Genomic DNA, 173,611 nt, shown 5'->3' with positions numbered 1-173,611 from the left:
TGTGCCCCCGGCAGGATTCGAACCTGCGACACCCGCTTTAGGAGAAAACGTAAAGCGATCATGTGTCTCAGCGAGGCTGAGTGAGTCTCGGTGAGGCGCTGATAGCGGGGGCATGACCTTGAAAAACAGGCTTCAGTGAGCGTGAGTGAGGGTCAGTGAGGGGGTGTTGTGGACTCCATGTGGACTCTCGTGGACTCCACCCCCTACACCGCCCGCAGCTTTCGAACAGCCGATGTCGGCGGCGCCATCATCTCCAGCACCTGAGCCGCCACGTCCTCCGGCGAGTGCTGGTAGATCCACGTCACCTTGGAACCGCGGTCATGCCCGAGGATCGTCTGTGCCTCCTTCTCCTGCACACCCAGATCCTTCAACCACGTTGCGAAAACATGCCGAAGGTCATGCACCCGAGGCCACCACTCGTCTCGGCCCGTTTCGGGATTGGTGACCTGTCGGGCCAGGCCAGCGGCCTGAATCGCAGGGATCCAGGTACGCCGGAAGTTGTGCCGGGTCAGCACACCGCCCTGCGGCCCACGGAAGATCAGCTCGTCAGCATGCAGATCTCTCCCATCACCGAAGGGGGAAATCGTGTCCTTCGGTCGCCATCGGTCCACCATCGTCAGCACGGCCGCGATCACGTCAGGCGTCAACGGCACGGTACGGAACCCGGCCGTTGACTTCGGCGCAGGCTTCCGGAACAAAGTGCCTTTGTCCTCACTGAGCACTTCCTTGACCTTGAGGTGCTTGGCATCGAGGTCCACGTTTCCCCACCGCAGACCAGTCGCCTCTCCCCACCGCAGTCCGGTCTGCTCCAGGAAGACGAGCAGCGGCCGGTAGTACATCGGCGTGTGCTTCCGGATCGCCACGCACTGCTCTCTCGTCGGCGGGCGGAGATCGTCAGCGTGCTTCTTCGGCGGCGCTTCGATCTCGATCTCAGCTGCCGGGTTGAACGGGATCCGTTTCCCGTCCTTCACCGCCCCGCGAAGCATCGCGTTGAGAAGCTCCAACACCTTCTTGCGGGTGTGGTGTCCCTTCACCTCGCGGGTGAGCCAGGCCTGCAGCTCCATGTACTCGAGGTCGCACAGCCGCCAGTTCCCCCACTTCGGCTCGATGTGAGCGGTCCAGTTGGAGAGCTTGCGGTTCGTGGTCGTGACTGCCCGGGGCGGCTGTGCCGGCCACCACAATTCCCACCATTGAGAGAGGGTGAGCTCGCCGCGCTTCGGGTCGTTGTAGGTGCGGCGCCGGACGCGGGTGCGTACGTCGTCGAGGAAGTCGTCGGCGTCGCCCTTCTTCGTGAAGTTCTTCGCTTTCTGCTTGCCTGCCGGGTCGCGGTATCGCGCCTGCCATGAGCCGACGCAGTCGCGGCGGCGCTTTCGCGGGCCGTGTGTCTCAGGTGGGTACTTCTCCATGCACTGTGCGCAGCCGCACGTCTTGCTGCGTAGCTGTCGTGGGTTGTTCGTTGCTCTACGCGCCACGGCGCATCACCTCGCCCATTCTCCGCTGGTATGGGACGCGGGGCTGGACGTGAACTGGAGCCCCGCAGAAGCAGACTGCACCGACATCGGGCTGTTCTACAGCGAGTTCACGGAGAACAGCTCGTACGACAAGGGCGGTGCTTGCGGTGGGGAGCGCGGCTGGCAGCGTGATGGTGCGTGCGAGCGGATCCCATGGATCAGATGGGCAGTGAGCAGTAAAACGGACGCGAATGCACATAGAGCCCCCCGGGGCGCGCAGGCAAGTGGATACCTGCGGCCGATGGGGGAGGACATCGGCCGACCGGAAGACCGTACTCCGGCTTGGTGGAATATGCGACTACTGTCGGGCGTGTCGGGCTTACGCTCCGGAGCGGTTTCGGTCGACCAGTGCGCGGATTTGAATCTCGGTGATTTGCTGCTGGTCTTCGGTGAGTTCGTCGATCAGTGCCAGGATCCGGTCGCGTGCGTCGGGGCTAAGTGACCCAGGGGCACGTCGGCCGGCGGCGGCGAAGATCTCGGCCTCGGTGAACTTCGGGAAGGCGGCGGCGAGGGCACGGAGCTTGTCCTTGTTCGGGCCGCGCCCCGTGCCGCGCTTCCTGTGTACCCATGAGTTAACCGTGGCAGGCGCGACACCGATCCGGCGCGCGATCTCCGAGTCGGTCACGTCGTAGGTGTCCTTGAGTCGGGCGATCAGCTGCGCCAGGTCCTCGGGCTCCTGCTGCTCATGCCTGTCCACAGGCTCAAGACTGCCTGTTGATCTTCTACTTTTGCAAGTAAAAGTAGAGGCGCGCCGGGGTCGAGATTCGGCGCTGGGCCGCGCGCTGTCGTGTGCCCTGGTAGCGGCACATGCAGACGATAGAACGCACGTTCGAGTGAACGCTACCCTCAAGGGGTCCTCACTGAAACTCACTGCCCCTCACTTGACCTCACTGACACTGACACAGTAGAACTGTGTCAACGGCGACGCCGAGTCGCGTAAATGTCACCACCTGGCGCGAGGTCCATATGGCCAACCTGATCCGCAAGGGCGAAGGCAAGTCGCTCCGCGAGGCAATGAAGCGGAAAGGGCTCTCCGCCGAACAGCTCGCCGCAGCCACCAAGGCGGTGGACGTGACCGGGCGCGGAGTCAGTGCGGCAACGGTCTGGAAGGTCACCGGGAGCGGGAGTACCGCCGCCGCAGGGTGCCGCCTTCGCACCGCATGGCTCATGGCTACTGCCATGGGTGAACCCCTCCAGGAGCACTTCGACATGCCCACAGTTTCAACCGACACAGTAGAAAGGTCCAAGTCTGATGGCCAGTCTTGCTGACCGCACCGAGGCGCTCCGCGTAGTCGGCCTGACGCCTCTGCTCACCACTGCGCAGCTCCAGGCCCGGTACGGGGTCTCGAACTGGACGGTCAACGAGTGGGTGAAGGCGGGCTGCCCCGTCGAGCCCACCGTCTTCCGCGGCCGGCGGTTCGACCTGGACAAGGTCGCCGCCTGGATGGCGAGTGCGAGGCAGCTCGCCGCGTCGGCCTGACCAACTGACCAAAACGAAGCGGGGCCGCCCGGACCGGGCCTGGTCCAGCGACCCCTCGGCTCCCTCAACACAACCAGAAAGAAGAGGTCACCGTGACCATCCATCCTACTGACGAGATCGGGTCCCGACTCGCCGCGATCAGCGACAACCGGACCGCCGTCGAATCGCTCCTGAACTACGCCGACCTGCCGGCCCCGACGGTCATCTCCCGCCCGGACGCGGTGTACGTGTCGGTCGCTGACGCGGACGACTTGCTGCCGTGGCTGAACCTGCTGGGCGGTGTGGTGCACAGGGCCCCGGCGTGGGCGGGGTTGGAGTTGTGGTCGCTGACCACGTTCACGCCTCCCGGGAGCAGCGGGGTGCGGGTGCTGGTGCGCGTGTCGGTGTCGGTGCCTGTGGGCGAGGCGCTGATGCACGAGATCGTTTCGGCGGTGGCGGCATGAGCGTCCCGATGACGCCGGACCGGATGGTTGAGATCCGGGAGGCAGCCCACACCTACAACGAACACCCGACTCTCGGCTTCGCATGCTGTTCGGCACACGACGCGGCCGACGCGGTACCGGAGCTGCTGGCCGAGGTGGACCGGCTGCGGAAAGAGGTCGCCTGGTACCACGGCGAGTTGACCGGGGCGAACCTCACCGCGTGGGAGACGGAGCAGGAGAACGGTCTGCTGCGTACGGCTCTGGAGTCGGCTGGCCGTGAGCCGCAGTGGGCGGCTCGGTTGCGGCTGGCGTGGGAGTCGGCGCGTCGGGGGCGGCGGGACGTGCAGCTCCGGTGCGAGCTGGCTGAGGAGGATTACCGTCGCGTCGTCCGTGGCGCCTGCCAGGTCGAGAGCCAGCTGCGGGCCCGAGTCGCCGAGCTCGCATCCCAGCGGGATGACTTGCTGGTGGAGGCGGCGACCGCCCCGGACACGGACGACCTGGCGCAGCAGCGGAACCACTACCGGGACGAGGCGGTCATCCTGCGGGCCCGGGTCACCGAGCTGGAGGCGGCGCAGTCCACGGCGGTCGCCGACCGGGACGCGCAGATCATCGCGTGGCTCGGGAAGAAGTCCCGTGAGTACCGCAGCACCGGCAGTAGGCAGCACGCCTTGCAGGCGGACGTGATCGAGGTGCTGGCGTCGAAGATCTCGCGCGGCGCGGTCCGGGGGACCGAGACGGCTTCCCCGTGGGAGCGCGCGGTGGCCGGGCTGAATGCCCTGGTCGACGCGGGCGTCGACTTCCACGTCGAGCCGGACGGGCACATCAGCGCCCCGTTCAGCGAGGAGCACATCGAGTGGGACCTGAAGGCGAAGCGCTGGGTCCTCACCCACGACGAGCACGACGGAGGCTCCGATGCCTGAGTTCCCCGTGACCGGTCCGTTCCGGATCAGTGTCGACGCCACCCCGTCTGGGGTCGCCCTGGACCTGACGCACTACCTGAGCACCGTCGTGCTCGCTCTCGCGGAGGCCGCTTCCGAGGACGGCCCGTCCCTCCTCGACGACCTCCAGAACATCGCTGACCTGGACCGGTCCGCCCGGCACCAGGGCAACGATGCGCACGCCACGCACGAGCGGGACGAGGCGGTGCAGGACCTGCTTGACGAGCTGGTGGATGGCGGCAGCGTGCCGGTGTACGGCGGGCAGGTGCTGTGGCTGGTCGAGGCCCTGCGCCGGGCTGTGGCCCCGCGCCCGGTCCCGGCACAGCGTGAAGCGGGGGCCGCATGAGCGCCCGCAACGTCATCACGGGCCTGGTCGAAAGGCTCAACGCCGAGGCAGGTGGCTCCCGGTACGCGGTCTCCGGTCTGCCCATCCTGCTGGACGCCTACCGCGCCGAGGTACTGCGCGAGGCCGCCGACCACGCGGAGACCTTGCGCCAGTTCGACCGGGTCACCGGGGCTCGCTGGTCGGCGCAGGTGTCTGAGAACGTCGGCATCCTCCGCGTTGCCGACGACCTGCGCCGCGTGGCCATGGCCGCCTCGGCGGAGAAGGACACCCCCACGGGCGAGTCCACTCCCCAGCCCATGACGGTCGAGACCTACCCCGGCGAGTTGGCCATGCTGCGCGGACTCCTCGGAGTGCTCCGCGTCGTCGTGAAGCACGGCGACATGGACGAGGTCCGTCGGCTGCTCGCGGAGCACGCCAGCGATGAGCAGGACGCGTACACCGAGGCCGAACCGTCCGACGAGCACCGGTCCGCTGCCCAGCAGTTGGCCCGGTTCGAGGACGCCCGGCAGACCCTCCAGCAGGTTCAACGTCCCGTCGGAGAGAACCGGCCAGTCGGAGAGATCAAGTTCGCAGGGTACGAGCCGATTCCCTTGTCCGGCTGGGATCTCACCGAGCTCGCCCCGGACTTCTACGGCAACGTCTACATGCAGATCGGCGGCTGGCTTCCGGAGGGCTGGCCGCGTGAGGAGACGCCGGTCGGTACTGCGCAGTTGGAGTACGCGCACCTTCACGGCGAGGCGGTTCCCCGCGACCTGAACGTGCAGGTCGAGGTGAAGGGCTACAGCGGCCCTCAGCGCTTCATCAAGGTCCGGTGGCGTAAGGGCGGTGCCCTGTGAGCGCCGCTGACCGACTCTCTCTCCTGGGCCGAGCGATCCGGGACGGCGACGAGGACGAGTGGACCACCTGCCGTGTGAAACGCCTGTATCGGTCCTACGGGTACGCCGCGCCGAAGCGGAAGACCGCGCGGGACGATCTCGCGCGCTTCGCGCGGCGGGGCCTGCTCGTCCCTGACGACACCGACCCCGGACGCCGCTGCTACCGCCTCAACCACGCCCACGGAGGACAGCTGTGAAGTGCGAAGAACCGCTCTACATGCCGGGTGAGGACTACTCCTCTCGTGACTGCCAGCTGAAGCTGGGCCACTCCGGAGACCACGAGTACTTCGGTGGCCAAAAGTTCCCGCGCCCCAAACCGGCCGAGCCGGACCCGGCGATCACCGAACTGATCGAGCGGGCCGCCGCGAAGTGCGGCGCGTGGGGCCTGGACGAGAGTCAGTGGCCGATCGTCGTCGAGGTCACCAGCGTCTACGTCATCACGGCGCCGGGTGCGACCGAGGACGAAGCCCTGGAGTACTGGGCCGACGACTACCCCGACCTGGACGGCGAACAGGCGATCGACGGCAGTTTCGAGATTCGCCGCCTGGACCGGTGGCAGCGCCACGGCACGCTCAGCTGCTCCCCGTTCGGACCGGAGATCCAGTGTCCTGGCTGCGGCAAGTTGGCCATGCGGCGTGAGTGGTACCACGACCCGCTCCGGAAGTGCCACGGCCCGATCCAGTGGCGCGAGAACACCAACGCGAGGTCGCTCCAGTGGCGTTACCGCCGCGAGCACAAGGCCACGCCCGTGGCGGTGAGCGCCTGATGACCATCACCGCGCTGGCCGGGGCTTCGGCCCCGGCCGCCGGGCCCGGCATTGCGCCCGGTATTTACCCCAGCCTTCCCATCGACGTCTACCACGCGGACCGCTGGTCGCTCTCATCATCCGGCGCTCGCAAACTGCTGGCCCCATCGTGCCCGGCGCTGTTCCGGTACGAGCAGGACCACCCGCAGCCGCCGAAGCGCACGTTCGACATGGGGAACGCCGCGCACCGGCTTGTCCTCGGAGACGGACCCGATCTGGTCGCTGTCGAGGCGGACGACTGGCGGACGAAGGCCGCCCGCGAGGAGCGCGATGCGATCCGCGCGGATGGCGGTGTGCCGCTGCTGGCCGCCGAGTACGACCAGGTGCAGGCGATGGCCGACGCGATCCGCCGACACCCCGTCGCGAGCGCCTTGTTCGCGCCCGACTCAGGTCGGCCCGAGGTGTCGGTGTTCTGGACCGACGGCCCGACCGGCATCACCCGCCGGGCCCGGTTCGACTGGCTCCCGCACCCCCGGTCCGGGCGGCTGATCATCGGCGACTACAAGACTTGCCGCAGCGCGGAGCCGTCGGCTCTGGCGCGCGCGGTCGATGAGTACGGCTACCACTGCCAGGACGACTGGTACCGGGCCGCCGCCCGCGCGGCCGGCCTGGCCGACGATCCGGCCATGGTCTTCGTCTGTCAGGAGAAGACCGCCCCGTACCTCGTGACCGTGGTCGAGCTGGACGCGACCGCGCGCCGGATCGGCGCCGCGCGCAACCGCCGCGCAATCGATCTGTTCGCTCGCTGTACCGAGACCGGGCACTGGCCCGGCTACTCCGACGACATCACCTACCTCTCGCTCCCCGTCTGGGCCGAGCGACGCGACGAAGAGGAATACCTGTGAGCTACCAGCAGATCGAGCGCATGACCCCCGCCGCGGCACCGGCCCGAGTCGGGCAGGGAACGGCCGTTGAGCAGTCTCGCGCCGTCGCCGAGGTCCAGGCCGCCGTTCTGGTGGCCCGCCAGTTCCCCCGTGACGAGGCGGTAGCCATCGCGAAGATGCGGACGGCATGCGCCCAGCAGGAGTTGGCGCAGCGGGCGTTCTTCCGGTTCCCCCGCGGCACCTCGAACGTGTCCGGCGAAACCATCCAGCTCGCCAAGGAACTGGCCCGGTGCTGGGGGAACATCCAGTTCGGCGTCGCCGAGCTGCGCCGTGACGAGGAGTACAGCGAGTCGGAAATGCAGGCGTGGGCCTGGGACATGGAGACGAACGAGCGCTCGTCGACCACGTTCATCGTGCCTCACGCCCGCTGGTCGAAGGGCAGGGCCGAGAAGCTTGCCGACTTCCGTGACGTCTACGAGAACAACGCGAACAACGGGGCTCGCCGCCTCCGCGAAATGATCTTCACGGTGCTGCCGGTCTGGTACATCGAGCAGGCCAAGGCTGCCTGCGCCAAGACGCTCGCCAACGGTTCCGGTGACGTCCCGCGCGCCCAGCGGATCGCTGACTGTGTCGGGGCGTACGAGGCCATCGGGATCACCGTCGACCAGATCGAAACGAAGCTCGGCCGGTCGTCGTCGAAGTGGACCGACATGGACCTCGGCCAGCTTCAGGTGGTCTACCAGTCGATTCAGCGCGGCGAGGTCACCGCCGACGAGGAGTTCCCGGCCCCGCGGGTGACCGTCGAGGAGATCACCGCCCCGACCACTACGCCGGACGCCGAACAGTCGGGTACGTGGCCGACGGCCGCGCAGGCCGGGTCAGGGGCCCGAGCATGAGCCGCATCCCGCGCATCGCCCCGCTGACCGCTGTGCGCCGCCTCGTTGCTCCCGCCGGCCAGCACCGGGCCGTGCCGATGGACTCGCCGCGGGTCACCCGCGTCGCCGGGTGCCTCTGCTGTGGCTGGGACCGGCTCACCACCCACACCGTCGCCGACGGGGTGCTGACCTGCCAGGCGTGCGGGCGCCGGACCGCGGAGATCAACCGCGCCGAGATCGTCCCGGGCACCCGGTGGCTGGTGTGTGACAGCTCGGTCTGCGGCCACATGGCCACCCGTCATGTCCCGGCTGATGGCCTGCGGGCCGTGGCTTGCACCTGGTGCGGCACCGTGAAGGGGGACCAGTGACCCAGCCTCTCGTCATCGGACTCGACCTCTCCCTGACCTGCACCGGCGTCGCCGGGGCCGGATGGTCCGACATCATCCGCACCAAGCTCCGCAGCGACGACCGCCTCAACCACCTCGTCGCGGAGGTCGCCTCGTTCATCAAGGCCGCGGACCTCGTGGTCATGGAAGGCCCGTCCTACGGACACGCCGCCCTTGCCGGGCACGAGGACTTGGCCGGCCTGCGGGTCCTGGTCCGCCAGTACTGCTACCGGCACCGCATCCCGTACGGCGTCGTCCCGCCGAGCTCGCTGAAGATGTTCGCCACCGGACGCGGCAACGCCACCAAGGGCGAGGTCCGCAGCGCGGTCGCCGACCGGTACGGGCATCACACCGAGGGCGTCGGCCGGTACGACCAGGCCGACGCGTACACGGCCATGGCGATGGGCCTCCACCACCTCGGCCACCCTCTCGCCGATGCCCCAGAGCGGGCGCTGAAGGCCCTCGCCGGGTGCGAGTGGCCCGAGACCGTGGCGGTGGCCGCATGACCCACGCACCCGACACCCTGGTCCGGCCGACGGAATGGGTCGCCAACGCTGTGTGCGCCCGTCCGCCCTACGCGGGTTGCGACCTCTGGTACGCGGACAAGTGGAAGGCGGCCGACCGCCTCCTCGCGATCAATCTCTGCCGTACCTGCCCCGTCATCGACGCCTGCCGGGCAGCAACGGCCAAGGAAGAGGCAGGCAAGAGCCTGAAGCACCGTCACGGCATCCGCGCCGGGATGACCCCGCGGCAGCGGTGGCTCGCCGAGCAGATGGCCCGTGAGCAGCCCGCCTCCGACGCGTACGACCAGCGACTCGCGCAGCGATGAAACCCGGCCCGGGGCCACGAGCCCCGGGCCACCACCGGCCCACCACGATCGTACGGAAGAAGCCGAAATGCCCTGGTTCAAGATCGACGACTCGGCGCACTCCCACCCGAAGTTCATCCGGGCCGGGAACGCTGCGCTCGGTCTATGGCTGCGGTGCGGCTCCTACTCCGCCCAGCACCTCCTCGAAGGCCTCGTCCCCAAGGACATCGTGAAGCCCTTCAAAGGCACTCCTGCCCAGGTGCGGAATCTGATCGAAGCCGGTCTGTGGCACCAGGCCGGACACGACTGCCCCAAGTGCCCCCAGCCGTCAGACGGCTACGTGATCCACGACTTCTTCGAGGGCGGCCGGAACACGACCCGCGCCCAGCACGAGGCGAACAAGAAGAGCGCCGCCGAACGGGCCGCGAAGAGCCGAGCGAGCAGAAAGCGCACCGGAAACGGCTCCGAATCAAACAACATTCACGATACAAACGGTGCCGAAAACGATGCGGATCCGGTTCGAAATGAACCCCACTTTTCGGGCTCCGTAGCAGGTCAGGGGGGTCTGTCACACAGCACGCCCACTGACGGTGCTGCGCCTGCCCAAGCCTCTACCACGCCTAGCCAGGTACTTCCTTCGGAAGTACCTCCTCCCCCTACCCCCTCCGTGGACACGCCCGGCACCGCCGTGGACACCACGAGCGGAAGAGGAGAAGTCCAGCCCCTCATCGACGCCATGGGCGCCCGACAGATGCGCGTCTCCTGGGGCCTCAACCCGGCCGAGTGGCTCGAACTCCGCGACGCCATCCGCCGCGTCGGTGTCCCCGCCCTCGTCGACCACGCCGCCCGCGCCTGGCAAGCCGCCAAGTCCACGCCCTACTCCGCCCGCTACTTCCTCCCCGGCTGGACCGGCCTCCAGGACGCCCCGCAGTACACCGGCCCCCGATCCCTCACCGCCGGGCCCCCGAGCAAGACCACCGAATACCTCGAAGACATGGCGGCCATCGCCGAAGAACTCCGCCAGAAGAAGATGGGAGGCGCCTGATGGAGCCCGAGCAGATTCCCCAGCTCATCGCCGAAATCGCCCTCGCCGACCCGCGGGTGAAGCGTGAAGACCGAACAGAGCGCCGCGCCCAGGCCCTCATGTGGGCCGGGATCCTCGCCGAAGTCCCGTACGACTACGCCGTCACCGCCGCCCACCAGCACTACGCCAAGAGCACGTGGCCGATTCTCCCCGCCGACATCGCCACCAGGTGGGCCGCCACCGTCCGCGACCGCATGCGGCACGACGTCGACCCCGCCCCGCCCGTCGACCCCGACAACGAAGCCGCCTACCGGCACGCGCTCGCCGCTCGCCGCCGAGCCGTCGCCACCGGCCAGCAGCCCCCCGCCGAGCACAAGATGCTCACCTCCGGCCCGGCCGCCGCCGAAGTCGAACACCGCATGGCCGAACTCGGCGGCTACATGCCGCCGTCCGTCCGCGAAGCCCTCGCCCAGAACCAGCCCACCGCGGCCGGCCGCGGACCCTACCTCGGCCTGACCATCCCCTGCCCGCACTGCCGGGCCGCGGCCGGGCAGCGCTGCACCATCCCTGCCAGCGGCCGTCGCATGCCCCACCCGCACCCCTCCCGCGTCGCCGCGGCCCAAGAGGTTGCCGCATGACCACCCGCTCCTGGCGACCGGACAGCCCCGGAAGCTTCCTCTCTCCCGACGGCATCACCGCCGTCCGAGACCGCACCGGACGCCTCTGGACCCGCGGCCACACTCGCTGGACCTGCACCGGATCCCACTGGATCCGGTGGCGAATCCTCGTCGCCGACCACGGACCCGTCACCGACGCCACGTTGAGGAAGGCCCCCTCGTGACCCAGGCCGACGCTGCCCCGCAGTGCCGTGTGTGCGGTCGTCCGCTCCGCTCCCAGCGGTGGGCGGCCCTCGGCATCGGGCCCGTCTGCGCCAAGGCGTCAGGCGAGCGCCGAGCACCACGTATCCCCACCCCGCACCCCGACCACCACATCGACGGACAGACCGAACTTGACCTTGCCTACCGGCAAGTCACCCTCTGGAGCCTCTGATGACCACCACACCCGCCCTGCGCGTCCTATCCCTCGGAGCCGGGGTGCAGTCCACGACCCTGCTGCTTCTGGCCGCCGAAGGCCGCCTGCCTGGTCTGGACGCCGCAGTCTTCGCGGACACCGGATGGGAACCCGCCGCCGTCTACACCCACCTCGACCGCCTGGAGCGCGAGGTTGCCCAGCCCGCCGGCATCCCGATCTACCGGGTGTCCGCCGGGAACATCAGGGACGACGCCCTTGACCCTGCCCACCGGTTTGCCTCGATGCCGTTGTTCATCCGGAACCCCGACGGCGGGGACGGGATGACTCGGCGCCAGTGCACCGCCGAGTACAAGCTGAAGCCCATCAAGCGGAAGGTCCGTCAGCTCCTCGGCTACCCGCACCCCGCCCCCGTTCCGCGCGGCCTGCACGCCGAGCAGTGGATCGGGATCAGCCGCGACGAGATCGGCCGCGCCAAGGACTCCGGCATCCAGTACCTCCGGTCCGCGTTCCCGCTCCTCGACCTCGACGGCGCCGCCGACGGCCGCACCGGCTGGACCCGCACCGACTGCATGCGCTACCTCCACTCCCGCGGCTGGAAGTCGACCCCGAAGTCCGCCTGCATCGGCTGCCCGTTCCACGGCAACGCCCAGTGGCGCCAGCTCCGGGACGAGCACCCCGAAGAGTGGGGCGACGCCGTCGACTTCGACCGGGCCATCCGCGCCGGCAACGCCCGCGGTATCGCGAACGGCAAGCCCCTGCTCGGCGAGGCGTACCTGCACCGCTCTCGCCGTCCGCTCGACCAGGCCCCCATCGACCGTGTCACCGCGCACGAGTGGGCGTCCAAGCAGACCGATGTCTTCGACCAGATCGCCGATGCCGAGCTGGAGAACGGCGACCCGGACGGGTGCTCGCCCTGGGCCTGCCGGTCGGGCCAGCCGATCAACGACCCCGCATGACCACGCAGACGTCCGCCCCGGCCGTTACCCGGGGCGGGCGCCCACCGAAGCATCCCATCACCACAGGAGGACCCGTGGCTCACCTCAACCCAGCCGCTGCCGAGACCGTGCACTACGCCACCGACCCCCGCATCCGACACCTCGCCGAAGCCGCTTGGCGCATGCGGACCGGCGGCACCCGGATGGACTGGCTGATGCTCGGCAAGGACAACCCCGAAGCCCTGATCACCGAAGCACGCGAGTGGGTACGCGCCGCCGTCGCCACCGGCCTGATCCCGGCCCCCAGCGACGACCCCGCGTGGAAGTCGGCCGCACACCGCGCCGCAGAAGCCGAGCAGGGACCGAAGGGACTCAACACCGAGACCGTGGCCGTCTCGCCCACGGCCGTGCTCCTCGCTACCCCGTGCACCGCCTGCACGCACCCCCTCAACTGGCACACGGGCTATGCCGCATGCACCGTCCCGACCTGCGACTGCGGCCGGTACCAGCCGCCCGGAGACGCCCCCGCCGCCGAGGAGCCCGAGACCGACGAGCAGCGCGCGGATCGGGAGGAGACCGAGCGGGCTCACGCGGCCGGTGACCACCAGTACTGCGGCCCCACCTGCGAGGTGGAGTTCCCGAGCGACATGCTCCGCAACGCCATCCTGGCCCGCGCCATCCCGGGATCGGCCCGGATGCTCGACGAACTACTGCGCCGCGCCGCCCCGTCCGTGGCCGACCGCTCCACCGCCCCGCTCGCCGACTGCGCCACCGAGTACCGCGTCCCCGTCCCCGAGAACGGCGGAACCGAGCTGCGCCTACGCAGGGGCACCGCCCCCTACGCCTCCGGCTGGTCGGTGGCCGTGCCCGGATACGGGGGCGGAATGGCACTGACCGAACTGGGGTGGTCAGACAGCATCGGAGCCCTGTCCGTGGACCGTCTCTTCTGCTGGCCCGACGCGGCCACCGCCGTCGACGAAGCCCGCCGCGCGCTCGGCGCCACCGAGGAGCCGGGCCGATGAGCACCGCCGCCGCAGTCCTGGCCGCGCTCATCACCGGGTACGGGCTCGGCCGATACCGTCCGGCCCGCAGCGCCTCGGACTGGGCGAACTGGCAGCGATACGGCAAGCGTCCCACCGGCCTCCGCTACTGGGCGGTCTACACGATTCTGTCCGCCGAGAACATCGGCTGGCTGCTCACCCACCCGGTGAAGGGCTGGGATGCGTGGAAGCACCGCCACGACCCGCCCCAGCCGAAATCGCCACCCCTCCGCTTCCGCACCGACAACGCCACCGAGGAGTCGACCTGATGAGCGACTGGTACGACACCCACACCGTGTCCCCCGACGCCCTGACCGACGAGGACTACCGCGACTGGGTCGCCGAGAATATCGGCCCCGAAGCGGCCGAGGACTTCTGGTACGGAGAGCCGAGCCGATGAGCGACCGCATCCGCCTCAACGACCTCACCGACGACGCCCTCGACGCCCTCTATGACCAGGCCGACCGCTACCAGACCGCATGGAGGTCTGCGGAGCAGGACGTCACGACGGCGGTGCGGATGTCCCTGGACGCCCAGCAGCGCGCCGAGCAGGTCGAGGCCGCCCTCGCCCGCGTGCGGGACCTGCACGCCCCCGTCGACCACCGCGGCCGCACGATCTGTGCCGACTGCTCCGGGTACGGACTCGGCAGCACCGACAACGTGCCCGTGCCGTACCCGTGCTCGACCGTCCGCGCCCTCGACGAGCAGCCCATCACAGCCCAGCCGAGCGGCTGCCCACACTGCGGAGCCACCACCACGCACCTGCCCCGCCGCTACATGAAGAACGGCCGCATCGGCTACTGCCACGGCGAACTCACCACCGACGAACAGCCCACCTGACCCGCCCGGCCGCCCCGCACCCCGGGGCGGCACCCGAACCCCAACCGCCGCGAACGGAGACCCATGACCACACAGCACCTGATCAACGACGCAACACGCCTGATCAACAGCATTTCCAGCGACATCAGTCGTGCGGCAGAGCTTCCCGACGGGCGCCGCCGCAACATGGACGGTCCCACCGCTGCGGGCTTTCTCACCGCCCAGTCGAACCTCGCGGTCGCCACAGCTCTTCTTGCACTCGTTGCAGCGGTGCGGGGTGAGCAGCAGTGACCAGCACCACCATCTGCGCCGAGTACTCCACCCACACCGACCAGCCGCCCGTCGGGCCCTGCGTGCTCCGGCCCGGACACCTCGGCCACATCCACCAGGACATGCGCGGCATCCAGTGGGCGACCAAACCGGACGCCGAGCAGGGCACTCACGCTGAGACGGCCTTCACCCGGCTTTCCGCCACCACCCCACCCCAACCGGTCAGGCTGCTCATCGGCGACCAGCCACCCCTTGTCGGCACATGGCACGGAGGCGGCATGGGAACCCCGAAGAGGCTGGGTGGTGACCTCGTAGTCGAGCCCACGATTACGTTCCCGGGCGGGTGCTGCGCCGGCGGAGAGCACCACTACAGCGAGGGCAACGGTCAGCCCGAGAGCCGCACCTGCGACCACTGCGGGGCAGGCGGCTGCTGCGCCCCAAGCGTGCCAGTGGAGTACTGCGGTGATCTCTCCCCATCGGTCTTCGGCGAGGCGCCTGCCGAGTGTGTGCTGCGCCCCGGTCACTCCGCCCGCCATTCTGACAACTGCGGCCGTCGCTGGTGGCACACCCCGGACGAGGGCGTTACAGACTCCGACTCCGTTGGCGAACTCCGTGCCCGGCTGACCGCAGCACTCCGGGCGATCGGCCAGTCCGAGCGGGAGATCGCCGACCTGCGTGCCGAACTCCGGGCCCGCGACAAGGTGATCGCCCAGCAGCGCGCCGTCGCCCAGCGGGCCCTCTGCGACGTAGCTGCCGTCGCCCGCGTGCGGGACCTCGCCACCCGCTGGTACGGGCAGGGAGCCCCGGCGACCAGCTACGCCCGGGAACTCCTCGCCGTCCTCGGCAACGCCGCCTGAACACGACGGCGGGGCGCTTCATCTGCGGCGCCCCGCCATTCGCAACAACCCGAAAGGCAAATGATCATGTCTAACACTGAACTCATCGCCGTATTTCTGTGGGTGGTGGCCGGAATCCTGGCAGGAGGGAACGCGGCCATTGTCGGGCTCATCATCGCCAGGGCTCAGGCCAAGAAGAAGGGGCGGTGTCCGCGGTGTAGCCGCCCGGTCCCCGAGCAGATCGGCTCCTGAAACGGCGAAGGGGGCGCGCCTGCTGTCTGGCCGGACCGGCACGCCCCCACTCGGCGAGATCACCGTACCCCGCACGCAAGGACCACCCGCGATGATCTACGCCGCTATCCCTGAGTTCCTAGCCGCCCTGCCCGCTGGCACCCGCACCCCCTGCCACGGCCGCGGCGACCTTTTCACCACCACCGCGACAGGCGACGACGACCCCACCGCCTACGCCAAAGCGCTCTGCGCGGCCTGCCCCATCCGGCAGGCGTGCGCCGACCACGCCATCCGACGCGGCGAATCCGACGGCATCTGGGGCGGTCTCACCCCCGCCGAACGTGCCAAACGCGCCCGCCCCCGCCCACCCTGCGGCACCGACGCCGGATGGCGCAGCCACTTCCTGCGCGGCGAGTCCTGCCTGACCTGCCGCGAAGCCCATGCCGAGCGGGCTCGCGATCAGCGACTGAAGCGACTGGCGCACGAACACGAACACGCCGAGCGCGGCGGGTCCCTGACCGGGTACCGGCTCGAGCGGCTGCTCGGGCTGCCGACCTGCGTCCGGTGCCGGGCGGCCCGGCAGGAGTACTACGCCGACCGCCCGAGCTCGGGAAAGTGGTACCGGCGCGCAGCTGCGTAACCGCTCACCATGGTGCGGGCCACGTCTCCGGGCCGCCGCCCCGCCACTCGATCATCCCGGACACGGCCACGTCGTCCTCGGTGATGTCGTCCAGGCCAGCACGGCGCAGGAACTCCGCCACATCCCGGACCGAGTGCGCCATGCCAAGGATCTCCCCGTCGACACGCACCCGCCGGCCACCCGACTCATCCGGCGGGTACACGACCACAGGCAGATAGCCAGACATGGGTGTCAGTCAGTGACTGGGCGCAGCTGCTCCGCCTCGACGTCGACGTCGACCTTGGGGTGCTCGTAATTTGCGAGGGCCAGGCCGAGGCCGAAGAACGTCGGCGCCCACTCACCCACGAAAATCCCCCACCGGTCCGCACGAGCCACCCCAAACGGCTCGACCTTCATCGACCCGAACCACGAGGCCACGGACAAGCCGATCGCGAGGAAGCCGGCGCAGTAGGCGTGCTCGGACTTCAGGCCCTTCTCATGCAGCATCTTGACGATCATGACTCTCCCAGGGGAGTGAGGTCAGTGCTCTGTCCACCGTCGCGCAGGAGGCCACCCGCCGCATCTGGGGGACGTGGCGAAGCCCCAGCCATAGGGCTGGGGCCTATTCGTGCAACATCCTCAGTCGATGAACGAGCCGTCCGCCCGCCGCTGGTGCCGACCGAGCAGGTGTCCGCACTGCGGGCAGTGCTTCATCGTGCCCCGCTTCACCGCCCACGAGATCCCGACCGTGCACAGATGCATGAACCCGACGGCCCACGCCTGGATCATCCGGGCGATTCCCGGCTGTGTGCACGTCTGGCAGTCCCGACACCCGCGGCTCATTGCGCCCCCTCGTCGATTGGTCCGAAAGGCCGGAACCTACCCGACCAGGCCGAGGTGCGGGTGCTTCTCGGACAACCTGGCGCGTTCCCCCAAACGGCCGCGCGCCGGCCGATACGGTCCGGCGCGTGCGATACACCTACCGCTGCGACGTCTGCCGCCTCACCTGGGACGCGCGCGACGACATCTACGAGGCCCAGGCGGACCGGAAGGCCCACATGTACCGGGCCCACGAGGGCGCCCGGCCGGACGACCAGATCATCTCGACGCCCGGCCCTCTCGACCACCTTGGCAAGGCCGCGTGGGCAGGCGCGGAGGGAGTGGCCCGGGGCATCTACCGCAGGCTCACCTCGAAGACATTCCGGGACATGCAGCAGACCGAGTGGTTCAGGCAGGCCGCGATGCTCCTCGGCGGCGGGATCCTGCTCCTGATGCTCATCCGCTGGCTCACCCACTGACCACGTCGGCGGTAGCCTGAGCGCGGACAGCGAGAAGCCCCCACCTCGATTCGGGCGAGGTGGGGGCTCTGTCGTACCTGGCTACTTCGGGGAGTCCTTGAGGTCGGTCCGCTCCCCCTGCCGGGACTTTCGTGCAGCGAAGTACGGCCGGGCCAGCCGGTAGTCGACGGCCTTGGACCGGCCGATCTGGACGACGGGCGGGAAGTCCGGTTCCTGCTGCGCCAGCTGCGACACGCGCTGGTGCGTCATCCTCGGGACGACGCCGTCGGCCACGAGGCGCCTGGCCAATTCTCTGAACGACACCATGTCTGGCCCCCCTTCGGGCTCGGTCATGGGCACCATCTTCCCCGACCTCCTTGCCATATGGCAAGGAGGTCGCTACCTTGGTCGAGCAACGACAAAGCCCCCGGCCCGGCGCTGGAACGCCATATGGGCCGGGGGCAGCCAGACACCTGAGCACACAGGAGATCTGACCGTGACCAAGGCTATCCGCCGCGAACGCCGCGCAACACGCCGCACCGCCCGCGCCGTCCTCCGGGACCGCGCCCGCGCCAACCGCCCGCACTCGCTCGCCTCACACATCGTGGCGCGCGGCGAGACCGCCGAGACCGCGAAGGGCATCGCCAACGGGCTCCGCACCGCCGCGAAGCGCCTCGGCCTCGTCGGAAAGGCCGGCCGGACCCGCCGCACCGTCGACGGCCGCGGCCGACTGCGCCGCGTCGTCCGCTACACCACCAGCCAGTTCGCCGCCGCCCTCGCCATCTACCGGCCGCGCAAGGCCGCGTACATCGCCGCCCGCGCCCGCCTTCTGGAGGTGGCCGCATGAGCACCGCCAACGACATCCGCACCGACATCGCCGAGTGCGAGAAGCGAATCGCCCGCCTGGAGCGGACCTGGCACCTGCACAACAGCCACTACGACCGCGAGAACGCAGCCTCCGCGCTGTCCGGCCTCGTGCAGTACGTCGCCCGGCAGCGCGAGGAACTCGCCGAGGTCGAGGCCGCCGAGCGCGCCACCCAGGACACCGTCGACCAGCTCACCGCCGTCGCCACCCGCAGCGGCAACCCCGCCGCCGTCGCCGTCGCGCACGTCGTCTCGGGAGTGGCCGCCGACTCCAACCCGGTCGCGGACGAGCCCCTCCACGCGGTCCCCGTCGACGAGCCGCTCTACGGCCCCGCCGCCCGCGCCATGCGCGACGCCCTCCGCAAGACCACCGCCCACACCGGTGACAGCGACGTGATCGACCAAATCCGACACGAGGACGACGAACTCGGCTTCGAGGCCGAGCCCGAGCAACAGCTCCCCGTCGTCTCGCCGTACACCGCGCGCAAGCTCATCGCCGTCGCGCACCACCTCACCGAACACCGACCCACCCAGCGGATGACCGAGGTCGCCCGCATGACGGTCGTGCTCCGCACCGCCGGCAGTGCCGCCGCCGCGCGCCCCGTCCTCCACGCCCTGCCGTTCCCGTCCGGAGGAGTCAGCCGCGGCGAGTACGGGCGGCGTGTCCTCGCCCAGGTCGGGGGTGCCCTCTGATGCCCACTGAAGAAGAGGCCGCCGCCGCGCGCGTGGCCGAGCTCCAGCGCCAAGCCGCCGCCGACTACGCCGCCGCACAAGCCCGTGAGGCCGAGGCCCGTAACGCGCTCGCGTTCGCCCGCATGCACGGAAACGAAGCCGCCAGCTGACCACCCCAGTCCGGCCGGGCCGCGCCCCATCCCCCCGCGCGGCCCGGCCACCCAATCCGAGAGGACACCCGCATGAGCAAGGACGCAGCGACGCAGGCCGCGATCAACGCCGTCGCCGTCGCGACCACGGCGATCAACGAGTACGGCCGGACGAGCCCCGAGGCGGAGAGCGCGCTGCGGGCCGCCCGCACCGCCGTGGCCGCCGCCCACGCCGCCGGGGCCACCGACGACGACCTCCGCGCCGCCCGCCCGAAGTAGCCAGCCACCGCCCCAGCATTCACGCCACGAGGGGCCGGATCAACTCCGGCCCGGGGTACCCACCTGCACCACACCAACCACCGGAAGGGCCGTCATGACAGCGCAGACCACCACCGCTTGGCCGACGAACGTCTTCGCCCGCTACCTCACCGTGGCCGGGTCGTCCCTCGGCCGCGATGACCTCGCCGTCGACCTGACCCACCGGCTCACCATCCACAACCCGCCCGAGCCGTTCGCCACGCTCGCCACCTGCACCGGCTGCCAGGCGACCGAGGAAGTCGGCCACTGGCGCTCCCGCTTCGCGTTCCCCGGCGCGATGGAAGAGGTGCACGACCCGGAGACGGCTGACAAGCGGGCCCGCGAGTGGGCGCAGGAGCACGCCGAGACCTGCCGCGCCATGCCCCGTCCGGAGGCGGCCCGGTGAAGTGCGAGTTCTGCGACAAGGCCAAGCCCGACGTGACGGTCCGCCGCGACCCGTTCGCCTGGGACGTCTGCGACGAGGACTGGCAGGTCCCCATGTGCGACGCCTGCGAAGGCGACCGCGCCGACGAGATCTAACCGCCCGCCGCCCAGCACCGGAAGGAAACCGCCCCGTGTTCAAGCAGATCCGCGCACGTCGCACGGCGGCCCGCCGCCACGGAATCGCCATGTCCGCCGCCCGAAAGGCCTACTCCAACGCCGTCCTCTACGGCGACGGCGTCCCCACCACCGACGACGTCATCGACCTCACCTACGGCTCCCACGCCGTCCGCCTCACCGACACCGAGGCCCACGACGCCCTCGCCGCCGTCTTCGCAGACAAAGGCCGCCGCTTCAACGGCCCCACCGCCTGACCACCCACCCGCCGCCTACGCCTGGACCGCCCGCCGATGAAGACCCAGAAGACCCGACCGCCCGCCATCATCTACGGCGCTGCCGCACTCGGCGCCCTCTCCCTCATCTGGTCCGCCTACGCCATCACCGAATACATGGGTTCCGGCCTCTGGGGCCTGTCCGTCGCCGTCGCTGGTGACATCGGCTGGATCACCGTCCTCTGGGCCCAGTGGCGCGGCGTCACCATCTGCGGCCGCAACTGGACCGCCACCGCCGCCGGCTGGCTGATCGCGATCGCGGTCGGCGTGCTCCTCGTCATGCACGGTGCCGAGAAGAGCATGGGGCAGGCGATCGCCGGGCCGTTCGTCGTGCTCGTCGGCAAGATCGTCTGGGAATTCGCGCTCGCCGCCATGAAGGACCCCGCCGCACTCACCCCAGAGCAGCAGGCCGAGATCGACTCCGTCATCCGGGAGTCCACCCACGCAGCCGGACTCAGCCACGCCCGATCCACCGCCGAGATCGCCACGATCCGCGACCAGGCCACGGTGACCATGGCCCGCGACGAAGCCGACTTCGACGTCTGGCTGAAGCGGACCCGGTTCCAGGGCGAGCTCCAGCGCCGGACCCCGATCACCCTTCCGCCGGCCACCGTTCCCGGGCTCGCCCTGCCCCCCCGCGAGCACGTCCCCGAGCGCGAGACGGTCGAGTTCGCGACCGCCGCCGATCAGGCGATCGGCGTGATCGCCGAGCAGACGACCACGATCGCGACCACCCCGATCGCACCGAGCACTGCTCGCGACCAGATCGCGAGCACGCCCCTGACCAGGTCGAACACCACGATCGCGAAGCCGACCCCGATCGAGCAACCGAGCATCGCCGACCTCGTTCGCGAGCAGATCGGCAAGACGACGAACAACGTCGAGGCGACTGATCGCGTGATGGCGATCCTCCCCGAAGCGAACCGCGACAGCGTCGCCGCTGCCGTTCGCCGCGCCCGCAAGAAGACGGAAATGAAGGGCGGCTACGCGTGACCACCCTCCTCGTCCTGGCCGCCATCGCCGCCTGGCTCTACTACCGCCGCCCCCAGCACCGCACCCCCGGCGCCGGAGCATCAGCGAACGCCCGCGCCCGCCAGCTCCGCACCCCAGCCGTGCGCATCGCCGACGCGCTCAACATCCCGACCCAGCGCGGTCAGGAGGCTGGCCGATACGCGGTCGCAGCGGAAGCGGAGCAGCGCACCGCCGACCGGATCGACCCGCTGCGCCGCGAGGGGTGGACCATCCTCCACGACCGGGCCCTGCCGACCGGACGGGCCAACGTGGACCACCTCGCGATCAGCCCGACAGGCATCGTGATCATGCCGGACACGAAGCGGTGGACCGCCCGCTACCGCGTCCACACCCGCGGCGGCCGGCTCTTCCACGGCGACCGCGACGTCACCGACCGGCTCAACGGGCTCCGGCACGAAGCCCGCACGATCTCCAGCGTGCTCGGCGTCCCCGTGATCCCGCTCGTCGTCATGGACGGCGGCGCCCCCATCGAGGGCGGCGAACTCACCTACGACGGCATCCGGATCGTCCCCGCCGAGCGTGCCCCGGCCGTGCTCCGGTCCATCGGCAGCACCCGCACCAGCCGCGACGCACGAGCCATCGCCGCGCTCGCCACCAGCAACTTCCCCCCGTACACGAGGAAGCACAACCGATGACGACCACGACGTACTACGCCCCGCGGCCCCGCCCGGCCGACCCGAGGCAGGCCAGCACCATCCACCGCCCGGCGCACGACGGCGACATCCGCCAGACGCTCGGCGCTGCACTGCCCGACGGATACTCCTGGGCCCACCGCCCCACCCTCACCGTCATCCACGGCGGCGACCCGACCGCCCCCGGCCCTGACGAGCGCGAGGCCCGCGCCCGGATGATCCACGCGATCAATCGGCGGGCAGCGTCGTGATCTACATCTTCCTGATGACCGGTCTCGCCGGATGTGGGTTCGCCTTTTACGCGAAGGCGAGCGACATCCGGTTCCTCGGCGGCCTGGCCGCCGGAGTCTTCCTCCTCGTCGCCCTCCTGGACTGGGGGGCGTGGTGAGCGACACCACCGAGGAGCAAGCCGACGGGACCGAGGCCCCGGAGGCGGAGGACGAGCGCCCGTTCCGCGTGCGCGACGTCTTCCAGTTCCGCCGCCCGGCCGCCCCGGAGACAGGCGAGGAGCCCGCCGCCGAGGAGGCGGCGCCCGAGGTGCCGCCCATGCCCACCGAGCCGCCGCCCATGCCGGCGGCCCGGGTGGGCCGGGCGGCCCGCACCGACGACCACCACGTCCCCAACTGGTGGGAACAGGACAAGACCCAGCTGACCACCCCCGGGCCGGCGCCGAAGTCGTGCACGCACGCGAACCCCCACGAGGTGCGCAACAAGCTCACCGGTGAACTCATCGCGTACTGGTGCGCCGACTGCGAGACCCAGCTTGAGGTCCCCGACGACTACGACGAACTCACCGAAGTCACCGAAGCCACCGACGAAGAAGGCGACGGTGGAGAGGCTGGCGAGGACGACCAGCCCATCGACAAGGTCCCGCCCACCATCCGCCAGCGCTGGCGGCAAGGCATCCAGGGCGCCGGAGAGAAGTCCTACGCCCGCCCGAAGTACACCAGGCCGTCGGACGCCCCGCGCAAATCTCTGATCGACGCGTGGAAGGGCCGGTCCGAGACCTCGAAACACCTGCTCTACAACGGCACCGCGCTCGCGGCCGGTTGGTACCTCGGCGTCCCGCAGTTCGCTGCGAAGGAGGTCGACTACCTGGTGAACACCTACGACTCCTGGACCCACCCCTACGTGTGCATCTGGTACGGGGTCGCAGTCGGCGTCTGGGCCCTCGACCACCGCACCCGGACCTGGTTCCCCCTGTTCGCCCTGGTCACCCGCATGCCGCTCGTCTCAATGATCGTCGGCGCTCCGCTGTACGGCACCCCCCTGATCTGACCGCCCACACCCTCGAACGGAACGCAGCATGAGCAGCAGCCTGATCCCGGCCTTCGGCGCCGCCGGTCTTGCCATTGGCCTGACCGGCATCCTCTGGTTCGGCACGTCCACCGGCGGCAAGGTCAAGCCCCTCGGCTGGTGGTGGACGTTGTTCCTGGCGATGATCGCCGGTGCCTCGTTCAAGGCGGCCGGGCCACCGTTCGACCTCGTGAGCACCCTCGTGAACGACCTCCTCGGGCTTTTCAGCGAGGTCGTTGCCCACGCCACCCTGGCGGGCATCGCGATGTTCCTTACCGGCGTGATCCTCTACAAGAAGCTCACAACCAGGCAGGTGGCCCTGATCGGCCTCGTCTACTTCCACGTCATCTCCGGCGCGGGCGGCGGGTTCTCCCTCCTCGCGGACAAGATCAACACGATCATGCAGAGCTTCGCCTGATGAGCGCGCACCTGTTTGTCGTCCCCAACCCCGAGCCGGACGAGGCTCCGGGGCCGGGGGAGCGGCCTGTCCTGGTTCCGGCCCCAGTCATCGGGCCGCGCACAGCGCCCGACCTCGGCGCCGCCCCTGCCCCTTCACCCGGGCTCCCGGAGGCCGACGAACCAGACGAGAGCGACGACCAGAACCATGACCTCCCCGGCGACGGGCCGGGGGAGTACGACGACGAGGAGGTGCCGACGAGGCGCAGCGCCCTGACCGTGCCGGATCTCCGCCCGTACGTCGACCCGCGCCCGCTCCGCGAGCTCGGCCCCCTCGCCGTGGAGGCCGGGAAGACCGTCGGCCCCCCGCTGCTCCGCGCGACCGGCCGACTCCTCCGCGACCTCGGCCGGATGCTCGCCTGGTACGGCCGAGGAGTCGGCGTGCTCCTGGTCCTCCTGACCGGATGGTTGTCCGGGAAGTACGGAACGCGCGGCAGCCTTGGCGCCCGCTTCGGCGCCGCGGCCTTCCTCGTGTACGCCGCCGTGAAGCTGTCCGGCCAATATCCCTACGCCCCGTGGGTCCTCTTCGTCCTGGTGCTCACCGCGACCGTCATGGCCGCCACGGGCAACATCGAGATTCCCCCGAGCAAACCGACGAAGAAGGAGACCGGCAAGGGCAAGGGGCCCAAGGGCAAGGCCGACCAGGCCCCCGCGAAGGGCAAGACCACCCCTGCCGAGGACTCCCCAGAGGACGCCGACGAGGAGGTCCCCGAGGTGTCCAAGGAGAAGCCTGCCGAGGCTCCCCGCGCGTCCTGGGCGGCCCGCCTGTTCCGTCGCCCGGCGCCCCCCGCCGAACCCCTCGACGGCACCCCCAGCGAGGCCGACGAGGAAGCCGTGGAAGAGTCCCCCGAGGCCCCCCGGGAGGACCCCCTGACCACCCTCCTGCGGAACGCGATCGGGGGCGAGAACGGGGTGCACCTGGAGGACCTCCGCCCCCTCATGCGTAAGCACCTCCCCGGCCTCTCCCAGGCCACCGACAAGGAGCTGCGGGCACACCTCATCTCGGCCGGCTACAACCCCACCCGTAAGTTCCGCGCGAGGGGGGCCGCCGGGCGGGCCGGAGTGCACCGCACAGACCTCCCTCCACTCCCCTCCCCTGGAAGCGCCCCGGAAGGGGCCGTCAGCGACTCTCCGCCGAGTCTCCACCCCTCCCGACCTGCGGACTCTTCGCCGCTCTCCGCTCCCCGGAGAGGAGCCGGAGAAGGGTCGGAGAGGTGGACGGCGGAGGAGAAGGCGCGCGGGTTCCGGTCCGTCCCGGACCCCGAGCGAGGGCCGTCCGCGTCGAGGATCGAGCACTGGAAGGGATGACCCATGGTGGCCGATCGGGCGCAGGGTGTAGCAGTGGATCAAGAAGATGGGCCATCATTGGGGTGATCGGATTCAAGGGAGGGACGGGCATGAGTCACGACCAGCGCGCTCACCCGGAACAGTGCTGCTGCTGCGCCCGCGCCGCCGCGAAGCAGGCCGAGGAGCGCGAGCCGTTCCGTCTGGCCGACCTCGCCGACATCCCTCGGAACCAGTGGATTGGCGGCGGGATCATGCTCCTCGTCATCGTTGTCCTGATCCTGGCCCGCCACGCGTAGCCCCCGCTCCGGGAGCCGCGCCCCGACAGCTGATGCTGGCCACTGGGGTCCGAAGCACGCCTGACCGCACCCAGTTGTCAGTCCCGGCGCGTACGGTGGGCCGCATCCCATCCGCGCTTCTGGCTGCTGCGCGCTGGACCACGGCCCCGCCTGTTGCGACCAGGCGGGGCCTCTGTGGCGGGGACGTACTCACCGCCATCGCGAACGGCGCCCCGACATACGGGGTGTGGTCGGCGATCCTTCCGGTGCGGCATCATGAGGCCGTGACCGAACCCAACGTGGACCCGGACGCGCTGATCCGGGAGTACTTCGCCCGACCGGAGGTGGCCGCGCGAACGACGGCCGAGCTGCTCGCCGCGCGGAAAGCAGCCGAGCGCCCCGAGCCGCCGCTGGCGACCGCTGTCCCGGCCCCGGAGTTCCCCACGTTCGGCATCGCCCGCTACCACTGCCCGCGCCAGTGCGGCTGGTGGCACGACGAGCCCACCGACCCCGGCCCGTCGGCCCTGATCATTTCCGCCGACCAGGCCGGGGCAGACGTGGGCACGATGCTCAGCCTCAACGCGAAGGCGCGGCTCCTCGCCCTCCACGGACGCGTGGAGCGGGCGATCGGCGAGCACTACGCCGCAGCCCACTGACCCGAGCAGCACAAACGGTCGTGCGCCCGGCCCCGCCCCCACCGGGCGGGGCTTTTTCATGTTTCCAGCACCAGGCCCTCAGGGCAGCATCAGGCAGCACACCAGCCCATACCGCCGGAGCGCCACATGACCGCCGCACCCACCCCGGACAACTCCCAGCAGCACATCGCCGACTTACGGGAAGCCCTCCAGGAGTCCGCTCGCTGGCTGGCGCACTCCGCCGGTCGGGAAGCCGCCACCGACCCGGCGTACGCAGAGCGCCTCCTTGCTGCTGCCGAGAAGGCGAAAGCCGTGCTCGCCTTCACCACAGACCCGCACCCGGGAGCAACCTCCGAGAGGGATCACCCATGACACCCGAGGACGACCTGCTGGCCTGACCTTCTCGTACCCGCCCCTACCCTCCCTATCGAGAGGAGGGGACATGGACGACCTCAAAGGACAGCACCGGCCACGCGCCTCGTACGCCCGGTACGTGCGACGGCCCGAGACCGCCGAGCGGGACGCCGCAGCCGCCCGACTCCGCACCCAGGGCCTGACGTTCCGACAGATCGCCGACGAGCTCGGCTTCGCCTCCAAGTCCGCCGCGCACGACGCCGTTGGCCGCGCCCTCCGTGCGATCGTCGCCCCCGACGCCGAAGCCCTCCGCGCCCGTGAGGCCGAACGCCTCGACGGCCTCTACGAGGAGGCGCTCGCCGTTCTGGAACGCACCCACTACGCGCACTCGGGCGGTCGGCTCATCCTTGGCCCGGACGAGCAGCCGGTCATCGACGACGGGCCACGACTCGCCGCGATCCGTGAACTCCGCAGCCTCCGAGAGTCGTACCGCAAGCTCCACGGTCTCGACGCCCCCTCCCGCATCAGCGTGGACGCCGAGCAGCTCGGCGCCGAGATCAGCGGCCTCCTCGACACCATCACGGCAACGGCAGATGGCGACAGCGACGGCTGACCATGTCCGCCGGCAGATTGAACAGCTGGTCCGTGCCGGGGACGTCCAGGCGCTCCGCCGTGTCCGGGACCAGCTGAAGACCGCGGCGGACCGGCGAGCGGTCGAGCAGCGCACTGCCCGGTACTCGGCCGACCCGGTCGGATGGGTGCAAGACCGACTCCAACAGGTGGTGTGGTCGAAGCAGGGGCAGGTCCTGGAGTCCGTGCGGGACCACCGGCGGACCGCGGTACGGTCCGGGCACGGCGTCGGGAAGTCGTGGACGGCGGCACTCGCGGCGTGCTGGTGGCTGGACACACACCCGCCCGGCGCGGCATTCGTAGTGAGCACCGCGCCGACCTTTGCGCAGGTGCGGGCGATCCTGTGGCGGTACATCCGCAAGCACCACAAGACCGCCGACCTGCCCGGCCGCGTCAACCAAACCGAGTGGTTGATCGAGGACGAACTCGTCGGCTACGGCCGGAAGCCAGCAGACCAGGACGAGTCCGGGTTCCAGGGCATCCACGCCCGGTACGTCCTCGTCATCATCGACGAGGCATGCGGCGTGCCCGAACAGCTGTGGACCGCAGCGGATGCGCTGACGACCGGTCCGGACTGCCGGATCCTCGCGATCGGCAACCCGGACAACCCGGCGAGCCACTTCCGGAAGGTGTGCGCGCCGGGCTCCAGCTGGCGCGTCATGGGCATCAGCGCCTTCGACTCCCCGAACCTCACCGGCGAGCAGGTCCCGGAGTCCATGGCGACGGCCCTCGTCGGCGAGGCGTGGGTGGAGGAGAAGCGACGCGAGTGGGGTGAGGACAACCCGCTGTACAAGTCGAAGGTCCTCGGCGAGTTCAGCGACGACTCCCCGACCCAGATCGTCCGCGCCTCCGACATCGCAGCCTGCCGGATCGCCCCCGACGCCCCGCCCGCGCCGGGCCAGCTGCTCCCCGTCGAGCTCGGCGTCGACGTCGGCGGCGGCTCGGATGAGACCGTCATCCGCGAGCGCCGGGGCCGGCAGGCCGGGCGGGAGTGGCGGGCACGTACGGACCGGCCCGAGCTGATCGCCCCGATGGTGATCGCCGCGATCCGGGAGACCGGCGCGACCGCGGTGAAGGTCGACAGCATCGGCGTCGGTTTCGGCGTGATCGGCGAGCTGAGGAATGCGGCGACCCGCGGCGAGCACTCCGCGACGATCCGCGCCGTGAACGTCGCTTCAGCTGCGTCCCGGCCGGACAAGTACATCAACCTGCGCGCCGAACTCTGGTGGGAGATCGGGCGGACCCAGTCCGCCGAGCACGGGTGGGACCTGTCCGGGATGGACAACGCCGACACCACCGTCGCCCAGCTCCTCGAACCACGGTGGGACGTAGACCCGCGGGGCCGGATCCGGGTGGAGAAGAAGGAAGAGGTCATCAAACGATTGGGCCGGTCACCGGACAACGCTGACGCGCTGCTCCTCGCGTTCGCGCATCCGGTCACGGCAGACGTCATCAGCAGCCCGGCGGCCGTGTCGCTGTCGCAGGCCGGGCAGGCACGGGGCGGTCTCGGGGCGATCAGCATCGGCCGTGGCGGCTACGGCCGCTGAACCAGGCTGTACCCACCCCTACCGTCAGGGGGTGGCCCACACCGTGATCATTGCTCTCCTCACGCTCGGCGCGATCGCCCGAGCGACGAGGTTCATCGTCGACGACTCCCTGTTCCAGCCCGTCCGCATGGCGGTCGACACGCGCGCCGGGCGCGGCTTCTACGCCTGGCTGTCCGGCCTGCTGAACTGCTCGTGGTGCACGAGCATCTGGGTTTCGGCCGCGACGGCCGTGGCGCACTGGGCGTGGCACGACACCACCGCGTACCTGTACGTCGCCGCCGCGCTCACCGCGTCGCACGTCGTCTCGCTCGCCGCGTCGTGGCTCGACTCCCCGCCCCCGCCGAAGCACATCGTCGTCGACCCGGTGGCCGTCGCGATGTCCGTCCGAGACCAGCGCCGATAGGAGGACCCTGTGGCCTGGTGGAAGCTCCACAAGCGTGACAAGCCTGGCGGCCCGGTGGCAGGCAGCGCCGTGCTGGCGTCTGCCGCGATCATCACCCGCGACCAGGTCCGAAGCGTCGTTGGGAAGACGCAGGAATGGCAGGCCCAGGGCTGGGACTTCTACCGCACCGTGCCCGAGCTGAAGTCCGGGGTCCGCTGGGCAGCGAACGGCCTCTCAAGGGCACGCCTCTACGTAGGGCGGATCGACCCGGATGGCTCCTCCGCGCCGGTGCCCGTCGACGCGCAGGGCGACGACATGAGCCCAGAGACAGTGGCGAGGCTGCTGGCTCCGCTGGAGGAACTGGCAGGTGGCCAGCTCGGCCAGTCGGAGATGCTGCGCCGCCTGTCCGTCCACCTCGACATCCCCGGCGAGTCCTACCTCGTGGGATTCGACGACCCCACGAGCGGCGAGCGGCGGTGGCTGGTGTGTTCCCCGTCCGAGGTCACCAGCACGGGTGGCGGCGGAACGATCCGCGTCCAGCTCCCCGATTCGCAGAGTGCCCGGATTGAGCTGTCCATCGACGACTGCACCCTGATTCGTCTATGGCGCCCGGACGACGAGTTCGGATACCTCCCGGACTCGCCCATCCAAGGCCTTCAGGACCCGTTGCGGGAACTACAGGGCCTCACCGCACACGTCCTTGCGACGGTCGACTCACGGCTGAAGGGTGCCGGGATCGGACTCATCTCCGACGAGGTCACCCCCGCATCACCACAGCAGTCTGACGGCCCCAACCCCATCCACTCAGATCCGGTCACCGCAGCGCTGATTGAGGCCTTCGGAGCCTCCCTGAGAAACCGCGATTCCGCCGCCGCCCTGGTCCCGATCCTGCTACGCGTTCCCGGAAGCGTGGAGGACAAGTTCAAGTGGTTTGACTTCGCCGCCCAACTTGACGAACAGCTTCTGCCGCTGCGCGAATCCGCCACGAAGCGGGTGGCGATCGGCCTGGACACCCCACCCGAGGCGTTGACCGGCATGGCCGACGTCAACCATTGGACCGGTTGGCTCGTCTCCGACACCGGCATCACCATGCACCTTGAGCCGAAGCTTGGCCTGGTCTGCGATGCCTTCACCACGCAGTACTTCCGTCCCGCGTGGGAGGCCCTTGGCGTGCCAGACCCGGAGAACTGGGCATGCTGGTACGACACCTCCGACCTGAAGCAGCGCCCGAACCGCGCCCCCGAGGCGGCCGAAGCACACGCCCGCGGCGCCATCTCCGATGCCGCTTACCTGCGCGAACTCGGATTCTCTGCGGAGGACATGCCCGACGAGGACGAGCAGCGCCGACGCCTCCTCGTCCAGCTCGCCACGACGAACGCACAGCTGGCCCCTGCAGCGCTGGAGGCGCTCGGTGTGCGACTGCCAGGCATCGAGCAGGCCGCCGCGACGGATGCGGCGCGGGCGCCCGTGGAAATCAGCCGGGTCGCGCCAGCGGTTGAGGCACCGGTCCGCGACGAGCCGCCGGCGCTTCCGATCGCGGCGTCCGCCGTGCTGGACGACGGATGGCGGATGAACTGTCTGGACTTGGCCGTCCGGCGGGCTCTCGCGAGGTCCGGGAACTGGTTGCTATCCCGTGCCGGTCGGGCTCGACGCGGAGAGCTCTCGCATGTCCCGGTGCACCAGGTGCACATGCATGTCTCGGCTGACCAGGCGGACCTCGACGGGATTCTCGGCGACGCCTATCGGGAGTTCCACGCGTCCACCCCGGGCGAGGAGTGCCTGCACGCCGCGGTGGACCTGTACGTACGACGGCTGCTACTGGCCGGCGTTGCTCACGAGCGCGGCCTGCTCGCCGGCCACTTGGCCGCGGCTGGCTGTGACCGGGCGGCAGCATGATGGCGACGGACCCGTGGCTCGCGGCGCGGATGCACAACCGGGCGCAGGTCGCGGCCGGGGAACAGGTGCTGGGCCCGGCTGTTCGGGCGGCGCTGACCGAGTACCTGGCCGCGGTACGGTCCGGGCTCGGCCTCGATGACGCGGTGACGGCTGCCGCGTCACCGGACGATCGCGAGCCGGACTGGGCCGGGTACCCGCCGGACAGTTTGTGGCGGCGGATCGTGGGTCAGCGGATCGTCCCGGCGTGGCGGCGGGTCTTCGGCGGCTCGTACCTGCGCACCGCGCCGGATGCCCCGGACGGGGCTGGGGATACGCGGGCCGAGGACGAGGCCGAGCGGCTCGCCGAGCGGCTGCGGCACTTCCCTCGCCGGGTGTGGGCCCGGATGCGGGAGACGTGGCGGGACGGCATCGCCCGCGGCGAGTCACCGACCGTGCTCCGGGCCCGGGTTGCCGAGCTGGCGACGCTGGAGGGCTGGGACGGCGCTGCCACGACGATGACCCGGACTGAGGTGATCGGCGCGCTGAATGCTGGCGCGATGGGCGGCGCGCTCGACGAGCAGGGTCGCACTCGCAGGCCGTGGGTCAAGACGTGGCTGGCGACGGCCGACGAGCGGACCCGCGCAGAACACCGCGCGGCTGATGGCCAAGCACGCCCCCTGGCCGAGCCGTTCAGCGTGGGCACCGACCGGATCCAGTTCCCCGGCGACCCCCGCGCGCGCAGCTTCGGCACCATCGCAAACTGCCGCTGCTCACTGACCCTGGGCCCGGCCCCCGAGTAGGAGACACATCGTGCTCATCCCCTGGACTTCATCGCTCATCGCCGCCGCCGACCCAGCGACCGTGGCCGTTGCGGACGACGGCACCTGGAACGGCACGATCGCCCTCGTGAACGAGTGGTCCGCCGATCAGCGGATGCTCGCTCTCGCCGACGACACCGACATCGATGTGCGTCCGCTGCCGCTTCCGGTGACCGTGCAGTACATCACCGGCCCCGGCCACGACAACGCAACGGTCGGCCTGATGACCCTGGACAAGGTGTGGCGGGCCGGGGCCCGGGTGATGGGCATGGGCCGGATCGACCTCGACGACCCGCAAGGCGCCGCGCTCGCGCGGAAGATCCGCGGCGGGTTCTTCCGGTTCGTGTCTGCGGACGTAGACCGCGTCGACGGCCGTGTCGTGTGCGTCGGCGAGGACGGGCAGCCCGTCGACGGCTGCGACCCGGTCGACAGCGGCATGGACGCCGGGGAGCTGTACACCCGGTGGCGCATCATGGGCGCCTCGCTACTCGCCCACCCGGCGTTCCCCGAAGCGCAGATCGGCCTGTCCGCTGCCGCGCTCGCAGTCGATGACGAGGAGACGCCGGAGGTCCCGGACGACGAGGACGAGCCGTTGGCCTGCGTCCGCCTGGACGACGAAACCGGCACGTGGGTGCCGGTCGACTGCGACGAGGACGGCGCCGTACCCGCCAACGAGGCCGGTGACGGACCGGCGGAGGCCCCCGAGGAGGCGGTCGTCGCTGCCGCGTTCCGGCATGACAACTGGCTGCCGCCCACCGAGTGGTTCCGCGACCCGAAACTGACCGAGCCGACGAAGGTCCACATCAGCGAGGACGGACGGATCGTCGGGCACCTTGCCCTGTGGGGCGTGCCTCACGTGAGCTACCAGGGCCGGAAGATCTTCGCGCCCAAGTCGCCGACCAAGTACGAGCGGTTCCACGCCCGGCCGATTCACACCACCGAGGGCCTGGTCGAGGTCGGCCCCCTCGCGATGGACACCGACCACGCACGTCTCGGCGCGCCCGCCAAGCAAGCCGTCAAGCACTACGAGACCACCGGCTCCATCGCCGGTGCCGTCCGCTGCGGTGAGGACGCCTACGGCATCTGGGTAACTGGTGCTCTCCTGCCCGACATCACCGACGACCAGCGGCTGCGCCTGTCCCTGGCCGACTACTCCGGGGACTGGCGCGACGAGGGTCTCGGCGTGGACCTGAAGGCCGCGCTCGCAGTACCGGCCGGGCATGAGGGCTTCTACACGCCGAAGAACCGTCCGCTCAGCAGGGAGGATTACGCGCTCGTCGCGTCTGGTGCTGTGACGGACGAGCACATCGCGATGGCGCGGAGCGCGGCCGGCGCCGCGCCGCCCGTGCTTGCGCAGGTGGATGTGGCGGCGCTGGCTGATGCCGTGCTCGCCGAGCAGGACCGGCGCATCCGGGTGGGCGCGGCTGCCGCCCGGGTGCGCTCCCTGCGAGTGGCCGCCGCTGGCCGGAGGCTGGGCGCCGTCCGCAAGGCAGCCCTTGCAGCCAGCGACGAGGAGCTGGCGAAGAACTGGGTCGACCAGCAGGGCGGGTTGCCCTCGTACATCAAGCGGATCGCGAAGCATCTGAAGAAGGAGGGCATGGATGAGTCGCGCGCGATCGCAACGGCCGTGAACGCGGCCAAGAAGATGTGCTCCACCGGGGACACCAACTGGCCGGGTATTCAGCAGGTCAACGCCAAGTCGCGTGCCGAGGCGTGCAAGGCCGTGGCGGAGTGGGAGCGGAAGAGGGCCGCCGCCCGGGCCAGCTGACCACGTTGTACCAGCCCCTACCGTCAGGACACCATCAACTCGAAGGAGAGACCAGCATGGGATGCAGCAGCTGCGGAGGACGGTCCGGTGGCCGGGCCACCGGCAGGGCGGCAGGCATCGTGTGGCGGCACACGGACCCGCACGGCGGCCGGGTCGACTACCCCAGCCAGGAGCGCGCGGAGATTGCTCTCGCCGCCCGGGGAGGCGTGATCCAGCAGGTCGACGCCCGGACCGGGGCCCCGATCCAGCCTGCGGCCTCGGCCTAGCTGTACACGCACCTACCCTGACGTACGAACCGCGTTGCTGGTTAGTGGACCGAACGCTCAACGACCGACCCGCATGAAGGGACGGAGCCTTGAGCTTCCTCGATGACCTCCTCGCCAAGCTCGGCGAGGCCTCCGAAGACCAGCACGCGGACATCGTCCGCCAGGCGATCACCGACGCCGGCACCGACTTCGACCCGAGCGTGGTGCAGGCCGATGTCCTGGCCCGCTTCGACGCCGCCACCGACAGCAGCGCACCGGCCGACGACGCCGGTGTGGCCGTGCTGGAGGCACTCGCCACGATCGGCGAAGGCGTCTCCGCGCACCAGGCCGCCGCCGAGCAGCGCACCGCCCGCGCGGCCGAGCTCGGCGACCGCCTCAACGCCCTCCGCCCGCTGACTGTTTCCGCCGAGGCGGAGCCGGTGGCCGAGCCCGTCTCCGATCCGGTCGCGGCACCTGCCGTGGTGGAGGTCTCGGCACCCGCCGAGGCGGCCCCGGTGGCGGAGCTGATCGCGGCTTCAGCCCGGCCGCGTGTGCCACTTGGCCTGAACAACACCCAGGCCCCGGCCGCGCAGCTCGGCCAGGACCGGGAGACGTTCACCCTCGTCGCCGCCGCCGATGTCCCCGGCTTCTCCCAGGGCCAGCAGCTCTCCGGACTCAATGACTTCGGACGGGCATGGGAGCAGCGGATGATGCCGCTGATCACGACTGGTGGGCGGGGTGGTGGCCGTCAGCGTGTCGGTGTTGCCCGCATCCAGAGGAACACCCCGGCCGAGCTCACGATCAACCATGCCGACGAGGCCGATGCGGTCATCAAGCGGGCCACCGACGAATCTCGGCTGCCCGGCGGCAGTCTGGTCGCGGCCGGTGGGTGGTGTGCCCTGTCCGAGACGCTGTATGACCTGTGTGACATGCGGATCAGCCAGGAGGGCATGGTCCGTCTTCCGCCCGTGACTGCTCGTCGCGGGGGCGTCCGGTACCCGGCGGACTTCGACTGGGCGGCCATTTTCGGCGCGTGGCAGAACGTCGGGTTCCACCAGACCGAAGCCGATGCCATCGAAGGCAAGCCGAAGGACTGCAATGAGGTCCCCTGCGACGACGAAATGATCGAGTGCCGTCTCGACGTCGACGGCGTGTGCCTGCGGACCCCGATCCTCACCGAGCGCGGATGGCCGGAGCGCGTTGCGCAGTTCAGTGAGGGTGTCCTCGCAGTCCACTCGCACAAGATGAACGCGTGGCGACTCGCCAAGATGGAGGCGCTCTCCACCCCGATCACGATGCCCGCGCCGGCCGCTCCAAATCCCCAGGCCGCGATCAGTGACCCACACGGTCCGGGTCTGTTCGAGTCCACGCTGTCGATGCTGGAGCTTATGGCTGAGTACCAGCGGTACCGCGAGCGGCTTTCGCCGAATGCGACGCTGGAGATGCTCGCCCCGCTCTGGCTGCGCGGCATTCTCAAGAGCGACTTGAGGAAGAAGCAGGCGATCGAGCGCCGGTGGAACGTCGCGGATGGTGACGTCGACGCCTACCTCCGCAGCATCAAGGTGAACCCGCAGTGGGTGTACGACTGGCAGGACGCGTACGCCGACCAGGATCCGGCAGGCTTCGGCGGCGAGACGGTTCCGACCGTGTGGCCGGGCGAGGTCAAGATCATGCTCTACCGAGCAGGCAGCTTCTTCGAGCTCCGGTCCGACGTCATCAGCCTCGACGGCGTCTACGACCACGCGTCGCTCACCCAGAACATGTACACCTCGCTGTTCACCGAGGAGGGCATCCAGGTGTGTATGCGGTGCGGTGTCTCGTACGTCGTGACGATCCCGCTCTGCGCGAACGGCCTGTCGGGTGGCCTCCAGACCACGACCTGCGCAGCCCCGACCCCCTGATCCGGTAGCTCGGAGCGTCCGCCGGCCCGTCCCCCCACGGTGGCGTTGATGCTCCGGGCTGCCTCCCCATCGTTTCGCGGAGGCGCAGTTGAGTACCCCTGTTCCGGGGCGTGTGGAAGTGGACGCGCCTCCGATCGAGCCCTACACCTACGGCCTGCTGTCCGTCGCGCAGGTCGTCACCTCAGATGGCCGCTGGCAGATGGGCGGCGTTGAATACGAGACCGACGCGTGCGCCCAGGGCGGCCGTGTCGATGGCTCGTGCCCGGTGCCCGTCGAGGGTGGCGGCACGTCCCACGACAAGCCGCTCGCTGAGGGCCTGACCTGGGTGGAGGGCGGCGGCCCGTTCACCGTCTACACCCGGGCCGAGTGCAACCCGGTCGGTTTCGCGGCGGCGCAGGACCGGGCCCTGCGCCGCCTGCGGATCGTTGAGAGCCGCGAGGTCGAGCGGGCGTTCTCGCTCCAGCTCGCGGGCGAGACGCCGCGGCTGCCGCTCGGCAGCACGGCAGTGCCGCTGTTGACGGCGCTCGGCGCGCTGGAGGCCGACGCCGCCCTGCACTATGCCGGGCAGCCCACTCTGCACGCGCCCCGCTGGACTCAGCCGCACTTCACCACGGCCCGGCTGGTGTCCCAGCAGGGGCCCGTGCTGCGCACCGAGCTGGAGTCCAGGGTCGCGTTCGGCGGCGGCTACTACGACAACCCGGCCGCGCCCGCCGATCCGGCTCCGACGGCCGGCCAGTTCTGGCTGTACGCCACCGGCACGGTCACGGCGAGGCGTAGCCAGCCGTTCGCGCATGAGGCGTTCGAGTCACCGACCAACACGTCCGTGGCGATCGCCGAGCGCACGTACGCGCTCGACCACGACTGCTACGCCGCGGCCGTCCTCGTCACTGTCGCTCCCCCGACCGGTGGTGCGTGATGACCGCGGTTTTCCCAGAGCCGGGCGAGACGCTGCGTGACCTGACACGCCGCGTCTTGTCTGACCTGTCACCCGAGGTGCGGGCCGGGGTGCAGGTGGTGACGGGTGGCGAGCGTGCCGGGCTGGTGGTCCCTCAGCACGCCGCCCCCGTCTCCGAACCCCAGCCCGCCTCCGCCGAGTCCGACGACGGCCCGGCCAAGTCCCCTCGCCGCCATGCCGCGCGGCGCAAGTCCACGTCGAAGGAGAACTGACATGGCGTGCCCCTCCCTGCTGCGCGGCGTCGTGATGCGCGCAACCCGCCTGGACGCCTGCGGGCGCCCTGTATATGGGCCCTGCAACCAGGTCGTCACTGATGGGTTCATCACCGTCTCGATGTCTGCCGAGACCGAGGAAGGTGAGGCGATCTCGGTCACGAAGGCCAACGGGCAGACCTGCATCAACGAACCCGGTTGTGAACAGCTTTCCGGCTACACGCTGGAGATGGAGTTCTGCGCAGTCGACCCCGACCTCGTACAGATCATGAACCCCAGCTTCGAGATCTACCGGGACTACGACGGCAACCCGATCGGCTGGGACGAATCGGTGGAGCTGAAGTGCGACACCGGCTACGCGCTGGAGTTGTGGACCAACGTCTACGCGGCCGGTGACGCCTGCTCCGGGGCTGGCTCTCAGGGCGAGTGGGGCTACCTCCTGCTGCCGTGGGTGATCGGCGGCGCGCCGGGGGACCTGGAAATCGGCAACGACGCGGTGAGCTTCACCTTCAATGGGCGGACCAAGGTTGGCGCGGGCTGGCGCCGCGGCCCGTACAACGTGCAGGCAGGAGCGGGCGGCGTTCCGGTACCGCTGCTGAAGCCGGTCGGCCCCAAGACGCCGAGGCGTTTCTTCAAGACGACGATCCGCCCGCCCGAGAGCGAGTGCGGTTGCCAGCCCGTGGACCGTCCGACCCCGGACCCGGCGGATCTGTACATCACCGGCATCGGCAACGAGTCCCCGCGCCGCACCGTCCGCTTCCGGGCGGACAACCACGGCTTCGGGCCCACGATGGTCGACTGGGGCGACGGCACCCCGCCGCAGGAGGTCGCGGACGGGGCGTGGGTCACCCACGTCTACGCGACGGATGGCACCTACACGATCAAGGCGTGCGACAAGCAGACCACCGTCGTCTGCGCCTCCCGGGACGTCACGATCCCGCTGCCGGCCGACGAGCCGACTCTCGTGCTGTCCACGGAGAACGCGGACGACCCGTACGAGGTGACCGCCACCGTGAGCCTGCCGTCGCAGTCGGACGGCACCGCAACCATCGACTGGGGCGACGGCACTGCCCCGAGAGAGATCGCAGTCGGCTCGAACGGCACGGTCGCCGACGTCCACAAGTACAGCGTCCCGTCTGTGTATACGGTGACGGTACGACGTGGGGACATCGACAACTACCGCACCCGGGCCGCGATCGTCGTCCCGGCAGTGCCGGAGAAGACCCCGGAGGTAACTGCGACGCCGGACCCGGCGGATCCGACCGGCCGGACCGCCGCGATCACCCTCACCGAATTCCCGGCGGACGGGGCGGTGAGCATCAACTGGGGTGACGGAACGGCCGCCCAGGAGCTGCCCGCCGGGACCACAACCGCGACGCACGCCTACGCGGCCGGGGTGGAGGGCGCGCAGACCATCACAGCCACGCCGGCCGCCGACCCGACGAAGACCGCGACCGCGTCCTTCACCCCGACCCCGCCCGCGGCCACCCCGGCAGCAACCGCCACGCCTGATGGCACCGACCCGATGACCGCGAGCCTGGCGTGGACCGGCTTCCCGGCCGCCACCACCAGCATCTCGGTCACCTGGGGCGACGGCAGCGCCGCGCAGACAGGCATCGCCACAACGGACGGTGCGGGCACCGCCACCCACACCTACGCGGCAGGGGCTGGAGGGACCGAGCAGACGATCACGGTCACGTCGGAGCAGGACACCACGCAGACCGCGACCACCGCGTTCACCCCGACTGCCCCGGCGCCCGCACCGGCCGTCACCGCGGTCGCGGAGGCGGGCGATGCGACCGGGCACACCGCCGCCATCACCCTGGCCGGCTTCCCGGCCGGCAGTGCCGTGTCGGTCAACTGGGGCGACGGGTCGGCGGCCGAGGAGATCGCGGCGGGCACCACGACCGGTAACCACGTCTACGCCGCCGGGGTGACCACGGAGCAGACCATCACGGCCACGTCCGTGGGCGACGCGTCGAAGACCGCCAGCACGACGTTCACGCCGGGCGGCGCCAGGCTGCGTGCGGCGCCCCGTAAGAAGTAGCCGAAGCGGGGCCGCCCACGTGGCGGCCCCGCCTTGCTCGGAGGAGGCCGGCCGTGCCGGATGAGGTGCTCGACGGGCCGTGTGGTCCGTGGCCGCTGGATTCGTCGTGCTGCCCTGGCTGGCCGGAGGACCCGGCCGACTGGTCTCCGGCGCAGGAGGCTGCGGCGGAGATCGCGACCGAGGTTCTGTGGCGGCTGACAGCCGGCCGGTACGGGCTGTGCGAGGAGGTACTCCGGCCGTGCCGGAAGGGCTGCGACGAGCCGATGCCGTCGCTCGCCTACGGGGGCGGTCTGCTGCGGCCCGTGCTCGACAACGGGCGTTGGTTCAACCGGCCGTGCGGCTGCGGCCCGTCGGGCTGCTCGTGCGTCCCACTGTGCGTGATCGACCTGCCGGGGCCCGTGCACAGCGTGGTCGAGGTGCTGCAGGACGGTCAGGTCGTGGACCCGGTCGGGTACGTGCTGCACCGCACGGCGACCGGCGGGCGGCTCGTCCGTACCGGCGGCGAATGCTGGCCGGAGTGCCAGGATCTGCGGCTGCCGGACACCGAGCCGGGCACCCTGTCCGTTCGCTACCTGCGCGGCCTGGAGGTCCCTGCGGCCGGGCGGCGCGCGGTCGGCCAGCTCGCGTGCGAGATCGACAAGCTGTGCTCGGGCGCGGCGGGCGGGTGCTCGCTGCCGACTGGGACGAAGACGGTCAGCCGGGAGGGTGTGACGTATGAGGTGGTTCCGCCGGGGTCGTGGCCGGAGACGCTGCAGGCGCACATGCCGCAGGTGTGGGCGTGGGTGCAGCTTGTCAACCCCCAGCGCGTGCGGCAGTTCGGGGCTGTGTTCAGCCTGGACTTGCCGCCCGCTCCGGCGGCGGCCCGGTACCGGCCGGGGGCGCCGCGATGACGACTCCTACGGACGTGCTGCTGCCGCCGGATGCTGACCCGCGGCTTGGGCCGGTGCTGTCTGGGCTGACCGCGTGTTTGTGCGCGACGCTCGCGGCCGGCGGGCGCCCGGCGTGTGCGTGCTGCCTTGCCTGGGGCAACCAGCCGCCTGCGCAGGACTTCTGCTCGTGCGACTGTGACGGCGGGCATGGGCAGGCGTGGGTGCGTGTCGTGCGTCAGGATCCGGTAGTGACGGATCAGCGTCGGCGCCGGTGCCAGACGTGGCGGATGCAGACCACGATCGAACTTGGCGTCGCCCGGTGCGTTGCCGTGACCGCGCCGGACGGGCAGTCGGCGCCGACGTGCGACCAGCGCGAGACGGATGCGTGGGGGCTGGTCCTCGACGCGCGGCTGCTACGGGAGGCCGTGGCGTGCTGCGACGCGCTTACGGATGTGCAGGTGTGGCCGTCTGCGGTGACTCCGATGGGTCCGCAGGGCGGTTGTGCGGGTGTGACGGTGCAGATCACGGTGGAGGTGTAGAAGTGGCTGGGACAACAGCGTTCGTGTGGGTGCTTCTCGGCGGGTGCGTGGTCGCGGTGACGGCGGTGCTCGCGCGGGCGAAGGTGGAGATCTCCCGGATCGAGGCAGCGGCGGAGAGGCGGCGGAAGTGAGCGTGCGGGTAACTACGGACATCGACGAGGCAGCCATCGTCGAGCTGGTCCGCGAGGTCGTTGGTGAGGTCACGACCGCGACCGCGAATCAGGCGCGGCGCCTCGCTCCCGTCGACAACGGCCCGCTTCGCGCGTCGATCCGCGAGTCGGTGGCCGTGCGCGGCAGCACGGTGGTGGGCGAGGTGTACTCGGACTTGGAGTACGCCGCGTACGTGCACGAGGGCACCGGAATCTACGGGTCGACTGGGCAGCCGATCCGGCCGGTGCGGGCCCGTGTGCTGTCGTGGCAGCCCCGTGGTGGGCCGCGTGTATTCGCCCGCTCGGTGAAGGGACAGCGCCCGAATCCGTTCCTACTCAGGGCGCTGCGGGACGTGGCGCCGGGGCCGGTCGATGGGTCCGTGCGGTACTGACCCCTACGGTCGTGACGATCAACCGCCACCACAAGGGGACACCATGACCACCGAGTTCGTCATCAAGTCCGAGCCGTCCGGATTCGACCCGAGCGCGCTGAAGCCCGTCACGGTCGAGCTGTCCGACGGCAGCCGATACACCGCGCACGGCTTCGACCCGTCGTCCGTTCAGCTCCAGCTCTCGTACATGCAGGACGTCGCCGCACGCGAGGACGCCGCCGGGGTGCTCGCGGAGCTCCGCAACGCGCTGCTGCACACCTTCGACGAGGCCGCCGCTGACGAGCTTCTGGTCAAGGCCCGGTCGGCGCAGAACCCGGTGTCAGTCAGCGAGCTGTTCAACGACCTGCTGCAGAAGCTGGTCGAACACTATGAGCCTGAGCTCGCCGCGTACCAGGAGGAAATGGGGATGGCGACCGGCAACCGCGAACAGCGTCGCACCACGAAAAAGGCGGCCAAGAGGCCCGCGGCGAAGAAGACTGCCGCCGCCCGGCCTGCCCGCACCACCCGGTCGTGAGGTTCGGCCCCGCCTCGCCGGGGCCGCTGCCCATCACCGTCGACGACATCGCCCTCATGCTCCACGTGCCCGACGGGCGGGCCCTCGCCGGGATTGCCGCGTCTGGGCAGTGGCCGCAGATCCTGCCCGGCCTCCTCACTGGACCGGACCGCGACCACGTCATCGACCGGCTTCGCGATCCGTACGACCCGATGACGTGGCACGCGGCCTTCCGGATCGTGCTCGGGCTGGCGCCGGAGCTGTACGGCGTGGAGTGGTGGGCGGCGCAGCGACTGTGCGGGCTGGCACAGGAGCGGTGGCGGGACTGGTCCGCGTGGTGTGCCCGCCGCGGCCTCGACCCTGACACCGCGTCCGGGCACCGGATCGTGTCCTCGGTGTGGGCGTGGATCACCGACGGCATGCACGAAGAGAAGGACGTGTTCAAGGCGGAGCGCGCCATCTTCGACCCGCCGCCGGAACTGCGCCGCACCCAAGCCGCCGTCCCCAGGGGGTTCACCGAGGCCGAGATGGAGGCGCAGGCCCGGCAGATCGCCGCCATGGCCGGCGACGGCGTCGACGAGTAGCCAGGGCGTACCCGCCCCTACGCTCGACCTTGTCGTCGCTGGCTACTGGGCCGGACACCACCCGCTGACCGTGCGGGTGCTCGTCCCGTGCCCGGAGGTGCCAGCTCATGCCGCAGGTCGGCCGTACCTCTGTCCAGATCACGTCGGACACTGCCGCATACGCCGCCCAGCTCCGGCAGGATCTTGCCCGTGCCGGCCGCGATGCCGGGCAGGCCCTCGACGATCAGATCCGGAACGCGATCCGTGGCACAGGCGAGCGGGCTGGCCGGCAGATCGCGCGCGACCTGCAGCGGGCTCTTCGCAACATCAGCGCCAGTGTCAGGGTCAACCCAGACACGGGCCGCTTCCGTACCGACCTTCAGCGTGCACTTCGAGGGCTGACCGCGGTCTCGGTCCGCGTCACGCCGGACGTCAGCCGGTTCGGGCGCACTCTTCAGCGTGATCTCCGCGCGCTGGGCAACATCGCCATCCAGGTGGTGCCGGACACCAGCCGATTCCAGCGGGCTCTTCAGCGACAACTCCGACGCCTTGAGCCGGTGCGCGTGCGGGTCGAGCCGGACCTGGACGACTTCGACGCCCGGCTGCGCGCGCACAACCTACCGACTCTGCGGGTCAACGTGGAGCCGGACGCCAACCGCTTCACCCGCGCGCTGGGCGGGATCGGTCGGATCGCCGGGCGGCTCGGCTCGTCCCTGGCCGGGCTGCTGCGGATCGGCGCTCTGGGCGGGGCTTTCCTGTCGGCCGCGGCTGGGATCTCTTCGTTCGTCGCGTCGCTCGCACCGGCGATCGGGATCACGGCCGCGCTCCCTGCGGTGATCGGCGGTGTGGTTGTCGCGACATCGGCCCTGAAGATCGCGTTGTCTGGGGTCGGCGACGCGTTCGGCGCAGCCCTGAGCGGCGACGCCGAAAAGTTCGAGCAGGCACTGGTGAGCCTCTCACCCGCCGCCCAGTCCGCGGCCCGCGAACTCCAAGCACTCAAGCCACAGTTCGACGCGCTGAAGTCCACCGTCCAGGACGCGTTCTTCGCGCCGCTGGCTGGCCAGATCACCGGTGTAGCGCAGGCTCTGGGCGGCCCTCTCAAGTCTGGGCTGTCTGCAATTGCCGGGCAGTTCGGGTCGGCCGCCGCGCAGGTCGGGGCCTTCTTGCGGTCTGCGACCGGCGTCAGGTCGGTCTCGCAGATCCTGACTGGCACGACCAGTGCGACCCGCGGCCTGGCCGCGTCGATTGCCCCGGTCGTTGCAGGGTTCACTCAGCTCGCTGGTGCGATCTCGTCGGCGTTCGGTTCGCAGCTCGGCGCGGTGCTGGGCGACCTCGGCGCACGGTTCGGGGCGTTCCTCTCGTCGGCTGCACAGGGCGGACAGGCCGTGGCCTGGGTACAGGGAGCCCTGGCCACCTTCCGCCAACTCGGGGCGTTGGTCGGGCAGGTGGGCGGCATCCTCGGGGACGTTTTCGGCGCGCTGGCCGCTGGCGGCGGAGGTGGCCTGGGTGCGCTGACTCAGATTCTCGGTACGGTCCGGTCCCTGATTCAGCCGCTGCTGCCGCTGATCACCCAGCTCGCGCAGCTGTTCTCGACGGTCCTGGGTGGGGCGTTGTCGACGCTGGCTGCTGCCCTCGGCCCGGTCGTGTCCTCGATCGCCAGCACGCTGATGCCCCTGATCCCCGGGTTGACCTCTGCGTTCCAGGGGTTGTTCGCTGCGCTCGGTCCTGTGGCCGCTCAGTTGGGTCAGGCGCTCGGGGGTGCGGTCTCTGCTCTGCTGCCCGCTCTGACACAGCTGGTCCCGATCCTGACCGGGACGCTCCTGCCGGTATTCAGTCAGCTGGTGGCCGCGGTGGCGCCGCTGGTGACGATGCTCGCCACGAGCCTCGCCCCAATCATCACGCAGATAGGGCAGCTCCTCGCGACCGTGCTCGGCGCGGCGCTGCAGGTGGTGACGCCGCTCCTTGGCCCGATCGTCACGCTGGTCTCGAATCTGCTGACCGCGTTGTCGCCGCTGATCCCGATGCTGTCGCAGGTCGCGGCGGCCCTCGGTGAGGCGCTCGGGTCGGCTGCTCAGGCCCTGGCGCCGCTTCTGACCAGCATCGGCGAGGCAGTGACGACGGTGGTGGCGGCGCTGGTGCCGCTGATCACGCAGATCGTGTCCGGGCTACTGCCTGTACTTCCCCCGCTGGTGGAGGCGTTCAACGCGATCGTGGCGGCGCTGGTGCCGTTGCTGCCGCCGATCGCCGAGTTGGTCGCCGCGCTGGCGCCGATCGTGTCGCTGCTGGTCGCGATCGCCGCACCGATTCTGCAGATCGCGGCGGCATTCGCGAGCTGGCTGATCATCAAGACCGTCGTCCCGATCCTCACGCTCGTCGTGACGGCGCTGACTGGCCTGACCCAAGGGCTGACCTCGGCGATCAATTTCATTGTCGGGCTGCCGTCGCAGATCGTCGGCGCCTTGTCGAGCCTCGGTAGCACACTCTCGGGGTTCTTCTCCGGGCTGTGGTCGAGCATCACCAGCGGGGTCTCGTCAGGGATCGACTCCGTGGTGGGCTTCTTTACCGCTCTGCCGGGCAGGATCATGAGCTTCTTGTCCACGTTGCCGGGCATGCTGGTGGACCTCTTCACGTCGGCCATCGCACAGGTCGGCATCGCGATCCTCACCGGGATCGCTGCGATCATCTGGACTTTCACGGAGCTGCCGGGGAAGATCGGCTCTGCCCTGGCGTCTCTGGGCTCGACGATCATGTCCGCTCTCAGCAACGCCTTCACCTCGGCCACCTCGGCCGTGAGCAGCTTCATCAGCTCATCGGTGAGCTTCTTCACCGCCCTGCCCGGCCGGATCGGATCCGCGCTGGCGGCATTGCCCGGCAGGGTGGTCAGCATCTTCAACTCGGTGAAGTCCAGCGCGATCTCGATCGTCACGGGGCTCATCAGCTCGATCACGAGCTTCTTCTCCGGGATGCCTGGGAAAATCGGCTCGGCTCTGTCGGGGCTGGGGTCGAAGATCGCGGGCATCTTCAACTCGGTGAAGTCGACGGTTACCAGGACGGTGTCGGGCCTGATCTCCGGCATTGCCAACCTGTTCACGTCGCTGCCAAGCAAGATCGCGTCGGCGCTGGGCAACGTGGGCTCGACCATCGTGAACAAAATCAAGTCCGGTCTCCCGTCGGCCGTCCGTGACCTGCTGCCCTTCGCGAACGGCGGGATCGTCAACGTGCCGACGGCCGCGTTGATCGGCGAGGCCGGGCGCGAGGTCGTCATCCCTCTGACGCGGCCCCGCCGCGCCGTCGAGCTGGCGCAGCAGTCGGGGCTGGTGGATCTGCTGGCCCGGCACTCCGCCGGGGCCGGGGCTCAGATCACGAACAACTGGAACATCCAGTCGCGCATGTCCGACCCCATGGTGCTCGCCCAGCACCTCCAGGGGCAGATCGCCCGAGCAGCGGGGGTGTGAGGGTGCTCGGAGACTACCTGGAGCTGGCCGGGAACGAGATCATCAACAGCACTCGTGCGGCGACGTACGCGCGGGCCCGTGGGGTGCCGGTGCAGTGCGACCCGTGCCCGGACATTCCGGCCGCGGTCGGGGATTTGCCGTACGTCGACCCGGTCACGGACGAGGCGCCGTGGTACGACCCAGCGGTCCCGGAGTCGGCGAACGTGCTCGGCGTGCTCGGGCTCGGCGTGGCCGGGTTCGACTCGTCGCCGATCACCCGCGAACCGGTGCCGCTCGTCGGGGACGGTGCTGCGCTCGGCCCTGTGCGCCGCCAGCACCGGGAGATCGCATACACGGTGCTGCTGATCGCCGCGGACGAGTGCGCGTTGTCGTACGGGCTGGAGTGGCTGTCGATCGCCCTTCAGGGGTCCGCGTGCGGGACGTGCAACGGCGACGAGATGTGCGTGTTCGCCTGCTGCCCAGTCGACGGCGACCGCGAGCTACGGCACCTGTACGACGTGGGCATCCTCGATGGCCCGCAGGTCACCGAGACCCAGTACCTCGGGTCCGGGGCCGTGCTCGCGACGGTGACCTTCACGCTCGTCGCCGGGAAGCCATGGATCTACCGCGATCCCCTGGAGACGCTGACGGACTGGGTACCGCTCGGCACCGGTGAGGTGATCGGGCCGGTCGATCCGGACCAGGTGTACGAGCAGTGCATCACCGCGGCGCCGTGCGCCACGGATCCTCTGTGCCCAGAGCCGCCGCTGCCGCCTCGCCCGCCAGCGCCGACCTCGCCGTGCTACCCGTCGGGCCTGGGGACGTTCCGCCGGTCGCTGATCTCGGTGTCGCCGCTGACGCAGTCGGCGTGGCTGGAGACGACCCCGGTGCTTGAAGTCCGGGCCGGGGCACAGGACATGCGACGGCTGATCGTCAGGTTCTGGACGAACCCGCAGGGCAACCCCTGCTCCGACGTGGCGGATCCGTGCAACGTGTGCACGGACATCAACCTGTCCTATCTGCCGGCCGGGTCGCACCTGAGGATCGACGGCCGCGTGCAGCGCAGCGTCGTCGAGTGCGAGCAGATCCCGTTCGGCACGGCGACGTCAACTCCGATCGTGTACGGGCCGCGGGGCCAGCACTTCACCTGGCCGACGTTCAGTTGCCCGACCGGGCTGTGCATCGAGATCTGGTCGGACGCCGACTTCACCGCGGGGGACGCAACGGCGCGGGTGCTGCTCGTGCCCCGATCGGATGTGGGGTGACGTCGTGGGAGACCGCTTCGATCTGACCGCGCCAGCTGCACCGGTCATGCTCGGCGTGCGGCTGGACCAGACTCGTGTGCATCAGCAGGCCGCGTACGACCCGGTCGGACAACGCGTCTACGTCACGCAGGTCATCGCCAACGGAGTGACGCTGCCGGGCGAGTCTGGGCCTCCGCCGACGGGCACGCGGGACAGCCGCGGGGACTTGGCGATCAACCAGGTCGACGCGGACGGCACGGTGACCGGGGTCATGTACGTGCGGGCCTTCGACCACGGGTCGGGCCTCGGCGTCGAGAATGAGGCTGGCACCACGTACCTGTGGCTGGCGTACGACGCCGTGATGCAGCCGATCGGCACGGACGCGCACGGCAGGAGGATCGCGCGTCTGCCGTTCCAGCCGGGCAAGGTGATCGACGTCGGTGACCCATCGATCGATGACTTCGACCCGGTCCCGACCGCTACGAGCATCACTCCGTCGCTGGACGCGGCGGCCGGGCGGTTCGCCATCGCCTACAGCACCGGCTCCGGGGTCCGGTACAGGGTGTTCTCGCTGGCTGACTGGCGGGCGAAGAACTTCGATCAGCCGCTGCACGAATTCGCGCGCCCCTCCTACCCGGACTTCCAGTCCTGGTGCTTGTTCGGCGACTTCATCTACCAGTTCCACGGCACCGGCTACAGCGACACCAACCCGCCCGGCTCGGGCGGGAACGCGTGGTTCACCGTCGTCGACATCCGCACCGGGGCCGTCGTAGCCCGCACCCACGACGAGCACTTCCTCGACCTGGCCTACCGTGAGCCGGAGTCCATCGGGGTGTGGGCTGGGGACGGCAAGGCGCCGCGGCTCGTATTCGGGTACGCGACCAGCGACACCGCGCCCCGGCTGATGCACCTCTACTCCATCACCGAGGTGATCCCGGAAGACCTGGAGATCACCGCCCAGGTGGTCACCGAGCCGCAGCCCGGTGTGCAGGTCACCACCGCGGTGGCGGACACGGCGAGCGTGCAGGCGTGGACGGTCTACCGCACCGTCGGCGGCATGGACCAGGTGCTGGCGGCCGGCAGCGGTCCCAGCCTCCCGGCGGCGGGGTCGTGGTTCGATCCGGCGCCCCCGGCCTGCGTGCCGGTCGTGTACCGGCTGGTGGTTGAGCGGACGACCGGGGCCACGGACGAGGTGGTGGCGGCGCCGGTCACGTACGTTCCCGAGGGTGGGTGCGGTACGTCGGGCCCGGTGGGGCAGCAGGACACCGAGCTGGGGTGTGCAGCCTCGTACACGGCGATGGTGCACTGGCGGGGCGGAGCCCAGCCGTTCGTGTCGCTCGACACGCTGACGGCGGTGTCCTGGTCGCGGACGATCAACGACGTGTCCGAGGCGTCGGTGACGATCGCGACGGCCGACGTGTCCGCGGACTGCTGCGGGCAGCTCGGGGACGTGTCGCCCTGGGTGCACGAGCTCACGCTGTACAGGGACGGCGAGTTGGTGTGGCAGGGGCCGATCCAGCGCCTCGTGATGCGGCGGGGATCCATCACGATCGAGGCGGCCGACGTCTTCTCCTGGTTCGACCGTTTGGTGAACACCTACCGGGTCACCTACACCTCGGCTGCTGCGGACAGTGAGGGGCGGCGCCGGGGCCCGATCACGTACATCGCCGAGAACCACATCCGCCTCAACTTGCGGGCGTTCCAACTCGCTGCTGTGGACTACCCCAGCATCCTGCCGTACATCGTCCGCAACGACGCGGGGCTGCCGTCGATCAAGGTCGAGAAGGACGGCAGCTCGAACACGACGGTGTGGACCGAGTACCTCGGCGACATCCTCCGCGAGTGGACGAAGCGGGGCCTGACCTGGACCACGGTCGGCCGGTCGCTGGTCCTTCGCGGGCGGCGCAGCCTGACGGGCGCACGCGCCGCCGCCCGCCTCACGCTCGATCATTTCGCCGGGGACATCGAGGTCATCAAGGACGGCACGCAGGGCGCCACGTACGGGTGGGCTACCAGCCAGCAGGGACAGAACATCAGCGACGGGCGCACGCTCGGCACCGGCAAGACCAAGACCCCGTACGGGCGCCTCGACATCCTCGTCCGGATCCAGGAAGAGGACGCGACCGCGGGCGACCTGCTGGAGGCCGCTCGCGACGCGATCGCCGGGCGGTACCCGGCCCCGACCGTGATCAACGTGCCGGATGCTGCCCAGCTGACGCCGGACGCCCCGGTGACGATCAGGCAGCTCGTACCCGGGGTGAGGATCGACCTGCTGGCCGACGAGCTGTGCACCCCGATCGCGGCCGGGTTCCTGCTGTCCGACGTCGAAGTGTCCTGGGGCCAGGGCGGGGAGAAGGTCGGGATCGCCCTGATCCCGCTGGCCGATGTCGACGAGGAGCTGAGCGGATGACGGCACTGGCAGGGCAGCGTGCGGCCCAGCGACCGTTGCGGGCTGCAGTGGCTGCCCAGCGGGCGATCGGCCGGTCGGTGACGTCGTCCGGGGGGACATCGGGGCGGCTGGTGATGCGGGTGTCGGGCGGCCGGTGGATGGAGCAGGTCATCGACGACCAGGGACAAGAGACGTTGGTCCCGTTCGAGTTCGAGGAGGGTGGCAATGGCTGGTAGGTGCGGGTGCGGCGGCGGAACGTGCAGCTGCGTGCTGGAGGTTGAGGCGCCGCTCACCAAGGAGGGCAACGGCTCGCCCGCGGTGCCGTGGCGGCTCGGCATCGACACGGACTCCCTGTTCGGTGACATCGCCGGGTCGGGCCTGTCTTACGACAAGGGCATCGACAAGCTCCAGGTCTGCCTGAGCAGGGACACGGGCAACAGCCTGCGGTTCGGGGCCGATGGGTGCCTGTACGCGCCTGGCGGGGAGACTCCGGTGCCGGACGTGTGCGCGCGCCCGATCTCGTCCCTGCCGCCCGCGCCGAACGTGGTCGGCGCTCACGACCTTGCCGGGCTTATGGGCCCGTACTCCTCGCCGTACCAGGTGGATTACTGCCTCGCCGCAGGCGTCGATGTCATTCATTTTCACACCGGCACCTCCTCCGACGGAGTCGGCGTGGTGACCGAGTACGCGGACCACAGGCTGAGCGCCGGCCGGACGTCGCTGTACCTCACGCAGGACGCACGAGAGATGAACTCGGCGACGATCCGATCGGCGTACAACTACGCGGGTGACACGGACGATCCGCAGGCGTTCAACTGGGGCGACGACGATGTCGACCTGACCAAGCGGAAGGACCGTCGGGGCGGCTGGTACGGGTGGCTGGCCCAGCGCTACTACCAGCCGCTGGCCACGGACTTCATGCGGATGATCGACGGGAAGGCGGTGGCGCTGCTCGACGCTTCGACGGACCCGGCGCTGACTGCGGTGCCGGAGTCGGAGGCGATTCTGGGCCCGATGCAGGCGGTGCTGGAGCACTGCGCGCAGTCCTGGTCCATGGTCGGTGTGCGGGAGCTCACGAACGCGGCGACCGTGGAGAACCGCGGGCTCACGGCGATCATGATGCCGCTCCGGCCGGCCACGTGGGGAGACGCGACGCTGCCGTACCCGGTGGCTGACCTGACGGCTGCGGGGGTGGAGTGGATTGCCCTGTACAGCCGGTGGGCGGACTCGGTGTTCAGGGCGTACAAGGACGCCGGGATCAATGTGTTGATGCGCGGGACGAGTCGCCAGGCCGACTACGCCCGCGTGTCCGCCCTGGGGATCCGCGGGGCGTTGCAGTACGACCCCGTCTACTACCGGGGACCCGGCACGGTCGCTGGGCTGGGTGGCCGGGACTACCGGTCGGAGCTGGACCCGTGGGAGCACCGCCGCATGGGTACCGGGCAGCTCACGTATCAGACCGATCAGCAGTCGGTGTCCAGCCCGAGCGTGCGCGGTCGTACGGAGGCGGCCGAGCAGGGCCTGGTTCTGCCGTCCGGGTGGGGTGGTGGCCGTGACCGGGTGTCGGTGCTGTGCGGGTGGGAGTGCCCGGTGACGAATCCGGCGGCCTACCGCATCGGCGTGGATATGCAGTGGGTTTCGCTGGCTTCAGCGAGCGCGGCGAATGCGCGAATGGGGCTCCTTTTCGGGGCACCGACGGACACCGATTTGTATTCGTGGCCGCAGGGCGATCCTGTTCTGAATCCGTCCGGAATGAGGGCGGCGACACCGAATGGCTACAGGGTATTTCAGCGACAGAACGGCGAGATCGGGATTGGCGTCTTCGCTGCCGATGGCACGTACACAGTGCTGGCGACGCGGGCGACACCTGCTGTCGCGGCGGGTGCATGGAACAGCTATGAACTGGTTGTCACTGCTGATCAGATCACGTTCACGCGGACCCTGGGAACAGGGGCCAGGCACACCGTGACGGCTGTGGATTTGACGTGGCGCGGCCCGTATTTCTGGGTGGAGAAAGCGGAGTCAACAAACGGCTCGACAAACGGGTTCATCGGCAAATTCCGCAATGTCTCCTACATCGCAGGCTGAGGAGGTTCGTATGGCAAATCCTTTGACTGCGGCACAGGTCATATCCGCGCTGCGTGCAGAGGGCGTCCGTGTCGTCGAGGTCGGCGACTGGCGTACGCGCAACCGTAATGCGAAGGGTGCGTGGGGCCCGGTCAACGGGTCGATCGTGCACCACACGGTCACCAGGGGCACCGCGTCCACCGTGGCCATGGTCCGTGACGGGTACTCGTCCCTGCCGGGCCCGCTCTGCCACGGGATGATCGCGAAGGACGGCCGGGTGCACATGGTCGGCTGGGGCCGGACGAACCATGCCGGGGGCGGCGACCCACGGGTCCTGAATCAGGTGATCGCCGAGTCGTACGGCAGCCGTCCGACCCCGCCGGCGAAGGGCAACGCGAACGGGACCGACGGCAACGCCCGGTTCTACGGCTGGGAGTGCGAGAACCTCGGCGACGGCAAGGACCCCTGGCCCAAGGCGCAGTACGACGCGATCGTCCGCGTCCAGGCCGCCCTGTGCCGGGCGCACGGCTGGTCGGCGAAGTCCGTCATCGGCCACCTGGAATGGAGCTCCGACAAGGTCGACCCCCGCGGCTTCACCATGACCCAGCTGCGTGCCGACGTGGCCGAGCGCCTGAAGCACCCGGCGAACTGGAACCCGAACAAGGAGGACCCGATGGCGGGGATCACCAAGAAGGACATTTTCGACGCCGTGTGGAAGACCGACGCGATCGCCGGCCCGACCGACGCGGCGGACCACAAGACGAACCCGACGTGGCAGGCGCAGTCGGTCCTCAAGGACATGCAGGCCCGCATCCGTTCCATGGACAAACGGCTGGCCGCCCAGACCGCCGCGATCACGGCCCTCGCCGGACAACTCGGCAAGGGCACGGACACCGCCACCGTCGTCGCCGCGGTCGAGAACGCGATCGAACGGGCCGTGACCGACGAGCACGTCGGCACCGAGGAGACGTGATGGCTTCGCTGGTTTCGTCTGGGTTCTGGGTCGCCACCGCCGAGCGGGCCGTGCGAACGGCTGCTCAGACTCTCGTTGCGACGCTCGGTCTCGACACTGCGGGTGTCCTGGATGTCGACTGGGGCCAGGGGCTGTCGCTCGCCGGGGGCGCGGCGCTCCTGGCGGTGCTGACTGCAGTCAGCGCGTCTGGGGCTGGTGACGGGCCGGGGCTCACCGAGACCGTGAGGGAGCGGGAGTGACCCCGCCTCCGGGAAGCGACCGTGTCGCTGTCGAGTTGGCCGAGTTGCGGGGTGAGATCCGGACCGCGTTCGCCGAGTTGAACGGCCGGCTGGACCTCGCGTTGCAGCGGACGGCGGCGACCGAGTCGGACATCACGGCACTGGAGGAGCGGGTGTCGTCTCTGGAGCGCGCGCGGTGGCCGCTGCCGTCCCTTGCCGCACTGGTCAGCGTGATCGGCCTCGCGGTGGCTCTGTGGCAGGCCGCCAGGTAGATCAGCCCCGTAGAGCATTCCGCCCCCTGCCTGGCTTCGGCCGGAGCAGGGGGCGGTTTCGTGTGTCCGGAGCCGGGCAGCGTGGCGCCAACATAGGATGCGGCCCATGATTCGCGCAGTCGTTTTTGACGTCGGTGAGTGCCTGGTGGACGAGACCCGCGAGTACGGAACGTGGGCCGACTGGCTCGGCGTGCCGCGGCACACGTTCGCCGCCATGTTCGGCGCCGTGATCGCCCAGGGTCGGGACTACCGCGAGACGTTCCAGGAGTTCCAGCCCGGCTTCGACCTCTACGAGGCGCGGGAGAAGCGCGCGCAGGCTGGACAGCCCGAGGCCTTCGACGAGACCGACCTGTACCCGGATGTCCGACCGGCTCTTGCTCAGCTCCGTGAGGACGGGCTGTGGCTCGGCATCGCGGGCAACCAGACTGTCCGGGCCGGCCGAATCCTGCGGGGCCTCTTCACTTCCGCCGTCGACTTCATCGGCACGTCGGACGACTGGGGTGCGCCGAAGCCCGACCCCGCGTTCTTCGTCAGGGTCGCCGAGGTCGTCCCGCACGACCCCAGCGAGATCCTTTATGTCGGCGACCGTGTCGACAACGACTTGCGCCCGGCCGTCGCAGCCGGGATGCAGACCGCGTTGATCCGTCGTGGGCCGTGGGGCACCATCCAGTGGAACACCGCCGAGGCGCGTGACTTGCCGACGTTCCGCATCGAGTCCCTGGCCGAACTGCCGGAGGCCATCGGGAAGTTCAACGAGCGAGTGCGCTCACAGTCGTAGCCCACCCGTACAGCCGCTCGTCCAGGTCCCGCACGCACTGGTCGTGCTGGTGCGGGGCCAGGGCCCGCCGTACTTCCCGCACCCGGTCCATTCCCGTCGCGTACCAGGTGACCTCCAGCTGATCGAGCGCTTGGCACGCGTATGCGCATGCTTCCTCCGGGTTCCCGGCGGCGGCCTCCACAGCGGCGAGATCGCCGTAGATCACGGTGCGCTGCTTGTCCTCGGTACGCGGCAGATCGTTGAGGACTCCGAGGAGAGTGGTACGCGCCTGCGGCAGGTGTCCAGCCTTCAGTTGGGTGTTTCCCTTGAAGGCCGCCAGCCGGACAGCGCTGAACCAGTCGAGCCACTCAGGGGTCGCATGCTCGGCGCCTGACGCGAGGACGTCCTCGCCGTGCCCGATCAGGTGCAGGGCGGTTCGGACGTTCCCGCACCGGGTCTCGCACTCGGCCTCAACAGCGTCGAGCCATGCCAGCAGGGTGGCGGAGGCGGGGCCGCGGCGGGCGTACGTCCGGGCGGCCACCATGCGCTCCACCGCTGCGTCTCGGTCGCCTGCCCACCCGGGGATGAACGCGGAGTGCGCGAGGATCGCGCTGCCGAGCAGCGGGTCGTCCGCCTGCCCGGCGGCCTGGAGCGCAAGCAACAGGGTCTTCGCTGCCTGGTCGGCGTCGCGGAGGTCAAAGAACTCGATGCGCCCCGCCAGGAGGTAGGTCTCGGCGAGAGCCGCAGCGACCGTGCGGCGGGTCTGCCCTGCCGTCTCGGTCAGCAGCGCGCACCCGAGGGCGGCGTGGGCGACGGCCGCCGGGTGCAGAGTAGCGGGCGCGACGGACCAGTACAGGCGCCGGTGCGACCGGGTCACAGCCTCGAAGTCAGCCGCGACCGAGGCGGGCTGCATTACGGCAGCTGCCTGGCTCGGTACGGCAGCGAGACCGACTGCAGCCACGGACGCTCCGACCAAGGACCGTCGCAAAGGGTCGGGCCGGTCGCGACCAGGCGGCGGGGTGAAGCCGAGCGATTCCATGTCCTGGCCGAGCAGTTCGGTGAGGGCCTGCTGGAGGTCGGGATGCGGCCAGGGCGGATTCTCGGACTCCCAGCGTCGGACCTGTCGGACGCCGACACCAAGAGCTGTGGCCAGCTCTTGCTGAGATCGGTAGCCCGCAGCATGACGTGCGGACCTCAGACGGGTATTGCTCGCGTGCTGCGACACGCCGCACCTCCATGACGGGTTTTCAAGTCAGTGTCACAGCGGGTCCTTTCGTAGGCCAGCCATCACCCGGAAGACGGCATGAAAGTCCTCTTTGGTGCCGTGAAAAGACCTCTGGAAGTCCTCGTTACATCTCCCAGGGCGGGCCAGTCTTGGCGCATTGCCCAACGGTGCCCCGAGGAGCCGCAGCCATGCCCCAATCAAGCAGCACCACCGAAGTGATCGCATGTGATGCAATCCGCGTGCCCCGCAGCGTTGGTCTTGACGCCCTCGCCATCCTCGGCGGGCGGTCCGGGGCTGTCCTCGAAGACCCGCCTGCCGCGCTCTACTGGTTCATCGCGTCGGGGCACGGTGCCGAGTGGAACGTGGCCGGTACACGCGTTCTCGGCGCCGAGTCCCGGCTGGTGATCCCACCGAACCGGCGCACTCAAGGGCCCGGCCCGCACTGGCGTGTGTGCCCTGCCGATGGCATGTGGATTACCGACGCCGCCGCCCTCCAGGCCGCTCTGGAGGACGTGACCAGCCCGCAGGGGGTGGCCGCGCGATGAGAGGCGGACAAGTGGAGGCCCCTGACGCGAAGTACAGGTTGCTGATCAGCCACACCTACACCTGTGCCACCTGCCGGGTGGGGGCTTCGTGCCGGACTGCGGTTCTGCTCGGCCGGGCGTGGCGGGCGGCTCGTGGCCCGGTTCGGGAGGTGCGGCGGTGAGAGATGCGGCAGTGGCCGAGAGGGCTGGCTGGTGCGACTGGCACAAGGGCCCGTCTGGCACCGCGGTCCTGGTCGACGTCATCGAGCAGGGCTCGGGACCGGGGGCCGGTGTGTACGCGTGCGCGCCGTGCCGGGAGCAGCGCCGCCTCCGCCCGTACGGCGAGCAGTCGTGACCGCGCCCGCGCCCGCCGCCCTGGAAAGCCTCGCGCCAGCGTGCCGGATCGGCGAGCACGCGGAGTGCCCTGGGCCGGGTGTCACTCGCCGGCCGGGGGCACCGGAGTGGGAGGTGCCGATCGAGACTCGGCGGTGCGCGTGTCTCTGCCACCGCACCGGCCCGCCCTGAGAGTAGGCCGCACGTCTGCGGTTCTTCGCGCCGGTATGGCGCCCCTGATCCGCCCCGGCTGGCTGTCCCCCGTCGGCTGGCCGGGGCCCTACTCCCGGACGAGGTCAGCAAGCGGGACGCCGATGGCGTCGGCGATCCGGATCAGGGTGTCGATGAGCGCGGCTCGGTGGCCCTGCTCGATCTCGCTGTAGGTCGCGATCCGGATGTCGGCCCGTAGCGCGACTGCTTCTTGGGTGAGGTTCGCGTGCAGTCGGGCGGTGCGCAGGTGATCACCAATGGCCTGGCGTCTAGCGAGGACGCGCTCGGGAGGCATCGGCTGGTGGTGCACTCGCCCACGTTCGCCGGACCAAGATCGTTTTGTCTTTACGGTCAACCGCAAAATGAGTGATCTTGCTCAACCGGGGGTATCACCCTCGCTTCCGCTCGCGCATCGGCGTTCGCGTGTCCGCCAGATTGCGCCGGATGACGCCACGACTTGGTCAGGCGTCCCGCCCCGCACCCGTATTGGGTGCGGGGCGGCTACCGTTTGGAACGCGGAAGACCCCCACCGGTCTGTGCGGTGGGGGTCTTCTTGCTCTGCGGTCCTGGCCTCCCCGCCGAGGACCCGCAGGTTGCGGAAGGCGCGTGTCAGGCGCGTGTGGGGAGACACTCCTGCCCCTCCTGTCCCCGTACTTTACGCGGTCAAGGGACCCCATCCACCCCCTCTTTCGAGTGAGCGAGAAGCGTGACCGCGTGGGGATGTGGACTCCATGTGGATTCTGGGCAGCCGAGAGGCCCCCCGTTCGAACGAACGGGGGGCCTCTCATGTGCTCTGACCTGCTGCGCGGTCTGTGCCCCCGGCAGGATTCGAACCTGCGACACCCGCTTTAGGAGAGCGGTGCTCTATCCCCTGAGCTACGAAGGCGGGGCCCTGCGCAAAACGTGATCGAACACTCTGAGTGAGTATTCGCCCGCGTTGCGGCAAGGGTGCGGGCCGCCACAGAGGACGGCCCTTGACAGGGTAGCGGATCGAGCTGGGGTTGTGGGGGCGTGGGTGGTGGACCCTCGGTCCGGTCGTGGCCACTTCCGGCGAACCCGTCTCCCTGCTGCGGATCGTGCCCCCGAGACGGGTGCCGGACGGTTGCTGCTGGTCGGTTGTTGCTGGTCGGTTCCGCGCTCGCCGACGCGTTCGGCGCGATCACCGCAGGATTCGGGACACTTTCGACGCCGTCCTCGACGGACCGGCGATGCCGGCCTGCCGACTCGGTGGGCGGGTGTGTCTGGGATGCTTCCCCTCATGAGCACACCACCAGACGGACTGCCCGTCTACCGGGTCCTGACCGGACCGGACGACGCGACGTTCTGCCGGCGCGTGAGCGAAGCGATCGGTCTCGGCTACGAACTGCACGAAGGTCCCGCCGTCACCTTCGACGGGGAGCGCGTCATCGTCGCCCAGGCGCTGGTCTGGCCGACGCGATCGTAGGGATCTCGCGAGCAGTGGCGAAGGCGATCGCGGTCGGCTCGTGAGGTGGGAAGGCCGCACGAGTCGGTGAACCGTTCGGTGAACCGTGAGGCTTGACCCGGGTCCGTTGTGTCATGCCTCTGTTTCCGGGATCCGGGTGGTGTCACGTTCGACGACGGTTTCTGCGGGAATGCCCCGCCAGTTCGTGCCCGGTGCGAGGCGCTCGCCCTTCATGAGCAGCGACAGCGCGTCGAGACGGACGCCCTCGCCGACGACGGAGTCGTAGAGCACGACCGCTCGTGTGCCGATGCTCGCGCCGTTCTCGACCGTGACCGTCGACATCTTCATGACGCGGTCTTCGAACAGGTGCGTCTGCAGGGACGCGCGCAGGCCGATCGCGGCGTCGTCCCCGATTCTCACGAGGTCGAACTCCGTGAGGAAGGTGGTGGCGATCCAGGTGCCTCTGCCGACGCGCGCGCCGAAGAGCCGGAGGACGACGGGCAGGTAGGGCGTACCGATCAGGAAGCCCGCACCGGCCGGTACCGCGGCTGCTTCGAAGAGGCCGGTGACGAACTCGGTACGGCGCACGAACAGGCTCCACAGGGGCTCGACGCGAGGGCGGTAGGTGCCGACGACCAGGCGTTTGACCACCGCGCAGTACGTGATCACCACGAGGCTCGCGGCCATCACGAGGACCGGTGCCGCGAGCACGGGCACCAGCAGGCCCGGTCGGCCGGTCAGCCAGGACAGTGCCAGCAGGTACAGGTAGGCGCTCGTGCCCAGCGCGGAGGCGGGCATCGTGATGCGGAAGAACTCGATGCCCAGACGCTGGAGCACCGCTCGGCGGGTGGGGCGGAAGGTCAGTTCCTCGGGGAACGAGCCGCTGCTCTGGCGTACGGGCAGACGCATCGCGGGTGATCCGAGCCATGTGGTGCCGTCGGCCACGTCGTTCTGCGGCGGGACCGTGCCCACTCCGACCAGGGACCCCGGTCCGGTCCGTGTCCCCGCGAGCAGGAGGGCGGAGTTGCCGATGAACGCGCGCTGTCCGACCTCGGTGGGGCCGAACGCCACCTGGCCGGCCGCGAACGTGGCCCCTCCGATGCTGGCCAGGTCCGCGACGAAGCTGCCTTCGTGGAGGGTGAGCAGGTCCGGGTCGATGTGCGCGACGGTGGAGACCTCGGCACTCCGGCCGATGCGGGCGCCGAGGAGCTTCAGCCAGGGGACGGTGTAGAGGGTGGCGTACAGGGAGTTGGTGAAGGTGAGACTGATCTCCAGGAGTTTGTCCGACACCCACTTGCGTACGCCGAGCCAGGAGCGCACCGGGTGGATGCCGATCGGCGCTCTTGGCAGGACCAGGCGTTTTCCGGCCGCGACCGTGCAGCAGACGGTGACCACGAACATGGGACCGGAAAGCGTGGTGGCGACGATGCCGCCCGCGATGCCCCAGTTCAGCGTCGCCCACCAGAACAGCACGATTTCCGGGAGGGTCGTCGCCACCGCGGCGGTCTCCAGGAACACCAGGCCGACGAGTGACACGGCGAGGTGACGTGTCCGCCATCGGCCGGTGCCACCACGGGAGTTCAGCATGGTCTCGACGACGGGGGCCAGCGCCTTCACCTGACGCGCCGGTGAACCGGCCCACCGGGTGCCGGCGGCGACCGTCTCGTCCGGGCCGATGGTGGACTGCTCGCCGAGCGAGGCACCGGCCCCCATGCGCGCGCCCGGCTCCAGGACCGCGTTCGCTCCGACGAAGGCGCGTGAGCCGATCTCGATCGGGGCGACGGTGACCCACCCGTCCGACACGCGCCATGGGGTGACGGAGACGCCGTAGCCGATCGACGCGTCGGCGCCGATGCTCACCAGGCTCGGCAGGGTGATCAGGCCGGTGGCGATGGTGGTGCGTGGTCCGACACGGGCGCCGAGCAGGCGCAGGTAGCCGGCCATCAGGGAGGAGCCGCTGAGCACCGGGAGCGGAGAGAGGCCGAGCAGCAGGTTCACCGTCCAGAGCCGCATGTAGGCCAGGCCCCACAAGCGGTAGCGGCCCGGCCGGATGCCGGCCGACAGCGGACGCACGAGAGCGACCGGCACGAGCCAGCGCACACCCAGGTAGCCGAGGTACGCGCCGATCGTCGTCTGCGCCGAGGACCGGACCGAGATCTGGCCGCCGTGCCGGCTGTACACATAGGCGAACGGAAGGGCGAGCACGAGCAGCATCACGTAGATGACGCCCAGCTGAACGGTTCCCGCGGCGGCGATCCGGCGGGTGCGATGGCGGATCGGACCGGGTCGGGGCGAAGTGGTCGCGTGCTGTGCGCCGGGTCCGTCACTCAACTGGGCTGCGAGGCCGCGCACGGTGGGATACGTGTAGAGCTCGCGCAGCGTGGCGCTCGCGCCGGTGCCGCGGTCACGCAGGGCCGACACGACCTTGGCCGCCAGGAGCGAGTGGCCCCCGAGGTCGGTGAAGAAGTCCGCCTGGACCGAGAGGGTCTCGGGCGGGATCCCGAGCACCTTCGCCCAGACGTCCCGCACCCGCGTCTCCAGTTCGCCCTCGGCCGCCACGACCGGGCCACCGCCGACCAGCCTCCGGCCGCTCGGCGCGGGCAGCCGTCCGCGGTCCACCTTGCCGCTGGACATGGAGGGAAGAGCGGGCAGGACGTCCAGGAAGGCCGGGACCATGTACACGGGCAGTCTGTGCCGCAAACGGTCGTACAACTCGGCGACGAAGGCGGGCTCGTCCTCCTGGCTGTCCGGATCGCGCACCACGTAGGCGCACAGTTCTCCGCTTCCCGCCGTCTCGGTGCGGTCGCCGCGGCCGCCGCCTCGCGAAACGTCCGTGAGCGTGGTGACCGCCTCCAGCACGCCGGGGGCCTCCAGCAGGGCGCTGTCGATCTCGCCCAGGTCCACCCGGTAGCCCCGGATCTTCACCTGGTCGTCGGCCCGGCCCAGGAACTCGATCTCACCGTTCGCGCCCTTCCGGCCGAGGTCGCCGGTGCGGTAGAGCCTGCTGCCGTGCGGTGTCAGCGGATGCTCGATGAACCGGTCGGCCGTCAGCGCGGGCTGTCCGACGTAGCCATGAGCGACGCCGGGGCCTCCGATGCAGATCTCGCCCACCTGGCCGTCGGGCACCGTTCTCAGCTGTTCGTCGAGGAGCACCACCAGGTAGGACGGCAGCGGCTTGCCGATCGTCACCGTCCGTCCCGGACTCAGCTCCGCCCAGGTCGCGGTGACGGTGGCCTCGGTGGGGCCGTAGGTGTTGAGCATGCGACGCCCGGGCCTGCTCCACCGCTCGACGAGCTGGGCGGGACAGGGTTCACCGCCCACCACGAGCGTGCGGATCCGCGGCAGTTCCGGCGGAATCGTCTCCAGCAGTGTCGGTACGCAGTACAGCACCGTGATCCGCCGGTCGTCGAGGAAGTCGCCGAGGTCCGCCCCGAGATGCCCGGGACCGGCCGGCCCCGCGACGAGAGTCGCACCGACCGACCACGTCGGCCAGATCTCCTCGATGGAGAAGTCGAAGGAGAACGTCATGCCCTGGTACACCCGGTCGTCCGGCTGCACGTCGTAGACCAGGGGCACGATGTCGAGAAAGTTGCAGATGCTCGAATGGGCGACTTCCACCCCCTTGGGCCTGCCGCTCGACCCGGAGGTGTACATGATGTACGCGGCAGTGTTGTCGTCCTTCGCTCCGGAGCCGGTGGGACCCGGCAGCGGACGGGCCGTGGGCATGGCGGCCAGTTCGTCGGCGCACGCATCCAGCCGGACCACGCGGCGGTCGAGTCCGGCGACCGTCGGTGCGAGGGCGGACGTGGTCAGGACCAGGTCCACGTCCGCGTCCCTCGCGATGTAGGCGAGCCGGTCCGGTGGCGAGGCCGGATCGACCGGAACGAACACCGCACCGGCCTTCCCCACCCCGAGCAACGCCGCGTACGCCTCCACCGACCGCGGCAGCAGCAGTGCGACCCGGGAACCGGGGCCGATCCCCAGTCCGTGGAGAAAGTGGGCGAGCCGATTGGCGCGCGCCTCGACCTCGGCGTAGGTCAGTACCTGGTGGTCGCACTCGAGTGCCGTGGCCGAAGGGACGCGGTCACAGGAGGATTCGAAGAAGAAGTGCAGGCGCCGGTGCCCCTCTTGCGACGGCATAGAGCCCGGAACAGCTGACATCTCCGTGTCCTTCCCATATGCGCGGGGCGTTGGCGGACGGGCTGAGGACCCGGCGAGCCCCTGACCTTCCGCACGCCACCCTTGCGCTCACCGGCTTGTGGACCGGTGCGCTCAATGGCGTGCGGACCGGTCGCGCAGGAGGCATCGAGCGCCACGGGGGGGCGAACCGGAATCGCCCGGACGACGTTCCGCCGGGTGCGGGGCGGCGCTCCACGGGGCGAACACGCCGCTGACGATAGACCCAGCGGTCGGCCATGCCGTGTCATCGACCACGAGGGCCACCGTGTCGTTGACCTGAAGGAGGGATTCGCCGCCCGTGGGTTCTTCCGGTCGTGAACGGGCCGGAGGCCGTCGCCACCGGCGTCGCCGAGCGTTCCCGTCCCACGCTGATCACCGACGAGGGCCGGCAGCTGAAGGTCGACTGCTCGACCAACACGCCCGGCCAGTCGCAGGAGCACACCGGCGCCCAGGTCCGGATCGCTGCGCAGGGCCCGCAGGCGTACCGGGTCCTGGCCTCCGTCTCTCCTCCGTCTCTCCGCCGTCTCTCCGCCGGCGCGAGCAGTCGGCCCTCCGTCGGCCCGAGCAACGGTGATGTCGTGGATTCGGCAGGGCCGCGGACCTGTCTCACTACGATGGGGTGCCCACCCGACGGGGAGGGCGTACGGGCAGGGAGACGACGGCATGACGGATCAGGATCAGGGCCTGGGCCGGTCCCGGGACGGGGACCGGGGGCGCGACGAGGACGGCGGCGGGGAGTGGGGTGCGCGCGGACGCCGTCGTGGGCAGGGCGAACTGGAGGCGCAGGTGCTGTCCGCGCTGCGGGCCGCGCCCGGTCCGGAGACGGCGGCCTGGGTACGGGCGTACCTCGGAGGCACGCTCGCCTACACGACGGTGATGACGATCCTGACCCGGCTGCACGCGAAGCGCGTCGTCACCCGGGAACGGGTGGGCCGCTCGTTCCTGTGGACGGCGGCCGCGGACGAGGCCGGGCTCGCCGCACACCGCATGCGCCGGGTGCTGGACGGCGAGACCGACCGCGAGGCCGTGCTGATGAGCTTCGTGTCGGGCCTGTCCGCACGGGACGAGGAACTGCTCCGCGCGCTCCTCAACGATGCCCACGACGAACCGGGAAGCCGTACCGAGGACCGGGACGGCCGGGAGAACTGAAACCATGGGCGTCTTCGTCTTCCTGCCGCTCGTCCTGCCCCTGACCGCCTGGCCGATCGCCCGCCTGGCGGAACTCCACCTCCACCCCCGGGCCGCCACCCGGCTCCTGTCCGCGGCGAGCGCCGTCCTCGGGCTGTGCAGCACCCTCTGCCTGGTCCTGCTCGCGATCGTCGGCACCGCCCAGCTCCCGGGCAATCCGCTGCCCGACGGCTGGTCCGACCCCGAGGTACGGGCGGCCGTGCCGCGCCACGAACTGGTCGGGAAGGCGGCCATCGGCGCCCTCGCGGTCGTGGCCGCGGCCTGTACGGGGCTCCTGCTGCGCCACTACCGGGTGCGGCGCCATGCCGAGCGGGCCCTGCGGGGGCTGCCCGCCACCCGGGTCGCCGTGCTGCCGGACGCCACGCCGTACGCCCACACGCTGCCCGGAAGCGGGGGCACGGGCCGGATCTTGGTCTCCAGGGGGATGCTGGCCGGCCTGGGCTCGCGGGAGCGCCGCGCCCTGTTCGCCCACGAGCGCGCCCACCTCGACGGGCGTCACCACCGCTTTCTCCTGGTGGCCGGGCTGGCGGCGCGCGCCAATCCGTTCCTGCGGCCGCTCCGTACGTCCGTGGCGTACACCGTGGAGCGCTGGGCGGACGAGGAGGCTGCCCGCGTGGTCGGCGACCGGCGGGTGACGGCCCGCGCGGTGGGCAAGGCCGCGCTGATCTCGCCCCCGCCGCCCGCCTCGACGCTGGCGGCCTTCGCCGCTCCGGGTCCGGTACCGCGCAGGGTGGCGGCGCTGCTCGGCCCGGCTCCGGCGGCCCGAACCTGGCCGCCCACGTTCACCGCGGTCGGCGCCGCGGCCTGGTACGCCGTGGCCGGTGCGGCCCTGTCGGCCATGTCGTCCGCGAACTCCGCGGTCACGATGATCGTGATCCTGCGGGCGGCCACGCCGCTGTAGAGCCGGGCGGGGAGACCCGAGCCTCCCGGGGGCAGCCGTCTGGTGGGGCCTTGGCCCCCGGGGGCGGCTCCCGCGCGTTTCCGCGGGTCGTCAGTCCCGCGAGTTCCCGAAGAGGATGCGGTAGCCGATGAGCAGGACGAGGGAGCCGCCGATCGCCGCCCCCCACGTGGCCAGGTCGAAGAAGTCCTTCTCCACGGGCCGGTCGAGGAGGCGTGCCGAGAGCCAGCCGCCGATGAAGGCGCCCGCGATGCCGATGAGAGTGGTGCCGATCAGGCCGCCCGGATCGCGACCGGGCAGTAGGACCTTGGCGATGACTCCGGCGACCAGACCGAGGATGATCCAGCTGATGATGCCCACGTTCTCGTTCCCCTCGTCGGGCCGTACCGGGCGGAGCAAGTCCCGGACGGCGACGGTGCGTTGCTTGGTTGCGCAACTGTACAGACGATGGTGAAGACGCCGCGGGGACGGTGCTGGTTGCGCGGCCCTGGGCGGCCGGGGCCGTGACCGGGCGCCACCCTGCGCACCGGTCGACCGGGGTGGCGGGGCGGGGCGCCGAGCGGGCGGGACCCGTCGGGCGCCCGGGGTACGGCCTGCGAGGTGCCGCAGCCGTCGTCGCGCGCCCGCCATGGATTACGGGACAGCCCTTAGACTGGGCAGGTTCGCAAGCGACCCTGCGGAAAGGGAGGGACGACGGTGGCGACAGGCGCCGACGGCTTCGAGGACCCGCCTGCGGAGGTGCTCGCGGAGGCCGCCGCGGCCTTCGGACTGCTGGCCTCCTCCGCGCGGCTGCACATCGTGTGGGCGCTGGCCCAGGGCGAGAGCGATGTCACCGGACTCGCGGAGCGGGTGGGCGGTGCGCTGCCCGCCGTCAGCCAGCACCTGACGAAGCTGAAGCTCGCGGGTCTCGTGCGCTCCCGTCGTGAGGGCCGGCGCATGGTGTATTTCGTGGACGACCCCGATGTCGTGACCGTCGTACGGCTGATGGTCGGCCAGTTGGCCGCACGGGCCGACGGGGCGTCCGCGCCGGTGCGCGCGCTCCGCAGGACCGGTGCCTGAGACCTCCGAGGCCGAGGAGTCAGGTCGTACCGCACCCGGACCACCGGCCCCTTCGCCATCGGCCTTCCCGGCGCCGGGCGGAGCGGCCGTCAACGGCGGGGGCCTGCGTGAACTGACCTCGCTCCAGGTGCTGCGCACGCTGGACACGGGCCCCCGCGGGCTGACGGACGGGGACGCCGCCGAGCGCCTGGCCAGGTTCGGCGAGAACACGCTGCCCGCCCGGCGGGCCGTGTCGTGGCCGGGGCGCTTCCTGCGCAGTCTCCGCGATCCGTTCACGGCGGTGCTGCTCTGCCTCGGCCTGGTGTCCGCGGCCGTCGCGGCCTGGGGCACCGCCTGTGTGATCACCGTGCTCGTGGTGGTCAGCTGCGTGCTGCGGTCGGCGGGGGAGCACCGCGCCGACCGTTCGATGGCCGGGTTGCGGGACCTGGTGGCGACCACCGCGACGGTTCTGCGCCGCGCGGACGGCAAGGCGGCGCCGGTGGCCCGCGAGATCCCGGTCGACGAGCTGGTGCCGGGGGACGTGGTGCGCCTGGGGCCCGGGGACCTGGTCCCCGCCGACGTACGGCTGCTGCGCGCGAACAACCTGAGCGTGAACCAGGCGGCTCTCACCGGGGAGTCGGCCCCGGTCGTCAAGCACCCCGTCGACGCCCCGAACCGGCCGGGGGGCCGACCGACGGGTGGCGCACCGACGGACAACGCGCTGACAGGGCACGGGCACGAGCCGACCCACGACGGATCGACGCGGAACGGGCCGACGGGGAACGGGCACGGGCCGGCAGGGAACGGGAACGGGCCGACGGGGCACGTGCCGACGGGCGGCGGGGCAACGGGCGGCGAGGCGCCGGAGAGCGGTCCCTTCGACGCGCCACAGCTGTGTTTCCAGGGAAGCAGCGTCATGGCGGGCAGTGGGACCGCGGTGGTCGTCGCGACCGGGGTGCACACCCGGTTCGCCGCCGCGCACGACTCCGTGCACCCGCGCGGCCCGAGCGCCTTCGACCGGTCGGTGCACGGGATCTCCTGGATCCTGATCCGGTTCATGCTGCTGACGCCGCCGCTGGTGCTGATGGCGAACGCGGCCCTGCGGGGCCGGGGCCTGGAGACGCTGCCGTTCGCGGTGGCGGTGGCGGTGGGACTGACGCCGGAGATGCTGCCCGTCATCGTCACCACGTGCCTGGCGCGCGGTGCGTCGCTCCTCGCCCGCGTCCACGGCGTGATCGTCCGAAGGCTGCCCGCGCTGCACGACCTGGGCGCGGTCGACGTGCTGTGCCTGGACAAGACGGGCACGCTGACGCAGGACCGGCCCGTCGTGGTCCGCGCGCTGGACGCCGACGGCCGGGACGACCCCGAGGTGCTGCACTGGGCCGCCGTCAACGCGTGGTGGACGCTTCAGCTCGCCGACCTGCCCGTCCCCGACGCTCTGGACGAGGCGATTCTCGACGCCGACGACGCCCTGGGCGAGGCGATTCTCGTCGCCCACGATGCCTCCGACGCCTGCGGCACAGCCGATGCGGCGGATACGGCAGATACGGCAGATACGGCCGACGGGGACGACGGGGACGACGCGTCCGGCCATGACGTGCCCGGTCGCGACAGGGCCGACGTGGTCGGTCACGGCAGGGGTGCGGCCGTGCCGTTCGACTACGACGGGATCGCGGCCGTGCCCTTCGACCCCGCTCGCCGCCTCTCCACCGCCGTCGTACGCACCCCCGGCCGCCTCGGCGTCCACACCCTCGTCGTCAAGGGCGCCGTCGAGAACGTGCTGGAACGGTGTGCCCTCGACGACGCCGAGCGACAGCGGCTGCTCGCACTCGCCGCCGACCGGGCGGACGACGGGCTGCGACTCCTCGCAGTCGCCACCGCCGAACGTCCCGCGCGGCAGCGCGCTTACACGCCCGCCGACGAACGCGGACTGACGTTCACCGGCTTCGTCGCGCTGCGCGAGGAGCTGGTCCCTTCCGCCGCCGGTGCCCTGCGCGTCCTCGCCGACCGCGGCGTCACGGTCAAGGTGCTCACCGGCGACCACCCCGGAACCGTGGCCCGGGCCTGCCGCGATCTGGGCCTCGACCCGGGCGAGGTGTGCACGGTGGACGGCATCGACCGGCTCACGGACCGGGAACTGGCCGAACTCGCCGACCGGACCACCGTGTTCGCCCGCTGCACCCCCGAGCACAAGGCCCGGATCGTCACCACGCTGCGGGCCGCCGGCCACACCACCGGCTTCCTCGGCGACGGCGTCAACGACCTGCCCGCGCTGCACGCCGCCGATGTCGGGATCTGCCCGCGCGACGCCGTCGACGTGGCCCGGGAGAGCGCCGGCGTGGTGCTCGCCGGTCACGGCAAGGACCTGACCGCGATCGACCACGCGATAGCGGAGGGCCGGCGCAGCAGCGTCACCATCGCCACGTACCTGCGCATCACGCTCTCCTCGAACCTCGGCAACGTCATCGCCATGCTCGCCGCCGGTCTCCTGCTGCCGTTCCTGCCGATGCTCCCGGCCCAGGCGCTCGTCCAGAACCTGTGCTTCGACGCGGCCCAGCTCACCTTTTCCTACGACCGGGTCGCCCCGGCCGCGCTCAGGCGCCCGACCATGCTGCGGCCGCGCGACTTCCTCCGCTTCATCACCGCCTTCGGCGCGCTCAACGCCGTCGCCGACCTGGCCACGTTCGCGGTGCTCGCGCTCGCCCTGAGGGGCCCGGGCGGCACGGACGACGAGGCGCTGTTCCATTCCGGCTGGTTCACGGAGAACCTGCTCACCCAGGCTCTGGTGATGGTGCTCCTGCGGACCGGTCGCCGCACCGCCGAGGCCCCTGGTGCCTCCGGGGCCCGTGGTGTCTTCGGCATACGGGGCATCAGTCCGGTCGGTCGTGCCGCCGCCGCGCTCGCCGTCACCGGTCTGCTGCTGCCGCTCTCCCCGCTGGGCCCGCCCCTGGGCATGACGGCCCTGCCGAGCGTCTACTACCTGCTGCTCGTAGTCGTCCTCGGGCTGTACGCCGTCGCCCTCGCGGTCGCCCGCCGCCGCCACGAGAACCGCGGCGCCCGGGCGTAGGAGCGGTGCCCGGGCGCAGCCGCGGGTGGGTCCCGGGCGTGGCGGCGTTCGCCCGCGGCGCGCGTCCGGCCGGAGACGGCGGGCCTGCCCGCTCCGAGGCGTCGACGGGGCGTCAGGGGCTGGCGCGGTCGAAGCCGTACCTCAGAGGCTCGCTCCGCACCCGGGGGTCGCGACGGTAGACGTAGAGCGCCTCCACCTGTATGTCGCCCGATGGTGCGTCCAGTTGGCACGGGTACGTCACCTGGAGCACCCCGGGGCGGTCGGTGACCCGCGTCCGCAGTCCGTCGGCGGGGCCACCATCGAGAACCGCGTATTCCCAGCCGGTCATGTCGTTCGTATCCGCTGTCATGATTTAACCATTGCGCAATCCTTTAAGTTTTTGGAGTGGGTGAGGGGTCACCAGTCGCCACCCCCGAAGTCGCCTCCGAAGTCGCCCCCGCCTCCGAAGTCGCCCCCGCTCCCGAAGCCGCTTCCTCCGTCGAGGCCGCTTCCCTTGTCGAAACCGCCTCCGAAATCAGCGGAGTCGAAGTCGGCGCCGGTGAACTCGCCGCCCCCGGGCGTGTCGCCGCCGGACGGCGGGGTGTCGGCGAACGCGGTGGATGCGCCGAGTGCCGAACCCAGCACCGTGCCCACGAGCAGCCCGCCCACGGCGCCCGCGGCCGCGCCGAAGTAGCCACCGGCCCAGGGGGAGTATGCGGGACCGGCGTTCCAGTAGGGCTGCGGACCCTCGGCGGTGCTGACCTGACGGATCATTGGTTCCTGCCCGGACGTCAGAAGTTCGGCATCGACGCGGCACGCGGGCACGCCGCGGGGCGTGCCGCCCGGCGGGGTCCACGACACGTCTTCGGCCGAGGGGCCGTGACGGGGGTCGAAGAAGCAGGGGACGCGGCGCTCGGGCAGCGGTGTGCCGTTGCGGCGGGCGGTCAGGGTGGCGAGTGCGAACCGTCCTTCCGTCAGTGTCTCGGTCACGGCCCGGACGTCCTGTGGCGCGGAGGCGGCCGCCATCAGTTCCTTGGCCCGGTCGTACGCGTCCAGGGCGCGGGTGTAGTCCTGTCGCATCGCGTCGTCGGCTCCCGGCTCGGAGGGGCGGAAGTCGAGCCGGTCCAGTTCCTCGCCGAACGCGGTGATGTCCTCGTCGACGACCACGCGCAGGGCGTCCAGTTCGGCGCGCTCGCGCTTCTTCCGGGACCGGCGGTACCAGGCGTAGCCCCCGCCGACGGCCAGTGCGACCGCGCCGACGGCCAGCAGCGGCCCCGTCCCGCCGCCGCCCTCGCCGGCCCCGGACCGGTCCCAGGTGTCCGGCGCCCGGCCTGCGGCCTGGGCGGTGGCCCGGTCCACGAACGCGGTCAGCATCCCGGCGGGGTCCCCGGAACGGGAGCGCTTGACGGCGCCGGTCAGATTGCCGACCGCGTCGCGCGACATCACGGAGGAGTCCGCCTTTGCGTCGAAGCCGTCGCCCAGGCGTACCGCGTACACACCGGCGACGCCGACCAGGGTGCGCAGGTCCCGCATCAGGGTCCCGGGCGGGAACTCGGCCGTTTCGGGCAGCACAGCGACGAACACCGGCCTGTCCGCGTCCTCGATCTTCTTCGCGAGTTCCTCGGCGTCGGCCTCGGAGAGCTTGTCCCGGGCGCGGGGATCGACGTACACGGGGCTCTTCCGCAGGGCCTCGGCCACGGTGCCGAGCCCGGTGTCCGTGGCGTGCGCGGTCGCGGGGGTGATGGCGAGCAGGGCCCAGACCGCCAGAGCCAGGGCCAGAGCCAGGGGGAGAGGCAGCGGCGAAGTCCGTGCCAGGGGCGGATCCGGGGTCGGGCACGGAGGGAGTGGCAGGGCTTCGGCCACCAGGGCGGTCGGTACGACCGGCAGGGCGTGCGCGGTCTCGGCGGTCGGGGCGGAACCGGGTTGTGGTGGCGTCCGGCGGGCGACAGGCATGCGACTTCCTCCTCGTGCGACGGGGCGCGGCTGCGGCGGCTCCCTGCTGCGGCGGCTCCCTCGCCAACAATTGCTCAGTTGCGTAATCTAGCAAGTAAGATGGGGCCGTGGTCGGGGTCGTCGAGCGGCCGGATGGCTCCGGCGGCGGCGGGGAGACGCTTTAGAAATTGCGCAATCCGGGAATCATTGGGGAGGGTCGAGAGGTGCGAGGGCGCCTGGGGCGAGGCCGAAGCCGCGCGGATCTGTCCGAGCCGCTTCACTGGTGATCCACGGCCCGCGGCCCGCCGGCGCGGTCTGTGGCCCGTGACTCCGGGCCGTGGCCTCGGGCCGTGGCCTCGACCTGTGACCCGTGGCGTGACCTGTGACCCGTGACCCGTGGCCTGTGTGGACTTCACCTACCGAGGAAGACTCGTGGACCATTCGGATTTGCTGCGCGCAGAGGACCTGCCCGCATTCGAACGCATCCTGGACCGTGCGCTGGGCTCACCCCTGATCCAGGAGGGGCGGCGCCGCAACCCGGGGTCGCCCAACAATGAACAGCTGCGCACCCGGGCACTCGGTGCGCGTACCGCGATCGCGGCTTCGGCCGCCGCCGAGTACCGCGCCTACCGCCAACTCCTCGATGACTCGGGCAATGTGGCGAACGCGCGTGGTGCCGTACGGCGCGAGTCCGGCGCCGGTACGGCCGTCAGGGGCAGTGCGCTGCACGCGGTGGCCGTGCTGGTGCCGGGGCTGTCCGCCACGGCCGCCGCCGTGTTCGGGGTGATCGGTTTCGGTTTCCGGGCCGTCGGCAGTCACTCGCACCTCGCGGAGGTGATGCTCGGCGCCGGGGCGGTCGCGGCCGGGGTCGCGGTGGTGACGGTGCTGGCCGGTCTCGTCGGACTGCTCGTGGTGGCGGCGGGCAATCGCTCGACGAAGCCCGACGGGGACGCCGAGGTCGACCGCGCGCGTGAGGCATGGCAGGGGGCGTTGCTCGAACGAGGGGCGCTGCCCTTCCTCGTCGACGCGATCCACCCCCCGTCCTCCGGTGCCGGCGGCGTCGAGGTGGGGACGGGTGGGACGGGAACAGGGGCGCAGCCGCACACGCGGCCCTGCCCGTAGCCGCACGCGCGGCCCTGCCCGCACCGATGCCCGTGAGCGTGCCTGTACCGCGGTCCTGCCCGTACCCCTACCGGTGCCGGTACCCCTACTGGTGCCGGGACCCGTACGCGTACGCCTGCCGGTTCTCTTGCCCGTACCGGTTCTGGTGCCAGTACCCGTACGGGGGGGTGCCCGTACCCGCAACCGTTCACGGGCGGCTTATCCGGACCCGGTAGCTCCCCTCGTCGTCCTTCCCGACCACGGATATGCGTATGCCGGTCGCCCGGTCGGTGAAGGTCTGGCCGGGGCGGAAGGTGGCGTCGGAGAGTTCGGTGTGGACGTTGGGCACCCGGGTGCAGCCGCCGCTCTTCTTGGTGCTGTCCGCGACCGACACCGGGCCCTGCCCGGTTTCGACATTGGAGCTCACCCTGTAGATCAGCACGCCGGGACGGCAGACCTCCTCGTCGTTGCCCGCCCTGGTGCGTACCTCCACCGCGTAGCCGGACTCGGCGCTCGACGGCACGAACGCCAGCTTCGTGCCGCCCCGGGTGGCCAGCGGTTCGAGCACGTGGTCGCTGGTGCCGGATTCGGCGGCGCAGTCGATCTGGCTGTTGTCCAGCCAGCCGAGCTTCCACTTGTGCCAGCCCAGCAGGTCGTTGTCGGCCCCCCAGTCCTCGGACATGATGTCCCAGTGCCCGACCGCCCCGCCGCCCTCCATGGTGTAGAGGTCGGGGAGGCCGAAGACGTGGCCGTTCTCGTGCGGCAGGACGCGGAACCCGGTCCGTTTGTACGACCCCGAGCCGTCGTCCTGGCGGCTGTAGATGAAGGACGTGTTGGCGAGCGGGACGCCGTCCGCGTGCGGGGCGTTGGCATTGCCGGCGAAGGTCACGGACAGGACCGTTTCGAGCGCGGGGGGACCGGCGTTCGGCGTGACCAGGACGTTGACCAGGTCGTACGCGCTGAAGTCCACCTTCGGGTCGGCGGCGGCGACGATGTCCTGGACGAGGTGACGGTAGCCCGGCTCGTACGGTGCCCCCCGGTCTATTCCGTACTCGGCGAACGGCAGCGGCATCCGCAGCCAGGTCTTCACGGGGGCGTCGGGGACGTAGGTGAGCCGCCCGTACGAGGCGGTCCGGAACCAGGCGACGGTTTGCGGGAAGAACTCCGCGAACCGGTCCATCGCCGGTTCGGTCCCCCGCGCGTCAGGAAAGTCGATCATCAGGCTGAGGGCGCGCACCTTGCCCGTGGAACGGGCGTACCCCTCCGGAGTGGGAATGCCCTCCGACATCTGCACCCCCATGGTCGCCGGTATCCGGCACGCGGCTATGCCCGCCGCCCGAGGCTCGGCCACCGGTCCGGCCGAGGCCGGGCTGGGAATCGGAAGGCTGCTGCTGGTCGAGGCGACTGCGGCGATGACCAGGGCCGTTGCCGAGGCGAGCGCGATCGGGCCGCGATGCCCGCGTATCCGGTGGCGGGGATGTTCCATAGAGGCGCCTCGGGGTCCGCGGCAGTCGGCCGGACCCGACTGCGCTCTTCGATCAGCCTGTGGCGGGGGTCGAGGCGCCGCTCGCTGGGTGCGCCGATCGGATGGTTTTCCGGCCGGGAGGTGTGCTTCGAGTCGCATCGTGCTGAGGAGATAAGTGAAGGCTGTTTCCCGTTTGAATTCCCCGTTTGAAGCTGTCTCCTCTCCGAAGCGGGGAGACGTTCCCCGGTGGTCCGGCTCCCCTGTGGTCCGGTTCCCCGGTTGCGGAAGGCCGCAGGGCGAGGAAGCCGTGGAGCCGGGAAGCGCGGGGTCGAGGAAACAAGGACAAGCACGAGGAAAGGAAGGACCGCCGTCGTGGAGACCGACGCCTGTGCCGCGAGCGGAGCGGTGCGGCCCCGTACGGCCCGTTCGCGGGCCGACGCGTTGCGCAACCGGGAGCGGATCGTGACGGCCGCGCGCGAGACGTTCGTCGAGTTCGGTTCCGATGTGCCGCTCGACGAGGTCGCCCGGCGCGCCGGTGTCGGCGACGCCACGCTCTACCGGAACTTTCCCGGCCGGGCCGCGCCGATCCACGAGGTCGTGCTCGCGGTCACCTCCCGTACCACCGAGCTGTGGCTCCGCCCCGGTTCCGTACGGTGGAACCGGGGCGGAGCAGAGCCACGCCACGGGTCGGCTGCCCGCCGAGCCACTCGACGACCACTCGCCGAACCGGTCGACGAACCGCTCAACGCAGCCAGGGCAGATCCGCGTCCGTGTCCTCCGGCTGCAGTCCGGCGGCGATGACCTGCATGATCTCGCCGAGCGAGCGCACCTGCTCGGGCGTGAGCCGGTCGAACATCGCCTGCCGTACGGCGCTGACATGGCCCGGCGCGGACCGGGCGAGCATCTCGTACCCCTGGTCGGTGAGGACCGCGTTCTGGCCGCGCTTGTCGGACGGACAGTCCTCGCGGCGCACCCAGCCGTTCTTCTCCAGCCGCGCGACGGCGTGCGAGAGCCGCGAACGGGTGATCTTGGCGTCCATGGCGAGCTGGGTCATCCGCTTCCGGCGGCGCGGCGCCTGGGAGAGCTGGACGAGCAGCCCGTAATAGATGTGCGGCATGCCGGCGTCCCGCTGCAGCTGGCGGTCGAGATGGTCCTCCAGAAGGGTGGTGGCGTGGAGATACGCGCGCCACGTTCTCTGCTCTTCGTCCGAGAGCCAGCGCGGTTCGCCGGGGTGTGCCGAGGTCATGGACTCCACTGTAGACCTTTTCTTGAAAGTTTAACTAGATAGAGCTAAGGTCTCAGGGAGTAGGAGCTTGAACATTAAAGAACTCTTCCTTCTCAAAGAGACTTCTAGAAGACATACCTTGAGCAGCAGCGGATGGGGAGTGCCATGACTGTCGCCGCGGAGCGGATGCCCGCCCTCTACCTCTCTCACGGTGCGCCACCGCTGGCCGACGACCCGGTCTGGCCCGGCGAACTGGCCGCCTGGTCCGCCGGGCTGCCCCGGCCCCGCGCGATCCTGATGGTCTCCGCGCACTGGGAGGAGGCGCCGCTCGCCCTCGGCGCGACGGAGACGATCCCGCTCGTCTACGACTTCTGGGGCTTCCCGGAGCACTACTACCGGGTGCGGTACGCCGCTCCGGGCGCGCCGGAGCTGGCGGAGGACGTGCGCAAGCTGTTGCGGCGCGCCGGTACGCCGGTCCAGGGCATGCCCGATCGCGGGCTCGACCACGGCGCGTACGTACCGCTGGTGGAGATGTTCCCGGACGCCGACGTCCCCGTGCTGCAGATCTCCCTGCCGACACTGGACCCGCGCAAGCTCATGGATATCGGGCGCAGGTTGGCGCCCCTGCGTGACCAGGGCGTCCTGATCGTCGGCAGCGGCTTCTTCACCCACAACCTCGCCGCACTGCGCCATGCGGGCGGTGTCCCCGGCTGGTCGGCGGAGTTCGACGACTGGGGAGACCGGGCGCTCCAGGCGCAGGACGTCGACGCGCTGCTGGACTTCGAGCGCAAGTCTCCGGCCGGGCGGCTGGCGCACCCGCGCACCGAGCACTTCGCGCCCCTCTTCGTGACGCTCGGCGCCGCGGAGGGCGAGCTCGACCGGGGCCGCAGTGTCATCGACGGGTTCTGGATGGGGCTCGCGAAGCGCTCGGTGCAGTTCGGCTGAGGGGCCGTGGGGTCCGCGGGCCTCGAAGCTCATAGGGCCTACTGGGGCCGGGGCCCGGTCGCTTCTCGTGTCCGGCGCCGCTTCTCGTGCCCGGCCGCATCCCGGTACACCGCAATCCGGATCCGGGCCCGGCAATCCGGAACCGGATCCGGCAATGCGGACATCCCGAGCAACCAGGCGACGGTACGGGCCGTCTTTCGAGCCGGGAACGAAAACGCGACAGTCGCTGTTCGGGTGTGAAGGGGTCCGTAATCGAATGTGACCGCGGTCTCACATGCCTCATGGCTGCAGATGTCTGCGAGTGTCGCCAGATCGCCTTCGATACCCGGCCTGACCTGCACTTCTTTGTGATCGTCCGGCGCGATCGTCCCCTTCGCGGCGAGACAGGGTACTGCATGATCCCGAAATTGAATGCCGGGCATGGGAATTCTGTCCTGATTCCAGTCGTTGTTTCCATCGGATGCAGGGCACCCGAGAGGGTGTCGCGACCTACTCAGCAAGGGAGCTCGCATGGCAACCCGTGCCGTCGCCCGTCGTTCGTCCTCCACCGGTGGGACCAACCGGGCAAGCAGTGTTCGCGCGGCGGGCGGAGAGATCGCCGATCGCGACCTGGTCGGCATGTACCTGGACGAGATCGCGCGTACGCCGCTGCTCGATGCCGCCAGGGAGGTCGAGCTGTCCCAGGCCGTCGAGGCCGGTGTCTACGCCCGGCAGATACTCGACGGCGAGGTGGAGAGCGAAGCCGGCGGGGCCACGCGCGAGGAGCTGGAGGCACTGGTCGCCGAGGGCGAGCGAGCCAAGGACGTGTTCATCCGTTCCAACCTCCGCCTGGTGGTCGCCGTCGCCCGTCGCTATCCGCGGGCCGGGCTGCCCCTGCTCGACCTGATCCAGGAAGGGAACGCGGGCCTCGTGCGCGCGGTCGAGAAGTTCGACTACGCCAAGGGCTTCAAGTTCTCCACGTACGCGACATGGTGGATCCGCCAGGCCATCACCCGTTCCATAGCCGACCAGTCCCGCACGATCCGGCTCCCCGTCCACCTGGTGGAGGAGCTCGGGCGGATCCGCCGCGTGCAGCGCGAGTTCAACCGCGAGCACGGGCGCGAGCCGGAGCACACGGAGATAGCCGCCGAGCTGGACTCCACGCCGGAGCGCGTGAGTGACGTCCTGGACTGGGCCCGCGACCCCGTCAGCCTCAACATGTCGGTGGACGACGAGGGCGAGACGCAGTTCGGTGATCTGCTGGAGGACACCTCCGCGGTGTCGCCCGAGCAGTCGGTCATGACGCTGCTGCGCAGCGAGGAGCTGGACGACCTGATCGGCAAGCTCGACCACCGCACCGCGTCCATCATCCGCATGCGGTACGGCATCGAGGACGGCCGCGAGCGGACCCTCACCGAGGTGGGCAAGCAGCACGGCCTGACCCGCGAGCGGATCCGCCAGATCGAGAAGCACGCGCTGCTCGAACTGAAGCGAATGGCCCGCGACACGGGTTTTGACGCCGCGGCGTGAGGGGTTGTCCAGTAACCTCCGGAACAGGTCGCCTCGCGTGACCCCCGGTCGTCGCCTCGCGCGACGCCCCGGTCTCCGACTCGCATGAGGTCGTGAGGCCCTGAGCGTCGCTCCGCGCGACGCCCCCGAGCCGAGTCCCGGCGCCCACCCCCCCCCTGGCGCCGGGGCTCATTCCTTTGCGTCGGCCGGTTCGGCTGCGGGCCCTGCCGTGGCGCGGTTCAGCCGGGCGCTCAGATCGCTCAGGTACGTCACCAGCGCCGCAGGCTCATGAACGGTGAACTCGCAGTCCACCAGGGCCAGTCGGAGGGCCACCCACTCCAACGAGTCCGTCAGCGTCGCCCGCAGCCGACAGCCGCTCCCGCCGGTCGGTTCCAACGGGCGGAACGAGGGCGGCAGCCGGGCCGCCACGAAATCCGCCGGGGCCGCGAAGCTCACCTCGACCGTCAGCTCGGGCTGCCGCCGGGTGATGGAGCCGCTGAGAAACTCCGCCGCGTCCCCCGTCGGCAGCTCGCGCGGGGTGAACCGGGCCCCGGTCGCGAACGGCTCGCTGACCCGGTCGACCCGGAACGTACGCCAGTCCGCGCGCCCCAGGTCGTACGCGACCAGGTACCAGCGCCACCCCGCGCTCACCAGCCGGTACGGCTCGGCCTCGCGCCGCGTCTCGGCGCCGTCGCCCGCGCGGTAGGCGAACCGCAGCCGCTCCCGCCCGGTGACCGCCGACGCCATCACCGTCAGCGTGCGCGGATCGATCGTCGAGCCGTCGCCCCGGGTCAGCGGCACCGTGGCGTTCTGCAGGGTCGAGACCCGGTGCCGCAGCCGCGACGGCAGCACCTGTTCCAGCTTCGCCAGCGCCCGTACGGACGCCTCGTCGACCCCCTCGATGGCGTGCCCGGCCCCCGCCCGCAGCCCCACCGCGATGGCCACGGCCTCCTCGTCGTCGAGCAGCAGCGGCGGCATGGCGGTGCCCGCGACCAGGCGGTATCCGCCGATCGAACCGCGCGTGGCCTCGACCGGATAGCCGAGCTCGCGCAGGCGGTCGATGTCGCGTCGGATGGTGCGGGGGCTGACGGCGAGCCGCTCGGCGAGTTCGCTGCCCGGCCACTCGCGGGGCGTCTGGAGGAGCGACAGCAGATTCAGCAGTCGTGCCGGCGTGCTGGTCATGGGCTCACTCTCGTGTCGGATTCGGTCCGGTGCAGTCGGTGACCCGGTCAGGGTGTCCGCACATTGGGTCATGAACTGACCTAATGGACATCTAGCTTCTTCTCATGCCTTCTTCCGCAACACCGCCGACCCCGGCGTCCGGTTCCCCGGGCGCTTCGGCATCCGCGGCCTCGGCCGCTCCGGATTCGTCCAGTGCTCCGGTCGCACCGGCCCCGCCGAGTGCCTCGGCCGCTTCGGACCGGCGACGCTGGTTCGCCCTCGCCATCGTGATGACCGCGGCCTTCATGGACCTGGTCGACGTCACGATCGTCAACGTCGCCATCCCGAGCATCCGGCAGGACACCGGTGCCTCGTTCAGCTCGATCCAGTGGATCACCGCCGGGTACTCCCTGGCCTTCGCGGCCGGACTGATCACCGGTGGCCGACTGGGCGACATCCACGGCCGCAAGCGGCTGTTCCTGATCGGTGTCGGCGGCTTCACACTGGCCTCCGCGCTCTGCGGCTTCGCCGTGAGCCCGGAGATGCTGGTCGCCTCGCGGATCCTCCAGGGCGGCACCGCCGCGCTGATGGTCCCGCAGGTGCTGTCGATCGTGCACGCCACCTTCCCGGCACACGAACGCGGCAAGGTCTTCGGTCTCTTCGGCGCGATCGTCGGGCTCGGCGCGATCATGGGGCCGCTGCTGGGCGCGCTGCTCACCCAGTGGAACATCGCCGGCCTCGAATGGCGGCCGATCTTCCTGATCAATCTGCCCGTCGGTGCCGCCGCCCTGGTCCTGGGCAACAGGTTCATCACCGAGTCCAAGGCGCCTCAGGCGCTCCGGCTCGATCTGGTCGGTGTCGCCCTGGTGACCCTGGGGATGCTGATGCTGATCTACCCGCTGACCCGTGGGCGGGAGCTGGGCTGGCCGCTGTGGGGCCATGTGTCGATGGTCGGCAGCCTGCTGGTGTTCCTGGTGTTGGTGCTGTTCGAGCGGGCCAAGGCGCGCAGGGGCGGTTCGCCACTGGTGGAGCTCTCGCTGTTCCGGTTCAAGAGCTTCGCGGCAGGAATCGCCGTTCAGCTGACCTTCGGCATCGGGCTCGGCATCTTCTTCCTGGTCTGGACGCTCTACATGCAGATGGGGCTCGGCTGGACCGCGCTGCGGGCGGGGCTGACCGGCGTGCCGTTCTCGGTCGCCGTCTCGTGCGCCGCCGGGGTCTCCGTACAGAAGCTGGTGCCCCGGTTCGGCCGCAAGGTCCTCCAGGCGGGCGCGCTGCTGATGATCGCCGGTCTGCTGCTCTACATGGCTGAGTCCGAGCGGTACGGGATGGGCATCACGTCCTGGCAGATGGTGCCGCCGCTGGTGGTCATGGGCCTCGGCATGGGCCTGATCGTGGCCCCGCTGACGGACGCGGTGCTGTCCGAGGTGCCGAGGGAGCACTCCGGATCGGCCTCCGGCCTCATCAGCACCGTTCAGCAGATGGGCAACGCGCTCGGGCTCGGGCTGGTCGCGGTCGTCTTCTTCGGATCGATGGGCGACCGGCTGGCACCGCAGGAAGTGGGACCGGCCTTCGCGGAGGCGTTCCGGCACTCGCTGTGGTGGGTGATCGGAGTGCTCGCGCTGATCGTGCTGGTGATGTTCGCGCTGCCCGCGCGCCCGAAGCAGCACATGGAGGGCGGCGACGAGGCCGTGGACGGCGACCTCGCGGGCGGGGGAGCCGCAGGTGGCGCGGATGCCGGTGTCGGAACCCACGCCGGTGTGCATGCCGGTACCGCTGCCGGTGCCGGGATTCGGACCGATGGCGGCGCCGCACCCGGGGCCGACGCCGCGTCGGACAGGAAGCCCGCGCTGCTGCCGTGAGGTCCTGAAACCGAGGGACCGGATGGTGCCCGCGCCCTACGGGGTTCGGGCACCATTTTGTGCGTCGTCCGTCCGGCCCCGGAGGCTCATCCGGCCCCGGAGGCTCATCCGGGACCGGGACCGGGACCGGGACCGGGACCGGGATTGGGCCGGGGGGCGAGCCCGGGGCCGGGGACCGGGGAGGAGGTCGGGGGCGTCCGTTCCTCGCCCGTCAGCAGATGCGCGTACGGCTCTCCATGGCGCCGCGCGCGGAGTCCTCGTCGGTGTACACCTCGCACATGTGGCGGCCGTCGGGCGTGGCCGTGTGCTCGACCTCCCACAGGCTCGTCTCGCTGCCGTCCAGGAGGAGGAAGGCGTGCTCGTACAGCGTGAATCCGGCGTTCCGCCCGCCCACTTGGCACTGGCGGCCGAAGACCTGGGTGATGTGGTGGGCGAAGGCGGCACGCAGCAGCCGGGCGGTCTCCTCGCCAGGGCCGTCGTTGTTCTCCGCGCGGCGCAGCACGCGGCGGGCATGGTCGGCGGAGTTGTCCGGGGCGTACGTCCGGGGCATCGGGGCCGGGGAAGCCGCCATCAGGACCGTGAGCGTGTCCAGATCGGTCTGCGGCCCGTCGTCCCCGAACAGCGGAACGTCCCCGAGGCCGTCGGCCAGCCGGGCGGCGGCGACCTGGGCATCGGCCTCGTCGTCGTACAACTCGTGGTGTCGGAACTCGGGTTCGGTCCGGGAGCGCGGGTCCGTCACACCCCGCGGACCTGTGTGCACCAGCTCCCACAGCGAGAGGGTGGTGCCGTCGGACAGCAGATACGTGTGCCGGTGGGTCTCCCGATGGAGCACGGAACTGTGGTGCGAGGAGTGCAGGGAACTGCTGTGGGCGAGCGCGGTACCGAGTCTTTCGACCGTACTGTCGGGCAGGTCGAAAGAGTTGAGTGCCCGTCGCAGGAGTCGCTCGAGGTGTTGCTCGGTTGTCTCGTACGGATCGCTCAAGGTGCTGTCTCCAGGCCGTTGCCGCGTGTTACTTGATGCGTGCTTAACGTAGTCCCTGGGTCCGACATCGTGACCGGGGTTCAGGAAAACGATTGGCGCGCGGGGATAGTTCCTGGTGGTTCGTCCGAACTTCCCTTCCCCGCAGGGGAGTCGAGGCCGGGCGGGTGTGCGAGGACGGGCACGCGACGGCGACGGACGCGCGAGGACAGCGGGCACATGACGGTGGTGGACACGTGACGGCGCGGACCCACGACGGCGGCGGACCCACCACAGGGGCCGACTCCTGACGGCGGCCGACTCACGACGGCGGCGGACCCACCACAGGGGCCGACTCCTGACGGCGGCCGACTCACGACGGCGGACGCGCGAGACGGCTGCGGGGCGGTCGTCCGCGCTCATACGGGCGGCCGAGGCCCGCCATAGAGATCGCTGTACGAGGGATGGCCGGTGCCGAGGTCGCGGCCCATGGTCCCCCGCGCCGCCCGGACGGCCTTCACGACGGCACGGGTCAGACAGTCTGCACCGGCCGCCAGCAGCTCGTTGAGAGCGACCGGGTTCCGCGGGTCCAGCGGCCGGGCACCGGTGGCCAGCGTGAAAACGGTGTCCCCGTCGGTCAGTAGATGCACGGGGCGTATGGCGCGCGCCAGGCCGTCGTGCGCGGTACCCGCGAGCTTCTGCGCCTGGGCCCGGGTGAGATCGGCGTCCGTACCGACGACCGCCAGCGTGGTGTTGAGCGGAGGGGGCGCATCGGCCCCCCGGGCCTCGGCCAGGCGCCGGAGTGCCGCGCGATGGACCTCGGGCGCCGGGACCGCGGGTGGTTCGGCGGCGCCGTACTCCCCATACAGCACGCCCGTACGCGGGTCGACCACCGAACCCGCGGCGTTCACCACGACGAGCGCGCCCACCGTGATCCCGGACGCCAGCCGCACGCTCGCCGTGCCCACGCCGCCCTTGAACTGCCCCGCGACCGCGCCCGTACCGGCGCCGACACACCCTTCGGGGACCGGCGCCCCCGGCTCCGTACCGGCCGCGTCCTCCACCGCCGCGCGTCCGGTCGAGGCATCCGGACGGGCCCGCCAGTCACCTCCCCGTCCCAGGTCGAAGAGGCACGCGGCCGGCACCACCGGCACCACCTGCGCCGGATCGGGGCCGACGCGCACCCCGCGCCCCCGTTCCTCCAGCCAGGCCATCACGCCGGACGCCGCGTCCAGCCCGTACGCGCTGCCGCCCGTCAGGACGACGGCGTCGACGCGCTGCACCAGATTGCGCGGATCGAGCGCGTCCGTCTCCCGGGTGCCGGGACCACCGCCGCGCACGTCGACGGCCGCGATCGCGCCGCCCTCGGGGGCGAGGACGACCGTGGTGCCGCTCAGCGCGCCCGCGCCCGTCACCCGCGCATGGCCGACGAGCAGCCCGGCGACATCGGTCAGCGCGTCGCGCGGCCCGCGACCGGCCGGGCCGCTTCCGGCCGGGCCGCTTCCCGCGGGCCCGGTTTCGGACGGGCCGGTGGCGAAGACGCTGCGCTCCGCCGGGCCGGTCGGGGCGGTGCCCGACCGCTGCGGGCCCCCGGCCGCGGGTTCCCGCCGTCTCTGTGGATCTTCCGCCGTCACCGCACACTCCCTGTCCTCGGCCCCACCGTTGATCCCCTCACAGCCTTCTGGCCGCCATGGCCCTCTTACCGCCGTCACCCGCCCCCGTCGCCCTCCACCCGCCGACCGCTCACTGCGCAGCGGCGGTCCGACGGGACAGCAGCTCTCCCGCGGCCACGGTTGCCGCCGCCACCAACCCCGCCGCGAACACTGCCCACGCCCCGGCGAACGTGCAGGCCAGGATCGCCAGTGCGGCCACGGGGAGCGACAACTGCTCCGCGAGATCCCGCTTGAAGTGACGGGCGTGCAGGGCCCACACCGCCAGGAAGAAGATCGCGGACGGCACCGTGACCGCACCGGCGGCCACCGTGTCCGAGACATGGGCCTTGCCCACGGCCTCCGCCGCCGCGACCTCGATGCCCGCGCCGATCGCCGCCGCGGAACCGAAGATCAGGTAGTGCCCGTATCCCCAGACGAACGATTCCCTGCTGCTGAGAAGGTACTCGTGGATCGGCACGGCGAAGTAGATCCACCAGGCGGAGAAGACGATCAGCAGCCCGCCCGCAGTGAGCGGCAACAGGTCGCCGAACGCGTCGTGCTCGGTCATCGCCTCCTGAACCGCGACCGTGGCCGCCGCGATCGTCTCGCCCAGCACGATGATCGTGAACAGGCCGTAGCGCTCGCCGATGTGGCGGGCGTGCCAGCTCGTCGTGCGGTCGCGTTCGGCGATTGCCGGCACCGACAGCTCCGCCAGCACGAGCACGACGAACACGGCGGCACGCGCGCCTCCCCTGTTCTCGGTCAGGAACAGCATGCCGATCCAGCCCAGTTGCACCACGGTGATGCCCACGGCGTACCGCAGCGCGACGCGGCGCTCGGCGCCCCGGGTGCCGTGGGCGGCTCGTAGCCACTGGCTGGTCATGGCGAGCCGCATCACGACGTAGCCCGTGACGCCGACCGTCCAGTCGCCCGAGTCGAAGGCGCGTGGCACCCCGGAGGCGAAGACGAGCACACCGGCGATCTGGACGAACGTGACCACGCGGTACAACGCGTCGTCGGTGTCGTAGGCCGAGGCGAACCAGGAAAAGTTGACCCAGGCCCACCAGATCGCGAAGAAGACGGCCGCGTAGCTGACGACTCCGGTGGCCGCATGACCTTCGGAGACGGCGTGCAGCAGCCGCCTGCCCGCCTGGGCCACAGCGACGACGAAGCAGAGGTCGAAGAGGAGTTCCAGCGGGGTCGACGTGCGATGTATCTCGGTGCGGTTGCGAGCAGTCATCGTGGGCATGGGGAACAGCACACCAGACCGGAGCGGATGCGAGGTGGGCGGCATGCCGCAGGACGGGTCCGCGCCCGGACCGTGAGCCGCGCCCCGGACGGACGAATGCCTCACCCCGCCGAACCGTAAAACGGGACCGACTGTTGCAAATATCCCTACGGTGGCGAGGTGACCGAGCCACCAGACGACCTCGGGGCGGCAGGACGGCCCGCCCCCGGTGCCCGCACCGACTCCCCGGGGCCGGGGCTTCCAGTGCTATCCACAGATCCGGGTCACCAGCGGCTACGGTGACCCGCGCGCCCGGCACACCGGCCCCGCTCCGGGTGCGGGAACCGAACAGCAACCCGAGCTCCTCGAAGCTGACGGCTCGGCTGGTCCTGGCGATGACCGTGGTCGTGGGGCAGCTCTGGGGGCTGACAGCGGTCGTCGACGCGTGGACGGAGGGCGACACCGGTTCTGCCTGGTGGGGTGCCGGCTTTCTCTGTTTGTCGTTCCTCGTGGTGCTCGGGCTGTGGAGGCTCGCACCGGAGGATCGCTGACCGCCGCCGTACCCTGGAGTCATGAGCACCGCCCCCGCCCCCGGCCCGCGCGATTCGAAGCCGTCGCAGCCGGATCAGCAGAAACCGAGACCGGCTCTGGTCTTCGACGATCCGTTGGACCAGCAGTCCGCGGACGATACGGACCGAGGGTGGGGCGAGCGGGCCCCGGCCGGTGGTGGCGCTGCCGAGCTGGCGCGCTTCCTGGACGAGAAGCCGCCCCATCACATCTGAGCCCCCCCGCTCGGGCGTGGGTCGGCGGCGCTGCCGCCGGTGCTTCTGGCCTGCGCCTCGCTACCGGCCCTGATTCCCGCCGGAATCCTCGCCATGAGCCCTGCCTGTCGGGCCGCCGCGCTGCGAGACGAGGGCGTCGCGGATCTTCTTCAGGACCTCCAGCTCGCTCACCTCCAGCGTTTCCTGCACGCCCTCCTTCGCCGCCTGCATGGCCGCTCCCCTGGGAAACACCCGATTGGGGCCTTTTAGGGCGCGTTTCGAAAGTCCCGCCCGGCCCGCGGCGCCTGGCGCGACGCCTCGCCACGTTGTCGGGATCGTCCGCGTACGCCCGGTGCGAGGGCGACTCTTCGCCTTGCGATGCACTGCACCGGACGCCGCGGGCCCCGCCCTTCGGGCGGACGACGCTACTTTCGAAACGCGCCCTAGTGCCGTGACCGGCAACGTTTGCCCCGTCGCGCCACCTGGCACGCGCGCTCGCGGCGTTGGCCAAAAGCCCACGTAGCCCTTCCCCAAGCTCTCGACTTCGTTCGAGCAGGGGAGGCCCCATCCGAGGGCTTCCGGCCGCCTTGCGATCGCACGCACCAGGCGCCGCTCCTTCCGGGCAAACATTGCCGGGCACGGCACTAGTTCTGTTGTGGTGTCGATGGTTCGCGTGAATCAGCACAGGACCACCGCCAGCCTGGTCGAGATTCCGGCACCGGCCAGCGAGGCGGCCGTGCTCCGGGGGACGGACAGTACGATCAACGCACCGTCCTCCGCGAGACCTTCGGCCGATCCTTCTGGCACGTCCGCCACGAGCGCGCCCTTCGCCAGGACCCGGACCCCGTCCAGGCCCTCGCCCCGGCCTCCGCCGTGGTCTTCGTCCCGGATCCCGTCCCGGTCTTTCTGTCTCCCGACGGCGATGACGTCGACGCGGTCCCCCGGCCGTAACAGCCGCACCGCCCCCGCGTCAGCGATCCGTACCGGGGCGGACACCGACGGGGCCGTCCTGCGGACCCGTTCCGGCGCGACCCCGGCCGTACCTCCCGCGCTTGTTCCGACGCCCTGCGCGGCATCGCCGTTCATGCCGCCTCCGGCCAGTCCCGTCGCCGCCAACGCGGCGGCCGTCACGGCGAGCCCGGCGGCCAGGGCGTGACGTCGCCGCCACAACGCCCGCCGCAGTCGGCGCGCACCGCCTCCGCCCACCCGCAACGGCTCGAACGCCGGCACGCCGCAGGGCGGGGGAGCGGACGCCGGGGGCCCCGGAGCGGGGACGGCCGGGGAAGCCTGGGAAGCCGTGGGTGACCCAGGTGCCGGAGCCGGCACGGACGGTGCGGACGGCGTCGACGGGGCGGCCGACGTGTGCGGCCCGGGCGACGGCAAGGACGACACCAACGGCGGCAGGGGTTGGTGCGACGGGATATTCCGCGCCGAAGGAATCGACGAGGGGAAAGAGGACGGGAACGGCGAAGGGAACGAGGACGGGCGCATGGCCAACACCACCTGCGGAGAGGAGTTCCGGACGAACACCCCTCACGATCCACAGTCCGCGCACTTCTCGCTGAGGCCTGTGGACGGCCGCGGCGTTGTGGACAACTCGGTCACCCACTCGCGCCGCGACCGTCCCACCGCGCCGCTCCCGTTACGCCGCTGCCGTCCGCCTGTTCCCTTTCGCTGTTCCCTTTCGCCCGCCCGTTTCCCCCGCTACGGAAGCTCGACCCCCGGGTCGAGACCGTCCAGCGCGCGCGAGCACGGGCAGTCGCGGTCGGCCTCCGCGGGCAGAGCGCCCACCATGTCGAAGAGCACCGCGCGCAGCCGGTCCACATTGGCCGCGAACACCTTCAGCACCTCGTCGTGCGAGACGCCCTCCCCGGCCTCCGCCCCCGCGTCCAGGTCCGTCACCAGCGTCGTCGTCGTGTAGCAGAGGCCCAGTTCACGGGCCAGGACGGCTTCCGGATGCCCGGTCATCCCGACCACCGACCAGCCCATCGCGGCGTGCCAGCGCGATTCCGCCCGGGTGGAGAAGCGCGGTCCCTCGACGACGACCAGCGTGCCCCCGTCCACCGGCTCCCAGTTCCTGGCGCGAGCCGATGCAAGCGCCGCCCTGCGCCCCGCGGGGCAGTAGGGATCGGCGAAGCCCAGATGGAGGACGTTCGGCACCGTGCCGTCGGCCCGGGGCTCCCCGTCGTAGTACGTCTGAGTCCGGCTCTTGGTGCGGTCCACCAACTGGTCGGGAACGAGCAGGGTGCCCGGTCCGTACTCCGGACGCAGCCCGCCCACCGCGCACGGGCCGAGCACCTGACGTACGCCGACGGAGCGCAGCGCCCACATGTTGGCCCGGTAGTTGATGCGGTGCGGCGGCAGGTGGTGGCCGCGTCCGTGGCGGGGCAGGAAGGCGACCCGGCGACCGCCGACCTCGCCGAGGAAGAGGGAGTCGCTCGGCCGTCCGTACGGGGTGTCCACGCGCACCTCCGTGACGTCCTCCAGGAAGGAGTACAGGCCTGAACCGCCGATGACACCGATTTCTGCGTTCACCATGCGATCACACTAGCGGCGGGCGAAAACGCCGAGGGACCCCATCGAACGGAACGATGGGGCCCCAGGAAGCTCTGGGAGCTCGGAGAATTCTGGAGGCTCAGGCGGCCGACGAACCACTCGTCGAGGACGCCGAGGACGACGACCCGGCGGACGAGGAGGAAGCGGACGACTTCGAGTCGGAACCCGTCGACGAGGAAGACGAGGACGAGGAATCGGACGAAGCGGAACCGGAGCCCTTGGCCGAGGACGACGCCGGGGAGCTGCTCGACGAGGAGCCACGGCTGTCGTTCCGGTAGAAACCGGAGCCCTTGAAGACGATACCGACCGCCGAGAACACCTTCTTGAGGCGTCCGTTGCAGCTCGGGCACACGGTCAGGGCGTCATCGGTGAACTTCTGCACCGCCTCGAGGCCCTCGCCGCATTCGGTGCACTGGTACTGATAGGTCGGCACTTGCTCCTCCTGGCACTCTCACTCAATGAGTGCTAACGACGTTCCATAGTGACGTATTCCGTCGGTTCAGTCCACCGTGACCGACGTCCGGTGACCGATACCACGTGCCACGGCCCGTCCCGCGACGGTGGGTGCCAGCCTCGAACGCAGTGTCACCAGGGTCGCGAGCGCCAGCACGGTCCCCACCAGCGGCACCAGGAAGCCGGCGCTCGCGCCGTGGGCGTCGGCGAGCCGCCCGGCGACCGTCACCGCTGCCGCCTGGCCGAGCGCGACCGAGCCCGTCAGCCAGGTGAACGCCTCGGTCCGGGCGGATCCCGGAACCAGTGTGTCGACCAGCGTGTAGCCGCCGATCAGGGCCGGTGCGATGGAGAGCCCGGCCAGCAGTCCGAGCCCGGCCAGCAGGAACACGGAGTGCACCGCCCACAGCCCGGAGACGGTCAGGGCCAGCGTCGTGTACCCCACGATCAGCCGACGCCGCGGCCCGTTCCGCCAGGCGATGGCGCCGCAGGCGATCCCGGCCAGCATGTTGCCGGCCGCGAAGACGCCGTACAGCAGACCGTTCGCGCCGGGCCGGCCGATCTCCTCGGCGAACGCGGTCAGCGAGACCTGCATGCCGCCGAAGACCGAGCCGATCCCGAGGAACGCCACCGCGAGCACCCGCACACCCGGTACGGACAGGGCGGAGGCGTGCCGCTCGGAGGTGCCGCGAGCGGCGGCGCGCACCGGCGGCTGGGTGCGGTGCTGGGCGGCGAAGAGCAGGCCGCCGACCAGTGTCAGCGCGGCCTCCGCGATCAGCCCGGCCGCCGGGTGCACGCCGGTGCACAGCGCGGTGGCGAGCACCGGGCCGATGACGAAGGTGAACTCGTCCGTCACCGACTCGAAGGCGGCCGCGGTGGACAGCAGGGGCGACGCCTCACGGCCCGGAGCCGCGCCCAGTACGGCCGCCCAGCGGGCCCGTACCATCGGGCCGACCTGGGGAACGGACGCGCCGGTCGGCACGGCCGCGGCGAACAGCGCCCACAGGGGCGCGTCGGCCAGCGTCAGCGCCGTCAGTGCCGACACGGACGCCGCGTGCGCCAGGACGCCGGGCAGCAGTACGGCGCGCTGGCCGAAGCGGTCGGCGAGTTTGCCGGTCTGCGGAGCGAACAGGGCCATCGACACACCGGTCACGGCGGCGACGGCGCCGGCGCTGCCGTACGAGCCGGTGGTGTGCTGGACCAGCAGCACGATGCCGATCGTCAGCATCGCGAAGGGCTGTCGTGCGGCGAAGCCCGGAAGGAGAAACGTCCACGCACCCGGTGTGCGCAGCAACTGCCCGTAACCGGGGCGTTCGGTGACCGTGGACGCCACGGCCCATGCCTTTCCGCCGCCTGGTGGCCGAGCGTCCGCAGGTCCGGGCCGGCACGGGCGGTGCGGGCTCGGGCGGGCGCTGCCGAGAGCTGTCCTCTTCGCGCGGAACTGCGGTAGATGCCGGGCGCTCAGCAGAGGCGGAGGACGCCACGACCGCCATACGGTCGCGCCAGCTCTGCATCAGGCAGAGTCGGTCGTTCGATGTGGTCAAGCGGGTCCACGGCCTCGTGGTGAGACCGGTCGGACGTTCCGCATGATACAACCGGCGTCCTCGCGGGCCTCACCTTGCGCATCCGTCGCGTACGTCACATGCGTGGGCGTGCGCGTACGACGTCCCGTCCGTGCATGTGTGCGACGTATGTGCACACGGCGTGCGCCGGGTCCGTCGCGAGTTCAGTGGCGGGCCCTCGGGCCGTCCGTCCTTCCCCGCTTCTTCGCGGCCCTCCACGCATGTGCCACTTCGTGTGCCACATCGGCCCCGGCCAGGCTCTCCCCGCCGCCGGTGGTTCCCAGCCAGCCCGCGAGCTTGCCGCCCGCGCCGACCGCGTGCAGCCGTTGCTCCGCCGCGTCGCGCACCGGATCGGTGGTGACCACGAGCAGTTCGTCGCCGCGCCGCAGCACGGTGGACGGCGCCGGTACGAAGCTCTTGCCGTCGCGTACGACAAGGGTGACCGCGGCCCCGGCGGGCAGGCGCAGCTCCCCGACCTCCACGCCGTGCATCTTCGACCTGCCGGGGATGGCCACCGAGAGCAGGTGACCGCGCAGTCGTTCCAGTGGCGCCGACTCGATGCCCAGGTCGGTGGCCTCGGACGGGTCCACGGCGATCTTGAGGACCTTTGCCATCCAGGGCAGCGTCGGCCCCTGGATGAGGGTGTAGACCACGACGAGCACGAAGACGATGTTGAAGATCCGGGTGGAGCCCTCGACCCCGGACACCATCGGGATGGTCGCCAGGATGATGGGGACGGCGCCGCGCAGCCCCGCCCACGACATGAACACCTTCTCCTGCCAGGGCAGGCGGAACGGTGCCAGCGAGATGAAGACCTCCAGCGGGCGCGCCACCATCGTCAGCACCAGCCCCACGATTATCGCGGGCCAGAAGTCGTCGTACAGGTCGTGCGGCGTGACCAGCAGCCCGAGCAGCACGAACATGCCGATCTGGGCCAGCCAGCCGAGCCCGTCCGCGAAGCCGCGGGTGGCCGGCCAGTGAGGCAGCTTGGCGTTGCCGAGGATCATCGCGGCCAGGTAGACGGCGAGGAAGCCGCTGCCGTGGGCCAGGGCGCCCGCCGCGTACGCGGACACGGCGATCGCCATCACGGCGATCGGGTACAGGCCGGACGCGGGCAGTGCGACATGGCGCAGCCCGAACGCGCCGACCCAGCCGACGGCCAGCCCTACGGCCGCGCCGATCGCGAGCTCCAGGGCTATCTCTCCGACCAGGACGTACCAGGTCTCCGCCGGCCCACTGGCGGAGAAGGCCACCACCAGGATCACCACGGGGGCGTCGTTGAAGCCGGACTCGGCCTCCAGGACGCCCGTGAGCCGGGCGGGCAGCGGCACCTTGCGCAGCACCGAGAAGACCGCGGCGGCGTCCGTGGACGAGACGACCGCGCCGATGATCAGCGACTGCCGCCAGTCCAGCCCGACCAGATAGTGCGCCCCGGCCGCGGTGACGCCGACGCTCACGGCGACACCGGCTGTCGAGAGCATCGCGGCGGCCGGCAGCGCGGGTCTGATCTCTTTCCACTTCGTGCCCAGACCGCCTTCGGCGAGGATCACGACAAGTGCCGCATACCCGATCACCTGGGTCAGTTCCGCATTGTTGAACTTCACATCGAAGAAGCCGTCCTGCCCCATGGCCATCCCGATGCCCAGGTAAAGGAGCAGGCTGGGGAGCCCGCTGCGGGACGAGACGCGTACCGCGGCCACCGCGACGAGCAGCACGAGCGAGCAGACGAGCAGGAGTTCGTTGAGCGTGTGGACAGTCAGTGGCCGTTCCTTCCCTGCGTGCGCCTGCCGGATCGACCGGTTCGAGCGATCTCGCGGGCCCGGTCGGATCGCCCCTCGGCATCGGCCGTTGGCGGTCGGTACTTCGTTACCTTACCTAATCTTTAACGCTTTCTTGACGCGTTCGTTCATTCGTACGACCCTCGGCACCCGCTGTGGAACTGGAACCATTCCGATACCGCGTCAGAGCGGCCCGGCCGCTGCGCCTAAGGTTGCTCCTGCACTCCCAGGACCACCTGCCCCTCGAAGGACAGCGATGCCCGCCAACACAACCGCCTCTTCCGGCCCTTCCGGTACGGCCGGTTCCGCCGCCGGGAAGGCCGCCGGGAAGCCCGGCAGGAAGAAGGGGCGACGCGCCCGCCTGATCGTGATCGTTCTGGTGCTGGCGCTCGTCGCGGGTATCGGATACGGCGCCTTCTGGTCCGTGTCGACCGTGCGGGCCTCGTACCCGCAGACCACCGGGACGATCAAGCTCGACGGCCTCGACGGGGACGTCGAGGTCAAGCGCGACGCCTACGGGATCCCGCAGCTGTACGCGGACTCCGACGCCGACCTCTTCCGCGCCCAGGGCTTCGTCCACGCGCAGGACCGCTTCTGGGAGATGGACGTCCGCCGTCACATGACGGCCGGCCGGCTCTCCGAGATGTTCGGCTCCGGGCAGGTCGACACCGACGCGTTCCTGCGCACCCTGGGCTGGCGCAAGGTGGCCCAGCAGGAGTACGACGAGGTCCTGTCCGAGGAGACGAAGAAGAACCTCCAGGCGTACGCGGACGGCGTGAACGCCTACCTCAAGGGCCGCGACGGCAAGGACATCTCCGTCGAGTACGCCGCCCTCGGCTTCACCAACGACTACAAGCCGGGCCAGTGGACCCCGGTCGACTCGGTGGCCTGGCTCAAGGCGATGGCCTGGGACCTGCGCGGCAACATGCAGGACGAGATCGACCGCTCGCTGATGACCAGCAGGCTCGACGAGAAGCAGATCGCGCAGCTGTACCCGGACTACCCGTACAAGACGCACAAGCCGATCGTCGAGAAGGGTGCGGTCTCCTCGGTGACCGGGAAGTTCGACCCGGAGGCGACCCCGTCCTCGTCCGGCACCGGCTCGGACACCGCACAGGGCGCCGACACGCAGGGGATCGGCACGCAGGGCGCCACCGGACAGGGCACCGGCACGCAGGGGGCCACCGCGCAGGGCGCCGCCGAGGGCGTGAGCACCCAGCTCGCCTCGCTCGCCGACACCCTCGACGAGATCCCGGCGCTGCTCGGCCCGAACGGCAACGGCATCGGGTCCAACTCCTGGGTGGTCTCCGGGAAGTACACGACGACCGGGAAGCCGCTGCTGGCCAACGACCCGCACCTGGCGCCGCAGCTGCCCTCGCTCTGGTACCAGATGGGGCTGCACTGCCGTGAGACCAGCGCGAAGTGCCAGTACGACACCGCCGGTTACACCTTCTCCGGCATGCCCGGCGTGATCATCGGTCACAACCAGGACATCGCCTGGGGCTTCACCAACCTCGGCGCGGATGTCACGGACCTTTTTCTGGAGAAGGTCTCCACCGACGGTTACCTGTACGACGGCAAGATCAAGCCGTTCACCGTCCGCAACGAGACGATCAAGGTCGCGGGCGGCGGGAGCCGGACGATCACCATCCGCGAGACGAACAACGGTCCGCTGATCTCCGACCGCAGCGGCGAGCTGGAGAAGGTCGGCCAGAAGGCCCCCGTCGAGGGCGCCGCTCCGGACCGGTCCGACGGTTACGCGGTGGCCCTGAAGTGGACCGCGCTGGAACCGGGCCGCTCCATGGACGCGGTCTTCGCGCTCAACCGGGCCAAGGACTTCCAGTCCTTCCGCAAGGCCGCCGAGCTCTTCGAGGTGCCGGCGCAGAACCTCGTCTACGCCGACACCGAGGGCAACATCGGCTACCAGGCGCCCGGGAAGATCCCGGTCCGCAAGAAGGGCGACGGCGTGATGCCCAGCCCCGGCTGGTCCTCGGAGTACGGCTGGGAGAAGGAACCCATCCCGTTCGAAGCGCTGCCCTACGAGTACAACCCGAAGCGCGGCTACATCGTCACCGCCAACCAGCCCGTCGTCGACGAGAAGTACGCCCACCTGCTCACCAAGGACTGGGGCTACGGCTCCCGCAGCCAGCGGATCAACGACCTCGTCAAGGCGAAGATCGAGGACGGCGGGAAGATCTCGACCGAAGACATGCAGAAGATGCAGATGGACAACCACAGCGAGATCGCCCCGCTGCTGGTGCCCGAGCTGTTGAAGATCAACATCTCGGACAAGAGCGTCCGCGAGGCACAGAAGCTGCTGGAGGGCTGGGACTACACCCAGGAGCCCGACTCGGCCGCGGCCGCGTACTTCAACGCGGTCTGGCGCAACATCCTCAAGCTGGCCTTCGGGGACAAGCTGCCCAAGGAGCTGCGGGTCGAGGGCGAATGCCTCAACGTGCGCCGGGCCGACAACTCGGGCCCGGTCGACGAGCGGCACAAGCTGGTGCGCGAGTGCGGGCAGCGCGCGGCGGACTCCGCCCAGCCGGACGGCGGTGACCGCTGGTACCGGGTGGTCGAGGGGCTGATGGAGGACCCGAAGAGCGACTGGTGGAAGTCGCCGGAGAGCGGCCGGGACGAGGCGACCGAGACCCGCGACGAACTCTTCGCGCGCGCCATGGAGGACGCCCGCTGGGAGCTGACCGCCAAGCTCGGCAAGGACATCAGCACCTGGAGCTGGGGCCGGCTGCACCAGCTGACCCTGAAGAACCAGACCCTCGGCACCGAGGGCCCTGATCTGCTCCAGCGGCTCCTCAACCGCGGCCCGTGGAACCTCGGCGGCGGCGAGGCCGCGGTGAACGCCACCGGCTGGAACGCGGCGGGCGGCTACGAGGTCGTCTGGGTGCCGTCGATGCGGATGGTGGTCAACGTGGGCGACTGGGACAAGTCCCGCTGGATCAACCTGACCGGCGCCTCCGGGCACGCGTACGCGGCGCACTACACCGACCAGACCGACAAGTGGGTCAAGGGCGAACTGCTCGACTGGTCCTACGAGACCAACGCGGTGAGCAAGTCGACGACCGACACCCTGACCCTCAAGCCATGATCCGGCCCTCGGGCCGTGGCCCGACCGGCGGGCCGTGACCGGGCGCGCGCCGCAGGAGGCCGGGATCTCTCGACCGTGAGAGGTCCCGGCCTCCGGCTTTCAGGCCGCGCGGGCCCCGCCAGGCCCGGAACGGCCTGTCCCCGCCAGGCCCGGAACGGCCCGTCCCGGGCCCCGAACCGTTCGTTCAGCGCTCCGTCCCGGGCTCCATGCGGCCCGTCCCGGGCTCCACGCCGCCCTCCCCGGGTGCCGTGCGCCCCGTCCGGCGGGTCGCGGCCGGAGTCACCACCACGTCCACGGGGTGGTCGTGCGGTTCCACCGGGACCCGGGCGACCACCTCGTCGTCGTACAGCAGGACGATCAGCGCCGGGTGCGCCCCCGCCGCCGTGAGCCGGGCCAGCACCCGGTCGTAGCTCCCGCCGCCGCGCCCCAGCCGCATCCCCCGCGCGTCCACCGCGAGCCCCGGCAGCAGCACCGCGTCGGCCTCCAGGACGGCGTCCCGGCCCAGCCGCTCCCCGTCCGGCTCCAGCAGCCCGCGCCCGGCCCGCACCAGGCGGCCGGCCCCCTCGTACGCCGACCAGTCCAGGTCGTTGTCCGGCAGGAGCACCGGCAGCAGCACCCGTACGCCCCGCGCGCGCAGCGCGTCCAGCAGCACGCGGGTGCCCGGCTCGCTCCCGACCGCGACGTAGGCGGCGACGGTACGGGCCCCGGCGAGCTCCGGCAGATCCAATGCGTTCCGGGACAGAACCGTCGCGGCGTTTTCCGCGTCTTCCCCGGTCAGAAGGCGTCGAGCGGCGAGCAGTTCACGCCTGAGACGGGCCTTTTCGGACATCTCGCTGTTCAACGGATACCCTGAACCTCTCGTATGCGTATATAGGCGTACAAAGTTAACCGGACCCTCATCTTCCGCCCATGCGTGCCGGTTATCGTTCTGCGCATGACTATGTCGCACCGCAGGATCAGCAAGGCCGTCATCCCGGCCGCAGGGCTCGGTACCCGCTTTCTGCCGGCCACCAAGGCCACTCCCAAGGAGATGCTGCCTGTCGTCGACAAGCCCGCGATCCAGTACGTCGTCGAGGAAGCGGTGGACGCCGGGCTCTCCGACGTCCTGATGATCACCGGCCGGAACAAGCGTCCGCTGGAGGACCACTTCGACCGCAATTACGAACTGGAGTCCGCCCTCACCCGCAAGGGGGATGCCGACCGGCTCCGGAAGGTCCAGGAGTCGAGCGACCTGGCGACCATGCACTACGTACGGCAGGGCGACCCGCGCGGTCTCGGCCACGCGGTGCTGTGCGCGGCGCCGCACGTCGGGGACCAGCCGTTCGCGGTCCTCCTCGGCGACGACCTGATCGACCCCCGCGACCCGCTGCTGTCCCGCATGGTCGAGGTCCAGGAGCGCGAGGGCGGCAGCGTCGTCGCGCTGATGGAAGTCGCGCCGGAGCAGATCCACATGTACGGCTGCGCGGCCGTGGAACCCGGCCCCGACGGCGACGTGGTGCGCGTCACGGGCCTGGTCGAGAAGCCGGAGCCGGGGGAGGCGCCCAGCAACCTCGCCATCATCGGCCGTTACGTCCTCGATCCCGCCGTCTTCGGGATACTGCGCCGGACCGAGCCGGGCCGCGGCGGCGAGATCCAGCTGACCGACGCGCTCCAGCTTCTCGCCGAGGACGAGAAGGCCGGCGGCCCGGTGCACGGCGTCGTCTTCAAGGGCCGCCGCTATGACACCGGCGACCGAAGCGACTACCTCCGTGCCATTGTCAGGCTCGCGTGCGAACGTGAAGACCTGGGCCCGGACTTCAGGGCCTGGCTCCGCAGTTACGTGACCGAGGAGATGTAGCACCTTGAGCAGCACGATGTGGTCGGTGGACGAGCACCTGGACGACATTCTCGGCGCGGTGCGCCCGCTCGAACCCATCGAGCTGCAACTGCACGACGCGCAGGGCTGCGTCCTCGTCGAGGATGTCTTCGTGGAGATCGCCCTGCCCCCCTTCGACAACAGCTCGATGGACGGGTACGCGGTCCGCGTCGCCGATGTCGAGGGCGCCGACGAGGAGTTCCCCGCGGTGCTCACCGTCATCGGTGACGTCGCCGCGGGCAGCGGCGGGCTGCCCGACGGCCGGAGCGTCGGCCCCGGCGAGGCCGCCCGCGTCATGACCGGCGCCCCGCTGCCGGCCGGTGCGGAGGCGGTGGTCCCGGTCGAGTGGACCGACGCAGGTACGGGCGGCGGCCCCGCCGAGGCCATGCGCGCCCACGGCGAAGCCCCGGAGGGCGCGGGCGGCGAGGTCCGCGTGCACCGTTCCGTCGAGGCCCGCGCCCATGTCAGGGACCGCGGCAGCGACGTGAAGCCGGGCGAACTGGCCCTGCCCGCCGGTTCGGTGATCGGCCCGCCGCAGATCGGGCTGCTCGCCGCGATCGGCCGCTCGACGGTGAAGGTGCGGCCCCGGCCGCGCGTCGTCGTCATCTCGACCGGCGCCGAACTCGCCCAGCCCGGCGAGGAGCTGACCGCCGGCCGGATCTACGACTCCAACAGCTTCGCCCTGACGGCCGCCGCCCGGGACGCGGGGGCGATCGCCTATCGCGTCGGCGCCGTCACGGACGACCCCGACACGCTCCGCGCCACGATCGAGGACCAGTTGATCCGCGCGGACATCGTCGTCACGACGGGAGGCGTCAGCGTCGGCGCGTACGACGTCGTCAAGGAGGCCCTGTCGTCGGCGGGCGACGCGGACGGGCCCGGCGGCGTCGACTTCCGCAGGATCGCCATGCAGCCGGGCAAGCCGCAGGGCTTCGGCTCGATCGGCCCCGACCACACGCCGCTGCTGGCGCTGCCGGGCAACCCCGTCTCGGCGTACGTCTCCTTCGAGCTGTTCGTACGGCCCGCGATCCGCGCCCTGATGGGTCTTGCGGACCTGCGGCGGCCCACGGTCCGGGCCACGTTGAAGGCCGACGAGCCGCTCTCCTCGCCGGCCGGGCGCCGCCAGTTCCTGCGCGGTACGTACGACGAGGAGGCCGGGACGGTCAGCCCCGTCGGCGGCGCCGGATCGCATCTGGTCGCGGCCCTCGCCCGGGCGGACGCGCTGATCGTGCTGCCCGAGGACGTCACGTCCGCCGAGCCCGGTACCGACACCGAGGTGGTCCTGCTCCGCTGATCCCCGGGCGGTGGCGGTACGGTATCTGCCGCTGTGCCTTCCCGGGGACGATCCCGGGCCCCGGGCCCGCACCCCGGTGCGGGCCGAGCGGGCAACCGGCGCGCTACCGCGAGGCGGAGTGAGTTGAGTACGCAGAACAGGCTGACGCACATCGACGACACGGGTGCGGCCCGCATGGTCGACGTCTCCGGGAAGGACGTCACCGCGCGGGTGGCCCGCGCCGGCGGCCGGGTCCTCGTCTCGCCGCGCGTCGTCGAACTGCTCCGCGGCGAGGGCGTCCCCAAGGGCGATGCCCTGGCCACCGCCCGGATCGCGGGGATCATGGCCGCCAAGCGCACCCCGGACCTGATCCCGCTCTGCCACCCGTTGGCCCTCTCCGGTGTCGAGGTGGACCTGGCGGTCGCCGACGACGCGGTGGAGATCACCGCCACCGTGCGGACGACCGACCGCACGGGCGTCGAGATGGAGGCCCTGACCGCGGTCTCCGTCGCCGCGCTCACGGTGATCGACATGGTCAAGGCCGTCGACAAGGCGGCGGTCGTCACGGACGTACGGGTCGAGGAGAAGTCGGGCGGCGCGTCGGGCGACTACCGCCGCACCGGCACCTGCGACGGCCCCCGGTCCGGCGATGCGGGCGGAGCGGACGCATGACCGCTTCCGCGACCGGCCCCGCGGCCGGCGGGGATCCGGCGCCCCCCGGCACCGCACCCGGCGGACCGGACGGGAGGACCGGGGCGCCCGGGAGGCCGGGCCCGAGGGGCGGGGCGTCCGACAAGGACGAACCGTCCGCAACAGCGTGGTCCGGGTCCTCGCCCGGCGACGCGCCGACCGCCCCGTACACAGCCCTCGTCGTCACCGCGTCCAACCGCGCCTCCGCCGGTGTCTACGCCGACAAGGGGGGCCCGCTCATCGTCGAGGCGCTCACCCGGCTCGGCTTCGCTGCCGACGGCCCGCGGGTCGTGCCCGACGGCGACCCGGTGGAACGGGAGCTCCGCGACGGCGTGGCCGCCGGATACGACGTGATCATCACCACCGGCGGCACGGGCATCTCACCCACCGACCGCACCCCCGACGCCACCCGCCGCGTCCTCGACCACGAGATCCCCGGCATCGCCGAGGCGATTCGTGCCGAGGGCCGCGACAAGGTGCCCACCGCCGCGCTCTCCCGGGGGCTGGCCGGTGTCGCGGGCGGCACGCTGATCGTGAATCTGCCCGGCTCCACCGGCGGGGTGCGCGACGGCCTCGCCGTCCTCGAACGCCTCCTGGTGCACGCCGTCGACCAGTTGCGCGGCGGCGATCACCCTCTACCCGGGAGCCCCAACTGAACGTTCCGACCTGGCCGGTGGTCCTCACCGACGGCGAGATCACCCTGCGCCCGGTGAGGATGCGTGACCAGCGCATGTGGCGCGAGGTCAACCAGCGCAACCGCGACTGGCTGCGGCCCTGGGAGGCGACCGTGCCGCCGCCCGCCCCGGGCGCGCCGGTGGCCCGGCGCCCCACGTACCGTCAGATGGTGCGCCACCTGCGCGCCGAGGCCAACGCGGGCCGGATGCTGCCCTTCGCCATCGAGTACCGGGGCCGGCTGGTCGGTCAGCTCACGGTCGCCGGGATCACCTGGGGCTCGATGTGCTCGGGCCACATCGGCTACTGGGTCGACCGGGAGGTGGCCGGCCGCGGCGTGATGCCGACCGCGGTCGCCCTCGCCGTCGACCACTGCTTCGGCCGGGTCGGACTGCACCGCGTCGAGGTGTGCATCCGTCCGGAGAACCGGCCCAGCAGAAGGGTCGTCGAGAAACTGGGATTCCGGGAGGAGGGGCTGCGCCCCCGCTACCTCCACATCGACGGCGCCTGGCGGGACCACCTGATCTACGCGCTCACCGCCGAGGAGATCCCCGACGGCCTGCTCAGGCGCTGGCACCGCACGAGGTCCGGCGCATCAGGAACCCCGAGCGTGTCCGGGACGGCCGGGGGGACCGAGGAACCGGCCGGGACGACCGGGGGCACCGAGGAACCGCGCGGGCCCGAGGGGCCCGGAAGGCAGGGCGGGCCCGGGACGTCCGAGGGGCCTGGGGCACCCGAAAAATGAAATAGGTGTTCGATGTCGATCGGCATGGGTCGCAAACGAACACCCAAACCTCCACGTTCGATCGGAACAATCACAAAAAAAGCACTTGATATCAGCGGGATTGCGCGACACACCGGCCCAATTGGCGGATGCGCCCGTGCAAACCCCTCTACGGTGTGAGATGTGAGCAGCAGCGGCCTCATCTACGCAGTCATCGTCGGGGCCTGGGCCGCCTACTTGGTGCCGATGTGGCTCCGCAGGCAGGACGAACTCAACGAGGCTCGTCCGACGGAACGCTTCAGCACGGCCATCCGGCTGCTGTCCGGCCGGGCGGCCATGGAGCGCCGGTACGCCAAGGACCTGCGGGAGCGCACCGGCGAGGAGGCCGACCCCGGCGCCGACCCGGATGCCGTCACGGACCGAATGGAATCCGTGGACGTCCGGGCCTTCGCCGCGCCCGAGGCGCAAACCGGAGCCCGGTCGCACGACCCGGCGCGTGTACCGGAGCGTACGGACCGGCAGCGTCCTGAACCGGCGCGGCGCGCACGCCCGCGCTCCGGCCGTACGGATGCCGAGCGCGCCCGGCGGGCCCAGCGACTCCAGGTCCTCGCGCGCCGCCGGCGCACCACCGTCGTCCTGTTCCTCGCCTTCACCCTGGGAGCGATCGTCGCGGCGGTCGGCGGCCTCGCCTTCCTCTGGGCGCCCGCGGTTCCGGCGGTGCTGCTGAGCACGTACATCGTGCATCTGCGGACCCAGGAGCGGCGTCGGTTCGCCTTCACCATGGACCGGCGCCGGGCCGAGGCGGCGGCGCGACAGCTGCGCGAGAACCGTCCCCGCAGGCAGCAGCCGGCCGAGGCCGTCCCCGCCGAGCCCGACGAGGAGCCCGAGGCGCGCCGTCCCGAGCCCGAGCCCGCCCACGCGCTCTCCCCGCAGGAGGCGGACCGCCGCGCCCTCGTCGAGCAGACGGACCACGCGGAGTGGGTCGACCAGCAGCGCCAGCGCGGCCCGGCCCAGGGCGACAGCTGGGAGCCCGTCCCGGTCCCGCTGCCCACGTACGTCACCGCCCCGGTCGCCCCGCGCGCCACGGGCGGCGTCGAGGTGGGCGACCCGGAGACCTGGAGCGCGGCCCGCTCCAGCGCCGCCGAACCCACCCGGACGGGTACCTCGCATCCTGCGGCGCCCCCCGTCGACCCGGCGCCCCGCCTGCGCGCCGGCGTGCCCCGTCGCACCCGTGACCGCGGCCGGACCCCGCTGTTCGACCAGTACGAGGACAGCGACCGTCCCCGCGCCGCCAACGAGTGAGCCCAGCGGTCCTCGCCGCGAGGACCGCGGGGCCGACCAGCGAGGAACGGATTTCCGAGCACCCGCGCGGGGATGCTAGAGTTTCACTCGTTGCAAGGGCCTGTGGCGCAGTCTGGTAGCGCACCTCGTTCGCATCGAGGGGGTCAGGGGTTCAAATCCCCTCAGGTCCACCGCAGAGCCGTTCACGAGTTAGCTCGGGAACGGTTCACGAAGTCCCGTCCAGTCGATTCAACTGGGCGGGATTTCTTGGTTTTCAGGCCTGGTACGACGTGGATGCCGCTCGGGGAAGCCCGGTTCGGCTCTGTGGGCACGGTGAGCGGAGCTGGCTGTGGCTGTGCGGGCATGGCGGTCGGCCAGGTCGACGGTGTGGGGCTTGGCGTGCGCGGGAGGACGGCGTGGCGTGTGGCTGCGGCGCCGGTGGACGCCGGAGGCGTCGCGTTCCTGGGCCCAGGGGCAGGTGACGCGGGGACTGGTGCCGGCGGCGGGGCACTGGCGGCGTTCCAGACCGCGGCGGTTGGCGGACTGTTTCAGTGGGAGGACGTAGGAGTCTGCCTCCAGCATCTCGGGCAAGAGCTCTTCGCGGGTCTTGCTCTGCTTGGCGGCGGCCATGCGGTGGTAGGTGTCGATGATTCGCTGAGGGGTGCGGGGGCAGAGCAGGTCGCCTGCAATGGCGATGGTGCCTTCGACGGCGTTCTTGTCCTTGCGGACCATGGTCGTCTTGTAGCCGAGGACTGGTGTGTAGCCGATAGCCCGTACGGGGTTGTGGAAGTTCTCGACCTCGGCGTCGGAGTGGGCGAGGTCACCTGCCAGGTATCCCTGGACGGGCCACAGCCGCTTGACGATCTGAAGCAGGCGGACGGCCTGGGGACCGATCTGCTTGCCGGGTGTGTGCAGGGACAGGCCCATACACAGCTGGGGGTATTGGCCGATGAGGGTCGGCTCGGCGTGACCGGCGACCAGCGGCGTGGCGCTGTAGCCGAAGGTTTTGTGGCCGCCGCCGGAGACGTGAACGCCCGCGCTCACTTCGAGCGAGGCGCGGCGCCGGGTGCTGTGGCGGGCCCAGGTGGGAATGGCAGTGGCGTCCACCGACAGGTCACCGGCCCAGTTGTCCATCAGGCCTCGGGCAAGGCAGGCAGGCCGATCAGTAGAAGTGGATCGTACCGGCTGGAGCCTGCCGCACCACTGTCGCGGGCTCCCAGGCAGGATGACCCCATGCCCACCGTGCCGGAGTCGACCAAGACCTCCCTCGCCCAAAAGCTGACCGCGCGAGCCCGTACCGCCCGGCCGCAGCTCGCCGGCCTGGACGTCCGCTACCGCGGCCAGTTCGCCTACGTCCACGGCGAACTGCCCGACGGCCAGAGCATCAAGCTCATGCGCCTGCGCTACGGCGGATCCGCCAGCACCTGGGGCTTCGCCCTCTACCTCGCCAGCACCGACAAGTACGAAGACACCATCCTGCCCACCGGAACCTTCGCCGGCACCCCCGAAGAAGCCCTGGACTGCGCCTGCGGCCTCTACCTCACCGCCCCGAACATCTGAAGACGCCAGGTTTCCTCCAGCCACGCAAGCAGGCGGAATGATCCGCCGAGCTCGTGTGTCGTCTCGTCAGCGAAGCGCCTTCACCATCACCCGCTCCCTGGTCACACCATCGGGCAACAGGTCTCCGAGCTCTTCCGCGACGACAAAGCCGTTGCGCTGATATAGCGCGATGGCCGACTCGCTGCCCGGGATCACCGCGATTTCAGCGTCGTAGCACCCGACTGCAGGGCCCACCTTTCGACTGACGCAATCAAACGGTCTCCGACGCCGCGACCCCGCGCCTGGGGACTGACCCACACCGACCTCAGCTCGCATGCGCCGCTGTCCCCGGGAAGGCCGCTGGCCACCGCGACCATTCGGCCACCCAGCAACGCAACGACGTTGTAGGCGTCGGGCATCTCCAAGCGCGCACGCCACCGCTCCTCCCCGCCGCCATGCCAGTCCGCAAGCCGAGCCTTGAACGCATGCGGTGCCTCGCCCAGCGCAGCAAGGCGAACGTCCCGCCACAGCGGCCAGTCACTTTTCGTGAGAACGCGCAGGTGCACCATGCCGAGGAGTCTGCCGCGACGCCCGCGGAGAAGCCCACGACACCAACATGTCTGCCGCACTCCAACGGTCCTCGATGCCACTCGGCCTTCGGAAAGACGCAGCCGCGATCCGGTAGGTCGGGACACCGGCACCACGCCGACTCTGCAGTCAACCCCCGAGGGACTTCCGGAGCCGACCACTAAGTCCGGGGCAAGAACTCCATGAAGTTTTGATCAGCAAGGAGGGGCACAGTGGCGGACAACGAGCGAACATGGCTGCCCCGGTAGCAGTTCTGCCGCGGGGCAGCCATGGCACATTTAGGCGCTGACGGTGTACTTGCTAGAGCAGTTGGAGTAGGTGTCCTTCACCACGCAGACCCACATGGTGTACTTGCTCCCCTCGGGCAGGTCGCCCGTCGCCCAGTCCGTATACGGGGCGTTGTGCCCCCGAGTAGTGGCCACACGACCGTTGCTGAGGTGTGCTTCGATCCCGTAGCCGTCGGCTGCGGAGTCGTGGGCTGCGAGCGCGTCGCCGGGCTGGCTGCCCACCGGGTCCTGGTACCAGTTGGCGTAGCCGATCGCTACGCCGTCGCTCCTCAGCACCATGATCTGGAAATCACCGCCGGAGCCCGACGTCTTGAAGGTGACCGAAGGGGCAGCACTGGCCGTACCCGCTCCCGCAGTCAGGGTGCCCCCCAGGGCGAGAACTGTAGTTGCGAACAGCGTCGTCGCAGCGCGACCGAACTTGTTTCTCACTGTCAAGTCCCTCCCTACAGCGGCGACTTGCCGCTGAACGAGGCACTTCCTATCATGATCTCCTTTAGGATTTAGTGACCTACGTCACCCGGTTAATCGGCGTAAGGTCGCCTCCGCGTGGGCACGTCGGGATGGCTCCCGGCTCCCGAGGTGGGTATGTCAAACTCGGCAGATGAGCGTCTCTAGCCACAGTCGATCCGTTCTGTTCGCCGCAGGAACCGCAGTCGCAGCGATTGCCCTGTCCGCGTGTGGTACGGGCGGGACTTCGAGTTCGAGTGGATCTGATACCAATCTCGTCAATGCTGACGCTGGCGCTAGCCTTGAGAAGGAGGGCGACCGACTCAAGGCCCCAAGACTTACCGGCGAAACCGTCGACGGCAAGAAACTGGACACTGCTGACTATCGGGGAAAGGTCATAGTCTTCAATGTTTGGGGTTCTTGGTGCGGGCCGTGCCGTGCTGAGGCTGATCACCTCGTCAAGGTTTCCAATGATCTGGCCGACGACGGTGTGCAGTTCATCGGCATCAATACACGCGACCCGCAGACCAGTCCGGCTCTGGCTTTTGAGAAAAATTACAAGATCCCTTACCCGAGCCTGCACGACCCTGCAGGCAAGCTCCTTCTGAGGTTTCCCAAGGGAGTGTTTAACGCGCAGACCGTTCCGACCACGATCTTCGTCGACAGGAAAGGGAGGATTGCCGGGCGGATCATCGGAGGAGCCAGCGAAGAGCGGTTGCGGGGGATGCTCAATCCGATTCTCGCTGAGTGACCTAACCCGCCAGGACGAGATGCAGTGATAATCGGCCACTCCAGGATGCCGTTCTGCACGCTGAAATCATCCGTTGATGCATCAGTGCCGCCCGGGAACGGTGCGCACGTCCGGGGTACAGGCGTGGGCAAAGTCCGCCGCTATCGCGTCGCCAAGCTGGAATCCCAGCCGCCGCATGCCGTTCGTCGGCCGGGCTCGGTGACGGACGGCATGCGCTACAGTTGACTTCGACAGTTCGCCGCAACTCACGGCGGCTGACGCTGCGTTGGTGGTCCAAGGAAAGACGCCCCGCTTCCTGCGGGGAAATGCAGGTGCAAGGCCTGCCCGGCGCTCGCTCACGAAGCCCTTACCTCCACCGGGGAAGGGCTTCGTCACGTTCCCGGCCTTGGGACAGGTCCCGACCTCGTAGTCGATGAACTCCTGCTTGGCACGGTTCAGTCCGGTGGGTTCTTTCGGGGCGTGTGCCATGGCCGCGGTGATCGCGCTCTTGGCCGCTTCGGCGGCCTCGTTGCGCGCCTGCCGGGCGTGCTCCAGGATCTCCTGCGCATGCTGTCGTTTGGCCACGCTCGGATCGGAAAACGTTCCTGGGTGCGGGAGCGGGTGGTCGGTGTTGCGTACCGCGTTGTATGCCTCGGCCTTCTCCCGGAACGCGGCAGCGGCCGTCTCGTAGTCCTGCTTGCCCTCCTTGTGGAGAGCGATCGCCTCACCGGCCTTGGCCTGCGCACTGGTGACCGTCCCGGCGTACGTCTCCAACGCCTTGGCCGCGTCCTCGAACGCGTCCGCCGCACGCAGCCAGTCCGTCGGCAGGGTCTCGAACCTCGCCCGGAAGGCGTCGGCCGCCTCGCCCTTCCAGTGGCCGGAGTCGAGTTTCTTCATCCCGGCGCCGACGAGATCGAACGCCTTCTGGGAGTCCCGGAGGTTCTTCACCGCCGTGCTGATCTTCTCCGGCCTGCCGTGGATCAGCTCGTCCGCTTCCTCGGCCTGTCCGAGCTGCTTCTCCCCGACCTCCGCCCCGAGCGAGGACGCGGTCTCATTCCCTCAGTCCTCGACCGCATCCGCCCACTGATCAGCGCCGACCTTCTCCAACCCGGCGCCGAGCACGTCGGTGCCTGCGTCGACCCCCTCGCCGACGATCTCCTTGCCCTTGTCGACCAGCTTGCCGACACCGTCGTAAAGGTCCCAGATCCAACGAACCCCGTTCTGCTCCGCCGACCACAAATCCCCGAACTCATCCAGCGGCACCAATACCGCCGTACGCCGGAACTCACCCAGCAACACAGCAAACTTACGCCGCGCCACCACCGTCGGATCACCCTGTGGTGGCGCGGCAGGGACAGGATTCGGCGCCTCCCACAAGGCCAGTGGCACAGGAGATCATGCCGTGGGTCCACCAGTGGTACGACGCGTACGACGAGGAGTGGGGTGACAATCCCGCCCAGGAATTCCAGACCGCGCTGAACCGTGGCCGTGCGGACCGCAACCTGTCACAGGACGACCTCCGCGCCTGGCGCCCGGAGAAGAAGCGAGCCGGCCGAAAGAAGGCCGCCGAGTAGAGCGCGGGTCGGTGGCGAAGGGGCCTTCAGGCAGACGCGCCTGAAGGCCTCAGGTCATCAGGTGGTCTTGCCCTCGTCCGGGTCGCCAGCGGCTGCCTCCGGAGCCCCGATCACGTACGTCCCCTTCGCAGGCAGAGTTGCGACGAGTTCGCGCCTGCGCAGTTCCACGATGGCGCGACGTACGGTTCCGATGCTCACGCTGTACAACTCCGTCATGGCGCGCTCGCCGGGTAGGGCAGCGCCCTGCGGGAGCTTGTCCGACGCGATATCGGCGGCGATGGCGTCGGCGAGTTTGACGTACTCGTAGCGCGGGAGATCGCTCATTCCTCCGCAGTGACGCACTGCGCAGCAGTACGCAGGGGCGGGGAGCGGCAGACCGCGTCCGGACGCGGTGTTTGGCGCAGGGGTGCAGGGGGACGCAGTTGCGGGTGTGGTCGAGACGACAAGACCCCGGCGGCCTGGCAGGGCCCCGGGGCATGGCCAACGCTGAACAAGGAGCGTCGACGTGTACGGCCTTATCCGCCGGATCACCGCATGGCTGCTGAGGCCGGCCCTCGGCCCCCGCACCGGCCGCCACCGTGCCGGTCCCGTCCCTGCGCACCCCGAAACCGCCTCCGCCCGGCCCTGCCGTCCCGGCACACCCCGCACCCGTCCTCGCCTTACCGTCCACCTCCCCGCCGCCCGGTCGCCGTGCGGGCTGGACCACGCGCTCGACGGCGGAGCGAGCGCGTTGGTGCGCCCGTATCTCCTCGCCTCGGACCAGGAACGTGTGAAGCAGCGACGGCGGCTCGCCCTGGTGCTCGCCGCCGACTTCGGACTGGACCTCGACCTGCATGTGGTCGGCGCGCAGGGGGTGGCGGCCTGATGGACGCCGTACCCAACCCCGCGCCCCCGCTCGCCGCACCGGTCGCGCGCCCGCCCCGCCTGCTGCCCTGGCTGTCCCCCGAGGGCAAGCCCTGCTTCCTCGTCGCCGACGAACGGAACAGCCACATCTCCCAGTTGGCCGACGAGAGGGAGGCCGTGCAGTTGGAGATGGGGCCGAGATCCTCGACCACGCCCGTGCGGTGCTGGGGGACATCATGTTCCCGACAGCGAGGTGCGGTACGCCGGGATCAGGCTCGCCGAATGCCTCAGCGACGCGCTGCGGGTCGCCGAGTCCCGCGGCATGAGCCTGCCGTGCGAACCCGACCAGGACGAGGGCACCACTGACGGGCACGCGTCCGAGGCCGGCACTTCGTCAGCCTGATGTGTCGGCGTCGAGCCACGAGTGGAGGCAGCGCGGTGCGGGCCGTGCGCCTGCGCGAGGGCGGCTTCCCGGCGGAGGGGCTCGGCGCCTTGCGGCAGATCGGACAGGACCAGGCCGATGTGGACGGTGGGGCAGGGGCCGTAGCTCCTGCCGCTTCCCACGCGGAAACCGACGATCCTCGCGGTCCGAATCGCCAAGGGGCCATCAGCGGCTTCGCCGGTCAGCGCGAGTAGGGGCATCCATGCGAGCAGGTCGAGCGCGATCTGGGTGATCACCAGCCAGATCTGGTTCTGAGTGGCGTCACACGCAGGACAAGCCTTGAGAGGTCCGCGATACTGCTGTGCCCCTGTCAGTAGCGCGGGATAGGTTGGGCACGATTGCCGCCGCACCCAGGGCACGGGGCTCTGCTGGGAACAGCGGCATCAGAAGGGGCCAGCATGTCCAAACGGTCCGATGCAGCGGATGCGGCCTGCGCCTACCGGCGAACCGGAATCGCCCCGGTGAGTGCGAGCGGACGACTCAAGGGACTGACGGATCGGGAGAAGGAAGTCCTTCTCCTGCTGGGCACAGGGTTGGGCAACCGGCAGCTGGCGAGTGAGCTCGGTATCGCGGAGCGGACGGTGAAAGCGCATATCGCTCGCATAGCGGAGAAACTGGGGCAGGAGACTCGGCTGCAGGTTGCAGTGCTGTCCGTGCTCTCCCACAACGTGCTCTGCGTCGATCCGTCCTGTCCGTGCCGACGCTCCGTGCTGCCGCCCGGCACCCTGAAGGCGTCTGCCGCGTGAGCGCAGGCCGCGCCCGGCCTCCTGACCCGGGGCCGGGCGCGGCCTGCCGGACGGATGCTCTGTTGGGCACCGCCCGCCGGGTGGCCGTGACCGCATCGCTCCGACCGGACGCTCCCCCCCCCGCATACTTCCGCCAGGTGTGGCCGACAGGCACGTGCGGGCACCGGGGAGGCCGACAGCAACGCACCTGCGCGTGAGATTGGTCTCATGGGCGGTCCCTGTGAGGTGCGGATCCGAGACGACCAGAAGTGCCATGATGAAAGTGCAGGGATCATATGTGCGTGTCGGAGAGGCCGGCATGCCGTAGCGAGGAGCACGACATGTCCACCGGATCCGCAGACAGCCCCGCTACTCTCTACGGGCCCGCATCGCTCGTTCTCGGTACGGTTGCTCTGATTGCCGCAGTGTTCGCTGGCTTCCTCGGGATCGCGATTCCGCTTCTGTTCGGCAGCCTCGCCGTCACCTTCGCGCTCCTCGGCCTGGTCCGCAAGCTCAACCGAGGCCAGTGTGCCATCGGCCTCGCCACCGGATCCCTGAGCGTGCTCTACCCGATCTTCCTCACCGCTGCCCTGAGCGTCTGACGAACTCCGTGTCTGCGGGCCTCATTGCGGCCTGCGTGAGAGTGCCTTCGGTCCTGCCTCCGCGGCACGACCGGTATCCCTTGATGCCGCCTGCACGCAGGACGCCCCGCACCGTTTCGATGCTCTGTATTCCGCACACCACGGATGCTGAATTGTCATGAGCATGAAGGCCGTTGCCCCTTCGGGCACTGCCCGTCAAGGCAGTGCCCGAGGAGACACTTACGCGACAACCCCCCTAATTCCTAAGGTCGTTGACACATCCCCTGCCAAAAGAAGGAAGGCAATCGCGAGCCCCTCGCAAGGGCCCTGACGGAGAAGGCGTCGCTCACGATGCCCAGCAGGGCCTTTCCGGCCCGCGTCGCTCCAGCTCACGACCTTCACCGGGCGCAACAGGTGTCGGCGTAGGGCGATCGTCCACTGACCTTCGGGTGGGAGGCGGCGCTGCCGGCAGATGCCTGGCAGGGAGGAGCGGGGCTGCCCGCTCCCGCAGATCAGCAGTGACAGCGAAGAGGACGAAAGGGAAGATTCATGCAGCTTTCTCGTTCCGCCAGGGTGGCAGCGCTCTCCTTGGCCCCGCTCACACTTGTTGTGACTGGGTTCCACGCGTCCGCCGCCCCCGGCCAGGACCCGCGCCCGGGCGCTCCGTCGTTCTCCATATCCGCCCTGTCCTCCGGCGAACTGAACGACGTGTCCGGCGTCGGTGCGGACAGCGCCGAGGGCAGGATGCTGGCAGCCCAGGGGTTCGGTGTCATGCGGGCGGCTTCGGGAGAGACCGCTGTCGTCGACCGTTCCTCGGCCCGCGAGGGGATCACCGCCGCAGTCGGCAAGTCCTTCGTGGAGCTGTCGTGGAAGGGGTATGCGAAGGACGCCCGCTACGTGGTCACCCGCGACGGCAAGGAGGTGGCCCGTCTGGACGCAGGGGTCGCCTCCTTCCGCGACACGAACGTGACACCGGGCGCCGACTACCACTACCAGGTCGCACCGGTGCTGCCGGAGAACGGTTCCCCGCAGTCACGGCTGTGGGGGATGAAGGTGTCCGTCCCGGCCTCCGGATCGCTGACGGCGCTGCGCGAGCAAGCGGTTTCCCGAGCAGCCGCCGCAGGCGTTGCCAAGACGTCCACCCTCTCCTGGATCGCCTTCATCCCGCAGAAAAAGATCGACGCTCCCCTGGCGGGCTGTGACTACGGCAGCAAATTCCAGTTCGGCGGCGACGGACGCAGCAAGTTCGACTGGAAGTCGAGCAAGTACCGCACCGCCCTGCACGCCACGGTCACGTGGAAGACCAAGAAGGTGGTGGCCAACAAGGACATCCACGCCACCAACGTCTACGTGAAGAAGACAGGCAAGAAGGTCGCCACCAAGACCGCCACCTCCAAGAACATGTCGGCCAAGAAGCTGGGCTCCGGCAGCAGTTACGTGGACGTGCGGATGTCCCTGCACGCCACCAATCCCTTCTGCAAGGGGCTGGGCAGCGTCAAGGGGGCCATCAACGGGGCCCTCACCATCAACCTGACCAAGAGCGGGAACTACACCATCCGCTCCGGCAAGCACCGCCTGATGCCCAACCACCACATCTACATCTACGACGGCGGCAAGGTCACCAACGTCTACACCCGGGGGTATGCGAACGCCGCGTGCCTGATCGGTTCGGTCGCCTGCCCCGAGGCTGATCTGACCGGCTACTACGGCAAGTTCTAGGGCATGTTTCGAAAGTCCCGTCGTCCGCCCGAAGGGCGGGGCCCGCGGCGTCCGGTGCGGTGCATCGCAAGGCGGAGGGTCGTCCACGTACTGGGCGTACGTGGATGATCCCGACAACGTGGCGGGGCGCCCGACAGGCTGCCCCTGCGCGCCCACGTCCGTTGGCCGTACCGTCCTCGGCCGGTACACCGAGCTGGCAGGTGTGAGGAACGGCGAGCAGGGAGTCCCGGTGACGTCCGGACTTCGCAGAGCAACCGGTCGGCGGGCCGGGCGGACGTGGTGGGAGCGGGAGCGGCTGATGGTCAGGGGCAGCAATGCCGTGCTGAGGGACGTCCTCGACATCAAGGAGGACGCCCACGCCGGTGACTTCAAGGTCGCCCTGACCGACGGCTTCGGCGATGCCCAGGCCGGTTCGGTGGCCGACTATGTGGTCACCGAGCAGCTGGCGAAGGAGTTCGACAAGGCGCTGCGGCTGGTGCGGGGCGCGGTGCGGAAGAACTCTTCGTACGCCGCCTATCTGCACGGTTCCTTCGGCGCCGGTAAGAGCCACTTCCTGACCGTGCTGCACGCCGTGCTCAACGGCGACCCGGCGGCCAGGGCCAAGCCCCGGCTGCGCGAGGTGGTCGGGGAGCACAACGACTGGCTGCCCGGCAAGAAGTTCCTGATGGTGCCCTACCGCCTGATCGGCGCGGCCAACCTGGACTCCGCGCTGCTCGACGGTTACGTCAGGGCCGTGCGTGCCGAGCGTCCGGACGCGTCGACCCCGGCGGTCTACAAGTCGGACGCGCTGCTGGCCGATGCCCGGTCGATGCGGGAATCGCTCGGCGACGAGGCGTTCGCGCGGCTGCTGCCCACCACCGGTACCGCCGCGCCTGCCGCGCCCAGTACGCCCGTCGCCGACGACGGCCCGGCCCCCATCGGTGACGGCCCGGCCCCCATTGGCTCAGCCCCCGCCGACGGCGGCCTGGCTCCCATCGGTTCCGCCACCGCCACCCCGTGGACCGGCGCCCAGCTCGACGCCGCCTTTGCCGCACCCTCCGGCGACGAGGGCAAGCGTCTCGTCTCCGCCCTCCTCAGCGGCCCCATGAAGTCGTACGCCACCGGCAAGGCCGGAGACGTGAACGCGTTCGTATCGCTGGACGACGGGCTCAGCGAGATCAGCAAGCACGCCCGGACGCTCGGCTACGACGGCGTCGTGCTGTTCCTCGACGAGCTGATCCTCTGGCTCCAGGCCCGGATGCGGGAGCGCACCTGGGTCAACGAGGAGATCCAGAAGCTCGTCAAGCTCATCGAGTCCGGCAACGCCGCCCGGCCGGTGCCGATCGTCTCCTTCATCTCCCGGCAGCGCGACCTGTCCCAGCTCGTCGGCAAGGACATCCTCGGCTCCGACGTACAGAACATGGAGCAGGCGCTCGAATATCTGGAGGAGCGCTTCACCGTCATCAACCTGGAGGACCGCAACCTCGCGGAGATCATCAAAGAGCGGGTACTGAAGGCGAAGCCCGGCCAGGAAGAGGTTCTGGAAGGCGCCTTCGCGGGCATCGACCGGTCGAACCAGCAGGTCAAGGACATCCTGCTGGACGACCAGGGCGCCACCAGACGGCGCAGCGATTCCAGCGAGTTGTCCGTCTACCTTGACCTGCACCTCGCGGTAGGGACCCTTGTTCGTGGTCCGTCTCTTCATGGAACCTGAGCGCGCGGGCACGTGGGTGCGCCAGAGGTGATGGTCGGCGTTGTTGCGTTCTGTGATCTTGTGTTGCGACATCACTCGCGCTCCGGTCGACGTGTCGCCGACGCGCGGGGTGGGCACGGACGGCCCCACCGCCCCTACCGCAGCGGCTTGGCCATGCAGAGGCTGCTGTCGTGCATGCGGTAGTAGCCGAACTTCTCGCACGGGGTGTAGCCGCTGGACGCGTACAGCGCTATGGCCTCGGGCTGCTTGTCCCCGGTCTCCAGCACCATGCGGATCCGGCCGGCGGCGCGCGCGTCGGCCTCCAGGGCGGCCAGCATGCGGCGGGCGAGGCCCTGCCCGCGGCCCTCGGGAATCACGAACATCCGCTTCAGCTCGGCGTCGCCGTCCGCGTAGCCCTCGTCGCTCCGCTCCTGGGAACGCCAGCCGCCGGTGGCGACGGGACGGCCCCGTTCGTCGTAGGCGAGCAGATACAGACCGTGCGGAGGCTCGAACATCGACGGGTCGAGGGGTGTGACATCGCCCTCGCCGTCGCCGTACCGCTCGGCGTATTCACGCTGGACCTGGTCGTTGAGCTTGACGGCGTCGGCGTGATCGAAGGGCCGAGGCTGGATAATCATGCGAAGTATGGTACAGGTATGCAGCTCTGCTGGGTGGATGTCGGTATCGTGCCGTAATGCTCACTGTGACCACTGCCAATGTAAACGGGCTCCGTGCCGCCGCCAAGAAGGGATTCGTCGAGTGGCTGGCCGGGACCGAGGCCGATGTGATCTGCCTCCAGGAGGTACGTGCCGAGCCGCAGCAGCTGCCGGACGAGGTGCGTGACCCCGAGGGCTGGCACACCGTGCACGCCCCCGCGGCCGCCAAGGGGCGGGCGGGTGTCTCGCTCTACACCCGGCGTGCGCCGGAGCGGGTGCAGATCGGGTTCGGCGGTTTCGGCCACGCCGGGAGCGAGGAGTTCGACACCAGCGGCCGTTACGTCGAGGTCGATCTCCCCGGTGTGACGGTCGCCAGTCTGTATCTGCCCTCCGGTGAGGTCGGTACGGAGCGGCAGGAGGAGAAGGAGCGGTTCATGGCCGCGTTCCTCCCGTACCTGAAGGACCTCAAGGGCCGGGCCGCCGCCGACGGGCGCGAGGTCGTGGTCTGCGGCGACTGGAACATCGCCCACCGCGAGGCCGACCTGAAGAACTGGCGGGCCAACAAGAAGAACTCCGGCTTCCTGCCCGAGGAGCGGGAATGGCTGACCCGGGTCTTCGACGAGGCCGAGTACGTCGACGTCGTACGGGCCCTGCACCCGGACCAGGAGGGGCCGTACTCGTGGTGGTCCTACCGCGGGCGGGCCTTCGACAACGACGCCGGCTGGCGGATCGACTACCAGGTGGCGACGCCGGGTCTGGCCGCCCGCGCGGTCAAGGGCTGGGTCGAGCGGGCCGAGACGCACCCGGAGCGGTGGAGCGACCACGCCCCGGTGACGGTGGTCTACGACCTGGCGTGAGCGGATCCGCTGCGGGTGGAGGCGTCGGGGGTCGGGCGTCGGGCGTCGTGGGCCGTGGGTCATGGGCCCGGCGCCCCGGGGCAGCAGCACGGTCCGGAACCGCGGACCGGAACCACGGTCAGGAACCGCAGGGCGGAACCACGGGCCGGAGTCGCCACCAGGATTCGGGACCAAAGGGGCGGAACCGCGGACTCCTGTTTTGCGTCGTCCGTTTCCGTGCACCCTTTCCCGCTTGTCCGTTCCGCCCCTCCGTTCCCGGCCGGCCGTCTCCGGGCGTGCCGCACTCGCCGCGCCCGGCCGCGCCCCCGTTCCCGCCCGTTCGCGGTGTTCCGGTCCGCGTGCCGGGGCGGCGGCGCGTCAGGACGGCACGGGCTCCCGGTTCGCCGATGGCCGGTCGGGGGGCTCGCGGCGCAGTCGGCGGTCCAGGGCCATGGACAGCTCGGCGTCCATCACCGCGCGGGCCAGCGGGCGGAGCTGGGGCGGTTCGGGGGCGTCGGCGCGCGCTTCGAGCACGTTCACGAAGAGGTCCGCCAGGGCGTCCATGTGTTCGCGGGCGCGGCGGCCGGCCGCGAGGACCGTGGCGAGCGGTACGCCCTCGCGCACCAGTTCGGCCGATGCCTCCAACAGGCGGCGGCTGATGTGGACGATCTCGTCGCCGTCGGTGGCCAGGTAGCCCAGCTCCAGCGCGGTGGCCAGGTTCTCCGGGGTGGTCTCGCCCTCGAAGTGGTCCGCGAGCTGTTCGGGCGTCATGCGGACCGGGGTCTCCTCGGTCGGTTCGCCCAGTCCCAGCACCTCGGCGACGTCCCGCCCGCTCTCGAACGTGCGGGCGAGATCGGCGATCCCCGTGAGGGTGTGGCCGCGCTCCAGCAGGCCCGCGATGGTGCGCAGTCTGGCCAGGTGGTGGTCGTCGTACCAGGCGATGCGCCCCTCCCGGCGGGGCGGCGAGATCAGGCCGCGCTCCCGGTAGAAGCGCACGGTCCGCACGGGGATGCCGGCCTCCTTGGCCAGCTCCTCCATCCGGTACTCACGATGATCGCGTCCTTCAACCACATCCGCACCCTACGTCGTACCGGCGGTAACTCCACTTCGCCGTACCCCTACCCATCGGTACGGAGCTGTTCTAGGCTCCCATCGCGCCAGTGATTGCTGGCAGAGTCGTGTGACGTATCGCGGAAGGCGGCAGCATGACCCAGCACGAGCACGTAAGAGTGGCGGTGATCGGATCCGGATTCGGCGGCCTCGGGGCCGCGGTCCGGCTGCGCCGCGAAGGCATCACGGACTTCGTCGTCCTCGAACGGGCCGACTCCGTGGGCGGCACCTGGCGCGACAACAGCTATCCCGGCTGTGCCTGTGACGTGCCGTCGCACCTCTACTCGTTCTCGTTCGCACCCAACCCCGAGTGGCCGCGCACCTTCTCCGGGCAGGAGCACATCCGCGCCTACCTGGAACACGTGGCCGACACCTTCGGGCTGCGTTCGCACATACGGCTCAACCACGAAGTAACGCTCATGCGGTGGGACCGCGAGGAGCTGTACTGGCGGATAGAGACGGCCGACGGGGCGACCCTCACGGCCGATGTCGTCGTCTCCGCGACCGGCCCGCTCTCGGACCCGAAGACGCCGGACATCCCCGGCCTCGAAGGGTTCCCCGGGCGGATCTTCCACTCGGCGCGCTGGGACCACGACTACGACCTGACCGGCAAGCGCGTCGCGATGGTCGGCACTGGCGCCTCCGCCATCCAGATCGTGCCCGCGATCCAGCCCGAGGTCGGCCGGATGACGCTGTTCCAGCGCACCCCGCCCTGGGTCATGCCGCGCATGGACCGGCGGATCAGCGATGCCGAGCGCTGGCTTCACCGCACGCTCCCGATCACCGGCACCGCGCGCCGCGGACTGCTGTGGGGGATCCGGGAGTTGCAGGTGAGTGCCTTCACGAAGCACCCGAACGAGCTGGGTCTGGTCGAGAAGATCGCCCGGTCCAACATGGCGCGCGCCATCAAGGACCCCGTGCTGCGGGCCAAGTTGACCCCCTCCTACCGCATCGGCTGCAAGCGGATCCTGCTGTCGAGCACCTACTACCCGGCTCTGGCCCGGCCCAATGTCGATGTCGTGACCTCCGGTCTGGCCGAAGTGCGCGGCTCCACGGTCGTCGCGTCCGACGGGACGGAGGCCGAGGTCGACGCCATCATCTTCGGCACCGGCTTCCACGTCACCGACATGCCGATCGCCGAGCGGGTGGTGGGCGCGGAGGGCACCACGCTCGCCGAGGCGTGGAAGGGCGGCATGCGGGCGCTGCGCGGCGCGACCACGGACGGGTTCCCGAACTGGATGACGGTCATCGGCCCCAACACGGGTCTCGGGAACTCCTCGATGATCCTGATGATCGAGTCCCAGCTGAACTACATGGCCGACTACCTGCGCCAGTTGAACGTGCTCGGCGGCCGGGTCGCCCTCGACGCGCGCCGCTCCGCGGTGGACGTCTGGAACCGTCGCGTCCAGCAGCGGATGAAGCGCACCGTGTGGAACACCGGTGGCTGCGACAGCTGGTACCTGGACGCCAACGGGCGCAACACCACCGTCTGGCCGGGCACCACCACCGAGTTCCGGAAGGTGACGCGGGCGGTGGACCTGGGGGAGTACGAGGTCGTACGGGCCCGGGAACGCTCCGCCGGAGCGGGTGCCGCCGTCGGGGCGGTCGCCGCCGGTGCGCCGGCGCCGGGGGTGGCCGCCGCCTCCGGGGCTTTTGGAGGTTTCGCGGCGCCCGCCATGGCGGGGTCCGCGGGGAAGAAGGCCGCGGGATGAGCCGGCTGTTGCGGGGCGACGGCGTCGCCCCCGTTCCGATGCGCACGCTGACCGCGCTTTCCGCCGACGGTGCCCGCGTCCACGTCGAGGTGCACGGTCCGGACGGCGCGCCCGCCGTGGTCCTGTCGCACGGCTGGACGTGCAGCACCCGCTTCTGGGACGCGCAGATCAGGGACCTCGCGGTGGATCACCGCGTCATCGCCTACGACCAGCGCGGGCACGGCCGTTCGCCCGAGGTGGGCGGCGAGGGGTACGGCACGGACGCGCTCGCCGACGACCTCGAAGCGGTGCTGGCCGCCGCTTTGGAACCGGGCGAGAAGGCGGTGATCGCCGGGCACTCCATGGGAGGCATGACGGTGATGGCCGCCGCGCGGCGGCCCGGTCTGCGCGCCCATGCGGCCGCCGTGCTGCTGTGCAGCACCGGCAGTTCGCGGCTGGCCGCCGAGTCGCGGGTCGTTCCGCTGCCGGCCGGGGGCGTGCGTGACCGAATACACAGGGCGATCCTGCGTTCGCCCGCACCGCTCGGGCCGGTCACACCGTTGTCACGGTGGATGCTGAAGTACGGGACGATGGGACCGGGTTCGGCTCCGGATCGGGTCGAGACCTGCGCCCGGATCGTGCACGCCTGCCCCCGAACGGCCAGGCGGGCCTGGGCTCATGTCCTCGCGGACCTCGACCTCGACGCCTGCGTACGGGAGTTGAGGGTGCCGACGGCGGTGATCGTGGGGACGGAGGACCGGCTGACGCCGCCCGTGCACGCCCATGCCCTCGTGGCGTCGCTGCCCGGCTCCCTGGGGCTGACCGTGCTGACGGGGATGGGGCACATGACACCGGTGGAGGCTCCGGAGGCGGTCACCGCGAAGATCCGGGAGCTGGTCACCACGTACGTCCCCGCGGGCGGCACGGATGCCGCGCGCGACGGGACTCGTACCGCGGCGGACGACGGCACGGCCGAGGAGGAGGATGTGACATGAGCGGTGCACGGAGTCTCGAAGGGCAGGTCGTCGTCGTCACGGGCGCGGCGCGCGGCGTCGGCGAACTGCTGGCGCGCAAACTCTCCGCGCGCGGTGCGAAGCTCGCGCTGGTCGGCCTGGAACCGGACGAGCTGAAGAAGGTCTCCGAGCGGCTGCACGGCGACAGCGACCACTGGTTCGCGGACGTCACCGACCACGAGGCGATGGCCCGCGTCGCCCAGGAGGCCAAGGAGCGGTTCGGGAAGGTCGATGTCGTCGTCGCCAACGCCGGGGTGGCGACGGGCGGTCTGTTCGTCGACTCGGACCCGGAGGCGTGGCGCCGGGTCATCGAGGTCAACCTGATCGGCGGCGCGGTCACCGGGCGGGCGTTCCTGCCGGTGCTCATGGAGAGCCGCGGGTACTTCCTCCAGATAGCCTCGCTCGCCGCGATGACGCCCGCGCCGATGATGACCGCGTACTGCGCGTCCAAGTCGGGCGTGGAGGCGTTCGCGCACAGTCTGCGCGCGGAGGTCGGCCACCGCGGGGTGCGGGTCGGGGTGGGCTATCTGTCCTGGACCGACACGGACATGGTGCGGGGCGCCGATCAGGACGACGTCATGCGGGAGTTGAGGCAGCGGCTGCCCTGGCCCGCGAACCGCACGTATCCGCTGGGGCCGGCCGTCGACCGGATCGTGGCCGGTGTCGAACGGCGTTCCGCGCATGTGTACGCGCAGTGGTGGCTGCGGGGGACGCAGTCCGTACGCGGCTGCCTGCCGACCCTGATCGGGGTCGTGGGACAGCGCGAGATGCGCCGGTTCGGGCCGCGCCTCGCGGGTGTGCGGAGCGGGCTCGTGGGCGCCGGGGGAGCCGCGGATCAGGACGTACGGGCGGTGCGCGCAAGGCGTGACTGAGAGTGACTGATCGACATGCGGCGGGTGTCGGCGCGTGCGACTGTGGTCGAGGTCCTCACGGACCGCCCCCACGCACCCACGAGGAGTGAACAGCATGGGCATCGCAGACCAGTTCAAGGACAAGGCGCAGCAGCTCGCCGACCAGGCCAAGAAGAAGCCGAACGAGGAGCGCGGCCAGGGCCAGGGTCAGGGCCGCGGCCGGACGGGCCAGGGTCAGGGTCAGGGTCAGGGTCAGGGTCAGGGCCAGGGCCGGGGCCAGGGCCAGGGCACGTCCGACCGCTCTCAGCAGACGTCGCAGCGGGGGCGTGACCGGCTCCAGGACGCGGAGAACGACATCCGCGACCGACGCCGCGACGACCGCTGACGCCGCGACCGCCGGGCGGCGAGCGCTGACGCGTCGGCGACTTCTCGGCTTCGGACTTCTCGGCTCCGCGACTTCTCGGTCCCGCGGCTTCGCGGGTCGGTGGGTCGGCGGGTCGGTGGGTCTGTGAGTCCGAGTGTCGTCGGGTCCGAGTGTCGTCCGCGAGTCCGCGCGTTGTCCGTGAGGGGTGTGCCCGGGAGACCGGGTACACCCCTCATGCGTGAGGTCCGCCGGGCCGAAGTGCCCGCCGGTCACGGGCAGCGGACCACCTGCCCCGCCCACGACAGCCCGCCGCCGAAGCTGAACAGCAGTACGGGCGCGCCGGGGGAGACCTCGCCGCGTTCGACGAGCTTGGCCAGGGCGAGGGGGATGGAGGCGGCGGAGGTGTTGCCGGAGTCGACGACATCGCGGGCAACCACGACCCTTTCGGGCAGGGCGAGTTGGCGTACGACCGAGTCGATGATGCGCAGGTTCGCCTGGTGGGTGACGATCGCGCCGAGGTCGTCGGGGGTCACCCCGGCCCGGCGGCAGGCTTCCGTGGCGAGTGCGGGGAGTTCGGTGGTGGCCCAGCGGAAGACCGTCTGGCCCTCCTGGGCGAAGTGCGGATGCCAGTCGTCGACGAGCCGGACCGCGTCGCGCCGGGTGGGGTCCGAGCCCCAGACGACCGGGCCGATGGAGTCGCCCTCGGCCGCGCTCACCACTGCCGCCCCGGCGCCGTCACCGAGCAGGACGCAGGTGCTGCGGTCGGTCCAGTCGGTCACGTCGGACATCTTCTCGGCGCCGACGACCAGGGCGTGCCGGGCGGCACCGGCGCGTACCGCGTGGTCGGCGGTGGCCAGGGCGGTGCAGAAGCCGGCGCAGCCGTTGTTGAGGTCGTAGGCGACGGCGGCCGGGATGCCGAGGCGGCCGGCGACCTGGGCGGCGATGCTGGGGCAGCGGTCGATGGCCGAGCAGGTGGCGACGGTGACCAGGCCGATCTCCTGCGGGGCGAGCCCGGAGGCGGCGAGTGCCTTGCCCGCCGCGGCGGCGGCCAGGTCGGCGACCGACTCCTTGTCCGCGATGCGGCGGGTGGCGATGCCGGTGCGCTGCCGGATCCATGCGTCGTTTGTCTCCACCATGGTGGCGAGGTCGTCGTTGGTCAGCATGCGGTCCGGCTGGTGGTGGCCGAGCGCGGCGATGCGGGCTCCTGGCATGGCAGCTCCTGGCATGGCAGCTCCTTGGTGGGCATCAGGATGCCGCGAATATAGCGAACGACCGATCGGAAGTTAAAACGCGGCGTACGGCATGCCCCCGGATACCCTGGAACTCATGAGCCCGCGCAATTCCGCCGTCGAGGCCCGCAGGACGCGGGACCGGATCATCGAGCGCAGCGTCGCGGTCGCCTCGGTCGAGGGCCTGGAAGGGCTCACGATCGGGCGCCTCGCCGCCGACCTCGGGATGAGCAAGTCCGGCCTGCTCGGCCACTTCGGCACCAAAGAGGTGCTTCAACTCGCCGCCCTGGAAAGGGCGTCGGTGATCTTCCTGGCGTCGGTGTGGGAGCCGGTCGCCGACACCGGGCCGGGGCTGACCCGTCTGCGGGCGGTCTGCGAGCGGTGGATCGACTATCTGGAGCGCGAGCGGGAGGCTTTTCCCGGTGGCTGCCTGTTCACCACCGCGGTGGTCGAGTTCGACGGCCGGGCCGACGGGCCGGTCCGGGACGTGGTGGAGCGGCTGTTCCGCATCTGGCGGCGCCGCCTCGTGGTGGACCTGCGCCTGGCGGTACGGGCGGGCGAGCTGCCCGCGGACACCGACCCCCGCCAGATCGCCTTCGAGCTGATCGGGCTCTACATGGGCCTCAACCACGCGATCCAGCTGGAACGGGACCCGCAGGCCCCCGGACGCACCCGCCGCGCCCTCGACCGCCTGCTGACGCCGACGCCGACGCCGACGCCGACGCCGACGCTGACGCCTACGTCTGCGTCCTGAGCGGACGGCTCCGGGGCCGGGGCCGGGACCGGGCCGTGCGGGACCGCCCCGACCGCCGGTCCACGGCCGGGGCCCACCCGTCACCGAGGTGTCAGGAGCGGTCGTCAGTCCTGGACGCGAGGTCGCTCGGGTCGGTGTTCGCGCCGCACAGGACGACGGCGATCCTCTCGCCCTCGCTCGGGCGGTAGCCGTACGGGGCCGGGGCGGTGAGTGCGGCCAGGGCGGTGGAGGCGGCGTGTTCGACGGCGACGCGGTGCTGGTCCCACAGCGCCCGGCGGGCGCGGACGATCTCGCTGTCCGGTACGAGGACGGAGCGCACGTCCTCCTGGCGGGCGGCGTGCAGGGCGAGCGCGGTGGCGCGGCGGGCACCGAGGGAGTCGATGGCGACCGAGTCGACGGGCACGTCGACCGGGGCACCGGCCTCGACGGCGGCGTTCAGCGCCCGGCAGTTCTCCGGTTCGACGGCGACCGTACGGATTCCGTGGTGCCGGGCGGCGGTGGCGACACCGGCGAGCAGACCGCCGCCGCCGACCGAGACCACCACGGTGTCCAGGCCGGGGATTCGGGCGTGGATCTCCTCCATCAGGGTCCCGGCCCCGGCGGCGATCAGTGGGTGGTCGTACGCGTGCGAGGCGAGTGCCCCGGTCGAGGCGGCGAACTCCGCGCACGCCTCCAGCGCTTCGGCGTACTCCGCGCCCACGATCCGTACGTCCGCGCCGAGTTCGCGGAGCCTGGCGACCTTGACCGCCGGGGCGAGCGTCGGCAGGAACACCGTTGCCCGCACGCCCTGTTGCCGCGCGGCCCAGGCGCAGGCGAGCCCGGCGTTGCCGCCCGAGGCGATGGTCACTCCCGCGTCCGGCAGGGTGCCGGCCTCGCGGTGGGCCTGGATGAAGTTCTGCGCGCCGCGCGCCTTGAAGGAGCCGGTGTGCTGCAGGAACTCCAGCGCGAACCAGACGTCCCCCAGGGGAGCCTCGGACCGGCCGTCGGAGGCGCCGAGGTAAGCCGTACGGACCGTTCCCGGGTCGACGGGGGCGACGGCGACCGGGCGGACGTGTCCGGTGATCCGGTCGGTGGCGGCCTTGATGTCGTCGTACGTGAGCTGCTGCACTTCGTTGCTCCTGCCGGGAGGCGCCCACCGGCCGGGTGGACGAGCCGGCCGGCGGACTGGTTCAGAATTCGGAGACTCGGAAAGATCGGGAACGGTTCGGGCCGGACGCGAGGACGAGCCGCCTTCCGCGCACGGTCCGCCGTGCTGCGTCCGTGTCCCGTCCCGTCGTGCGCCGGAGAATTCGTCGGCTCAGTAAAACAGGCTGGCGGAGCACGCGCGTGCCGGGCCGCTGCTCGGCGTACGGCTCGGCTGCCGTCCGTTCACCGCTCCTTGTCACTGGCCGGGTTCGCGGCGTGCCACGCGCTGGAGGCGCCGTACGAAAGCGGCGAAGCCGCATACGAGGAGGACGTTCATGACCGCTCCCGTCGCGAACAGCGGCAGTGAGTCGAACAGGCCCGGAGCGGCGTCCGGGGCCGTGGTGTGTACCTGTGACCGAGCCCTTTAAGATCCGGCGCCGGCGCAGGGGTGTTGACGAGTGAGGGCCGTACGGAAGGCCGACCGGTCAAGGCTTCGTGACCACCGGGCGCGAAGTGCCGCCGGGCCGGGCACCGCCCGGCGGCAGGAGCCCGGGGTCAGCAGAAGTAGGTCTGCCGGACGCGGTCGAAACGGTGCGCCAGCAGGTCGTCCCGGGGAATGGACCAGCCCACCTCTCCGTCGCCATCGTAGAAGAGGTGAGATTCGCCGAACTCCAAAAGGTTCAGCCACGCTCCCTCGGGCCCCTCCTTGAGGGCCTTGTCATGCAGGTCGTCGAACCTTCCCGGCTCGGACCTGCATATGACCACGGCTTCCTCGCACCTCGCCTGGAACTCCTCGCTGTAGTAGTTGCTGTGGTAATCCGGGTTCAGCTTCACCCCTCGCAATCCGCAGCTCCGGTTCACGAGCGGGATGGTCCCGACCCGCTCGGCATACTCCGTGACCGCCTCCAGGAGCGGCCGAAGCCGTTCCCTGGCTTCCTCGTGCACGTCCTCGATGTCCGGCATCTCGGCTGCTGGATACGGATGACCGGTGTTGTCGATGTCCCACATCCAGTCGAGGACGTCCCACGCCGTACCAGGGCGGCAGACCAGCACCCGCCGTTCGAGGAAGTGCGGCCCCCACGCGTCGTCGAGGTACCCCTCTTCAGGTTCGGGGCGTTCGGCCGTCTCGGTCCCCGGCGGTATGTGGAGCACCATCGCATCGTCCGCATAGCCTGCGTATCGGAAGTCGGAAGCGGTGAAGAACAGCAGGTGCCCTTCGCGGGGGAGCCCGAGGTCCAGTGGTTGCTTCGGTATCGCGGCCAGGTCGAGATCGGCGACGAAGATCCCTTCGTCCCATGGGACCTCGGCGGGCATCTTCGGCAGCCCGCCGACGTGACCCACCACGTGATCTTCGGGGCCGACCTCGGACAGTTCGCGAATGGACAGATGGGCGGATGGCTGCAAGTTCCACATGATGCGGGTGATGGCGTCGTCGGAGACCCCGCACCGACGGGCGAAGGTACGGAACTCGTCTGTATATGACATGGCGTCAGTCTGCTGTGTGCCACTGACAATCCGCTCGTTCACGGGCGCGGTGGTCATGTTCGGCACAGGGCGTGCTGGATCGCCGCATCGGTGGCCTTCTCCACCGGTTCCCAGGCCGGCACCCGGGAGGACAGGGAGAGCACGACGGCCCGGCGGCCGTCGTCGGTGACGCCGGCGCGGGTGGCGTAGCCGGGGACGCTGCCCGGGTGGGTCCAGTACCAGCCGCCACAGGGCAAGGGGAGCCGGGCGATGCCCAGGCCGTACCGTCCGCCGAGACGCGTGTCCACGGTGGTCTTCATCTCTGCGAGTTGCGCGGGCCGCAGCCGAGTCCCGTCCATGGCCACCGCGAAAGCGCCCCTTCAGCGCCCGGCGAGACCCTGTCCACACGACCAGCACCGGAAAGGCCGGACGCGAGCATCCGATTCCTCGCGTCGACCGTGGCCATCGCAACCGCGACGTGGCGCCTCCGGTCGCTCTGCGAGAGCTTCATCGGCGCACTTCGTTCCTGCGGGACACGTGCGCTCGCGCGTACCCTCGGAACTCAGTTGCGACAGGTGTGGATGCGCACATTACATCCGCGTTGTCTGGCAATCCTCGCACCGCCGTACCGCCTGCCGCGCGGTGTTTCCCTCCGTCGCGGTCGCCGGGTGGCTACTGCTCAGCCGGTCCCAGAGCCCGGCCGGAGGTGTGGGGATCCAGCCCCAGCGAGGGGCGGTCACCAGTTTCTCGGTCAGATGGGTGCAGCCGGGAAGATGCGCGTACCGCGTCGGGGAGATCAGAATCGTGTCCGCGGGGAAGCGCCGCCATTCCTGTCGGAGCGCAACCGCCGGGCGTGCCTTTGGCACGGCTGGTACGGCTGGTACCGCTCCGTCCGGCGGGCACGCACAGCCCAGCCCGATGGTGAGCTCACATCGATCACAACGCTCCTCTTGCTTCACAGTCCCCGCCCCACCCTCACGTCGTACCAGTGTCCACACGGTAGACGATCTTCCCGTCGAACTCCTCGAACCCCAACGACTTGTAGAAGGCGCGCGCGCCGGGGTTGTCGCGGTCCGTCATCCACTCGACCCGGCTGCATCCAGGACGCGCTGCGGCCAGGGTACGGAGTTCGTTCATGAGGCGGGCGCCGACGCCCCGGCGGCGGAGTGTGCCGCGGACATAGAGCTCTTTCAGGAACAGGGAGTGGGAGGAACCGGCCGCGGGCCAGAGAAACGAATAGGCTGCGAGCCCGACGAGTTCACCAGCCTCGTCCTCGACCAGGAGCGCGGACGCCAAGGGCGGGGAGCCGAAGAGTGCCTCCTCCACCTGAGAGCGGCGCTCCTCGAACGGCTGGATTTCCTTCGATCCGTAGAACCTTTCGATTTCCTCGATCAGTTCGGCCAGAGCCACGACATCGCTGTTGCGGGCGGGCCGGATCGTCACGGTCATCGGGATCTCCTGTCGCTCTTTCATGGTCTCACTCGCTCGTTCCAACGCGTGGTCCTGGCGCGACGGCACGGCCTCGGCTACGGGTGTCGCCGCGTCCGAGTCCCAGCCGTGCCGGCGCAGGGAGCCTTGAACATGCCGGATGAGGTGGTCCAGATCCGCGCAGTAGACGGAGGGATTCCGGTAGCCGCGGTCGGCGCTGAAGCGGTGCGGGAGGTAGCCCCCGCCACACACCTCCACCAGTGGACAGCCCTGGCACTGTTCGGCGAGCGCGGCCATCCCGTGCCGCCGGTGCAGGAGCTTCGGATGGTGAAGAACCTTGTCGAAGGGCTGTCCGAAGACGTCGAGTCCCAGCCAGGAGGCACCTTCTTCGACGGACCGCAGGGTGTCCACGTCCTCGATGGTGCCGTCGGACTCGATCACGAGGCTCGTCGGCGGGGCCAGGCCGAGGGACTCCACCGAGCCGCGTACACCGCAGCTCAGCGCCACGATGTCCTCCAGCATGCGCACACTGTGCCGATGCGTCGGCCGGGCGAGCCAGGCGTCATGGACGCGGCTCATCCACAACCCGTACTCGGGCACGCTCGGGTCATTGCGGTGCGGCGGCTCGTCGTGAGTCCCGTGCGGCAGGCCGAAGTCGATCACCGGGGGTTCGAACGACGCCAGGTAGTCGTGGACTTCGACCGGGTCGTTGGCCAGGTCGACGACGGCGAGCAACCCTGCGAACAGGTGTGGTCTGGACCGGAGCAGCTCGATTCCGCGTACGGCGGAGGCGGCGCTCGACCGCGAGGCGTGCGTCAGCCGATGCCGGTTGTTCGCGGTCGGCGGGCCGTCGAGGCTGACTCCCACGACGACGTCGTATCGCTCGAAGAGGTCGAGCCACGGCTCCGTGAGGAGCGTCCCGTTGGTCTGAAGTTCGAAATGGGCGGCCACATTGGTCGGCACACCGTCCCGTACGGCGTCGAGCAGGTCCGCCATGTGGCGGGGGCCGGTGAGCAACGGCTCACCGCCGTGCAGTACGACGTGTACGTCCCGCAGACCGTGTGCCGCCGCGTGCTCGCCGATCCGCCGACCCGCGGTCCGGGCCACGTCCACGCTCATCCGGGCGGGCAGACGCCGCCAGGCCTGGTCCGTGGAGTTGAAGACGTAGCAGTAGTCGCAGTCGATGTTGCAACGGTTCGCGACCTTGAGAATGAACGATCGGAAGGGCGCGATGTCCTTGCGCGGTGTCATCGAGCGGCAGGGCTCACAAGGGCCGGAACCGGCTGAGCGAAGCCTGGTGGCCACCCTCGCCGATTCGGTTCGGCGTGGTCTGCTCGGCCGCCAGCCGTTGTCGTACGCGGGCGGCGACACGGTCCAGCACGGTCGAGCCATGCGTGGGCTCTGCCGTGACGGGCTCTGCGGTGACGGGCTCCGTGGCGTGCGGCGCGGGAACGGGCGTGCGTGACGGCATTCGACGCTCCTCGATGCAGCGCGGTGGTCGTTGAGGCGGCGGACCGGCCCGCAACGTAGCAGCGTCGCCACCCGTGGCGGCATATCGGATCCGGCCACGTACCCGGCTCACCGCGCCCGTGACGCAAGCAGGCGTTCGATGCCGTCCGCCGCCCCGCGCACGCCCAACCGCCGGTACACAGCGAGCGCTTCACGCAGCGCACGCTCAGCCCGCGCCCGCTCGCCGGCCGTCCAGTCGCAACGACCGATCCCCTCCAGGGCCCGCGCCTCCTCCAGCGGGCAGCGGATGTCCCGGGCCGGCCCCAGGGCCTGCTCGAAGAGTTCGCGTGCGACGGTCCAGTCGCCCAAGGACCGCAGAAGCGTCCCCCAGTGGTTCAGGACCTCCGCCTCACCGCACCGGTCGCCGAGCTCCCGCAGGATCTCCAGGCTCCGCCGGAACGAATCGACGGCACCGTCCCGCTCGCCGGCGACTCCGCGTGCCACTCCCAGCTCGCCCAGCGAGACTGCCTCGCCACCACGGCTGCCGAGATCGCGGTACGAGCCCAGGGCGTCATTCAGCGACTGGATCGCCTCGGTGACGTTCCCTTCCACGCGGTCCAGTACCCCGAGGTGGCGGACGCTGTTCGCGCGGCCGAAACGTTCGCCGAGCTCGGTGAAGTACTCCAGGGCCCGGTTGTGCGCCTCCCGCGCTCCGGTGAGGTCGGAGGTCAGGCGTCGCACGACACCGATCTCGTTGAGGGCGTACGCCTGGTGGGCCCGGTCGTCGAGCGCCTGGTAGATCTCGAACGCCTCGTGGTGGTGCTGCGCGGCCGACCGGTACTCGCCCAGAAGACAGTGCACGATGCCGAGGTCCCGCAGGGAGTTCGCCTCTCCGTACCGGTCACCCAGCTCCCGGTAGATCGACAGGGCTTCGGTCTGCGCCTCCACGGCGGCGCCGAACCGGCTGGTCTGACGGCGCACCATGCCCAGGTCCGCGAGCGCGTTCGCCTGGCCGAGCCGGTCGCCGAGCTCGCGGTAGAGCGCGAGGGCATCGGTCTGGGCCCGCGCGGACGCTTCGTTGTCCGCGGTCATGTACCGGACGATGCCCAGCTGGTTCAGAGCATCCGCCTTGCCTCGCTTCTCGCCGACCGCGTCGTACTCCGCCACGGCCTCGCTCAGCGTTTCGACGGCTTCGGGGTAGGCCGCCATGAAGCGCCGTACGACTCCGAGTTCGGCCAGAGCATCCGCCAGTGCCCGCCGGTCGCCGGTGCGCCGGGCGGCTTCGGCGGCCGTCCGATGGAGGCCGACGGCCTGGTCCCAGGGGCCGGCCTGGCGCAGGAAGGGCGCCATGCCCGCGACCATGCGGATCACCAGCTCGTACAGCGCGAGACTGTTCGCCCGCCGAATGCAGGCCAGTACGTTGGCCCGCTCGTCCTCCAGCCAGCCCAGGGCCGCGGTACGGGAATCGATGGGCGGTGTATCGTACGCGGCTGCGCCGTCCGGAGGATCCGGTTCGGCGGCACCACTTCGGCCGATGTGTCCGTTCGCGACGGCGAGGACGGCCAGGTAGTAGGCGCACATGCGCTGAACGGCCTGAACAGGTTCCATGCCGCCTCCCTCTTCGGCGAGACCGCGGGCATAGTCGCGTAGGAGATCATGAAGCCTGAAGCGGCTTCCCGGGTGCTCGTCGATGAGATGGGCGTCGTAGAGCGCGTCGAGTCGCTCGCGCGCCGCCGCCACTGAGAGCGAGCCGAGCGCGGCCCCGGAAAAGGCGTCGAGGTCGGTGCCGGGGTAGAGGCCGAGGCACCGGAAGAAGTGCCGCTGCTCGGAGGTGAGTTCCTGGTAGGACAGGTTGAACGTCGCCGCGACGGCGCGTTCCCCGGCCCGGAGCTCTCCCAGCCGGTCCCGGGCCGCTACCAGGCGCGCCCGCAGTTCCTCCGGTCCCCACGCCGGACGATGGCGCAGTCGAGCGGCGAGCAACGACACCCCGAGCGGCAGGTATCCGCACAGCTCCACCAACTGTTCGAGGACTGCCCGGTCCAGCGAGTCGTGCGGCCTCCCGCTGAGTCGCACGAACAGGTCGACCGCGTGCTCCCTCGGTAACGCCTCCACCGGTAGGACCACTTCCTCGTACGCGGCCAGTCGCTTCCGGCTGGTGACCAGCACGAGACAGTCGCTCCCGCCGGGGAGCAGAGGCTCCAACTGCCGGTAGCTGGCTGCGTTGTCGAGGATGAGCAACGCCTTTTTGCCCGCGAGCCGGCTCCGCCACATGGCCGCACGCGCCTCGGTCACCGCACCCACGTCGTCACCGGCGGGGATCCGCTGAGCCGGTACCCCGGTCGCCGCCAGCAACGAGGCGAGCGCCTCGGTGGCCTGCACGGGGGACCTGCCCGCCGTGTGCCCGTTGAGGTTCACGAAGAGCTGCCCGTCCGGGAACCGTTCCGACAGTACGTGCCCCGCGTGCACGGCGAACGTCGTCTTCCCGGCTCCCGGCATCCCGTCGATCACATGCACGGGCAGGGCCGAGCCGCTGTCCTGCGAGTCCCTCACGGACCGCACCAGCGCCTCCAGCTCGGCGTTCCGGTCGGTGAACGCGATGGTGTCGCGCGGCAGGGACCGCAGCACGAGGGCGGCACCCGGAGGCTCCGTCCCTCCCTCCGGCCGGGGAACCGGCTCGATGGGGCGCCCGGGTGTCCCCGACTCCGACAGTGCGGCGAGCAGCACGGTCAATCCGGTCATGGCCCCGCCCAGCACAGCGAACGAGAGCCAGGCATGCCGCTGCAACGACCCCAGCCACCCGGGCCATTCCGACTCGGACACCGCGTTGGTGACGAGCCCCACGAGCATCGTCGTCACGGCTCCACCGGCGGCCACGACAGCGATGGAAACGCCTCGTCGCAGCCTCATGCGTGGATTGTCCTGCCGAAGCCGGGATCGGCCCGGTCACGCCGGGCACTCGCGGCGCGGTACGCCTCTCCAGTTGCGGATCTCGTCACGAAGGCAGCCCCCGAATCCGACGCCCCATCGCGTACAAGGGGACCAGCTCCCACAGAGCCCGGTCAAGGTCGGCTCATCACCATGCGGCGGCTCGTGCCGCCGTAGCGGCGATAACAACTGTGGGGCGGTCAGGCTGCCTTGACGGAATCGATGAACGGGGTCCAGGCGGACGCGGGGAGGACGAGGACGGGACCCTCGGGGCGCTTGGAGTCGCGGACGGGGACGATGCCCGGGCGGCCGTCCGCGACTTCGAGGCAGTCGCCTCCGGAGGAGTTGCTGTGGCTGCTCTTGCGCCAGGTGGCGAACCCATCTGCGACTTCGAGGCAGTCGCCTCCTGAGGTGTTGCTGTGACTGCTCTTGCGCCAGTGCGCGAACTCCTGGGCGACTTCGAGGCAGTTGCCACCAGAGGAATTGCTGTAACTGCTCTTACGCCAGGTCGCGGCGCTCAAGTCGAATCGGCTGCACACCATTTCGGTAGTCCTCTGCCGCTTCCTCGATCATGGTGAGGGTCGCCTCCGGCGGCAAGGCGGCGGCCCTCAGCAGATCGTACGACCTCCGATACTGCTTCACGAGGCCCGGATCGTCGACGGTGTGACCGTGGTGCTGGCTCTCCGTGTAGAACAGCGGCGGCGCGTCCGCGAAGTCCAGGATCATGGCGTTGCCCAGCATGAGGGCGTGCGCTCCCGCGTTCCACGGAAGAATTTGGGCAAGGATCCGGCCGCGCTTGATGAGGGTGGCGATGTGGGTGAGCTGCTCGGCCATCAGCTCAGGAGACAGGATCGGCTGGCGCAACAGGGACTCGTTCAGGATGGTCCAGTACTGCGGCTTCCGATGGTTCCCCTCGAAGAGTTGGGCCCGTGCCAGTCGTGCGTTGACCTTTGCGTCGGTCTCCTCCGGAAGTTCTGGCAGACGCTCGGCGCAGATTACGGCCCGCGCGTACGGGCCCGTCTGGAGCAGGCCCGGGAAGACGGTCGGGGACCACTGCGCGATGACCTCGGCGCGCTTCTCCGCGTCCAGTACGCGTTCGAAGTACTCCGCGTGGCCCTTGCGCCGTGCCTTGCGTACGTCTTCGCAGTGCCGCGCGAAGAAGCCGTCCGTCGCCAGTACGTGGTCCACGTGTTGGGCGAGGTCGCTGGGCATGCGGCGGTAACCGCGTTCGATCTCGCTGAGGTACGTGATGCCGTAGTAGCTGCCGTCGAGCAGCTTTTCGAGGGTGAGGCCCGCCTGTTCCCGCTTGAAGCGGAGTTCGCTTCCGTAGAACTGCGGGACGCCTTCGGAGCCGTCGATCTCCTTGCGCGTAGCCACGGTTGACCACCTTTCGCGCTGTGCCGAGTGGAGCGGAAAACCCCTTCACGGTAGAGGCCGTCGCGGCAGTGGGTGAGGGGTTCGTCACAATGCGCTGCGAATGGTTGACGGTTCGCGGCTCGATCTTCTGGGCGACCGAACGTGTTGGGCGTGGTACGTTCTGTGACCCCGAAACTCAATAAAGTGACCCCGGCGGCGCGGCAACGCCCCGGGGCCTGGCACAAGGAGCTGAAACCCTCCTCATGCAGATTCATCGTAGCCGCCATACGTGCGGTTTCACGGTCCTGCCCAACGCGTTGTTGCAGGACCGGCGGTTGTCGTACACCGCCCGTGGCCTTCTTGCCGATCTTCTTTCCCGCCCTGATGGCTGGTCCGAGGACGGTCGGCGCATGGCCGACACGAGTCCGCAGGGTCGGCTGGCGGTGGCGAAGGCGCTGCGGGAGCTGGCGTCGTTCGGGTACTACCGAGTCCTCAAAGTGCGCCGCGAAGACGGGACTTTCGTCAGCGAGTCCCATGTCTACGACACCCCGCAGCAGCCCGTCCCGGGTTCCGGTTCGGGCCTTGCCTGCCAGGTCGTACCGGGTATCAACCGTCCGGGTTCCGGTGCGCCGACCTCTGGTGGGCCTGGCGCCAACCCCGTAAAGGACTGTGGGAAAGAACCCTCCCTCCCCGGTCGACGCCGGAGTCGGAGTCGCCGTCGGGGTCGGAGTCGGCGGCAGGGTTCGGGCGAGCTGCCGGAGACGCCCGCAGCGTCGACGCCTCCCACGGCGCCGGAGACCTTCGGGACCGGAGCCGGAGCCGGAGCCGGAGGTGGAGGTGGAGGTGGAGTCGGAGCCGACGCCCGGACCGGAGACGGCCAGGGGAGCGTTGATCCGTTTACCGCCGAGGCGCATGGTGTGGCTGCGGCCACGCTGTTCCGGGTGATCGGCCCGGAACCGCGCCTGCGGCTCGGCGCGGTCGAGGCGCTCGCGCTTGCCCCGCTGGTCTCCGCCTGGCTGGAACGCGGGTACGACCACCGCGACCTGGCCGGGGCCCTGTTGGGCGGGCTGCCCGCCCGTATCCACTCCGCCGCCGCGCTCCTGCGCGACCGCCTGACCCGCAAACTGCCCCCGCCGCCCGAGCCCTCGTTCCCCGCGTGCGCGATGCCCGAGCCGCCACCCGGCACCGGTCTGCCCCGCTGGGCCGAGTGCGACGAGTGCCGCCGCCCGGTCCCGGACAAGGGCCTCTGCCGCGACTGCACGACCCCGGCCGCCGGGCCCGACGGCACCCGCCCCGACGACGACACCGCCATCCGTGCCCGTACCGCCGCCAGAGGCCGCGCCCTGGTACGCGCCGCGCTGCGGACGCCGGAGCACGCGTAGCTGCCCGCCGTCGATGGAGCCTGACCGCGGAGGGCTGCGACAATGCCGCGAGGAACGCGAGAAAAGGAAAGGTGTCCGGTGGGCAGGAACCTGGCCGAGGTGGAGATCTCCCGCATCCAGTGGGAGACCTTCCGTACTTTCGGCAACCGGTCCGGCAATGTGCCGGACGCGCTGCGTCGCTTGTTGGCGGCCGCCGACGAGGACGAGGCCATGGCGGCCTACTGGGAACTTGAGAATGTCGTGGTCGTCCAGGGGCAGTTGCGCAGTGCCGCACTCCCTGTGATCTCGGTCCTCCTGGCGGGCCTGCTCGACGAACTGTCGGCCGATGCCCGGGACCTCGTTCTGGAGCTCCTTCAGCAGATCGTGATGGGCGAGTCGGACGAGGACGAGGTCGCCCTGGGCGATTCCGAGCTGGGCGACCGGTGCAGGGAAGTCGCACGCACCGGTCTGTGGCTCGTCTACCGCGAACTGGGCACCCGCCGCCGGGAAACGGCGGAGGCCGTCCTGGAACGCATCGAGAGCGACCAGCCGAGACTCGCTGCGTATCTGGCCGGAACGCGAGGCAAGTAGCGCCCGAACCATCAGCCTTCCGGCTCGGAGCCGGGCGGCTCTCCGAATGCGACAACGGATCGAGACGTGTCAGAGACCGAGGGCGCGGCATGGGACGTGTACTCCGCCACAAAGGGGCAGCGACGGCGGACGAACAACCGGGGCGAGACCACATGGTTCAACTGGACGCAGTATGCCGACCACGGCCCCGGAGCCGAAGTGCTCTCCCTGAAGCCGGGGCAGGCGGTGCTGGACCTCGGGTGCGGGTCCGGGGGGAACGCGGCTCATCTCGCCACCCTCGGTATGCGGGCGGTGGGGGTGGACCTCTCTTCCGGGCAACTCCGGAAGGCCCGCGACCGGTGGGCCGACGCCGGGGGCATGGAACTGCACCAGGATGACGCCCTTGAGTACCTGGCAGGAACGTACACGGTCTTCGACGCGGTCTACAGCGTGTTCGGCGCTGCCTGGTTCTGCGATCCGGGCCTGATGCTTCCGGCCGTCCACGCCGGTCTTCGTCCCGGCGGCGTCTTCGCCATGTCCCAGCGGCCACCTGTGGAAGGCTGCTACGGCTGCCAGGCGTCCTACATCTCACGTGGTCCCGACGAGGATCCCGCGATCGTCAAGCGTTGGGACTACGAACCCGACGTGTGGTCCGCCCTCCTCAAGGAACACGGGTTCCTCGATGTGACGGCGATGGTTCTTCCGGCCCCCGAGGACGACAAGCGCACGGTGGGCACACTCCTGATCCGAGCCGTCCGTGCCGGTGAGTGACCTCGAACCGTCCGGGCATCACGGGCAGTTGAAGTGACGGCAACCAGGCGGTTCGCCGTCGAGGACGGCAGGACCCCGCCCCGCGAACGGCGTCGTCTCGCGCCCGTGTTCGCGCCGTGGTGTGTGGATCGGGAAACCCTTTCACGGCGGGAGGTGATGCGGCAGTGTGTGAAGGGTTCGTCACAGTGAGCAATGAAAGGTGGACGACCCCCTCATGGACAGCCCGCACCACACGCCCCCGCACGAGGCGGTCGGTTACGACATCGACGCGGACGTCCGCGCCCTGCGCGGGGCCCTCGCGGCGCACGGCATCACCTTGCCGTCCCTCGGCGTCGATCCGTTGACCCTCGCCGGGGGTGCGGGACAGCCGCAGCTCGTCGCGCTCGGCAACTGCAACGCGGCGACCGCGCGTCGGCTGGCCGACGTCCTGCGTGCGGCGGCCGCAGCGTGACCGCCGGGCCGTTCGGGCCGTTCGAGCCGTTCGAGCCGTTCGCGCTGGAACTGATCGCCGTGCCGAAGGCCGTACCGCAGGTGCGGCAGATACTGCGCGACTGGTGCGGTCAGGTGGACGCGCTCCATCTGCTGCTCTGCGTCAGCGAGTTGCTGGCCAATGTGATCGTGCACCTCGGTGAGGGCACGCCGGTCGGTCTTCGCGTCACTGGTACGGACTGCGGTCATGTCCGTGTGGAGCTGAGCGATCCGGAGCCGGGGGTGTGGCCCACGCCCCGGGCCGCGGGCATCGAGGACGAGTCGGGGCGGGGGCTCGCGCTCGTCGGGGCGCTGGCGTCGCGGTGGGGCGTGGAGCAGGGCGTGCGCGGCAAGACGGTGTGGTGCGAGCTGCCCGCGCCCGACGGGTGGGGGCGGCCGGAGGGCGAACCGGCCGGCCCGGGCGGCAGAACCGAAGCGGGTGCCGTGCCCGGTGCCGGGTGACGGCGGGTACGGCACACCCGGGTCGGCGCTGCCGTGTGGTCGGCCGTTGCCGGGTTGTCGGCATCAGGACACCGCGTGACGGGTCGCTGTGACGGCACGTGAGGCAGACCACGGATACCGCTGCTCGCGTGCGGGGAGGCGAGGGGCGGCGTACGGGCGGGCTGTCGAACGATCGGCGCGGGGGCAGGGGGCGCCGAACGGTCAGCGAGGCGGCAGCGGCGGGCGCCGCCGGTCCGGGACCGAGTCGTACGTCGGCGGGGTCGCCGCCGGGTGTGCGGCCAGCAGGTCCAGGGCCACCCGTACCGCGTCGTCCAGCACCGCGTACCGGCCCTCGGCCCAGTCGAGCGGGGTGCGCAGGGCCTCCACGTCCGGTTCGACGCCGTAGTTCTCGACCGACCAGCCGTACGTGTCGAACCAGGCCGCGTTCATCGGCACCGTGATCACCGTGCCGTCGCCCAGCCGGTGGCGGCCGGTCATGCCGACCACGCCGCCCCACGTCCGCTGGCCCACCACCGGGCCCAGCTTCAGCAGCCGGAACGCGGCGGTGATCATGTCGCCGTCGGAGGCCGTCGCCTCGTCGGCCAGCGCCACCACCGGGCCGCGCGGGGCGTTGGAGGCGTACGAGACGGGCTGGGCGCCGCGGGTCAGGTCCCAGCCGAGGATCGTCCGGGTCAGCTTCTCGACCACCAACTCGCTGATGTTTCCGCCCGCGTTGCCCCGTACGTCCACGATCAGTGCCGGGCGGGACATCTCCATGCGCAGGTCCCGGTTGAACTGGGCCCAGCCGGAGCCGCCCATGTCCGGGATGTGCAGGTAGCCGCACTTGCCGCCGCTCAAGTCCCGTACGACCTCCCGGCGTTTGGCCACCCAGTCCTGGTAGCGCAGGGGGCGCTCGTCGACCAGCGGGACGACCGCGACGCGGCGGGGGCGGCCCCCTTCGCCCTCGGGCGGGCGGAAGGTGAGTTCGACGGTGGTGCCGCCCGCCGCCTCCAGCAGCGGGTACGGGCCCGCCACCGGGTCGACCGGGCGGCCGTCGACATGGGTGAGGACCGCGCCCGCCCGGATGCCCGTACCGGCCAGCGGGGAACGGGCCTTGGAGTCGGAGGATTCGCCGGGCAGGATGCGCCGGATCGTCCAGTCGCCGTCCCGGCGCACCAGGTTGGCGCCGAGCAGGCCGATGGCCCGCTGGTAGTGCGGCGGGCCCTCGTTGCGGCGGGACGGTGTCACATACGCGTGCGAGGTGCCGAGTTCGCCCAGGACCTCCCGCAGCAGGTCCGCGAACTCGTCGGGGGAGGCGACCCGTTCGACCAGCGGGCGGTACTGGTCGAGGACCCCGTCCCAGTCGATGCCGGACATCCCCGGGTCCCAGAAGTACGCGCGGATGATGCGCCCGGCCTCCGCGTACGCCTGCCGCCACTCCGCCGCCGGGTCGGCATCGTGCAGGATGCGGCGCAGGTCGAGGTAGACGGTGGTGTCGCTGTCGGCGATCTCGGTGGCGGGCACGGCGCGCAGCTCGCCCTCGTCCATGACGACCAGCCGGGTGGCGTCGCCGCTGACCGCGAACCAGTCGAGATGGCCGACGAGTTCGGTCTTGCGGGCCCGGGAGATGTTGAAGTGCTCCAGCGTGGGACGGCCGGACACGTCCGCCGGGTTGACGAAGGTCTCGCCGAGCGCGCCCGAGATCGGCCAGCGCAGCCAGACCAGCCCGCCGCCGCTCACCGGGCGCAGCCCCGAGTACTTCGACGCGGACACCGGGAACGGCGTCACCCGGTTCTCCAGCCCCTCGAACTCGACGCTGACCGTCGACGGTCCCGACGGCCCCTCGCCCGTGTCGGGGGCGGTCGCCTGGACGTCGTCGACCGGGTCGAGTCCGCCCGCCGCCGGGCGGCCCTCGGGGGAGAGGGCGAAGGGGGAGGGGGTGGCGGAGGAGAGCGGCACCAGGTACGGGCGGCAGCCCAGCGGGAACGACAGGTCGCCGGTGTGCACGTCGTACACCGGGTCGAAGCCGCGCCAGGAGAGGAACGCGAGATAGCGGCCGTCGCCCGTGAAGACCGGGTTCTCGTCCTCGAAGCGGCCGTTGGTGACGTCGACGATCACCGGGGCGCCGGTGCCGAGGATGCGGGCCAGTTTGATCTGCCGCAGCGACCGTCCGATGCCGGGGTGCGACCAGGTCAGCCAGGCACCGTCCGGGGAGAACGCCAGGTCGCGGACCGGGCCGTTGACGGAGCGGATCAGCTCGGCCGGTTCGCCGGTGGCCGTCTCCTCGTCGGTGTCCAGGAGCAGCAGGCGTCCGTCGTGCGTGGCGATCGCCAGGCGTTCGCCGTCCGGGTCGGCGATCAGTTCGTGGACCCGGCCGATCCGCCCGGACGCCAGCCGGCGCGGCGGACGGCCGCCGCTGGCGCGCGGCAGGTAGGCGATCTCGATCGCGTCCTCGCCGTCCGCGTCCGTGACATAGGCGACCTGGCCGCCGCTGCCGAGCATCTCGGGCAGCCGGACCCGGACGCCCGGGGTGTCGGCGATGGTGCGGGCCGGGCCGTCGCGGTGGGTGAGCCAGTACAGGCTGCCGCGTACGGCGACGGCGCTGGCCCGGCCCGTCTCGTCCACGGACAGCGAGGCGATGTTGCTGGCGGCCGAGACATGGTACGTCCGGCGTCCGGCGCGCGGCCCGCCGAGGCGCACCTGCAGCTTGCGGGGGACGGCGTCCGGCGACGCCAGGTCGTCGACCAGCCATACGTCGCCCGCGCACTGGTACACGACCCGTCGGCCGTCGCTGGAGGCGTGCCGGGCGTAGAAGGCGTCGTGGTCGGTGTGGCGGCGCAGGTCGCTGCCGTCGGGGCGGCAGGAGTACAGGTTGCCGACGCCCTCGTGGTCGGAGAGGAACGCGATCCGCCCGGCGACGAACATGGGCGAGTCGAGGTGGCCGCCGATGTCCGGGAGCAGCCGCTTGCCGTGCAGCCAGAGCCGTCCGGTGGCGCCGCCCCGGTACCGCTTCCAGGAGGCCGGTTCGTGCGGTGGTGTGCCGGTCAGGAGCAGGGTGCGGCGCTCGCCGTCGATGTCGGCCGCCGCGATGGCGGAGACCGGGCCCCAGGGCAGTTTGCCGCCGGGGCTGCCGTCGGTGGGGAGGGTGTAGGCCCAGGAGAGGTGCGAGAGGGGCTGGTTGTGCGAGGAGACGGCGAGGATCTGCGCGGTGTCGTCCGGATCGGGGGTCCAGCCGCAGACCTGGGCGTCCGTCGAGCCCCAGTAGGTGAGCCGGCGGGCCGGGCCGCCCTCGACCGGTACGAGATGGATCTCGGGGTCGAGGCTGCGCCAGGTGGTGTACGCGATGCGGGTCCCGCCGGGGGAGAACCGCGGGTGGCCGATCCGGGTGCGGTCGACGGTCAGCCGCCAGGCCCGTTCGGGGCGCTGTCCCTCCGGGGCGAGGGGGGCGACCCAGAGGTCGTCCTCGGCCGCGAAGCAGATCAGATCGTCGTGGAGGTGCGGGAAACGGAGATACGCGACGTCGTCACTCACCTCTCCATGCTTTCCGCGCGGAAGGGGCCCGGCAACTCGTGACCCCGGCCCGGCAACTCGTGACCCCGGCGTGTCCGGGGCGCGCGGAGCACGGGCGAGGGCCGTGGCGGGGCTGTGGCGCGGCTGTGGAGTGTGTACAGGCGCGTGTACAACAGGGGGCCGGGTGCGGCTTCCCGGTCGTGCCTTCTTCGGGTACGGCTTCTCAGGTGTGGGTGTGGGTGTGGGTGTGGGCGCCGACGCCCTCGTCGTCGACGTTCTCGTCCTCCGTGCGATGCAGGAAACGGATCAGCGGCGCGTTGTCGAACTGCACCACCTCCACGCCCTCCTCCGTGTGGCGTTCCACGACCAGCTGCGTCCGTCCGCACGGCCACACCCGGACGCCGCCACGCTCGGCGGGGCCGCTCAGACCGCGCTCCAGCAGCTCACGGTCGAACGACCAGTCGACGCCGCCCGGGAAGGCGAGGTGGACGTTACGGGGGTCGGTGTCGGCGTCGTACAGCAGGTCCACCGGCACCGCCGGCAGATCGGGGGTGTCGTTGACGAGCCAGGCTTCGGCCTCTTCATGGATCACGGGGGGCATGGCCAACTCCTCGTGTGCGTTCTTCCCCGCATCAAATGTCGCATATTTCATTCCATAAGCGCTTGGGACGGGTGCCCGGTACGGGTGTATCCACCGGTTCCCGGGCACGCCGGGGCCGGGGATGTCACTCGGGCTGTGACCCACTCGCTCTTGCGAAGGGTTTGCAACAAGGTCCTATCATTGAGCTGTTCACGACATCCGACCTCCGCGACCACGCGGGACCGCAGGAAGCGGAGGCCCCATGCACGTACCCGACGGATTCATCGACGCACCCGTCTCCGCCGTCACCGGAGTCGTGGCCGCAGGCGCGGTCGCCGTCAGCCTGCGGGGCGCGCGACGGGAACAGGATCAGCGCACCGCGCCGCTGGCCGGTCTCGTGGCCGCGTTCATCTTCGCGGTGCAGATGCTGAACTTCCCGGTCGCGGCGGGCACCAGCGGGCATCTGCTGGGCGGGGCGCTCGCCGCGATACTCGTCGGGCCGTACACCGGGGTGCTCTGCGTCTCCGTGGTCCTGCTCATGCAGGGCATCCTGTTCGCCGACGGCGGCCTCACCGCGCTCGGCGTCAACGTGCTCGACATGGGCATCGTGACCACCGTCGTCGCGTACGCCGTCTTCCGCGGGCTGACCGGTGTGCTGCCGCGGTCGCGTCGTTCCACGACCGTCGCGTCCTTCGTCGCCGCCCTGCTCTCCGTACCGGCCGCGGCCTGCGCCTTCACGCTGATCTACTGGATCGGCGGCACCACGGACATCCCGATCGGCAAGGCCTTCACCGCTATGGTCGGCGTCCACACGCTGATCGGCGTCGGCGAGGCCGTGATCACCGCGCTGACCGTCGGCGCCGTCCTCGCCGTGCGCCCCGACCTGGTGCACGGGGCCCGCGGACTCGCCGCCCCGCTCAAGCTCCGGGTCGACGGCGAACTCGTCGACGCCCCCGCCCGGCAGCCCGTCGCCCCGGTCGCCGCCCGCTCCAACCGGGGCCTCTGGGCCGTCGGCCTGGCCACCGCCCTCGTCCTGGCGGGCTTCGTCTCCTTCTACGCCTCCTCGTCCCCCGACGGCCTGGAGAAGGTCGCCGCCGACCAGGGCATCGACAAGAAGACCGAGGAACACGCCGCCAAGGACTCCCCGCTCGCCGACTACGGCGTCAAGGACGTCTCCGACGCCCGGCTCTCCGGCGGCCTCGCCGGAGTGATCGGTGTCGGTGTCACGGTCGCGGTGGGCAGCGGGGTCTTCTACATGATCCGCCGCCGTCGCACCCCGGACGCGACCATCGCCGCCGCGACCGCCGGCAGCGCGCGCGGCGGGGAAGACGCCTGACATGGGCGCCGGCCACGCGCACCGGCTCCACCGGCCCGGCCGATCGCCGGTCCACGAGCTGCCGCCGCACTGCAAGCTCGCCGCCGCCTTCTGCTTCGTCGTGGTCGTCGTCTCGACACCGCGCGAGGCGATATGGGCGTTCGCGCTGTACGCCGCACTGCTCGGCGCCGTCACCGCCCTGGCCCGGATCCCCGCCGGATTCCTGCTCAAGCGGCTGCTCATCGAGGTGCCGTTCGTCGCGTTCGCGCTGCTCATGCCGTTCGTGGTGCCCGGAGAACAGACCCAGGTGCTCGGCCTCACCGTCAGTGTCCCCGGCCTCTGGGGCGCCTGGAACGTCCTCGCCAAGGGCACCCTCGGCGTCGCCGCCTCCGTGCTCCTCGCCTCCACCACCGAACTGCGGTCGCTGCTGCTCGGCCTCCAGCGGCTCAGGCTGCCCCCGCTCCTCGTCCAGATCGCGTCCTTCATGATCCGCTACGGCGATGTGATCACCGACGAGATGCGCCGGATGTCGATCGCCCGCCGCTCGCGCGGCTTCGAGGCACGCGGGATACGCCAATGGGGTGTCCTGGCCAAGTCGGCCGGCGCGCTCTTCATCCGGTCGTACGAGCGCGGCGAACGCGTCCACCTCGCCATGGTCAGCCGCGGCTACGCCGGTTCCATGCCGGTCATCGACGAGGTGACGGCCTCCCGGACCCAGTGGGCGCACGCCGCCGCCCTCCCCGTCCTCGCCCTCGTCGTGTGTCTGCTGGGATGGACCGTATGAGCACGTCTGCCGGATGGACCGCATGAGCACACCCACGCCCACGTCCGCCGCCGCGCCCTCGCTGGAGGTCAGCGGTCTCGCGTACGCCTACCCCGACGGTCACCAGGCCCTCTTCGGGGTGAACCTCACCGTCGGCCGGGGCGAGCGCGTCGCGCTGCTCGGCCCGAACGGGGCAGGCAAGACCACCCTCGTCCTGCACCTCAACGGCATCCTCGACGCAGGTGCGGGCACCGTCCTCGTCGCCGGGCTCCCCGTGGAGAAACGCAACCTCGCGGAGATCCGCCGCCGCGTCGGCATCGTCTTCCAGGATCCCGACGACCAGCTCTTCATGCCCACCGTCCGCGAGGACGTGGCCTTCGGACCCGCCTCCTCCGGGCTGCGCGGCGCCGAACTGGAGGAACGCGTCACCGAGGCGCTGAAGCGGGTCGGCATGGAGGCGTACGCGGACCGCCCGCCGCACCACCTCTCCTTCGGGCAGCGCCGCCGCGTCGCCGTCGCCACCGTCCTCGCCATGCGGCCGGAGATCCTCGTCCTGGACGAGCCGTCGTCCAACCTGGACCCGGCCTCGCGGCGCGAACTGGCCGACATCCTGAGGGCCCTGGACGTCACCGTGCTCATGGTCACGCACGACCTGCCCTACGCCCTGGAACTCTGCCCGCGCTCGGTGATCCTGAGCGAGGGCGTCATCGCCGCCGACGACCGCACCCAGGACCTGCTCTGCGACGAGGAGCTGATGCGCGCCCACCGCCTGGAGCTGCCCTTCGGCTTCGACCCGCGTTCCGTCACCGTGGACGCCCCGGCGCGCTGAGCGCCGTCGCGGCGGACGTTCCCGGCCCGGTCGGACCCGGGTGCGTCCGCGCGCCCCGGGACCGTGAACATCCGGTGACCCGCCACCCTTTCACCCCACCGGGGGATGCACCATGGAGGGATGAGCGGGAACGCAGCAGCAGGCGTGGACGTACGCGGCACGGTGGCGGCCGGATTCGAACCGGTCCGGGACGCCTTCGTCCGCAACTTCGAGCAGCGCGGCGAACGCGGCGCGGCCGTCACGGTCTACCGGGACGGCCGCAAGGTCGTCGACCTGTGGGCCGGTACGAGAGACGTCGACGGCAGCGAACCGTGGGCCGTGGACACCGTCCAGATCGTCCGCTCCGCGGGCAAGGGCATCGCCTCCGCCGTACCGCTGCTGCTGCACCAGCGCGGCCAGCTCGACCTCGACGCGCCGGTCGGCACGTACTGGCCGGAGTTCAAGGCGGGCGGCAAGGAACGCGTCCCGGTCCGCCACCTCCTCGCGCACCGGGCCGGCATCCCCGCCCTCGACTGCCCGTTGACCCCCTCCGAGGCCACCGACGGGATCTCCGGGCCGCAGGCCGTCGCCGCCCAGTGTCCCCAGTGGGAGCCCGGCACCGGACACGGCTACCACGCCCAGACCTACAGCTTCCTCATCGGTGAACTGGTGCGCAGGGTCACCGGGCGCACGGTCGGCCGCTGGATCGCCGAGGAGATCGCCCGCCCGCTCGGCCTGGACTTCTGGTTCGGCCTCCCGGCCGACGAGGCGCACCGGGTGGGACGGATCGGTCCCGTCGGGACTCCGGACGGACCGGGCGGCGGCGCCCTGCGGCTGCGTCCCAAGCGGTCCGTCGCCGAGGCGTACCGCGACCCGATGTCCCTCACCCGCCGCGCCTTCGGGGCCATCGACCCGCTGCCCGACGAGAACGACCCCGGCTACCGGGCGGCCGAACTCCCCGCCTCCAACGGCATCGCCACCGCCCGTGCCCTGGCCCGCTGCTACGCCGCGATGATCGGCCCGGTCGACGGACACCGGCTGTTCGCCCCCGCCACGCTCACCCTTGCCCGCACCGAGGAGTCGGTCGGACCGGACCGGGTCCTGGTCGTCAACACCCGTTTCGGGCTGGGCTACATGCTGCACGGACCGGCCGCCCCGCTGCTGGCCCCCGGCTCCTTCGGGCACCCCGGCCGGGGCGGATCGCTGGGCTTCGCCGACCCCGAATCCGGCATAGCGCTCGGCTATGTGACGAATGGTCTGCAGAAGGGAGTCACCGCCGATCCCCGTGCCCAGGCGCTGATCAGGGCAGTACGTTCGGCGCTATGACTTCTGCTGCTTCCTCCGATTCCCCCGCCGCCCGCACCGACTCCCCTTCCCCTCGGGCCGGTTCACGGTTCGAGGGGTACGGCGCGCTCATCACCGGAGCGGGCCGGGGCATCGGCGCGGCCACGGCCCGCCGCCTGGCCTCCGAGGGCGCCCGGGTCCTGGTCACCGACCTGGACGGCGACCGCGCCGGGCACACCGCCGCCGCCATACGCGCCACGGGCGCGACGGCGGAGGCGCTGCCCTGCGACGTGGCCGACCGGGCGGCGGTCGAGGCCGCGGTCGCGCACGCGGTCGCCGCGTTCGGCTCCCTCGACGTGCTGGTGAACAACGCGTACGCGTGCACCGCCGACACTCCGCTCTTCGAGGACGAACCCGACGAGTCCTGGCAGCGCGACCTGGACATCACGCTCACCGGCCCGTACCGCTGCGCCCGCGCCGCCCTCCCGCACCTGGTGGCCTCCGGGCGCGGCGCGATCGTCAACATCGGCTCGGTCAACGGCGAACAGGACTTCGGCAACCACGGCTACAGCGCCGCCAAGGCGGGCCTGGCCAGCCTGACCCGTACCCTCGCGGGCCACGCGGGACCGCGCGGCGTACGCGTCAACCTGGTCGCCCCCGGCACGGTCCGTACCGACGCCTGGGCGGGCAAGGACGCCGAACTGGCCCGGGTCGGCGGCCTCTACCCGCTCGGCCGGGTCGGCGAGCCGGAGGACATCGCGTCCGCCGTCGCGTTCCTCGCCTCCCGCGACGCGGCCTGGATCACGGGGACGACGCTCCGGGTGGACGGCGGACTGACCGCCGTCAACTACGGGTTCCGGAAAGCGATTTCGGAGGAGTAGGGGGGAGGATCGGGGGACAACGGCACGATGCCCGCCCCGCCGTGGTGTACGGCGGAGCGGGCATCGACGATTCACACGGCGACGGGCTGTACGCCCGGCCGCCGGGTCAGCCGTTGGCCAGCGGGGTGTCGTCGGTGGCCCTGCGCCACAGCCGGTCGGAGCTGGGCTGGGCGATGTTCAGGTAGAGGCTGTCCCAGCTGCCGTCGTTGTACCGGTTCAGGCTGAGCGCGAGGTTCTTGTCCACCATCGGGCGGTACGTCCACCAGCCCGTGTGGCTGTCGCCGACCCGCTCCGCGTACAGGCTCCACTTCTGGAGCTGCGAGCCGTCGCAGGTCCGGACGACGACCGTGGTGCCCCGCTGCGGCGTCGCGGCGCTCGGCTGGAGGCACTTGTTCGCCGCCTCGTTCCGCAGAGTGGCGGTGTAGGTGTTGGGGGCGTCCGCCTGCCAGGCGGAGAGGTCGATCGTCCACCGCTCGGTGTTGTACTTCCACGCGGGGTCGCGCAGGGTGATGGCGGTGGCGCCGTCGGCGGTGCTGTCGTTGTGCAGGGCCAGGCGGCTGCCGTCCATCTTGTTGATCAGGTCGCTGCCGGAGAGGGGCGCCGCGGAGACCGGTGCCTGACCGGCCGCGGCGAGCCCGGCCAGGGCCAGGACGGCTGCGGCGAGGACCCTTGCAGGACGGGCGTGCTTGGGCATGGCGGTGTCCTCTTCCATGTCGGGGGAGTGCGCGAGGCGAGACACGGGAATCCAAGCAGCCCCACCCCCGCCGGGGCGGGCGCATCGGGGCGGTTGCGGCCCCGTTCACCCCATCGGAGTCCCGCCGGCCCTCGGCCGTCGGCCCTCGCTCTCGGCCTCCCCCGCCCTGGTCCGCCCCGCGACGTACGGTTGTGCGGCGTGGGCGAAGCCCCGCCATGCCTCCGATCCGGGGGCGTGGCGGGGCTTTCGTCGTGTTCGGTGCGGGCGCGCAGGACCTGCAGTCAGATGGCGCTGAAATCGTCGGACTTGATACCAGTCACGAACGACGTGAACGCGTCGGCGGAGGCGTTCAGCACCGGGCCGTTCGGGTTCTTGGAGTCGCGAACGGGGACGATGTCGTACATGGCGGCGAGGTTGGAGGCAACCTCGACACACTGGCCGCCGTTGCTGCTGTATGAGGACTTGAACCAGTGTGGGGAATCGGTGGTCACAGGATGCCTTTTCGCAACTCGTTGATCACGGTCATTGACGCTACCTGGGAGGCTGCCTCTACCTGTAGATGATGGTAGGCCGTCAACAGCGGCTGAACGAACCGCGTATCGCGCTCCAATCGCCCTTGCTGTGCGGACTCTGCGTAGGCGACAGCAGACCGGTCCGGGAGGGTCAGCAGCGTGACGGGAAGGTCGAACGCCCGACGCTCGCCGAGGCGTGCCTGCAAAGAACGGCCCTCCGAACGGGCAGGAGCCCCCACGGCCCCCGGCCCCCGGCACGCTCATGGTGGATGCCGCCCACGGCGACCGCGTGGGGGAGTTCCGAGGGGTCGCCGGCCCGTACTGGTCGTTGCGGCCGGTCGGTGGCGGGGCCGAGTGGGAGGCGGATCCCGCCCGTGTCCGGCCGGCCGATCCGATAGAGCGTCTGCGTGCCGAGCTGGGCCGCGCCAATGCGCGCAGCCGTGGTGAGCTGCTGTGACGGGGCTGATCCTCGTGGAGGCGTACGCGGGTGACGGCCGGACGGCTCTCTGCCTCGGCGGGGTGCCCGTCGCGTCTCCCCGGCTCGCGCTGCGGTGGCTGCGGGGTCAGGCCGAGCGGCTCGCGGACGGTCTGGACCTGAACCCGGGGACCCCGTGGACTCCCCCGTACGGATTACAGCGTGTGCCCCTGTCCATTCCCGACGCCCCGGCCGAGCTGCGCGCGTGGTCCGTCGACGACGCGCGTCAGGGCGAGGCGTTGCACCAGCTCGCGGCGGGGGCCGAGTTCGAGTTCATCACCCGGGACGAGGTGGGCTGGTACGGGCTCACCGCCCGCCCGTTGCCCGTAACGGAGTTCATGCGGACGCCGGGCGAATAACGGCCTGGGGAGCCCCGCCCGCTCGTCCGGTCACGCGCCGCCGGACGGGCGGTGAGGGAAAGCGGAGCCCCCGCCCGTGATGCCTCCCGGTGGCGCATGGGCGGGGCCGTGCTGCTCACTCGCCACCACGAAAGAGAACCGAAGTATCGACAGCGCCGTGCTCAGGGCCCCGCCCGCAGCACCGCCGCCACCACCGGGCCCGCCGCGTCGCCGCCGTGGCCGCCGGACTGGACGACCGCGGCGGCGGCGAGGTCGTTGCTGAAGCCGGTGAACCAACTGTTGGACGTGGCCTGGCCGTCCACCTCCGCCGAACCCGTCTTCGCCCCCTTGTCGCCGCCGACCGAGGCCATCGCTGCCTTGCCCGTGCCCCAACTCGCGGTCTGCCGCATCATGTTGGTGAGCTGCTGGGACACGGACGGGGACAGCGAACGGGCGGCCCTGGCGATGGGGCGGCCGTCGAGGTCCGGGTCGACGATGATCGGCTGGTGGAAGGTGCCGTTCTTCGCGGTGGCGGTGATGGACGCGACGTTCAGGGCGTTCATCTGGATCGTGCCCTGGCCGATGTACTGGGCGGCGGCCTCGCCCCCGGTGGCCTCCGGCACGCTGCCGTCGAAGGTGGCCACACCCGTCTGCCAGTCCAGGCCGATCCCGAAGACGTCACGGGCCTCCTTGGCGAGCGCCGCGTCGTCCTTGGTGTCGTCGATCAGCTTGATGAAGGCGGTGTTGCAGGACCGGGCGAAACTCGTCGTCAGGGTGCCGTCCGGGATGGAGAAGTCGTCCAGGTTCTTGAAGGTGCGGCCCATGTACATCGCGGTGGGCGGGCATTCGATCTTCTGGTTCGCCGAGGTGAGCCCCTTCTCGATCAGCGTCGCCGCGGTCACGATCTTCATCGTCGAGCCGGGCGCCTGCTTGCCGAGGAACGCCGCGTTGAATCCGTCGGCCGGGTTGTTGGCGACCGCCCGTATCGCACCCGTGGACGGCCTGATCGCGACCACCGACGCCTGGTTGTACTTCTTCACCGCGGTCTCGGCCGCCGCCTGGGCGTTCGCGTCCAGTGTGGTCCGCAGCCTGCCCGGCCTGCCCTCGCCGAGGGTGACCAGGGTCTTGTCCGGGCCGCCCGCTTCCGCGCTCTCGATCACGGTCTCGATGCCCGCGGTGCCGCCGGCCTTCTTCCCGTACTTCTCGCGCAACGTGTCCAGGATCGGACCCAGGGAGGGGTACTTCTCCCTGGTGAGCACCTTGCCGTTGTGGTCCACCGCCTCGATCGACGGCGACGACGCCTCCTTGGTCTTCAACGATGCACCGGCCGTCAGCTCCGGGTGGATCACGGCGGGTTTCCAGTCGACCAGCGGCCTGCCGGTGGTCTGACCGCGCACCACGGTCAGTTCGGACGCGTACGACCAGAGCTTCGACTTCCCGCCGAACGACACGGTCGCCTTCACCGTGTACGGCACCTTCGTGCCGACCGCCGCGCCCGGAGTGATCACCGCCCGGCTGACGTGGGCCTCGTCCCGGTAGCCGGCGAGGACCGGTTCGGCCTCGGTCGCGTTGTTGGTGAGCTGCGACGCGATGGCCGAGTCACCGCCCGCCCAGGCGTCGAGGAACCTCTTCGACACGTCGTCGATCTCCGCCTTGGTGACCGGTCCCGTCCGCACCTCGGCGGAAGTGGTCCCCGTCCCCGATCCGCCGTTGGCGTCGTTGAGCGTGTTCAGGACGTTGTACGCCCCGTAACCCACCCCGCCGGCCACGACCGCGAACACACCGCCGACGATCGCCACCTTCGCTCCACTGCGCATCCTTGCAGTCCCCTCCCCAGGAGTTCCCCCTCGAACGCGTTCAAGTGAACGTGTTCAAGCGGATGCCGCTGGGCACCCTACGGGACACCACCGACAACCGGGACCGCCGTTATCGGAACGGGATATGTGCAGCCTGAACGCATCGGGACGTGCCGGGACACGCCGGTCGGATCCAGTGCCGGGAGCGGTACTGGGGGTGCTCGTCAGATCCAGGTGTCCAGCCACATCCGTTCGCGCCAGGTGTCGTCGGGGATCGGGGGGCCGGTGTAGATCGGCCAGAGGTAGATGAAGCCTCGCGTACTGCGGCGCAAACGGCCCCGACCAGCGGTTTTCCTGCCCGGCGGGGCCGCGTGGGGCCTACTGGGCCGCCTCTGGGCCGTGATCATGGTCCCGGGAGCCCTGTAGGCGGCTTCGACGGCCTTCCGGGCGCGCCCCTCGCTGCTGGGCATCAGATGGGTGTACGTGCGCAGCGTGAAGCCGGGATCGGCGTGACCGAGGTACTGGCTCAGGGCCCGGGTGTTCTCCCCCGCGTCAGGAACACTTCCGCGGCCACGATGTCAGGCCCCGCTGGAGCCACGGCGCCCTCGGCCTTCGAGAGCGCCGACATGAGTCGGCGCGCCTCGGCGGCCCGCTCCGACCAGCGCGTCTGCTCAGGCGCTGCTCGCAGAGTGACCTCTGACATCCACGGCTGACATCAACGAGGCCAGACGGTTGCATGCACCCGCATCCCTGCCCGGCAGTCGCACTGAGGGCGGGAGCCAGCGGCACGGGCACGGATCGAACTCCTGAAGGGGGTGTCGTAGATCATCTACGAGGCCCCGCATGAGCGCAGGGCGCTCGACGGACAATGGCGGCATGACGTTGACGATTTGGGTCGATGACTGGCAGATCCAGTGCTGCGGAGAGAGCTTCGCGCCGGGGGATGTTGTCTCGTGGGTATTGCTGGAGGTCGATCCGGAGGACTATGCCGACGTCGTCGGTAGCGAGCGCGCGGCTGGGATCGATTTCCGCGAGGAGCATCACGGCCAGGAGCAGGATCCTGTACCGACCAGGTTGGAGGTGCTGTCGATCGACGAGGTGCACTGCCGCTACGGGGTACCCCCGGGCGCCACGACCAAGGTGAATTACCCCGTTCCGGGCACGACCGTGCTGGTTCCGGTCAAAGAGGCGGACGGGTGGGCGAAGGGCAGGCCGGACGTTCGCTTCTCGGGCTACCTGGTGACCGCCCGGCGTGCCACAGACATGGCGGAAGGCGCGGCTGTCCGTGGCCAATGAGGGAGCTGGCGGGACAGGCTTCCGGTTTGTTCGCTGTACAGCAGCTCCGTACCGCAACCACAGCAACCGACCCCGTCCGTAGCGTCCCTCCGGGGCCTCAGAGCGGCCGGTATGGCCGTCGCCAGCCGATCCGGTCAGAGCTACGGATCAGAAGGTCGCTGACATAAACGGCGCCGGACGGGGACGTACATCAGCGTCTCTGTCCGGCTGTCGCACCAGCCGATGACCACAGTCGGAGCGGACTCGGATCGAACTCCTAAAGCGGTGCTCTGAAGGGGCTCAGGAGCGCCCAACTCAGCTGCGGTAGCTGTCATCATCATGTGATGGCAGGCGGGCAGCTACCGGCAGGGTGGACTTTGGAGGAGATCCGCGACGTCTCCGGAGATCGGGACTCCATGGCTCTCGACACCGATCGCGTCGTGACGTGGGTGGGCCGGCCGGGAGAAGACCAACGGCTCCACCCTGAGATCATCCTTGGATTCCACGGACTGTGTCTGGTGAAGTCGGTCAACGATGAGGACTGGTACATGGGCAGTCTGAACGACGATGGCAGTGTCGACTGCTGGAGCGCCTACGGCGACCTCTACGAGGCGCTTCGCGGGCTGTAGCCCCGATGGCCTCGCTCAGATCAGCACAGCGAGGCCCGTCTCAGTTTCCGTCTCACTCAGCCGCGTTCATGGCCGTTCAGAAAAGACCAGGACCCGGGTGCGCCCCACCGGCCATCTGCCCATGAACGCAGGTGAACGGCCCCAGACACAGCACACCACCCCACCAAAGCAGTTGGAAAGCGTGCACTTCGAAGAGCGCGCCCGACGTACTGACCCGCGTGCGCCCGGATCGCCTGTTGCCGCCGGCCATGCGCCCTGCCCTGCGTAGACAAGGTGCCCCAGGCTAGGTGCCCGGGCCCAAGACGGACCAGTGGAAGGGGGGAAGGACCGTGTGAGTGGAAGCAGGGGAAGTGCGGTTGGCCGACGGACCGAGGCAGTTGCCGCAACAAGACGATGAAAGGCACGTCGCGTTGCTACCGCCACCAAGGTGACTGGACGAAGCGCGGCCAGGCCGAACTGAAGAAGAGGGCGAGCAAGCGCCGCAAGAAGTAGGCCGGACTCGCGGGGCCCCGTCCAAGTTGCTTCGGGACGAAGAGGCAGCTGGTGTGCTGTGAGGGCCAGTCTGCGGTTGGCAGAGAAGGTGCAGTGCGGGACCGAAACTCACGGCGCCGAGTGAGGCTGTGGATCCTCGAACGGTCGAGTCAGGTGTCTGGAGCGAGACGGCGCAGCGGGCGTGGGGCTCCTCCGTTCCGGAAGGAGTGGCGGCGGCGTTGGGCCGTCTCTGGGCCGTCCAGGGGTAGCCACCGAGCACCGAGGATGACCGACAACCACCGAGGGGCCGCGGTCGACGACTGCGGCCCCTCGCTGGTTCTGACCAAGCCCCGCTAGATCCAGGTGTCCAGCCACATCCGTTCGCGCCAGGCGTCGTCCGGGATCGGGGTGCCCGTGTAGATCGGCCAGAAGTAGATGAAGTTCCAGATGATCAGCAGCACCAGCACGCCCGCCGCGACCGCCCCCGCCATCCGGCGCCGATCGCTCGACACATCACCGCCCGGCGGGCCGGTCTCCCACGTCGGTCCGGGGCCCGCATCCGCACCGGTTTCCCGGCCCGCACCAGTTCTCTGGCCCTTACCCGTGCCCGTCCCCGTAGTGCCCGTCCCCGTAGCAACCGCACTCGTCCCCGGGCCCAGCATCGCGCCGATCATCATCGCCACCGCCAGACACAGGAACGGCACGAACACGACCGCGTAGAAGAGGAAGATCGTCCGCTCCTGGTACAGGAACCAGGGCAGCCAGCCCGCCGCCACTCCGCAGGCGATCGCGCCCGCCCGCCAGTCGCGCCGGAAGATCCACCGCCACAGCACGTACACCAGGGCGAAGCACGCCGCCCACCACAGCAGCGGCGTCCCGATGGCGAGCACCTCGCGGGAGCACTTGCCGGTCGCCGATTCCGCGCAGCCCGGCTGCTCCGCCCAGAAGTACGACACGGGCCGGCCCAGCACGATCCAGCTCCACGGGTTGGACTCGTATGTGTGGCCGGAGGTCAGGTTCACATGGAACTCATAGACCTGGTACTCGTAGTGCCACAGGCTGCGCAGCCAGTCCGGCAGCCAGGTCCAGGCGCCGCCCTTCCCGTCGGTCTGCGCCCAGTCGCGGTAGTAGCCCTTGTCGGTGACGATCCACCCCGTCCAGGAGACGACATACGTGAGGACCGCGACCGGGACCGTCGAGACGAACGCGGGCAGCAGGTCCCGCTTCAGCACCGCCGTGTACGGGCGGATCGCGCCCGCCGTCCGCCGCGCGCCGACGTCCCACAGCACCGTCATCAGACCGAACGCGGCCAGGATGTAGAGGCCGTTCCACTTGGTGGCGAAGGCCAGCCCCAGCAGCACACCGGCGGCGATCCGCCAGGGGCGCCACCCGAGCCGCAGATGCTCCGCCACGTCCACGTCGGGTCGCAGCACCCCCTCCTCGTCAACCGGCAGCGCGTCGGCGAGCCTGCGCCGCGACCGGTCCCGGTCGATCAGCAACGCCCCGAACGCGGCCACCACGAAGAACATCAGCACCAGGTCGAGCAGTGCGGTGCGGCTCATCACGAAGTGCAGACCGTCGAACGCGAGCAGCGTCCCCGCCAGGCATCCCAGGAACGTCGAACGGAACAGCCGCCGCCCGATCCGGCACAGCATCAGCACCGACAGCGTGCCGAGCACCGCCACCATGAACCGCCAGCCGAACGGCGTGAAGCCGAAGAGCTGCTCGCCCAACCCGATGATCCACTTGCCGACCGGCGGATGCACCACATAGCCCGGGTCCACCGGGACGGTCACCCCGGACGGGTCTTCCAGGATCAGCTTGTCGATGTCCTTGGGCCAGTCGCCCTCGTACCCCTGGTTGATCAGCGCCCAGGCGTCCTTGGCGTAGTACGTCTCGTCGAATATCAGCGCGTGCGGGCTGCCGAGCCTCCAGAACCGCAGCACGCCGGCGACCAGCGCGACCAGCAGCGGACCGCCCCACGCGGACCACCGCACCAGGCGCTCGGCCATGGCCGGGGAGATCCCGAGCACCGCCCACAGTCGGGCACCGGGCCGCGTGTACGGGGGGACCAGCCGCTCACGCAGCCCGATCCCGGGCCGGGGCACATGGCCGAAGCGGCGCAGCCGTCGCTGCCAGGACGGCGGTTCCTCGCCGTGCGGATGTCCGGCGTCTTTGCCCGGCCGGGCGTCGGGCGCAGTACTCGTCACCGCGCCATCGTAGGGAACTGCCGCGCGACGCAGGGGACGCGTCCGTCCGGGCGTCGTCATCCGCCCCGCGTCATCCGCCCCGGGAGTCCCCGGGAGTCCCCGGGAGTTCTCGGGGCTACGGGGCCAGGGCCCTGTAGCCACCGGAGTCCTGATGGTCCCTGCGGTCCCGGTGGTCCCTGTGGTCCTGGGAGGATGGCCCATGTGACTGGAACGACCGGAACGAATGGAGCGACTGCCATGGCGGGCACGACCGGAACGCTGGTGCTCGCGGGAACCCCCATCGGCGACGTGGCGGACGCCCCGCCGCGCCTCGCCGCGGAACTGGAGTCGGCCGACGTCGTCGCCGCCGAGGACACCCGCCGACTGCGCCGTCTCACCCAGGCGCTCGGCATCCACACCACGGGCCGGGTCGTCTCCTACTTCGAGGGCAACGAGTCGGCCCGTACCCCGGAGCTCGTCGAAGCCCTGACCGGCGGCGCCCGCGTCCTGCTGGTCACGGACGCCGGGATGCCGTCCGTCTCCGACCCCGGCTACCGGCTCGTGGCCGCCGCCGTGGAGCACGGCATCAGGGTCACCGCCGTACCCGGCCCGTCCGCGGTGCTCACCGCGCTCGCCCTGTCCGCCCTGCCCGTCGACCGCTTCTGCTTCGAGGGCTTCCTGCCGCGCAAGGCGGGCGAACGGCTCGGCAGGCTCCGCGAGGTCGCCGCCGAGCGCCGCACCATGGTCTTCTTCGAGGCCCCGCACCGGCTCGACGACACCCTCGCGGCGATGGCCGAGGTCTTCGGCGCCGACCGCCGGGCCGCCGTGTGCCGGGAACTGACCAAGACCTACGAGGAAGTGAAGCGCGGCCCGCTGGGCGATCTGGCGGCCTGGGCGGCCGAGGGGGTGCGCGGCGAGATCACCGTCGTCGTCGAGGGCGCGGCCGACACCGGACCCGAGGAACTGGACGCCGAGGAGCTGGTACGCAGGGTGCGGGTGCGCGAGGAGGCGGGGGAGCGGCGCAAGGAAGCCATCGCCGCCGTCGCAGCGGAGGCGGGACTGCCCAAACGCGAGGTCTTCGACGCCGTCGTAGCGGCAAAGAACGCGGCGCGAACCGGCCCTTCGGAAGGCAAAGGACTATCGTAAAAAGCAAAGCGCGAGCCGCGCACCGGGCTTTTCTGCCATGAGAAGGCCAAAACCGCTCCAACACTCGACAGGGCCTGATGCGCTCCCGCCAGTACGGGCGTCCACTGGACCGGGGACCCACTCCCCGGAGTGCCGGTCCGGAGGACAAAGGAGCAGGCATGAGCGAGATCGCGGCAACCACCGTGCACGAGGCGTACGCCTTCGCTTGCATGAGGTGCGGGTGCGGCTGGGAACAGTCCTATGAGATAGAGCATCACGTCGACGGTTCCGGTAAGCCCTTCATCATCTACAAGGCGGACGGAGAGCGAGTGCCCTCGCCGCTCTCCAGGCCCACCTGCCTGAACTGCGGCGGTCACGTCGTCCGGATAATGCGGGCCGGACGGGTGTCGACCGTCCAGCAACTGCTGCACCACTCACGGCCGGGCCAGGCCGAGGCGGAGGGCCCCGGCGGTCCGGAGATCCTCGTCGCCCCGGCGGGCCCCATCGGCGCCGGGGGTGCCATAGATGTGCCCACGGGTGAGCAGCACCATTGGCAGCTGTCCAACCTGCTGCGTCCGTTCCACCGGAAGTGACCGGCATCCCACCGGGCGTGACCGGCGTCCCACCGGGCGTGACCGGACACGGCCGGGCATGCGGCATCGGGTGCCGGGTGCGGATCGCCCGGGCAGGGGGAGCTGGTACGGGGAGCCGTCGTAGGACCCTCGTACGATCGACGGCATGAGCCGCTCCGAAGCCCCGCCGTTGCCCGAGCCTCTCCGGGTGCCGGTCGCCGATTCTCACACCCACCTGGACATGCAGGACGCGACCGTGGAGGAGGGCCTGGCCAGGGCCGCCGCGGTCAACGTGACCACCGTGGTCCAGGTGGGCTGCGACGTCGCCGGCTCGCGGTGGGCCGCCGAGACCGCCGCCGCGCACCCGAACGTGCACGCGGCGGTCGCCCTGCACCCCAACGAGGCACCGCGCATCGTGCACGGTGATCGAGGGGGCACCTCCCAGCCCTCAAGGTCTGGGGGAGGACGGTCGCGCCAGGGGGCGCGTGAGGCGGGCGGGACGGCAGCGCTGCACGAGGCGCTGGCCGAGATCGACGCACTGGCCGCGCTCGACCACGTACGCGGTGTCGGCGAGACCGGCCTCGACCACTTCCGTACCGGCCCCGAGGGCATGGCCGCGCAGGAGGAGTCGTTCCGGGCCCACATCGAGATCGCCAAGCGGCACGGCAAGGCGCTCGTCATCCACGACCGCGAGGCGCACGCGGACGTGCTGCGCGTCCTGGCCGACGCGGGAGCGCCCGAGCGGACCGTGTTCCACTGCTACTCCGGCGACGCCGACATGGCCCGGATCTGCGCGGACGCCGGGTATTTCATGTCCTTCGCCGGGAACGTCACCTTCAAGAACGCCCAGCCGCTGCGCGACGCGCTCGCGGTCGCCCCGACGGAGCTGGTCCTGGTCGAGACGGACGCGCCGTTCCTGACGCCCGCGCCCTACCGGGGGCGGCCCAACGCCCCGTACCTCATCCCGGTCACGCTGCGGGCCATGGCGGAGGTGAAGGGCCTGGACGAGGACACCCTGGCCGAGGCCGTCGCCGACAACACCGCCCGCGCCTTCGACTACTAACGACCTGGGGAGCGGTAGGGAGCGCGCTCCCTACCGCTCCCCAGGTCGTTAGGGCCGTCGGCCGCCACCGGTGGTGCCGCCCCGCGCGGGCGTCGGGCACGCGCGGGGACGAGTCCTCTCCCGCACGGCCGTACGCTTACCGGGTGAGCACCACAGAGCCCGATGCCCTCCTGGGCCCCGCAGACATCCGCGAGCTGGCCGCCGCGCTGGGCGTGCGCCCGACGAAGCAGCGCGGCCAGAACTTCGTCATCGACGCCAACACGGTCCGCCGGATCGTGCGCACGGCGGAGGTCCGCCCGGACGACATCGTCGTCGAGGTCGGCCCGGGGCTCGGTTCGTTGACCCTGGCGCTGCTGGAGGCGGCGGACCGGGTGGTCGCCGTCGAGATCGACGACGTGCTGGCGGCGGCCCTGCCGACCACGGTCGCGGCCCGGATGCCGGAACGCGCCGACCGCTTCGCCCTGGTGCACTCCGACGCGATGCTGGTCCGGGAGCTGCCGGGCCCGGCTCCGACCGCGCTGGTCGCGAACCTTCCGTACAACGTCGCCGTGCCGGTGCTGCTGACCATGCTGGAACGGTTCCCGTCCATCGAGCGGACCCTCGTCATGGTCCAGGCCGAGGTCGCCGACCGGCTGGCCGCCCGGCCGGGCAACAAGGTCTACGGCGTGCCGTCGGTCAAGGCCAACTGGTACGCGGACGTCAAGCGGGCCGGGGCCATCGGCCGCAACGTCTTCTGGCCCGCCCCGAACGTGGACTCCGGCCTGGTGTCGCTGGTCCGCCGCACCGACCCCGTCACGACGCGGGCGAGCCGGACCGAGGTCTTCGCGGTCGTCGACGCTGCCTTCGCCCAGCGCCGCAAGACGCTGCGGGCGGCCCTGGCCGGCTGGGCGGGCTCCGCGTCCGCCGCCGAGGCCGCCCTGGTCGCGGCCGGGATCTCGCCGCAGGCCCGGGGCGAGGCGCTGACGGTCGAGGAATTCGCCGCCATCGCCGAGAACAAGCCGGGCGGGACCGGTCCGGGAGGGAACAAGCCCCGCGAGGACTCGGGTCCGGGTGCGGACACGGACACCGACCCGCACGACAACAACACGAACACGGCTTCAGGGAGTGGCGAGTGAGCGTCACCGTCCGCGTACCCGCCAAGGTCAACGTCCAGCTCGCGGTCGGCGCCGCGCGCCCCGACGGCTTCCACGACCTGGCCAACGTCTTCCTCGCCGTCGGCCTGTACGACGAGGTCACCGTCACCCCCGCCGACGAGCTGCGGATCACCTGCTCGGGCCCGGACGCCGCGAAGGTCCCGCTGGACGCGACGAACCTCGCCGCCCGCGCCGCGATCGCCCTGGCCGAACGGCACGGCATCGAGCCCGACGTGCACATCCACATCGCCAAGGACATCCCCGTCGCGGGCGGCATGGCGGGCGGCAGCGCCGACGGTGCCGCCGCGCTGCTCGCCTGCGACACCCTCTGGAACACCGGCGCCGACCGGGACGAACTCCTCGCCATCTGCGCGGAACTGGGCAGCGATGTCCCGTTCAGCCTGGTCGGCGGCGCCGCTCTCGGCGTAGGACGCGGTGAGCGGCTGACCCCGATCGAGGTCGGCGGCACGTTCCACTGGGTGTTCGCGGTCGCCGACGGCGGGCTCTCCACCCCGGCCGTCTACGGCGAGTTCGACCGCCTCACCGCCGGTACGGACATCCCGGTCCCCGTCGCGTCCCCGGCGCTCCTGGACGCGCTCCGGACCGGGGACACCACCGCCCTCGCGGGCGCCCTGGGCAACGACCTCCAGCCCGCCGCGCTCTCGCTGCGTCCGGCCCTGGCCGACACCCTCGCCGCGGGCAGCGCGGCCGGCGCCCTGGCCGCCCTGGTCTCGGGCTCCGGGCCGACCACCGCGTTCCTGGTGGCGGACGAGGAGGCGGCACGCAAGGTGGCCGAGGCGCTGATCGCCTCGGGGACCTGCCGCAACGCCCGGACCGCGGTGTCCCCGGCGCCGGGAGCCGCTGTCGTCCGACAGGTGTGACGGTCCGACGGCCCCGTGCGCCCGGGCCTACCGGCCGTAGTGGTAGCGACAGGCGGCGATGCGGACCTCTTCGTCGACCACCTTGTAGACGAGCCGGTGCTCAACGGTGATCCGGCGGGACCAGTAGCCCTGGAAGCCATGCTTCAGGGGCTCTGGTTTACCCGATCCCTCGTTCCCGTTCCGGGCGACGTCTCGCAGCAGTGCGTTGATCCGCTTGAGAACCTTTCTGTCCTGCACCTGCCACCAGGTGTAGTCCTCCCAGGCGGACTCGTCCCAGACGAACTTCATTCGGCGAGCTCCCGCACCGTGCCCCCGCTGGTCTCCAGACGGTCGATGGCCGCCAGCAGACGACGGGCGTTCTCGGGGCTCCGGAGCAGATGAGCGGTCTCCTTGAGCGACTCGTACTCGTCGAGCGCGACGATCACCACCGGCTCATGTCCGGCGCGTGTCACTATGACCTCCTCGCGGTCGTCCACGACCGCGTCAAGGGTCTCGGCGTACTTCGCCCGCGATTCGGTGTAGGTCATCGTCCGCACGGCTGCCTCCCAGTTGATTCGCATGTACGGAATCCTGTACGTACAGGAAAATGTACGTCGCTCGGAGAGGGAAGAGCAAGGCCCCAGGGCGGGACCCTGCCGTGCCGCCGTTCTGCTCAGCCGATCCGCAGGCTCTTCTTCGCCGGCTCGTGCGCCGGGAGCGTCGCGCCTCCCGGATCCGGGGCCGCTCGTGACCGCCCCCGCGGCCGTACCGCCCCCCGTGGCCGGTCGCCGAGCGTTGCCCCGGCCGCGGGCCGACTACCCTGGGACGTCGATCGAACCCCGGGGCAGGAGTGAAATGGCCGTCAATCTGATCAACGTCGAGCAGGTCGGCAAGGTGTACGGCACCCGTGCCCTGCTCGACAACGTGTCCCTCGGCGTGTCCGAGGGGGACCGGATCGGTGTCGTGGGCCGCAACGGCGACGGCAAGACGACCCTCATCCGCATGCTCGCCAAGCTGGAGGAGGCGGACAGCGGACGCGTCACCCACAGCGGCGGCCTGCGCATGGGCGTGCTCACCCAGCACGACTCGCTCGACCCGCAGGCGACCATCCGCCACGAAGTGATCGGCGACCTCGCCGACCACGAGTGGGCGGGCAGCGCCAAGATCCGCGACGTGCTCACCGGCCTCTTCGGCGGACTCGCCCTGCCGGGCTTCGAACACGGCCTGGACACCGTCATCGCCCCGCTCTCCGGCGGCGAGCGGCGCCGCATCGCGCTGGCCAAGCTGCTCATCGCCGAACAGGACCTGATCGTCCTCGACGAGCCGACCAACCACCTCGACGTCGAGGGCATCTCCTGGCTGGCCGGTCATCTCCAGGCACGCCGCTCGGCGCTCGTCTGCGTCACCCACGACCGCTGGTTCCTCGACCAGGTCTGCACCCGCATGTGGGACGTCCAGCGCGGCACCGTCCACGAGTACGAGGGCGGCTACAGCGACTACGTCTTCGCACGCGCCGAACGGGAACGGATCGCCGCGACCGAGGAGACCAAGCGCCAGAACCTCATGCGCAAGGAGCTGGCCTGGCTGCGCCGCGGCGCCCCCGCCCGCACCTCCAAGCCGCGCTACCGCATCGAGGCGGCCAACGAGCTCATCGCCGACGTCCCGCCGCCGCGCGACACCAGCGAACTGATGAGGTTCGCCGGTGCCCGGCTCGGCAAGACCGTCTTCGACCTGGAGGACGTGACCGTACGCGCGGGCACCAAGACCCTGCTCGAACACCTCACCTGGCAGCTCGGCCCCGGCGACCGGATCGGCCTGGTCGGCGTCAACGGCGCGGGCAAGACCTCGCTGCTGCGGGCGCTCGCCGAGGCGGCCCGCACCGAGGGCGAGACCCAGCCCGCCGCCGGGCGGGTCGCCGTCGGCAAGACCGTCCGGCTGGCCTACCTCTCCCAGGAGGTCCACGAACTCGACCCGAACCTGCGGGTGCTGGAAGCCGTTCAGCAGGTACGCGACCGGGTCGACCTGGGCAAGGGCCGGGAGATGACGGCCGGCCAGCTCTGCGAGAAGTTCGGCTTCTCGAAGGAGAAGCAGTGGACCCCGGTCGGCGACCTCTCGGGCGGTGAGCGGCGACGGCTCCAGATCCTGCGCCTGCTGATGGACGAGCCGAACGTCCTCTTCCTCGACGAGCCCACCAACGACCTCGACATCGAGACCCTGACTCAGCTGGAGGACCTCCTCGACGGCTGGCCCGGATCGATGATCGTCATCTCGCACGACCGGTTCTTCGTCGAGCGGACCACGGACCGGGTGATGGCCCTGCTCGGCGACCGCACGATGCGGATGCTGCCGCGCGGGATCGACGAATACCTGGAACGCCGACGGCGGATGGAGGAGGCCGCGACCCCCTCCGCCGCGCCCGCCGCGCCCGCCTCTGCCGGGCAGCAGGCCGCGCCGACCACGACGCTCTCCGCGCAGGCCGCCCGTGCGGCCAAGAAGGAGCTGCAGAAGGTGGAGCGGCAGCTCGACAAGGTGGCGACGCGTGAGACCGCCCTGCACGCGCAGATCGCGGAGCACGCCACGGACTTCGAGAAGGTGGCGAAGCTGGACGCGGAGCTGCGTGAACTGGTCGCGGAGCGCGACGAGTTGGAAATGCGCTGGCTGGAACTGGCCGAGAACGCCTGACCTTTCGGGCCCGGCCGCAGCGCGCGTGACGACGTACGGCATCATGGTGGGTTTCGGGAATTGACGGGCACACACCCACTAGTGCCGTGACCGGCAAGGTTTGCCCCGTAAGGAGCGTCGTCCGGTGCGTGCGATCGCAAGGCGGCCGGAAGCCCTCGTAGCGGGGCTACGTGGGCTTTTGGCCAACGCCGCGAGCGTGCGTGCTGGGCGGCGCGACGGGGCAAACGTTGCCGGGAGCGGCACTAGGTGCGGGGGCGGGGAACCGCCCGGTCCGCGGCCGGGGGCGTAACGAGGGCATCACGGGGCGGTTCTCCCTTGGGAACGGGGGGTGGACCGACCCGGTGGGCCGGGTGTTGCGGGTGGTACAAAGAAGCCCCGCTCGACTGTCGTAACACCGCGGGAACCATGCCCGATTCGCTCCTTTTCGTGGAGTTCAGGGAGTCTTGTCGGACTCTTTGTGCTCCTCGGAATCGCGGGGGAGACCGGAACGGGCACCGGACCGCACGAAGGGGGACGTGCTGATGAGCCAGCCGCCCGACCAGCAACCGCCGCAGGGAGGCTTCGGCGCACCGCAGGAGCCGCCACCGGGGAGCCCTCTGCCGCCGCAGGGGCCGCCGCGGACTCCACCGTCCCCGCAGACCTCGCCGGCTCCGCAGACCCCGCCGCCCGCGCAGCCCGGATACGGCTACCCGCAGGCCCCCGGTCAGGCGCCCGGCACCCCCGGTCACGGCTACCCCCAGCAGCCGGGCCCGTACAACCAGCCGACGCAGCCCGGCCCGTACAACCAGCAGCCGGGGCCCTACGGTCAGCAGCCCGGCCCGTACGGTCAGCAGCCGGGCCCGTACAACCAGCCGACGCAGCCCGGCCCGTACAACCAGCCGACGCAGCCGGGCCCGTACGGCCGGCCCGCGCAGCCCGGCCCCGGCTACCCGCAGCAGCAGTTCCCCGGCGCGCCGCTCCCCGGCGGCCAGGGCGGGGGCGGCGCGTCCAAGCGGAAGCCCGCGCTGATCGCCGGCGCCGCGGCCGCCGCGCTCCTGCTGATCGGCGGTGGCGTCTACGTCGCCACGAGCGGGGACGGCGACGACAAGAAGCCCGTCGCGGAGAAGAGCGACGACGGCGGCCCGAGCGCGTCGCCGTCCGTCGACCAGGGTGACGGCAGCGGTGACGGACGCGTCGTCGACGAGGACCTCAACGTCGGGCGCAAGCCGGGCGAGGCGAAGGTCCTCTGGCTGCTGAAGAACGACATCGACCTGCCGCGCAACGGCTCGGACGTCCACGGCCCCTGGGTCGTCGGCGACACCGTCGTCAAGGGCATGTACCGCGGCATATCCGGCTACTCCGTGACCGACGGCAAGCCGAAGTGGAAGGTGGACCTGCCCGCCGACCTGTGTGCGGCGCCCGCGCAGACCACCACCGACGGCAAGATTGTCATCGGGGTCAAGAACGGGACCACCAGCAGGGCGGACTGCTCGGACCTCCAGATGATCGACCTGAAGACCGGCAAGGCCGGCTGGAAGAAGTCGATCAAGAAGAACGGCATCTGGGACCTGATGTCGGACATCTCGCTCGCCATCAGCGGGGACACGGTCACCGTCGGTCGTACCGGCAACTCCAACGCCTACCGGGTCAGCGACGGTACGGAACTGTTCGGCAAGCAGCCGGGCAACTGCCAGCCGTTCGCCTTCGCCGGAGGCCCGAAGCTGATCGCCGCCTCCAACTGCCGCACCGGCGACGTCGACAACCCGCAGCACCAGATCCAGGAGATCGACCCGGTCAGCGGGAAGCCCAGGTGGACGTACCAGCCCAAGCGCGGGTGGGAGGTCGACCGGGTCTTCTCGGTGAGCCCGCTGGTCGTCTCCCTGAAGAAGGACAAGGAGTGGAGCATCCTCGCCCTCAGGGAGGACGGGACGCTCCGCACCGGCCTCACCAGTGACAAGGGCGACAAGTTCGCGCCGGGCTGCGGCAGCGCGTTCGGCATCTTCGGCAAGTCCCTGGACGGCTGCACCGGTGTCGCCGCCGACGCCAACACCTTCTACATGGCGACCGCGCCGGACTCCGGCCTCGGCCGTACGAACAAGGTCGTGGCGTTCGACCTGAACACCGGCAGGACCAAGTGGAAGGCCGCGGCCCCGGCCGAGCGCATGATCAAGCCGCTGCGCATGGAGGGCGGTGACGTGCTGCTCTACGTGGAGGCCGGTTACAGCAAGGGCGGCGGCATCGCCACCCTCGCCCCGACCGGCGGCACGCCGAAGATGCTGCTGAGCCACCCCGCGTCGACGTCCAGGATCGAGAGCAGCTTCTTCGACTCGAAGGTCGTCTACGCGGACGGCCGGTGCTTCATCGCGAGCGGCCGGGTCAGCGCGAGCAACGACAAGGAAGAGCTGGAGACGAAGACCATGATGGCCTTCGGCAACTGACGGTCCGCGAGGGCTTTCGGGGCGGACCTCCGACGCTCCGGAAGCCCTCGCCGATCACGACCGGCCGACGCGGCGACCGGAGCGTCCGTCCCCGTCGGCCCTGACCCCAACGACTCCCTTCCCCCCCGAGGTACGTACGCCATGACGCAGCCGCCCCAGCCGCCCAACGAACCGCCCCAGGGCGCAGCCGGCGCCCCGCAGGATCCGCCGCAGGGTGGTTTCGGCGCCCCGCAGGATCCGCCGCAGGGTGGTTTCGGTGCCCCCCAGGATCTGCCGCAGGGTGGTTTCGGCGCCCCGACGCCGCCGCCTGCCGACGCCGTTCCGCCCGCGGGCGGGCCGCAGGGCGGTGGGTTCGGCGCGCCGCAGGATCCCCCGCAGGGCGGTTTCGGTGCCCCGCAGAGCCCGCAGCAGCAGCCGGGTCCCGGTTACGGCTACCCGGCCGGCCTGCCGACCCAGCCGGGATACGGCTACCCGCAGGGCGGCGCGCCGCAGCCCGGTTACGGCTACCCGCAGGGGCTGCCGCCCGGCCAGCCTCCGCAGCAGGGCTACGGTTTCCCGCCCGGCCGGCCCCCGCAGCAGGGCTACGGCTACCCGGCCACTCCCATGCAGCACCCGCCGCAGCAGAACGGCGACGGGGGCGGGCGCAAGAAGTTCAGCACCCAGATGCAGATCATCGTCGCCGCGTCGGTCGCCGTCGTGCTGATCGTCGTCGCCGGTATCTGGTACGGCTCCAGCGGTGGTGACGACGACAAGAAGGGCCAGGCGTCCCGGTCCAGCGGCGGCACCGGCGGCAAGGAGGACGGCACGGGCGGCACCCTCGGAGGCGGCGGCAAGGAGAAGGCGCCGGCGGATCCCAAGGCCGAGGTCGCCTTCCAGGCGCCGATGCCCAAGGTCACCGACGTCACCAAGCTCGACGGCTCCTGGCTGACCGACAAGGCGTACGTGAAGACCGGTCTGAACGAGATCGTCGGCTACGACCGGGTCAAGGGCACCAAGCTGTGGTCCATCCCGCTGGCGGGCCAGCTCTGCGCCGCCTCCCGGCACATGTCCGCGGACTACAAGACGGCCGTCGTCTTCGAGGAGGGCAGACCGACCAAGGCCAAGAAGTACCCGCCGTGCAACCAGATAGGCGGGCTCGACCTGAAGACCGGCAAGCTCATGTGGAGCAAGTCGGTGACCGCCGAGACCAGCGGTGACGCTGCGGTCAGGTTCGAGGAGGTCACGGTCAGCGGCACCACGGCCGCCGCGGGCGGCCTGGAGGGCGGCGCCGCCTTCGACCTGAACACCGGCGCCGAGCGCTGGAAGCCGAAGGCGAGCGCCGACGGCTGCTTCGACCGCGGGTACGGCGGCGGCGAGGCGCTCGCGGTGGTCCGCAGCTGCGGCAAGTACGACGACCCGCAGCTCGTCGTCCAGGCGCTGAACCCGACCACCGGCGCCCCGATCTCCTCGTTCAAGATGCCGCCCGGCGTCGACTACGCGAGCATCGTCTCCACCAAGCCGCTGGTCGTCGCGGCCGATGTCGGCGACACCGCCGGGGACGGCAGCGGCATCTCGGACTTCTTCTCGATCGACGCCTCCACCGGCAAGCTGCTCACCAGGATCGCGGCCGACGGCGACAAGTACGCCGCGCGCTGCGGCTCCACCGAGGTCGAGTCCTGCGGCAGGGTGGCCGTCGGCAACAACCGCATCTATCTGCCGACCGAGGACCACGAGGGCACCGGCGAGTACGGCGACACCAACGAGATCGTCTCGTTCGACCTCACCACCGGCAAGCCGACCGGCGACCGGGCCGACGCGGGCGACCGGTACACGATGTTCCCGCTCCGCATGGACGGCGGCAACATCATCGCGTACAAGCTGCCCCCGTACGACAAGGGCGGCCAGATCGTCTCCATCGACGGCGGAACGTTCAAGCAGACGCTGCTGATGGAGAACCCGAGCGACAAGGCCATCCGTGACGTGGAGAGCAGCTTCACGCCGGACTACTCCGAGATGCTCTACGAGGACGGGCACCTGTACCTGTCCGGCACTCTCGTGAGCAAGCCGCACGGCTCCCTGGACACGGACCGGCGCCTGTTCGTCGGTTTCAGCCGGAAGTAGCCGCCGGGCGCGGGTCGCGGGGGTGGTGTCCGTCCGTCGGACACCACCCCCGTACGCGTTCCGGGGCCCGCGCCACCGAATGTCATCGCCACTGCCGCCGCCCGGCCTCGGCGGTGGGCGATTGTAGCAGCGCCCATTGTGCATGACGAGGCGTCAACTTGCCTTTGGGTGAACGGGATCGGTCATCCGCGTCCTTTGGCCGATAAGGCGTCCGCGGTGCCGGACGAGCGTGTACCTTGCCGGGTCATGGTGGGCCGGGGGGTCTGGCGCCAGTGCTACGGGGGTGTGCTCGATGGGCGTGCGGCTCATGGTGATCGACGATCAAAGACTGCTCGCCGAGGCGCTCGCCTCGGCGTTGAAACTGAGGGGCCACCGGGTGCTCGCGGCGGTCGCGCCGGCCGCGGGGGCGGCGGAACTGGTGATCGGCCGGGTGCCCGAGGTCTGCCTGTTCGGCACCGTGGCACCCGCCGAACCCGGGGTCTTCGACCCGGTCGTACGCATCCGGCGGGAACGCCCGCAGGTGGCCGTGGTGGTGCTCGGCCCGGTGCCCAGCCCGCGCGGGATCGCGGCGGCGTTCGCGGCGGGCGCCGCGGGATACGTCCGTCACGACGAGCGCATGGAGGGCGTCGAGCGCGCGATGACCAAAGCGCGCGCCGGGGAGGCCGCGGTGGCGCCGCAATTGCTGCAGAGCGCCTTCGCCGAGCTGCTCGACCCGGCCGTCGCGACGGACGACGAGGGGCAGCGGCTGCTGCGGATGCTCACCCCGCGAGAGGTCGAGGTGCTGGTACGGGTCGCCGAGGGCGAGGACACCCGGCTGATCGCGGAGGGGATGCGCATCGCGTCCAGCACCGCGCGCACGCATGTGCAGCGGGTGCTGATGAAGCTGGGCGTCGGCTCCCGGCTGGAGGCCGCGGCGCTCGCGGCCCGCACGGGGCTGCTGGACCGGGCCGCTACGGTCCCGAGGCAGGGACGGCCGGAAACCGACTGACGCTCCCGGGCCCGCTCCCGGGCCCGCTCCCGGGCCCGCTCCCGGGCCCGCACCCGGGCTCGTGCCAGGTCCAGCCCCCGCGGTCGTTCCCGGTCCGGGCCCGCGGCCGTTCCTGGGCTCGGCCCACAGCCGTTCCCGGACTCGGGCCCGCTGTCGGCCTCTTCCCGTCCTCGGGACCGTCCCCGGCCCCGAACCCCGCCTCGAACCCGGGCCTGATCCCGGGCCTGATCCCGGGCCTGATCCCGGGCCTCGTCCCCGGCCCCGCTGCCGGTCCTCTCCTCCCCGTTCTCGTTCCCGTCCCGAGGGCCGAGCCCCGCGCCGCGCCTCCGATGCCGCCGTTGACGCCGATGTTGACTTGTGATTCATTATGTTTGATTGTGTTTGGAGGAGTCTGGTGAAGAAGACGGTTACGACGCTCGCCGACGGCCGGGAGCTGCTCTACTACGACAGCCGCGACGACGTCGTGCGCGACGCCGTCGATCAGCGGCCCCTCGGCGCCGTGTCGACCTCGTCCGAGATCCGCCGGGACCCGCTCCTCGGCGACGGCGTCGCCATCGCCTCGCACCGGCAGGGCCGCATCTACCACCCGCCGGCCGACGAGTGCCCGCTCTGCCCCTCGCGGGACGGCCGACGCAGCGAGATCCCCGAGGCGGACTACGAGGTCGCCGTCTTCGAGAACCGCTTCCCCTCGCTCGCCGGTGACTCCGGCCGCTGCGAGGTCGTCTGCTTCACCTCCGACCACGACGCGTCGTTCGCCGACCTCACCGAGGAGCAGGCCGCCCTGGTCCTGGCGGCCTGGACCGATCGCACCGCCGAGCTCGCCCGGCTTCCCCAGGTCCGGCAGGTGTTCTGCTTCGAGAACCGGGGCGCCGAGATCGGTGTCACGCTCGGCCATCCGCACGGGCAGATCTACGGGTATCCGTTCGTCACCCCCCGCACCGAGCTGATGCTCCGCTCGGCGGCCACCCACCGCGCCGCGACCGGCCGCAACCTCTTCGACGACGTGGTGGACCGCGAGGAGGCCGACGGCTCGCGGGTCGTCATCCCCGGCGAGCACTGGATCGCCTTCGTGCCGTACGCGGCCCACTGGCCGTACGAGGTGCACCTCTACCCCCGTCGCCGTGTCCCCGACCTGCGGGAGCTGGACGACGCCGCGCGTGCCGAGTTCCCGCGGATCTATCTGGAACTCCTGCGACGGTTCGACCGGATCTTCGGCCCCGGCGAGCCGCCGACCCCGTACATCTCGGCCTGGCACCAGGCCCCGTTCGAGGCACCCGGCAGGGAGGACTTCGGGCTGCATCTGGAGCTTTTCACCATCCGACGTACCTCCGGCAAGCTGAAGTTCCTCGCGGGTTCCGAATCCGGCATGAACGTGTTCATCAACGATGTGCCGCCGGAGGCCGCGGCCCAGCGACTGCGAGAGGTAGCGAGCGAGTGAGCAAGCCCCAGAAGAAGTACCTGGTCACGGGCGGTGCGGGATATGTCGGCAGCGTGGTCGCCCAGCATCTGCTGGAGGCCGGTCACGCGGTCACCGTTCTCGACGACCTGTCCACCGGGTTCCGGGAGGGCGTCCCGGAGGGGGCCGAGTTCATCGAGGGCCGGATCCAGGACGCCGCGAAGTGGCTGGATCCCTCCTACGACGGGGTGTTGCACTTCGCCGCCTTCTCGCAGGTCGGCGAGTCCGTCACCAACCCGGAGAAGTACTGGGTGAACAACGTCGGCGGTTCCGTCGCGCTGCTTGCCGCGATGCGGGACGCCGGGGTGCGGGCCCTGGTCTTCTCCTCCACGGCCGCGACCTACGGCGAACCGGCCACCACCCCCGTCACCGAGTCCGACGCCACCGCCCCCGCCAACCCCTACGGCGCCACCAAGCTCGCCGTCGACCACATGATCAGCGGCGAGGCGGCCGCGCACGGACTGGCGGCGGTCTCCCTGCGCTACTTCAACGTGGCGGGGGCGTACGGCGGTTGCGGCGAGCGGCACAGCCCCGAGACGCACCTCATCCCGCTCGTCCTCCAAGTCGCCCTCGGGCAGCGGGAGTCCATCGCCGTGTACGGCGACGACTATCCGACCCCCGACGGCACCTGCGTCCGCGACTACATCCACGTCGCCGACCTCGCCGAGGCCCACCTGCTGGCCCTGGACGCGGCCACCCCGGGCGAGCACCTGATCTGCAACCTCGGCAACGGCAACGGCTTCTCCGTGCGCGAGGTCATCGAGACCGTCCGCGAGGTCACCGGCCACCCCGTGCCCGAGACCGCGGGTCCGCGCCGGGCCGGCGACCCCGCCGTGCTGGTCGCCTCCGCCACCACTGCCAGGGAACGGCTCGGCTGGACGCCGTCGCGTGCCGACCTGGCCGGGATCGTCGCCGACGCCTGGACGTTCGCCCGCCGAGAGGAACCCACCGCACCATGACCGCGCAGTACCCCCTGACCGCGCCCGACGAGCCGGCCGCCACCACAGGCACCGCCCCCGCGCCCGCGCCCGCGGAGAACGCCGACCCGGCCGCGGCCTTCACCGAGCTGTACGGGCGCGCCCCCGAGGGGATCTGGGCGGCGCCCGGCCGGGTCAACCTGATCGGCGAGTACACCGACTTCAACGACGGCTTCGTCATGCCGCTCGCCCTGCCGCACACCGCGCGCGCCGCGGTCGCCCGCCGCACCGACGGCGAACTGCGGCTCCATTCGGCCGACGTGCCGGACGGGGTCGTGAGCCTCCGGGTCGACGAACTGGCCCCGCACCAGGGGCACGGCTGGGCCGCGTACCCGGCCGGAGTCGTCTGGGCACTGCGCGAGGCCGGCCACCCGGTCACCGGGGCGGACATCCACCTCACCTCCACCGTGCCCACCGGCGCCGGTCTCTCCTCCTCCGCCGCCCTGGAGGTCGTCACCGCGTTCGCCCTGAACGACCTCTTCGGGCTCGGGCTCTCCGCACCCGAGCTGGCGGTCCTCGGGCAGCGTGCCGAGAACGACTTCGTCGGCGTGCCGTGCGGGATCATGGACCAGATGGCCTCCGCCTGCTGCACCGACGGTCACGCCCTGTACCTCGACACCCGCGACCTCACCCAGCGCCAGGTCCCCTTCGACCTGGCCGCGTACGGGCTGCGGCTGCTGGTCGTGGACACCCGGGTCAAGCACGCGCTGGGCGACGGCGCGTACGCCGAGCGGCGGGCCGCCTGCGAGGCGGGGGCCGCCGCGCTCGGCCTGCGCACCCTGCGCGAGCTGCCGTACGAGGAGCTCGGGGCGGCCCTGGAGACCCTGGCCGGGGCGGGCATGGACGAGTCGGTGGTGCGCTGCGTACGCCATGTGGTGAGCGACAACCACCGTGTGGAGCAGGTCATCGCGCTGCTCGACGCGGGCGACGTGCGCGCGACGGGCCCGGTCCTCGACGCGGGGCATGCCTCGCTCCGCGACGATCTGCGGGTCTCCTGCCCGGAGCTGGACCTGGTGGTGTCGGCGGCGGGCGCGGCCGGGGCCCATGGCGCGCGGATGACCGGCGGCGGCTTCGGCGGCTCGGCGATCGTCCTGGTGGACGAGGCGTCGGCGGACACGGTCGCCGAGTCCGTGACGGCGGCGTTCGCCGCGGCGGGACACACGGAGCCGGGAATCTTCCCGGCGGTGCCCTCCGCGGGCGCCCGCCGCCTTGCCTGAGAGCCTGTCGGGTGGCCGCCCGGTCCGGAGGCCACCCGACAGGCTCTGAGCCCACCCCCCCGTCCGCGTACGGGCCACGAACCGCCCACGGAGGAACCGGCACCGCCCACGGACCGACCGGCATCGGCCACCGACCGACCGGTGCCGGTCAGTTCTGGGAATCGCCCTCGGTGCCGGCCGCCCCGCCGTACTCTGATGCACAGCACCGGTGGGGGCCGGTGCCGATTCAGGGGTACGAGACAGTCGGGTACGGCGCCCGGGGCGGGTGGCAGTCGACAACACGGCGGCGGCCGTGGGACTGCGGTCCAACTCCCCGGTCCGGGCAGCCGTACCCGCGTCGTTGCGTTCCTTCGGCGGGCCGGGGGTGGCCCGGCAACAGCGGCAGCATGGGGGTGCCTGTGGCCCGTATCCGGGTTCTCGTGGTGGACGACCACCGTATTTTCGCCGAATCGCTGGCGGCCGCGCTGGCGGCCGAGCCCGACGTGGAGGTGTCGGCGGCGGGCAGCGGCCCGGCGGCACTGCGCTGCCTGGAACGGGCGGCCGCCGAGGGGCGCGGCTACGACGTGATGCTGATCGACGCCGAACTGGGCGCCCTGGCAGCGGTGGGCGGGCGCCGCGCACCCGCGCCCGTACCGGCGCCGCGCGGCGGGGAGACCGCGCCGGTGGACGGGATCTCGCTGGTCGCGGGCGTCCACTCCGCCCGGCCGTCGGTGCGCACGGTGGTGCTCGCCGAGAAGGACGACCCGCACCGGGCCGCCCTGGCGCTCCAGGCCGGGGCCTCCGGCTGGGTCGCCAAGGACTGCTCGCTGCAGCGGCTGCTCACGGTCTTACGAGGGGTGCTGCGCGACGAGACGCACCTGCCCCCGGCCCTGCTCACCGGCGTCCTGCGGGAACTGACCGCGGCCCGCAGACACCGCACCGAGAGCGAGCGGCTCGTCGAGTCGCTCACCCCCCGCGAGCGCGAGGTGCTGCGCTGCATGGTGGCGGGACTGGGCCGCAAGGCGGTCGCGGAGCGACTCTTCCTCTCGCCGCACACGGTGCGCACCCACATGCAGAACGTCCTGGGGAAGCTGGGCGTGCACTCCACCCTCGCCGCGGTCGCGCTGGCCCGACGGGCGGGCATCGGCCCGGTCGACCTGGAACCGGCCGACCCCGCCCGCACCGGGAACGCCCTGTCCGGGAACGTCCTATCCGGGAACGTTGTCGAACGGGGCGGTCAACTGGCGTAGCAGCCCAGCCAGTTCGGCGCGCTCGCGAGTGGAGAGCCTGGCGAGGATGGCGCGTTCCTGGGCGAGCAGCCCGGCCAGCGACTGATCCGCCTTGTCGCGCCCGTCGGCGGTGAGCCGGACCAGCACGCCCCGGCGGTCGTTCGGGTCCGGCAGCCGTTCCACGAGGTTCTTCTTGGCCAGCCGGTCGATGCGGTTGGTCATCGTGCCCGAGGTGACCAGGGTCTGCGTCAGCAACTGGCCGGGGGAGAGCTGATAGGGGGCGCCCGCGCGGCGCAGCGACGTCAGCACGTCGAACTCCCACGGCTCCAGACCGTGCTCGGAGAAAGCGATGCGGCGGGCCCGGTCGAGATGGCGGGCCAGTCGGGAGACGCGGCTCAGTACCTCAAGCGGTTCCACGTCGAGGTCGGGGCGCTCGCGGCGCCATGCAGCGACCAGTCGGTCGACCTCGTCCTCCATGCCGATCAGTGTAGAGGATCTGTCGACATGAAGTCTCTTGAACTCAAGTGTCTTGGGATCAAGTATCTTGACATCGAGTTAAATCTCGCGTGATGCTGGCCCCATGACCGCACCCGTCTGGGATCCGCAGCAGTACCTGCGCCACGCCGATCACCGCACCCGCCCCTTCCACGACCTCCTGGCCCGCGTTCCCGACCCGCCGGCCGCCCCCGCACCCCGCGTCGCCGACCTCGGCTGCGGCGCCGGGAACGTCACCGTCCTCCTTGCCGACCGCTGGCCCCGGGCCCGCATCACCGGCTACGACAACTCCCCGCAGATGCTGGAACGGGCCCGGACCCACGCCGGACCCCTCCTGGACTTCACCGAGGCCGACGCCGCGACCTGGACCCCCGCCGAGCCGTACGACCTGATCGTCTCCAACGCACTGCTCCAGTGGGTCCCCGGCCACGCCGCCCGCTTCCCCGTCTGGCTGGACGCCCTCACCCCCGGCGGCACGCTCGCCCTCCAGGTCCCCGGCAACTTCGACCAGCCCACCCACGTCCTGATGCGGGAACTCGCCGGCTCCCCGCGCTGGCGCGACCGCCTCGGCGGCGTACTGCGCCACACCGACGCGGTGCTCACCCCCGCCGCCTACCTCGACGCCCTGACCGTCCCCGGCGTCACGGCCGACGTCTGGGAGACCACCTACCTGCACCTGCTGCCCGGCGAGGACCCGGTGCTCGACTGGGTGAAAGGCACCGGCCTGCGCCCCGTCCTCACCGCCCTCGCCGACGACCCCGAGGCCCGCGAGGAGTTCCTCACCGCCTACCGCGACCTGCTGCGCACCGCCTATCCGGCGGGCCCGCACGGCACGGTCCTCCGGTTCCGCCGCGTCTTCGCCGTGGCCCACAAAGAGCCCCGGGACAGGACCCGGACCGACCGCCGCCCCGCAACCCCCGAGGAGAAGAGATGATCGCCGCCCTCGACCATGTCCAGCTGGCCGCCCCCGCAGGATCCGAGGACACACTGCGCGCGTACTACGCGGACGCCCTCGGCATGACCGAGATCCCCAAGCCCCCGGCCCTCGCCGCCCGCGGCGGCTGCTGGTTCCAGGCGGGCCCGGTCCAGCTCCACATCGGCGTCGAAGGCGAACAGGACTTCCGCCCGGCGAGGAAGGCCCACCCCGGCCTCCGCGTCACGGACATCGAGGCGTACGCGGCCCGGCTGAAGGCGTCCGGCGCGGAGGTGAGCTGGGACGACGAGCTGCCCGGCCACCGGCGCTTCTTCAGCCACGACCCGGTGGGCAACCGGCTGGAGTTCCTGGAGCCGACGGCACCCGCCGGGCGATGAACGGGAGGCGGCGGGAGCGTCACAGCTCCCGCAACGCCTCCAGCGTGATGTCGATGTCGATGGGGAACGGCACACCCGTCTTCAGCCGGTCGTGGTGGATCCCCGTCAGCGCGTACGCCTTGGACACCGGATCCAGCTCGTAGACCCGCACCACCGGGTGGTGGTCGGTGCCCGCCATGTCGACCAGCCAGAAGTTCGGAATACCGGCCGCCGCGTACTTCTGCGGCTTGGCGTCACGGTCGCGCGCCTCGGAGTCGGGCGAGACCACCTCGACGGCGAGCAGGACGTCGGCGGCCTGGAAACGGGTCTGCTCAAGGCCCGTGAGAGCGTCCTTGCGGACGACGGAGACATCCGGCTCGGGGGCGTTACGGGCGTCGAGGACCACCGTCATCTCGCGACGGACCTTCATCGTGGGCGGTGCGTCGGTCCGCAGTCCGTGCATCAGCAGGTCGATCATCGTGCTGTGGAAATCCCGCTGCGGACTCACGAAAACCAGGCTCCCGTCGACCAACTCGGTGTGCGGCGGGAGATCGGGCAAGGTGAACAGGTCGTCCACCGTGTATCCGTCCTGGGGCGGCACCGGCCAGCGGCTGCTGTGCCCGGTGAACGACTCGGCGGTCATGGTTCCTCCCATGGACGGGATTCTTGGCCCTGCGAACCACGGTACGGGCCGGTTCGCCGTTGCGTCAGCACAACGGGTGAGACCGGTGCGCCGCGGCTGACGGACGGGCGCCTCGCGCCGGGCGACCACACCCGATGACCACGCCCGGCAACCGGACTCGGCGGCCACGCCCTGCGGCAGGCCCCGGCGGCCGTGCCCGGGGTCAGCTCTTGCGGTGCCCTACCAGCCGAGGCTTCGACTCCAGGTTCTCCAGCCCGTGCCAGGCCAGGTTCACCAGATGGGCCGCGACCTCCGCCTTCTTCGGCCTGCGGGCGTTGACCCACCACTGTCCGGTCAGCGCCACCATGCCGACCAGCGCCTGCGCGTACAGCGGGGCCAGCTTCGGATCGAAGCCGCGGGCCTTGAACTCCAGGCCCAGGATGTCCTCCACCTGAGTGGCGATGTCACTGATCAGGGACGCGAACGTGCCCGTCGACTGGGCGACGGGGGAGTCACGGACCAGGATGCGGAAACCGTCCGTGTACGTCTCGATGTAGTCGAGCAGCGCGAACGCCGCCTGCTCCAGCAGCTCACGCGGGTGCCCCGCCGTCAGCGCGCCCGTCACCATGTCGAGGAGGCGGCGCATCTCGCGGTCGACCACCACCGCGTACAGCCCCTCCTTGCCGCCGAAGTGCTCGTACACCACCGGCTTCGAGACACCCGCACGAGCCGCGATCTCCTCCACGGAAGTGCCCTCGAAACCCTTGTCGGCGAACAGGGTGCGACCGATGTCCAACAGTTGCTCGCGGCGTTCCTTGCCGGTCATCCTGACCCGGCGGGCCCGCCGGGTCGAGGCAGGACGGATGTTCTCGCTGCTGGTGCTGGAGTCGGTCGCCACACCGTCAATCATGCCGCGTCGCCGCACGCGGGGGCGCGGCGGGACTCGATACGCCGGGACGCGATCCGGGACGCGTCCGGCCAGCGCACGTCCGACGCCCACCCCAGCTTCTCGAACCAGCGGATCAGCCGGGCACTCGAATCGATCTGCCCCCGCTCCACACCGTGCCGCGCGCACGTCGGATCCGCGTGGTGCAGGTTGTGCCACGACTCGCCGCACGACAGCACCGCCAGCCACCACACGTTCCCCGACCGGTCACGGGACCTGAACGGGCGCTTGCCGACCGCGTGACAGATGGAGTTGATCGACCACGTGACATGGTGCAGCAGGGCCACCCGCACGAGCGACCCCCAGAAGAAGGCGGTCGCCGCGCCCCACCACGACATCGTCACCAGGCCCCCCACCAGCGGCGGAACCGCCAGCGAAACGCCCGTGAGCGTCACGAAGTGGCGGGAGATCCCGCGGAGCGCCGGATCCTTGAGCAGATCGGGGGCGTACCGCTGCTGCGGTGTCTGCTCCTCGTCGAACATCCAGCCGATGTGCGCCCACCACAGCCCCTTCAGCAGGGCCGGCAGCGTCTCGCCGTACCGCCACGGCGAATGCGGATCGCCCTCCGCGTCCGAGAAACGGTGATGCCTGCGGTGATCCGCCACCCACCTCACCAGCGGCCCCTCCACCGCCAGCGAACCCGCCACCGCCAGCGCGATGCGCAACGGACGCCTCGCCTTGAACGAACCATGCGTGAAATAACGGTGGAAACCGATCGTGATGCCGTGGCAGCCGATGAAATACATCACCACCAGCAGACCCAGATCCAGCCAGCTCACCCCCCGGCCCCAGGCCAGTGGCACCGCCGCCACCAGCGCCAGGAACGGCACCACGATGAACAGCAGAAGCGTGATCTGCTCGATCGACCGTTTGCTGTCCCCGCCCAGCGTGGCGGACGGAAGGGCTTGATCATCGGCCGACGACGGCTCGGCGTCGTCGATCACAGCGGGGCTGGTGTTCATGGGGAGTCCCCCGGGGATGAGGAGTGCGACGGACAGTCCTGGCTACGGTTCCGTAACCTACGGTTACGTAAGTATGGCAGCGCGGAGACCCGCCGTACGAGAGCGCGACGACCGTCCGGGTGAGGAAAACCCGAACGGGCCGCCAGCCATGCCGACGACATGGACACCTATCCTGGTGGAGTCGGACAGCGCGGTCCGCACTCTGCTTTCCGGGGTGGCCTCAGCACCGCTGCCGGCCGCGGCCCCGGAGACCCCGTGCCCGCGCGACTCCCGCCACCACCCTCGTGCGGGAGTCGCAACGCGACGCACCTCCTCATTCACTGCAAGGAGCCGCACACTGTGAGCAGTGCCGACCAGACCCACGCCGCCAGCCCCGAGCTGCGCGCCGACATCCGCCGCCTCGGCGACCTGCTGGGCGAGACCCTCGTACGCCAGGAGGGCCAGGAACTCCTCGACCTCGTCGAGCGAGTACGCGCCCTGACCCGCACCGACGGAGAGGCCGCCGCCGAACTCCTCGGCGACACCGACCTGGAGACCGCCGCGCGCCTCGTCCGCGCCTTCTCCACCTATTTCCACCTCGCCAACGTCACCGAACAGGTCCACCGCGCCCGCGAGATGCGCGACCGGCGCGCCGCCGAGGGCGGAGTCCTCGCCCGCACCGCCGACCGCCTCAAGGACGCCGACCCGCAGCACCTGCGCGAGACCGTCAAGAACCTCAACGTGCGGCCCGTCTTCACCGCCCACCCCACCGAGGCCGCCCGACGCTCCGTCCTCAACAAGCTCCGCCGCATCGCCGAACTCCTCGAAACCCCCGTCATCGACGCCGACCGGCGCCGCCAGGACCTCCGCCTCGCCGAGAACATCGACCTCATCTGGCAGACCGACGAACTCCGCGTCGTCCGCCCCGAGCCCGCCGACGAGGCCCGCAACGCCATCTACTACCTCGACGAACTGCACATGGGCGCCGTCGGCGACGTACTGGAGGACCTCGCCGCCGAACTCGGACGCGTCGGCGTCGAACTCCCCGCCGGCACCCGCCCCCTCACCTTCGGTACCTGGATCGGCGGCGACCGCGACGGCAACCCCAACGTCACCCCCGACGTCACCCGTGAAGTCCTGATCCTCCAGCACGAGCACGGCATCACCGACGCCCTCGAACTCGTCGACCACCTGCGCGCCCAGCTCTCCAACTCCATCCGCTACACCGGCGCCACCGACGAACTCCTCACCTCCCTCCAGGCCGACCTCGAACGCCTCCCCGAGATCAGCCCCCGCTACAAGCGACTCAACGCCGAGGAGCCCTACCGGCTCAAGGCCACCTGCATCCGCCAGAAGCTCGTCAACACCCGCGAACGCCTCGCCGGCGGCACACCCCACCGCCCCGGCTGCGACTACCTCGGCACCGCCGACCTCCTCGCCGACCTCGAACTCATCCAGACCTCCCTGCGCGAACACCGCGGCGGCCTCTTCGCCGACGGCCGCATGGACCGCACCATCCGCACCCTCGCCGCCTTCGGCCTCCAGCTCGCCACCATGGACGTCCGCGAACACGCCGACGCCCACCACCACGCCCTCGGTCAGCTCTTCGACCGGCTCGGCGAGGAATCCTGGCGCTACGCCGACATGCCCCGCGACTACCGGCAGAAGCTCCTCGCCAAGGAACTCCGCTCCCGTCGCCCCCTCGCCCCCACCCCCGCACCGCTCGACGCGGCCGGACAGAAGACCCTCGGCGTCTTCCACACCATCAAGGAAGCCTTCGAACGCTTCGGCCCCGAAGTCATCGAGTCCTACATCATCTCGATGTGCCAGGGCGCCGACGACGTCTTCGCCGCCGCCGTCCTCGCCCGCGAGGCCGGCCTCGTCGACCTCCACGCCGGCTGGGCCAGGATCGGCATCGTCCCCCTCCTGGAGACCACCGACGAACTCCGCGCCGCCGACGTCATCCTCGACGACATGCTCGCCGACCCCTCCTACCGGCGCCTCGTCTCCCTCCGCGGCGACGTCCAGGAGGTCATGCTCGGCTACTCCGACTCCTCCAAGTTCGGCGGCATCACCACCTCCCAGTGGGAGATCCACCGCGCCCAGCGCCGGCTGCGCGACGTCGCCCACCGCTACGGCGTACGCCTGCGCCTCTTCCACGGCCGCGGCGGCACCGTCGGCCGCGGCGGCGGCCCCTCCCACGACGCGATCCTCGCCCAGCCCTGGGGCACCCTCGAAGGCGAGATCAAGGTCACCGAACAGGGCGAGGTCATCTCCGACAAGTACCTCATCCCGGCCCTCGCCCGCGAGAACCTCGAACTGACGGTCGCCGC

At 70.7% G+C, this 173,611-nt stretch carries 184 protein-coding genes, 3 tRNA genes and 8 pseudogenes (1 of these 195 only partly in view); 136 read left to right on the top strand and 59 right to left on the bottom strand.

The window, feature by feature from the left end; all coding sequences use genetic code 11:
* Window positions 1-2 precede the first annotated feature (2 nt).
* The 3 genes from ACFYXM_RS09040 to ACFYXM_RS09030 all read right to left on the bottom strand — a co-directional run bounded on the left by ACFYXM_RS09040 (window position 3) and on the right by ACFYXM_RS09030 (window position 2,208).
* Window positions 3-112 (bottom strand) — tRNA-OTHER (locus ACFYXM_RS09040).
* A 91-nt stretch (window positions 113-203) separates the two neighbouring features.
* Window positions 204-1,406: a tyrosine-type recombinase/integrase gene (locus tag ACFYXM_RS09035; RefSeq protein ID WP_389288264.1), complete on the bottom strand. Its 1,203-nt coding sequence runs from the start codon at window positions 1,404-1,406 to the stop codon at window positions 204-206.
* 424 nt (window positions 1,407-1,830) lie between these two features.
* Window positions 1,831-2,208: an XRE family transcriptional regulator gene (locus ACFYXM_RS09030; RefSeq protein WP_389288262.1), complete on the bottom strand. Its 378-nt coding sequence runs from the start codon at window positions 2,206-2,208 to the stop codon at window positions 1,831-1,833.
* Between the two features lie 269 nt (window positions 2,209-2,477).
* Between ACFYXM_RS09030 and ACFYXM_RS09025 the strand changes: the two genes are divergently transcribed.
* The 26 genes from ACFYXM_RS09025 (at window position 2,478) to ACFYXM_RS08900 (ending at window position 16,097) form a co-directional block, all read left to right on the top strand.
* Window positions 2,478-2,780: an XRE family transcriptional regulator gene (locus ACFYXM_RS09025; protein WP_389288260.1), complete on the top strand. Its 303-nt coding sequence runs from the start codon at window positions 2,478-2,480 to the stop codon at window positions 2,778-2,780.
* On the top strand, window positions 2,764-2,991 hold the full coding sequence (locus ACFYXM_RS09020) for a hypothetical protein (RefSeq protein ID WP_362706042.1): 228 nt from the start codon (window positions 2,764-2,766) through the stop codon (window positions 2,989-2,991). The genes ACFYXM_RS09025 and ACFYXM_RS09020 overlap by 17 nt, the downstream gene beginning before the upstream one ends.
* 92 nt (window positions 2,992-3,083) lie before the next feature.
* Complete coding sequence (locus tag ACFYXM_RS09015; RefSeq protein WP_389288258.1) at window positions 3,084-3,434, top strand: hypothetical protein; 351 nt, start codon at window positions 3,084-3,086, stop codon at window positions 3,432-3,434.
* Window positions 3,431-4,333 (top strand): hypothetical protein, encoded by a 903-nt coding sequence (locus tag ACFYXM_RS09010; protein WP_389288256.1) that lies wholly within the window; start codon window positions 3,431-3,433, stop codon window positions 4,331-4,333. The genes ACFYXM_RS09015 and ACFYXM_RS09010 overlap by 4 nt, the downstream gene beginning before the upstream one ends.
* Window positions 4,326-4,697: a hypothetical protein gene (locus tag ACFYXM_RS09005; protein ID WP_389288254.1), complete on the top strand. Its 372-nt coding sequence runs from the start codon at window positions 4,326-4,328 to the stop codon at window positions 4,695-4,697. Before ACFYXM_RS09010 ends, ACFYXM_RS09005 begins: the two co-directional genes overlap by 8 nt.
* Entirely contained in the window at window positions 4,694-5,533 is an 840-nt protein-coding gene (locus ACFYXM_RS09000) for a hypothetical protein (RefSeq protein WP_389288252.1), read from the top strand. The genes ACFYXM_RS09005 and ACFYXM_RS09000 overlap by 4 nt, the downstream gene beginning before the upstream one ends.
* Entirely contained in the window at window positions 5,530-5,769 is a 240-nt protein-coding gene (locus ACFYXM_RS08995; protein ID WP_389288250.1) for a hypothetical protein, read from the top strand. The genes ACFYXM_RS09000 and ACFYXM_RS08995 overlap by 4 nt, the downstream gene beginning before the upstream one ends.
* A complete protein-coding gene (locus ACFYXM_RS08990; protein ID WP_389288248.1) occupies window positions 5,766-6,338 on the top strand; it encodes a hypothetical protein in 573 nt (190 codons plus the stop codon). The genes ACFYXM_RS08995 and ACFYXM_RS08990 overlap by 4 nt, the downstream gene beginning before the upstream one ends.
* Window positions 6,338-7,222: a PD-(D/E)XK nuclease-like domain-containing protein gene (locus ACFYXM_RS08985; protein WP_389288246.1), complete on the top strand. Its 885-nt coding sequence runs from the start codon at window positions 6,338-6,340 to the stop codon at window positions 7,220-7,222. Before ACFYXM_RS08990 ends, ACFYXM_RS08985 begins: the two co-directional genes overlap by 1 nt.
* Window positions 7,219-8,097 (top strand): hypothetical protein, encoded by an 879-nt coding sequence (locus tag ACFYXM_RS08980; protein WP_389288244.1) that lies wholly within the window; start codon window positions 7,219-7,221, stop codon window positions 8,095-8,097. Before ACFYXM_RS08985 ends, ACFYXM_RS08980 begins: the two co-directional genes overlap by 4 nt.
* Entirely contained in the window at window positions 8,094-8,444 is a 351-nt protein-coding gene (locus ACFYXM_RS08975) for a hypothetical protein (protein ID WP_389288242.1), read from the top strand. Before ACFYXM_RS08980 ends, ACFYXM_RS08975 begins: the two co-directional genes overlap by 4 nt.
* Window positions 8,441-8,968 carry a hypothetical protein gene (locus ACFYXM_RS08970; RefSeq protein ID WP_389288240.1) on the top strand — a complete coding sequence of 176 codons (528 nt, stop codon included), beginning with the start codon at window positions 8,441-8,443 and terminating at the stop codon, window positions 8,966-8,968. Before ACFYXM_RS08975 ends, ACFYXM_RS08970 begins: the two co-directional genes overlap by 4 nt.
* Window positions 8,965-9,291: a WhiB family transcriptional regulator gene (locus tag ACFYXM_RS08965; RefSeq protein ID WP_389288238.1), complete on the top strand. Its 327-nt coding sequence runs from the start codon at window positions 8,965-8,967 to the stop codon at window positions 9,289-9,291. Before ACFYXM_RS08970 ends, ACFYXM_RS08965 begins: the two co-directional genes overlap by 4 nt.
* Window positions 9,292-9,937: 646 nt before the next feature.
* Window positions 9,938-10,315 (top strand): hypothetical protein, encoded by a 378-nt coding sequence (locus ACFYXM_RS08960; protein WP_389288236.1) that lies wholly within the window; start codon window positions 9,938-9,940, stop codon window positions 10,313-10,315.
* Window positions 10,315-10,932, top strand: coding sequence for a hypothetical protein (locus ACFYXM_RS08955; protein WP_389288234.1), 618 nt, complete (start codon window positions 10,315-10,317; stop codon window positions 10,930-10,932). The genes ACFYXM_RS08960 and ACFYXM_RS08955 overlap by 1 nt, the downstream gene beginning before the upstream one ends.
* Window positions 10,929-11,135: a hypothetical protein gene (locus ACFYXM_RS08950; RefSeq protein WP_389288232.1), complete on the top strand. Its 207-nt coding sequence runs from the start codon at window positions 10,929-10,931 to the stop codon at window positions 11,133-11,135. The genes ACFYXM_RS08955 and ACFYXM_RS08950 overlap by 4 nt, the downstream gene beginning before the upstream one ends.
* A complete protein-coding gene (locus ACFYXM_RS08945) occupies window positions 11,132-11,344 on the top strand; it encodes a DUF6011 domain-containing protein (protein WP_389288231.1) in 213 nt (70 codons plus the stop codon). The genes ACFYXM_RS08950 and ACFYXM_RS08945 overlap by 4 nt, the downstream gene beginning before the upstream one ends.
* Window positions 11,344-12,282: a hypothetical protein gene (locus ACFYXM_RS08940; protein ID WP_389288229.1), complete on the top strand. Its 939-nt coding sequence runs from the start codon at window positions 11,344-11,346 to the stop codon at window positions 12,280-12,282. Before ACFYXM_RS08945 ends, ACFYXM_RS08940 begins: the two co-directional genes overlap by 1 nt.
* 74 nt (window positions 12,283-12,356) lie before the next feature.
* Window positions 12,357-13,283 carry a hypothetical protein gene (locus ACFYXM_RS08935; protein WP_389288227.1) on the top strand — a complete coding sequence of 309 codons (927 nt, stop codon included), beginning with the start codon at window positions 12,357-12,359 and terminating at the stop codon, window positions 13,281-13,283.
* Window positions 13,280-13,570 carry a hypothetical protein gene (locus tag ACFYXM_RS08930; protein WP_389288225.1) on the top strand — a complete coding sequence of 97 codons (291 nt, stop codon included), beginning with the start codon at window positions 13,280-13,282 and terminating at the stop codon, window positions 13,568-13,570. Before ACFYXM_RS08935 ends, ACFYXM_RS08930 begins: the two co-directional genes overlap by 4 nt.
* Complete coding sequence (locus ACFYXM_RS08925; RefSeq protein WP_389288223.1) at window positions 13,570-13,701, top strand: hypothetical protein; 132 nt, start codon at window positions 13,570-13,572, stop codon at window positions 13,699-13,701. The genes ACFYXM_RS08930 and ACFYXM_RS08925 overlap by 1 nt, the downstream gene beginning before the upstream one ends.
* Window positions 13,698-14,141, top strand: a complete 444-nt coding sequence (locus tag ACFYXM_RS08920; protein WP_389288221.1) for a hypothetical protein — start codon at window positions 13,698-13,700, stop codon at window positions 14,139-14,141. Before ACFYXM_RS08925 ends, ACFYXM_RS08920 begins: the two co-directional genes overlap by 4 nt.
* Window positions 14,142-14,204: 63 nt before the next feature.
* Window positions 14,205-14,411 carry a hypothetical protein gene (locus tag ACFYXM_RS08915; protein ID WP_362706101.1) on the top strand — a complete coding sequence of 69 codons (207 nt, stop codon included), beginning with the start codon at window positions 14,205-14,207 and terminating at the stop codon, window positions 14,409-14,411.
* On the top strand, window positions 14,408-15,247 hold the full coding sequence (locus ACFYXM_RS08910; RefSeq protein WP_389288218.1) for a hypothetical protein: 840 nt from the start codon (window positions 14,408-14,410) through the stop codon (window positions 15,245-15,247). The genes ACFYXM_RS08915 and ACFYXM_RS08910 overlap by 4 nt, the downstream gene beginning before the upstream one ends.
* Window positions 15,248-15,313: 66 nt before the next feature.
* Window positions 15,314-15,478 (top strand): hypothetical protein, encoded by a 165-nt coding sequence (locus ACFYXM_RS08905; RefSeq protein WP_389288216.1) that lies wholly within the window; start codon window positions 15,314-15,316, stop codon window positions 15,476-15,478.
* 91 nt (window positions 15,479-15,569) lie between these two features.
* Window positions 15,570-16,097 (top strand): WhiB family transcriptional regulator, encoded by a 528-nt coding sequence (locus ACFYXM_RS08900; RefSeq protein WP_389288214.1) that lies wholly within the window; start codon window positions 15,570-15,572, stop codon window positions 16,095-16,097.
* Window positions 16,098-16,101: 4 nt separating this feature from the next.
* Here the strand turns inward: ACFYXM_RS08900 and ACFYXM_RS08895 are convergent, their stop codons facing one another.
* The 3 genes from ACFYXM_RS08895 to ACFYXM_RS08885 form a co-directional block, all read right to left on the bottom strand.
* On the bottom strand, window positions 16,102-16,323 hold the full coding sequence (locus ACFYXM_RS08895) for a hypothetical protein (protein ID WP_389288212.1): 222 nt from the start codon (window positions 16,321-16,323) through the stop codon (window positions 16,102-16,104).
* A gap of 5 nt (window positions 16,324-16,328) precedes the next feature.
* Window positions 16,329-16,595, bottom strand: a complete 267-nt coding sequence (locus tag ACFYXM_RS08890; RefSeq protein WP_389288210.1) for a hypothetical protein — start codon at window positions 16,593-16,595, stop codon at window positions 16,329-16,331.
* Between the two features lie 120 nt (window positions 16,596-16,715).
* Window positions 16,716-16,865: a hypothetical protein gene (locus ACFYXM_RS08885; RefSeq protein ID WP_351627928.1), complete on the bottom strand. Its 150-nt coding sequence runs from the start codon at window positions 16,863-16,865 to the stop codon at window positions 16,716-16,718.
* A 179-nt stretch (window positions 16,866-17,044) separates the two neighbouring features.
* On the opposite strand from ACFYXM_RS08885, the gene ACFYXM_RS08880 reads away from it, so the two are divergent.
* Window positions 17,045-17,374 (top strand): hypothetical protein, encoded by a 330-nt coding sequence (locus tag ACFYXM_RS08880; RefSeq protein WP_389288208.1) that lies wholly within the window; start codon window positions 17,045-17,047, stop codon window positions 17,372-17,374.
* Between the two features lie 81 nt (window positions 17,375-17,455).
* Here the strand turns inward: ACFYXM_RS08880 and ACFYXM_RS08875 are convergent, their stop codons facing one another.
* Window positions 17,456-17,680, bottom strand: a complete 225-nt coding sequence (locus ACFYXM_RS08875) for a hypothetical protein (protein ID WP_389288206.1) — start codon at window positions 17,678-17,680, stop codon at window positions 17,456-17,458.
* Between the two features lie 169 nt (window positions 17,681-17,849).
* On the opposite strand from ACFYXM_RS08875, the gene ACFYXM_RS08870 reads away from it, so the two are divergent.
* The 43 genes from ACFYXM_RS08870 to ACFYXM_RS08660 all read left to right on the top strand — a co-directional run bounded on the left by ACFYXM_RS08870 (window position 17,850) and on the right by ACFYXM_RS08660 (window position 52,895).
* Complete coding sequence (locus tag ACFYXM_RS08870) at window positions 17,850-18,200, top strand: hypothetical protein (RefSeq protein WP_389288204.1); 351 nt, start codon at window positions 17,850-17,852, stop codon at window positions 18,198-18,200.
* A complete protein-coding gene (locus ACFYXM_RS08865; RefSeq protein ID WP_389288202.1) occupies window positions 18,197-18,910 on the top strand; it encodes a hypothetical protein in 714 nt (237 codons plus the stop codon). Before ACFYXM_RS08870 ends, ACFYXM_RS08865 begins: the two co-directional genes overlap by 4 nt.
* Complete coding sequence (locus ACFYXM_RS08860) at window positions 18,910-19,059, top strand: hypothetical protein (RefSeq protein WP_389288200.1); 150 nt, start codon at window positions 18,910-18,912, stop codon at window positions 19,057-19,059. The genes ACFYXM_RS08865 and ACFYXM_RS08860 overlap by 1 nt, the downstream gene beginning before the upstream one ends.
* 72 nt (window positions 19,060-19,131) lie before the next feature.
* Window positions 19,132-19,317 (top strand): hypothetical protein, encoded by a 186-nt coding sequence (locus ACFYXM_RS08855; RefSeq protein WP_389288198.1) that lies wholly within the window; start codon window positions 19,132-19,134, stop codon window positions 19,315-19,317.
* Window positions 19,318-19,411: 94 nt separating this feature from the next.
* Window positions 19,412-19,741 (top strand): hypothetical protein, encoded by a 330-nt coding sequence (locus ACFYXM_RS08850; RefSeq protein WP_389288196.1) that lies wholly within the window; start codon window positions 19,412-19,414, stop codon window positions 19,739-19,741.
* Window positions 19,738-19,875, top strand: coding sequence for a hypothetical protein (locus tag ACFYXM_RS08845; protein WP_389288194.1), 138 nt, complete (start codon window positions 19,738-19,740; stop codon window positions 19,873-19,875). Before ACFYXM_RS08850 ends, ACFYXM_RS08845 begins: the two co-directional genes overlap by 4 nt.
* A 35-nt stretch (window positions 19,876-19,910) precedes the next feature.
* Window positions 19,911-20,150 (top strand): hypothetical protein, encoded by a 240-nt coding sequence (locus ACFYXM_RS08840; protein ID WP_389288192.1) that lies wholly within the window; start codon window positions 19,911-19,913, stop codon window positions 20,148-20,150.
* A gap of 36 nt (window positions 20,151-20,186) precedes the next feature.
* Window positions 20,187-21,161, top strand: a complete 975-nt coding sequence (locus ACFYXM_RS08835) for a hypothetical protein (protein ID WP_389288190.1) — start codon at window positions 20,187-20,189, stop codon at window positions 21,159-21,161.
* A complete protein-coding gene (locus tag ACFYXM_RS08830) occupies window positions 21,158-21,835 on the top strand; it encodes a nuclease-related domain-containing protein (RefSeq protein WP_389288188.1) in 678 nt (225 codons plus the stop codon). Before ACFYXM_RS08835 ends, ACFYXM_RS08830 begins: the two co-directional genes overlap by 4 nt.
* Window positions 21,832-22,083 carry a hypothetical protein gene (locus ACFYXM_RS08825; RefSeq protein WP_389288186.1) on the top strand — a complete coding sequence of 84 codons (252 nt, stop codon included), beginning with the start codon at window positions 21,832-21,834 and terminating at the stop codon, window positions 22,081-22,083. Before ACFYXM_RS08830 ends, ACFYXM_RS08825 begins: the two co-directional genes overlap by 4 nt.
* Window positions 22,080-22,220 carry a hypothetical protein gene (locus tag ACFYXM_RS08820; RefSeq protein ID WP_389288184.1) on the top strand — a complete coding sequence of 47 codons (141 nt, stop codon included), beginning with the start codon at window positions 22,080-22,082 and terminating at the stop codon, window positions 22,218-22,220. The genes ACFYXM_RS08825 and ACFYXM_RS08820 overlap by 4 nt, the downstream gene beginning before the upstream one ends.
* Window positions 22,217-23,110, top strand: coding sequence for a hypothetical protein (locus ACFYXM_RS08815; RefSeq protein ID WP_389288182.1), 894 nt, complete (start codon window positions 22,217-22,219; stop codon window positions 23,108-23,110). The genes ACFYXM_RS08820 and ACFYXM_RS08815 overlap by 4 nt, the downstream gene beginning before the upstream one ends.
* A 28-nt stretch (window positions 23,111-23,138) precedes the next feature.
* Window positions 23,139-23,546: a hypothetical protein gene (locus tag ACFYXM_RS08810; protein ID WP_389288180.1), complete on the top strand. Its 408-nt coding sequence runs from the start codon at window positions 23,139-23,141 to the stop codon at window positions 23,544-23,546.
* Window positions 23,546-24,892: a hypothetical protein gene (locus ACFYXM_RS08805; protein ID WP_389288178.1), complete on the top strand. Its 1,347-nt coding sequence runs from the start codon at window positions 23,546-23,548 to the stop codon at window positions 24,890-24,892. The genes ACFYXM_RS08810 and ACFYXM_RS08805 overlap by 1 nt, the downstream gene beginning before the upstream one ends.
* A gap of 89 nt (window positions 24,893-24,981) precedes the next feature.
* On the top strand, window positions 24,982-25,167 hold the full coding sequence (locus ACFYXM_RS08800; RefSeq protein WP_389288177.1) for a hypothetical protein: 186 nt from the start codon (window positions 24,982-24,984) through the stop codon (window positions 25,165-25,167).
* A gap of 263 nt (window positions 25,168-25,430) precedes the next feature.
* On the top strand, window positions 25,431-25,802 hold the full coding sequence (locus tag ACFYXM_RS08795) for a hypothetical protein (RefSeq protein WP_389288175.1): 372 nt from the start codon (window positions 25,431-25,433) through the stop codon (window positions 25,800-25,802).
* A gap of 126 nt (window positions 25,803-25,928) precedes the next feature.
* Window positions 25,929-26,153 (top strand): hypothetical protein, encoded by a 225-nt coding sequence (locus tag ACFYXM_RS08790; protein ID WP_389288174.1) that lies wholly within the window; start codon window positions 25,929-25,931, stop codon window positions 26,151-26,153.
* 70 nt (window positions 26,154-26,223) lie between these two features.
* Window positions 26,224-26,748, top strand: a complete 525-nt coding sequence (locus ACFYXM_RS08785; RefSeq protein WP_389288172.1) for a hypothetical protein — start codon at window positions 26,224-26,226, stop codon at window positions 26,746-26,748.
* Entirely contained in the window at window positions 26,729-28,312 is a 1,584-nt protein-coding gene (locus tag ACFYXM_RS08780; RefSeq protein WP_389288170.1) for a hypothetical protein, read from the top strand. The genes ACFYXM_RS08785 and ACFYXM_RS08780 overlap by 20 nt, the downstream gene beginning before the upstream one ends.
* A 31-nt stretch (window positions 28,313-28,343) precedes the next feature.
* Window positions 28,344-28,715, top strand: a complete 372-nt coding sequence (locus ACFYXM_RS08775) for a DUF1360 domain-containing protein (RefSeq protein WP_389288168.1) — start codon at window positions 28,344-28,346, stop codon at window positions 28,713-28,715.
* Between the two features lie 9 nt (window positions 28,716-28,724).
* Window positions 28,725-30,590, top strand: a complete 1,866-nt coding sequence (locus ACFYXM_RS08770) for a hypothetical protein (RefSeq protein ID WP_389288166.1) — start codon at window positions 28,725-28,727, stop codon at window positions 30,588-30,590.
* On the top strand, window positions 30,587-31,369 hold the full coding sequence (locus ACFYXM_RS08765; RefSeq protein ID WP_389288164.1) for a phage minor head protein: 783 nt from the start codon (window positions 30,587-30,589) through the stop codon (window positions 31,367-31,369). Before ACFYXM_RS08770 ends, ACFYXM_RS08765 begins: the two co-directional genes overlap by 4 nt.
* A 10-nt stretch (window positions 31,370-31,379) precedes the next feature.
* On the top strand, window positions 31,380-33,155 hold the full coding sequence (locus tag ACFYXM_RS08760; RefSeq protein ID WP_389288162.1) for a hypothetical protein: 1,776 nt from the start codon (window positions 31,380-31,382) through the stop codon (window positions 33,153-33,155).
* A gap of 56 nt (window positions 33,156-33,211) precedes the next feature.
* Complete coding sequence (locus ACFYXM_RS08755) at window positions 33,212-33,421, top strand: hypothetical protein (protein WP_389288160.1); 210 nt, start codon at window positions 33,212-33,214, stop codon at window positions 33,419-33,421.
* Between the two features lie 89 nt (window positions 33,422-33,510).
* Complete coding sequence (locus tag ACFYXM_RS08750; protein WP_389288158.1) at window positions 33,511-35,301, top strand: major capsid protein; 1,791 nt, start codon at window positions 33,511-33,513, stop codon at window positions 35,299-35,301.
* Between the two features lie 88 nt (window positions 35,302-35,389).
* Window positions 35,390-36,217, top strand: a complete 828-nt coding sequence (locus tag ACFYXM_RS08745) for a hypothetical protein (RefSeq protein WP_389288156.1) — start codon at window positions 35,390-35,392, stop codon at window positions 36,215-36,217.
* Between the two features lie 56 nt (window positions 36,218-36,273).
* Window positions 36,274-36,468 carry a hypothetical protein gene (locus ACFYXM_RS08740; protein ID WP_351628005.1) on the top strand — a complete coding sequence of 65 codons (195 nt, stop codon included), beginning with the start codon at window positions 36,274-36,276 and terminating at the stop codon, window positions 36,466-36,468.
* A gap of 1 nt (window position 36,469) precedes the next feature.
* Window positions 36,470-38,515, top strand: a complete 2,046-nt coding sequence (locus ACFYXM_RS08735; protein WP_389288154.1) for a hypothetical protein — start codon at window positions 36,470-36,472, stop codon at window positions 38,513-38,515.
* A gap of 53 nt (window positions 38,516-38,568) precedes the next feature.
* On the top strand, window positions 38,569-39,405 hold the full coding sequence (locus ACFYXM_RS08730; protein WP_389288152.1) for a hypothetical protein: 837 nt from the start codon (window positions 38,569-38,571) through the stop codon (window positions 39,403-39,405).
* 266 nt (window positions 39,406-39,671) lie between these two features.
* Window positions 39,672-39,923, top strand: coding sequence for a hypothetical protein (locus ACFYXM_RS08725; RefSeq protein WP_389288151.1), 252 nt, complete (start codon window positions 39,672-39,674; stop codon window positions 39,921-39,923).
* 2 nt (window positions 39,924-39,925) lie between these two features.
* The gene (locus ACFYXM_RS08720) at window positions 39,926-40,054 is read left to right on the top strand and encodes a hypothetical protein (RefSeq protein ID WP_329821191.1); all 129 of its coding nucleotides are present in this window, start codon (window positions 39,926-39,928) and stop codon (window positions 40,052-40,054) included.
* Window positions 40,055-40,056: 2 nt separating this feature from the next.
* Window positions 40,057-40,464 (top strand): HK97 gp10 family phage protein, encoded by a 408-nt coding sequence (locus tag ACFYXM_RS08715; RefSeq protein ID WP_389288149.1) that lies wholly within the window; start codon window positions 40,057-40,059, stop codon window positions 40,462-40,464.
* A 43-nt stretch (window positions 40,465-40,507) separates the two neighbouring features.
* Entirely contained in the window at window positions 40,508-40,978 is a 471-nt protein-coding gene (locus ACFYXM_RS08710) for a hypothetical protein (protein ID WP_389288148.1), read from the top strand.
* Window positions 40,975-41,541 carry a hypothetical protein gene (locus ACFYXM_RS08705; RefSeq protein ID WP_389288147.1) on the top strand — a complete coding sequence of 189 codons (567 nt, stop codon included), beginning with the start codon at window positions 40,975-40,977 and terminating at the stop codon, window positions 41,539-41,541. Before ACFYXM_RS08710 ends, ACFYXM_RS08705 begins: the two co-directional genes overlap by 4 nt.
* 107 nt (window positions 41,542-41,648) lie before the next feature.
* A complete protein-coding gene (locus ACFYXM_RS08700) occupies window positions 41,649-44,975 on the top strand; it encodes a hypothetical protein (RefSeq protein WP_389288145.1) in 3,327 nt (1,108 codons plus the stop codon).
* Window positions 44,972-46,219: a hypothetical protein gene (locus ACFYXM_RS08695; protein WP_389288143.1), complete on the top strand. Its 1,248-nt coding sequence runs from the start codon at window positions 44,972-44,974 to the stop codon at window positions 46,217-46,219. Before ACFYXM_RS08700 ends, ACFYXM_RS08695 begins: the two co-directional genes overlap by 4 nt.
* A gap of 4 nt (window positions 46,220-46,223) precedes the next feature.
* A complete protein-coding gene (locus ACFYXM_RS08690) occupies window positions 46,224-48,608 on the top strand; it encodes a hypothetical protein (RefSeq protein WP_389288141.1) in 2,385 nt (794 codons plus the stop codon).
* Window positions 48,605-48,823, top strand: a complete 219-nt coding sequence (locus ACFYXM_RS08685; RefSeq protein ID WP_389288139.1) for a hypothetical protein — start codon at window positions 48,605-48,607, stop codon at window positions 48,821-48,823. Before ACFYXM_RS08690 ends, ACFYXM_RS08685 begins: the two co-directional genes overlap by 4 nt.
* Before the next feature lie 31 nt (window positions 48,824-48,854).
* Window positions 48,855-50,675, top strand: a complete 1,821-nt coding sequence (locus ACFYXM_RS08680) for a hypothetical protein (RefSeq protein WP_389288137.1) — start codon at window positions 48,855-48,857, stop codon at window positions 50,673-50,675.
* Window positions 50,676-50,685: 10 nt separating this feature from the next.
* Entirely contained in the window at window positions 50,686-51,627 is a 942-nt protein-coding gene (locus ACFYXM_RS08675; RefSeq protein ID WP_389288135.1) for an N-acetylmuramoyl-L-alanine amidase, read from the top strand.
* The gene (locus ACFYXM_RS08670) at window positions 51,627-51,866 is read left to right on the top strand and encodes a holin (RefSeq protein WP_389288133.1); all 240 of its coding nucleotides are present in this window, start codon (window positions 51,627-51,629) and stop codon (window positions 51,864-51,866) included. Before ACFYXM_RS08675 ends, ACFYXM_RS08670 begins: the two co-directional genes overlap by 1 nt.
* Window positions 51,863-52,117, top strand: a complete 255-nt coding sequence (locus ACFYXM_RS08665; protein WP_389288131.1) for a hypothetical protein — start codon at window positions 51,863-51,865, stop codon at window positions 52,115-52,117. The genes ACFYXM_RS08670 and ACFYXM_RS08665 overlap by 4 nt, the downstream gene beginning before the upstream one ends.
* 106 nt (window positions 52,118-52,223) lie before the next feature.
* Window positions 52,224-52,895, top strand: a complete 672-nt coding sequence (locus ACFYXM_RS08660) for an HAD family hydrolase (protein ID WP_389288129.1) — start codon at window positions 52,224-52,226, stop codon at window positions 52,893-52,895.
* Here the strand turns inward: ACFYXM_RS08660 and ACFYXM_RS08655 are convergent.
* Window positions 52,867-54,099: a helix-turn-helix transcriptional regulator gene (locus tag ACFYXM_RS08655; RefSeq protein WP_389288127.1), complete on the bottom strand. Its 1,233-nt coding sequence runs from the start codon at window positions 54,097-54,099 to the stop codon at window positions 52,867-52,869. The two genes, ACFYXM_RS08660 and ACFYXM_RS08655, sit on opposite strands and share 29 nt — an antisense overlap.
* 239 nt (window positions 54,100-54,338) lie before the next feature.
* Here ACFYXM_RS08655 and ACFYXM_RS08650 point away from each other — a divergent pair, with 239 nt between their 5' ends.
* Both ACFYXM_RS08650 and ACFYXM_RS08645 read left to right on the top strand, forming a co-directional pair.
* The gene (locus tag ACFYXM_RS08650; protein ID WP_389288125.1) at window positions 54,339-54,644 is read left to right on the top strand and encodes a hypothetical protein; all 306 of its coding nucleotides are present in this window, start codon (window positions 54,339-54,341) and stop codon (window positions 54,642-54,644) included.
* A gap of 157 nt (window positions 54,645-54,801) precedes the next feature.
* Window positions 54,802-54,978 (top strand): hypothetical protein, encoded by a 177-nt coding sequence (locus ACFYXM_RS08645; RefSeq protein ID WP_389288123.1) that lies wholly within the window; start codon window positions 54,802-54,804, stop codon window positions 54,976-54,978.
* 258 nt (window positions 54,979-55,236) lie between these two features.
* Here ACFYXM_RS08645 and ACFYXM_RS08640 read toward each other — a convergent pair whose 3' ends face one another.
* Both ACFYXM_RS08640 and ACFYXM_RS08635 read right to left on the bottom strand, forming a co-directional pair.
* Window positions 55,237-55,461 (bottom strand): helix-turn-helix domain-containing protein, encoded by a 225-nt coding sequence (locus tag ACFYXM_RS08640; RefSeq protein ID WP_389288121.1) that lies wholly within the window; start codon window positions 55,459-55,461, stop codon window positions 55,237-55,239.
* Window positions 55,462-55,979: 518 nt separating this feature from the next.
* A tRNA-Arg gene (locus tag ACFYXM_RS08635) sits at window positions 55,980-56,052 on the bottom strand.
* 372 nt (window positions 56,053-56,424) lie between these two features.
* Here ACFYXM_RS08635 and ACFYXM_RS08630 point away from each other — a divergent pair.
* Window positions 56,425-56,610, top strand: a complete 186-nt coding sequence (locus tag ACFYXM_RS08630) for a DUF1737 domain-containing protein (RefSeq protein ID WP_073787065.1) — start codon at window positions 56,425-56,427, stop codon at window positions 56,608-56,610.
* A gap of 111 nt (window positions 56,611-56,721) precedes the next feature.
* On the opposite strand, the gene ACFYXM_RS08625 is transcribed toward ACFYXM_RS08630, so the two are convergent.
* On the bottom strand, window positions 56,722-60,750 hold the full coding sequence (locus ACFYXM_RS08625) for a Pls/PosA family non-ribosomal peptide synthetase (RefSeq protein ID WP_389288119.1): 4,029 nt from the start codon (window positions 60,748-60,750) through the stop codon (window positions 56,722-56,724).
* A 681-nt stretch (window positions 60,751-61,431) separates the two neighbouring features.
* On the opposite strand from ACFYXM_RS08625, the gene ACFYXM_RS08620 reads away from it, so the two are divergent.
* Both ACFYXM_RS08620 and ACFYXM_RS08615 read left to right on the top strand, forming a co-directional pair.
* Complete coding sequence (locus tag ACFYXM_RS08620; protein WP_389288118.1) at window positions 61,432-61,917, top strand: BlaI/MecI/CopY family transcriptional regulator; 486 nt, start codon at window positions 61,432-61,434, stop codon at window positions 61,915-61,917.
* Between the two features lie 4 nt (window positions 61,918-61,921).
* Window positions 61,922-62,857 carry a M56 family metallopeptidase gene (locus tag ACFYXM_RS08615; protein WP_389288116.1) on the top strand — a complete coding sequence of 312 codons (936 nt, stop codon included), beginning with the start codon at window positions 61,922-61,924 and terminating at the stop codon, window positions 62,855-62,857.
* A gap of 90 nt (window positions 62,858-62,947) precedes the next feature.
* On the opposite strand, the gene ACFYXM_RS08610 is transcribed toward ACFYXM_RS08615, so the two are convergent.
* The gene (locus ACFYXM_RS08610) at window positions 62,948-63,214 is read right to left on the bottom strand and encodes a GlsB/YeaQ/YmgE family stress response membrane protein (RefSeq protein ID WP_073787256.1); all 267 of its coding nucleotides are present in this window, start codon (window positions 63,212-63,214) and stop codon (window positions 62,948-62,950) included.
* A 336-nt stretch (window positions 63,215-63,550) separates the two neighbouring features.
* Between ACFYXM_RS08610 and ACFYXM_RS08605 the strand changes: the two genes are divergently transcribed.
* Complete coding sequence (locus ACFYXM_RS08605; RefSeq protein ID WP_360115191.1) at window positions 63,551-63,913, top strand: metalloregulator ArsR/SmtB family transcription factor; 363 nt, start codon at window positions 63,551-63,553, stop codon at window positions 63,911-63,913.
* Window positions 63,906-66,959, top strand: coding sequence for an HAD-IC family P-type ATPase (locus ACFYXM_RS08600; RefSeq protein ID WP_389288113.1), 3,054 nt, complete (start codon window positions 63,906-63,908; stop codon window positions 66,957-66,959). Before ACFYXM_RS08605 ends, ACFYXM_RS08600 begins: the two co-directional genes overlap by 8 nt.
* A 112-nt stretch (window positions 66,960-67,071) precedes the next feature.
* Here ACFYXM_RS08600 and ACFYXM_RS08595 read toward each other — a convergent pair whose 3' ends face one another.
* Window positions 67,072-67,308, bottom strand: a complete 237-nt coding sequence (locus ACFYXM_RS08595; RefSeq protein WP_389288111.1) for a hypothetical protein — start codon at window positions 67,306-67,308, stop codon at window positions 67,072-67,074.
* Window positions 67,309-67,355: 47 nt separating this feature from the next.
* Complete coding sequence (locus ACFYXM_RS08590; RefSeq protein ID WP_389288109.1) at window positions 67,356-68,891, bottom strand: hypothetical protein; 1,536 nt, start codon at window positions 68,889-68,891, stop codon at window positions 67,356-67,358.
* 411 nt (window positions 68,892-69,302) lie between these two features.
* Between ACFYXM_RS08590 and ACFYXM_RS08585 the strand changes: the two genes are divergently transcribed.
* The gene (locus ACFYXM_RS08585) at window positions 69,303-69,992 is read left to right on the top strand and encodes a hypothetical protein (RefSeq protein WP_389288107.1); all 690 of its coding nucleotides are present in this window, start codon (window positions 69,303-69,305) and stop codon (window positions 69,990-69,992) included.
* Window positions 69,993-70,179: 187 nt separating this feature from the next.
* On the opposite strand, the gene ACFYXM_RS08580 is transcribed toward ACFYXM_RS08585, so the two are convergent.
* Window positions 70,180-71,457 carry a M6 family metalloprotease domain-containing protein gene (locus ACFYXM_RS08580; protein ID WP_389288105.1) on the bottom strand — a complete coding sequence of 426 codons (1,278 nt, stop codon included), beginning with the start codon at window positions 71,455-71,457 and terminating at the stop codon, window positions 70,180-70,182.
* 351 nt (window positions 71,458-71,808) lie between these two features.
* On the opposite strand from ACFYXM_RS08580, the pseudogene ACFYXM_RS08575 reads away from it, so the two are divergent.
* A pseudogene (locus ACFYXM_RS08575) lies at window positions 71,809-72,063 on the top strand (TetR/AcrR family transcriptional regulator); the annotation flags it as partial.
* 115 nt (window positions 72,064-72,178) lie between these two features.
* On the opposite strand, the gene ACFYXM_RS08570 reads toward ACFYXM_RS08575, so the two are convergent.
* A complete protein-coding gene (locus ACFYXM_RS08570; protein ID WP_389288103.1) occupies window positions 72,179-72,691 on the bottom strand; it encodes a MarR family winged helix-turn-helix transcriptional regulator in 513 nt (170 codons plus the stop codon).
* Window positions 72,692-72,826: 135 nt separating this feature from the next.
* Between ACFYXM_RS08570 and ACFYXM_RS08565 the strand changes: the two genes are divergently transcribed.
* Complete coding sequence (locus ACFYXM_RS08565; RefSeq protein ID WP_389288101.1) at window positions 72,827-73,606, top strand: dioxygenase; 780 nt, start codon at window positions 72,827-72,829, stop codon at window positions 73,604-73,606.
* Between the two features lie 510 nt (window positions 73,607-74,116).
* Window positions 74,117-75,115: a sigma-70 family RNA polymerase sigma factor gene (locus tag ACFYXM_RS08560; RefSeq protein ID WP_351520644.1), complete on the top strand. Its 999-nt coding sequence runs from the start codon at window positions 74,117-74,119 to the stop codon at window positions 75,113-75,115.
* 168 nt (window positions 75,116-75,283) lie between these two features.
* Here the strand turns inward: ACFYXM_RS08560 and ACFYXM_RS08555 are convergent, their stop codons facing one another.
* Window positions 75,284-76,276, bottom strand: coding sequence for a helix-turn-helix transcriptional regulator (locus tag ACFYXM_RS08555; protein WP_389288099.1), 993 nt, complete (start codon window positions 76,274-76,276; stop codon window positions 75,284-75,286).
* A gap of 104 nt (window positions 76,277-76,380) precedes the next feature.
* Here ACFYXM_RS08555 and ACFYXM_RS08550 point away from each other — a divergent pair, with 104 nt between their 5' ends.
* The gene (locus ACFYXM_RS08550) at window positions 76,381-78,114 is read left to right on the top strand and encodes an MFS transporter (RefSeq protein ID WP_389288097.1); all 1,734 of its coding nucleotides are present in this window, start codon (window positions 76,381-76,383) and stop codon (window positions 78,112-78,114) included.
* Between the two features lie 211 nt (window positions 78,115-78,325).
* Here ACFYXM_RS08550 and ACFYXM_RS08545 read toward each other — a convergent pair whose 3' ends face one another.
* The 3 genes from ACFYXM_RS08545 to ACFYXM_RS08535 form a co-directional block, all read right to left on the bottom strand.
* Window positions 78,326-79,096 (bottom strand): DUF6227 family protein, encoded by a 771-nt coding sequence (locus ACFYXM_RS08545; RefSeq protein ID WP_389288095.1) that lies wholly within the window; start codon window positions 79,094-79,096, stop codon window positions 78,326-78,328.
* Window positions 79,097-79,491: 395 nt separating this feature from the next.
* A complete protein-coding gene (locus ACFYXM_RS08540; RefSeq protein WP_389288301.1) occupies window positions 79,492-80,526 on the bottom strand; it encodes a P1 family peptidase in 1,035 nt (344 codons plus the stop codon).
* A 289-nt stretch (window positions 80,527-80,815) separates the two neighbouring features.
* Complete coding sequence (locus ACFYXM_RS08535) at window positions 80,816-81,964, bottom strand: low temperature requirement protein A (RefSeq protein ID WP_389288093.1); 1,149 nt, start codon at window positions 81,962-81,964, stop codon at window positions 80,816-80,818.
* Window positions 81,965-82,181: 217 nt separating this feature from the next.
* On the opposite strand from ACFYXM_RS08535, the pseudogene ACFYXM_RS08530 reads away from it, so the two are divergent.
* Both ACFYXM_RS08530 and ACFYXM_RS08525 read left to right on the top strand, forming a co-directional pair.
* Window positions 82,182-82,503 (top strand): annotated as a pseudogene (locus tag ACFYXM_RS08530) (hypothetical protein).
* A 21-nt stretch (window positions 82,504-82,524) separates the two neighbouring features.
* A complete protein-coding gene (locus ACFYXM_RS08525) occupies window positions 82,525-82,734 on the top strand; it encodes a hypothetical protein (protein ID WP_389288091.1) in 210 nt (69 codons plus the stop codon).
* A 60-nt stretch (window positions 82,735-82,794) separates the two neighbouring features.
* Here the strand turns inward: ACFYXM_RS08525 and ACFYXM_RS08520 are convergent.
* The 6 genes and pseudogenes from ACFYXM_RS08520 to ACFYXM_RS08495 all read right to left on the bottom strand — a co-directional run.
* A pseudogene (locus ACFYXM_RS08520) lies at window positions 82,795-82,956 on the bottom strand (large conductance mechanosensitive channel protein MscL); the annotation flags it as partial.
* Between the two features lie 435 nt (window positions 82,957-83,391).
* On the bottom strand, window positions 83,392-83,943 hold the full coding sequence (locus ACFYXM_RS08515) for a hypothetical protein (RefSeq protein ID WP_389288089.1): 552 nt from the start codon (window positions 83,941-83,943) through the stop codon (window positions 83,392-83,394).
* Between the two features lie 474 nt (window positions 83,944-84,417).
* Window positions 84,418-85,251 (bottom strand): S-methyl-5'-thioadenosine phosphorylase, encoded by an 834-nt coding sequence (locus ACFYXM_RS08510; RefSeq protein WP_389288087.1) that lies wholly within the window; start codon window positions 85,249-85,251, stop codon window positions 84,418-84,420.
* A 97-nt stretch (window positions 85,252-85,348) separates the two neighbouring features.
* Window positions 85,349-85,702 (bottom strand): FmdB family zinc ribbon protein, encoded by a 354-nt coding sequence (locus ACFYXM_RS08505; protein WP_389288085.1) that lies wholly within the window; start codon window positions 85,700-85,702, stop codon window positions 85,349-85,351.
* Window positions 85,703-85,768: 66 nt separating this feature from the next.
* Window positions 85,769-87,052 carry an MFS transporter gene (locus ACFYXM_RS08500; RefSeq protein ID WP_389288083.1) on the bottom strand — a complete coding sequence of 428 codons (1,284 nt, stop codon included), beginning with the start codon at window positions 87,050-87,052 and terminating at the stop codon, window positions 85,769-85,771.
* Between the two features lie 393 nt (window positions 87,053-87,445).
* The gene (locus ACFYXM_RS08495; RefSeq protein ID WP_389288299.1) at window positions 87,446-88,981 is read right to left on the bottom strand and encodes a potassium/proton antiporter; all 1,536 of its coding nucleotides are present in this window, start codon (window positions 88,979-88,981) and stop codon (window positions 87,446-87,448) included.
* 334 nt (window positions 88,982-89,315) lie between these two features.
* Between ACFYXM_RS08495 and ACFYXM_RS08490 the strand changes: the two genes are divergently transcribed.
* Window positions 89,316-92,162 (top strand): penicillin acylase family protein, encoded by a 2,847-nt coding sequence (locus tag ACFYXM_RS08490; protein WP_389288081.1) that lies wholly within the window; start codon window positions 89,316-89,318, stop codon window positions 92,160-92,162.
* Between the two features lie 184 nt (window positions 92,163-92,346).
* Here ACFYXM_RS08490 and ACFYXM_RS08485 read toward each other — a convergent pair whose 3' ends face one another.
* Window positions 92,347-92,991 (bottom strand): 5-formyltetrahydrofolate cyclo-ligase, encoded by a 645-nt coding sequence (locus tag ACFYXM_RS08485; RefSeq protein WP_389288079.1) that lies wholly within the window; start codon window positions 92,989-92,991, stop codon window positions 92,347-92,349.
* A gap of 105 nt (window positions 92,992-93,096) precedes the next feature.
* Between ACFYXM_RS08485 and galU the strand changes: the two genes are divergently transcribed.
* The 7 genes and pseudogenes from galU (at window position 93,097) to ACFYXM_RS08450 (ending at window position 98,848) form a co-directional block, all read left to right on the top strand.
* Window positions 93,097-93,999 carry a UTP--glucose-1-phosphate uridylyltransferase GalU gene (gene galU / locus ACFYXM_RS08480; protein WP_389288077.1) on the top strand — a complete coding sequence of 301 codons (903 nt, stop codon included), beginning with the start codon at window positions 93,097-93,099 and terminating at the stop codon, window positions 93,997-93,999.
* Between the two features lie 4 nt (window positions 94,000-94,003).
* Window positions 94,004-95,311, top strand: a complete 1,308-nt coding sequence (glp, locus tag ACFYXM_RS08475; protein WP_389288074.1) for a gephyrin-like molybdotransferase Glp — start codon at window positions 94,004-94,006, stop codon at window positions 95,309-95,311.
* A gap of 123 nt (window positions 95,312-95,434) precedes the next feature.
* On the top strand, window positions 95,435-95,962 hold the full coding sequence (moaC, locus tag ACFYXM_RS08470; protein WP_389288072.1) for a cyclic pyranopterin monophosphate synthase MoaC: 528 nt from the start codon (window positions 95,435-95,437) through the stop codon (window positions 95,960-95,962).
* The gene (locus tag ACFYXM_RS08465; protein ID WP_389288070.1) at window positions 95,959-96,636 is read left to right on the top strand and encodes a molybdenum cofactor biosynthesis protein B; all 678 of its coding nucleotides are present in this window, start codon (window positions 95,959-95,961) and stop codon (window positions 96,634-96,636) included. The genes moaC and ACFYXM_RS08465 overlap by 4 nt, the downstream gene beginning before the upstream one ends.
* A gap of 17 nt (window positions 96,637-96,653) precedes the next feature.
* A pseudogene (locus ACFYXM_RS08460) lies at window positions 96,654-97,250 on the top strand (GNAT family N-acetyltransferase); the annotation flags it as partial.
* 309 nt (window positions 97,251-97,559) lie between these two features.
* The gene (gene glpR, locus ACFYXM_RS08455; protein WP_389288068.1) at window positions 97,560-98,678 is read left to right on the top strand and encodes a gephyrin-like molybdotransferase receptor GlpR; all 1,119 of its coding nucleotides are present in this window, start codon (window positions 97,560-97,562) and stop codon (window positions 98,676-98,678) included.
* Window positions 98,679-98,774: 96 nt separating this feature from the next.
* Window positions 98,775-98,848 (top strand) — tRNA-Ala (locus ACFYXM_RS08450).
* 58 nt (window positions 98,849-98,906) lie between these two features.
* On the opposite strand, the gene ACFYXM_RS08445 is transcribed toward ACFYXM_RS08450, so the two are convergent.
* The gene (locus ACFYXM_RS08445; protein WP_389288066.1) at window positions 98,907-99,791 is read right to left on the bottom strand and encodes a hypothetical protein; all 885 of its coding nucleotides are present in this window, start codon (window positions 99,789-99,791) and stop codon (window positions 98,907-98,909) included.
* 99 nt (window positions 99,792-99,890) lie between these two features.
* On the opposite strand from ACFYXM_RS08445, the gene ACFYXM_RS08440 reads away from it, so the two are divergent.
* On the top strand, window positions 99,891-100,217 hold the full coding sequence (locus ACFYXM_RS08440) for a hypothetical protein (protein ID WP_389288064.1): 327 nt from the start codon (window positions 99,891-99,893) through the stop codon (window positions 100,215-100,217).
* A 66-nt stretch (window positions 100,218-100,283) separates the two neighbouring features.
* On the opposite strand, the pseudogene ACFYXM_RS08435 reads toward ACFYXM_RS08440, so the two are convergent.
* Together ACFYXM_RS08435 and ACFYXM_RS08430 are read right to left on the bottom strand one after the other, a co-directional pair.
* A pseudogene (locus ACFYXM_RS08435) lies at window positions 100,284-100,765 on the bottom strand (GNAT family N-acetyltransferase).
* 297 nt (window positions 100,766-101,062) lie between these two features.
* Window positions 101,063-101,500, bottom strand: coding sequence for a hypothetical protein (locus ACFYXM_RS08430; RefSeq protein ID WP_389288062.1), 438 nt, complete (start codon window positions 101,498-101,500; stop codon window positions 101,063-101,065).
* Window positions 101,501-101,672: 172 nt separating this feature from the next.
* Between ACFYXM_RS08430 and ACFYXM_RS08425 the strand changes: the two genes are divergently transcribed.
* Window positions 101,673-102,269, top strand: coding sequence for a TlpA family protein disulfide reductase (locus ACFYXM_RS08425; protein ID WP_389288060.1), 597 nt, complete (start codon window positions 101,673-101,675; stop codon window positions 102,267-102,269).
* A gap of 81 nt (window positions 102,270-102,350) precedes the next feature.
* On the opposite strand, the pseudogene ACFYXM_RS08420 reads toward ACFYXM_RS08425, so the two are convergent.
* Window positions 102,351-103,424 (bottom strand): annotated as a pseudogene (locus tag ACFYXM_RS08420) (putative T7SS-secreted protein).
* Window positions 103,425-103,451: 27 nt separating this feature from the next.
* Window positions 103,452-103,571: pseudogene (locus ACFYXM_RS08415) on the bottom strand (SseB family protein); the annotation flags it as partial.
* Window positions 103,572-103,645: 74 nt separating this feature from the next.
* Between ACFYXM_RS08415 and ACFYXM_RS08410 the strand changes: the two are divergent.
* Window positions 103,646-103,822, top strand: a complete 177-nt coding sequence (locus ACFYXM_RS08410; protein WP_389288058.1) for a DUF7008 domain-containing protein — start codon at window positions 103,646-103,648, stop codon at window positions 103,820-103,822.
* 57 nt (window positions 103,823-103,879) lie between these two features.
* On the opposite strand, the gene ACFYXM_RS08405 is transcribed toward ACFYXM_RS08410, so the two are convergent.
* Window positions 103,880-104,146, bottom strand: coding sequence for a GntR family transcriptional regulator (locus ACFYXM_RS08405; RefSeq protein WP_389288056.1), 267 nt, complete (start codon window positions 104,144-104,146; stop codon window positions 103,880-103,882).
* 181 nt (window positions 104,147-104,327) lie between these two features.
* Here ACFYXM_RS08405 and ACFYXM_RS08400 point away from each other — a divergent pair, with 181 nt between their 5' ends.
* Entirely contained in the window at window positions 104,328-104,687 is a 360-nt protein-coding gene (locus tag ACFYXM_RS08400; protein WP_389288054.1) for a hypothetical protein, read from the top strand.
* A 212-nt stretch (window positions 104,688-104,899) separates the two neighbouring features.
* On the opposite strand, the gene ACFYXM_RS08395 is transcribed toward ACFYXM_RS08400, so the two are convergent.
* Complete coding sequence (locus ACFYXM_RS08395; protein ID WP_389288303.1) at window positions 104,900-105,343, bottom strand: hypothetical protein; 444 nt, start codon at window positions 105,341-105,343, stop codon at window positions 104,900-104,902.
* A gap of 162 nt (window positions 105,344-105,505) precedes the next feature.
* Here ACFYXM_RS08395 and ACFYXM_RS08390 point away from each other — a divergent pair, with 162 nt between their 5' ends.
* The 4 genes from ACFYXM_RS08390 (at window position 105,506) to ACFYXM_RS08375 (ending at window position 109,825) form a co-directional block, all read left to right on the top strand.
* Window positions 105,506-105,853 (top strand): LuxR C-terminal-related transcriptional regulator, encoded by a 348-nt coding sequence (locus ACFYXM_RS08390; RefSeq protein ID WP_389288052.1) that lies wholly within the window; start codon window positions 105,506-105,508, stop codon window positions 105,851-105,853.
* Between the two features lie 320 nt (window positions 105,854-106,173).
* Window positions 106,174-106,434 (top strand): hypothetical protein, encoded by a 261-nt coding sequence (locus ACFYXM_RS08385; RefSeq protein WP_389288051.1) that lies wholly within the window; start codon window positions 106,174-106,176, stop codon window positions 106,432-106,434.
* Window positions 106,435-106,962: 528 nt separating this feature from the next.
* Window positions 106,963-108,132 carry a hypothetical protein gene (locus tag ACFYXM_RS08380; protein ID WP_389288049.1) on the top strand — a complete coding sequence of 390 codons (1,170 nt, stop codon included), beginning with the start codon at window positions 106,963-106,965 and terminating at the stop codon, window positions 108,130-108,132.
* A gap of 229 nt (window positions 108,133-108,361) precedes the next feature.
* Window positions 108,362-109,825, top strand: a complete 1,464-nt coding sequence (locus ACFYXM_RS08375; protein WP_389288047.1) for a hypothetical protein — start codon at window positions 108,362-108,364, stop codon at window positions 109,823-109,825.
* A 134-nt stretch (window positions 109,826-109,959) separates the two neighbouring features.
* On the opposite strand, the gene ACFYXM_RS08370 is transcribed toward ACFYXM_RS08375, so the two are convergent.
* On the bottom strand, window positions 109,960-110,442 hold the full coding sequence (locus ACFYXM_RS08370; protein WP_389288045.1) for a GNAT family N-acetyltransferase: 483 nt from the start codon (window positions 110,440-110,442) through the stop codon (window positions 109,960-109,962).
* Window positions 110,443-110,498: 56 nt separating this feature from the next.
* Here ACFYXM_RS08370 and ACFYXM_RS08365 point away from each other — a divergent pair, with 56 nt between their 5' ends.
* Entirely contained in the window at window positions 110,499-111,317 is an 819-nt protein-coding gene (locus ACFYXM_RS08365; RefSeq protein WP_389288043.1) for an exodeoxyribonuclease III, read from the top strand.
* A gap of 357 nt (window positions 111,318-111,674) precedes the next feature.
* Here ACFYXM_RS08365 and ACFYXM_RS08360 read toward each other — a convergent pair whose 3' ends face one another.
* Window positions 111,675-112,334 carry a MerR family transcriptional regulator gene (locus ACFYXM_RS08360; protein WP_389288297.1) on the bottom strand — a complete coding sequence of 220 codons (660 nt, stop codon included), beginning with the start codon at window positions 112,332-112,334 and terminating at the stop codon, window positions 111,675-111,677.
* 167 nt (window positions 112,335-112,501) lie between these two features.
* Here ACFYXM_RS08360 and ACFYXM_RS08355 point away from each other — a divergent pair, with 167 nt between their 5' ends.
* The 4 genes from ACFYXM_RS08355 to ACFYXM_RS08340 all read left to right on the top strand — a co-directional run bounded on the left by ACFYXM_RS08355 (window position 112,502) and on the right by ACFYXM_RS08340 (window position 116,346).
* Window positions 112,502-114,118 carry a flavin-containing monooxygenase gene (locus tag ACFYXM_RS08355; protein WP_389288041.1) on the top strand — a complete coding sequence of 539 codons (1,617 nt, stop codon included), beginning with the start codon at window positions 112,502-112,504 and terminating at the stop codon, window positions 114,116-114,118.
* Window positions 114,115-115,092: an alpha/beta fold hydrolase gene (locus tag ACFYXM_RS08350; RefSeq protein ID WP_389288039.1), complete on the top strand. Its 978-nt coding sequence runs from the start codon at window positions 114,115-114,117 to the stop codon at window positions 115,090-115,092. Before ACFYXM_RS08355 ends, ACFYXM_RS08350 begins: the two co-directional genes overlap by 4 nt.
* Window positions 115,089-115,982: an SDR family oxidoreductase gene (locus ACFYXM_RS08345; RefSeq protein ID WP_389288037.1), complete on the top strand. Its 894-nt coding sequence runs from the start codon at window positions 115,089-115,091 to the stop codon at window positions 115,980-115,982. Before ACFYXM_RS08350 ends, ACFYXM_RS08345 begins: the two co-directional genes overlap by 4 nt.
* Before the next feature lie 94 nt (window positions 115,983-116,076).
* On the top strand, window positions 116,077-116,346 hold the full coding sequence (locus ACFYXM_RS08340; protein WP_389288035.1) for a hypothetical protein: 270 nt from the start codon (window positions 116,077-116,079) through the stop codon (window positions 116,344-116,346).
* 248 nt (window positions 116,347-116,594) lie between these two features.
* On the opposite strand, the gene ACFYXM_RS08335 is transcribed toward ACFYXM_RS08340, so the two are convergent.
* On the bottom strand, window positions 116,595-117,536 hold the full coding sequence (locus ACFYXM_RS08335; RefSeq protein WP_389288033.1) for a beta-ketoacyl-ACP synthase III: 942 nt from the start codon (window positions 117,534-117,536) through the stop codon (window positions 116,595-116,597).
* A 115-nt stretch (window positions 117,537-117,651) separates the two neighbouring features.
* Here ACFYXM_RS08335 and ACFYXM_RS08330 point away from each other — a divergent pair, with 115 nt between their 5' ends.
* Entirely contained in the window at window positions 117,652-118,308 is a 657-nt protein-coding gene (locus ACFYXM_RS08330) for a TetR/AcrR family transcriptional regulator (protein ID WP_389288032.1), read from the top strand.
* A gap of 91 nt (window positions 118,309-118,399) precedes the next feature.
* On the opposite strand, the gene ACFYXM_RS08325 is transcribed toward ACFYXM_RS08330, so the two are convergent.
* The 8 genes from ACFYXM_RS08325 to ACFYXM_RS08290 form a co-directional block, all read right to left on the bottom strand.
* Entirely contained in the window at window positions 118,400-119,416 is a 1,017-nt protein-coding gene (locus tag ACFYXM_RS08325) for a serine/threonine dehydratase (RefSeq protein WP_389288030.1), read from the bottom strand.
* 572 nt (window positions 119,417-119,988) lie between these two features.
* Window positions 119,989-120,918 carry a DUF1963 domain-containing protein gene (locus tag ACFYXM_RS08320; protein ID WP_389288028.1) on the bottom strand — a complete coding sequence of 310 codons (930 nt, stop codon included), beginning with the start codon at window positions 120,916-120,918 and terminating at the stop codon, window positions 119,989-119,991.
* A gap of 53 nt (window positions 120,919-120,971) precedes the next feature.
* Complete coding sequence (locus ACFYXM_RS08315; protein ID WP_389288026.1) at window positions 120,972-121,217, bottom strand: hypothetical protein; 246 nt, start codon at window positions 121,215-121,217, stop codon at window positions 120,972-120,974.
* A 655-nt stretch (window positions 121,218-121,872) separates the two neighbouring features.
* Window positions 121,873-123,576, bottom strand: a complete 1,704-nt coding sequence (haaN, locus tag ACFYXM_RS08310; protein ID WP_389288024.1) for a cyclophane-containing RiPP N-acetyltransferase HaaN — start codon at window positions 123,574-123,576, stop codon at window positions 121,873-121,875.
* 13 nt (window positions 123,577-123,589) lie between these two features.
* A complete protein-coding gene (gene haaA, locus ACFYXM_RS08305; RefSeq protein ID WP_389288022.1) occupies window positions 123,590-123,796 on the bottom strand; it encodes a HaaA family cyclophane-containing RiPP peptide in 207 nt (68 codons plus the stop codon).
* Between the two features lie 107 nt (window positions 123,797-123,903).
* Window positions 123,904-126,681: a cyclophane-containing RiPP biosynthesis TPR protein HaaT gene (gene haaT / locus ACFYXM_RS08300; protein ID WP_389288020.1), complete on the bottom strand. Its 2,778-nt coding sequence runs from the start codon at window positions 126,679-126,681 to the stop codon at window positions 123,904-123,906.
* Between the two features lie 218 nt (window positions 126,682-126,899).
* The gene (locus ACFYXM_RS08295; protein ID WP_389288018.1) at window positions 126,900-127,241 is read right to left on the bottom strand and encodes a DUF397 domain-containing protein; all 342 of its coding nucleotides are present in this window, start codon (window positions 127,239-127,241) and stop codon (window positions 126,900-126,902) included.
* Window positions 127,198-128,076: a DUF5753 domain-containing protein gene (locus ACFYXM_RS08290; protein WP_389288017.1), complete on the bottom strand. Its 879-nt coding sequence runs from the start codon at window positions 128,074-128,076 to the stop codon at window positions 127,198-127,200. Before ACFYXM_RS08290 ends, ACFYXM_RS08295 begins: the two co-directional genes overlap by 44 nt.
* 896 nt (window positions 128,077-128,972) lie before the next feature.
* Between ACFYXM_RS08290 and ACFYXM_RS08285 the strand changes: the two genes are divergently transcribed.
* The 5 genes from ACFYXM_RS08285 (at window position 128,973) to ACFYXM_RS08265 (ending at window position 131,687) form a co-directional block, all read left to right on the top strand.
* Window positions 128,973-129,437, top strand: coding sequence for a hypothetical protein (locus ACFYXM_RS08285; RefSeq protein ID WP_389288015.1), 465 nt, complete (start codon window positions 128,973-128,975; stop codon window positions 129,435-129,437).
* 78 nt (window positions 129,438-129,515) lie between these two features.
* The gene (locus tag ACFYXM_RS08280) at window positions 129,516-130,007 is read left to right on the top strand and encodes a hypothetical protein (protein WP_389288013.1); all 492 of its coding nucleotides are present in this window, start codon (window positions 129,516-129,518) and stop codon (window positions 130,005-130,007) included.
* A 66-nt stretch (window positions 130,008-130,073) separates the two neighbouring features.
* On the top strand, window positions 130,074-130,757 hold the full coding sequence (locus tag ACFYXM_RS08275) for a class I SAM-dependent methyltransferase (protein ID WP_389288011.1): 684 nt from the start codon (window positions 130,074-130,076) through the stop codon (window positions 130,755-130,757).
* Between the two features lie 214 nt (window positions 130,758-130,971).
* Entirely contained in the window at window positions 130,972-131,208 is a 237-nt protein-coding gene (locus ACFYXM_RS08270) for a hypothetical protein (RefSeq protein ID WP_389288010.1), read from the top strand.
* The gene (locus ACFYXM_RS08265; protein ID WP_389288009.1) at window positions 131,205-131,687 is read left to right on the top strand and encodes an ATP-binding protein; all 483 of its coding nucleotides are present in this window, start codon (window positions 131,205-131,207) and stop codon (window positions 131,685-131,687) included. Before ACFYXM_RS08270 ends, ACFYXM_RS08265 begins: the two co-directional genes overlap by 4 nt.
* A 201-nt stretch (window positions 131,688-131,888) precedes the next feature.
* Here the strand turns inward: ACFYXM_RS08265 and ACFYXM_RS08260 are convergent, their stop codons facing one another.
* Window positions 131,889-135,197, bottom strand: coding sequence for a S41 family peptidase (locus tag ACFYXM_RS08260; protein WP_389288007.1), 3,309 nt, complete (start codon window positions 135,195-135,197; stop codon window positions 131,889-131,891).
* A 202-nt stretch (window positions 135,198-135,399) separates the two neighbouring features.
* The gene (locus tag ACFYXM_RS08255; protein WP_389288005.1) at window positions 135,400-135,777 is read right to left on the bottom strand and encodes an SsgA family sporulation/cell division regulator; all 378 of its coding nucleotides are present in this window, start codon (window positions 135,775-135,777) and stop codon (window positions 135,400-135,402) included.
* A gap of 241 nt (window positions 135,778-136,018) precedes the next feature.
* Here ACFYXM_RS08255 and ACFYXM_RS08250 point away from each other — a divergent pair, with 241 nt between their 5' ends.
* From ACFYXM_RS08250 to ACFYXM_RS08230, 5 genes are all read left to right on the top strand, one after another.
* Window positions 136,019-137,092: an energy-coupling factor ABC transporter permease gene (locus tag ACFYXM_RS08250; RefSeq protein WP_389288003.1), complete on the top strand. Its 1,074-nt coding sequence runs from the start codon at window positions 136,019-136,021 to the stop codon at window positions 137,090-137,092.
* Window position 137,093: 1 nt separating this feature from the next.
* Window positions 137,094-137,855 (top strand): cobalt ECF transporter T component CbiQ, encoded by a 762-nt coding sequence (gene cbiQ / locus ACFYXM_RS08245; RefSeq protein WP_389288001.1) that lies wholly within the window; start codon window positions 137,094-137,096, stop codon window positions 137,853-137,855.
* A gap of 22 nt (window positions 137,856-137,877) precedes the next feature.
* Window positions 137,878-138,663 carry an energy-coupling factor ABC transporter ATP-binding protein gene (locus tag ACFYXM_RS08240; protein WP_389287999.1) on the top strand — a complete coding sequence of 262 codons (786 nt, stop codon included), beginning with the start codon at window positions 137,878-137,880 and terminating at the stop codon, window positions 138,661-138,663.
* A gap of 144 nt (window positions 138,664-138,807) precedes the next feature.
* Window positions 138,808-139,968, top strand: coding sequence for a serine hydrolase domain-containing protein (locus ACFYXM_RS08235; RefSeq protein ID WP_389288295.1), 1,161 nt, complete (start codon window positions 138,808-138,810; stop codon window positions 139,966-139,968).
* On the top strand, window positions 139,965-140,807 hold the full coding sequence (locus ACFYXM_RS08230) for an SDR family NAD(P)-dependent oxidoreductase (RefSeq protein ID WP_389287997.1): 843 nt from the start codon (window positions 139,965-139,967) through the stop codon (window positions 140,805-140,807). The genes ACFYXM_RS08235 and ACFYXM_RS08230 overlap by 4 nt, the downstream gene beginning before the upstream one ends.
* Window positions 140,808-140,913: 106 nt before the next feature.
* Here the strand turns inward: ACFYXM_RS08230 and ACFYXM_RS08225 are convergent, their stop codons facing one another.
* The 3 genes from ACFYXM_RS08225 to ACFYXM_RS08215 all read right to left on the bottom strand — a co-directional run bounded on the left by ACFYXM_RS08225 (window position 140,914) and on the right by ACFYXM_RS08215 (window position 142,252).
* Window positions 140,914-141,519 (bottom strand): hypothetical protein, encoded by a 606-nt coding sequence (locus tag ACFYXM_RS08225; protein WP_389287995.1) that lies wholly within the window; start codon window positions 141,517-141,519, stop codon window positions 140,914-140,916.
* 263 nt (window positions 141,520-141,782) lie between these two features.
* A complete protein-coding gene (locus tag ACFYXM_RS08220; RefSeq protein ID WP_389287993.1) occupies window positions 141,783-141,992 on the bottom strand; it encodes a DUF397 domain-containing protein in 210 nt (69 codons plus the stop codon).
* On the bottom strand, window positions 141,989-142,252 hold the full coding sequence (locus ACFYXM_RS08215) for a Scr1 family TA system antitoxin-like transcriptional regulator (protein ID WP_389287991.1): 264 nt from the start codon (window positions 142,250-142,252) through the stop codon (window positions 141,989-141,991). The genes ACFYXM_RS08220 and ACFYXM_RS08215 overlap by 4 nt, the downstream gene beginning before the upstream one ends.
* Between ACFYXM_RS08215 and ACFYXM_RS08210 the strand changes: the two genes are divergently transcribed.
* Both ACFYXM_RS08210 and ACFYXM_RS08205 read left to right on the top strand, forming a co-directional pair.
* Window positions 142,210-142,470 carry a hypothetical protein gene (locus ACFYXM_RS08210; protein ID WP_389287989.1) on the top strand — a complete coding sequence of 87 codons (261 nt, stop codon included), beginning with the start codon at window positions 142,210-142,212 and terminating at the stop codon, window positions 142,468-142,470. The two genes, ACFYXM_RS08215 and ACFYXM_RS08210, sit on opposite strands and share 43 nt — an antisense overlap.
* Window positions 142,467-142,847 carry a hypothetical protein gene (locus ACFYXM_RS08205; RefSeq protein ID WP_389287987.1) on the top strand — a complete coding sequence of 127 codons (381 nt, stop codon included), beginning with the start codon at window positions 142,467-142,469 and terminating at the stop codon, window positions 142,845-142,847. Before ACFYXM_RS08210 ends, ACFYXM_RS08205 begins: the two co-directional genes overlap by 4 nt.
* A gap of 161 nt (window positions 142,848-143,008) precedes the next feature.
* Here ACFYXM_RS08205 and ACFYXM_RS08200 read toward each other — a convergent pair whose 3' ends face one another.
* Window positions 143,009-144,643 carry a penicillin-binding transpeptidase domain-containing protein gene (locus ACFYXM_RS08200; protein ID WP_389287986.1) on the bottom strand — a complete coding sequence of 545 codons (1,635 nt, stop codon included), beginning with the start codon at window positions 144,641-144,643 and terminating at the stop codon, window positions 143,009-143,011.
* Between the two features lie 357 nt (window positions 144,644-145,000).
* Window positions 145,001-145,176, bottom strand: a pseudogene (locus ACFYXM_RS08195) (site-specific integrase); the annotation flags it as partial.
* 322 nt (window positions 145,177-145,498) lie between these two features.
* Between ACFYXM_RS08195 and ACFYXM_RS08190 the strand changes: the two are divergent.
* Both ACFYXM_RS08190 and ACFYXM_RS08185 read left to right on the top strand, forming a co-directional pair.
* Window positions 145,499-145,918 (top strand): DUF6578 domain-containing protein, encoded by a 420-nt coding sequence (locus ACFYXM_RS08190; protein ID WP_389287985.1) that lies wholly within the window; start codon window positions 145,499-145,501, stop codon window positions 145,916-145,918.
* 323 nt (window positions 145,919-146,241) lie between these two features.
* Window positions 146,242-146,526 (top strand): hypothetical protein, encoded by a 285-nt coding sequence (locus ACFYXM_RS08185; protein WP_389287983.1) that lies wholly within the window; start codon window positions 146,242-146,244, stop codon window positions 146,524-146,526.
* An 824-nt stretch (window positions 146,527-147,350) separates the two neighbouring features.
* Here ACFYXM_RS08185 and ACFYXM_RS08180 read toward each other — a convergent pair.
* Complete coding sequence (locus ACFYXM_RS08180) at window positions 147,351-149,207, bottom strand: dolichyl-phosphate-mannose--protein mannosyltransferase (protein WP_389287982.1); 1,857 nt, start codon at window positions 149,205-149,207, stop codon at window positions 147,351-147,353.
* A 237-nt stretch (window positions 149,208-149,444) separates the two neighbouring features.
* On the opposite strand from ACFYXM_RS08180, the gene rsmI reads away from it, so the two are divergent.
* The 5 genes from rsmI to ACFYXM_RS08155 all read left to right on the top strand — a co-directional run bounded on the left by rsmI (window position 149,445) and on the right by ACFYXM_RS08155 (window position 153,960).
* The gene (rsmI, locus tag ACFYXM_RS08175; protein ID WP_389287980.1) at window positions 149,445-150,332 is read left to right on the top strand and encodes a 16S rRNA (cytidine(1402)-2'-O)-methyltransferase; all 888 of its coding nucleotides are present in this window, start codon (window positions 149,445-149,447) and stop codon (window positions 150,330-150,332) included.
* Between the two features lie 158 nt (window positions 150,333-150,490).
* Entirely contained in the window at window positions 150,491-150,904 is a 414-nt protein-coding gene (locus ACFYXM_RS08170) for a hypothetical protein (protein ID WP_389287978.1), read from the top strand.
* A 145-nt stretch (window positions 150,905-151,049) separates the two neighbouring features.
* A complete protein-coding gene (locus ACFYXM_RS08165) occupies window positions 151,050-151,946 on the top strand; it encodes a TatD family hydrolase (protein ID WP_389287976.1) in 897 nt (298 codons plus the stop codon).
* A gap of 143 nt (window positions 151,947-152,089) precedes the next feature.
* Window positions 152,090-153,061 (top strand): 16S rRNA (adenine(1518)-N(6)/adenine(1519)-N(6))-dimethyltransferase RsmA, encoded by a 972-nt coding sequence (rsmA, locus tag ACFYXM_RS08160; protein ID WP_389287974.1) that lies wholly within the window; start codon window positions 152,090-152,092, stop codon window positions 153,059-153,061.
* Window positions 153,058-153,960 (top strand): 4-(cytidine 5'-diphospho)-2-C-methyl-D-erythritol kinase, encoded by a 903-nt coding sequence (locus ACFYXM_RS08155; protein WP_389287972.1) that lies wholly within the window; start codon window positions 153,058-153,060, stop codon window positions 153,958-153,960. The genes rsmA and ACFYXM_RS08155 overlap by 4 nt, the downstream gene beginning before the upstream one ends.
* 27 nt (window positions 153,961-153,987) lie before the next feature.
* Here the strand turns inward: ACFYXM_RS08155 and ACFYXM_RS08150 are convergent, their stop codons facing one another.
* Window positions 153,988-154,248 (bottom strand): Txe/YoeB family addiction module toxin, encoded by a 261-nt coding sequence (locus ACFYXM_RS08150; protein ID WP_389287970.1) that lies wholly within the window; start codon window positions 154,246-154,248, stop codon window positions 153,988-153,990.
* The gene (locus ACFYXM_RS08145; RefSeq protein ID WP_389288293.1) at window positions 154,245-154,496 is read right to left on the bottom strand and encodes a type II toxin-antitoxin system Phd/YefM family antitoxin; all 252 of its coding nucleotides are present in this window, start codon (window positions 154,494-154,496) and stop codon (window positions 154,245-154,247) included. Before ACFYXM_RS08145 ends, ACFYXM_RS08150 begins: the two co-directional genes overlap by 4 nt.
* A gap of 298 nt (window positions 154,497-154,794) precedes the next feature.
* Between ACFYXM_RS08145 and ACFYXM_RS08140 the strand changes: the two genes are divergently transcribed.
* The 8 genes from ACFYXM_RS08140 to ACFYXM_RS08105 all read left to right on the top strand — a co-directional run bounded on the left by ACFYXM_RS08140 (window position 154,795) and on the right by ACFYXM_RS08105 (window position 167,005).
* Window positions 154,795-156,621 carry an ABC-F family ATP-binding cassette domain-containing protein gene (locus ACFYXM_RS08140; RefSeq protein ID WP_389287968.1) on the top strand — a complete coding sequence of 609 codons (1,827 nt, stop codon included), beginning with the start codon at window positions 154,795-154,797 and terminating at the stop codon, window positions 156,619-156,621.
* Window positions 156,622-157,142: 521 nt separating this feature from the next.
* Window positions 157,143-159,038: a PQQ-binding-like beta-propeller repeat protein gene (locus ACFYXM_RS08135; RefSeq protein ID WP_389287966.1), complete on the top strand. Its 1,896-nt coding sequence runs from the start codon at window positions 157,143-157,145 to the stop codon at window positions 159,036-159,038.
* A gap of 141 nt (window positions 159,039-159,179) precedes the next feature.
* On the top strand, window positions 159,180-161,138 hold the full coding sequence (locus tag ACFYXM_RS08130; RefSeq protein ID WP_389287964.1) for a PQQ-binding-like beta-propeller repeat protein: 1,959 nt from the start codon (window positions 159,180-159,182) through the stop codon (window positions 161,136-161,138).
* 292 nt (window positions 161,139-161,430) lie between these two features.
* Window positions 161,431-162,126 (top strand): LuxR C-terminal-related transcriptional regulator, encoded by a 696-nt coding sequence (locus ACFYXM_RS08125; protein ID WP_389287962.1) that lies wholly within the window; start codon window positions 161,431-161,433, stop codon window positions 162,124-162,126.
* Window positions 162,127-162,520: 394 nt separating this feature from the next.
* The gene (galT, locus tag ACFYXM_RS08120) at window positions 162,521-163,564 is read left to right on the top strand and encodes a galactose-1-phosphate uridylyltransferase (protein WP_389287960.1); all 1,044 of its coding nucleotides are present in this window, start codon (window positions 162,521-162,523) and stop codon (window positions 163,562-163,564) included.
* Window positions 163,561-164,541, top strand: coding sequence for a UDP-glucose 4-epimerase GalE (gene galE, locus ACFYXM_RS08115; protein ID WP_389287958.1), 981 nt, complete (start codon window positions 163,561-163,563; stop codon window positions 164,539-164,541). The genes galT and galE overlap by 4 nt, the downstream gene beginning before the upstream one ends.
* On the top strand, window positions 164,538-165,776 hold the full coding sequence (galK, locus tag ACFYXM_RS08110; protein WP_389287956.1) for a galactokinase: 1,239 nt from the start codon (window positions 164,538-164,540) through the stop codon (window positions 165,774-165,776). The genes galE and galK overlap by 4 nt, the downstream gene beginning before the upstream one ends.
* Before the next feature lie 386 nt (window positions 165,777-166,162).
* Window positions 166,163-167,005, top strand: a complete 843-nt coding sequence (locus ACFYXM_RS08105; RefSeq protein ID WP_389287954.1) for a LuxR C-terminal-related transcriptional regulator — start codon at window positions 166,163-166,165, stop codon at window positions 167,003-167,005.
* Here the strand turns inward: ACFYXM_RS08105 and ACFYXM_RS08100 are convergent.
* Window positions 166,964-167,461: a MarR family winged helix-turn-helix transcriptional regulator gene (locus tag ACFYXM_RS08100; protein WP_389287952.1), complete on the bottom strand. Its 498-nt coding sequence runs from the start codon at window positions 167,459-167,461 to the stop codon at window positions 166,964-166,966. The two genes, ACFYXM_RS08105 and ACFYXM_RS08100, sit on opposite strands and share 42 nt — an antisense overlap.
* Window positions 167,462-167,564: 103 nt before the next feature.
* On the opposite strand from ACFYXM_RS08100, the gene ACFYXM_RS08095 reads away from it, so the two are divergent.
* The gene (locus tag ACFYXM_RS08095) at window positions 167,565-168,413 is read left to right on the top strand and encodes a trans-aconitate 2-methyltransferase (protein ID WP_389287950.1); all 849 of its coding nucleotides are present in this window, start codon (window positions 167,565-167,567) and stop codon (window positions 168,411-168,413) included.
* Window positions 168,410-168,790 (top strand): VOC family protein, encoded by a 381-nt coding sequence (locus ACFYXM_RS08090; protein WP_389287948.1) that lies wholly within the window; start codon window positions 168,410-168,412, stop codon window positions 168,788-168,790. Before ACFYXM_RS08095 ends, ACFYXM_RS08090 begins: the two co-directional genes overlap by 4 nt.
* 19 nt (window positions 168,791-168,809) lie before the next feature.
* Here the strand turns inward: ACFYXM_RS08090 and ACFYXM_RS08085 are convergent, their stop codons facing one another.
* From ACFYXM_RS08085 to ACFYXM_RS08075, 3 genes are all read right to left on the bottom strand, one after another.
* Window positions 168,810-169,412 (bottom strand): Uma2 family endonuclease, encoded by a 603-nt coding sequence (locus tag ACFYXM_RS08085; RefSeq protein WP_389288291.1) that lies wholly within the window; start codon window positions 169,410-169,412, stop codon window positions 168,810-168,812.
* 202 nt (window positions 169,413-169,614) lie between these two features.
* The gene (locus ACFYXM_RS08080) at window positions 169,615-170,301 is read right to left on the bottom strand and encodes a TetR family transcriptional regulator (RefSeq protein ID WP_389287946.1); all 687 of its coding nucleotides are present in this window, start codon (window positions 170,299-170,301) and stop codon (window positions 169,615-169,617) included.
* Window positions 170,298-171,299 (bottom strand): acyl-CoA desaturase, encoded by a 1,002-nt coding sequence (locus ACFYXM_RS08075; protein ID WP_389287944.1) that lies wholly within the window; start codon window positions 171,297-171,299, stop codon window positions 170,298-170,300. The genes ACFYXM_RS08080 and ACFYXM_RS08075 overlap by 4 nt, the downstream gene beginning before the upstream one ends.
* A gap of 339 nt (window positions 171,300-171,638) precedes the next feature.
* Between ACFYXM_RS08075 and ppc the strand changes: the two genes are divergently transcribed.
* Window positions 171,639-173,611 carry the 5' portion of a phosphoenolpyruvate carboxylase gene (ppc, locus tag ACFYXM_RS08070; protein WP_389287942.1) on the top strand. The gene runs 757 nt beyond the window's last position, so the window shows 1,973 of its 2,730 coding nt (coding positions 1-1,973); it begins with the start codon at window positions 171,639-171,641; the stop codon falls past the right edge of the window.

This window comes from Streptomyces sp. NPDC002476 (assembly GCF_042889785.1).
Taxonomy (GTDB): domain Bacteria; phylum Actinomycetota; class Actinomycetes; order Streptomycetales; family Streptomycetaceae; genus Streptomyces.
Note: the sequence above shows the minus strand (reverse complement) of the source record. Positions and strands in the feature narration are given on the sequence as shown.

Excerpts from the sequence above, each read along its gene's own strand:
- ACFYXM_RS09035 (WP_389288264.1), bottom strand. The coding sequence starts at position 1,406 with ATGGAGAAGTACCCACCTGAGACACACGGCCCGCGAAAGCGCCGCCGC.
- ACFYXM_RS09025 (WP_389288260.1), top strand. The coding sequence starts at position 2,478 with ATGGCCAACCTGATCCGCAAGGGCGAAGGCAAGTCGCTCCGCGAGGCA.
- ACFYXM_RS09020 (WP_362706042.1), top strand. The coding sequence starts at position 2,764 with ATGGCCAGTCTTGCTGACCGCACCGAGGCGCTCCGCGTAGTCGGCCTG.
- ACFYXM_RS09010 (WP_389288256.1), top strand. The coding sequence starts at position 3,431 with ATGAGCGTCCCGATGACGCCGGACCGGATGGTTGAGATCCGGGAGGCA.
- ACFYXM_RS09005 (WP_389288254.1), top strand. The coding sequence starts at position 4,326 with ATGCCTGAGTTCCCCGTGACCGGTCCGTTCCGGATCAGTGTCGACGCC.
- ACFYXM_RS09000 (WP_389288252.1), top strand. The coding sequence starts at position 4,694 with ATGAGCGCCCGCAACGTCATCACGGGCCTGGTCGAAAGGCTCAACGCC.
- ACFYXM_RS08985 (WP_389288246.1), top strand. The coding sequence starts at position 6,338 with ATGACCATCACCGCGCTGGCCGGGGCTTCGGCCCCGGCCGCCGGGCCC.
- ACFYXM_RS08975 (WP_389288242.1), top strand. The coding sequence starts at position 8,094 with ATGAGCCGCATCCCGCGCATCGCCCCGCTGACCGCTGTGCGCCGCCTC.
- ACFYXM_RS08965 (WP_389288238.1), top strand. The coding sequence starts at position 8,965 with ATGACCCACGCACCCGACACCCTGGTCCGGCCGACGGAATGGGTCGCC.
- ACFYXM_RS08955 (WP_389288234.1), top strand. The coding sequence starts at position 10,315 with ATGGAGCCCGAGCAGATTCCCCAGCTCATCGCCGAAATCGCCCTCGCC.
- ACFYXM_RS08950 (WP_389288232.1), top strand. The coding sequence starts at position 10,929 with ATGACCACCCGCTCCTGGCGACCGGACAGCCCCGGAAGCTTCCTCTCT.
- ACFYXM_RS08940 (WP_389288229.1), top strand. The coding sequence starts at position 11,344 with ATGACCACCACACCCGCCCTGCGCGTCCTATCCCTCGGAGCCGGGGTG.
- ACFYXM_RS08930 (WP_389288225.1), top strand. The coding sequence starts at position 13,280 with ATGAGCACCGCCGCCGCAGTCCTGGCCGCGCTCATCACCGGGTACGGG.
- ACFYXM_RS08925 (WP_389288223.1), top strand. The coding sequence starts at position 13,570 with ATGAGCGACTGGTACGACACCCACACCGTGTCCCCCGACGCCCTGACC.
- ACFYXM_RS08920 (WP_389288221.1), top strand. The coding sequence starts at position 13,698 with ATGAGCGACCGCATCCGCCTCAACGACCTCACCGACGACGCCCTCGAC.
- ACFYXM_RS08915 (WP_362706101.1), top strand. The coding sequence starts at position 14,205 with ATGACCACACAGCACCTGATCAACGACGCAACACGCCTGATCAACAGC.
- ACFYXM_RS08905 (WP_389288216.1), top strand. The coding sequence starts at position 15,314 with ATGTCTAACACTGAACTCATCGCCGTATTTCTGTGGGTGGTGGCCGGA.
- ACFYXM_RS08900 (WP_389288214.1), top strand. The coding sequence starts at position 15,570 with ATGATCTACGCCGCTATCCCTGAGTTCCTAGCCGCCCTGCCCGCTGGC.
- ACFYXM_RS08895 (WP_389288212.1), bottom strand. The coding sequence starts at position 16,323 with ATGTCTGGCTATCTGCCTGTGGTCGTGTACCCGCCGGATGAGTCGGGT.
- ACFYXM_RS08890 (WP_389288210.1), bottom strand. The coding sequence starts at position 16,595 with ATGATCGTCAAGATGCTGCATGAGAAGGGCCTGAAGTCCGAGCACGCC.
- ACFYXM_RS08885 (WP_351627928.1), bottom strand. The coding sequence starts at position 16,865 with ATGATCCAGGCGTGGGCCGTCGGGTTCATGCATCTGTGCACGGTCGGG.
- ACFYXM_RS08875 (WP_389288206.1), bottom strand. The coding sequence starts at position 17,680 with ATGGTGTCGTTCAGAGAATTGGCCAGGCGCCTCGTGGCCGACGGCGTC.
- ACFYXM_RS08865 (WP_389288202.1), top strand. The coding sequence starts at position 18,197 with ATGAGCACCGCCAACGACATCCGCACCGACATCGCCGAGTGCGAGAAG.
- ACFYXM_RS08860 (WP_389288200.1), top strand. The coding sequence starts at position 18,910 with ATGCCCACTGAAGAAGAGGCCGCCGCCGCGCGCGTGGCCGAGCTCCAG.
- ACFYXM_RS08855 (WP_389288198.1), top strand. The coding sequence starts at position 19,132 with ATGAGCAAGGACGCAGCGACGCAGGCCGCGATCAACGCCGTCGCCGTC.
- ACFYXM_RS08850 (WP_389288196.1), top strand. The coding sequence starts at position 19,412 with ATGACAGCGCAGACCACCACCGCTTGGCCGACGAACGTCTTCGCCCGC.
- ACFYXM_RS08835 (WP_389288190.1), top strand. The coding sequence starts at position 20,187 with ATGAAGACCCAGAAGACCCGACCGCCCGCCATCATCTACGGCGCTGCC.
- ACFYXM_RS08825 (WP_389288186.1), top strand. The coding sequence starts at position 21,832 with ATGACGACCACGACGTACTACGCCCCGCGGCCCCGCCCGGCCGACCCG.
- ACFYXM_RS08810 (WP_389288180.1), top strand. The coding sequence starts at position 23,139 with ATGAGCAGCAGCCTGATCCCGGCCTTCGGCGCCGCCGGTCTTGCCATT.
- ACFYXM_RS08805 (WP_389288178.1), top strand. The coding sequence starts at position 23,546 with ATGAGCGCGCACCTGTTTGTCGTCCCCAACCCCGAGCCGGACGAGGCT.
- ACFYXM_RS08800 (WP_389288177.1), top strand. The coding sequence starts at position 24,982 with ATGAGTCACGACCAGCGCGCTCACCCGGAACAGTGCTGCTGCTGCGCC.
- ACFYXM_RS08790 (WP_389288174.1), top strand. The coding sequence starts at position 25,929 with ATGACCGCCGCACCCACCCCGGACAACTCCCAGCAGCACATCGCCGAC.
- ACFYXM_RS08785 (WP_389288172.1), top strand. The coding sequence starts at position 26,224 with ATGGACGACCTCAAAGGACAGCACCGGCCACGCGCCTCGTACGCCCGG.
- ACFYXM_RS08780 (WP_389288170.1), top strand. The coding sequence starts at position 26,729 with ATGGCGACAGCGACGGCTGACCATGTCCGCCGGCAGATTGAACAGCTG.
- ACFYXM_RS08765 (WP_389288164.1), top strand. The coding sequence starts at position 30,587 with ATGATGGCGACGGACCCGTGGCTCGCGGCGCGGATGCACAACCGGGCG.
- ACFYXM_RS08755 (WP_389288160.1), top strand. The coding sequence starts at position 33,212 with ATGGGATGCAGCAGCTGCGGAGGACGGTCCGGTGGCCGGGCCACCGGC.
- ACFYXM_RS08735 (WP_389288154.1), top strand. The coding sequence starts at position 36,470 with ATGGCGTGCCCCTCCCTGCTGCGCGGCGTCGTGATGCGCGCAACCCGC.
- ACFYXM_RS08725 (WP_389288151.1), top strand. The coding sequence starts at position 39,672 with ATGCAGACCACGATCGAACTTGGCGTCGCCCGGTGCGTTGCCGTGACC.
- ACFYXM_RS08710 (WP_389288148.1), top strand. The coding sequence starts at position 40,508 with ATGACCACCGAGTTCGTCATCAAGTCCGAGCCGTCCGGATTCGACCCG.
- ACFYXM_RS08700 (WP_389288145.1), top strand. The coding sequence starts at position 41,649 with ATGCCGCAGGTCGGCCGTACCTCTGTCCAGATCACGTCGGACACTGCC.
- ACFYXM_RS08685 (WP_389288139.1), top strand. The coding sequence starts at position 48,605 with ATGACGGCACTGGCAGGGCAGCGTGCGGCCCAGCGACCGTTGCGGGCT.
- ACFYXM_RS08675 (WP_389288135.1), top strand. The coding sequence starts at position 50,686 with ATGGCAAATCCTTTGACTGCGGCACAGGTCATATCCGCGCTGCGTGCA.
- ACFYXM_RS08670 (WP_389288133.1), top strand. The coding sequence starts at position 51,627 with ATGGCTTCGCTGGTTTCGTCTGGGTTCTGGGTCGCCACCGCCGAGCGG.
- ACFYXM_RS08660 (WP_389288129.1), top strand. The coding sequence starts at position 52,224 with ATGATTCGCGCAGTCGTTTTTGACGTCGGTGAGTGCCTGGTGGACGAG.
- ACFYXM_RS08640 (WP_389288121.1), bottom strand. The coding sequence starts at position 55,461 with ATGCCTCCCGAGCGCGTCCTCGCTAGACGCCAGGCCATTGGTGATCAC.
- ACFYXM_RS08630 (WP_073787065.1), top strand. The coding sequence starts at position 56,425 with ATGAGCACACCACCAGACGGACTGCCCGTCTACCGGGTCCTGACCGGA.
- ACFYXM_RS08625 (WP_389288119.1), bottom strand. The coding sequence starts at position 60,750 with ATGTCAGCTGTTCCGGGCTCTATGCCGTCGCAAGAGGGGCACCGGCGC.
- ACFYXM_RS08620 (WP_389288118.1), top strand. The coding sequence starts at position 61,432 with ATGACGGATCAGGATCAGGGCCTGGGCCGGTCCCGGGACGGGGACCGG.
- ACFYXM_RS08615 (WP_389288116.1), top strand. The coding sequence starts at position 61,922 with ATGGGCGTCTTCGTCTTCCTGCCGCTCGTCCTGCCCCTGACCGCCTGG.
- ACFYXM_RS08595 (WP_389288111.1), bottom strand. The coding sequence starts at position 67,308 with ATGACAGCGGATACGAACGACATGACCGGCTGGGAATACGCGGTTCTC.
- ACFYXM_RS08590 (WP_389288109.1), bottom strand. The coding sequence starts at position 68,891 with ATGCCTGTCGCCCGCCGGACGCCACCACAACCCGGTTCCGCCCCGACC.
- ACFYXM_RS08580 (WP_389288105.1), bottom strand. The coding sequence starts at position 71,457 with ATGGAACATCCCCGCCACCGGATACGCGGGCATCGCGGCCCGATCGCG.
- ACFYXM_RS08565 (WP_389288101.1), top strand. The coding sequence starts at position 72,827 with ATGACTGTCGCCGCGGAGCGGATGCCCGCCCTCTACCTCTCTCACGGT.
- ACFYXM_RS08560 (WP_351520644.1), top strand. The coding sequence starts at position 74,117 with ATGGCAACCCGTGCCGTCGCCCGTCGTTCGTCCTCCACCGGTGGGACC.
- ACFYXM_RS08555 (WP_389288099.1), bottom strand. The coding sequence starts at position 76,276 with ATGACCAGCACGCCGGCACGACTGCTGAATCTGCTGTCGCTCCTCCAG.
- ACFYXM_RS08550 (WP_389288097.1), top strand. The coding sequence starts at position 76,381 with ATGCCTTCTTCCGCAACACCGCCGACCCCGGCGTCCGGTTCCCCGGGC.
- ACFYXM_RS08535 (WP_389288093.1), bottom strand. The coding sequence starts at position 81,964 with ATGACTGCTCGCAACCGCACCGAGATACATCGCACGTCGACCCCGCTG.
- ACFYXM_RS08525 (WP_389288091.1), top strand. The coding sequence starts at position 82,525 with ATGAGCACCGCCCCCGCCCCCGGCCCGCGCGATTCGAAGCCGTCGCAG.
- ACFYXM_RS08510 (WP_389288087.1), bottom strand. The coding sequence starts at position 85,251 with ATGGTGAACGCAGAAATCGGTGTCATCGGCGGTTCAGGCCTGTACTCC.
- ACFYXM_RS08490 (WP_389288081.1), top strand. The coding sequence starts at position 89,316 with ATGCCCGCCAACACAACCGCCTCTTCCGGCCCTTCCGGTACGGCCGGT.
- ACFYXM_RS08485 (WP_389288079.1), bottom strand. The coding sequence starts at position 92,991 with ATGTCCGAAAAGGCCCGTCTCAGGCGTGAACTGCTCGCCGCTCGACGC.
- galU (WP_389288077.1), top strand. The coding sequence starts at position 93,097 with ATGACTATGTCGCACCGCAGGATCAGCAAGGCCGTCATCCCGGCCGCA.
- ACFYXM_RS08465 (WP_389288070.1), top strand. The coding sequence starts at position 95,959 with ATGACCGCTTCCGCGACCGGCCCCGCGGCCGGCGGGGATCCGGCGCCC.
- ACFYXM_RS08445 (WP_389288066.1), bottom strand. The coding sequence starts at position 99,791 with ATGGACAACTGGGCCGGTGACCTGTCGGTGGACGCCACTGCCATTCCC.
- ACFYXM_RS08440 (WP_389288064.1), top strand. The coding sequence starts at position 99,891 with ATGCCCACCGTGCCGGAGTCGACCAAGACCTCCCTCGCCCAAAAGCTG.
- ACFYXM_RS08425 (WP_389288060.1), top strand. The coding sequence starts at position 101,673 with ATGAGCGTCTCTAGCCACAGTCGATCCGTTCTGTTCGCCGCAGGAACC.
- ACFYXM_RS08410 (WP_389288058.1), top strand. The coding sequence starts at position 103,646 with ATGCCGTGGGTCCACCAGTGGTACGACGCGTACGACGAGGAGTGGGGT.
- ACFYXM_RS08405 (WP_389288056.1), bottom strand. The coding sequence starts at position 104,146 with ATGAGCGATCTCCCGCGCTACGAGTACGTCAAACTCGCCGACGCCATC.
- ACFYXM_RS08390 (WP_389288052.1), top strand. The coding sequence starts at position 105,506 with ATGTCCAAACGGTCCGATGCAGCGGATGCGGCCTGCGCCTACCGGCGA.
- ACFYXM_RS08385 (WP_389288051.1), top strand. The coding sequence starts at position 106,174 with ATGTCCACCGGATCCGCAGACAGCCCCGCTACTCTCTACGGGCCCGCA.
- ACFYXM_RS08380 (WP_389288049.1), top strand. The coding sequence starts at position 106,963 with ATGCAGCTTTCTCGTTCCGCCAGGGTGGCAGCGCTCTCCTTGGCCCCG.
- ACFYXM_RS08370 (WP_389288045.1), bottom strand. The coding sequence starts at position 110,442 with ATGATTATCCAGCCTCGGCCCTTCGATCACGCCGACGCCGTCAAGCTC.
- ACFYXM_RS08365 (WP_389288043.1), top strand. The coding sequence starts at position 110,499 with ATGCTCACTGTGACCACTGCCAATGTAAACGGGCTCCGTGCCGCCGCC.
- ACFYXM_RS08360 (WP_389288297.1), bottom strand. The coding sequence starts at position 112,334 with ATGGAGGAGCTGGCCAAGGAGGCCGGCATCCCCGTGCGGACCGTGCGC.
- ACFYXM_RS08355 (WP_389288041.1), top strand. The coding sequence starts at position 112,502 with ATGACCCAGCACGAGCACGTAAGAGTGGCGGTGATCGGATCCGGATTC.
- ACFYXM_RS08350 (WP_389288039.1), top strand. The coding sequence starts at position 114,115 with ATGAGCCGGCTGTTGCGGGGCGACGGCGTCGCCCCCGTTCCGATGCGC.
- ACFYXM_RS08345 (WP_389288037.1), top strand. The coding sequence starts at position 115,089 with ATGAGCGGTGCACGGAGTCTCGAAGGGCAGGTCGTCGTCGTCACGGGC.
- ACFYXM_RS08340 (WP_389288035.1), top strand. The coding sequence starts at position 116,077 with ATGGGCATCGCAGACCAGTTCAAGGACAAGGCGCAGCAGCTCGCCGAC.
- ACFYXM_RS08335 (WP_389288033.1), bottom strand. The coding sequence starts at position 117,536 with ATGCCAGGAGCCCGCATCGCCGCGCTCGGCCACCACCAGCCGGACCGC.
- ACFYXM_RS08330 (WP_389288032.1), top strand. The coding sequence starts at position 117,652 with ATGAGCCCGCGCAATTCCGCCGTCGAGGCCCGCAGGACGCGGGACCGG.
- ACFYXM_RS08320 (WP_389288028.1), bottom strand. The coding sequence starts at position 120,918 with ATGTCATATACAGACGAGTTCCGTACCTTCGCCCGTCGGTGCGGGGTC.
- ACFYXM_RS08315 (WP_389288026.1), bottom strand. The coding sequence starts at position 121,217 with ATGAAGACCACCGTGGACACGCGTCTCGGCGGACGGTACGGCCTGGGC.
- haaN (WP_389288024.1), bottom strand. The coding sequence starts at position 123,576 with ATGACACCGCGCAAGGACATCGCGCCCTTCCGATCGTTCATTCTCAAG.
- haaA (WP_389288022.1), bottom strand. The coding sequence starts at position 123,796 with ATGCCGTCACGCACGCCCGTTCCCGCGCCGCACGCCACGGAGCCCGTC.
- haaT (WP_389288020.1), bottom strand. The coding sequence starts at position 126,681 with ATGAGGCTGCGACGAGGCGTTTCCATCGCTGTCGTGGCCGCCGGTGGA.
- ACFYXM_RS08295 (WP_389288018.1), bottom strand. The coding sequence starts at position 127,241 with ATGGTGTGCAGCCGATTCGACTTGAGCGCCGCGACCTGGCGTAAGAGC.
- ACFYXM_RS08270 (WP_389288010.1), top strand. The coding sequence starts at position 130,972 with ATGGACAGCCCGCACCACACGCCCCCGCACGAGGCGGTCGGTTACGAC.
- ACFYXM_RS08255 (WP_389288005.1), bottom strand. The coding sequence starts at position 135,777 with ATGCCCCCCGTGATCCATGAAGAGGCCGAAGCCTGGCTCGTCAACGAC.
- ACFYXM_RS08250 (WP_389288003.1), top strand. The coding sequence starts at position 136,019 with ATGCACGTACCCGACGGATTCATCGACGCACCCGTCTCCGCCGTCACC.
- cbiQ (WP_389288001.1), top strand. The coding sequence starts at position 137,094 with ATGGGCGCCGGCCACGCGCACCGGCTCCACCGGCCCGGCCGATCGCCG.
- ACFYXM_RS08240 (WP_389287999.1), top strand. The coding sequence starts at position 137,878 with ATGAGCACACCCACGCCCACGTCCGCCGCCGCGCCCTCGCTGGAGGTC.
- ACFYXM_RS08230 (WP_389287997.1), top strand. The coding sequence starts at position 139,965 with ATGACTTCTGCTGCTTCCTCCGATTCCCCCGCCGCCCGCACCGACTCC.
- ACFYXM_RS08225 (WP_389287995.1), bottom strand. The coding sequence starts at position 141,519 with ATGGAAGAGGACACCGCCATGCCCAAGCACGCCCGTCCTGCAAGGGTC.
- ACFYXM_RS08200 (WP_389287986.1), bottom strand. The coding sequence starts at position 144,643 with ATGCGCAGTGGAGCGAAGGTGGCGATCGTCGGCGGTGTGTTCGCGGTC.
- ACFYXM_RS08190 (WP_389287985.1), top strand. The coding sequence starts at position 145,499 with ATGACGTTGACGATTTGGGTCGATGACTGGCAGATCCAGTGCTGCGGA.
- ACFYXM_RS08185 (WP_389287983.1), top strand. The coding sequence starts at position 146,242 with ATGGCAGGCGGGCAGCTACCGGCAGGGTGGACTTTGGAGGAGATCCGC.
- rsmI (WP_389287980.1), top strand. The coding sequence starts at position 149,445 with ATGGCGGGCACGACCGGAACGCTGGTGCTCGCGGGAACCCCCATCGGC.
- ACFYXM_RS08170 (WP_389287978.1), top strand. The coding sequence starts at position 150,491 with ATGAGCGAGATCGCGGCAACCACCGTGCACGAGGCGTACGCCTTCGCT.
- ACFYXM_RS08165 (WP_389287976.1), top strand. The coding sequence starts at position 151,050 with ATGAGCCGCTCCGAAGCCCCGCCGTTGCCCGAGCCTCTCCGGGTGCCG.
- ACFYXM_RS08150 (WP_389287970.1), bottom strand. The coding sequence starts at position 154,248 with ATGAAGTTCGTCTGGGACGAGTCCGCCTGGGAGGACTACACCTGGTGG.
- ACFYXM_RS08140 (WP_389287968.1), top strand. The coding sequence starts at position 154,795 with ATGGCCGTCAATCTGATCAACGTCGAGCAGGTCGGCAAGGTGTACGGC.
- ACFYXM_RS08135 (WP_389287966.1), top strand. The coding sequence starts at position 157,143 with ATGAGCCAGCCGCCCGACCAGCAACCGCCGCAGGGAGGCTTCGGCGCA.
- ACFYXM_RS08130 (WP_389287964.1), top strand. The coding sequence starts at position 159,180 with ATGACGCAGCCGCCCCAGCCGCCCAACGAACCGCCCCAGGGCGCAGCC.
- ACFYXM_RS08125 (WP_389287962.1), top strand. The coding sequence starts at position 161,431 with ATGGGCGTGCGGCTCATGGTGATCGACGATCAAAGACTGCTCGCCGAG.
- galK (WP_389287956.1), top strand. The coding sequence starts at position 164,538 with ATGACCGCGCAGTACCCCCTGACCGCGCCCGACGAGCCGGCCGCCACC.
- ACFYXM_RS08105 (WP_389287954.1), top strand. The coding sequence starts at position 166,163 with ATGGGGGTGCCTGTGGCCCGTATCCGGGTTCTCGTGGTGGACGACCAC.
- ACFYXM_RS08100 (WP_389287952.1), bottom strand. The coding sequence starts at position 167,461 with ATGGAGGACGAGGTCGACCGACTGGTCGCTGCATGGCGCCGCGAGCGC.
- ACFYXM_RS08095 (WP_389287950.1), top strand. The coding sequence starts at position 167,565 with ATGACCGCACCCGTCTGGGATCCGCAGCAGTACCTGCGCCACGCCGAT.
- ACFYXM_RS08090 (WP_389287948.1), top strand. The coding sequence starts at position 168,410 with ATGATCGCCGCCCTCGACCATGTCCAGCTGGCCGCCCCCGCAGGATCC.
- ACFYXM_RS08085 (WP_389288291.1), bottom strand. The coding sequence starts at position 169,412 with ATGACCGCCGAGTCGTTCACCGGGCACAGCAGCCGCTGGCCGGTGCCG.
- ACFYXM_RS08080 (WP_389287946.1), bottom strand. The coding sequence starts at position 170,301 with ATGATTGACGGTGTGGCGACCGACTCCAGCACCAGCAGCGAGAACATC.
- ACFYXM_RS08075 (WP_389287944.1), bottom strand. The coding sequence starts at position 171,299 with ATGAACACCAGCCCCGCTGTGATCGACGACGCCGAGCCGTCGTCGGCC.